Origin of the sequence: Burkholderia stabilis (assembly GCF_001742165.1) — a bacterium.
GTDB classification, from domain to species: Bacteria; Pseudomonadota; Gammaproteobacteria; order Burkholderiales; family Burkholderiaceae; genus Burkholderia; species Burkholderia stabilis.
Map to the genome: position 1 here is coordinate 1 of NZ_CP016444.1, position 228,242 is coordinate 228,242.

At 65.1% G+C, this 228,242-nt stretch carries 206 protein-coding genes and 1 pseudogene (1 of these 207 running past the window's edge); 88 read left to right on the plus strand and 119 right to left on the minus strand.

The window, feature by feature from the left end; genetic code table 11:
- Positions 1–593: 593 nt before the first annotated feature.
- The 4 genes from BBJ41_RS32685 to BBJ41_RS32695 form a co-directional block, all read right to left on the minus strand.
- Positions 594–4,379: a hypothetical protein gene (locus BBJ41_RS32685; protein WP_156814943.1), complete on the minus strand. Its 3,786-nt coding sequence runs from the start codon at positions 4,377–4,379 to the stop codon at positions 594–596.
- Between the two features lie 406 nt (positions 4,380–4,785).
- Positions 4,786–5,916, minus strand: coding sequence for a hypothetical protein (locus tag BBJ41_RS32690; RefSeq protein WP_156814944.1), 1,131 nt, complete (start codon positions 5,914–5,916; stop codon positions 4,786–4,788).
- A 206-nt stretch (positions 5,917–6,122) separates the two neighbouring features.
- On the minus strand, positions 6,123–6,365 hold the full coding sequence (locus BBJ41_RS40820) for a hypothetical protein (protein ID WP_156814945.1): 243 nt from the start codon (positions 6,363–6,365) through the stop codon (positions 6,123–6,125).
- Positions 6,366–6,367: 2 nt separating this feature from the next.
- The gene (locus BBJ41_RS32695; RefSeq protein ID WP_069750492.1) at positions 6,368–7,819 is read right to left on the minus strand and encodes an amidase; all 1,452 of its coding nucleotides are present in this window, start codon (positions 7,817–7,819) and stop codon (positions 6,368–6,370) included.
- Positions 7,820–7,973: 154 nt separating this feature from the next.
- Between BBJ41_RS32695 and BBJ41_RS32700 the strand changes: the two genes are divergently transcribed.
- A complete protein-coding gene (locus tag BBJ41_RS32700) occupies positions 7,974–8,885 on the plus strand; it encodes a LysR family transcriptional regulator (protein WP_069750493.1) in 912 nt (303 codons plus the stop codon).
- Here the strand turns inward: BBJ41_RS32700 and BBJ41_RS32705 are convergent.
- From BBJ41_RS32705 to BBJ41_RS32715, 3 genes are all read right to left on the minus strand, one after another.
- Positions 8,866–9,996, minus strand: a complete 1,131-nt coding sequence (locus tag BBJ41_RS32705) for a phosphatase domain-containing protein (RefSeq protein ID WP_083282077.1) — start codon at positions 9,994–9,996, stop codon at positions 8,866–8,868. The two genes, BBJ41_RS32700 and BBJ41_RS32705, sit on opposite strands and share 20 nt — an antisense overlap.
- Before the next feature lie 63 nt (positions 9,997–10,059).
- The gene (locus tag BBJ41_RS32710; RefSeq protein WP_156814946.1) at positions 10,060–11,112 is read right to left on the minus strand and encodes a coiled-coil domain-containing protein; all 1,053 of its coding nucleotides are present in this window, start codon (positions 11,110–11,112) and stop codon (positions 10,060–10,062) included.
- A gap of 149 nt (positions 11,113–11,261) precedes the next feature.
- Positions 11,262–13,091: a DUF1565 domain-containing protein gene (locus tag BBJ41_RS32715; RefSeq protein WP_167362239.1), complete on the minus strand. Its 1,830-nt coding sequence runs from the start codon at positions 13,089–13,091 to the stop codon at positions 11,262–11,264.
- Between the two features lie 603 nt (positions 13,092–13,694).
- Here BBJ41_RS32715 and BBJ41_RS32720 point away from each other — a divergent pair.
- The 3 genes from BBJ41_RS32720 to BBJ41_RS32730 all read left to right on the plus strand — a co-directional run bounded on the left by BBJ41_RS32720 (position 13,695) and on the right by BBJ41_RS32730 (position 16,476).
- Positions 13,695–14,771 carry a fatty acid desaturase family protein gene (locus BBJ41_RS32720; RefSeq protein WP_069750496.1) on the plus strand — a complete coding sequence of 359 codons (1,077 nt, stop codon included), beginning with the start codon at positions 13,695–13,697 and terminating at the stop codon, positions 14,769–14,771.
- Between the two features lie 12 nt (positions 14,772–14,783).
- The gene (locus BBJ41_RS32725; RefSeq protein WP_069750497.1) at positions 14,784–15,176 is read left to right on the plus strand and encodes a cupin domain-containing protein; all 393 of its coding nucleotides are present in this window, start codon (positions 14,784–14,786) and stop codon (positions 15,174–15,176) included.
- A gap of 553 nt (positions 15,177–15,729) precedes the next feature.
- Positions 15,730–16,476: a hypothetical protein gene (locus tag BBJ41_RS32730; protein ID WP_069750498.1), complete on the plus strand. Its 747-nt coding sequence runs from the start codon at positions 15,730–15,732 to the stop codon at positions 16,474–16,476.
- Positions 16,477–16,863: 387 nt separating this feature from the next.
- Here the strand turns inward: BBJ41_RS32730 and BBJ41_RS32735 are convergent, their stop codons facing one another.
- Positions 16,864–20,313 (minus strand): hypothetical protein, encoded by a 3,450-nt coding sequence (locus BBJ41_RS32735; RefSeq protein WP_167362240.1) that lies wholly within the window; start codon positions 20,311–20,313, stop codon positions 16,864–16,866.
- 1,105 nt (positions 20,314–21,418) lie between these two features.
- On the opposite strand from BBJ41_RS32735, the gene BBJ41_RS32740 reads away from it, so the two are divergent.
- Positions 21,419–22,219: a response regulator transcription factor gene (locus BBJ41_RS32740; RefSeq protein ID WP_236872188.1), complete on the plus strand. Its 801-nt coding sequence runs from the start codon at positions 21,419–21,421 to the stop codon at positions 22,217–22,219.
- A 236-nt stretch (positions 22,220–22,455) separates the two neighbouring features.
- Here the strand turns inward: BBJ41_RS32740 and BBJ41_RS32745 are convergent, their stop codons facing one another.
- The 3 genes from BBJ41_RS32745 to BBJ41_RS32755 form a co-directional block, all read right to left on the minus strand.
- Positions 22,456–23,631, minus strand: coding sequence for a leucine-rich repeat domain-containing protein (locus tag BBJ41_RS32745; RefSeq protein WP_069750501.1), 1,176 nt, complete (start codon positions 23,629–23,631; stop codon positions 22,456–22,458).
- An 82-nt stretch (positions 23,632–23,713) separates the two neighbouring features.
- On the minus strand, positions 23,714–25,501 hold the full coding sequence (gene sctC, locus BBJ41_RS32750; protein WP_069750502.1) for a type III secretion system outer membrane ring subunit SctC: 1,788 nt from the start codon (positions 25,499–25,501) through the stop codon (positions 23,714–23,716).
- A 39-nt stretch (positions 25,502–25,540) separates the two neighbouring features.
- Positions 25,541–26,815 (minus strand): helix-turn-helix transcriptional regulator, encoded by a 1,275-nt coding sequence (locus BBJ41_RS32755; RefSeq protein WP_236872189.1) that lies wholly within the window; start codon positions 26,813–26,815, stop codon positions 25,541–25,543.
- Between the two features lie 6 nt (positions 26,816–26,821).
- Between BBJ41_RS32755 and BBJ41_RS41735 the strand changes: the two genes are divergently transcribed.
- A complete protein-coding gene (locus tag BBJ41_RS41735; RefSeq protein ID WP_232036334.1) occupies positions 26,822–27,010 on the plus strand; it encodes a hypothetical protein in 189 nt (62 codons plus the stop codon).
- Between the two features lie 141 nt (positions 27,011–27,151).
- Here the strand turns inward: BBJ41_RS41735 and sctT are convergent, their stop codons facing one another.
- The 8 genes from sctT to BBJ41_RS32795 form a co-directional block, all read right to left on the minus strand.
- Positions 27,152–27,967, minus strand: a complete 816-nt coding sequence (gene sctT / locus BBJ41_RS32760; protein WP_069750504.1) for a type III secretion system export apparatus subunit SctT — start codon at positions 27,965–27,967, stop codon at positions 27,152–27,154.
- A gap of 6 nt (positions 27,968–27,973) precedes the next feature.
- Positions 27,974–28,489, minus strand: coding sequence for a hypothetical protein (locus BBJ41_RS42150; RefSeq protein ID WP_069750505.1), 516 nt, complete (start codon positions 28,487–28,489; stop codon positions 27,974–27,976).
- On the minus strand, positions 28,489–29,835 hold the full coding sequence (gene sctN / locus BBJ41_RS32770; protein WP_069750506.1) for a type III secretion system ATPase SctN: 1,347 nt from the start codon (positions 29,833–29,835) through the stop codon (positions 28,489–28,491). The genes BBJ41_RS42150 and sctN overlap by 1 nt, the downstream gene beginning before the upstream one ends.
- Positions 29,832–30,635, minus strand: coding sequence for a type III secretion system stator protein SctL (gene sctL, locus BBJ41_RS32775; protein ID WP_069750507.1), 804 nt, complete (start codon positions 30,633–30,635; stop codon positions 29,832–29,834). The genes sctN and sctL overlap by 4 nt, the downstream gene beginning before the upstream one ends.
- A complete protein-coding gene (locus BBJ41_RS32780) occupies positions 30,620–31,390 on the minus strand; it encodes a type III secretion protein HrpB4 (RefSeq protein ID WP_069750508.1) in 771 nt (256 codons plus the stop codon). The genes sctL and BBJ41_RS32780 overlap by 16 nt, the downstream gene beginning before the upstream one ends.
- 3 nt (positions 31,391–31,393) lie before the next feature.
- Positions 31,394–32,146: a type III secretion system inner membrane ring lipoprotein SctJ gene (sctJ, locus tag BBJ41_RS32785; RefSeq protein WP_083282080.1), complete on the minus strand. Its 753-nt coding sequence runs from the start codon at positions 32,144–32,146 to the stop codon at positions 31,394–31,396.
- Positions 32,147–32,235: 89 nt separating this feature from the next.
- Positions 32,236–32,628 carry a type III secretion protein HrpB2 gene (locus tag BBJ41_RS32790; protein WP_069750509.1) on the minus strand — a complete coding sequence of 131 codons (393 nt, stop codon included), beginning with the start codon at positions 32,626–32,628 and terminating at the stop codon, positions 32,236–32,238.
- 17 nt (positions 32,629–32,645) lie between these two features.
- A complete protein-coding gene (locus BBJ41_RS32795; RefSeq protein WP_236872191.1) occupies positions 32,646–33,434 on the minus strand; it encodes an HrpB1 family type III secretion system apparatus protein in 789 nt (262 codons plus the stop codon).
- 79 nt (positions 33,435–33,513) lie between these two features.
- Between BBJ41_RS32795 and sctU the strand changes: the two genes are divergently transcribed.
- From sctU to BBJ41_RS32845, 11 genes are all read left to right on the plus strand, one after another.
- Positions 33,514–34,581, plus strand: coding sequence for a type III secretion system export apparatus subunit SctU (gene sctU / locus BBJ41_RS32800; protein WP_069750511.1), 1,068 nt, complete (start codon positions 33,514–33,516; stop codon positions 34,579–34,581).
- A 20-nt stretch (positions 34,582–34,601) separates the two neighbouring features.
- Positions 34,602–36,695, plus strand: a complete 2,094-nt coding sequence (sctV, locus tag BBJ41_RS32805; protein WP_069750512.1) for a type III secretion system export apparatus subunit SctV — start codon at positions 34,602–34,604, stop codon at positions 36,693–36,695.
- Positions 36,696–36,707: 12 nt separating this feature from the next.
- Positions 36,708–37,358 (plus strand): type III secretion system protein SctP, encoded by a 651-nt coding sequence (sctP, locus tag BBJ41_RS32810; protein WP_069750513.1) that lies wholly within the window; start codon positions 36,708–36,710, stop codon positions 37,356–37,358.
- A gap of 78 nt (positions 37,359–37,436) precedes the next feature.
- Positions 37,437–38,591: a type III secretion system cytoplasmic ring protein SctQ gene (sctQ, locus tag BBJ41_RS32815; RefSeq protein ID WP_069750514.1), complete on the plus strand. Its 1,155-nt coding sequence runs from the start codon at positions 37,437–37,439 to the stop codon at positions 38,589–38,591.
- Positions 38,575–39,225 carry a type III secretion system export apparatus subunit SctR gene (gene sctR, locus BBJ41_RS32820; protein WP_069750515.1) on the plus strand — a complete coding sequence of 217 codons (651 nt, stop codon included), beginning with the start codon at positions 38,575–38,577 and terminating at the stop codon, positions 39,223–39,225. Before sctQ ends, sctR begins: the two co-directional genes overlap by 17 nt.
- 11 nt (positions 39,226–39,236) lie before the next feature.
- Complete coding sequence (gene sctS / locus BBJ41_RS32825) at positions 39,237–39,500, plus strand: type III secretion system export apparatus subunit SctS (protein ID WP_069750516.1); 264 nt, start codon at positions 39,237–39,239, stop codon at positions 39,498–39,500.
- 110 nt (positions 39,501–39,610) lie between these two features.
- Entirely contained in the window at positions 39,611–40,330 is a 720-nt protein-coding gene (locus BBJ41_RS32830) for a hypothetical protein (RefSeq protein ID WP_156814948.1), read from the plus strand.
- A gap of 215 nt (positions 40,331–40,545) precedes the next feature.
- Positions 40,546–41,682: a hypothetical protein gene (locus BBJ41_RS32835; protein ID WP_069750518.1), complete on the plus strand. Its 1,137-nt coding sequence runs from the start codon at positions 40,546–40,548 to the stop codon at positions 41,680–41,682.
- A gap of 31 nt (positions 41,683–41,713) precedes the next feature.
- Positions 41,714–41,944, plus strand: a complete 231-nt coding sequence (locus BBJ41_RS32840) for a hypothetical protein (RefSeq protein ID WP_069750519.1) — start codon at positions 41,714–41,716, stop codon at positions 41,942–41,944.
- A gap of 88 nt (positions 41,945–42,032) precedes the next feature.
- Positions 42,033–42,233: a hypothetical protein gene (locus BBJ41_RS40825; protein WP_156814949.1), complete on the plus strand. Its 201-nt coding sequence runs from the start codon at positions 42,033–42,035 to the stop codon at positions 42,231–42,233.
- A 70-nt stretch (positions 42,234–42,303) separates the two neighbouring features.
- A complete protein-coding gene (locus tag BBJ41_RS32845; RefSeq protein WP_069750520.1) occupies positions 42,304–42,759 on the plus strand; it encodes a CesT family type III secretion system chaperone in 456 nt (151 codons plus the stop codon).
- Positions 42,760–42,822: 63 nt separating this feature from the next.
- On the opposite strand, the gene BBJ41_RS32850 is transcribed toward BBJ41_RS32845, so the two are convergent.
- The 5 genes from BBJ41_RS32850 to BBJ41_RS32870 all read right to left on the minus strand — a co-directional run bounded on the left by BBJ41_RS32850 (position 42,823) and on the right by BBJ41_RS32870 (position 46,915).
- Positions 42,823–43,677, minus strand: coding sequence for a methionyl-tRNA formyltransferase (locus tag BBJ41_RS32850; RefSeq protein ID WP_069750521.1), 855 nt, complete (start codon positions 43,675–43,677; stop codon positions 42,823–42,825).
- Positions 43,678–43,759: 82 nt separating this feature from the next.
- On the minus strand, positions 43,760–44,212 hold the full coding sequence (locus BBJ41_RS32855; RefSeq protein ID WP_167362241.1) for an outer membrane protein assembly factor BamE: 453 nt from the start codon (positions 44,210–44,212) through the stop codon (positions 43,760–43,762).
- The gene (locus tag BBJ41_RS32860) at positions 44,209–45,297 is read right to left on the minus strand and encodes a hypothetical protein (protein ID WP_069750523.1); all 1,089 of its coding nucleotides are present in this window, start codon (positions 45,295–45,297) and stop codon (positions 44,209–44,211) included. The genes BBJ41_RS32855 and BBJ41_RS32860 overlap by 4 nt, the downstream gene beginning before the upstream one ends.
- A 292-nt stretch (positions 45,298–45,589) precedes the next feature.
- A complete protein-coding gene (locus tag BBJ41_RS32865; RefSeq protein ID WP_069750524.1) occupies positions 45,590–46,042 on the minus strand; it encodes a GNAT family N-acetyltransferase in 453 nt (150 codons plus the stop codon).
- 102 nt (positions 46,043–46,144) lie between these two features.
- Complete coding sequence (locus BBJ41_RS32870; protein ID WP_069750525.1) at positions 46,145–46,915, minus strand: hypothetical protein; 771 nt, start codon at positions 46,913–46,915, stop codon at positions 46,145–46,147.
- Between the two features lie 424 nt (positions 46,916–47,339).
- On the opposite strand from BBJ41_RS32870, the gene BBJ41_RS39915 reads away from it, so the two are divergent.
- The 4 genes from BBJ41_RS39915 (at position 47,340) to BBJ41_RS32890 (ending at position 50,034) form a co-directional block, all read left to right on the plus strand.
- Positions 47,340–48,266 (plus strand): metal-dependent hydrolase, encoded by a 927-nt coding sequence (locus BBJ41_RS39915; RefSeq protein ID WP_167362242.1) that lies wholly within the window; start codon positions 47,340–47,342, stop codon positions 48,264–48,266.
- Positions 48,256–48,735, plus strand: a complete 480-nt coding sequence (locus BBJ41_RS32880; RefSeq protein WP_069750527.1) for an acyl-CoA thioesterase — start codon at positions 48,256–48,258, stop codon at positions 48,733–48,735. The genes BBJ41_RS39915 and BBJ41_RS32880 overlap by 11 nt, the downstream gene beginning before the upstream one ends.
- 405 nt (positions 48,736–49,140) lie before the next feature.
- Positions 49,141–49,404: a tlde1 domain-containing protein gene (locus tag BBJ41_RS32885; protein WP_236872220.1), complete on the plus strand. Its 264-nt coding sequence runs from the start codon at positions 49,141–49,143 to the stop codon at positions 49,402–49,404.
- Positions 49,405–49,596: 192 nt separating this feature from the next.
- Entirely contained in the window at positions 49,597–50,034 is a 438-nt protein-coding gene (locus tag BBJ41_RS32890; RefSeq protein ID WP_069750529.1) for a lytic transglycosylase domain-containing protein, read from the plus strand.
- Between the two features lie 300 nt (positions 50,035–50,334).
- Here BBJ41_RS32890 and BBJ41_RS32895 read toward each other — a convergent pair whose 3' ends face one another.
- Positions 50,335–50,991: a helix-turn-helix domain-containing protein gene (locus BBJ41_RS32895; protein WP_069750530.1), complete on the minus strand. Its 657-nt coding sequence runs from the start codon at positions 50,989–50,991 to the stop codon at positions 50,335–50,337.
- A 329-nt stretch (positions 50,992–51,320) separates the two neighbouring features.
- Here BBJ41_RS32895 and BBJ41_RS32900 point away from each other — a divergent pair, with 329 nt between their 5' ends.
- The gene (locus BBJ41_RS32900; protein WP_069750531.1) at positions 51,321–54,245 is read left to right on the plus strand and encodes an ATP-binding protein; all 2,925 of its coding nucleotides are present in this window, start codon (positions 51,321–51,323) and stop codon (positions 54,243–54,245) included.
- A gap of 102 nt (positions 54,246–54,347) precedes the next feature.
- On the opposite strand, the gene BBJ41_RS32905 is transcribed toward BBJ41_RS32900, so the two are convergent.
- From BBJ41_RS32905 to BBJ41_RS32935, 7 genes are all read right to left on the minus strand, one after another.
- Positions 54,348–55,619, minus strand: a complete 1,272-nt coding sequence (locus tag BBJ41_RS32905; RefSeq protein ID WP_069750532.1) for an MFS transporter — start codon at positions 55,617–55,619, stop codon at positions 54,348–54,350.
- Positions 55,620–55,965: 346 nt separating this feature from the next.
- Positions 55,966–56,748: an SDR family NAD(P)-dependent oxidoreductase gene (locus BBJ41_RS32910; protein ID WP_069750533.1), complete on the minus strand. Its 783-nt coding sequence runs from the start codon at positions 56,746–56,748 to the stop codon at positions 55,966–55,968.
- Positions 56,749–56,814: 66 nt separating this feature from the next.
- Positions 56,815–58,026 (minus strand): alpha/beta hydrolase family protein, encoded by a 1,212-nt coding sequence (locus BBJ41_RS32915; protein ID WP_083282084.1) that lies wholly within the window; start codon positions 58,024–58,026, stop codon positions 56,815–56,817.
- A gap of 455 nt (positions 58,027–58,481) precedes the next feature.
- Positions 58,482–59,768 (minus strand): aspartate aminotransferase family protein, encoded by a 1,287-nt coding sequence (locus BBJ41_RS32920; RefSeq protein WP_069750535.1) that lies wholly within the window; start codon positions 59,766–59,768, stop codon positions 58,482–58,484.
- A gap of 25 nt (positions 59,769–59,793) precedes the next feature.
- Positions 59,794–60,861: a phosphotransferase gene (locus tag BBJ41_RS32925; protein ID WP_069750536.1), complete on the minus strand. Its 1,068-nt coding sequence runs from the start codon at positions 60,859–60,861 to the stop codon at positions 59,794–59,796.
- Complete coding sequence (locus BBJ41_RS32930) at positions 60,858–62,618, minus strand: hydantoinase B/oxoprolinase family protein (RefSeq protein ID WP_069750537.1); 1,761 nt, start codon at positions 62,616–62,618, stop codon at positions 60,858–60,860. Before BBJ41_RS32930 ends, BBJ41_RS32925 begins: the two co-directional genes overlap by 4 nt.
- Before the next feature lie 13 nt (positions 62,619–62,631).
- Positions 62,632–64,698 (minus strand): hydantoinase/oxoprolinase family protein, encoded by a 2,067-nt coding sequence (locus tag BBJ41_RS32935; RefSeq protein WP_069750538.1) that lies wholly within the window; start codon positions 64,696–64,698, stop codon positions 62,632–62,634.
- A gap of 255 nt (positions 64,699–64,953) precedes the next feature.
- Here BBJ41_RS32935 and BBJ41_RS32940 point away from each other — a divergent pair, with 255 nt between their 5' ends.
- Positions 64,954–65,712, plus strand: coding sequence for a GntR family transcriptional regulator (locus BBJ41_RS32940; protein ID WP_083282085.1), 759 nt, complete (start codon positions 64,954–64,956; stop codon positions 65,710–65,712).
- A 407-nt stretch (positions 65,713–66,119) separates the two neighbouring features.
- Here BBJ41_RS32940 and BBJ41_RS32945 read toward each other — a convergent pair whose 3' ends face one another.
- Positions 66,120–66,917 (minus strand): hypothetical protein, encoded by a 798-nt coding sequence (locus BBJ41_RS32945; protein ID WP_156814952.1) that lies wholly within the window; start codon positions 66,915–66,917, stop codon positions 66,120–66,122.
- Between the two features lie 951 nt (positions 66,918–67,868).
- Between BBJ41_RS32945 and BBJ41_RS42155 the strand changes: the two genes are divergently transcribed.
- The gene (locus BBJ41_RS42155) at positions 67,869–68,669 is read left to right on the plus strand and encodes an AP2 domain-containing protein (protein ID WP_167362243.1); all 801 of its coding nucleotides are present in this window, start codon (positions 67,869–67,871) and stop codon (positions 68,667–68,669) included.
- A gap of 226 nt (positions 68,670–68,895) precedes the next feature.
- Here the strand turns inward: BBJ41_RS42155 and BBJ41_RS40830 are convergent.
- A pseudogene (locus tag BBJ41_RS40830) lies at positions 68,896–69,207 on the minus strand (IS3-like element ISBcen23 family transposase); the annotation flags it as partial.
- Between the two features lie 317 nt (positions 69,208–69,524).
- Between BBJ41_RS40830 and BBJ41_RS32955 the strand changes: the two are divergent.
- From BBJ41_RS32955 to BBJ41_RS32970, 4 genes are read left to right on the plus strand one after another with little or no spacing between them, the layout of a single operon-like run.
- Positions 69,525–70,847, plus strand: coding sequence for an aminotransferase class I/II-fold pyridoxal phosphate-dependent enzyme (locus tag BBJ41_RS32955; protein WP_083282087.1), 1,323 nt, complete (start codon positions 69,525–69,527; stop codon positions 70,845–70,847).
- Between the two features lie 52 nt (positions 70,848–70,899).
- The gene (locus BBJ41_RS32960; RefSeq protein WP_069750541.1) at positions 70,900–71,274 is read left to right on the plus strand and encodes a ThiF family adenylyltransferase; all 375 of its coding nucleotides are present in this window, start codon (positions 70,900–70,902) and stop codon (positions 71,272–71,274) included.
- Positions 71,271–72,155, plus strand: a complete 885-nt coding sequence (locus BBJ41_RS32965; RefSeq protein WP_069750542.1) for a tryptophan 2,3-dioxygenase — start codon at positions 71,271–71,273, stop codon at positions 72,153–72,155. Before BBJ41_RS32960 ends, BBJ41_RS32965 begins: the two co-directional genes overlap by 4 nt.
- A gap of 26 nt (positions 72,156–72,181) precedes the next feature.
- Positions 72,182–73,576, plus strand: a complete 1,395-nt coding sequence (locus BBJ41_RS32970; protein WP_069750543.1) for an FAD-dependent oxidoreductase — start codon at positions 72,182–72,184, stop codon at positions 73,574–73,576.
- Positions 73,577–73,838: 262 nt separating this feature from the next.
- Here BBJ41_RS32970 and BBJ41_RS32975 read toward each other — a convergent pair whose 3' ends face one another.
- Positions 73,839–77,456 (minus strand): YadA-like family protein, encoded by a 3,618-nt coding sequence (locus BBJ41_RS32975; protein WP_069750544.1) that lies wholly within the window; start codon positions 77,454–77,456, stop codon positions 73,839–73,841.
- 1,146 nt (positions 77,457–78,602) lie between these two features.
- Here BBJ41_RS32975 and BBJ41_RS32980 point away from each other — a divergent pair.
- A complete protein-coding gene (locus BBJ41_RS32980; protein ID WP_069750545.1) occupies positions 78,603–79,418 on the plus strand; it encodes a response regulator transcription factor in 816 nt (271 codons plus the stop codon).
- Between the two features lie 22 nt (positions 79,419–79,440).
- Here the strand turns inward: BBJ41_RS32980 and BBJ41_RS32985 are convergent, their stop codons facing one another.
- The 17 genes from BBJ41_RS32985 to BBJ41_RS40835 all read right to left on the minus strand — a co-directional run bounded on the left by BBJ41_RS32985 (position 79,441) and on the right by BBJ41_RS40835 (position 96,167).
- Positions 79,441–81,630 carry a TonB-dependent siderophore receptor gene (locus BBJ41_RS32985; protein WP_069750546.1) on the minus strand — a complete coding sequence of 730 codons (2,190 nt, stop codon included), beginning with the start codon at positions 81,628–81,630 and terminating at the stop codon, positions 79,441–79,443.
- A 694-nt stretch (positions 81,631–82,324) separates the two neighbouring features.
- A complete protein-coding gene (locus BBJ41_RS32995; protein WP_069750548.1) occupies positions 82,325–83,305 on the minus strand; it encodes a type II secretion system F family protein in 981 nt (326 codons plus the stop codon).
- Positions 83,306–83,341: 36 nt separating this feature from the next.
- A complete protein-coding gene (locus tag BBJ41_RS33000) occupies positions 83,342–84,319 on the minus strand; it encodes a type II secretion system F family protein (protein WP_069750549.1) in 978 nt (325 codons plus the stop codon).
- Between the two features lie 33 nt (positions 84,320–84,352).
- On the minus strand, positions 84,353–85,720 hold the full coding sequence (locus BBJ41_RS33005) for a CpaF family protein (RefSeq protein ID WP_069750550.1): 1,368 nt from the start codon (positions 85,718–85,720) through the stop codon (positions 84,353–84,355).
- Positions 85,721–85,739: 19 nt separating this feature from the next.
- On the minus strand, positions 85,740–86,948 hold the full coding sequence (locus BBJ41_RS33010; protein ID WP_069750551.1) for a CpaE/TadZ family protein: 1,209 nt from the start codon (positions 86,946–86,948) through the stop codon (positions 85,740–85,742).
- A 22-nt stretch (positions 86,949–86,970) separates the two neighbouring features.
- Positions 86,971–87,414 (minus strand): TadE/TadG family type IV pilus assembly protein, encoded by a 444-nt coding sequence (locus BBJ41_RS33015; protein WP_069750552.1) that lies wholly within the window; start codon positions 87,412–87,414, stop codon positions 86,971–86,973.
- Positions 87,411–87,944: a TadE/TadG family type IV pilus assembly protein gene (locus BBJ41_RS33020; protein ID WP_069750553.1), complete on the minus strand. Its 534-nt coding sequence runs from the start codon at positions 87,942–87,944 to the stop codon at positions 87,411–87,413. Before BBJ41_RS33020 ends, BBJ41_RS33015 begins: the two co-directional genes overlap by 4 nt.
- A gap of 12 nt (positions 87,945–87,956) precedes the next feature.
- Positions 87,957–89,222 (minus strand): pilus assembly protein TadG-related protein, encoded by a 1,266-nt coding sequence (locus tag BBJ41_RS33025; RefSeq protein ID WP_069750554.1) that lies wholly within the window; start codon positions 89,220–89,222, stop codon positions 87,957–87,959.
- A 25-nt stretch (positions 89,223–89,247) separates the two neighbouring features.
- On the minus strand, positions 89,248–89,556 hold the full coding sequence (locus BBJ41_RS33030; protein ID WP_069750555.1) for a hypothetical protein: 309 nt from the start codon (positions 89,554–89,556) through the stop codon (positions 89,248–89,250).
- A gap of 20 nt (positions 89,557–89,576) precedes the next feature.
- Positions 89,577–91,499, minus strand: a complete 1,923-nt coding sequence (locus BBJ41_RS33035; protein WP_069750556.1) for a type II and III secretion system protein family protein — start codon at positions 91,497–91,499, stop codon at positions 89,577–89,579.
- A 104-nt stretch (positions 91,500–91,603) separates the two neighbouring features.
- Positions 91,604–92,443, minus strand: coding sequence for a Flp pilus assembly protein CpaB (gene cpaB / locus BBJ41_RS33040; protein WP_069750557.1), 840 nt, complete (start codon positions 92,441–92,443; stop codon positions 91,604–91,606).
- 35 nt (positions 92,444–92,478) lie between these two features.
- On the minus strand, positions 92,479–93,879 hold the full coding sequence (locus BBJ41_RS33045) for a P-loop NTPase family protein (protein WP_069750558.1): 1,401 nt from the start codon (positions 93,877–93,879) through the stop codon (positions 92,479–92,481).
- A gap of 32 nt (positions 93,880–93,911) precedes the next feature.
- On the minus strand, positions 93,912–94,451 hold the full coding sequence (locus tag BBJ41_RS33050; RefSeq protein WP_069750559.1) for an A24 family peptidase: 540 nt from the start codon (positions 94,449–94,451) through the stop codon (positions 93,912–93,914).
- A 28-nt stretch (positions 94,452–94,479) separates the two neighbouring features.
- Positions 94,480–94,686, minus strand: a complete 207-nt coding sequence (locus BBJ41_RS33055; RefSeq protein WP_069750560.1) for a Flp family type IVb pilin — start codon at positions 94,684–94,686, stop codon at positions 94,480–94,482.
- 81 nt (positions 94,687–94,767) lie between these two features.
- Positions 94,768–94,959: a Flp family type IVb pilin gene (locus tag BBJ41_RS33060; protein ID WP_011349893.1), complete on the minus strand. Its 192-nt coding sequence runs from the start codon at positions 94,957–94,959 to the stop codon at positions 94,768–94,770.
- A 141-nt stretch (positions 94,960–95,100) separates the two neighbouring features.
- The gene (locus tag BBJ41_RS33065) at positions 95,101–95,292 is read right to left on the minus strand and encodes a Flp family type IVb pilin (protein WP_069750561.1); all 192 of its coding nucleotides are present in this window, start codon (positions 95,290–95,292) and stop codon (positions 95,101–95,103) included.
- 389 nt (positions 95,293–95,681) lie between these two features.
- On the minus strand, positions 95,682–96,167 hold the full coding sequence (locus BBJ41_RS40835) for a hypothetical protein (protein ID WP_156814955.1): 486 nt from the start codon (positions 96,165–96,167) through the stop codon (positions 95,682–95,684).
- Between the two features lie 173 nt (positions 96,168–96,340).
- Here BBJ41_RS40835 and BBJ41_RS33070 point away from each other — a divergent pair, with 173 nt between their 5' ends.
- The 6 genes from BBJ41_RS33070 to BBJ41_RS41745 all read left to right on the plus strand — a co-directional run bounded on the left by BBJ41_RS33070 (position 96,341) and on the right by BBJ41_RS41745 (position 102,184).
- Positions 96,341–97,579 (plus strand): glycosyltransferase family 87 protein, encoded by a 1,239-nt coding sequence (locus BBJ41_RS33070; RefSeq protein ID WP_069750562.1) that lies wholly within the window; start codon positions 96,341–96,343, stop codon positions 97,577–97,579.
- Positions 97,576–98,955, plus strand: coding sequence for a glycosyltransferase family 87 protein (locus BBJ41_RS33075; protein ID WP_069750563.1), 1,380 nt, complete (start codon positions 97,576–97,578; stop codon positions 98,953–98,955). The genes BBJ41_RS33070 and BBJ41_RS33075 overlap by 4 nt, the downstream gene beginning before the upstream one ends.
- A gap of 24 nt (positions 98,956–98,979) precedes the next feature.
- The gene (locus BBJ41_RS33080) at positions 98,980–100,023 is read left to right on the plus strand and encodes a glycosyltransferase family 2 protein (protein WP_069750564.1); all 1,044 of its coding nucleotides are present in this window, start codon (positions 98,980–98,982) and stop codon (positions 100,021–100,023) included.
- 13 nt (positions 100,024–100,036) lie between these two features.
- Positions 100,037–100,420 carry a GtrA family protein gene (locus BBJ41_RS33085; RefSeq protein WP_069750565.1) on the plus strand — a complete coding sequence of 128 codons (384 nt, stop codon included), beginning with the start codon at positions 100,037–100,039 and terminating at the stop codon, positions 100,418–100,420.
- Positions 100,421–100,724: 304 nt separating this feature from the next.
- Positions 100,725–101,228, plus strand: coding sequence for an inclusion body family protein (locus BBJ41_RS33090; RefSeq protein WP_006483191.1), 504 nt, complete (start codon positions 100,725–100,727; stop codon positions 101,226–101,228).
- A 65-nt stretch (positions 101,229–101,293) separates the two neighbouring features.
- The gene (locus BBJ41_RS41745) at positions 101,294–102,184 is read left to right on the plus strand and encodes an AidA/PixA family protein (protein ID WP_083282088.1); all 891 of its coding nucleotides are present in this window, start codon (positions 101,294–101,296) and stop codon (positions 102,182–102,184) included.
- Positions 102,185–102,196: 12 nt separating this feature from the next.
- On the opposite strand, the gene BBJ41_RS33105 is transcribed toward BBJ41_RS41745, so the two are convergent.
- Positions 102,197–103,135, minus strand: coding sequence for an ABC transporter substrate-binding protein (locus BBJ41_RS33105; protein WP_069750566.1), 939 nt, complete (start codon positions 103,133–103,135; stop codon positions 102,197–102,199).
- Between the two features lie 101 nt (positions 103,136–103,236).
- Positions 103,237–104,355 (minus strand): TauD/TfdA family dioxygenase, encoded by a 1,119-nt coding sequence (locus tag BBJ41_RS33110; protein ID WP_069750567.1) that lies wholly within the window; start codon positions 104,353–104,355, stop codon positions 103,237–103,239.
- 179 nt (positions 104,356–104,534) lie between these two features.
- On the opposite strand from BBJ41_RS33110, the gene BBJ41_RS33115 reads away from it, so the two are divergent.
- The 3 genes from BBJ41_RS33115 (at position 104,535) to BBJ41_RS33125 (ending at position 108,759) form a co-directional block, all read left to right on the plus strand.
- On the plus strand, positions 104,535–105,527 hold the full coding sequence (locus BBJ41_RS33115; RefSeq protein ID WP_007182917.1) for an IS5-like element ISBmu23 family transposase: 993 nt from the start codon (positions 104,535–104,537) through the stop codon (positions 105,525–105,527).
- A gap of 478 nt (positions 105,528–106,005) precedes the next feature.
- The gene (locus BBJ41_RS33120; RefSeq protein ID WP_069750568.1) at positions 106,006–107,439 is read left to right on the plus strand and encodes an MFS transporter; all 1,434 of its coding nucleotides are present in this window, start codon (positions 106,006–106,008) and stop codon (positions 107,437–107,439) included.
- 51 nt (positions 107,440–107,490) lie between these two features.
- Positions 107,491–108,759: an ATP-grasp domain-containing protein gene (locus BBJ41_RS33125; protein WP_069750569.1), complete on the plus strand. Its 1,269-nt coding sequence runs from the start codon at positions 107,491–107,493 to the stop codon at positions 108,757–108,759.
- Positions 108,760–108,791: 32 nt separating this feature from the next.
- On the opposite strand, the gene BBJ41_RS33130 is transcribed toward BBJ41_RS33125, so the two are convergent.
- A complete protein-coding gene (locus BBJ41_RS33130) occupies positions 108,792–109,667 on the minus strand; it encodes a LysR family transcriptional regulator (protein ID WP_069750570.1) in 876 nt (291 codons plus the stop codon).
- A 122-nt stretch (positions 109,668–109,789) separates the two neighbouring features.
- Here BBJ41_RS33130 and BBJ41_RS33135 point away from each other — a divergent pair, with 122 nt between their 5' ends.
- The 6 genes from BBJ41_RS33135 (at position 109,790) to BBJ41_RS33160 (ending at position 117,418) form a co-directional block, all read left to right on the plus strand.
- On the plus strand, positions 109,790–110,779 hold the full coding sequence (locus BBJ41_RS33135; RefSeq protein WP_236872192.1) for a hypothetical protein: 990 nt from the start codon (positions 109,790–109,792) through the stop codon (positions 110,777–110,779).
- A gap of 47 nt (positions 110,780–110,826) precedes the next feature.
- Entirely contained in the window at positions 110,827–112,044 is a 1,218-nt protein-coding gene (locus BBJ41_RS33140) for an ATP-grasp domain-containing protein (RefSeq protein WP_069750571.1), read from the plus strand.
- A 97-nt stretch (positions 112,045–112,141) separates the two neighbouring features.
- Positions 112,142–113,845 carry a M14 family metallopeptidase gene (locus tag BBJ41_RS33145; RefSeq protein WP_069750572.1) on the plus strand — a complete coding sequence of 568 codons (1,704 nt, stop codon included), beginning with the start codon at positions 112,142–112,144 and terminating at the stop codon, positions 113,843–113,845.
- Positions 113,781–114,323, plus strand: a complete 543-nt coding sequence (locus tag BBJ41_RS33150; RefSeq protein ID WP_069750573.1) for an LLM class oxidoreductase — start codon at positions 113,781–113,783, stop codon at positions 114,321–114,323. The genes BBJ41_RS33145 and BBJ41_RS33150 overlap by 65 nt, the downstream gene beginning before the upstream one ends.
- 163 nt (positions 114,324–114,486) lie before the next feature.
- Entirely contained in the window at positions 114,487–115,689 is a 1,203-nt protein-coding gene (locus tag BBJ41_RS33155; RefSeq protein ID WP_069750574.1) for an AAA family ATPase, read from the plus strand.
- A 4-nt stretch (positions 115,690–115,693) separates the two neighbouring features.
- A complete protein-coding gene (locus tag BBJ41_RS33160; protein ID WP_069750575.1) occupies positions 115,694–117,418 on the plus strand; it encodes a cobaltochelatase CobT-related protein in 1,725 nt (574 codons plus the stop codon).
- A gap of 138 nt (positions 117,419–117,556) precedes the next feature.
- Here BBJ41_RS33160 and BBJ41_RS33165 read toward each other — a convergent pair whose 3' ends face one another.
- The 3 genes from BBJ41_RS33165 to BBJ41_RS33175 are packed head-to-tail and all read right to left on the minus strand — an operon-like array spanning position 117,557 to position 120,188.
- On the minus strand, positions 117,557–118,018 hold the full coding sequence (locus BBJ41_RS33165) for a chromate resistance protein ChrB domain-containing protein (protein WP_069751424.1): 462 nt from the start codon (positions 118,016–118,018) through the stop codon (positions 117,557–117,559).
- Between the two features lie 14 nt (positions 118,019–118,032).
- Positions 118,033–119,205: a chromate transporter gene (locus BBJ41_RS33170; protein WP_069750576.1), complete on the minus strand. Its 1,173-nt coding sequence runs from the start codon at positions 119,203–119,205 to the stop codon at positions 118,033–118,035.
- 20 nt (positions 119,206–119,225) lie between these two features.
- Positions 119,226–120,188 carry a chromate resistance protein ChrB domain-containing protein gene (locus tag BBJ41_RS33175; RefSeq protein WP_069750577.1) on the minus strand — a complete coding sequence of 321 codons (963 nt, stop codon included), beginning with the start codon at positions 120,186–120,188 and terminating at the stop codon, positions 119,226–119,228.
- A gap of 24 nt (positions 120,189–120,212) precedes the next feature.
- On the opposite strand from BBJ41_RS33175, the gene BBJ41_RS41945 reads away from it, so the two are divergent.
- The gene (locus BBJ41_RS41945; protein WP_083282089.1) at positions 120,213–120,767 is read left to right on the plus strand and encodes a cobaltochelatase CobT-related protein; all 555 of its coding nucleotides are present in this window, start codon (positions 120,213–120,215) and stop codon (positions 120,765–120,767) included.
- A gap of 22 nt (positions 120,768–120,789) precedes the next feature.
- Here BBJ41_RS41945 and BBJ41_RS33185 read toward each other — a convergent pair whose 3' ends face one another.
- From BBJ41_RS33185 to BBJ41_RS33200, 4 genes are all read right to left on the minus strand, one after another.
- Positions 120,790–121,239 (minus strand): GNAT family N-acetyltransferase, encoded by a 450-nt coding sequence (locus BBJ41_RS33185; RefSeq protein ID WP_069751425.1) that lies wholly within the window; start codon positions 121,237–121,239, stop codon positions 120,790–120,792.
- 69 nt (positions 121,240–121,308) lie between these two features.
- Positions 121,309–123,078, minus strand: a complete 1,770-nt coding sequence (locus BBJ41_RS33190; RefSeq protein ID WP_069750579.1) for a histidine kinase — start codon at positions 123,076–123,078, stop codon at positions 121,309–121,311.
- Positions 123,079–123,162: 84 nt separating this feature from the next.
- On the minus strand, positions 123,163–124,584 hold the full coding sequence (nosR, locus tag BBJ41_RS33195; protein ID WP_069750580.1) for a response regulator c-di-GMP phosphodiesterase, NosR family: 1,422 nt from the start codon (positions 124,582–124,584) through the stop codon (positions 123,163–123,165).
- 196 nt (positions 124,585–124,780) lie between these two features.
- Positions 124,781–125,707 (minus strand): alpha/beta fold hydrolase, encoded by a 927-nt coding sequence (locus BBJ41_RS33200; protein WP_069750581.1) that lies wholly within the window; start codon positions 125,705–125,707, stop codon positions 124,781–124,783.
- 86 nt (positions 125,708–125,793) lie between these two features.
- On the opposite strand from BBJ41_RS33200, the gene BBJ41_RS33205 reads away from it, so the two are divergent.
- On the plus strand, positions 125,794–126,180 hold the full coding sequence (locus tag BBJ41_RS33205) for a MerR family transcriptional regulator (RefSeq protein ID WP_069750582.1): 387 nt from the start codon (positions 125,794–125,796) through the stop codon (positions 126,178–126,180).
- 209 nt (positions 126,181–126,389) lie between these two features.
- Here the strand turns inward: BBJ41_RS33205 and BBJ41_RS33210 are convergent, their stop codons facing one another.
- The gene (locus tag BBJ41_RS33210) at positions 126,390–126,704 is read right to left on the minus strand and encodes a hypothetical protein (protein WP_069750583.1); all 315 of its coding nucleotides are present in this window, start codon (positions 126,702–126,704) and stop codon (positions 126,390–126,392) included.
- Between BBJ41_RS33210 and BBJ41_RS41750 the strand changes: the two genes are divergently transcribed.
- Together BBJ41_RS41750 and pstS are read left to right on the plus strand one after the other, a co-directional pair.
- Positions 126,703–127,122, plus strand: a complete 420-nt coding sequence (locus BBJ41_RS41750; RefSeq protein WP_236872194.1) for a hypothetical protein — start codon at positions 126,703–126,705, stop codon at positions 127,120–127,122. The genes BBJ41_RS33210 and BBJ41_RS41750 overlap by 2 nt on opposite strands.
- A gap of 369 nt (positions 127,123–127,491) precedes the next feature.
- Positions 127,492–128,517 (plus strand): phosphate ABC transporter substrate-binding protein PstS, encoded by a 1,026-nt coding sequence (gene pstS, locus BBJ41_RS33220; protein ID WP_069750584.1) that lies wholly within the window; start codon positions 127,492–127,494, stop codon positions 128,515–128,517.
- 258 nt (positions 128,518–128,775) lie between these two features.
- On the opposite strand, the gene BBJ41_RS33225 is transcribed toward pstS, so the two are convergent.
- Both BBJ41_RS33225 and BBJ41_RS39945 read right to left on the minus strand, forming a co-directional pair.
- Positions 128,776–129,060: a hypothetical protein gene (locus tag BBJ41_RS33225; protein ID WP_069750585.1), complete on the minus strand. Its 285-nt coding sequence runs from the start codon at positions 129,058–129,060 to the stop codon at positions 128,776–128,778.
- Between the two features lie 243 nt (positions 129,061–129,303).
- On the minus strand, positions 129,304–129,516 hold the full coding sequence (locus BBJ41_RS39945; RefSeq protein ID WP_048247441.1) for a DUF1059 domain-containing protein: 213 nt from the start codon (positions 129,514–129,516) through the stop codon (positions 129,304–129,306).
- A gap of 566 nt (positions 129,517–130,082) precedes the next feature.
- Between BBJ41_RS39945 and BBJ41_RS33230 the strand changes: the two genes are divergently transcribed.
- From BBJ41_RS33230 to BBJ41_RS33240, 3 genes are all read left to right on the plus strand, one after another.
- Positions 130,083–130,682, plus strand: coding sequence for a sigma-70 family RNA polymerase sigma factor (locus BBJ41_RS33230; protein WP_083282090.1), 600 nt, complete (start codon positions 130,083–130,085; stop codon positions 130,680–130,682).
- A gap of 47 nt (positions 130,683–130,729) precedes the next feature.
- Positions 130,730–131,401 carry an anti-sigma factor gene (locus tag BBJ41_RS33235; RefSeq protein WP_335651086.1) on the plus strand — a complete coding sequence of 224 codons (672 nt, stop codon included), beginning with the start codon at positions 130,730–130,732 and terminating at the stop codon, positions 131,399–131,401.
- A gap of 152 nt (positions 131,402–131,553) precedes the next feature.
- Positions 131,554–132,114 carry a fasciclin domain-containing protein gene (locus BBJ41_RS33240; protein ID WP_167362255.1) on the plus strand — a complete coding sequence of 187 codons (561 nt, stop codon included), beginning with the start codon at positions 131,554–131,556 and terminating at the stop codon, positions 132,112–132,114.
- 137 nt (positions 132,115–132,251) lie between these two features.
- On the opposite strand, the gene BBJ41_RS33245 is transcribed toward BBJ41_RS33240, so the two are convergent.
- On the minus strand, positions 132,252–133,193 hold the full coding sequence (locus tag BBJ41_RS33245; RefSeq protein WP_069750588.1) for an alpha/beta hydrolase family protein: 942 nt from the start codon (positions 133,191–133,193) through the stop codon (positions 132,252–132,254).
- Between the two features lie 568 nt (positions 133,194–133,761).
- Between BBJ41_RS33245 and BBJ41_RS33250 the strand changes: the two genes are divergently transcribed.
- On the plus strand, positions 133,762–134,442 hold the full coding sequence (locus BBJ41_RS33250) for an SMI1/KNR4 family protein (RefSeq protein ID WP_069750589.1): 681 nt from the start codon (positions 133,762–133,764) through the stop codon (positions 134,440–134,442).
- 169 nt (positions 134,443–134,611) lie between these two features.
- On the opposite strand, the gene BBJ41_RS33255 is transcribed toward BBJ41_RS33250, so the two are convergent.
- The 3 genes from BBJ41_RS33255 to BBJ41_RS33265 form a co-directional block, all read right to left on the minus strand.
- A complete protein-coding gene (locus tag BBJ41_RS33255; protein ID WP_197680917.1) occupies positions 134,612–135,355 on the minus strand; it encodes a P-loop nucleotide/nucleoside kinase family protein in 744 nt (247 codons plus the stop codon).
- A 135-nt stretch (positions 135,356–135,490) separates the two neighbouring features.
- Positions 135,491–136,318, minus strand: coding sequence for a DUF7822 domain-containing protein (locus BBJ41_RS33260; RefSeq protein ID WP_069750590.1), 828 nt, complete (start codon positions 136,316–136,318; stop codon positions 135,491–135,493).
- A gap of 125 nt (positions 136,319–136,443) precedes the next feature.
- Positions 136,444–137,103 (minus strand): hypothetical protein, encoded by a 660-nt coding sequence (locus tag BBJ41_RS33265; RefSeq protein WP_069750591.1) that lies wholly within the window; start codon positions 137,101–137,103, stop codon positions 136,444–136,446.
- 412 nt (positions 137,104–137,515) lie between these two features.
- Between BBJ41_RS33265 and BBJ41_RS33270 the strand changes: the two genes are divergently transcribed.
- Positions 137,516–138,250 (plus strand): ABC transporter substrate-binding protein, encoded by a 735-nt coding sequence (locus BBJ41_RS33270; RefSeq protein ID WP_069750592.1) that lies wholly within the window; start codon positions 137,516–137,518, stop codon positions 138,248–138,250.
- 76 nt (positions 138,251–138,326) lie between these two features.
- Here BBJ41_RS33270 and uvrA read toward each other — a convergent pair whose 3' ends face one another.
- Together uvrA and BBJ41_RS33280 are read right to left on the minus strand one after the other, a co-directional pair.
- On the minus strand, positions 138,327–144,230 hold the full coding sequence (gene uvrA, locus BBJ41_RS33275) for an excinuclease ABC subunit UvrA (RefSeq protein WP_069750593.1): 5,904 nt from the start codon (positions 144,228–144,230) through the stop codon (positions 138,327–138,329).
- A 209-nt stretch (positions 144,231–144,439) separates the two neighbouring features.
- The gene (locus tag BBJ41_RS33280; RefSeq protein ID WP_069750594.1) at positions 144,440–144,655 is read right to left on the minus strand and encodes a DUF3820 family protein; all 216 of its coding nucleotides are present in this window, start codon (positions 144,653–144,655) and stop codon (positions 144,440–144,442) included.
- Positions 144,656–144,953: 298 nt separating this feature from the next.
- Here BBJ41_RS33280 and BBJ41_RS33285 point away from each other — a divergent pair, with 298 nt between their 5' ends.
- Positions 144,954–145,142: a hypothetical protein gene (locus tag BBJ41_RS33285; protein ID WP_069750595.1), complete on the plus strand. Its 189-nt coding sequence runs from the start codon at positions 144,954–144,956 to the stop codon at positions 145,140–145,142.
- 226 nt (positions 145,143–145,368) lie between these two features.
- Here BBJ41_RS33285 and BBJ41_RS33290 read toward each other — a convergent pair whose 3' ends face one another.
- The 3 genes from BBJ41_RS33290 to BBJ41_RS41765 form a co-directional block, all read right to left on the minus strand.
- Positions 145,369–145,764, minus strand: coding sequence for an outer membrane protein assembly factor BamE (locus tag BBJ41_RS33290; protein ID WP_069750596.1), 396 nt, complete (start codon positions 145,762–145,764; stop codon positions 145,369–145,371).
- Positions 145,765–145,808: 44 nt separating this feature from the next.
- Positions 145,809–150,272 carry a beta strand repeat-containing protein gene (locus tag BBJ41_RS33295; RefSeq protein ID WP_472294194.1) on the minus strand — a complete coding sequence of 1,488 codons (4,464 nt, stop codon included), beginning with the start codon at positions 150,270–150,272 and terminating at the stop codon, positions 145,809–145,811.
- Positions 150,273–150,352: 80 nt separating this feature from the next.
- Positions 150,353–150,505, minus strand: coding sequence for an ESPR-type extended signal peptide-containing protein (locus BBJ41_RS41765; RefSeq protein WP_236872221.1), 153 nt, complete (start codon positions 150,503–150,505; stop codon positions 150,353–150,355).
- On the opposite strand from BBJ41_RS41765, the gene BBJ41_RS41425 reads away from it, so the two are divergent.
- Complete coding sequence (locus tag BBJ41_RS41425; protein WP_197680928.1) at positions 150,435–150,659, plus strand: hypothetical protein; 225 nt, start codon at positions 150,435–150,437, stop codon at positions 150,657–150,659. The two genes, BBJ41_RS41765 and BBJ41_RS41425, sit on opposite strands and share 71 nt — an antisense overlap.
- 1,100 nt (positions 150,660–151,759) lie before the next feature.
- Here BBJ41_RS41425 and BBJ41_RS41470 read toward each other — a convergent pair.
- Positions 151,760–151,951: a hypothetical protein gene (locus BBJ41_RS41470; RefSeq protein WP_156814956.1), complete on the minus strand. Its 192-nt coding sequence runs from the start codon at positions 151,949–151,951 to the stop codon at positions 151,760–151,762.
- Positions 151,952–151,996: 45 nt separating this feature from the next.
- Here BBJ41_RS41470 and BBJ41_RS33300 point away from each other — a divergent pair, with 45 nt between their 5' ends.
- Together BBJ41_RS33300 and BBJ41_RS33305 are read left to right on the plus strand one after the other, a co-directional pair.
- Positions 151,997–152,830, plus strand: a complete 834-nt coding sequence (locus tag BBJ41_RS33300; RefSeq protein WP_069750597.1) for a response regulator transcription factor — start codon at positions 151,997–151,999, stop codon at positions 152,828–152,830.
- Positions 152,823–155,171 (plus strand): sensor histidine kinase, encoded by a 2,349-nt coding sequence (locus tag BBJ41_RS33305; RefSeq protein ID WP_069751429.1) that lies wholly within the window; start codon positions 152,823–152,825, stop codon positions 155,169–155,171. Before BBJ41_RS33300 ends, BBJ41_RS33305 begins: the two co-directional genes overlap by 8 nt.
- A gap of 166 nt (positions 155,172–155,337) precedes the next feature.
- Here BBJ41_RS33305 and BBJ41_RS33310 read toward each other — a convergent pair whose 3' ends face one another.
- The 3 genes from BBJ41_RS33310 to BBJ41_RS33320 all read right to left on the minus strand — a co-directional run bounded on the left by BBJ41_RS33310 (position 155,338) and on the right by BBJ41_RS33320 (position 157,491).
- Positions 155,338–156,186 (minus strand): pirin family protein, encoded by an 849-nt coding sequence (locus tag BBJ41_RS33310; RefSeq protein ID WP_069750598.1) that lies wholly within the window; start codon positions 156,184–156,186, stop codon positions 155,338–155,340.
- Between the two features lie 99 nt (positions 156,187–156,285).
- Positions 156,286–156,891, minus strand: coding sequence for an FMN-dependent NADH-azoreductase (locus BBJ41_RS33315; protein ID WP_069750599.1), 606 nt, complete (start codon positions 156,889–156,891; stop codon positions 156,286–156,288).
- A 21-nt stretch (positions 156,892–156,912) separates the two neighbouring features.
- Positions 156,913–157,491, minus strand: coding sequence for a YceI family protein (locus BBJ41_RS33320; protein ID WP_069750600.1), 579 nt, complete (start codon positions 157,489–157,491; stop codon positions 156,913–156,915).
- Positions 157,492–157,607: 116 nt separating this feature from the next.
- Between BBJ41_RS33320 and BBJ41_RS33325 the strand changes: the two genes are divergently transcribed.
- Entirely contained in the window at positions 157,608–158,531 is a 924-nt protein-coding gene (locus BBJ41_RS33325) for a LysR family transcriptional regulator (RefSeq protein WP_069750601.1), read from the plus strand.
- A gap of 130 nt (positions 158,532–158,661) precedes the next feature.
- Positions 158,662–160,050: an MFS transporter gene (locus BBJ41_RS33330; protein ID WP_069750602.1), complete on the plus strand. Its 1,389-nt coding sequence runs from the start codon at positions 158,662–158,664 to the stop codon at positions 160,048–160,050.
- A gap of 188 nt (positions 160,051–160,238) precedes the next feature.
- On the opposite strand, the gene BBJ41_RS33335 is transcribed toward BBJ41_RS33330, so the two are convergent.
- Positions 160,239–160,466, minus strand: coding sequence for a hypothetical protein (locus BBJ41_RS33335; protein WP_069750603.1), 228 nt, complete (start codon positions 160,464–160,466; stop codon positions 160,239–160,241).
- A gap of 15 nt (positions 160,467–160,481) precedes the next feature.
- Positions 160,482–160,760, minus strand: a complete 279-nt coding sequence (locus BBJ41_RS33340) for a DUF4148 domain-containing protein (protein ID WP_069750604.1) — start codon at positions 160,758–160,760, stop codon at positions 160,482–160,484.
- A 270-nt stretch (positions 160,761–161,030) separates the two neighbouring features.
- Between BBJ41_RS33340 and BBJ41_RS33345 the strand changes: the two genes are divergently transcribed.
- The 3 genes from BBJ41_RS33345 to BBJ41_RS33355 are packed head-to-tail and all read left to right on the plus strand — an operon-like array spanning position 161,031 to position 167,207.
- Positions 161,031–164,261, plus strand: a complete 3,231-nt coding sequence (locus tag BBJ41_RS33345; RefSeq protein ID WP_069750605.1) for an efflux RND transporter permease subunit — start codon at positions 161,031–161,033, stop codon at positions 164,259–164,261.
- A gap of 50 nt (positions 164,262–164,311) precedes the next feature.
- Positions 164,312–165,658 (plus strand): efflux RND transporter periplasmic adaptor subunit, encoded by a 1,347-nt coding sequence (locus BBJ41_RS33350; RefSeq protein WP_069751431.1) that lies wholly within the window; start codon positions 164,312–164,314, stop codon positions 165,656–165,658.
- A 31-nt stretch (positions 165,659–165,689) separates the two neighbouring features.
- Positions 165,690–167,207 (plus strand): efflux transporter outer membrane subunit, encoded by a 1,518-nt coding sequence (locus tag BBJ41_RS33355; protein WP_069750606.1) that lies wholly within the window; start codon positions 165,690–165,692, stop codon positions 167,205–167,207.
- On the opposite strand, the gene BBJ41_RS33360 is transcribed toward BBJ41_RS33355, so the two are convergent.
- Positions 167,188–168,657, minus strand: coding sequence for a heavy metal sensor histidine kinase (locus tag BBJ41_RS33360; protein WP_069750607.1), 1,470 nt, complete (start codon positions 168,655–168,657; stop codon positions 167,188–167,190). The two genes, BBJ41_RS33355 and BBJ41_RS33360, sit on opposite strands and share 20 nt — an antisense overlap.
- Positions 168,654–169,331, minus strand: a complete 678-nt coding sequence (locus BBJ41_RS33365; protein WP_069751430.1) for a heavy metal response regulator transcription factor — start codon at positions 169,329–169,331, stop codon at positions 168,654–168,656. Before BBJ41_RS33365 ends, BBJ41_RS33360 begins: the two co-directional genes overlap by 4 nt.
- A gap of 199 nt (positions 169,332–169,530) precedes the next feature.
- On the opposite strand from BBJ41_RS33365, the gene BBJ41_RS33370 reads away from it, so the two are divergent.
- The 6 genes from BBJ41_RS33370 (at position 169,531) to BBJ41_RS33395 (ending at position 173,424) form a co-directional block, all read left to right on the plus strand.
- The gene (locus BBJ41_RS33370) at positions 169,531–169,788 is read left to right on the plus strand and encodes a DUF4148 domain-containing protein (RefSeq protein WP_069750608.1); all 258 of its coding nucleotides are present in this window, start codon (positions 169,531–169,533) and stop codon (positions 169,786–169,788) included.
- 299 nt (positions 169,789–170,087) lie between these two features.
- A complete protein-coding gene (locus BBJ41_RS33375) occupies positions 170,088–170,405 on the plus strand; it encodes a hypothetical protein (RefSeq protein WP_236872195.1) in 318 nt (105 codons plus the stop codon).
- 49 nt (positions 170,406–170,454) lie between these two features.
- A complete protein-coding gene (locus BBJ41_RS33380) occupies positions 170,455–170,634 on the plus strand; it encodes a hypothetical protein (protein WP_069750609.1) in 180 nt (59 codons plus the stop codon).
- Between the two features lie 445 nt (positions 170,635–171,079).
- On the plus strand, positions 171,080–171,826 hold the full coding sequence (locus BBJ41_RS33385) for an SDR family oxidoreductase (protein ID WP_069750610.1): 747 nt from the start codon (positions 171,080–171,082) through the stop codon (positions 171,824–171,826).
- A 150-nt stretch (positions 171,827–171,976) separates the two neighbouring features.
- Positions 171,977–172,831 (plus strand): DJ-1/PfpI family protein, encoded by an 855-nt coding sequence (locus BBJ41_RS33390; RefSeq protein ID WP_069750611.1) that lies wholly within the window; start codon positions 171,977–171,979, stop codon positions 172,829–172,831.
- Between the two features lie 128 nt (positions 172,832–172,959).
- Positions 172,960–173,424, plus strand: coding sequence for a YybH family protein (locus BBJ41_RS33395; RefSeq protein ID WP_069750612.1), 465 nt, complete (start codon positions 172,960–172,962; stop codon positions 173,422–173,424).
- Positions 173,425–173,656: 232 nt separating this feature from the next.
- Here BBJ41_RS33395 and BBJ41_RS33400 read toward each other — a convergent pair whose 3' ends face one another.
- The 4 genes from BBJ41_RS33400 to BBJ41_RS33415 all read right to left on the minus strand — a co-directional run bounded on the left by BBJ41_RS33400 (position 173,657) and on the right by BBJ41_RS33415 (position 177,380).
- Positions 173,657–174,604 carry a GlxA family transcriptional regulator gene (locus tag BBJ41_RS33400; protein WP_069750613.1) on the minus strand — a complete coding sequence of 316 codons (948 nt, stop codon included), beginning with the start codon at positions 174,602–174,604 and terminating at the stop codon, positions 173,657–173,659.
- A 157-nt stretch (positions 174,605–174,761) separates the two neighbouring features.
- Positions 174,762–176,030 (minus strand): hypothetical protein, encoded by a 1,269-nt coding sequence (locus BBJ41_RS33405; protein WP_156814957.1) that lies wholly within the window; start codon positions 176,028–176,030, stop codon positions 174,762–174,764.
- A gap of 233 nt (positions 176,031–176,263) precedes the next feature.
- Entirely contained in the window at positions 176,264–176,629 is a 366-nt protein-coding gene (locus BBJ41_RS33410) for a nuclear transport factor 2 family protein (protein ID WP_069751433.1), read from the minus strand.
- 49 nt (positions 176,630–176,678) lie between these two features.
- Positions 176,679–177,380: a glutathione S-transferase family protein gene (locus BBJ41_RS33415; RefSeq protein WP_083282093.1), complete on the minus strand. Its 702-nt coding sequence runs from the start codon at positions 177,378–177,380 to the stop codon at positions 176,679–176,681.
- Positions 177,381–177,470: 90 nt separating this feature from the next.
- Here BBJ41_RS33415 and BBJ41_RS33420 point away from each other — a divergent pair, with 90 nt between their 5' ends.
- Both BBJ41_RS33420 and proP read left to right on the plus strand, forming a co-directional pair.
- A complete protein-coding gene (locus BBJ41_RS33420; RefSeq protein ID WP_069751435.1) occupies positions 177,471–178,400 on the plus strand; it encodes a LysR family transcriptional regulator in 930 nt (309 codons plus the stop codon).
- A 256-nt stretch (positions 178,401–178,656) separates the two neighbouring features.
- Positions 178,657–180,126 (plus strand): glycine betaine/L-proline transporter ProP, encoded by a 1,470-nt coding sequence (proP, locus tag BBJ41_RS33425; RefSeq protein WP_069750615.1) that lies wholly within the window; start codon positions 178,657–178,659, stop codon positions 180,124–180,126.
- Between the two features lie 119 nt (positions 180,127–180,245).
- Here the strand turns inward: proP and BBJ41_RS33430 are convergent, their stop codons facing one another.
- From BBJ41_RS33430 to BBJ41_RS33445, 4 genes are all read right to left on the minus strand, one after another.
- The gene (locus tag BBJ41_RS33430) at positions 180,246–181,598 is read right to left on the minus strand and encodes a TRAP transporter large permease (RefSeq protein WP_069750616.1); all 1,353 of its coding nucleotides are present in this window, start codon (positions 181,596–181,598) and stop codon (positions 180,246–180,248) included.
- Between the two features lie 4 nt (positions 181,599–181,602).
- On the minus strand, positions 181,603–182,175 hold the full coding sequence (locus BBJ41_RS33435; RefSeq protein WP_069750617.1) for a TRAP transporter small permease: 573 nt from the start codon (positions 182,173–182,175) through the stop codon (positions 181,603–181,605).
- Positions 182,172–183,158, minus strand: coding sequence for a TRAP transporter substrate-binding protein (locus BBJ41_RS33440; RefSeq protein WP_069750618.1), 987 nt, complete (start codon positions 183,156–183,158; stop codon positions 182,172–182,174). The genes BBJ41_RS33435 and BBJ41_RS33440 overlap by 4 nt, the downstream gene beginning before the upstream one ends.
- 411 nt (positions 183,159–183,569) lie before the next feature.
- On the minus strand, positions 183,570–184,661 hold the full coding sequence (locus BBJ41_RS33445) for a helix-turn-helix transcriptional regulator (protein ID WP_069750619.1): 1,092 nt from the start codon (positions 184,659–184,661) through the stop codon (positions 183,570–183,572).
- A gap of 351 nt (positions 184,662–185,012) precedes the next feature.
- Here BBJ41_RS33445 and BBJ41_RS33450 point away from each other — a divergent pair, with 351 nt between their 5' ends.
- A complete protein-coding gene (locus tag BBJ41_RS33450) occupies positions 185,013–186,188 on the plus strand; it encodes a histidinol-phosphate transaminase (RefSeq protein ID WP_236872196.1) in 1,176 nt (391 codons plus the stop codon).
- Between the two features lie 65 nt (positions 186,189–186,253).
- Here BBJ41_RS33450 and BBJ41_RS33455 read toward each other — a convergent pair whose 3' ends face one another.
- Positions 186,254–186,505 carry a hypothetical protein gene (locus BBJ41_RS33455; RefSeq protein ID WP_069750621.1) on the minus strand — a complete coding sequence of 84 codons (252 nt, stop codon included), beginning with the start codon at positions 186,503–186,505 and terminating at the stop codon, positions 186,254–186,256.
- Between the two features lie 646 nt (positions 186,506–187,151).
- Between BBJ41_RS33455 and BBJ41_RS33460 the strand changes: the two genes are divergently transcribed.
- Positions 187,152–188,210, plus strand: a complete 1,059-nt coding sequence (locus tag BBJ41_RS33460; protein WP_069750622.1) for an NAD-dependent epimerase/dehydratase family protein — start codon at positions 187,152–187,154, stop codon at positions 188,208–188,210.
- On the plus strand, positions 188,207–189,196 hold the full coding sequence (locus BBJ41_RS33465; protein ID WP_069750623.1) for an AraC family transcriptional regulator: 990 nt from the start codon (positions 188,207–188,209) through the stop codon (positions 189,194–189,196). Before BBJ41_RS33460 ends, BBJ41_RS33465 begins: the two co-directional genes overlap by 4 nt.
- 54 nt (positions 189,197–189,250) lie before the next feature.
- Here BBJ41_RS33465 and BBJ41_RS33470 read toward each other — a convergent pair whose 3' ends face one another.
- Positions 189,251–189,739: a RidA family protein gene (locus BBJ41_RS33470; RefSeq protein ID WP_069750624.1), complete on the minus strand. Its 489-nt coding sequence runs from the start codon at positions 189,737–189,739 to the stop codon at positions 189,251–189,253.
- Positions 189,740–190,020: 281 nt separating this feature from the next.
- Here BBJ41_RS33470 and BBJ41_RS33475 point away from each other — a divergent pair, with 281 nt between their 5' ends.
- Positions 190,021–190,320, plus strand: coding sequence for an H-NS histone family protein (locus BBJ41_RS33475; RefSeq protein ID WP_069750625.1), 300 nt, complete (start codon positions 190,021–190,023; stop codon positions 190,318–190,320).
- Here BBJ41_RS33475 and BBJ41_RS40845 read toward each other — a convergent pair.
- The 5 genes from BBJ41_RS40845 to BBJ41_RS33495 all read right to left on the minus strand — a co-directional run bounded on the left by BBJ41_RS40845 (position 190,311) and on the right by BBJ41_RS33495 (position 193,572).
- Positions 190,311–190,478: a hypothetical protein gene (locus BBJ41_RS40845; RefSeq protein WP_156814958.1), complete on the minus strand. Its 168-nt coding sequence runs from the start codon at positions 190,476–190,478 to the stop codon at positions 190,311–190,313. The two genes, BBJ41_RS33475 and BBJ41_RS40845, sit on opposite strands and share 10 nt — an antisense overlap.
- Complete coding sequence (locus BBJ41_RS33480; protein WP_069750626.1) at positions 190,479–190,811, minus strand: cupin domain-containing protein; 333 nt, start codon at positions 190,809–190,811, stop codon at positions 190,479–190,481. It abuts the gene before it with no gap.
- Between the two features lie 182 nt (positions 190,812–190,993).
- Entirely contained in the window at positions 190,994–191,590 is a 597-nt protein-coding gene (locus BBJ41_RS33485) for a nucleotidyltransferase domain-containing protein (protein ID WP_069750627.1), read from the minus strand.
- Positions 191,591–191,642: 52 nt separating this feature from the next.
- The gene (locus BBJ41_RS33490) at positions 191,643–192,359 is read right to left on the minus strand and encodes a pentapeptide repeat-containing protein (protein ID WP_083282094.1); all 717 of its coding nucleotides are present in this window, start codon (positions 192,357–192,359) and stop codon (positions 191,643–191,645) included.
- Between the two features lie 289 nt (positions 192,360–192,648).
- Positions 192,649–193,572: a LysR family transcriptional regulator gene (locus BBJ41_RS33495; RefSeq protein WP_069750628.1), complete on the minus strand. Its 924-nt coding sequence runs from the start codon at positions 193,570–193,572 to the stop codon at positions 192,649–192,651.
- 67 nt (positions 193,573–193,639) lie between these two features.
- Here BBJ41_RS33495 and BBJ41_RS33500 point away from each other — a divergent pair, with 67 nt between their 5' ends.
- A complete protein-coding gene (locus tag BBJ41_RS33500) occupies positions 193,640–194,257 on the plus strand; it encodes a LysE family translocator (protein WP_069751437.1) in 618 nt (205 codons plus the stop codon).
- 75 nt (positions 194,258–194,332) lie between these two features.
- Here BBJ41_RS33500 and BBJ41_RS33505 read toward each other — a convergent pair whose 3' ends face one another.
- Positions 194,333–194,965, minus strand: coding sequence for an FMN-dependent NADH-azoreductase (locus BBJ41_RS33505; protein WP_069750629.1), 633 nt, complete (start codon positions 194,963–194,965; stop codon positions 194,333–194,335).
- Between the two features lie 132 nt (positions 194,966–195,097).
- Between BBJ41_RS33505 and BBJ41_RS33510 the strand changes: the two genes are divergently transcribed.
- Positions 195,098–195,976 (plus strand): LysR substrate-binding domain-containing protein, encoded by an 879-nt coding sequence (locus BBJ41_RS33510; RefSeq protein ID WP_069750630.1) that lies wholly within the window; start codon positions 195,098–195,100, stop codon positions 195,974–195,976.
- A gap of 143 nt (positions 195,977–196,119) precedes the next feature.
- On the plus strand, positions 196,120–196,833 hold the full coding sequence (locus BBJ41_RS33515) for a hypothetical protein (protein ID WP_069750631.1): 714 nt from the start codon (positions 196,120–196,122) through the stop codon (positions 196,831–196,833).
- Positions 196,834–197,191: 358 nt separating this feature from the next.
- On the opposite strand, the gene BBJ41_RS33520 is transcribed toward BBJ41_RS33515, so the two are convergent.
- A complete protein-coding gene (locus BBJ41_RS33520; RefSeq protein WP_069750632.1) occupies positions 197,192–198,667 on the minus strand; it encodes a coniferyl aldehyde dehydrogenase in 1,476 nt (491 codons plus the stop codon).
- Between the two features lie 99 nt (positions 198,668–198,766).
- Between BBJ41_RS33520 and BBJ41_RS33525 the strand changes: the two genes are divergently transcribed.
- Together BBJ41_RS33525 and BBJ41_RS33530 are read left to right on the plus strand one after the other, a co-directional pair.
- Complete coding sequence (locus BBJ41_RS33525; RefSeq protein WP_069750633.1) at positions 198,767–199,420, plus strand: TetR/AcrR family transcriptional regulator; 654 nt, start codon at positions 198,767–198,769, stop codon at positions 199,418–199,420.
- 132 nt (positions 199,421–199,552) lie between these two features.
- Positions 199,553–200,236 carry a type 1 glutamine amidotransferase domain-containing protein gene (locus tag BBJ41_RS33530; protein WP_069750634.1) on the plus strand — a complete coding sequence of 228 codons (684 nt, stop codon included), beginning with the start codon at positions 199,553–199,555 and terminating at the stop codon, positions 200,234–200,236.
- Between the two features lie 51 nt (positions 200,237–200,287).
- On the opposite strand, the gene BBJ41_RS33535 is transcribed toward BBJ41_RS33530, so the two are convergent.
- The 4 genes from BBJ41_RS33535 to BBJ41_RS33550 all read right to left on the minus strand — a co-directional run bounded on the left by BBJ41_RS33535 (position 200,288) and on the right by BBJ41_RS33550 (position 203,714).
- Positions 200,288–200,764, minus strand: a complete 477-nt coding sequence (locus tag BBJ41_RS33535; RefSeq protein ID WP_069750635.1) for a MerR family transcriptional regulator — start codon at positions 200,762–200,764, stop codon at positions 200,288–200,290.
- A gap of 121 nt (positions 200,765–200,885) precedes the next feature.
- Complete coding sequence (locus BBJ41_RS33540) at positions 200,886–202,130, minus strand: saccharopine dehydrogenase family protein (RefSeq protein WP_069750636.1); 1,245 nt, start codon at positions 202,128–202,130, stop codon at positions 200,886–200,888.
- A gap of 43 nt (positions 202,131–202,173) precedes the next feature.
- Positions 202,174–203,091 (minus strand): acetoacetate decarboxylase family protein, encoded by a 918-nt coding sequence (locus BBJ41_RS33545; protein WP_069750637.1) that lies wholly within the window; start codon positions 203,089–203,091, stop codon positions 202,174–202,176.
- Between the two features lie 173 nt (positions 203,092–203,264).
- The gene (locus BBJ41_RS33550; protein ID WP_069750638.1) at positions 203,265–203,714 is read right to left on the minus strand and encodes a MerR family transcriptional regulator; all 450 of its coding nucleotides are present in this window, start codon (positions 203,712–203,714) and stop codon (positions 203,265–203,267) included.
- Positions 203,715–203,868: 154 nt separating this feature from the next.
- Between BBJ41_RS33550 and BBJ41_RS33555 the strand changes: the two genes are divergently transcribed.
- Complete coding sequence (locus BBJ41_RS33555) at positions 203,869–204,699, plus strand: alpha/beta fold hydrolase (protein ID WP_069750639.1); 831 nt, start codon at positions 203,869–203,871, stop codon at positions 204,697–204,699.
- Positions 204,700–204,785: 86 nt separating this feature from the next.
- On the opposite strand, the gene BBJ41_RS33560 is transcribed toward BBJ41_RS33555, so the two are convergent.
- Both BBJ41_RS33560 and BBJ41_RS33565 read right to left on the minus strand, forming a co-directional pair.
- Positions 204,786–205,448: a glutathione S-transferase family protein gene (locus tag BBJ41_RS33560; RefSeq protein WP_069750640.1), complete on the minus strand. Its 663-nt coding sequence runs from the start codon at positions 205,446–205,448 to the stop codon at positions 204,786–204,788.
- Between the two features lie 50 nt (positions 205,449–205,498).
- Positions 205,499–206,236: an NIPSNAP family protein gene (locus tag BBJ41_RS33565; protein ID WP_069750641.1), complete on the minus strand. Its 738-nt coding sequence runs from the start codon at positions 206,234–206,236 to the stop codon at positions 205,499–205,501.
- A gap of 59 nt (positions 206,237–206,295) precedes the next feature.
- Here BBJ41_RS33565 and BBJ41_RS33570 point away from each other — a divergent pair, with 59 nt between their 5' ends.
- Positions 206,296–207,315, plus strand: coding sequence for a helix-turn-helix transcriptional regulator (locus tag BBJ41_RS33570; protein WP_236872197.1), 1,020 nt, complete (start codon positions 206,296–206,298; stop codon positions 207,313–207,315).
- Between the two features lie 84 nt (positions 207,316–207,399).
- Here the strand turns inward: BBJ41_RS33570 and BBJ41_RS40850 are convergent, their stop codons facing one another.
- Positions 207,400–207,669, minus strand: coding sequence for a hypothetical protein (locus tag BBJ41_RS40850; RefSeq protein ID WP_156814959.1), 270 nt, complete (start codon positions 207,667–207,669; stop codon positions 207,400–207,402).
- Here BBJ41_RS40850 and BBJ41_RS33575 point away from each other — a divergent pair.
- Positions 207,668–208,885 carry a hypothetical protein gene (locus tag BBJ41_RS33575; protein WP_069750643.1) on the plus strand — a complete coding sequence of 406 codons (1,218 nt, stop codon included), beginning with the start codon at positions 207,668–207,670 and terminating at the stop codon, positions 208,883–208,885. The two genes, BBJ41_RS40850 and BBJ41_RS33575, sit on opposite strands and share 2 nt — an antisense overlap.
- A gap of 125 nt (positions 208,886–209,010) precedes the next feature.
- Here BBJ41_RS33575 and BBJ41_RS33580 read toward each other — a convergent pair whose 3' ends face one another.
- Positions 209,011–209,655 (minus strand): HD domain-containing protein, encoded by a 645-nt coding sequence (locus BBJ41_RS33580; RefSeq protein ID WP_069750644.1) that lies wholly within the window; start codon positions 209,653–209,655, stop codon positions 209,011–209,013.
- Between the two features lie 152 nt (positions 209,656–209,807).
- On the opposite strand from BBJ41_RS33580, the gene BBJ41_RS33585 reads away from it, so the two are divergent.
- Positions 209,808–210,215, plus strand: coding sequence for a DUF3224 domain-containing protein (locus BBJ41_RS33585; protein ID WP_069750645.1), 408 nt, complete (start codon positions 209,808–209,810; stop codon positions 210,213–210,215).
- A gap of 165 nt (positions 210,216–210,380) precedes the next feature.
- On the opposite strand, the gene BBJ41_RS33590 is transcribed toward BBJ41_RS33585, so the two are convergent.
- The 7 genes from BBJ41_RS33590 to BBJ41_RS33620 all read right to left on the minus strand — a co-directional run bounded on the left by BBJ41_RS33590 (position 210,381) and on the right by BBJ41_RS33620 (position 218,642).
- On the minus strand, positions 210,381–211,946 hold the full coding sequence (locus BBJ41_RS33590; RefSeq protein WP_069750646.1) for a methyl-accepting chemotaxis protein: 1,566 nt from the start codon (positions 211,944–211,946) through the stop codon (positions 210,381–210,383).
- Between the two features lie 303 nt (positions 211,947–212,249).
- Entirely contained in the window at positions 212,250–212,660 is a 411-nt protein-coding gene (locus BBJ41_RS33595; protein ID WP_069750647.1) for a VOC family protein, read from the minus strand.
- A 198-nt stretch (positions 212,661–212,858) separates the two neighbouring features.
- Positions 212,859–213,926 carry a hypothetical protein gene (locus BBJ41_RS33600; RefSeq protein WP_156814960.1) on the minus strand — a complete coding sequence of 356 codons (1,068 nt, stop codon included), beginning with the start codon at positions 213,924–213,926 and terminating at the stop codon, positions 212,859–212,861.
- 861 nt (positions 213,927–214,787) lie between these two features.
- Positions 214,788–215,915: an aminotransferase class V-fold PLP-dependent enzyme gene (locus tag BBJ41_RS33605; RefSeq protein ID WP_069750649.1), complete on the minus strand. Its 1,128-nt coding sequence runs from the start codon at positions 215,913–215,915 to the stop codon at positions 214,788–214,790.
- 170 nt (positions 215,916–216,085) lie between these two features.
- Positions 216,086–216,616, minus strand: a complete 531-nt coding sequence (locus BBJ41_RS33610; protein ID WP_069750650.1) for a P-loop nucleotide/nucleoside kinase family protein — start codon at positions 216,614–216,616, stop codon at positions 216,086–216,088.
- A 192-nt stretch (positions 216,617–216,808) separates the two neighbouring features.
- Positions 216,809–217,837, minus strand: coding sequence for a hypothetical protein (locus BBJ41_RS33615; protein WP_156814961.1), 1,029 nt, complete (start codon positions 217,835–217,837; stop codon positions 216,809–216,811).
- Between the two features lie 121 nt (positions 217,838–217,958).
- Positions 217,959–218,642, minus strand: coding sequence for a TetR/AcrR family transcriptional regulator (locus BBJ41_RS33620; RefSeq protein ID WP_069750652.1), 684 nt, complete (start codon positions 218,640–218,642; stop codon positions 217,959–217,961).
- 133 nt (positions 218,643–218,775) lie between these two features.
- Between BBJ41_RS33620 and shc the strand changes: the two genes are divergently transcribed.
- Both shc and BBJ41_RS33630 read left to right on the plus strand, forming a co-directional pair.
- Positions 218,776–220,758: a squalene--hopene cyclase gene (shc, locus tag BBJ41_RS33625; RefSeq protein WP_069750653.1), complete on the plus strand. Its 1,983-nt coding sequence runs from the start codon at positions 218,776–218,778 to the stop codon at positions 220,756–220,758.
- A 269-nt stretch (positions 220,759–221,027) separates the two neighbouring features.
- Positions 221,028–221,939, plus strand: a complete 912-nt coding sequence (locus BBJ41_RS33630) for a LysR family transcriptional regulator (protein ID WP_069750654.1) — start codon at positions 221,028–221,030, stop codon at positions 221,937–221,939.
- A 77-nt stretch (positions 221,940–222,016) separates the two neighbouring features.
- On the opposite strand, the gene BBJ41_RS33635 is transcribed toward BBJ41_RS33630, so the two are convergent.
- The 4 genes from BBJ41_RS33635 to BBJ41_RS33650 form a co-directional block, all read right to left on the minus strand.
- Positions 222,017–222,433, minus strand: a complete 417-nt coding sequence (locus BBJ41_RS33635; RefSeq protein WP_069750655.1) for an SRPBCC family protein — start codon at positions 222,431–222,433, stop codon at positions 222,017–222,019.
- Between the two features lie 14 nt (positions 222,434–222,447).
- The gene (locus tag BBJ41_RS33640) at positions 222,448–223,467 is read right to left on the minus strand and encodes an aldo/keto reductase (RefSeq protein ID WP_069750656.1); all 1,020 of its coding nucleotides are present in this window, start codon (positions 223,465–223,467) and stop codon (positions 222,448–222,450) included.
- Between the two features lie 302 nt (positions 223,468–223,769).
- Positions 223,770–224,432 carry an ankyrin repeat domain-containing protein gene (locus tag BBJ41_RS33645; RefSeq protein ID WP_069750657.1) on the minus strand — a complete coding sequence of 221 codons (663 nt, stop codon included), beginning with the start codon at positions 224,430–224,432 and terminating at the stop codon, positions 223,770–223,772.
- Positions 224,433–224,509: 77 nt separating this feature from the next.
- Complete coding sequence (locus tag BBJ41_RS33650) at positions 224,510–225,361, minus strand: helix-turn-helix transcriptional regulator (RefSeq protein ID WP_069750658.1); 852 nt, start codon at positions 225,359–225,361, stop codon at positions 224,510–224,512.
- 270 nt (positions 225,362–225,631) lie between these two features.
- On the opposite strand from BBJ41_RS33650, the gene BBJ41_RS33655 reads away from it, so the two are divergent.
- The 3 genes from BBJ41_RS33655 (at position 225,632) to BBJ41_RS33665 (ending at position 228,212) form a co-directional block, all read left to right on the plus strand.
- Entirely contained in the window at positions 225,632–226,750 is a 1,119-nt protein-coding gene (locus tag BBJ41_RS33655) for a polyamine ABC transporter substrate-binding protein (RefSeq protein WP_069750659.1), read from the plus strand.
- Between the two features lie 77 nt (positions 226,751–226,827).
- Positions 226,828–227,199, plus strand: a complete 372-nt coding sequence (locus BBJ41_RS33660) for a cupin domain-containing protein (RefSeq protein ID WP_069750660.1) — start codon at positions 226,828–226,830, stop codon at positions 227,197–227,199.
- Positions 227,200–227,330: 131 nt separating this feature from the next.
- Positions 227,331–228,212 (plus strand): LysR substrate-binding domain-containing protein, encoded by an 882-nt coding sequence (locus BBJ41_RS33665; RefSeq protein WP_069750661.1) that lies wholly within the window; start codon positions 227,331–227,333, stop codon positions 228,210–228,212.
- Between the two features lie 18 nt (positions 228,213–228,230).
- Here BBJ41_RS33665 and BBJ41_RS33670 read toward each other — a convergent pair whose 3' ends face one another.
- A protein-coding gene (locus BBJ41_RS33670) for a histidinol-phosphatase (RefSeq protein WP_069750662.1) crosses the window boundary here: on the minus strand, positions 228,231–228,242 show its 3' end. Its footprint extends 675 nt past the window's final position; 12 of the gene's 687 nt are visible here — the last part of the coding sequence; the start codon falls outside the window, past its right edge — the gene reads right to left on this strand; its stop codon occupies positions 228,231–228,233.

The following is a 228,242-nucleotide window of genomic DNA, read 5'->3' on the forward strand; positions in this document are numbered from 1 at the left end:
TCAAAATACCGTTTCCCGCTGAGTCTGCGCACGGTCGAGGCGTTGCTTGCTGCGCGGCATTGACCTGACGTACGAGGCGGTGCGACGCGGGTCGGTGACGTTCAGCCCGGGCATTGCCCGACGCAGCCGTACTCGTCAACGACAAACTCGAAAGCTACATTGCGGCAAACCGGGATCCAGGACTGAGCGTCGGGCACCAACAGCACGACGGATTGAGCAACCGTGCGGAGAACTCGCATCTGCCAATGCGCGGAGGTGAGAAGGTGAAGCGTCGTTTCAAATCAGCGCGTTACCTTCGGCGAATTTGCGCCGGCCCGCAATCAGGTGGCAAACATGTTTATGCACTGCCGCTGCAACGTGAACGCGCATGAGAAGCGACAGGCACGCTAGCCAGCCATTGAGGTACGGGAAGCCTTGACAGGAAATCCACTACCGGGTCTTCCTTCTACATACCCCAGGATTCCTTATGTTTCGCGATTTCAACGCACGACCATCAACACCGTGACAGCGCCCGCGCCCCGAAGCTTCGTCACGCTCGCCCCGACAGTGCGTGCGAAGCACGAGCGCGAACCGCCATTGCGCACGCTCGTCCCTCAGGCCCGAATCATCCCTCCCAAATAGCCGAATTCGTGGATGAACTGCGCCGGCTCGTCACGGACGGTTGCCGTTGTGGTCGTCTGCGGTGCCGATGACGTATCCGCCACGGCCGGCGTCTCAGCCCTGTCGACCTGCGGCACGAAAGCCGCATCGTCGACGGGTTGCAATGGGGGACTCGGTGGGTCGCTCACATCGGTCTGCGTGCCGTCACGATGCGCTGGCTGAATCGCGGTGTTCTCGCCGCGCAGCCTGGCCGGATCGCGCAACACGGTCCGGAATCCGTGGCGGCGCGGCTCGGCATGAAACACTGTGCCTGCGTTGATCTCACACATGTTGCCGACGATCTTCGCGTACGCATCGAGGAGCAGCCGCCCTTCTCCGCAAAAATAGCTCGTGCGCTCATCGATCGAACCCGCGGCGGTGAGGCGCGCCCTTGCTGCCGTCAGGTCGATGCCGGTCAGATCCACATCATCCGCCCACGATTCGTCCGCATCCGGAGGCGGCCACACACCGTTCGCCGCCGAGCCCGGCGCGTTCAGCTGCGCGCGCCGTGCGTGGCCCGCCACTCGACTGAACGGCTCCGACGCGAGCATACGGAAGAATTCGTTGACCTTCGGCGCATCCTCGATGCGGGTGCCCTGACGCGTGGCCTGCGCCTTCGCATCGAGGAACACCGCGTAACGTTCGACCGTATCGACGATGGTCGACGACGTGGCAAAGTAGCCGTTTCGTACAAGAGGATTCGCATCGAAGCGCGCCTTCAGGCCTTCGGGCGTCGCTTCGTCCGAATGGTCGAGCAAGGCGGCAAGCCTCGGATGCTGCAGGATCTGATAGCTCAGATCCGAGCCCATGATCTCGCCCGCGAACCCCTGTGATGCGTCGGTATGCGAAATACCCGGCGTGAACACGCCGACGGGGGTCGGTATGGTCACCGACTCATTCAATCCTGCGTTCTGGTTGTTGAACACGCGCACGTACTGCAGATGCGTCGCCTTCGCACTCAGCTCCGGCGGCTGCCGGAACTTCATCACGATCGTGCAGCCTTCCGACGCGTCGAAAACGAGGCCCTGCATCTGGCGCGCGATCTCGGCGCTGTCGATTTTCGGCTCGTCCGCGGCGAGCGCTTCGTTGAGTTTGTTGAGCGTCTTTCGCACCGCCATCCCGAGCGCCGCGCCGGCCAGCGGCTTGCCGCCGTTCGCCGTGAGCGTGATCTGCCAGAACTTGCCGGCCCGGATCGGATTGATCTGATGGTCCGCGTAGAGGAATTTCGCTTCCGCGCTCAGCGTCATGCTGCCCGCTTCGTTCGTGACGCTGACCGGGCCGAGCGACTTGTTCCAGTGACCGAGCAGCGCACCCATGACGTTGACGGTCGCTCCACCCGACGCGGTACCGCGCAACACCGCATGCCACCGCTGCCACTTCCCGCGCTCCTCGAGCGGGCCGTTCTTCTGCACGTCGTAGTTCTTCATCGGCAGATAGACTTTGTCCAGCAGTTCGCGCGCCTGCGCATAGCTGCGGTCCGCCTGGATCACTGCGCCCCGGCTGTTCTCGTCGGCGTTGCGCGACAGACGTTCCTTGGCGATGCCGATATGCGTTCCCACCGCGCCGAGCGCGAGGCTGATGCTCGCATAGCTCGCGGACACGAATTTGTCCGGATGGGCAAGCGCGTCCGCCTCGGGATAGCGGCCGTGCCAGACCGTCTCGTTGATCCATGCAAAGGCTTCGCCGCGCAGCGCTTCGAGTTGCTCGCTCGCGGCGCGCGGCATGAAGCGGTCGCTGCGCGCGAGCACCGTCGCGGCGTACGCGATAAAGCTCAGATAATGCTGCTTCAACGCATCCGCCGCCTCACCGGCGCGCTCGAGGTGCTCGACGGTCGGACGCCGGATCACATCGTGGAATTGCGACGGAATCGATGCTTCATCGCCGTAGATGGCCTCGTCGCGCGCCGACAGGGCCGGCAGCGGTTCTGCACCGCGCTCGCGTTGCAGGCGTTCGCGCGTCATCCCGTAGAGCCCGAGTGCGGCCGGCGGTACGCCGTTGCACAGCGCGTCGAGTTGCCGGTGCACGGCAAGCGTCGCCTTCAGGTCCTTGTGGTGCGACAGGTCGAGAATCTGATGCGGCGCGTTGGCCGTTTCAACGAAGAACTGCATCAGTTCGCCGCGCGCGAGCAAATCCAGCGCGACCTTTGCACCGATATTCTGACTGCCGTCCGTCGACCGGCCCAGGCGCGCGTCGACGCCGAGCGTCGCGTCGCGAAATGCCACCGGGCGATTCGCGTACCCGACGGAATCCGGCACATCCTTGCGCGTTGCCGGCGGTAGCGGCTGGCGATCGGCAAGGCGCTGCCGCACGACGTCGCCAACAGCCGGATACGCGGCCTCGATGATCTCGCCGAATCGCGGCGTGCCGCCACGGCTGCGCAGCGTCTCGTCGAGCGCCATCGCGAGAAGCGCCGACTTCACGCCATTGAAACCCTTCTCGAGTTTTTTATCGGCCAGGAAATAAGGCCGCCCGGGTTCGCGCACGTAATTGCGGCCGAGAAGTTGCGACACCGCCGCCGCGATGCGCTGCCGGCCGTGCACGAGCTTGCGCGTATTCGGGCCGGCCGACGTGACGATCGAACGGTTCGCGTCCCGGTTCGCCACCAGCGTCAGCAAATCCTTCAGGTTGGCGTGTTCGAAGTAGGTATCGCCGCCCGAGTATGACGCCTGGCCGTTGACGCGCGCGGCCCAGCCCGATATCTCGGTGCCGACACCGCCCTGAACGGTCGCGCCGGCCGACGGAAAGAACAGGACATCGAAATCGTCATCGGAAAGCACGGTACTGCCGCCCGACGCGTTGCCGCTGACGTTGCCGATACCCGTTGAATAACCCAGGCTCGCGCCCGAACTCGTCACCACGTTCGGGCCCGACACACCCTCGCTGATGCCGTGCGCCACACGTTCGAGCCGCTCGGCTTCGCGATCGGTGTAATCCGCCATCAGATCCGGCGCCGCCGCGCTGATGTGAGCGCGCTTCAATTCCGTCATCAGGGCGGAAAAGAGGTCATGCTCGCGTGCCGATGCCGCACCCGCGCCGCCGGCGTTGCGCTTCACGTAGTTGCGGTCGAGGTAACGCGTCAGCGCTCTCGACGTGCGCGCCGCCCGGGCAAAACCATCGCGAACGGCAAGATGCCGCTGGTCCGGCGGCACATTCGTGGCGTCGGCGGCATCGCCGATTTCCGTGAGTTCCGTGGCAAGACGGGCTCGCAGTGCCGTGACGCGCGGATGCCTGTTCGCGACGTCGGCCGGGATGTCGGGCAGCGCCGCCAGCAACGCACTCACGGTCTGCCGCAGGTGGGCTGCATCGAGCGCACCGGAATCGGGATGAATGACCGCGCCGGCAGGGAGTGCGACGGCCGGCGGCGGCGTTTCCGTCGTCAGCACATCGAGTTCGATGGCTTGACGGGCTTCGTGCTCCACCATTTCACCTGCAGGCGGCTGCGCGGTTTCCCGTATTCTCGCGGCTCTATCGCGTGAAACTGCCTCGCGATAGATCGCGCGTGCGCCCCGTCCTCTCACACCCGGATTCCTGAGCGCCAGGTCCAGCCCCTCGTCGCTCAGACCGCTTGCGGCGGCAGTCTGCCTGGTTGCCGTGACCTTGTCGACGAGATCGCGCAGCTTGCCCGGCATCGACGTGCTCGCTTTCGCGCGTTGCCCGGCTTCCCGCAATCGCGGCGACGTTTCACGCGATTCCTCGGTCTCGACGCGATTGAACCGCATCATCATGCTTGTTAACTTCATTTGGGGGACTCCAGCGACGACGCGATGAGCCGGCTCGACACATCGCCGACCGGTGTCATTCATGACCTCTTCATGACCGCTGTACGACTGCTGCATGACGATCGTAGATTCGCACTGGCGCGCCAGAGTCAGGGGAAGCGAAGCAATGGCCAACATTGCGAAGCGGGCTCCGGTCGGCCGGGCACGCAGGGGAACCAATCGCTTGTCATGGCGGGGCTGACGTACCGCGTGAGAGCGCGTGTTGCATGAAGCTGCGTGCAACGCTGGCGCATCAGTCGACGGGGCAAGGCGCGATGCATTCGTCGGGTGCGCCGTCTTCTTGCGCCGTCTTCTTGCGCCGTCTTCTTGCGCCGTCTTCTTGCGTCGTCTCTTTCGTCGCGGCACAACCTTCGTTACGCTCGAGGCGCTACTTTTTCACCAGGCTTTTCACATATTCAGTCGTCACGACCTCCGATTCTCCGGAGCTGGCATCGTAGGTCATGAAAGGGAGCTCGACGCCGTTGTTGGCTGCCGCGTATTGTCTTTTCAATTCGAGTGCGGCTTCGGGTGCATGCGGGCTGACGAATATTGCCTGAACATCCTGTGGGCGAGGCGCGAGCAGATTTTCGTTGTGCGGAAGAACCGTCCTGACGGAGTATTTCGGCTTTCCAGTGCCGCTGCGGCCGGACTCTATATAGGCCATCTGCCGCTCCGGGGGCATCGCACCCAGCTTCGGCAATGAATGGTCGATTGACGCGTGTTGTTCCGGGGTCAGCTTGCCGTTCAACTGATCCCGATATTCGGAGAATGGCCGGGCAGGAGCGCCTGCGGCAAACGCCGGCACATGCTGTTTCAACGCATCCGCCAGCACGTATTTCGAGCTCTTGTCTGGGGCCGTGCCATTCTGGCGCCGGGCCATCTCCTGGTATTTCGCCTTCAGCGAGGCCGTGCTCTCGAAAATATGGGGGCGCCTGATATCGGTGTCGGCCTCTTCCTGTGCATAGTATCTTTCCAGCGTCGCGCGCACCGCATGCGAATGTTCGTCAGGTGACGAAGCGGGCGCCTGACGCAAAACATTTTGATAATGCGGATCCGTCATCAGGACGTTGGTGCCCATGTCCTTTTTGGCACCGACGATCATTGGCGTGTCCTGGCTGAACATCAGGCCGGTGCGTGTGTTCTGCTGATACGCTTTGAAAGGCCCCGTGCCGATCGCGGTGGCAGTGAGCCCTCCCATGCGATTTTTCTTGCGGGTATCCTCGGCAAGACTGTCAGGGCCAACGACCTGCAACGTGTGGATATAGCCAGGACGCAGCGCGGCTTTCGCCTCGGATTCGTGGAGATCCGGTCTTCCATGAGGGGCACCTTCCCTGCCCGTGGCATGGGTGCCGTCGGCCTTCGGAGGCCGGCTTTTCAGGCCACCCAGTATGGAACCACCCTCCGGCCGAAGCCCGGGCGCCAAAGTGCCCTTGCCGTCTGCATGCGTTCGCGCACCTGTTGCCACATCGCGGCAACCTGTATCTACGGCATCTACGTTCTCGGTGCAGACTTTCGGCATCGCTGACCTCTCAGACGAACCTTCCTGAAGACGAGCGCCCTCATGGGTGGAAATCGCTCGCCAGCGGCTAGCCCGATCTCGAGTCCGGCCGCACTTTCTCCCAAGTCAAACGTCAGTTGGCGCGGCATTCCCGATGTTCGCCGACCGAAGGCGACTCTTTCAGGTACCACCAACTTGAACAATGCCGAAGAATAATTCACTACACGCTACGTCCCCCGTGCAACAAGGGGCACGCCCGACACGAAGCGACGTTGATAAAACCGTAATCGACATGGTTCTTGCCTGTGATCGCCCTCCTTCACGAAGATAACCGTCGCCTTTCGAAAGATCTCGATGCCGGGCTTCACGCTGGCCGGTTCCTGGCGCAGCCTGCCGACCCCGGCGTTCCGATCGTCGACCGGACGACGGCTCAACACCGGCACGCCCGGAGCCGGTACTGCCGTCGTCACCTCTAACTCCCGACCCACACCGTCGGCCGCCGTCCGCGCCACGGCCGCGATTGCTCCAGTTGCCCGGCAAGCCGCAGCAACCTGTCTTCACGCGCGAAACCCGCCGCGAACTGCACCCCGATCGGCAACCCCGTCGTCGGGTCGCTCTCCAGCGGCACCGACATCGCCGGCCCGCCTGCGACATTGAACGGCGGCGTGAATGGTGAATGCCGGAACACCCGATCCGTCCACTCGAGTCCGTTCATCGATTCCGAACCCTGCGCATAGGTGCCGATGGCCGGCGCATGATGCGGCAACGTCGGCGTCAACAGCACGTCGAACCGTTCGAACCACGCGCCGACCGCGCGCGTGACGGTGTTCCGCACCTCCAGCGCGGCTGCGTAATCCGTCGCCCGCGCGTGCCGGCCGTACCGGACGCAGGCCAGCGTCGCAGGTTCAAGCGTCGTTGCGTCGATCGGCCGCCCGGTCGCCGCGGCGATGCCGTCGATCCAGCCGACCATCGTTGCCGTCCAGATCGTCGCGTTCGCCTGCACGAGCGCCTCCCACGACACCCCGAGGCCTGGTGCCTCGAGACTCACGTGATGACCCAGCCCTTCGAGGTGGCGCGCGGTGTCGTTGACGGCCGCCGCGATCGCCGGGTCGGTACGGTCGCCGTTCCACGGGTCGATCATCACGCCGATCCTCAGCCGCCCGGGATCGCGGCCAACCTCGGAAAGGAAGCTGTTCGCCGGCGCGGACGTGACATACGGTTCGCCCGCCGCGTCGCGGTTTTGCACGGCATCCAGCAACGCGGCGCTGTCCCGCACGCTGCGGCTGACGCCCAGCTGGACGCCGAATCCGGAGAACACCTCGTCCAGCGCCGGCCCGTTCGAACTGCGCCCGCGCGTCGGCTTGAGTCCGAACAGCCCGTTGTACGCGGCAGGCACCCGGATCGACCCCGCCGCATCGGTCGCATGCGCGACCGGGACGACGCCTGCCGCGACGGCCGCCGCCGCGCCGCCACTCGAGCCGCCCGCGCTCACCCCGGGCTGCCATGGGTTGCGCGTCGCGCCCTGCAGCGTCGATTCGGTGGTCGTGCTGAACGCCATCTCCGGCGTCGTGGTCCGGCCGATCGTGACCAGGCCGGCGTCGCGAAAGCGCGTCATCAGCGCGGAATCGCCGGCCGCCACGCATCCTTGCGCAAGGCGGCTGCCCAGCTCGGCGCGCTTGCCTGCCATCGAGATGGCGATGTCCTTGATCAGGAATGGCACGCCGGCCAACGGCCCGCCGCAGTCGAGCGACACGCGTCCGCTTGCGTCGAGCGGCCAATGCTCGACGATCGCGTTGAGATCCGGATTGACGGCGTCGGCCGCCGCGCGGGCCAGCTCCGCCAGTTCCGCGGGGGTCACTTCCCGGGCGGCGACGAGCCTGGCCAGACCGACGCCGTCGAGGTTGGCGTATTCGCCGAGATTCATGGGGTTCTCCGGTTGGTTCGATACCGGTGAAGATAGGGGATCGGCGCGCCGCCGATTAGCCCGTCGGCGTGGCAAGCATTGCCCCATCGATGGAACAATGGACGTGTTAGCCTTTTGCTCCCTCATCACGACCGTTCCGGACAAGAATGCATCCATGGCAAGGGATCTGAACGACACGCTCATCTTCGTCCGCGTCGTCCAGGCGGGCAGCTTCACCGGCGCGGCCGCTGCACTGCAGATTCCGAAGACGACCGTCAGCCGGCGCGTCCAGGAACTGGAAGCCCATCTCGGCGCGCAGCTGCTGCACCGGACCACGCGCAAGCTGCGGCTGACCGAGGCGGGTACGGCCTACTTCGAGCAATGCCGCGCGATTGCCGACCAGCTCGATGCGGCAGAAAGCGCGGTGCACCAGTTGCGCGACGGCCCGCGCGGCTGGCTGCGCGTGACCGTGCCGTATTCGTTCGGCGTCACCTGGATCGCCCCGCTGATCGCGGGCTTCTGTTCGCGCTACCCCGATGTCCGGCTCGAAATCGTCGCGACGCATGTGTCGCTCGACCTGTTCGCCGAAGACGTGGATATCGCGCTGCGCTTCGGCCTCCTCCCGGATTCGAGCCTGATCGCGCGGCGCCTCGGCAGCTTCGCGACGTCGATCTATGCCAGCCCTGCGTATCTGGACGCGCACGGCGCGCCAGCCGGGCCGGACGATCTGCGACGTCATCCGGCCCTGGCGCTGCATCAGGCCAAGGGCACCGGTTGCTACATCTGGACGCTGCGCAAACCGGGCCGCAAGCCGGAGCACTACCCGCTCGACCCGGTGATCGTCGCGAGCGATCCCGCGTTGATCCTCGATGCGGCGCGCGCGGGGCAAGGCCTGATGCTGGCGATGGACATGAGCATGGCGCCGGACGTCGAGGCGGGCCGGCTGCGCCGCGTATTGCCGGACTGGATGGGGCCGCCGCAGGATCTGAATGCGCTGTTCCCGAAAGAACGCGCGCCGTCGCCCAAGGTGCAGGCGTTCGTCCGTTATCTCCAGGAACAGCTGAGCTTCACCGACCGTCGTCCGTGAGATCCGCTCGGGACGCGCGCCATGCGCTCCAGGTTTGCGGCTGCCCGCCCGGGTTTTGTTCCGCGTATTGATGGAACAAATAAAGGAACGACAATCGGTCTTGTCGAAAGACGGCGTTCTGTCCACCGATCTTTTTCAATTCATAGCGCCCCAGCCCGCCTTGCCGGTCGATGATGCCGTCGGCCGATACACGTCGAGCGTTGCGCAACATGTCATAGACCGCCATGAACGTGGTCGTGCGCCCTCTGCCACCCTTGCAATGCACGTGCATTGCCGCGTCCGGCGGCATCTGGCGGACGATATCGACGAACCGGTCGACGGCTTCGTTGTCCGGCCGCAGGTGGTCGGTGACCGTCAGGCGGGCATATTTTGCCCCGGTGCTTTCGACGAGTTCCCGCTCGCTGACGATCTCCGGACGATTCAGCGTGACCGACCTCATGGGCCGGGTGCCCGTCTTGAAATCTTCCGCGCTATCGATCTTCAGATGCTCGCTTCCACGAAGACCGTCGATCCAGGCGGCTTCGCGCTGCAACGCTTCGTCGTGTGAAAGGCCCACGTTGGCCCAATCTTTCGGGCCGCGTAGCGTCAGTGTGTAACGGTCGGCCACCGCGTGCGGCTCCTGACGGAGATCGACGATATACAGGTGCTCCGGATGCTGAACGTTCGCAGCGCTTGCGATACGTTTGATTTGCTCGGTCGTCGCGATCGTATCGCTCCCCGACAACCGCAATTCGCCGAGCCCTTCCCGGTTCAGGTCCGCCGGAAGGGCACTCAGGTCATTGGTCGTCCGGAAGTATCTGAAATATTCCGCGCTGCCGTCCTGGTCTGCCGGCTGTGGCATGTAGTCGAAGGTCAGGATCGGATTCAGCTCTCGTGGAGGCTGTGCGAAGCTCGGCTTCCTCGGCGGGGATGTGACGTGCGGTAGCCTGGCGGGATTTTCGTCATTGGGCGAGTTCCGTCGCGCCTGAAAAAATGGCGATAGACCAGCATGCGGGCCTGAATTCTCGACGAACGACGGCCTTCGTTTTGCCTCGTGAATATCGATACCCTCGGATTTCAATTCGCCATCAACCGAGGTTCCGGAGCCGTGCAAATTACCGATTTTAGTCATGATGTTCCACGAATTGATGGTCGATTGATCTCAAATAACAGATTCGCATCACTCCACATGAAATCAAGAATCCAAATTGATGCCCAGTTTCCCGACGAGCAATGAAATCTTCCCTTTCAGGATAGCTATCTGCTCCTTGTTTTCTGAATTTTCTTTAATCAATCTTGAATTCAATGTTCTCAATACGTCACTTTCATTCTGGATTAGCTTTCCGCTATCGATCAATGTTTTTGTCTTGCCCTTCGTCAATCCGGATGCCGTTTTATCGACCGCATCGAATTTCAATTGCAGCGTTTCATTCTTTGCATTGAGACGATCTATTTCCGACCTTGCCTCGCCAAGCTTTTCATGAAGCCCTGAAATTTCCATATCTTTCATTTTTATCAAATCTTCATTTTCTCGCCTCAAAACCGCCTTGCTATCTCGATCACTTCTTATTGACTCGTTGCGCTTCTCGAGCGCCTCTGATTTTTGCTTGATTTCCGAAAGCAACGATTCTGAATGATTTTTCAAGTGTGAAATCTGCCCACTCAGATCATCCACGATTTTGTTATAACCCACCAGTTCGGACTCGAAATCCTCGTTTTCAGTCTTGAGCACATCAATTTCCAACTTCAAATCCTTATTCTCGTCACTCAATGACTTTATTTTTTGCTTCGTGTCCTTCCCGCGCGCCCGCGATGCCGCCTTCTGAGCCTTTGTCCGTTCGTCACGCAATTTCATTGCACTTTGCAACTTGACCAATGTTTCGCCGAGATTTTCATTCAACTTCACAAGATCACGAGCTATTTTTACTTGGTGGCCGCCCAAAGTATCGACCGTGCTGCGGTACTTCTCTTCCAGCATCGCTTCGACTTCCTTCGACGTATAGGTTCTGGTTTCCGTCGAATCATGAGCTTCGGCTAACGCAACCGGGCTGGAACGAAATGTCGGTCGATCCGATCCCTTGTTCAGTTCCTCATCCGAACGATGTTTCCTCAGCGGGATCGCCGAAAGCGCACCAGTGGGCGTATTTTCATGGAACGGGTTATGGGTAGCTTTCTTGAGCGGCGCATTCTCCGACGAACTGATTTCTGACGGCGTCGGGGACTGAGTTGTCCGCGGGATATTGACCATGGGTTCCTCGCACAAATAATGTGGAATCTCCCAATATGACGCATTGCTGAAACGCCGTGACGCCAGAGGCGAACCGGGCAGGCATTTTGCGAACGATCGACTGTCGGAGCGTGTGGCGCTGAAATAGCGACTCGTGCCGACCTGACAGGTCATTCCTGGTAAGCACCCCGATCAACCCGTCCGCTGACTACGCGAGGCGATCCGGCATGGTCGTATATGCCTTCGAGCAATGCGCCGAGATCGATGCCGGTGCCGATTGCCGGAGACCCCGGCGCCACGTGCAGATCCGGCGTCGTGACGTCGACGAAACGCGGATCCGCCAGAACGCCGGCCGCCTCGCTTCCGCTTGCCTGCTGAAACGCCGAAAGCGTCGTCAAAGTCGCATCGTTCCAGATCCAGCGCGCCGCCGGCGCACCACCTTTCGTGAAGTACAGATTGTTCTGGAACGCCGCGGGCCCGCTGTCGCCCGACACCGGGCTGTTCACCAGCACGCCCTGGTCATTGGCGTACAGCAGGTTGTTGGCGAACAGGTTGTTGCGCGCGTTGTACTGAATCTGGAATTCCCCCGTACCCGATCGCATCGTGTCGTTCTCGAACAAGGTGTTGTTCACGATCGTGCAATGCTCGGTACCGCCGACGGTCGATGCATAACCGCCAATCGAAATGCCCGTCACGTTGCTGTTCCACACGAGATTGTTGCGCGCCGTGACGTAGCTTGTGACGCGGCCATCGTGTTCGCTCGCGAGCTCAATGCCCAGATCCGCGCCGTGCACCGTGTTCCGCTCGATCGTGATCCGCGTTCCGCCATCGACATAAATGCCGCCGGCGCCGGGCTTGCCGTCGTAGGCAGGATTGGTCACTGAACTGACGTTGTCGATGACATTGCCGGCGATCCAGCCGTTGCGCGCCTGATTCACCCCCTTCGCCGATGCCGTGTCCTCGAAGCCGATCGCATCGATGCCGATATTGTTGTTGTCGTGGACGCGGTTGTTGGTCACTTGCCAGTTCGCGACATTGCCGTTGACCGTCAGGGACTCGCTGTACCCGGTCGTCAGGTGATCGATCTCGTTGCCGTCGATGATCAGGTCGCTGATCGGCTCGACGCCTCTCCCGTACACCGCGAGCCCGAATGCGCTGCCGGCGGGCGATTCGACCGTCGTCGAAATGTGGTGGATATGGTTGTCGCGGATCTCGATGTGATGCCCCGAGCCGTTGACATAGATGCCGAGCGGCACCGAATCCTCCGAGTTCGACGTGAAATTCGTCAACTGCAACCCGATCACGCGCACATAACTCGCATTGCTGATCGTGACGAGCCCCTGCTGGTCTTGCGCCTCCAGCCCAGTGCCGTCGATGGTCGCGGTCGCGCCCGGTGCGGCCGTCAACGTGATGAATCCGGCTGTGGCCGAGCCCGATCGGGCGATCGTGACCAGTTCGTTATAGGTACCGCCTTCGACTTGCACGGTGCCGCCAACTGGAACGACCGAGACTGCGTGCTGGATGGTGCGCCAGGGTGTGGCAGGGCTGCCGTCGGCGGAATCGTTGCCGGTGGTTGAAACGACGTAGACCGGGCTGTCGTAATTGGCTGCCGCGACACTGACCGACGCAGCGCCCGACGAAAGCGGCATGACCTGCGACACGGCAGTCACTGTCGCGCTCAGCGTTTTGGTCGCACCGGCCGGCGCGGTGTAGACGCCGTCGTCCGAGATCGTGCCGAGACCTGGCGCGCCGCCCGGTACGCCATCGACCATCCACACCACCGATTGATCGCCGCTCCCTGAAACGGTTGCCGAGAACTGCTGCGTGCCGTTCGCAGCCAGCGACACTTGCGCCGGCGACACGACGACTTGTGAGACAGTGCCCGATTTGATAGACGTGGCCGCGAATGACGGATCGGAATCGCCGGAACCACACCCCTGAAGCATCAACGCACATTGCAGCGCTATCGCCAGTTCAAAAAGTATCTTCGAATTTTTCATATGCGTTCCGGTTTCCGACGCATGGCGTGGATACGAGCGCCTCGTCGGTTTCATCGTGTAGCGGGATCAAAGCGGCGTCTGTGTCCGTCACTCGACGGTCCAGGTCCGGGGTTCGGCCGCGCGATCCGTTTGCAATGACCGGCCAATGGGCCGGTACGTCGACGCCGGTACGGGCTTTCAAGAAACCAGACCGTGTGACGGGACCGAGTCAGGCCATCGTTCCAAGAGGCAGGAAGATTCGAGCCCGTCTACGACGAATTCGACAACGGCACGCGGCGCAGAGGTCGACATGGTCGCGGTTCATCGGCAACGGCGCTGCCGCAAACGCGAAAATGCCGTCGAGGGTGCGAAGCACGCGAACTCACGCAGCGCCGAACGCAGCGCAACCCCATCTCACGCGATATCGCATGCCGCGCTTCACGCGCGAAACGATCGAGTGCACGTCCTTCGATCATGTCAAATTTTTTACGCTTCGCATGCGTATCCGCGCGTTCGTCATCCGCGAATGATCGTCCGGACAACTTGATACCGTTGCTTCGTCGATGCCCGTCACCTCGCATCGCATTCTGCTGGCCAACCTCGGACAACGTCATTGAGGACGACATGATCAGAAGCAACCCGGGCGTTTCTGCATCTTCGCAAACCACTCATGCCATCGCGCGATGGGACGCTGATTCACGCTATCGACATCAATCCAGACTCCTGCGACATCTGGTCGATCTGGTCACCTGGCTTTACACGTTCGGCGGCTATCTGCTGTCGCTGTATCTGGTCACGCGGCCGGGCTGGATGCTGCCGCTTGCGGGCGTACCGTTGATGGCCCATACGATGATCCTGAGTGCGCTGCTCACGCACGAATGCATGCATGGAACGATGAGCAAGCGTCCCGCGCTCAACGCGCATCTCGGACGCGCATCGACGCTGATCAGCGGGGCCTGCTATGTGCCTTATGCGCTGCTGCGGCGGCAGCATCTCGATCATCATCGCAATCGCGTCGGCTACGACGGTTTTTCGATTACCCGCTGGGTGGCGTCGCTACCGCCCGCGCTGCGCCGCGTCGTCATGGCGCTCGAGTGGTGCTACGTTCCGGTTCTAAGTTACGTCGCGCGGTTTCGCTCGCTGGCCATGCCGTTCTTGCAGGCGCAGCATCGCCCGCTGAGAACCCGGATCGCGATCGTCCTTTTGCTGCGCGGCGCGTGCTACCTGGCGCTGCTTTCGATCTCACCGTGGAGCTGGCTCTGGATCTTCTGCGCGCACGGGGCGATGCTGACGATCCTGCGCATCTACGATTGCTTTCACCACACCTTCGAAGTCATCGCGCTCGGCACGCCGATGCCCCGGCTCGAACGCGACTACGAGCAACGCAATACCTACTCGTCGCTGATCAGTCGCGAGCATATGTGGCTAAACCGCATCTTTCTCAACTACGGATTTCACAACGCCCATCACGCGTTCCCGCACGCGCACTGGACGGATCTGGCGCGTATCGACGCAGCACTTTATCCGGCATCACGCGCCCACTGCATTCATCGGCGCGAGCTGCTGCGCGGATACCATCGTCATCGAGTCGCTCGCATTCTCGAAGGGCTGGGCAGGCCGGAGGTGATCGACGGGAAGCTGGTGATGGATCGCTACTACGGGATCGTCATGAATATCTCGTTCATTGTTTACGACGTTTGAAAGGAGAACGGTATGGACGATATCGTGCAGTTGTCCGGCAACGGAAATGCGGCCGAGTCGGGGCGCGCTTTCTCGTATGAAATGGCTGTCAGCCACCTGACCACCCCGAAGGCGATGTTCATGTGTCTCGCGACCATCGAACCCGGTGAGACCATTCCACCTCACATGCACCCCGAAGGAACGGAGACGATCCTTCATATCCTGAGCGGTCGTGTCGAGCACCGATACGGGAAAAATCTCGAAAAAACGATGCTCAATCAGCCGGGGGACTTCATTTTCATTCCGGGAAACGTTCCGCATCAGCCAGTCAACCTGAGTTCGACCGAGCCCGTGACGGCCATCGTCGCCTGCAATTTCGACATCAGCATCGACGGGAATTCGATCCCGTATGCGGGCTCGTCGTGACGCCGAAATCCTGATTCACGGTTCGACCGACCGGTTACTTGAGCATCCTTGGAGACTGAATCGGGTCGGCTTCCATCGTCGGCGCGCCCGCAGCAGCTCAGGCAGCGATGTGGCGGATTTTTGCGCATCCCGGCCCCCCGACGAGAATGTCGCAGCGGCGGAAGGTCATGCCGCCACTGCGTCGCTCAGGTAGACATCGTTTCGCGCCCGGAAGGACAACACGGCAAACGGAGCGGATCATGACGTCGCATCCGGGAGACACGCCCCCAAAGCGTCGATATGTCGGCACGCAGGCTCCCATCACGCAACGGACGACTCCATGCCGCGCATCCCGCCCTCTCCTTCACCCGGTACATCGGACTTCTCCAGCCGTTCTACGTCACCGGATCCGAGCAATGCGAGCACGGACGGACGACCCGCAACGCCAACGGCGGAACCGCCGCCGCTGCCCGAGAAGCCGCAGTTCCTCAAGGACCTTCAGTCGAGGCTGGCCGCGTCATCCAGGCCCGATTCGAGGCCGCACGCACGAAAGATTGCGGAAACGAACGTGCGGATGGCCGAGGCCAATCTCGTGACAACGCAACATGCATTCGAACTGGCACGGCACTTCGGTGGCGTGACGTCACGTCACGCTGACTCGCTCGCGTCGGCGCAGAGCAGGCAAGAAAATGCGCAAGCTGCCCTCGGCACACTCATCCAGCAGGAAGCGGACGGGCTAACGCCGGCGTCACCGACAAGCGTGCGGCACGAAAACACGCTGCGCTTTGCAGACGAACAACTGGACGTGCTTGCTGCACAACACCGGCCCGGTGAACTGGCAGATCGTATGCACGCGCCGGACCACGATCGCCCGGCCGGTTCCGCCCCTCGCACAACGATCGGCAGCCCCGGACCTGATGAATCCGGACAAGGCTCGCGCAGACCTGCCCGCCCCTTGCATGTGCAGGATGTCGTCCTGGACTACATCGGGGAATTCATGCCTGCGGGGTCAGCGCGAAACAAGGGTTCTTTGGAGATATCGGAGGATCTGGTGGAGATCGGTGGCCGCCTCGGGATCGAGCAAAGCGCGCTGGACAGGTTTCGGCAAGATTATTTCTGGTCCAATCCGCCCAACCAGCAAAAAGCGGCCCTTGACGATATGGAAGCTCAACTGGACGCCGCCGCAAAACGAAAGCTCGATTCGCGGCATTACGGTACGGTGCGCACGGCAATCGACGAGCTCATCAAGCAGGTACGCCATACCGCGCATCGCACGGAAAACCCGGAAAGTGCGGTGCCGACGAAAAGGACGCGTCTCTGAGTACTCCCCGGGGTTTGCGCACAACCACTGCTTCACGTGAGGGCGCCGATACACGCGCCGGCGCTCACCTCGCGTGGCATCAGCGCAACCTGGGCGTCGCGCTGCTCACCCCGCCGGTCCATGCTCCGATCGAGCGTCTGCATCGCTCGTTTCCCGATGCCGGACTCTCGAGCCCGCAGGTATCGGCCATATCCACCCCACCGAAATAGTTGCGTCAGCGATAGCACACCTGTTCCAGCGTGCGTGGCGCTCATATGGATTCCGCGCCGGGTTCTTCCGCCTTGCGACGTCCCGCAAGACTGGGCGGTGCGGAATCCAGCGCTGTTTCGCCCATGTTCCAGTCAAACTAACGGATACCCCTTCCCGCAACCAGAAAGATGTCGCCCCTCACCCCCGCGGCGCGTCGCGCCGCGGCCAGTTCAGATCGAGCCGATCCGCCTCGCGCGGCGTCAGCTTCAGTGCCGCGACCTCACGCTCGCCGCGCGCGCCTTTCTGTGCCGCGATCTGAATGCCGAACCGCAGCCCGGCGGTGACTTGCCGGTCACACGCCTGTATCGTCAGAAGTTCCGTCGGCATCCACGAATCGACGCGCTTGAGCAGCGCATCACGCCGATCACGCAGCCTGTCGATTTCGTGTGCGCGCGCTTCGCTGCGACGACTTGCGCTCAATGACGCGATCCTGTCATCGAGCAGGTCGGCTTCGCTGGCCGCGTGTTCACGAAGGCGTCGCCTCAGGACGAAGCGCAAGTTCGGCACGCGGTTCTCCGCGATATGGGACAGGTACTTTTCTATTTTTTCACTCCCCGCTGCGAGCACCCGTTCGTAGTGCTCCGTCGCCGTGGGCATCGGCTCCCCGGGCGTCGCCCCGAAGGCCAGCATCCACGCGGGATCGCCGCGCAATGCCCGCTTGTATTGATCGAAGTTCGCGAATTCGATGTCGGCATTGGACGAACGAACCTGCAGTTTGCCGCGTTCGCGCACGAGCGTCGCTTTTGCCTGGTGGAACGAGTCGTGCACCGGTAACTGCAGCCCGATGATATTGGGGGTGAGCATCGACACGGTCGCCACGTCGGTCGGATCGGACGCGCCCTCCTGCAGGCTCTGCAGTTGATCGCCGACGCTGCTGCTCACGCCCACGTGAACGCCGATCCGATAACCGCTGCCGACCCGATGCCCTTCGATTCTGGTCTGGCCGCTTTCATCGACCGAATCCAGCTCCGCGCGGCGCACCCATCGATAGGTGCCCCCCACCACGCCGTTCGCCCGCGCCGAATACTGGCCGGCGCCGATCTTGACGCCGGCCCGAAGATCGACGTTGGCATCGACCTGCCGCAACGTACTGTGCTGGTCATTCCACGAAACCGTGAATGCGTCGTTGTCGAAAAAACGACTGCCGAGCTCGTTCCACAGCGTCCGCTCGCTTTTACCGCGACCGGCGTTGTCGAACAGATAGCGGTTGACCGCCTTGAGTTGCGTCCTGCCGGCACGGTCGTCGTACGCGTCGCCGTCGGCATTCAGGCGGCGGGCAATGCTCAGATCGACCGTGCGCTGGCGCGCATCGTCCCATTCGTGCCCGATGTCGACGTTGGCCGCCACGCGCGCGATCTCGACGTTGTGTCCCACCTGAAGGCCGCCGCCTGCCTCGTAATGGTTTCGGCGCTGCGTACCGAAGCTGATCTTGTACGCGGCCGTACTCCGGCTGATCTCGAGTACCGACTGACGACCGCGCGACGCCTTCAGGTTGAGCCGTGGCACCAGCCACGGGAACGACGCGGCGACCGCGCTGATGCCGCGCGTACTCGCACCCACTACGCCGCCGTCGGTGATGACCGCCTTGCCGCTGCCTTCGAGCGCGTCGATCATCCGGTCGCCCGCATCGCGAAAATCATCGGTCCTCGTGCCGCGCGGCGTGATCGCCTTCCCCAGCGCAATGCGGTCGATCGCGTCTACCTGGCGGCTCACGTCGGCGGGCACGTCATCGCCGATGCGCGTGCGCCAAAGCGCGATCTTTTCCGCGTCCAGCACGTCCGATTCGCCGATCAGGTATTTGCGCACGCGTTTGAGCATGCGGGCGCGGGCGCGTTGACTGCTGTCGGCCATCGCGATCTGATCGCGCAACGCAGTGAGCAGCCGGCGCACGCGCGCTTCACGAAGCGTTGGGCGGCCATCGTTCGACGCGTCGCGGTTACCGGCATTCCGCCCGCCAAGCCGGGCGAGACGATCGATCGTCGCATCGTCGAGTGTGTGCATGACACGCTCGGCGATGAGGCCGATCGTGTCGTCGTTGAACTTCATCCCGTACTCGACGGACTGGCGACCCTCTCCGGACGCGGCATCCCGGGGGCGAGAGAGTTCCGCAAGAACCGCGCGTTCAGCCGCGCCGACGATCAGGTGAATCGCGTGGCTGTCCTTCATCAGCTTTCTGCTACCCGATGCGCGGTCGTCGCGGGCCACGACGCGCTCGTTCATTGCAACGAAGACGTCGCGCAGCGCGTCGTTGAGCACCTTCTTGTCCTTTTCCCAGGTGCCGAGGCTTGCGCCCTGCACGCCGTCGCGCATCGCGGCGACAGCGCTTTTCCGATACCCGAACGGCCGGATCGCGGCGGCCAGCTTCGAGCGCCTCGACGCAACGGGTATCGCATCGCCGTGTTCATCGGGAACCGGATCGACGTGATCCGAGGTGGCGTACGGAATCGTATGATTCAGGAAACGTGCCATCCGGCTCTTCATCGCGGCGAAGGGCGTCCCGGGTCCATCCGTGAAGTAACCCTGGCGCCCGGCGAGCAATGCGCCTTTGTCCGCCGCACTCAGTCCGTCGGCGCTCCCGGTCCGCCACAGCTGCGACGCCGCGCGCACGATCCCTGCGGCATGAGCCTGGGGCGTAGCCGACGCATCGTCTGCCAATGACTGCGCCATGCGGTCGATCGCGGCCGGATCTGCCTCGCACCGCGTCGAGTCGACCAGATGACCGGCGGCTTGCAGCCACACCTGCGGCGCGTACCGCGCCGCGCTGTCCCCGGCCGGCCAGGTCCGGCCGGCCAATGCCCGCACGCACTCGTAACCATGCGTCGTCGAGGCGAGCTTCTGGGCCGTTCTCCATGCAAGCGCCGTGAGCCGATTGTCGATGAACCCCGACGCCCGCATCTGGTGCGGCTGAATCGACAAGCCCTGCCGCATGCGAAGCAACACACGCCTCGCCAGCCCCGGATGTGCGGACGTCGCCTCGGCAAGCGCAACGATCAGCAATTCGCTTTGCTGTGCCGATACGCCCGGTGCAGCGGCTTGCCTGACATCGGCGACAAGACGGTCGATTCCCGCGGCGTCGTTGCCCGCGAAGCATCGGTGCGCCGTCCCGGCAACTGTATCGAAATCGTCGGTACGGACCTCGGCTGGCGCCGCAGCGGCAGCGTTTGCCCGAAAACCGCCGAGCGCTTTCTGCATCGACCGCGCCGGTTTGCGCATTGCGCGCTCCGGAGATACATCGGCAAGCGACGCAGCATTCGTCGCCTCGGATAACGCCGGCGGCGGGACAGCGACCTTCCTGGACGGTGCTTTCGTATCGTGCGGGAGGACCGGCGGGCCTTTCGTGCCGACGGTGACCATCGACAGCGCGATAAGGTCCATCGGAAGGTTCACTCGCTTCGGACGAGCAAAAGCATCGGCGACCGATCGTGCGCGCGACGTCATGCCGGATCTCAGCGCGGCGAGAACACCGGTGTCCCGACCCGCGTCGGCGTTCTCTGCTGTCGACGGTGCAATGGCTGGCGTATCGGCCGTCTCTGCCGCCGAATACATTGGCGGCGGGGCGGATAATGCGTCGGGGGCACGAGTCGACATCGCTCTGGATCGATCAGATAGTGGAGTCCAGCCACTATCGCGGCTGGACATGAAACTTCCATGACCTTCACGATGACCGTTGGATAAATTGAAATGATACGGATTCCTGTTTTACTTTCGTGTCGGTTCGATATTGCAACGGCACGGCCATGTACGATCGCGAACGGCTACCTGGCGAACAACGATTCAAATGCCTCGCTGTGGTGACGACGCAAGCGGATAGAACCCGATCGGGTCGATCGCATGTGGTCCGATTCACCTGCGGGCACTGGATCGATGCGATCGATCATTCGGCTGATGCGAAGCCGTGTCCTGCAATCCGAACTCGCCAATATCCGCACCGCTGATTGTCGATGTGCGCATGCCATTCGTTCTTCTTCATCCGATGACAACGAGGGCATTCGCCCGAGTCATCCCTCGATCCGTTGCTTGCCGCACTTGATTCGCCGACGCAACCAGTTCTTCGCCTGTATCGGCCTTTGTCATCATCGCGGAGCAGAAAATCCTGACGAAATCTTGTCCGCTCCAACGGATCGACTCGGGCTGACGAACGCGAAGAGCGCGGTCCGATCGCCGGGGCTTCGTCCAACCGGATCCTGATACGCGCCACGAGATCGCTCGGCGGCATCGCATTGGCGCGTTGCATCCGGCAGCACCCGCGACGCTCGGCGCGATCGCGCAAGCATGTCGCTCACGTCGGCCCCTCCGGCGAGCTGTGGAAATTTCGGGACAGACGCCCGGGCAATACTCAATAAAATTCAGTCGTTCATTACATTCAGTAATGTTCAGGCGAAACCCTTGCGCCCCAAGGCCGGGACGGGTGTGAAGTCGATTTTTTGTGCTCAAATCGATCAAATGCCCAAATTTTGAGAAGCGACAGACCAAAGTAATTTTTCATAATTTCACTCAAATATCCCGAATTTTCCCGATCTCCGCAGTCAGAAATCCGTCCCGCCCAAACCTCGAAGAGACGCCCCGCCGCTTTTTAACAAATTGTTACGGACCTAGCGGACGCCTCCCCCTACCTTTCGTTGGCCGGGACTCGCGCCATCGCGACCTCCCGAGCGTCTCGGTTGAAGATAGCGCTGCCTTTGCGAGGTGCCCCTTGAAGCTGGCAATATTTACCCATGACTCAGCGTTGTTTCACATGATCCAAAGCTGTCTGGCGGACGATGGCGTCACCTGCGCGCGCTATAGCAAAGACGTCGATCTGGCGCGTGCGCTGCATCGCGAAGAGTTCAGCGCGATCGTGTTCGACGCGACGGCGGGAATGGATGCGTCCCATCCGGTCCTGGCCCGGCGTGCGTGTTTCGGAGACCGGCGCGCGCCGTTGATCGCAATCGGTGAATTCCTGGCGCAGGACCGGGCGATTGCAGCCCTGAGCGCAGGCGCCGACGACATCGTGCTGAAGCCGGTCGAGCCGCGTGAGTTACGCCTTCGGCTCCTGCTCGCGGTGCATCGCTTTGCGGGCCAGCCGTCGGTGAGCGACGCTTCGCAGCCGGCAGCCGACGAAATCGGAATGGGCATTTACCGTCTAAGCCGCCGGAATGGCTGCGTGGAAATAAACGGCAAGGTGATCCGGCTGACCACGCGCGAATTTGCGATCGCCTGGGTGCTGTTCTCGCAACAGGGGAACTATGTGACGCGACGCGCGATTGCCGCGACGGTCTGGGGCAGTTCCGAAGAGATTGTCGGGCGCACGCTCGAGCAGCACATCTACAAACTGCGTAAAAAGCTGCTGCTCGACGGCGCGTTCGGCATCGTATTGCGAACGATGTATGCGCACGGCTACCGGATCGAGCGGGCCGTCGAACGTGTGATGGAGCAGATCGTCGAGCCGGTCGAATCGCGCCTGCTTCGGACGAAGCGCCATACGAGCGACAACGGGGCGACCTGTACGAGCTAGCGCCGGCGGTGATTCGAGAATGAGATTGCGGCCGAGGCATTGCGATCGGGCGCCACGGTGGCCCGCTGCCAGAGGTGCCCGAGAAGCGGCGCCCACGGCACGTTGCACCGGCCGATTGCGCTTGCCGCCTCAGGCAGGTGGCGTGGAGTCACGACCCGCGCCACCTGCGACGCCGCTTCCGCCCGCACGCCCGGCATGACGAAACCCGGGGCACCGCTGCCGAAGCACTCAAGACGCTAGCTGACGTTCGTCAGGATCGTTTTACCCGTTTCCTCCGCCAGTTTGCTCAACACCTCCAGCTCCTCTGCACTGAATCCGTTGTCACGCAAGTCGATCGACTTCAGGTTCGTGTTCTCACGCAAGGCCGCAGCGAGCGGTTCGACGAGGTTTCGGTCGCGAGCCATCCCCAGACCGTTCCCTTTCAAGTCCACCGATTCCAGTGTCCGGTTGGTACGCAACATGTCGAATGTCGCGTTTGCAGTCAGCTCGCTCCTCCCCAGCTGGTTCTTCGCCAGTCCGGCCGATTCGAGGGTGGTGTTATCGCGGAGCGCATGCAATAGCGTCACCGCGTTCTGCGCGCGGCTAGAGCTGAAATTGTCACCGAGATCGATCGACTTCAATTTCAAGGAACCGTCTTTCCCCAACATCTTCGCCAACGCATCCGCCCCATCGGGATGCCACCCCAGCCAATTGCCTCTCAATTCCAGTGACGTGATATTTTTGTTTTCACGCAATGCATCCATCATCTTTGTGGAATTTTCGTGGTCGGGCTCCCCGAAATTATCATTGATGTTCATTGATTCGAGATTCTTTGCCTTCTTCACGAAATCAATCGCTGCAGCCGTCACGCGCGCATCCGATCCCAGGTTGTTTTCGGCCAGATTCGTCATTTTGAGCGCATCGACCGACGCGAGCGCATTCAATATCGGTATGGCTCTTTCAGGATTCTTGCCAAGAAAATTCTGATGGAGCTGCACCGATCTGAGGTCGCGCCTCTCGTGCAGCATAGCCACCAGATCCGCGGTCTCGGTCGGTGTCATTCTCGACGAATCTCGCACTTTGACGACGGCATCCCCATTTTTCATTCCCGGGTATGCACTGACGTCAAGGTCCCTCAAGGCCGGATAAATCTGCCCCAAATCCCGCAACCTACCTCGATCATGGACCCGGACAGCGGTCGTAAAACCAATCGTCCGCGTGCGAATCGTCTTGGAGACCTCCCGCAACGCTCGACGGTCCTTCAGCGGAGTCAGCCCGGCCACCAGGCCGAACAACTCGGGCGGCAACGATTCCAGCCTGCTCCGCGATGCCTCAGGCGGGCCCGAAGTCGGGCTCGTTGCCTCGATCTCTTCATGCCGGACGTGCTCGACGCTCCCGGCAGACGGCTCCTCTCTGGACGGCTTCAGCCCCATGACGACTCCCGTGTAAAAAAATATTCGTGCTCGAAGCCGAGCCGGTCGCGCCTCGCGCGCGCTCGAAGCGCACTCGCCTGAGTCAGAAATGCAGGATTCTCGGCGTCAGCAGAAACACGCGTTCCATGTGCTTGTGCGACCGGTTGGTATCGCGGAACAATGCGCCGACCAGCGGAATCTTCGACAGCCACGGTACGCGCGCGACGCCGTTCGAATCGTTGTCGGTGCTGTAGCCGGCGATCAGCAGGCTTTCCCCGTCACCGACGAACGCCTGCGTATTGATCTCGCTGCTCGTGATCACCGGCAGCGTATCGACCTTGTCGCCCGTGATCTGGCCATCCTCGATGTGCACGTCGAGCTTGATTCGCGTCACGCCGTCATCCTGAACGACCATCGGCAACACCCGTAACGACACGCCGGTCGACACCGCGTACAGGTCACCCGCCGTATAACCCTGGACACGCACGAAGAAGCGGGTCTTGTTGTCCATCACCGCCTCGACGTTGTCGAGCGTGGCGACCTTCGGGCTCGCGTCGATGCGCGCTTCCGACGTCGATTCCAGCGCGGTGATCCGCGCGAGCAGATAACGTCCCGCATTGCCGAGCACCGCCGTGATCGCGCCGCCTACCGGTGTGGTGGCAACGGCAGTGGTGCCGTCAGACAGCGTCGTGACGCCGAAATTCGGGTTGATGTTGCCGTTGTAGCCGTTCTGCTGCAGCGTCCCGCTACCCGTCTGAATGTCGACATGACTGTTGTGCGCCCGCCAGTCGACGCCGATCTGTCTCAACAGGTCATCGTTGATTTCGATGATGTGCGCTTCGATTTCGATCAGGTTCGGCCGTGCATCGAGTTTCTCGATCAGCGGCGCATACAGCCCGATCCGCTGCGGCGTGTCACGGATCAGCACCGAGTTGGTCGTCGGATCGGCTTCCACTACCGGCAAGCTCTCGTCGCCCCGCCCGGTATCCATCGTTGTACTGCCTGAACGACCGGATTGAGCATCGATTAACGCGCCGTTTTTCCCGCTGCTGGGCGCAGGCCCGCTGCCGAGTAACCCGCCCACCAGGCTGCGTGAAGCATCGCTGCGTTCCATGCCCGGCGGCAGCGGCGGTCGCAGCGGCGATCCGCCATCGGTGTCGCCGTTCACATCGGACACCCCCGACAATCGTTGCACACCGCCGATCGCTGCTTTCGAACCGGTGCCAGCCGTACCGGATTGCTTCGGATGATAAAGATTCGACACGACCGTCGCCACGCCAGGCACGACGATGGGTTTGCCGTCGATCTGAACCTTGTGGTCCGCGGCCCACGCGCTGCGCAGCTTGAATGCGCGCACGACCGTTCCGTTCGCACGCTGCAGGGTCTCGTCGAGATGCTTCGCCACGGCGCTCACCATCTGCACATACTGCGGCGGCCCGCTGACGATCAACGTGCGCGCCCCGTTGTCGTAGGTGATTGGAAATCGCTTGTCGTCGAGACCCATGCTTCGCAAGGTCGAGTTGAGATCGCCGATCGACGCGTTGTCGAGGCGGACGATCTGCCGCGTCACGTCGTTCGCGTTGCTGATCGACATCACGCTGCCGTCGTAGAACCACACGAATCCAAACGTCGCGGCGAGCGCGTCCAGGATGCGTTGCGGCGGCATGTCGAAGCGCCCGGTGACCGTTCCCTGCACGTTGTCGGCAATCGACGCCGTCACGCCCTGGCTGGCAAGCAGGTCGCGCAGCACGTCCTTCAGGTCCTTGCCTTCCGCCGTCACGTGCGCGACGCCGTTGCGCCAGCGCACCGCATCCGCATGCGCGACGCCCGAGGCCGTCAGCCCGATCACCCCCGCGGCCCATGCCGCGCAAAACATCATCGTTGGTCTCATCGCAATCACACACTCGTCACGAAAGTAAGAATCGGTTTGTTATCGCCCGAGCGTGTGAGACGGTGCTTCGTCAAACTGCTTTCGATAACCGTTAATCAGCGTCGAACGGCTCTGCACACCCCAGCGCGTCGCCGTGGCGAGCACCCCGCCGTCGGATGCCACGCCGTCCACGAGTTCGGAACGGATGCGCTCCATGCGCTGGCGGCGGATCAGCTCGCTCGGCGACATGTTCAGGAACTTCCTGAACGCGCTCTGCAACGCGCGCTCCGTCACGCCAACCGCCACCGCAATGTCACGCACGGATAGATCGGCATGTTCGAGATTGTCGAGCAGGAAGCTGTATGCGCGACGGTACCGCGCAGGCAGCCGCGCGCCGATGTCGTCGAGCTGCGACGTTTCGCGGATCTTGCGTTCGAGGAACGGAACCCGCACCGACAACGCTTCGCGCAAGCACTCCATCGATGTCAAGGCATAACGGCTGTAGAGTTGCTGCGCGTCCTGCATGCGGCCTTGCGCCTGGCGGGTCTTCGCTGCGCAATACAGGTACTCGATCTGCCGATGCCCGGCGAGGCCCGCCTGGCCGGTGCCGTACAGTGGCTCGAGGATCAGGTCTGCCGCTTGCGTCGCATTGCACGCGAGCATCGCGAGCGCGATCTCGAGCCGCAGCGTCCTCTGGTAGTCGTGGAGGTTCTGATCACGCGCCCAGTTCACGTGTTTCAGCAACTGCTCGCCCGCATTGCGTTCCGATCCGGTCGCTTCGCGAAGTTGACCGAGATAGTCGATACGGGCTCGCAACACGGGCATCTGCACACACGCAATATCCGCCGCGCTCTCTTCGGATTGAAGATAATCGTGCAGCGACATGCGCGCCAGGCGGCCATGTTTCGAGCCGGACTGCCAGTAGACGTGATCCTGCAACGCGGCGGACGAGCGCAGCGCACACTGCATCGCGATATCGAGCTTCAGCGCCACGATGAGCTCCCGCCAGTACGGCATGGTCGGCTCCTGCGTGTGTTCGACGAGCGCGCGCAATTCGTCCAGCTCGGTCAGCGCCTCGGTTACGCGGCCCAGTTCGTAGAGCACGCAGACGATGCCGACGCGAACTTCGACGAGGCGGTTCGTCGTGATGCTGTCCTCGTCCGCGGCACGGCCAAAGCATGCGAGCGCAGTACTGAACCGATAATGGATGAACGCCTGCCATGCGGTGTTGCGGCACGATTCCGCCCGCATCGCCTGACGCGGCGCGCTGCTCATGCGCTGGGCCGTTCGATAGACCTCCTCGGCCTCCACGTCGCCGCCGGTCAGCAATTGCATGTCGGCATGCAGTTGAAGGCCGCTGGATCCGGCAGCCGGCGCGTCGACGTCATCCGCCCATCGACTCGCGAGTTGCCGCGCAACGCCGATATCGCCGGTGAAAATCAGGGTTCCGAAGCGCTCGCGATCCGAACTGAAACCGGGTGTTCCAAGATACGCGGCAAGCGGAAAATAAAGTGTCGAGAACATGTCTGATCCCCAGTGCACGCAGGCCTTTCAGCGCTGCAATGGAGATCAGCGTAACTCAATGAAATATTAAGAAACTCAACTAATCTTATTTCCCAATATTTATTGAGAAATGTTGAGCGTGCCATTCCCGTCGAACGAACGACGCGATCATTTCGCGTGATTCTGGAAGACATGACGCCACTGCGCTTCGAGCGAACGCAGCGCCAGTTGGCCCTGCACCTGATCGACGAACAGCCCGATGAACATCGCGAGCATGGCAATCGCAACGGCGGCCTTCACCGGCTGGCTCAACGTCGAGATATCGAGCTTCGACGCGGATTTCGATATGAAGCCGAACGCGATGTCGATCAGCACGAGGATGAACAACAACGGCGCGGCGAGCTTGGCGATCGACTGCATCAACGTATCGGTCTGCCGGAGGACGAACGACTCCACGACGTCGCCGAAGATCGGCATACTCTCCGATACCGGCCACCAGTTGTACGATTCGTAGAGCGTCCCGAGCAGGAACGTCATCCCGCCGAGCGCCCAGAAAGCCATGATCGCAACCTGTTGCAACAGCGTGCCGACCGGCGTGCTTTGCACCTGGCTCACCGGATTGGTGATCTGGATGTTGTTGTGTCCGGTCAGATCGTCGATATACACACCGACGCTTTCGGCCACCCAGAACACCGTCGACGCCGCGTAACCCAGCACGAGGCCGATCGCAGCCTCGCGCAACATCACTTCGATCAGGAACACGCCATGCAATGATTCGCTGAACGCGATCGGCTGGCCCACCGCGACATAGGCGCTGAACACGATCGCCAGCGCATTGCGCACCAGCCCCTGGATCACGCCGTCGGCGGTTGGCGGGAACACGAACATCAACACGTACAGCCTGAGCGCGCAGACCCCCGTGACGGTCAGATAGCCGATGAAGAGGCTATGCAGGGCAACCAGCGGTTCGAGCGTCTGGATCATCGGGGGTCATCCTTGCAACGCGCGACGCCGGATGAACCGGGCGGTCGCCATTTCTTCGTTCTCTTCGTCCTGCGCATCCTCGCGCGCAAGATCCAGCGCCCGGCGGATCGCCGCGATCCGCTCATCGCATTGCTCGATCTTCTGCGTGGCGGTCGCGATCTGCCGCTGCAGCGTCGAGATCGCACTTTCAGCACGTTCGAGTTCGCCGTCGAGTTTTTCCAGTTCCGCCACCATCCCGCGTTTGCGGTCGCTCACCACGCCGATATATCGCACGCACTGCGTGAACGACTCGATCGAGAACCCGTCACCGTCGCTCGTCATGCGATCGATACGCGCTTGCTGGCCGGCGATGGTCCGCTCTTCGCCCTCGATCTGTTCGCGCTTCATCGCACGGCGCTCCAGCAGCGTGCTTCTTTCGCCGAACCGCGTGGCGAGCTCGCCGCGCCATCCGTCGATCTCACGGGTACGACGGGCATTCGCATGCGTGAGCGCGGCGATCCGGCGTTGGCTGACCGCCGTCATCAGGTGCCGATCAACGCATAAAGCTGCGCTTCCGTATCGGACGGCTCGACGATTTCGTCGGTATGCTGCGACAGGAATGCCTTGATCGCGTCGTGCCGCTCGATCGCCTCGTCAGCCAGTTGGTTCGCACCCGGTTTGTATTCGCCCATCTGCACCAGCATTTCGATTTCACGGTACTTCGCCATCAGGGTGCGCACCCGCGCGGCTGCATCGACATACGATGCGGGCATCACCTGCGACATCACGCGCGACAGGCTGCCGAGCACGTCGACGGCCGGATACTGGTTGCGGGCCGCGATCTCGCGCGAAAGGATCATGTGCCCGTCGAGAATCCCGCGCACTTCTTCCGCGATCGGATCGTTGCCGCTCTCGTCCTCGGCGAGTACCGTGTAGAGCGCCGTGATCGAACCGGTCGCCCCCATGCCGGCGCGCTCCAGCAGGCGCGGCAGCTCGGCGAAGATCGAGGGCGGGAAGCCGCGCCGCGCAGGCGGTTCGCCCGCGGCCAGGCCGATCTCGCGCCCGGCCCGCGCGAAACGCGTCAGCGAATCCATCATCAGCAGCACGCGCAGGCCGCGGTCGCGAAAATACTCGGCGATCGCGGTTGCCACGTAGGCGGCCTTCGCGCGTTCCATCGACGAGCGATCGGATGTCGCGCACACGACCACCGAGCGCGCCATGCCGGCGGGCCCGAGTATCAGTTCGACGAACTCCCGCACTTCCCGGCCACGCTCGCCGATCAGCGCGATCACGTTGACATCGCAATCGGCGCCCCGCGCGAACATGCCGAGCAGCGTGCTTTTACCGACGCCCGCCGGCGCGAAGATACCCATCCGCTGCCCTTCCGCGAGCGTCATCATCGCGTCCACCACACGCACCCCGGTGGCGACGGGCGTATCGATCAGCCGCCGGCTCATCGGCTCCGGCGGGGAGGCGAACACCGGCTGCCACTCGTCGGATTCGATCGGCGGGCCGCCATCGACGGGATCGCCGAGGCTGTCGATGACGCGGCCGAGCAGCATGTCGCCGACCTTGACCGAGAGCGAGCGCCCGAGCCCGATCACCTGGGTCGAGCGCGAAATGTCCGTCAATCTCGAGAATGGCGACACCAGCGCGAAATCGCGCGTGAACCCGATCACCTCCGCCTGCTGCAGCAGGACGCCGCCCGGCGTGCGCAGCTCGCACAGCTCGCCGAGCGATACGTCGAGGCCGCCGACCTTGACGAGCGTGCCGATCACTTCGATCACCTTGCCGGTGCGCGACACGCCCGGCTGCAACAGGATTTCGCGCTCGATCTCGTCCGTCAGCCGCTCGAACCTCAGCGTCTGGTCAAACCATTCTCTCTTCATCGTGATACCTCGGCGGGCTGCACGCCATCGGGCTCGACGTCATCCGCGCCCGTCCACGCGCGTGCGTCGCCTGCATCGATTTGATCCTGATAGATCGAACGCTTCAACGCGCGGGAAACCGCCCGGCGCATCGCCTGCAATTGCGTTTTCAGGCTCGCGTCGACCGAACCGAAATCGGTTTCGCAAATGCACGCGCCCGGCGCAAGCTGCTTGTCGGCGACGATCGACACGGGAATCGGCCGGCCGAGATCGCGCCATTTCGCCGCCAGCTGATCGAATGCGGCACGCGCCGATTCGTAATCCTGCGGATTGACCGACACGCGAAGATACGTGGAGTTCTCGATGATCCGGTCGACGGTCGACAACGCGCGCGAGAACAGCGCCTCGCGATCCACGCTCTGGACGATGCTTTCGACCGCCGACGCGATGATGTCCGCCAGTCGCTCGCGCATGCGAACCTGCAGGCGATTCTGCGCATCGGTTGCATCGGCGAGACGCTCCACCCACTCCGCCAGCGCGCGGTTCGAGCCTTCGCGATAACCGCGCTTCGTGGCCGTCTCGTAGGTGTCGTGGGCCGTTTCCAGCAACGCCCCGGCCTGTGCCTCGGCCGCCGCGACGATCTCCGCGGCCTCGGCCCGCGCCTGCGCGAGCACGCGTGCCCGATCGTCGTCGAGTTGCCCGTAGGCCTCGGCGATCGACAAAAGATGCCCGAACGTCTCGCGCCGGACCACGTCCCCGTGCAAGCCCAGCTGCACGTCCTCGCCAGCTGCGAGCCGGCTGTTGTTCAGCCAAATAACCATGCCCACTCCTGGAGCAAATCCGGCAGGCGGCGAAACATGCCGGCCGTGCCCGCCTCATCGTGTTGCGTCGGCAATGCAGTGAGCCACGCCGGAAGCGCCAGATGCCGGGGCAGCGCCAGTCGGGCCAATGGAAACGGCGACGCGCCCGTCACTTTCAGGTCGCGAAGTATCAGCGACATGCCCTCGACCGCCAGCTTGTCCGCGTCGACAGCGGCCAGCGGCGGCATCGACGCCGCCGCGAGCCGCGCGATATCGTTCGCGCTGTCCGGATTCGCGCCGCTCATCAGCCTGTCCAGATCGAGTCCGGTCCACTCGGCGAGCCGCCGCTGCGCGCGCCGGTCGATCAACCGCCTGACCTCGCCGCGGCGCAGCAGCAACGCGCGCATTCGGCAGATCTGCATCGCCAGCCGCGCCGGCACGACGTCCAGCAGCGACGCATTCGGTTGCGCCGCGGAGACCGGCCCGGCACGCATGAATCCCCCTTGCGACAACGCGGCGATCGCGGGCGGCGTCACGCCCAGCGCGCGGATCAGTGCCCGGGAACAGCGGACGGCAATGTCCGGCGACGCGCATGCCAGCCTGTCGCGCCAGTTCGGCAACGATTGCTCCGGCACGTCGAGCGACGCCGCCACCCACGACGGGTGCGCCCAGTCCGCTGCCTGATCCACGTTGCGCCGATAATGATCGAGCGCAGCCGCGACGCGCACGGCCGGCGCGCCCGAGTCGAACGTCGCCGGGGTCGCGAGTCCGGCCACCGCCTACGATTCCTTGCGGGCCGGCCGCAGGCGTGCGGCGAACGTATCGAGCCAGCCCGGCAGCGGCGGCACGCGGCGTTTCAGGCCAAACCGATAAACCGCGAATCCGGCGCCCGCGAGCAGCGCGACCAGACCGCCGAAGAGCATCACCATCGACCACGGGCTCGACGCGGGTGCGGGGAGCCTCGACAGCTCGAGCGGGTCGGCCGCGACGGTCGTGACGCTCACATGGTCGTAGGTCAGCCCTTCGACGCTATGCATGACGAGCGTCTTGATCTGCGGGATCAACGTGTTGATGTCCGTGTCCGGACGATACTTGATGAACACGGCGGCCGACGACGGCTTGATGTCCTGCGCGAGCGGATCGTTGTTCGGCAGCACGATCTGGACGCGCGCGACCATCACGCCGTCGATCTTCGACAAGGTCGAGGACAACTCCTGCGATACGCCATAAACGAATCTGACCCGCTCTTCCGTCGGTGTCGATACGAGACCGTCCTTCTTGAACAGATTCCCCAGATCGTCGAACTTGCTGCGCGGCAATCCATGCGCACGCAGCACCTGCATCGCGCGCACCAGCTGGCGGTCCTCGACGTCGAGCGTCCAGCTCTTGCCGCCATCCGAACTGTCCTTGCTCGCGTCGACACCCTGCTCGAGCAGCGCAACCAGCATTTCGTTGGCGTCCGGCTCGGTGAGATTGCCGTAGACCTCTTTCTTGCATCCGGCAAGGATGACTGCGCAAAGCATCACGATCATCAAACGTGAAACCGGCCGGCCCGGCCTCGCGGTACGGTGCGCCGATCCGCATGCGCAGCCGGTCGCGATGTTTCGCTTCGCTGGGAATGTCATTGGTTCTTCATCAGGGTCTCGACCGACGATTTCGACGATTCCACCAGGCTCATCTTGACCTGCATGTTCATCTGCGTGCTCGTCAGTTCGAACATCATCTGCACCGAACGATCCGTCATCTCCGTGAGCGACATCCCCGGCATTTCCGCCGGCAACCGCTGTACATCATCAATGACCTTCATGAACTGCGCATCCTCCGCCGCGAGGGCCTTCGCTACCGGTGAGGAGGCTCCGGTATGGTCATGCTCGGGCGGCGCCATCGAGGCTCGCTCCATCAACATCCGGAATTTGTCACCCAGCTCGGACGTTCCGGCGGCCGGGGTCGACGCAGGCGCCATCGTCTCGGTGGCGGCACTCAGCACCGCTTCGGGCACGGTCTGGACGGACATGTCGGATCCTCCTGGATTCAGGCGCGCAGAAAGGTACTGCCGCCCTGAAACACTTCGGCTGCGCTCGCGTGATCGCGCCGCGCGTCGCTTTCCGGCTCGCCGGCATCGGCTGCCGCGCCGGATTCCTGCAGCGATGCGGGAACGACGAACGGCTGGCCCGGACGATGGTCGCGCACCGCGCGATTCACCTCGTCCTTCACTTCCAGCGCCCGCACCAGCGCACGCGTTTCCTTGTTGTCGGGATCATCCGCGAGCGCTTCGCTGGCAACCTGCCGCCACGCCGGATCGTCCATGGACGACAGCGTGAACGCAAGCAACGCCTTGGCATAGCCGAATTTCGGCCGCAACTCGATCACGCGCAGCAGAATCTGGCTCGCCTCGTGCCACTGCCCTTTCACCATGCGCAGAATGCCGTCGAGCGTATCGATCTCGACCACCCGCGGGCGCAGGACCCGCAACGCATCGATCACCTGCTCGATGTCGAACAGGTCGACGTGCGTGTTCGGGAAGTTGTCCAGCAGCGCAACGGAAGCCGTCTCGATCAACCCGCCGATGATGTCCGGGCTGCAGTTCAGATACTCGGGCGTGTCTGCGGTCATGGCTTGTGCTCCTGCGATGGAATTGAGACCGACGCGGCAGCGTCGTCGGGCCGATATCGGCAGCTCCGACCATAACAATTCCCTCTCGCCGGCCCGATATGAGCGCGAAGCAAGTACGCGCGATGCGAAGCGAGCCGCTGTTGCGGCAGTCTTGCCCGCCGAGCTTCGGCTCACGCCCCGCCGCTTCGCATCACGCGGCCGTGTCATCCCGGGCAAACGTTAGTGTCGGGCCGGAAGCATCACGGCGCGCGTCCCGTTTCGCCGGAACCCGTAACCGCAGGCCGCCATGAGCGACGAAAAGACCGAGCAACCCACCGACAAGAAACTCGAGGATGCGCGCGACGACGGCGAGGTATCGCGCAGCACCGATTTCTCCGGTGCGCTGTCGATGGCGGGCGCGCTCGTCGCGCTGATCGCGTCGGTGCCGCTCATGCGTGACGGGCTGCACGAGATCGTGACGATCCCGCTGTCGTTCGTCGCGCAGGAACATACGCTGCAGACCGTCGACGACAACCTGCTCCGGATCGGCGCCGCGGCCCTGAAGATGATCCTGCCGTGCGTGCTCGCCGCCGCGCTCGCGTCGATAGCGGGCAGCATCGCGCAGGTCGGCTTTCGCATCGCCACCAAGCCGGTCACGCCGAACATGGAGTCCGTCAGCCCGGCAAGCGGCCTGAAACGGATCTTCTCGGCGAAAAGCCTGATCGATTGCGTGAAGATGATCGTCAACGCGATCCTCATCGGCTGGGTGATGTGGCAATCGATCAAGTGGCTGTTCCCGCTCGTCGTGGGGTCCATCTACCAGCCGCTCGCCGGCCTGTCGCTGATGTTCTGGGACATGCTCGCGAAGCTCGCCGCGATCTCGATCGGCATCTTCCTGCTGGTCGGCGCGATCGACGTCAAGCTGCAGCGCTTCCTGTTCATCAAGAAAATGAAGATGAGCAAGGACGAGGTCAAGCGCGAACACAAGGAGCAGGACGGCAGCCCGGAAATCAAGCGGGAACGCCGCCGCATCGCGCGCGAGCAGGCCACGGCGCCCCCGCAGCCGAGGATCGGCCTGGCGAACGTACTCGTGGTCAATCCCACCCACTTCGCGGTTGCGGTGCGTTATGCGCCCGACGAGCATCCGCTGCCTTTGGTGATCGCGAAGGGCATGGACGAGAATGCCGCGGCGTTGCGGCGCGCCGCCCGCGACGCCGGCGTGCCGATCATCGGCAACCCGCCCGTCGCGCGGGCGCTCTACAAGGTCACGCTGAACCATCCGGTGCCGGAAGAGCTGTTCGAGGCGGTCGCCGCGATCCTGCGCTGGGTCGACGCGATCGGCGCGAGCCGCGAGCCCGATTCGTACGCCCCCTGACTTCTTCGCCGAGCACTCCGATGACCAAGTTCCTCAAGATTCCGGCAGGCGGCGAAATCGGCATCGCGATGCTGGTGATCGCAATCATCTCGCTGATGATCCTGCCGCTGCCGCCCGAGCTGATCGATATCCTGCTCGCGATCAACATCGCCATCAGCGTCACGCTGCTGATGGTGACGATGTACGTGCCGGACATCGTGTCGTTGTCCGCGTTCCCGTCGCTGCTGCTGTTCACCACGCTCTACCGGTTGTCGCTGAACATCGCGTCCACCAAGTCGATCCTGCTGCACGCGGACGCCGGCCACATCATCGACAGCTTCGGCAAGCTCGTGGTGGGCGGCAATCTCGTGGTCGGGCTGGTCGTGTTCATCATCATCACGACCGTGCAGTTCATCGTGATCGCGAAAGGCTCGGAACGGGTCGCCGAAGTCGGCGCCCGTTTCACGCTCGACGCGATGCCCGGCAAGCAGATGAGCATCGATGCGGATCTGCGTGCGAACCTGCTCACGCCGGAGGAAGCCAAACACCGGCGCGCGACGCTCGCGATCGAAAGCAAGCTGCACGGCGGGATGGACGGCGCGATGAAGTTCGTGAAAGGCGACGCGATCGCCGGCCTCCTGATCACGACGATCAACATCGTCGCCGGGATCGCGGTCGGCGTCGCCTATCACGGGATGACCGCGGCCGAAGCGGCCAACCGCTTCTCGGTCCTGTCGGTCGGCGACGCGATGGTTTCGCAGATTCCGTCGCTGCTGCTGTCGGTGGCGGCCGGCGTGATGATCACGCGCGTCGCCGACGAACGTCATCAGAAACCGCGCTCGCTGGGCGAGGAGATCGGGCGCCAGCTCGGGTCGAGTTCGCGCGCGCTGTATTTCGCGGCGCTGCTGCTGGTCGGCTTCGCGCTGGTGCCGGGCTTTCCGGTCCTGCTGTTCCTGCTGCTTTCGGCGACGCTCGCCTTCGCCGCGCACCGGCTCGACCGGCGGCAACCGCAACAAGGCCCGGCGGCCGACGGGCTGCAGGCCATGCAGCGCTCGGGCGCGAAAGCCGACGCGCCGTCGATCATGTCGCGCGCACCGCAGTTCGCGTGCCCGATCGGCGTGCGTGTCGCGCCCGACCTGATGCCGCGTCTGTCGTTGCCCACGCTCGACAGGTCATTCGGCGAAGAGCGGGCGCGCCTGGAGGAGGAGCTGGGGTTGCCGTTCCCGGGCATCACGATGTGGACGCACGCGGCGCTGCCTGCCATGCACGCGGAAATCCTGATTCACGACGTGCCGCACCTGCTGATCGAACTGCCGCCGGGCAGGGTCATGCTGCCGGAACCGGCGTGCGTCATGTCCGGTGTCGCGCTGTCGCCCGACGAGATCCGCCAGCGCGACGCACTCGTCCTGGCATGCGAGCCGCGCGATCCGATCACCCCTGACGGAGAAGCCACCCATTGGGTCGAAGCGCGCGACGTGCCCGCCCGAATCCCGGCATGGGGTGCCGAGCAGGTGCTCGCCCACGCGTCGATCGCGCTGATGCGCCGGCACGCAACGCAGTTTCTCGGCATTCAGGAAGTCCAGTGGATTCTCGATCAGCTCGGCAAGGACCATGCGGGGCTCGTCACCGAGGTTCAGAAGGTCCTGCCGCCGCCGCGGATCGCCGACGTGCTGCGGCGGCTGCTGGAAGAACAGATTTCCATCCGCAACGTGCGAGCGATCATGGAAAGCCTCATCGCCTGGGGGCCGAAGGAGAAGGACATGCTGATGCTGACCGAGTATGTCCGGGGCGACCTGTCGCGCTTCCTCGCGCATCGGGCGACACGCGGCGCGCGCACGCTTCCCGCGGTGCTGCTCGACCTGCCCGTCGAGCAGCACATCCGGCAGTCGATCAAGCAGACGCCGACGGGCAATTTCCTCGCCCTCGCGCCCGACGAGATCAGCCTGTTGATCGACAAGATCCAGTCCGTCGTCGGCCAGCGGCCGACCGACGGCGTCGTACTCGTCACGTCGATGGACATTCGCCGCTACGTGCGAAGAATGATCGAAAGCAAGCTCGGCTGGCTGGCCGTGTACTCATACCAGGAACTGGGTGAGCACGTGGATCTGCGCCCGATCGGCAGAATCTCGGTCTGACGCCGCGTTGCCGTGAGCCGCATCGATTCCGCCGACCTCCGCGCGCCGTCGAACCAGGACGACCCGCCGCCGCTGCCCGGCCGCGGCGGCCGCGGGTTCGACTATGCGGCGCTGCTGGGCAGGCGCCGCACGGTCGTGAGGCCCGTGTCCGACGCGCCGCCGGCAGCACGCGCGCAAGACGATCGAGACGCCGCACCCGAAACGGCCGTACCGCATCCCGGCACCTTTTCGTCCGTGCCGACCGGGTACGAGACAGCCGATTCCGAATCGCATCTGACGCCCACGGAGCTGCTCGAATGCCGGGCGGTCGGCACCCGCATCGCGAGTGCCGCGGCCCCGATTGCGTCGGTCGCGCTGCAGGCGCAGCGCGATCACCTCCGATTGCTCGATGCGCTGTCGCGCGAGATCGCGGCGTTCTGCGCCGATGGCGCCGTCGCGACCGGCGGGCAATGGGAAGCCCACATCGTGCTGAGCAACCGGATTCTCCCCGCCACCGAGCTGCATTTGTCCCTTTCGCATTTCGACCTGCAGCTTCGGTTCGATGCCAAGGATCTCGAGGCCCGGCAGCTACTCTTGGCCCACAGTACGGCGCTCGAGCAAGCACTCGATACCATGCTGCGCGCATGGGGACAACCGAAGCGCGTCCGCATCACGGTGTGGTAGCCGGGCTCGAACCGGTCCTTCGAGCGCGGCCTTCATCGGCGCGCCGCTCGAAGGCAACACGACATTGCCCGACACGGGATGAAATTGATTCGGCATTCGATTACTGAGGGCCGCGGTACGCCGCTTGCGGTCACCCGGCTCGACCCCGCGTGTGCGCACGCATCGCGCCGGTTGTTCGACACGCGCCTGCCGGCATTTCTGCAGGACACGCTCGACATCGGCGATTTCCGCTGCGAATTCGCGACCGGCGCGCCGGATCATGCCGACCCGGCGGTCGTGGAATTGCGGCTCGACACGCCCGCCGGTCCGGCAAGCGCACACCTGCTGATCGATCTCGGGCACTACCCGGCGCTGTCGATCTGCGCGTGGTCGGTGGAACAGGCCGCCGACGGGCGCACCGGCGCGGACCTGACGCTGCGCAACGCGGTTGCGAACGTACTGTGCGGTCCCCTGCTGGATTGTCTTGCCACGCTCGGCCTGAAACGCGTGCAGGTCGTGGCGGTACGGCGTGGCGTGTTGCCGGGTGCGCGCCCGCAAGACGTGACCGTCGCGCTGTCGCTCGCGCTGCAAGGCCGGCGGCACGACGTCGTCGCCCGGTTGCCGGGCCGCTGCGTCGAATGGCTGGACGCCTGCCTGTCCCGCACCGCACGCCCCGTGCGTTTCGGTGCGGTACTGCGCCTGCCCGGCAGTCTCGTGCTCGGCGCCAAGCGGCTGTCCGTCGACGCGCTGCGGAGCCTGCGAAGCGGCGACATCCTGCTGCGCGCACTCGATGCATCGCTCGATGCAGCGTGGCTGCACGCGATGCACGACGCACCGGACGGTGCGCAACATCACGTCGCACTTGCGTCGTGGGGCAACGCCGGACTCGTGCACTGCCGCGTTGCCGTGGCGCTGCACGCTCGAACGATCACCCTACTGAAGGAACCCGTGATGACCGAAAGTACCGAGCCGGACATGCCGGAGCCCGGGCACGACACCGACGAACATGCCGTTGAAGTCGGCGAACTCGAGCTGCCGGTGCAGTTCGTCGCCGATACCGTCGCCCTGACGATCGACGAGCTGTCGTCCCTGGCGCCCGGCTATGTCATCGAACTACCCACCGCGATCACCGAGCTGACCCTCAAGCTGATCGCCCACGGCCAGGTGATCGGCCACGGCGAACTGGTCGGCATCGGCGAGCACGTCGGCATCCGCATCCTCCGCATGGCGCACGAGCATGGTTCAGTACAGTGATCTTTCCGGCTTGATGCTGATCATCGTCGCGATCGGCCTCGTGCCGTTCGTCGCGATGGTGGTGACCTCGTATGCGAAAGTGGTCGTCGTGCTCGGGCTGCTGCGCAACGCGCTGGGTGTGCAGCAGGTGCCGCCCAACATGGTGCTGAACGGCATTGCGATCCTCGTGTCGGTCTACGTGATGGCGCCCATCGGCATGACGGCGGCCAAGACGCTGAGCAGCCAGCCGATCGCGGCGCAATCGTCCCAGGCCGTGTTGCAGGCCGTCGAAGCGGCGCGCGAGCCTTTTCGCCAGTTCCTGATCAAGCATACGCAGGAGCGCGAGAAACGCTTCTTCCTGCGCTCCGCGTCGATCGTGTGGCCGAAGGAGGCAGCGCAAGCGCTGCGCGAGACCGACCTGATCGTGCTCGCGCCCGCGTTCACGCTGACCGAGCTGACCGACGCGTTCAAGATCGGCTTCCTGCTGTACGTGACGTTCATCGTGATCGACCTGATCATCGCCAACGTGCTGCTATCGATGGGGCTCAACCAGGTGTCGCCCACGAACGTCGCGATCCCGTTCAAGCTGCTGCTGTTCGTCGTGATGGACGGATGGTCGACGCTGATTCACGGGCTCGTGCTGACCTACAAGTAACCGGAGACACCATGGACGTCGATTCGCTCGTCCGTGCCGCCACCCAGGGCATGGTGCTGTGCCTCACCGTCTCGTTGCCGTTCGTGATCGCGGCCGCCGTGGTCGGGCTTGCCGTGTCGTTCGTCCAGGCGGTCACGTCGCTGCAGGACCAGACGCTGCCATTCGCGATCAAACTGATCGCCGTCACGATCGTGCTGGTGATCGCTGCACCGCTGTCCTGCGCGGCGGTCCTGCATTTCGCGAACGAAATGATGCGGATCGCGTTTCCGCTCTGATCCGGGAGGCCCGCATGACACGCATCTCGCACCGCTTCACGCCGATTGCCCAGGCGGCGACACGCAAACGGCCTGCCGGCGCGCAGCGCACGACTGCCGCAAAATTCGCGGTGCTCTATCGCGGCACGCGTTTCGCACCGGGCGGCGCACCGTCTCAAGCGAGCGCCGCGCAGACGCAGCGCACGAAAAGCATGGTGGCGCGACTCGCGCGTCGGCGCCGCTTCGCGCGCGGCAGGCGCGCCGCGATGGCAGCAGGCGATGCGGAGGGCGCGGACGCCGCGGATGGCCTGCAGGAATCCGATGTCGCCAATGAAGAACGCGAACCCCATTACGGCGGGGGTCGCGGCCGACAAGATTCGCATGACGGACAGAACGACCCATCCGACGCGGCACCCGCCATCACGTTCAAGGCCGGGCAACGCCGGCCCGCCATCGCCCCGGCTGCGCATCGCCTGGAGCATGAGCTGCCGCCGGTCGACCCGGCTGCCGATCCACCGATGCTGCGCGACCAGTGCACGCGCGAGCTGCTCGATTTGCTGACCGATTCGAATACGCAACCCGACGCCCGGCGCGCCGCGCGCATCCATGCGTGGTCGGCGCGCTGGCTGGGCCTGCAGCAAGCCGGCGTGGCACTGCCCGAATCCAGTCTCGAGATGTTGCGCGCGCACACCGTGGCGCGACCGAACGAGACGAACGACACGCCGAGGCTGCCGGACCCGGCACGCCACTTCAATCTGCTGGCCGGTTTGCTGCTGCGTCAGTTCGACCGTCCGCGAACGCCGCGCCAGTGCGCATGCGCACTGGATACGCTAAGCGTGCTCCAGCGATAGTCATGGCGGCCGGCATGAACGTCCGCAAGGCAAGTACCGGTCACGCACCTCGCGGCACGTGCCCGCACCGACGCTTCGCTCAAAGCGCGAAGTGTTCGGGTTCCGCGTCGACGCCACCCGTTCGCCATCTATATTGACTCGGTAATCGGCCATGCGTGAGCGGCAGAAACGACGACACGGATTCCACATGCAACCCTGAGATCGCCAGCCTCGTGATGAAACAGCTACGAATACTGACGGGATTCCACGCCGGCGCGACGCTGCAGCTTGCGCCGGGGCGGCATGCGGTCCACGGCGGGGCCGATGCCGACATTCGCCTGATGGACTGGAAGTCCGCCGACGTGATGCTTGACGTCGATACGTCGGGAGTCGTGCGCGCGACCACGTATGCGGACGTCCCGGCCGGTTCCCCGGCGGCTGAAGCAGGCAGCAACGCAATCGCAGCACCCGCGGGCGAAACGGTGATCCTGGTGGATTTCGCCCCGATGCAGTTCGGCGACACGATCCTGTGCATCGGGCCGGACGACGTGACGTGGCCGTCGGATCTCGACCTGTTGTCGACGCTGCTGATCCGGCCCGTCGACGTCGAACGCAACAAGCGCCGGCGCTACTATGGCGCGCTCGGCACCTGCGTCGTGCTCGGGATCGTTGCGGGCGCAGCCGTCCTGCTCACCACCGCGCCCGCCAGCGAAGCCGCGTTGCGCCACGGCCCCGCCTACCGGACGACCCGTATCCAGGAAGCGCTCGCGGCAGCACACATGACCGAGCTTCAGGTGCGCACGGTCGGCAATTCGAGCGTCGTGACGGGCATGGTCCCCAACCTGTCCGACGATCAGCTCGTGAAATCGACGCTCGCGAAAATCGCGCCGACGGACATCGTGCGCAGCTACGACGTCGCGCAGAATGCCGTGCACAGCATCGAGGATTCGCTCGGCATCGCGGGCGTGCACGTGAAGTATCTCGGCAACGGCGACTTCGCGATCACCGGCGCCGTCGACAGCAAGGACGCGGTCGACAAGGCCGTCACGCGCGTGCGTGCCGACCTCGATTCGAACATCCGCCGGCTCGTCGTCCAGGTCACGGAGAATCCGGGCCACGCCGCGCCGGTGACCGGCCAGTTCTCGGAGATCGTATCGTCCGACTCCGTGCAGTACACGCAGACGCCGGACGGCGTCAAACACATCTACGCCGTGGAGGTTCCCGCCGATGCCGCGCCGGCATCCGGCGCGACAGGCGAGGCGGCGGCGTCCGTCGACGGCGACACTGTCGCACGCAGCGCCTCGTCGCCGACCAGAATGCCGGCGTCTCCGTCCACATCGGCCGGATCCACGCCGCCGTTACCGACTTCGTGATTTTCCATGGACTCGCAACAGGACCAGTGACATGTACGATCCGATCGCACCCTACGCCAAGCAGTTCGACAATCTGTCATCGCTCATCAAGGATCCCGATGCGGTGACGACGATCGAGAAGATCCAGCACGCGCTCTTCGACGTTGCCGAGAACGTGAACAGAGCAGCGCCGGGCTCCGAAACCGACAATCGTAATCGTGCGACGCTCTACCGTGGCTTGCTCGCCGCGTCGCGCGTGATCCAGCAGATCCGGCGCATGTAATCGTTTCATTTCTGCCCGACGGCGGCGATCGTCCGCGTGAAGGCAGGTCATCCGTAGCACCCTTCGTTATTCATCAAGGAGAAACATCATGGCAGGAGCAGTTGGTCCGGCAGCGGCAACGTCAGCGCTTGAGGGCGCGGCAGCTCAAAGTACGGCCTTGACGCTGGAAGGTGTCAAGTTGCAAGGCGTGTTTCAGGCGAACCAGGCCATCTCGAGTGCGGCGACACAGGTCACCAACTCGGTAAAAACCGCATGTGAAGGTGCAGAAAAGGCCTCGCAAAAGGGCTGATGTTTCGTATGCCGACGCGATCCGATTCATCGAACATCGCCGCGTCGGCTTTTTCCTGATCCTTGTACTCGTGAGCGATCCGCGCTACCTCGATCTCGTCGCCCAGTTCTGCGAAGTCGTCGGCCTTCACGACGTCGAGCACATCCAGGAAACGGGACTGGTCGAAGTCGAGGGTTTCGAGGTGCGCTTCATGCACGTCGAGCGTGACCAGAATGCGATCTACGCGAACTTCCACTTCGGTGCCGTCACGGCAGGCCGTACGCTGGTCGTTTTCCGGCTGATGCTGGAAGCGAACCTGCTGATCTATGCGCAGGATCAGGCACAACTCGGCGTCGACGCCGACACCGGCTCGATCATCCTGATCATCCGGCTGCCCTTCGATCCGAACTTCGGCGGAGCAGATCTCGCGGACCTGATGCGTCACTATGCCGAGCACGGCCGCTACTGGCGGCAAAACATCATCGAATCGAGCGATGAAATGTTCGAGGGCATCGCATCGGGTGAATTTCTGTGGCTGCGGGTGTGATCCGTCGGCCGCCCGGTTCGTCACGCTCCCCAACACAGGAAACAAGCAGTCGGCCGCCCCCGGTTACGGCCCGATACTCGCTCGCTGTGACAGGCTGACCGCACTCCATTCGATCAACGCGACAAAACCATCCGGCACCGCAACGACATACCAGCGCCGACAGACGTGCACGATCGTGCCCGGCTCGCTGGCATGCTGCTCGTGCCAGCCGATAGCACGCCGCACATAGAGCACGCTGCCAACCAGATGCGCGATGCACTCGTGCAATCCGTTGGCCCTGACCTTCGCCAGGACCTCGTTCAGCGGCCGCGTGAAATCGAGCGTGCGGTCGGCCTCGGTCGGTTTCGGCCAGTAGCTGCCGTCCGCCTGCGGCGTGCGCGCGGCCCACAATGCATCGAAGCGATACGCGATCTGCCGCGCCAGCCGGCGCCCGGCCATCTGCACCTTGAGCTGCAGGCTCTCGTGACACTCGTCGGCCGCGAGCGCAAAACGCTCCTGTGCGACGATGTCGCCGGAATCGAACCCGCTCGAGATGCAATGGCATGTCACGGCCCATTCGCGGTGACCGTCCAGGATGGCGCGCATCAACGGATAAGGACCGCGCGCGTCCGGCAGCGGCGCCGGATGAAAATTGATGGCGTGCCGTACATAGGATGTCCAGTCGGGGATCTTCCAGCCGTATCCGGCGACGACCAGCACGTCGCAGTCGAGATCGCGCAACGCGCGCAGCGCCGCCTCGTCGATCCGCGACATCTGCAGCGGCAGGCGATGCGCCGCCGCATACGAAACGATCTCGGTGTTCGAGTTGACCTGATCGTCGGTGACGAAGCTGAACAGGGACACGGGCGTCCATCCCGCGCTCACGAGCGTGTCGAGCACGCCATGAAACATGTCGAAGCCGGCAAGGGCGAAGCGCATGGGTTATCTCTCTCCATCGATCTGCGGCATCGTGACGATCAGGCGCATGCACCGCCCACGCGACCCGCGTCGCGAATACGCGTTACATCACATATCGCGCGCATGCCGGATCGCGCCAGTAGGTCGCCTGGACGATCCGCTGCTTGTCGAACCGCACCTGGTACTGGCACGTCATGTACGCGGCATTTCCACCCCCGGTCCGGATTTTGAAAACGTAGTTCCACGCTCGCACGCCGTACGACCCCTCGCTGAAGTGCGGCTCACGAATCAGCAGATACACCTGATTTTCAGTAAGCCCCGGTACGATCTGCCTGATGTTTCTTACGTCGCCATAGACGCCGCCGATGACCCAGGCCGTGCCCGGATCGGGAAATTCGGGCGCCTCGTTCGCCGACGGCTGCGATGCGGTGTTGCAGCCCGCGAGCAGCATGGCACCCAGCAGCGCGATCGGCAGGCTACGCATTCCATTGATTTTCATGTCGGATAAGCAAGCTGAAAGATTCGGTTGAATAACCACGAAGGCAGTCGCGATCACGTACCGCGCCGCATGCATCCCGCGCGGCAGTACAGGCGGCAACGCAAGCTACGGTGGCGCCCGCAAGCATTCGCCGGTGCGCGTGTCCGTTGCTCGCCCAGCCATTCGCGCGCCTGCGCGACGAACCGGACCACGCTCACGACGCCCGCGGCTTCGTTGCCCGATGCCGCAGCCGACGCGTCCGCTTCGCTGCTGCCTGCAAGGGCGGTTTCGGAGGACGAACGGCCCGGTGTCGATATCCCGCTGCGTTGGGCCGTGCTCGCGCCGGTGGCGCGCAGGCCGGAAAACGCGGCGACGTGCTTCGACAACACACGCCCCGCTGTCGACGTGAAAGCTTCGACGCGCCGGGCCGACGCACCGGCAAAACGGGCCACCGTCCGCTTCGCTTCGGCAAGCGTGGTTTCCGCTGGACGGACGCGCAGCGGAATATCCCGGTTTGAATCGACAGGTATGCGTGCGCCGGGAGGCGCAGGCGGCGACAAGGTCCGCGCCTGCATCGGTTGCTGAACGGCATTCGCCGTGAACACCGGCAGGTCAGCCGGCGAGCGTTTCAGCGCCGGCATCGGCTCGTCTGCCATCGCTTCGGGAGCAGGCACGACGCTCGGCCGGCTCTCGTCTCCGACGGCAACCCGTCCCTCCGCCACCACATTCGGGGTTGCAGAGCCGGGAAACGAAAACGGAAACGGAATCGGAATCGAAGCAAACGATGACGCTTGCCCCGGTTCCATCAGGCCCGGCTGCGTCGCGCATGAAGTCGCGGCCTGCTGCGGTGTCGTGGGCGCGAAGCCTTCTCCCGCGTTTTCCGCCGTGTTGTCCGGCGTCGTATCGCCACCGACGAACGGGACAACGCCAGCCTCAGGCAGCATGCTCGCCATCCCCGCAAGCGCGCCGGGCATGACCCGCGTCGGCCATTGCGGGCCGCCACCGCGCACACCTGCCGTACCGGGCAGGGTCCGGCGCGGCAAGCCTTGCCCCGGCAGGTATGCATCCGTAACCCTGGCCGCCTCTCCCTGCCCGGGCCGGCCACCCGCGGCATCCTTCAGTTCCGCGCCGCGCCCGTCGATCAGGGTACGCAGAATCGACATGGCGTCGTCGACACTTCGCCCTGCATCGGCCCGCGCGATGTCGTTTTCGTCATCGCGATCGGTATGTCGGGTGACGGTGTCCGATCGGGAAAGGGGATATGGCTGAGGCATCGCAAGGTACCTGACTATGGCAAGCGCGCGTGGTGTCCTGCAAGCCCGCGATCCCGGATGCGCGGATCGCGCATCGACTCGCCGGCACATGACGAACGATCGCGCATTTCGCTTAACCCGCTGCCGGCGGAACGCATCGAATCGACCAACCGTCGCCGCTCGCGGATGAGACGGCATCCGGCTAGGCCAGCTCGCGGTTCATCGCCTCGAGGTAACGTCCGTCGAGGAAGCGGCACTCATGCTTGAGCATCCCGTAGAGAATGAAATCGGTTCGGTCGGATGCGCCTTCACGGATCACGCCTTCGCGCCTGAAACCCAGATGTTCGTCCAGTCTCTGCGCGGCGAGGTTGTCGGCGCGAACGTAGCCGCTGATCCGGTTGCAGCGCAGAAGAATGAACGGAAAGCGGAACGCCGCGCAAATGAATCCAGGTGTAATGACATGCGGGGACCCCGACATGGCCACGTGCATCACGATGCTGGGCCCGTTGTAGGCCTGATACAGCACACCGGCGACCAGTTTCCCGTCCCGCTCCAGACCGATCGCGTCGTCATAGTTAGGATAGCTTTCCTCTCCGGTCAGTGATGCGACGAACCGCATCACGTCGTCAGTTCGATCCAGAACGAGTTGTTTCATGCCTGTCGTGAATTTTTTGCAGCCGGGTGTGCCGCGCCTGCCGCGATGCAGGGGAACACCCGGCCCCGGCCTCCGTCGCCAGTCCGAACGTCCGTGCGCGTATCAGACGACGACCGTCTGGCCGTTCGTGTTGACGGAGCCGTATTGCGAGATCTGTTCGATTTCGCCGGTAGCCTGGAGGTCGTCCTTCTCCCCCTTGCTGCCGCGCAAATCGCCAGCCGACGCGGTCAGTTCGCCCGGGCCGAACGTCTGGCGCCCCGACGTCTGGTTTTTGCCGTTCGTCCCGCCTGTCGAGAGAACGGTGGCCGCCTCGCTCTTGCCGCTGTCGAATGTGTACTTGGGCTCGCCATTCACCATTTCTTTCTTGCCGATGCTCTTGCCGCTCTTGTCGTACAGGTTGCCCTTGCTGTCCTCCAGAACCTGGACTGTGCCTTTATCCGAGCTCAGCTTGACCGGATGGAGCCCCTGGCCATCGGCGCCTCCATTGTTCTGACCGTTCACCGCAACGTTGGGCGAGCGGTCGGACTTCGCGGCGGACGTGTTATTGCCATTACCCTGCGTCGCATCGTCGCCGTCGATATTGATCGTGATGGTTTTCGCAGACTGGCTTTTGTTCCCGTAAACATCGGGGTTGTACGCGGAATTGGACGTCTGATCTTTCGGCACCGAGATCGTGATGGTCTGATTATCCCCTTGCGAGTCGTCGCCGTTGGCCGAACGTTTGACGATCGCCGCAAACTGGCCGGGTTCGGTCGTGAACCCGTTGGTGGCACTGTCTGGCGCGTCGCTCGCAGCGGAGCGGTTGGCGTTCGTCGGCGAGAAGTTCGTCGAATCCGGCTGGTTGCTCGTGATGATGTTGATCGTCGTGGACATTTCGGGCACTCCCGTCGTTGAATGGCGTACAGGGTCTACTTGCATCCTGTCCGGCAATATAGGAGAGCGCCGCCGCCACGCTGGCGCCAATGCGCATCAACGTGCACAAATACGAAGCAGGCCTCTCACCCGGCGACAGGCGGCCGACTGCACACGCGGCGTCGGGCACGCCACAAACGCGGGACGTACCGCGGCTTCGCGTTCGACGACAACACTTCAGATAGCGTGCGCGGATTGCCACGTCCGTCCGATACAAAGTCGGTCAACGTATCGGAAACCGGATGCAAATGCCGTCGAGGCCCTCTGCATCGGAACATCCAACCAGGCAGTTGCAATCAGCCGCGAAAGCGCGAAGCCGATCGCAGCCGGATCGTGCGGCGCCGGTCGCGGCCAGTCCGTCAAGCGAGTCGATACTGGAGATCCCATGCGGGCCCCTCATGCAACGCGCCACGGTGTGTGCGATCACGGCGCCATCAACGAACCTCCCCGCAACGAGGCGCACACCGGAACAGCGCCATCGCACCGCCGTGCCACGGCACGCGTCCCGCAGCACGACTCGCGGCCCGGGTTCGACTATTCCCGATCGAACTTCTCGGACTGGAATCGGGGTGACCCGGTCGCCTCGCATTTCTTCAATGCGCTTTCGTTGTTCTTTCCCGCCGGCGAGAAGTTCTTCATTCACTCGGTCAAGTGCTTTTCCGCGAGGGTGACCGATCCCGTCACCGCGGCAGCGGTCAGGACCTTCGTTTCGCAGGAGGCGAGCCATTCGAACGAACACCGCCGCTATCTCGAGGCGATGGTGCGACAGGGGTACAAGATCGACGCACTCGATATCCGGATGTTCGCCCGCCCGCTGGCCTCGGTCAGCCCTGCGTGGCGCCTCGCCATGACCGTCGCGATGGAACATTTCACGGCATCCCTGTCGAGGTCGTTGCTCGAAGCCGGGTGCGTCGACGGCGACACCAGTCTGACCAGGCTCTGGCACTGGCATGCTTGCGAGGAACTGGAGCACCAGTCCGTGGCACTGGACGTCTATCGGCAAACCGTCGGTACCGGCGCGCGCGCCTACTGGCTGCGCGTTGCCGCGGCCGTGCGTGTTTCGTGGAATTTTCTGCCTCGATTGACGGCCAATTTTGCCGCGCTGCTGGCACATGACTTGAGGCTGCCGCGCGTCGTGTGTTACCTCAAGGCCCTGTCTTACCTGTGGGGTCGTCCTGGCGTGTTCAGCGTACTTGCGCCTGATTTCATCGCGTATTTCAGGCCATCGTTTCATCCGGGCACGCGATGGGGAAGCGATCAGGCGCTCATCGCGGCCGTTCGTTCCGAGCTGGAGATCGCCCATGCCGCATGACGCCCTCGACGGTTCGCCTGCCCGGATTCCCGTGTACCGGCGGCGCATCTATCACGCAGACACCGACGCCGCCGGCATCGTCCACCATTCCCGCTACCTCGCCATTCTCGAGGAAGCGAGAACCGAATGGATCGCGGGAATCGACGATGACGAGTTCTCCGCCTTCCGGCGCGGCGAAAAGGCGATGGCCGTGATCTCCACCCGGCAACGCTTCCTGCAGCCGATCCGGTTGAGTCAGATTGCCGAAGTGTCCTGCCGCATCATCGACGTGGGAAAGGTGAGGCTGACTTTCGCATACGCGATTGCCGTCGATGGCGCGTGCTGCCACGAGGCCGAAATCTGCGTGGCGTGTGTGAACGCGCGCGTCGAGCGCCTCTGCCCCGTTCCGCAGCTCCTCCGGAAATTCGACGCTCGGGAAGACGCGCGGTCGTCCTGCCCGCAGCCTGCCCTCAACCACTCCGGGATATGATCCCGGCGCGCCGCGGGTTGCCTTGATCGATCGCGCGAAATCGTGTTCCGGCGAATTCACGCGAGGACCGGCCTTTCACGCGCCTCGGATCAACACCGGGGCATGCGTGGGTGTTCGCTTTTCACGCACGCCGTTCGCAATCGCCACGACGCGAATCGCCGCGGCCGGGATACTCATGGCGCACCGCGCGCACGACTCGACAAGGCCGCGCTCGTTCACGTGTTCGGCACAGGCGGCACCACCGCTCGAGTACCGGACCGGCAAAGCGATCCGATCAATCCATCGCACAGGAGACAACAGATGCCCTGGCAATACAGTCAAAAAACCGGACGGTTGACGCACGACGCCGATCCCGTCGTCGAGCACGGTTACTCCGGCCGAGCCGCCGGAAAAAACAATCCGGACATGCAAGACCAGCTCGGCCTGGGCCCCATCCCGACGGGCTCCTACACGATCAGCGCGCCTTTCGAGCATAGTCACGCAGGCGCTTGTACGATGCGCCTGACGCCGGATGCAGACACGGACACGCATCGTCGCACCGGCTTCCTGATTCACGCCGACGACCCGGCTCATCCCGGGCCGATATCGGATGGTTGCATCGTCGTGGATCGCCGCGTATGCAAGCGGATCTGGCGCAGTCTCGACCAGCAGCTCAACGTCGTAGCGTAAAGCGCCGATTCGTCGCGCCGACTCCGGCATTGCCGCGGATATGCGTGACACGATCGCCTGCATACGCGTACCTGTCGATCAACACGACATCGAACGCGGCACGATCGGATGGCGGGGCCGAGGGACGACGCCCCGCTCCCGTCTCTGTCCCGATCGCACGATCGTCGCTCCGTACCTCAACCGATCGAAAGCATGGTCATTCGAGCAATCGCACTTCTGGCGCTTCTGGCGCTGTTGCCATTCCTGACGCCCTCCGCTCGCGCCGAATGCTTCTCCGAAGCGGCCGCGTACCAGCACGTCAACGAAACGATCCTGCGTGCGCTTGCCTGGCAGGAATCGCACAACAACGTCAATGCAAGACGGATAAACACCAACGGATCGATCGACTATGGCCTGATGCAAATCAATTCGATCCACCTGCCCACGCTCTCGACCTACGGCATCACGTCGCGCACGTTGATGGACCCGTGCGCCAGCATCTACATCGCCGCATGGCACCTGCACCGGATGATGCTCAAGTATGGCAATACGTGGAAAGCGGTCGGTGCGTACCATTCGCAAACACCCGCTGAACGCGACCGCTATGCGGCACAGGTCCGGTCGATCGTGCAGCGGATGCAACCGGACTGACGCAAGCGTCGGGTACCGCCCGATCGAGCGAACACGATCGGTTCGCAAAATGAACCTGTTCTTCGCACGAGAGCGGCGTGATGATTTTCATTCCGGTTTAATGTCGAAAATCACGACCGCAAGCCATGAATTTCATCAAGATCAGGGTCGCTACTGCCGGGGCGCGCGCCGGTACGACTCACGGGGACACGGAACGACGACACATACCGTTCGAGCGCACGTTGCCTTCTCGATGCATCGTGCCGTTATCGAGCGCCGGGCGCGGGATGCCACCCGGCGTTGCGGATATGCCGGGACGCGTTACGGTAAAGCAGGTTTCTGTTGCGCGTATCCGGCAGGGGTCAGCACGACCAGCAGTGTGGCACCGCCCGGCGCCACGTATGCATGCGGCCGAAGCGACGAAAACAGCGCACTTTCGCCCACCCGCAACAGCGTCGGCTCACCCTGTTCGAAATGCAGTTCCAGTTCGCCTGACAGCACATAGCAAAATTCTTCGTTGTCGTGCGTGGCGAGCCCCCCTGCCTCGTCGAGCGTACGTGCGTCGACCTGGATGCGCAGCGTGATCATCCCGGCCGAGCTGTCGCGGTGCAGCATCGCGTATTCATAGGGAATGTTCGCGATTCGCGTCGTGACGATGTCTTCTGCGTGACATACGCTCAGTGCGGTGCCCTTGCGCGGCTGGCTGGTCAGCACGTCGCGCCACTCGAACCCCATCCCTTCGATGATCCGGTGCAGCATGCCGAAGGTCGGCGACATCTTGTTCGTCTCGATGCGCGAAAACGTCGCGGCGGGAACACCGGTCAGCTGGCTTGCCTCGTTCAGCGTGAGATCCCGCGACTGGCGCAGTGCGCGCAACCGCTGGCCGATTTTGTCAGCAGGTATATGCAGCCGGGTGCGGCGCGGCGGCTTGATCGACAGTGCCGAAATGACGGAGGCGACGCGGGTCTTCTTGTTCATTGCCGTTCATCGAAGTTGAACATTTTTACGGATGGGTAAGCCGAATATACAGCATCTGCACCCGTGGACGACGAAGCGCGCGAAGCTTGTCGTCGCCTGTCAAAGGACGTACACTAAAATTCACATTTGCACGACGAAACTGGGGTATCTTCACGACCACGGTTTTTTTTAACGCCTCGATTTGCATATATGTAAATTCCGAGGCGGATTGTTGCCTGTCCAGCCCAGATGGTCTGGGGCTCATTATCCAGTAGTGAAAGGTTGAAGAAGCTCGGCGTCGTGATTCGACAACCGGCAATTTACTTATCCGTAAATATCGAGAGCAAGCCATGCCCCTGCATGATGTCCGAACGCAGCGTCCTTCCGATGAGCATTTCACGCTGTTCGGCCGTTTTGCCATCGGGCGCACGTCCCGCTGCCTGTGGGCGGAGGGGAAAGCGCTCGCGCTCAATGAACGGGCCACCGACTTGCTGATCACCTTGGTCGACGCGGGCGGCAGGATCGTCTCGATCGAACAACTGCAGCAGCATGTCTGGCCCGGCTCGTCCGTTTCGGCCACCAGCGTTCAGGCGTTGGTATCGCAATTGCGCACTGTGCTGGGCGACGATCGGGACGTGATCGAGACCGTGCCGCGCCGCGGTTATCGCTTCGCCGCCGAGTGGTGCGACATTCGCGACGAGTGGGTCGGCCCCGACGGCAGGAGCGATGCAGTCGATCCGGCGAAATGCGCATTGCGCGACATGCTGCAGGCAGGCAGGCGCGACGAACGCGCCGCGGGTTCGCTCGATGACGATGTCGAGCACCCGCCGTTGATCGGGCGGGATGCGGAGCTCTCCGAGTTGTTGATGCTTGCGCCGAAACATCGGCTGATTACGTTGACCAGCCCGGCCGGCAATGGAAAAACGCGGCTCGCGCACGAGGCAGCGCTGCGCACCGCACCATTGTTCCGCGATGGCGTTGCCTACGTCGATCTAGTCGACCTGACACTGCCCGAACTCATCGCGGACGTCATTGCGGCAAAAATCCGGCCCTTTTCACCGCATGCGTCATCGGGGTCGGCTGGACTCGTCGAGCAATTGACGGATCGACGAATGCTGCTGGTCATCGATCATTGCGATCACCTCGCGCAAGAGGTCGCCGCACTCGTCGAGACAGTGCTGAATGCGACCGAGGTGTGCCTGATCGTGTGCGCCGAAGCACCGTTGTTTATTGCCGAAGAATGTGTGCTGCCATTGGCGCCGTTGCGCTTCGGTGGGCGATCGTCATTCGATGCGGCGCCCGACGTGCCGGACACGCCCGCGTCGGATGCCTGCCGGCTGCTTGTCGCGCAGCTCGAAGCAAGCGGGGTATGGCCGTCCGCCGAACGCATCGGAACAACGTCGGAGCGCACGTGCACCGTTCCATTCGACGCGATTCTCGAACCGATCTCCCGGGCGTTGAGCGGCAATCCGCTCGCACTCGAGCTGGCTGCACGTCAGATCGCGCGCGCCGTGCGTGGCCGAACGACGATCGCCAGCGCGCTCGAGGACTGGTACGCGCGGTGGCGTCGGCTCACGCTGCATCGAACCGGAAGTCACGAGGTTGCAACAGGGCCGGCTGCGCTGGTGTCGTCCGTGGTCGCCATGGCCTATGCCACCCTCGATACCGCTGCGCAGCACGTATTGTGTTGCGTCAGCCTGATCGGCGGACCGTTCGACCTTGCTGACGCATGTGCCGTCTCCATTCGACCGGAAGAAACGGGCACCCGGGATGCGGAAGACAGGCTGCAGACGATCATGTCGAGCCTGATCGACGCCGGCCTGGTCGATGCAGGTCCATCGGCCGATCCTGGCGGCCCTCTTGAAGTCCCTCGGCCCGTGCGACGATTCGCATTGGAGATCCTGACGCATCGTTCCGACTACGCAGACCTGTCGGTGCGTCATGCCAAATGGGTCGTCCAGAAAATCAGCCCCCCGCCGGGTCGGGATGGCGCGCCTGCCGACCCACGCCGCGACCACGCCCCGACGCTTGCGGACCTGCGACGCGCACTCGGCTTTTCGAGCAGCGCAGGTTATCCGCGGATCGTCGTGGAACTGCTGCGACATTCGGGGCCGGTCTGGATCGGCGCACGTCTCGCCAGCGAATGGCTCGCATGGATTCGCCGCGTGCTGGAACACGATCCGTCGCGCCCGGCCCTCAAGGTCCGCGATCACATGCTTTTATATTTGTCCGTGGCGCAGTCCGTGCAGCACGTCGCGTCGACAGCGGATGTCATTGCGTCATGGTGGCGCGTCTATGAGCTCGCCACTGCCTGCGCCGACGACGGCAACCGCGTGCTCGCGCTATCGCTGTTGTTGATGCGTTCGCTCGAAGCCGGTTTCAATGACGATTCGCCCGAACTTCTGATGCAGGTGCGGGCGCGGATCCTGCACGAATGCGCCACTTCGTCGTCACATCGCGGCTTCGCGCTATTGCACGGCGCGCTGCTGACCTTCGATGGCCGGCACGATGAGGCGATCAGCCTGTTTTCTCCGCCGGACGAAAATGCGTGGCCGGTTGGCGAACGGCAGGAAACGAACACGCCCGACTACGTCGCGGTGGTGTCGGACAACGCGCTGGCCATGTCGCTGTGGCTTACCGGCGCGCACACGATCTCGCATCCGCTGTTGTTGCGCGCGTTGCAGGATGCACGACAATCGACCGATCCGATCGCACGTTGCGCCACCGCGATGTTGGCGTGCGTCCTGTGCCTGCTGGAAGGAAACACGCAACGTGTCGCACAACAGGCCCGGTTGCTGCTGGAGATCGCGCAACGCAACGGGTTGCAAGGCTGGACGAGTGTCGGACGCAGTTTCCTGCAGTGGACGCGTGCAATCGACGAGACGCACGACGAAGCGTGCGCGCTGACGCGACTGGCGCTGGGCAATCTTGCCCGCGGGCACACGACCATCGTCGATCTGGTCGTGCTGGAACGGTTTTGCGGGCTCGTATTGAGCAAGGTGGATGTTTCGATACTGATTCCGCAGCTGGAGCAGATGATCGCCAATCTGCCGGGCGGTGGACGCAGGTGGTTGATGCCGGAGGCATGGCGCGTGTATGCGGTCATCCAGCACCGCGCGGGGCTGCCTGCCGAGAAGGTGCACGCGGCGCTCGAGCAAGCGGCGCACGAAGCCCGGCAACAACGTGCGTCGCTACTTTGGCGCCGGATCTCGGCCACCCGGGAGCACATCGTGTCGTCGCACAAGGCCGAGGAAGGCCACGACACCACCACCTGATCCGGGCTGCGTGTGTCGCGGGCTGGCCGGACGCCGGCCCGGGCCGACGATCCGTCGGCCATCGATACGCTTCCGGGTACCGGCGTCTCGCCTGCCCGCCAATCAACGATCGGCTTGCGGATACGTCACGGGCATACCCTGCGGGGGGAATGCGTCCACGGGCATGTCGTGCCGAGTGGGGCGATACTTCGGAAGCCTGACGAGCACGAGGGCGGAAACGAGCAGCAGGATCGCATCGACCCAAAGCGGCACGTTGTACGATCCCGATCGGGCATGAAGGAAAGCCATGACCATCGGGCTGAGACCAAGGCATGCGATGAATGCGCCGAAGATCCACCCGAACACCCTGCCGTACGACTGCTTTCCAAAGTAACGGGATATCAGGTACCCCAGCAGGTCGCCTTCGGTGCCGAGCGCGAAGCCTACCGCGATCGCGGAAAAAGGCGCTGCCGCGATTCCGAACGTCGCGAGCGCGGCGTATCCGGTCGCCGCGATTACCGCGATGGTTCCCAGGATATACGGGCCAAAGATGCGGTCGGCGCTCCAGCCTCCCAGCAGCCGGCCCGCGATGCCGGAAATCCCGACGAGCCCGGCGATTTTGGCGGCATTCACGGCAGTCATCCCGCCATCGACCAGCATCGGCGTCAAATGCACGAGCATGCCGCCCACTGCGAGCGAATAACATCCGAGCCCGAGCATCAACTTCGAGAAGATCGCACGTCGCTCCTTCGCACTGAACAGGTTGTCGTCCGATGCAACGACGGTCGATTTCGACGCGCGGACTGCCGCCGGTTGCACGAGCGACAGCACAGCGAGTAACGGAAGCATGGCGGCTGTCAGCGCAGCCAGCGTCAGATACCCCGCCTGCCATCCATGCGCGGCAATGACGGTTGCGACGAGAAGCGGGGCAAAGGTTGCAACCAGGCTCGGCCCCAGAAGGGTGATCCCGAGGGCGAGCCCTTTCGTCGCTTCGAACTGATGGACCACCAGCCGCGTATACGCAACCGGGGCGGCTCCTGCGCCCAAAGCGGCAATCGCGAGCTGGATCGCGTAAAACTGCATCAGGGAAAAGCGATGCAGTCCAAGCGCCGAAAACAAAGCGGCAGCCATCACGAGCGAGCATGCCGTGACCCTGGCCACGCCGAATCTGTCCATCAGCAGCCCGGCGATGGGTGACACGACTGCCAGCATCAGCGTGGAAAGCAATACCGCGAAGGACAGTTCGCTACGGGTCCATCCGAGATCATGCGTCATGTACGGGAAAAAAACGCCCGATGTATAGAGGGGCAGGGAAGAAATCCCCAGCCCGCATCCGAACATGGCGACCATGATCAGTAACCAGTTCCGCTTGAATTCATCGAAGGTCGAGTTCATCGATTCACTTCCTAAATGGTGCGACGGTTCCCCTTTGCGAAGTACGACGCGCTTCCATGGAATCCGCAAAACGGAACGGCCTGTCTACACGAGTGCACGGCAGGCCGGGCAGACGCACTGCCGGGCAGCCACGAAAATGCTGGCGCGACCGGCTGAAGCCGGGCGCCATTTCAGCTCGCGATATTCCCGGCTTGTCGACACCGGCGTCGGCAAGCCGAAAAATGAATGATCAACGGACTCCGACGCGTATCTCGCCGATTGCTCGTCACATGATCGTCACCGGATTCCTGTTCGAAATCCCGTCGGCGATGATGCCATTTGCGCGGACGTCCGTCGATTCGCCCGGTCAGTCCGAGGAGAAATCCGCCCCGGCCGAATACCCTTCGTCCGCAAGAACGAAGCTGCCGTGCATCGCGCGCGCGGCGTCGGAAACGAGGAACAGCGCGATTTGCGCGATGTCCTCCGGTGACGAGTAGGCATTCCCGCTGGGCGTCTGATCCACGATCTCCTTGAGGACCGATGCGTATTCCGGGTCCTTGCGAATATATTCGTTGATGGGCGTTGCGGTGTTTCCCGGCCCGATCGCATTGATGTTGATGCCGTGTGGCGCCAGCTCGAACACCAGCGTCTTGGTCAGCATGATGACGGCCGCTTTTGTCGCACAGTAGGCGGCAAAGGAGCCGAATCCCATGATCCCGCACACGGAGGCAATGTTTACGATCTTGCCGTAGCCGTTTCGCTTCATCTCCGGCACGACGGCGCTGATCGCGTTCCACGTACCCTTGACGTTGATGTCGACGGTCTTGTTCATGTTGCTCTTGTCGTCGGAATCGATCGGCGTCGGCACGAACACACCCGCGCAGTTCACGAGAATATCGATCCTGCCGAAATCGGCGACGATCTCCTTTGCCAGTTGCGTCATCGCATCCGCATCACGGACATCTGCCGCATATCCTTTTGCCCTGCCCTCCGCGGCGCCCAGCGTCCTTGCGACGGCCACCGCTTTCTCGACGCTGCTCGATGCCACGACGGCGACGATCGCCCCCTCTTGCGACAAGGCTCGGGAGACCGCTTCGCCAATGCCTTGAGACCCGCCCGTCACGAGCGCTACCTTCCCCTTCAGCTTCATGAACCTGCTCCTGTTCAGGATAACAAACTGTCGATCAGTCGATCGATCTGCATTGCGGTGCCGGACTCAGGCCAGCGCCGGAAATCGGGCCCGCGCGCTCGCCTGGTCGACGCCGAGTTTTTCGGCCAACCAGTCGCAGACGAATTCCTGACCGAGCGTCGGATTGTCGATCTGGCAATGCGCGGCACCGGTTTCTTCCGGATAGAAGAGCTTGAGTTCGGCGTTCACGCCGTTCTTTTTCGCATAGTCGTAGGTGTCGGTTGCCGTTTCGAGGCCGAGCCAATCCTCGGTTCCCTGGAGGACGAGATACGGCACGCTGATGCGGTCGATGACGCCGTTCAACGAGAACACCTTGGCCCGCTGAACCACCGCTTCAGGTGTCGAGCATCCGAAGACCCATTTCAGGTGGCCCCAGATCAGCTTGTCGGGAAAATCCAGCCACTCGGCGAACAGCGACGACATGTCGAACATCACCGAATCGGAGACAACGGCAGCGACCCGCTTTTCCTCCGCCGCGGCCAGCGCAGCGTAGACACCCCCTACGCTGGCACCGTACAGGCCGATTCGGGTCGAATCGACGTCCGGGCGCGTCAGCAGATAGTCGACACATGCGCCCACCGGCACATGCGTGTCCGGACGGTTGACGATTTTTTGCCTGCGCAGCGTGCCGCCTTGTCCGGGCAGATCGACCAGCAACAGCGACATGCCTCGGGGAAGCGCGTGCTTGGGCATCTCGTGAAGGAGCTCGTCCTTGTACTCGTCGAGTCCGCCGAAAGCGATCACGACCGGCGATCGAACGTCGCTGCCTGCGCAGGGGATGAAATAGGCATCCAGGTGCGCCCCGTTCTCGTAGGGGACCCTGACGACTTCGCCGGCTGGCGTGAGACCCGCCAGATAACGCTTCGAGCAGCGCTCCACGCTTTCGAAGGTATCGGTGCGTCGCGGGTCGTCGTGCCCGAGATAGAACTCCGACGAGCGATAGTAGTTGGCCGCACGCAGCCAGTTGCTGCTCGCCGTACGAAAGCGCTTCAATTCGAAGGCTTCGTTGGCACGCGCCTCGCTCGTCCGCGCGAGAGCTTGCCACTCGCGATACCAGCTCTCGGTATCTCCCGGCGTCATCCGTGATGCGGCGAGAAAGCACTCGCTGATCAGACTGGCCCCTTCCTGCGCGGCACCCAGCGTGCGCGCGAACTGAAAACTCAACTCGGGTTGCCCCGGCCATTGAACCCAGCCGTTCTTCTCGTAACGACCGGGTACTACCACGCTCTTCGTATCCATCTTCTGTCTCTCTCCATGTTTGCTTTGACAAACCAAAACACGACCAACCTTCTTCTTTCATTCCGTTTGCTGCGGGTCTCATGCCGACGGGTTCGACACATACCGTCGGTGCCTCGCAAGCCGCGCGCCCCGAGCCTTTCGGGCATCCGAACAGGCCGGACGCTCACGCGCTCATCACGTCCGGCATGTTCGCGACACAACCTCCCTCCATCGCCCTTTCACCCCTCAGGTATTCCTCTGAGCTTTGCGTGAACCCCAGCCATATCAAATCAGCCTGAATTTACGGATACGTAAATTTCGATTCATGATAGCGGGTCTGTTATCACATATCAAGATGATGTTCCGTTGACGCCCCGGAAGCGTCGGCGCCCCGGTCGTGTCGGCTCCGAAGGACGGTTACCGTACCTGTTGACCGGGATGCCGCCGTCCGGATGCCGAACGTGGAATCCGTGACGTCAAGCGAGCGAGCGCATCACGTCTGACAGAACCGCTTCGAGGCTGGTCATGAACAGATCGACGTGGTCCGGTTGAAAAATGAGTTGCGGTCTCAACTTGAGGACGTTGCCGTGCGGCCCGGTGGCACTGATCAGAATGCCTTTCCTGCGCATGCCGTTCACCACCTCTGGCGTATCGTCGCTCAACGGCGCTCTGGTTTGCCGGTCCTTCACCAGATCGACCCCGATGAAGAAACCTGCACCGCGAATGTCCCCGATCAGCGGGCACCTGTCCTGAAGATCGTGAAGTCTCGACCGGAAATAGTGTCCCGTGCTTTGCACGTTGAGCATCAACCCTTCGTCCCGGATCGCATTCAGAACCGCAAGGCCCGCGGCGCAGGCCACCGGATTGCCGCCAAACGTGTTGAAGTATCTCGTCCGACCGGCGAACGCGTCGATCAGCGGCGTCCGTGCGACGATGCCGGCAACCGGATACCCGTTTCCCATTGGCTTCCCGAGCGTGACGATGTCCGGAACGACGCCGTGGCGCTCGAAACCCCACATGGCGGATCCGGTGCGGCCAAAGCCGGCCTGGACCTCGTCCGCGATGAAGAGTCCGCCCTCGCGACGGATCAGATCGACCGCCGGGCCCAGGAAACCGGCAGGATCACCGAAAATGCCGTCGCTGCTGAAGATCGTGTCGACGATCAGCGCAGCAGGCTGAATGCCGTGCCGCTTCATGTCGGCGACTGCCGCGGCAACGCTCTCGGCAAACCCGGAAGCGACCTGTTCCGCCGTGTATGTCCGATAGGTGTCGGGGGCCGGGACGGTGCGCACATGATGGCCAAGCGGCACCCCGGCTCCGAACGAAGGCGAGATCTCGGCGATCGAACTGGTGACGCCGTGGTACGCCAGCCGGGTCACGATGATGCCTGTTCCGTTCGTTGCCGCTCGTGCGACGCGCAACGCAAGATCGTTCGCTTCGCTGCCCGTGCAAGTGAACATCACCTTGTCGAGCTCCGCCGGAAAAAGCGCGAGCAGGCGATCCGAATACTCGAGAATCCGCTCTTCGACATAGCGGGTATGCGTCGCCAGCACGGCCATCTGGCCGGAGATCGCCGCCATGACGCCGGGATGGGCGTGCCCTATCGACGGCACGTTGTTGTACACGTCCAGGTAGCGCCTTCCGTCCACATCGTGAAGCCATACACCCTCGGCGCTTCTGGCATGGACGGGTTCATCGTAGAACAGACGGTAAGCCGGGCCGAGATTGTTCTGGCGACGCAAAATCGAATCGGTTGTATCCATTGAACTTCTCACGATAGGGTTGAGACTATCCGCGAGGATCGCGAATGGCCTGAAAGCGGGCACTGGCCTGCGCGTCGGAGATTTGCGCCAGGCGCCTCAAACCGATCCATGCATTTGCATTGTTTCGCAGAATGTAGGCGCTGTTCGACGGATGCAGCGATGCACGCCATTCCGTGATGGCGACGGTCATGACCAATCGCGCGATGATCAACGGAAAGAGTGCCTGAAGCTCCATGGTGTCCAGCGGCATCTCGCCATGGTACGCAGCAACCAGTTCCACGACGGGCGCCAGCGGATCACCGGAGTCCGAAATGAAATAAGAGGCTGCCGTCGCGAGGTCGTTGATCAACGGCGCCTTGACGATATCCCCAAAATCGATGACGCCGGACACGCCGTTGGTCGCAGGATCGACCAGGACGTTGTACGGATTCATGTCATTGTGGATGAACTGTTCCCGCAGCGATCCCGACAGCGGTTCGATGCATGCTTGAAAGCGCTCGAATGACTCGACGGCCAATCGTTGGCGATCCGAACCTTCGATGAATTCCAGTAAACCCTTGACCCGGTCCATACGCTTCAGATCCCACAGAAGGTCGCGATCGGGAGCCGGGTACGCGAAATCCGCGAGGGCGCGCCCGATCCGGGCGTGTGTCTGCCCGATCGAGCGCCGGCAGAATCGGTCGACCTCGACCTGATGCAATGGCGTTCCCTGAAGAAAGCTGAACAATCGCACGGTCGCCATCCGGCCGTCAGGGAGGCAAAACCAACCGGCGTCGGCTCCAGCGTTCGTCGACAGCACGATGGGAACCGGAATGGACGAATCGGTCGCCTCGATGTGACGCAGCGCCTTCGTGACGAGTTCCGTCACCTGCGCAGGCTCGGACGGGTGCGTGATCTTGAGCACGTACCGGCGTGCCTCGCCGTCCTCCACCAGGTAATTGAGATCGCGCTCGCCGGTGAGTCTCTTGAGGGAACGCGGCTCGAACGAATAAACGGCTCGCACGATGTCGCAAGCCACCTCGTCATGCACCGCCGGCATGGCTTCGGTGAGCGTCTTGTCGAAGACGTAGTCGGTGTCGGTCCGCCCGCTCATTTCCGGGCCTCGACAGCCATACCGCCACTGGCGTCCGCATCGACGTCGACGCCGTAGATCGACAACGCGCGCTCGCGCGAAATCCAGCGCTCGCGTACGTCGTCGATCACGGCTGCGACGGCGCGTGCTTTCGGTACCCCGTATCCGCCGCCGCCCGCGCAGACCGAGCGGATCGTCTCGCCCGGAAGCAAATCGACGTTCCCCGCCACGGGAATGTCACGGCACGCTCCATCCTTGTCGAGCAGAACCTGCGACGTCGCGCCGCCCGCACTGCCGCCGCGGGCGCCCTGTGCCGGATTGACGGAACCGTCGGCGACATACGCGACCGTCATCTTGCCGGACAGCGGCCCGAATTCGGTCACCAGGCTCGACGCGCCGCGATACTGCCCCGCGCCCTCGCTGTCGATCAGGAATTGCCGTCGGGTCACGATCACCGGCATGCGCAGTTCGTCCAGCTCCACGCTGTCCAGCAGGCATTGGCCGCCGTTGCCGGCATGCAGCATCAGTTGCCACGCATCGGCGCGCGGCCCGGCGCCTCCGCCGGTGAAACCCAGAAACACCTGGTTGACGTACGCATCCCCGGTGTCGCCGCGCACGCCGGAGAGCACGCCGACCGAAGGCGGCTGGAACGGACCGCATTCCGCGGCGCCGATACTCGCGGAAATGTCCGCCATCGCGACCTGGACCGGGCCGGTGACCCGGTCCGCAAGGTTCGTCGTCGCGACCGAACACGAAGTCGGATGACGCGGCACACCGACGACGCATCCTTCACGCAACTGGACATCGATGCGGCGGAACGCGCCGGCGTTCTTGGGAATCGTCGCGTCGATACTGTTGAAAATGCCGATCATGGCGGCGGTCCGGGCGCAGGATTCCGACAGATTCAGCCCGCACGGGTAGCAATCGTCGTTGTCGGTCAAATCGATGTGTACACGGGCTTCGTCCGGATCGATCCTGACGGTCACCTTGACGGTGATTCCGTCGGGCGGCGTGCCCGGAATCGGATCGTGCGTCGACGAGCGCTCCGCACTGGCGCGCGGCAGCTGGCGCAGCGCGGCGATCATGCGCTCTTCGCTGTAGTCGAGGTAGTCCTTCGTCAGCGCCTCGAGTTCGTCCCAGCCCAGGTCCGCGCCCAACGCAAGCAGCTCCTGCTCGCCGATGCGGACGGACCCGAGCATCGCAAGAAAATCCCCCCGCCATTGCTCCGGCACGCGAATGCGCAGTTCGCACATGCGGATCACGTCGGATACCAGTTCATACTGCCGTTGCACCTGGACGCACGGGAAAATCAGCGCGCCTTCTTCATACACGTCGCGCGCAGTCCCCATGTAGGTCGTCGGCTGGGAATTGCCGCAATCCGCCTGGTGCGCCTTGACGAGGATCGTGAATCGGTGCTTGCCTTCGGCGTCGAACACCGGCGCGAGCAGCGTATGGTCCGCGGGGTGCGAGCAACCGTGGTACGGCGAGTTGTGGAGGAAAACATCCCCCGGCAGGAAACCGGGGTGCAGTTCCTTCATCGACTTCGACATCAGGTCCGGCCCGGACAGCACGTGAATGGGCAGGCTCTCGGCCGCCGCGACGAGTTCGTCGTCGGCAGACACGATGCAGCACGAAAAATCTCTCGCGATATTGAGCACGCCGGAGCGGCCGGTTCGGGCCAGCGTGTTCGACATCTTTCTTGCAATGCCCTGGAGCCGGTTGTTGACGAGAGCAAGTTTGACGCCGTCGCGGCGGCTTTGGGTCGTCTTTTCAGTCATGTTCGTTGTCCTCTCATTCGACGTCGGTCATCACCAGGCTTCCGGACGGCGTCCGGCGTGCCTCGGCGCCAGGCGGCACCACGATGGTCGTAAAGGGTGATTCGACGATTGCCGGTCCGCTGATGCGGTGCTGCACGCCGATGTCCCCGAGCCGGTGCACGGCCGTATCGACGTAGCCGGTGTCCGGGAAATACGCGCGGCGGACCCGCTCCTGCGGCGGCTGCGTGATGTCGCCGGCATGGCCGACGCAGGGCTCGGATGCGCCCCGCACACGCACGGAGACCGTCGCACACCAGCCGACGATCTCGACCGGCGATGTGTCGTCCTGAATACCGAAGAGCTCCTCGTGGGCACGGTGGAAAGCGGCTTCGAACACCTTGACGCCATCCGCATGCGTGAAGACGTCCGGGGCAACCGGCACTTCGATTTCCCAGACCTGATCCGGGTAACGCGCCTCGACCAGGAACTCGGTCGCGCCGTCGGTCCCGGCTTGCTCGAGGAACCGCCGGCAGTCGCCGTTCAGATCGTCGAGGACGTGGCCCACGCCGGAAAAATCGAAGCGATCGGTCCGCGTGAAAAACGTGCGGCGATACTGCGCCGTGAGGTCGGACATCAATGCGCCGCACGCCGATAGCGCTGCGCCCAACTGCGGAATGAGCAGGCTTTTGGCGCCGAGGCGTCGGGCGATCCACGCAGAGTTGAGGCCCGCCGCGCCGCCCCCGCCGATCAGGACCGCATCCTTCGGATCGACGCCTTGATTGACGGTGATCGTCTCGATCGCCTGGACCATGTTTTCCGTTGCGATCTGGATGATCGCGCTGGCCGCTTCTTCGACGGTTCTCCCGAGCGGCTCCGCGACATGCGTCCGGATCGCCTTCACCGATGCGTCGACATTCAGCTTGCGCCGTCCGCCGAGGAAGAAGTCGGGGTCGAGATAGCCCAAGGCCACGCAAGCGTCGGTGACGGTCGGCAGATCGCCGCCGTTGTCGTAGGCGGCCGGGCCGGGTTCGGCCCCCGCACTTTGCGGACCGACGTGCAGCATCCCGCCGTCGTCCACCCACGCGATCGACCCTCCGCCCGCGCCGACACTCTTGATGTCGACCGACGGAAACCCCGTAATGTGCGATCCGCTCGGCGACTCGATGTGCGTCTCGCGTGTGACCGGAATTCTTCCCCGTCTCACCAGACTCACGTCGTACGTGGTGCCGCCCGTATCCGCGACGATTGCGAACTCGCTGGGCTCGTCGACCGATGCGAAATAGCGGCCGGAAATGGGCGCCATCGCAGGCCCCGAGTTGAGCATCTGGATCGGCATTCCCGCGGCGTCCGCCATGTCCAGGATGCCGCCCCGGGAAGTCAGCACGAGCAACCGGCCCTTGAGCCCCGCCTCGCGCAGGAAATTGCGCAAGCCTTCCAGGTGCTTGATCATCGAAGGCTTCAGGGACGCGTCGATCGCCGTCGCCGACGCGCGTCGATACTCGCGAATCGTCGGCGACACACGGTGGGAGAGCGACACGGGCACCGACGGCAGATGGGCCGCGAGCAGTTCGCCGACACGCGCCTCGTGGCTGTTGTTTACATTCGACCACAGCAAACACACGGCGACGGCTTCGATCCTGGCCGCCTTCATCTCCTCGATCGAGGCCAGCAACTTCGCCTCGTCCAGCGGCGTGCTGACCGAGCCGTTCGCGAGAATGCGCTCGGATACCTGCCAGGTGAGCGACCGTGGAATATAGGGTGCCGGCGTCGACAGCGAATAATCGAATACGTCGGGCCGCCCGCCCTCCCTGAGCACCAGGATGTCCGGGTGGCCTTGCGTCGTGAGAAATGCCGTTCGGGCCGTCCGCCCGGTCACGACTGCGTTCAACGCGTGAGTCGTGCCATAAATGAACATGCTGGTTCGCGCCAGCAACTCCTCCACCGTGAAACCGCCATCCTGCGCGGCCACTCGCAGCGCGGCATGCACGCCTTCCAGCGGTTTGCCAGGCGTCGTGGGCGCCTTGGCCATTCTCAGATGACCGTCGTCGTATTCGACGATCAGGTCCGTGAAAGTACCTCCAGTGTCGACAGCGATTCTCATGGCTCCATCCACTTAAATGAGCAGGCTCTATCCCAATCCCGCGCTATGCAGCGCATCCCTTTTTGTTATCTGTGATAACAGATAACAAATCATAGGCTCACGTTTCCGAAAGCGCAAGCCGAACCTGCCGCCGGACCGGAGCCGGCCACGGTTCGTCCGTGCGCCACCGCGGCGGGCAACGGTCGCGCGGCGCCGTCAGCGCCAGGCCCGCGTGATAAAATATTTACCATCACGCATCACGAACGAGGATCTCGTATGAACGACAAGAAGGTGGCGGAAATCCGCGATGTGCCTGCATCCGAGCGCGGCATCACAAAGGCGGATCGTCCCGGCCTTCTTGAACCTGTCGAGCGCGAAACCCTGTATGACAAGGTCTATCGGCAGTTGAGCCAGGCGCTGCGACAAGGTCAGTTCGAGATGGGCCAGTCGCTGACCCTGCGGTTCCTCGCCGGAACGCTCGGCGTGAGCATGATGCCGGTGCGCGATGCCGTCTCCAGACTGGTCAGCGAAGGCGCGCTCGAGACCTTGCCGAACCGGCAGGTCAGGGTTCCGCTGCTCACGCTCGGTCAGTATCAGGCGTTGATCGAGGCTCGCGTCGCTGCGGAAGGGCATGCCGCCTATCTCTCCGCCAAGCGGATCGGCGGCGACGCGCTGCGGGATGTCAAGGCTGCCAACACAAGGCTCAAGACGGCAGCGAAAAAGCGCGATCATGCGACCGTCATGGAGGCCAACCAGGCCTTCCACTTCGGTATCTATCGCGGCGCGGAATCTCCGGCGTTGCTGCAGATCATCGAAAATCTTTGGCAGCAGAGCGGCCCCTACCTGTCGAGCATCGAACGCGCGATGACCGCGAGTCCCGCCAAACGAGGGCACGATTTCGGTGCGGCGCAACATGATCGAATCATCGCGGCGCTGGAGAGTGGCGATGGCGATACGGCACGGGCGACCCTCGTTGAAGACATCGAAACCTTTGGTGCGATTTACCTGGACATCTTGCGGCACGGTCACGAATAAGCATTCGGGCCAGAAAATCCGTTCCTCGTCCTGCTTCAGGCGGTGCGCGGCCCGGTGCAGCGGATCGATCGGTCAACTTGTCGAACGGGTTGCCAGGCCGATCGCCGGCCATGGTTCCTTGTTGCTTTCCTCGCGGTACTTTGCGTCAAGCCCGCTAGCTTGACGGCACCTTCCGTTTTGCGGACGGTGCGTGAACCAGCGTGTCCCGTGCACTCGCTGCGTTTTTCCCTGCGCTGCTTGGCGGGCCCACCGCTGCACGAAAGTCCCGGACATGAACACCGTCGCGCGCCAGCCGCCCCGACCGAAACAACGCCACACGCAGTTCGGACAGCATTTGTCGCGGCGCCCGCTGGCCTTGGGAGTGCCCCATAACCAGTCGGCCAGTGACGCAGCTGGCTTGCATGACTTCAGGCCGCCTTCGGAGCCGTAACCGGTGCCAGTCGACGCGCTTTGACCGATGCTTCGTCGTCGCCCCGGACCCGTCTCGACTTTCGCGTCGTATTACCGTGAACCAACGCATTCAGTGCGCTGGCAACGTTCTGGCCGGCACTGCTTTGTGGCCCCACCGCATCGCGAAAAGCCTGGACATGACGATTCTCGCGTGCCGCTTGCCCTGAACGGAGCAGTACGGTGCGTAGCTCGGCGAGCGTCTGTCGCGGCTGCCCGCTCTCCTCCGGATTCGCGCGTAGCCAGCTCGCCAACTGGCGCAGCAGGCTCGCATGAGTCAACGCAGTCCTGCGAAGCGTCGCCGAGGTCTGCTGATAGTGGCGGATCAATGCGTCGTCGTCGCTCTGAACCGGCTGCCGTTTCCGTGTGGTATCGCCACGAACCAGCGCATCCAGCGCACTGGGCGTATTTTTACCCGCACTGCTGCGCATACCCACCGCGTCGCGGAACGCCTGTACATGAAAGTTTTTGCGTGCCGGCCGGTCCGACTCGAACAGTTCGGTGCACAACTCGGACAGCGTTGGCCGCGACTGTCCGTTGGCCTCGGGGTTAGCGCGCAGCCAATTGCCCAGCTGGCGAAGCAGACTCGCGTGACTCTCGGCAGTTTTCGGTGCGGTAGTCGACGCGTATCGGTATGCACGGATCAGCGCTTCGTCGTCCACATGCCAGTATCGGCCTGCACCGCGCCCTCGCGTTACCAGCTGATACCGTTCCTTGGTCAGCAACGGGATACGGACCTCCTGCATGAAAATTGACAAGTCGATTCCATGTCCGGGATGAATTTTTCAGGCTGCGTTTCCGGGTGCCGCCCGACGTGCTTGCGTGCCGAGACGATCGCTCCACGCGTCGATTCACGGCATCGCCCGACGTAGCGTCATTGCTCTCCGGCAGACCGCCCGGTCATGCCGGAACATGGATGCCAGAAAGCTGCCGGAACATGATCCGCCAGCGCCGCGTCAAGGAACAGGCTGGACACGAAGGCGTGTTCCGAAATGCGAGCGGCCGCCGTGCCGTTGCCGCATGACGGGTCGTCGCGACACGAAAAGGCAGGGGCGAAATTGCAACGGGTGCGATGTGAAGGAGTGAAATCCGCCGATCACGTAGATCCAAGCAACGTGGTCACCGAGCGGTCGTCGTGAAGACCGCTGCCACTCCCCCGCAGCGCCGGCAGTCGCAGCATTCCGACACGCCGTCGATCGTCCGCACTCGCCCGCTCGCCGAACAACCTGACAGTGCCGCCATGCCTTCGTTTCGTTCGTTTGCTTTTCGTCTTGCCTCAGCGCGATCCGATCTTGCGCTCTAGCATGCTGGGGTCTCTGCCTATCTCGGACACTACATCCATGCCGAATGACCGCGTTCGCCGTCCCGATACCAGCCTCGAGTGGCACGGTCCGCAGGAGTCCTCTCGCCGCCCGGCGCCGAACCGCCCCGTCGTGGCGCAGCAGGCGGGGCCGTTGCGTTACCTCCAGCAATCCTACGCAACACCGGGGAGTATCCGGCGACCGGCCACCGTTGCGCCAATCTCGCAGCAGCCAATCAGAACGGCTCAATGGCAGGACCCGTTCCCGTCTGCAGGGGACGCGCCCCAACCGTCCTGCGCCTCGGTTCCTGGCCAGACGCTCTCGTCCGATTCCACTGCGCGAGATCCATCCGGCGCCGGCGCACCGCTGTATGACCCGGGACAGAGTGCTCCCGGACAGAGGGGACGAATGGCTACATCCGAGCGAGATCCCGTGCGCGCTTCGGCCTTCTCGCCGAAGCCCCCGCGCGCATCGATCCTCGCAGAACACGCAGAATACATCGATCAGAGTAGCGCCAGAGCATCGCAGACCGAGCACAATCCCTCTCAACCCTCGGCAGCAAGGCCGGGCTCCAGTGTGTCAGCGCCCCCCCGCCGCGCCATACATCAGAGCAGCGTCACCGGCGTCCGTTGGCAAGAGGCCAATCAAAGATGGTTGGTGGGTTACAAAGGCTCGAACGACAAGAGGACGAGCACCACATTTTCGGTTTCACAATACGGCAGTGTCGAGGCAGCCCGGCGGGCCGCGGAAGAGGCTGCTCCGGGGCTCCGCGCGAGGACAGTTATGGCGGCGCCGCGCCTCCGCGCCGCGCGTCAGAGCAGCGTCATCGGCGTCCATTGGCAAGAGGACAATCAAAGATGGCTGGTGGATTACACAGACTCGAACGACAAGAAGACGACCCACACATTTTCGGTTTCACGATATGGCAGTGTCGAGGCAGCCCAGCAGGCCGCGGAAGAGGCTGCTCCGAGGCTCCGTGCGGGGACCGTTGTGCCGGCGCCGCGCCCCCGCGCCGCACGTCAGAGCAGCGTCACTGGCGTCCATTGGCAAGAGGACAATCAAAGATGGCTGGTGGGTTACACAGACTCGAACGACAAGAAGACGACCCACACATTTTCGGTTTCACAATACGGCAGTGTCGAGGCAGCCCAGCAGGCCGCGGAAGAGGCTGCTCCGGGGCTCCGCGCGGGGACCAACCGTCCAGAATAGGTGGAAACGGCACGGTCGACTTGGTGTAGTCCGCTCATGAAAAAACATGAGGGGCGATGGCTGCGCAAGTGGCCGACGGATTTTGGGTCCCGCCAGTGATTTCGCGCCAGGCAACGAAGCGCGCGGCGCGTTGCTTGCGATAGCGTACGAAAATAGCGCGGTGAACCGTATCGCTTGTGGCGAGCGGTTAACGAGCCCGGCACCGAACGCGACATCCTGGTGCAGAAGCACGGCATCGTCAACGCCCGGCCATTCACCAGTCGGTCGTCCACGAAGCCGCAGCGCCAGACCGAATCGGGCCGAGTGATGCGTGGCAGTCGTATGTCGTTGAATCAACGACGTCGGCGAGGACGTCGCCGCGCAATTCGGCGCTCCACATGCGTCGCGCGCGCGATTCGCTCAACGCCAGCCAGGCCGACATCCGGCAATAGCCGAAGCGCGGCACTTCTTGCTCGGCCACGATCAACCTCTCGCCCGGGCTCCGGTTCTTCTCCGATTGCCTGAGCGTACAAGTCGCCACTCGGCGGCTCAGTCGCAACGCATCTTCGCGTTGAGCTCAGCCTTTTCGCGCTGAACTCGAATTCGCAGCATAAAGATTGGCATCGTCCTTTTTATCTTGTCGATCCACAACGGACATGACGTCGCCAACTGTGTCACGAGCTGCCAGCCCATCCGGGCATCGGGCGCTTTCAAATCACGAGGACGCGTCGAAGCGGCCGCCGGCACCCACCCGGCCACGCATCGGCAAGGGCAGCCAATCGGGATCATTCGCGAGTCCGGCACGGAAAAAACAATCGGCGTCCAGCCCCCCTCCCGAGGGGGAAAGCGCTACAGCATCCGGAACCCGGCCAGGGGATGGCGGCCGCGCTCGGCATCAGCGAATACGAGCAGAAGGACTACTTCCGGCACGCGTACGGCACGAGCCCCGCGCAGCACTTGCTTGCACTGCGAATGCCTCCCGCACAGGAACTGCTCGAGGCCGGCAACCAGGTTGCCGAAACCACCAACCGCGTCAGCTACCCGCACCCCATCAACCTGAGCGCCGCGGTCACACGCTGCTTCGGGCGCACGCTGAAATCCATCCTCGGCGACCGTTCCTGCCGAGCCCTCCCCGTTCCGCCGAACGTACCAGCCATGACTGAACCGCATACCGCTCCCGCCTCCGCCGCCGACCGGCGCGAGATCTTCCTGAACCTCAACGAATCTCCGTTCGGCCTGTTCGACGAGGCCGAAGCCGCCGCCGCACACGCGCTCGCCGATGCGGGACGCTACCAGTTCCCGCTCGTCGAGCGGCTGCGCGACGCGATCGCCGCCATGCACGGCGTGCCGGCCGACTGGGTCTCCCTGTATCCGGGCTCGAACCGCGCGCTACATTACGCGACGCTCGCGTTCACCGCGCCCGACGCACCGCTCGTGCTCGCGAGCCCGGGCTACCCCGTCTGCGAACAGGCCGCCCGGCTCGCGAGCCGGCCGGTGCGCCATGTGCCGCTTCGCGCGGACGGCGCGCACGACGTCGCCGCGATGTGCGAAGCCGCGCCGCGCGGGCTGATCTATGTCGCGAACCCGAACAATCCGACCGGCACCGTGACGCCTCGCGACGCGCTGCGGCGCTTGCTGAGTGACCGCAGGCCCGGCGCGACCGTGCTCGTCGACGAAGCGTATATCGAGTACAGCGACGAACCGTCGATGCTCGACGCAGTGCCCACGCATCCAGGGCTGATCGTCGCGCGCACGTTCTCGAAGATCTACGGGATGGCCGGCCTGCGGCTCGGCTATGCGGTCGCGCAACCCGACACCATCGCACGCATCCACAGCATGCCGCCGCACGACGTCCCCGCGCCAGCCGCTGCCGCCGCGCTCGCGAGTCTCGCGCTGCGCGACCGGCTCGGTGAGCGCAAGGCATACACGGCGGCCGGCCGCGACGACCTGATCCGCTGGCTCTCCATGCGTGGCTTCGCGTGTATGCCGTCGCACGCGAACTGCGTGATGGTCGACCTCGGTCGCGCGGGGCTGCCCGTGATCGCCGCGCTGGCCGCGCGGGGCGTGTACGTGGGCCGGAGCTGGCCCGACATGCCGAACTGGATGCGCATCACGATCGGCGCGCGCGACGAAATGACCGCACTGAAAGAAGCGCTCGCGCACGTGCTCGCCGAATCGCCCGCTCGCGACGCCGCCTGAGCGTGCCGCCGCACCCACGCAGTTCCATGCAACCGACTCTCGCCGAGCCACCATGAAACGGCCGCCTCTCGTCACCGAGCTTGCCCCGCTGTCCGCCGATGAGCCGACCTGCTACCGCCGGCACATCCTGCTGCCGGAAATCGGCCTCGTCGGCCAGCAGCGCCCGAAATCCACCCGCGCGCCGGCGGTCGGCGCCGGCGGTCTCGGCTCGCCCGCGCTGCGCTATCGCGCCGCCGCGGGCATCGGCTCGTTCGGGTCGACGTATCCGGGCCTGCTGCAACGGTTCGTCGAGCATGGCCGGCTGCACCGCTTCGTCAACGTCTACGTGAACGACGACGACGTCCGCTTCAAGGGCGGCCCGTCGGCCGCCGGCGCGGACGGCCACACCATCACGATCCTTCCGGCCGCCGCCGGGAGCCACCAATGAACGCGACCGCCACGACGTCCCGCCTGCCCGAGGAGCCGATCATGCAGCAATGTCCTTTCATGAACCCGCCTGGCGCGGCCGCCGAGAAACCGCGGCCGGGGTTGCGCTACAGCGGCTATCTGCAGCTCGAGAGCCTGCTCGACAGCCAGTCGCCGTTGTCCGGCACGCACGACGAGATGCTGTTCATCATCCAGCACCAGACATCGGAACTGTGGATGAAGCTGCTGCTGCACGAGCTGACGCGCGCGTGCGCGCAACTACGCGCATCGCAGCTGCCGCAGGCGTCGAAGACGATCGCCCGCGCGCAGCGGACGATGGAGCATCTCGTGCATGGCTGGAACGTGCTCGCGACGCTCACGCCGGTCGAATTTCTCGCGATGCGCCCGGCGCTCGGCTCGGCGTCCGGCCAGCAGTCGTTCCAGTTCCGCGAGATCGAGTTCCTGCTCGGCAACAAGAACCCGGCGGTGATCGGCGATCACGATGCGCACCCGGCCGCACGCGAAGCGCTGCTCACGCGGCTGCATGAGCCGTCGCTGTACGACGAGGCGATCGGCGCGCTGGCGCGTGCGGGTTTTGCGATCTGCCGCACACGGCTCGACGCCGATCAGGCCAGACCGAGCCGCTACGACGCGTCCGTCGAAGCCGCCTGGTGCGCGGTGTACCGCGATACGGACACGCACTGGGCACTGTACGACCTCGGCGAACGCCTGATCGATCTCGAGGAAGGCGTGCGCCAGTGGCGCTTCCGCCATATCGGCACCGTCGAGCGCACGATCGGCCTGCGTCGCGGCACGGCTGGCAGCGACGGTGCGAGCTACCTGCGCCGGACGCTCGACATCGTGCTGTTCCCCGAGCTGTGGCAGATGCGCTCGACGCTCTGATTCCCGCCCCTGCCCGAGCCATCGACATGCACGATACGATCACTTCCTCTCCCGGCCGGCCCGCGTCGCGCGGGCGTCTCGCGATCGCCGGCGCGGGCCTCGCAGGCTCGCTCGCCGCGTGCCTGCTCGCGGCGGGCGGCTGGCGCGTCGACGTCTTCGAGCGACGCGCCGACCCGCGACGCCACGGCGATGCGGGCGGTCGCTCGATCAATCTCGCGCTCGCGGAGCGCGGCATCCACGCGCTGCGCGCCGCACAGCTCGACGTCGAGACGATGCGCCACACCGTCGCGATGCGCGGCCGCATGGTGCACATGCCCGGCGACTTTCCGCACTTGCAGCCGTACGGGCGCGAGCCGGCCGACGTGATCCGCTCGATCCATCGCGGCCGCCTGAACCGGCTCCTGCTCGACGCGGCCGAGCGCGCCGGCGCACGCGTGCATCACGGCTCGGCCGTCGAACACGTCGATTGCGACACTCGCGAGCTGATCCTCACGAACGGGCACCGCGCGGCCTTCGACCTGCTGATCGGCGCGGACGGCGCGGATTCGCGCGTCCGCGCCGCGATGTCACGCACCGTCGATCTCGGCATCGATTGCGAACGGCAACCGCACGGCTACAAGGAGCTGGAAATTCCCGCAGCGCCCGGCGGCGGCTTTCGCATCGAGCCCCATGCGCTTCACCTGTGGCCACGCGGCGGCTACATGTGCATCGCGTTGCCGAATGTCGAAGGCAGCTTCACCACGACGCTGTTCCTGCCGGTCGAGGCAGATGGCGACGCCGGCACGCCGGCCTTCGCGCAACTGCCCGATGGCCGCGCCGCGCGACGGTTGTTCGAGCGGGTGTTCCCCGACCTGTCCGCGCACGTGCCGGCGCTCGAAGCCGATTTCGACGCGCATCCGGTCGGCTCGCTCGCCACGCTGCGGCTGCGACGCTGGCACGCGCACGGGCACACGGTGCTGCTCGGCGACGCGGCGCACGCGATGGTGCCGTTCCACGGCCAGGGAATGAACTGCGCACTGGAGGACGCCGTGGCACTGGTGCGCCAGCTCGACGCGCATCCCGATGACAGGCAGGCCGCGCTCGACGCGTTCGAGGCCGAGCGCCGTCCGAATGCGCTGGCGATCCAGGCGATGGCGCTCGAGAACTACGTCGAGATGCGCGCGCGGGTCGCGACACCCGGATATGCGCTCGAACGCGAACTGTCCGCATGGCTTGCCGAGCATCACCCTGCGCGCTTCGTGCCGCGCTACAGCATGGTGACGTTCCTGCGCGTGCCCTATGCGCTCGCGTACGAACGCGGCAAGATCCAGGCCGACATCCTGCGGGCCGGCACCGCCGGCTGCAACGCGTTCCGGCAGATCGACTTGCACGCGGTCGAGCGCGACCTGTTCGAACGCCTGCCCGAGCTGTCCGCCGCATGAGCGCCGACGCGATCTTGCCCGGCACGGCACGGCTCGCATGGGCAGCGCACTGTCGCCCATTGCCGGCCGGCCGCATGTGCGCCCGGTCCTGACGACCTGGGCGTCGGTCTGTCTGCCGCCTGACCGCCGGCCGCCGGGGCATAGCATTGAACGCGAATGGCCCGGGGCCTGAAAACGGACCCCGGGCCACCAATCGACTACAGGGCCGGGCGCTGCATGCATCACCCGGCACCCCGCATCGCTCAACGCTGCGCGCCCCGCATCAGAACTGATACCCCGCGCCCACGACCGCGCCGAAGTCCGACCGCGTGTTGCCCGTCACCGATGCCTTGACGACCCAGCGGTTGCTCTCCGTCACGTACGAGTAGCCGGCGGCAAAGCCCTGCTGGCCGTGATAGTTCGACGTAGCCGCCGACACCATCGAGCGCCCCGCGCCGGTCGGCTGCGGCAAGCCGGCCACCGCCATCGCCGAGGCCACACCGCCGTACATGTCCTTCTTCAGGTCGTTGAACGAGTTGTACACCTGCCCGATGCGCTGGTCGGTGTAGCCCTTCGCCTGCGTCGAAGCAGCCGAGAGGTTGTCGTTCAACTGCTGCACGTTCACCGCGTCGGTCGGCGCCGTCCCGGCCGCGACGTTCGTGATCTGGCGCTCGCTGCCCTTCGCGCCGACCGAGAACGAATTGTCGCGATCGGCGACGGAGCCCTGGCCGACCGCCACCGCGTTCTTGCCGGTTGCGGTCGCCGTCGACCCGATCGAACCCGCATCGGCCCGCGCGATCCACGTCGTGTTCGCATCGGTCGCCGCCGCACGGACCTTGTCGTTGGCCGCGGCGTTCTGCAGCGCGGTGTTGAATTGGCCCATGTTGACCGCGTCGTTGGCGTTCACGCCCGCCGCGACGCCGGTCAGCACGCGGTCGCCGGCCGTGCCGGAGAAATTCACGCTGGTGCCGCCGGAGTCCTTCCCGACCGTGATCGCGCCGTTCGGGTCCTGCTGCTGCACGAGGCCGGCCTTGCCGTTCGCGATGTTGGTGACGCTCCCCTGCAGGTTCGTGATGTCGGTCGTGTTCTTCGCGACCTGCTGGTTGGTCGCGTAGAGCTGCGAGCCGTTCACCGCATCCGTGCTGGTTGCGCTGAGCGTACCGGCCTGCACGTTGGTGATGCGCGTGCCGCCGGCGCCGCCGAGCGTGATCGAGCTCTTCGAGCTGTCGTCGTACTGCACCGCGAGCGCGCCGAGCTGGTTGAGATTCGACTGCACGGCCTTCAACTGCTTCACGTTCACCGCGTCCGTATCGTCGGTGCCCGCCGCGACGTTCTTGAGCACGACGGCCGCGTTCGTGTCGCCACCGATGAGCGACACCGAGTTCAACCGGTTGCCGCTCGCGTCGACGTCGTACTTGACGACGTTCTTCACGGCCTCGCCGGCCTGGTTCGACACCTGCGAGATCTGCTGCTCGAGCGTGGATTTCACGCCCGACAGCTGCCCGCCGTTCACCGCGTCCGTGCTACCCGCGGCGACGTTGCCGTCGGCCACGTTCGTCAGCTTCGTCGCCGCGCCGCCCCACGCCGCACTGTATGCGCCGAGCTTCGGATCGAACTGCAGCGCGTCCTGTTGCAGCCCGGCGATCGCCGCCGTATTGCCGGCGATGTTCGTCTCGGCGTTGCCGATGCGCGTTTCGTGATTCTCGAGCGTCGTCGTATTGCTGCCGACGCGGCCGTCGAGGTTCGTGAGCGCGTCGCCGACATTGTTGAACGAGCCGCCGCCCACCTTGTAGGCCGGCGCGGTGATCGAGCCGTCCGGATTGGCCGTCGCACCGCCGCCGAGCGCGGCCACGGTGCCGTCGGTCGCGCGGCGCAATTGCGCGCCGTTCACCGCGTCCGTGCTGCCGGCCGCCACGTTGCCTTCCGCGACGTTGGTCAGCCGCACCGGGCTCCCGCCGTTGCCCGCACCGAGCGAAACCTGGCGCTTGCTCGCATCGTCGTACTTCACGGCCAGCGCATCGAGCTGGCTCGTGCCGTCATGAATCGCCGCGGTCAGCTGATCGACGTTGACCGCGTCCGTCCCGCTCTTGCCGGCCGCGACGTTGCTGATGCGTTGCGGGCCGTTGCCGCCGTGGCTCGCATCGTAGGCGCCGAGGCCCGGGTTCCACTGGAGCGCGTCCTGCTGCAGCGCCGCGATGTTGCCCGTGTTCGTCGTCACCTGGTTGCCGAGCGTCGTCACGTTGTTGCTCACGTTCGTGATCGACTGATTGAGCGTGTCGGTCGCCTTGCCGAGCTGCCCCACGTTCACCGCATCGTTCGTTGCGGTGCCGTCCGCGACGTTGTGCAGGCCGACCGGCGCCGGCGCGCCCTTGCCGCCGAGCGTGACGCCGCCGTGCGCGTCGTCGTCGTACTGCACGGCGTTCTTCGTCGCGTTGCCGATCTGGCTGGTGATCGACGTGCTCAGGTTGCCGAGCGTCGTGCTGATGTTGTTCGTCACGCTCGTGCTGAGCGATGCAAGGCCGCCGCTCAGTTGCCCGAGGTTGACGGCGTCGTGCGCGCTCTGGCCGTCGGCGACATTGTGCAATGTCGTGCCGTTCGGGCCGGCGAACGTCACCGAGTCGAACCCGCTCTGGCCGTCGTACTTCACGTTGCGCGTATCGGCCGCCTGCAGGTTGCCGATGTTCGACGACGCCGTGCTCAGCGACGTGTTGATGCCGGACACGCTGTTCTGCAGGTTCGTGATGTTCGACGCCGCCGTCGAGATCGACGTCTGCAGCGGTGCGACGCTGCCCTTCAACTGGCCGACGTTCACCGCGTCGGTATCGGCCACGCCGGCCGCGACGCCGCCGATCGTGGTGCCGCCGGCACCGTCGAGCGCGATCGCCGCATGCGAATCGTCGGTGTATTTCACGACGTTCTTCGTCGCCGAAACGATGCTCGTGCTAAGGCTGTTGCCGACGGTGGTCACGCGCTGGTCGACGTTCGTGATCGACGTCGACAGCGAATTGCCGACCGACGTCACGCGCGCGTCGACGTTGCCGATGCTCGTGCTGAGCGTACCGTTCACGTTCTTCAGCTGCTGCACGTTGACGGCGTCCGTATCGGCCGCGCCAGCCGCGACGTTCTTGAGCTGGCGCTCTTTGCCGACAGCCCCGAACGACACCGCGCCGCCGACCGGCGCGGCCGTGCCGCCGAACACGGGCGTGCCGCCATTGTTCGCGCCGACGCTGCCCGACCCGATCGCGATCTGGTTGTTGTCGTTCGTCTGCGCGCCCGCGCCGATCGCCACCGACTGCGTGCCGCCGGCGCGCGTCTGCGTGGCCGCGTCGTACGCGGCGCCGTTCGATACGCCGTCGCTGGACGTCGGGTTCGCGCCGCCGATCGCCACCGAGCGATCGCCGCTCGCCAGCGCCGAGTGGCCGAGTGCGATCGAACTCGTGCCGTGCGCATCCGCGACGTTGCCGAGCGCCATCGAGAAATCGCCGACCGCCGCCGACTGGCGGCCGATCGCGAGCGCCGTATTGCCCTGCGCGAGCGCCACCGTGCCGATCGCCGTCGCCGAGTTCGCCAGTGCCTGCGAGCCGACCCCGATCGCAATCGAACCGCCGGTGCTGGCGCCGCCGCCATTGCTGCTCGCATTCGATTGATCGCCGATCGCGATGCCGCTGGTGCCGGCCTTCGCGTTCGTGCCCATCGTGACGTTCGCGTTGCTCACCGCGACGTAACTCCCGCTCTTCGTTGCCACGCAAAGCGGGTTCGTCCCGTCGATGCACTGCCCGTTCAGCGCGTTGTCCGGGTTGCCGCGATCGACGAAATTGTCCGCGTGTGCGGCTCCCGCGATCAGGACACCCGCGCCCGTGAACATGGCGGCGACGAGCGCCGAAATCTGATTCCTCTTCATGGTCTTCTGCTCCGTTGTGTAGCGTCTGGTTTGAATACGGACTGCTTACTTTTATTGACAGCTTCGACTTCGATTGCGACTCCGGCTCGGAACGGTTTTCGACGCCGTGCCTGGCCATGTCGAACGCGACATGCAACGGCCGCGCGTTTCGACAGGCGTTCAAAGGCCACGGGCATGCCGTTCTTTTGACGACCCGTTCCGTTAATTCGACTGATACGACTTGACCATTAGGGATGCATATTTTTGTTTATGGACGAGTTCCTCCCCGACTGAATCCGGAGATTCAACCCGCCGTTATAAACATCCCGAATTTGATGTCGCGCTGCCCGCGACCCATCCTGCTTCTTTTATTTCATCTCCCGTGACCGGATTTTCGTTTCCGGGCGGCAGACGTTCGATGGACATCCATCAATTGATGAATCAGGCATCGACCCACGCAACGCCCGTTACATCCCGCTGCGCCGGCCGCGGGCTTGACACACCCGCATCCAAAGTTCGGACGAATTATGAGACACGATCTCCGATAATTGAAGGCAGCATTGTTTATAGATTGTAAAATTCAATGAATTCAAATGGTTATGTGAAAATTTACTCATTCGCAAACGATTCCACGCTCACGCCAATAATGAAAATGTTTTTTGCGACGGATAAAGGCTTTGCTGGAGCGGATTTAAATCAAATCAGGGTAAACACGACCCTGTCAAAATCAGACAGATTTCGCAAGCACATGCCGGGCACAAATGAATCCGCCACGCATTGACAGAAATCAATTCGGCGCCGCAGCGGTCGTGCGCTGCATCTCATGACAAAAATGCGGAAAACGAAATGAGATGAATAGACGCCCATCATCTGGCGAGAATCAAAATATGCTTCTACAATTCCGCTCGCGGCGATACCGGCAGTCGAGACCATTTCCGGCGCAGCAGCGGAAACGCTTCACGGCTTTACCGGCCAGGTGATCAAAACAACGAACGCCGGGTATTACACCGACCTGTTGCCCGCCACGCGATCCGGCGAAATTCGAATGTCGATGCGAGCGCACGATGCATTCGTGCGTCGTCATGGCGCGGCTTCCGGCGATTATCCCGAACCGTGTCCGGCCGCCCGCCAGAACGCAGCCAGCAGCCTTTCCCGAACAGGTGCACGATGCCTCCACCAATCTCAGCATTGAGCGATGCCCATATCCTGATCGTCGACGATCAGCCCGACCAGTTGCGCCTGCTGATCGACATCCTGCGCAGCACGGGGTGCCGGATCAGCATCGCGTTCGACGGGATGCAAGCGTGTCAGCGCGCACAGGCGCTTTCGCCGGACCTGATCCTGATGGATGTCCGCATGCCGCGCATGGACGGTTTCACCGCCTGCCGGCTGCTTGCCGCCGATCCGCTCACCTGCGCGATTCCGGTCATCTTCCTGACCGTCGCCGGCGCCTTGCACGAACGCCTCGAGGGGCTCGAAATCGGCGGCGTCGATTACGTGGTGAAACCGTTCGAACCGGAGGAAGTGCTCGCGCGGATTCGCATCCAGCTCGCGCGAACGAAGCGCGAACAACCCGTCGATACGAAAAATACGGAAAACCCGTTCGCGGCCGGCAAGGACGACGACATCATCGTTCGCGCGGCCATCCGTCACCTGTCGCGGACGCTGAGCAATCCGCCGACGATGGAGCAATTGGCGCGCGCGGTCGGTACGCACGAAAAGCGGCTGTCGCGCGCGTTTCGCGACAATCTCGGGCAGACGGTGTTCGAGTATCTGCGGCACGAACGGCTGCGGATCGCGCAGGATCTGCTGGATTCGACGTCGCTCAGCATCGCCAGCATCGCGAAAGAGATCGGTTTTTCCACGCCGGCGAATTTCGCGACCGCATTCCGCGAACGTTTCGGCATCACGCCGACCGAGTGGCGGCGCCAGCGCCACGCGCGCGGTCGCGCCCCTGCCCGGGAACCGCAATGCGACGCGTAGACCGCCCCCGGCATGACCGTGATTACCAGTTGTATTTCGCGCTGGCCAGCACGGTCCGCTCGTTGCCGAACACGCAGACGGCATACGACTGGCAGCCGCTGACGTAACGCCGGTCGAACAGGTTCGCGACGTTCAACGCAAAGCGCCAGTGCCGCATCTCGTAGTGCATCGCCAGGTCGACCAGCGTCACGCTCGGCACCGTCAGCGAATTGTCGGGCGCGCCGGCCGACGCGCTCTGGTAGCGCACGCCGCCGCCGATCCCGAGGCCCGACAGCACGCCCGCGTGCCAGGTCCAGTCGGCCCACATCGACGCCATCTGCCGCGGCAGCGGCACGGCGACCGGCCAGTGGTTCAGCGACGCGTCGTTCGCCTTCACGTTCCTGACGTCCTGATAGACATACGACGCGACGATCGACAGCTCGCGGGTCAGCTTGCCGAGCGCGCTCAGCTCGATGCCGCGCGAGCGTACCTCGCCGGTCTGCACGGACGTCGTGCCGGTCGGGTCGAGATTGACCGGCGTCGGCGTCACGACGTTGGTCTGGTTGATCTGGTACACGGCCGCGTTGAGCATCAGGTTTCGCCCGGGCGGCTGCCAGCGCAGTCCGGCCTCCGTCTGCGTGCCGCGCGTCGGCTTCGGCAGGCCGCCGCCGAACATCCGCACGCCGATGACCGGATCGAACGACGTCGAATAACTCACGTACGGCGACAACCCGGCGTCGCCCTGATAGGTGAGCCCGACGCGCCCGGAGAACGCACTGACGTCCTGCTGCGCCTGCGTGCCGGCCGTGCGATCGTCGAATCGCGCATTGACCCGATCCTCACGGCCGCCGAGCGTCAGCGTCCAGCGCCGCCACCGGATCTGGTCCTGCGCGTACGCGCCGAACGCATTCATCGCCGTGTATTGATCGACGTGGCCGAGCGACGTCGGGCCGGAGAAAATCGCGGCCGTGACGGGCCGGTAGACCGGGTTGTACAGGTTCAGCGACGGCGCCAGTGCGAGCCACACGCTGTTGGTGGTCGTCTGGCGGTCGAATTGCAGGCCGAACAGCAGCGTATGTTCGAGCGGCCCCGTACCGAAGCGCGCCTGCGCGTGGTTGTCGATAGCGAGGCGGCTGTAGTTGAGCTGGAACAGCCCCGCGAAACGCATCATGTTCGTCGTGCTGCGGGGTGCAAGGCCGTTACCGAACACCGTCGCGTCGTCGAGCGACAGGCGCGACCAGCGCACGTCCTGATGCAGCGTCCAGATCGCATTCACGCGATGCTCCAGCGTGTAGCCGAGCGACCATTGCTTCTTCCGGTAGTCGTTGAACGACGGGTCGCCCATGTAGATGTCCTGCGACAGGCGGCCGTTCGGGTTCGGCAACACCGTGCCCTGCGCGGGCAGGAAGTTCGACGAGATATCGCCGCTGTCCTGCAGGAACGACGCGGAGAGCGTCAGCGACGTGTCGGCGTTCGGCCGCCAGCGAAACGACGGCGCGAGCGCGACGCGCCGGTCGCCGTTCGGGCCGGTCACCGCATTGCCGTCGCGCGCCACGCCGACGAAGCGGTACGCATACCGGCCGTCCGGGTCGAGCCGGTCGCCGACGTCGAGCATGAACTGCTTGCGCGCGTCGTTGCCGATCTCCACGCCGGCTTCGCGCACGCGCTCGCCGTCGGCGAGCTTCGTGTGCGCATCGACGATCGCACCGGGTTCGCCCGCGCCGTACAGCACCGACGTCGGCCCGCGCAGCACCGCGATCGAGTCGATCGTGTACGGGTCCACCCGCCAGTTCGCGATGACGGCCGTATTCGGCGCGGGCACGCCGTCGACGTACAGGGTCGGCGTGAAGCCGCGCAGCGCCGCATACCAGTCGGTCCGGCTGTCGGCGCCGAACGTCGCGAAACCGGGCACGTAGCGCAGCGCCTGGTTCAGGTCGGCCGCACCGGTCATCTCGATCTGCTGCGCGGTCACGATATTGATCGTCTGCGGGATCTCGGCCACCGGCGTGTCGGTCTTCGTACCGGCCGCGGTGCGCAACCCGACCAGCCCGGCGGACGATCCGTCGGCCCGCCCTTTCACACCGATCGCCGGCAGCACGGCCACCGCCGTGTCTGCCTGCGGCATCGCCGCGTTCGATGCCTGCGCGTGCGCGCCGCCCGCTGCGGCCGCGCACAGCGCGCCCCCGGCAGCGATCGCCCTTGCGCGTCGCGCCGCACCTGTCCCCGTTGCCATCGTTCCATGCTCCGTCGTGCTGTCGGCCGCCCGGCCCGATCGAGGCGCGGTGCGTCGCGGGCGTTCGTCCCGCGCTGTCGTAACTGACTTGTTTGCGATATGGATTGCGCGCGAGTCGGTCCGTACCGGCCAGTTGCATCGTTCGCGAGCGCAGCGATGATACCGGTCGAACGTGGCGCGGTCTTTAAAAAAGTGACCGGCACGCGCCGGCGAGAGATTCCCCGGGCATGGGCGGCCGGGACGCGTCGGATACGGAGGGTGTTCGGTGCATGGCGTCGAACCCGTGCCACTCGTCATCGACGGCCGGAGCCGGTCGTCGCGACAGCCGGTCAGGCCGGCAAGCGCGATATCGATCCCCGCATCGAACCTGCCCGGGCTCGCGTCGTGGCATGGCGCGCAGTACGTCGGCGAGGTCGCGGCGGGCTCGCGCCGAAACGACGCCGCCGCCGGATGGCCCGGCGGCGGTGTCTCGCATGGTTAGCAGTAGGGGGCAACCGATCAGGCGGTGGACTACGGCTTTTTCCATGACCGACCATGGGTCCAGGTTGCCTTGACGCCGCTATGGTCGATCTGTCTCGCGGCGCCGCCTGGGGAGGGAGCCTCCATGAAGCCTGTTGCCGTGCCGGCCGGCGGATGTTGCGGGCCGGCACGCGATACCGTTATCGCCGTTCGCGGCGCGACGCTTGCGTGCCGCTCACTGCGAGATGCCGACGAACGTCGGGAGCAGCACGCGATAGACGTGAATCATCGCCGGCCCGAGCAGCACGAGCATCAGCGCGGGAAAGATGCAGAAGATCAGCGGGAACAGCAGTTTCAACGCGATCTTCGCCGCGCGTTCCTCGGCGCGCATGCGCCGCCGCGTGCGCAGCATGTCCGACAGCACGCGCAGCGATTCGCTGATGCTCGTGCCGAACCGGTCGGCCTGGATCAGCATCGCGCAGAACGACTCGATATCCTCGACGCCGGTGCGCAGCGCGAGATTGCGCAGCGCCGTCTCCTTCGTGAAGCCGGAGCGCATCTCGAGCAGCAGCAGGTCGAGCTCGCTCGCGACCACCTCGCTGCGAAACCGCAGTTCCTCGCTCACCTTCATCAGCGCCGCGTCGAGCCCGAGCCCCGCTTCGACGCACACCGTCAACAGGTCGAGCGCGTCGGGGAAATCCTCGAAGATCTTCAACTGCCGCACCTTGACCCGCTGCGACAGCACGATGTTCGGGATGTAGTAGCCGATGCCGGCGAGCATGACGAGGATGGCCGACAGCAGCACCCGCTCGTCCCCGAGCTCGGTCGGGATCAACGCCAGCAGCGCCACGCACGGCAACCCGAGCGCGAGCACCGTCTTCGCGGTGAAATACAGCGCCGCCGCGCTCTGCTCGCGCCATCCGGCATTCATGAGCCGGATGCGCAGCGGGGAATTCTCCCAGCCGTCCTTCGGCACCGACAGCTTCGAGATCGGGCTGGACAGTTCCACCAGCTTCGCGACCCACTGCGACGCCAGGCCGTCGCCGTCGCCCGTGCCCGCGACGGCGCCCGTGCCCGCACCGGCGCCGCCGGCCTGCTGGAGCCGGCGCTGGATGCTGCGCGGCGCGAACAACAGCATCGCGACGAGCACCCCGCCGGCCACGAAGATGAACAAGCCGCCCAGTATCACGGCCTGGACTACGCTCAGGTTTTGCATGACAACCTCGCAACGGTTCGTGATTCGATTTGCGCGTCAGACGCGGATCCGGACGATACGGCGGATCCAGAACAGGCCGAAAGCCATCGACACCAGCATCGAGCCGACCATCCTGATCCCGGCCGGATCCTCCCAGAGCACGGACAGGAACTCGCGGTTCAGCAGCGCCATCACCGCCGCGGTGCCGAACGGCAGCAGCCCGAGAATCCACGCGGACAGCCGCCCTTCCGCCGACAGCACGCGCACCTTGTCGAACAGCTTGAAGCGTTCGCGGATCAGCCCGGCGATGCTGTCGAGCAGCTCGGCCAGGTTGCCGCCCGTCTCGCGCTGGATCAGCACCGCGATCACGAAGTAGCGCAGGTCCTGCACCGGCACGCGCGTCGCGAGGTTCATCAGCGCATCGTGCAGCGACACGCCGTAGTTGACCTCGTCGAACGTGATCCGGAACTCGCCGCCCATCGGGTCGGGAAACTCGTCGCCGACCATCCCGAGCGTGCTCGTGAACGAGTGCCCGGAGCGCAGCGCGCGCGCGATCATGTCGCAGATGTCCGGCAACTGCCGCTCGAGCTTGCGCATCCGGCGCGCCCGGCAGCGCATCACGTACATCATCGGCAGGCACCCGGTGAACAGCGCGACCGGCAACACGGCGAGCTGCGGCAGCGTGACGACGCTGAGCGCGAGCCACGTGAGCACCGGCAGCGCCGTGCTGAACACGATCAGCTTCGGCAGCGTCCAGTCGAGGCCGGACTGCTGGATCATGAGATCGAGCGTGTGCACGCGCGGCACGCGCAGCAGCATGCGGTCGAACGGCTTCGAGTCGTCGAGCATCCGCTTCTTGAGGATCGACAGCCGCTCCTGCTGCACGTTGCCGCCGGCCGACATCGCGCGAATGCGCGATTCGATCCGGCGCGCGGCGGAGCCGTGCCGCGCGTTCCACCATTGATAGGCGCCTTCGATCGTCAGCACCACCGCGACGAAGGTGAGAATCACAAAGGCATAAAAGATCGTGTTCATGAAGCCTCCCCGAAGGCAAGCGGCGACAGGCCGTCAGTTCGTCTCGTAACGCTGGGACGGGTCGTAGAGCGAATCCGGCAGGTTGATGCCGAACGCCTGCAGCCGCTCGACGAACTTCGGCCGCACGCCGGTCGCGCAGAAGTAGCCGCGCACCGTGCCGTCGCGGTCCACACCCGTGCGCTTGAACGTGAAGATCTCCTGCATGTTGATGATGTCGCCTTCCATCCCGGTCAGCTCCTGGATGCTGACGATCTTGCGCTTGCCGTCGGTGAGCCGCGCCGCCTGCACGACCACCGAGATCGCCGACGCGATCTGCTGGCGCATCGTCTTCGGCGGCAGCGACAGGCCGGAGACGCTGATCATGTTCTCGAGCCGCGTCAGCGCGTCGCGCGGCGTGTTCGCATGGATCGTCGCGAGCGAGCCTTCGTGGCCGGTGTTCATCGCGTTGAGCATGTCGAGCGCTTCGGCGCCGCGCACTTCGCCGAGGATGATCCGGTCCGGCCGCATCCGCAGCGCGTTGCGCACCAACGTGCGCTGCGTGATCTCGCCCTTGCCCTCAATGTTCGGCGGGCGCGTCTCGAGCCGCAGCACGTGCGGCTGCTGGAGCTGCAGCTCGGCGGCGTCCTCGATCGTCACGATCCGCTCGTTGCGCGGAATGTAGCCGGACAGGATGTTGAGCAGCGTCGTCTTGCCGCTGCCGGTGCCGCCCGACACCAGCACGTTCACCTTGGCGCGCGACAGCGCGTCGAGCAGTTCCGCCATCGGCGGCGTCAGGCTGTGGAAGCGCGTCAGGTCGTCCATCTTCAGCGGATTGACCGCGAAGCGCCGGATCGACATCAGCGGCCCGTCGATCGCCGACGGCGGGATGATCGCGTTCACGCGCGAGCCGTCCGGCAGCCGCGCATCGACCATCGGGCTCGACTCGTCGATGCGGCGCCCGACGCGCGACACGATCTTCTCGATCACCTTCATCAGGTGCGCGTCGTCGTAGAACGTCACGTCGGTCAGTTCGAGCTGGCCGCAGCGCTCGACGTAGACCTGCCGGTACGTGTTCACGAGGATGTCGGAGATGCCGGGGTCGCGCAGCAGCGCTTCGAGCGGGCCGAAACCGAACATCTCGTCGTACACGTCGATCGCGAGCTGGCGCCGCTCGATGTCGTTCGCGGGCATCCGCTCATCGTCGAGGATGCGCGAGATCAGCGCGGCGATCTCCTGCCGGACCTGATCCTGCGGCAACCGCGACAGCCGCTCCAGCTCGACGCGATCGAGCACGGCCAGGTGAATTTCGCGGCGCAGCTTCTGGTACGCGTCGCGTACCGACGAATGCGCCGGGCCGGCCGGTTCGTTGCCCGCCGTCAGCGGCTGCGTCCGGTGCAAGGACATCTGTTCGCGCAGTGACATGATGGATTCCCCGAAAGACTTACATGGACTTGAGCTTCGGCGTGACCTTGCGGCCGAAGAGCCTGGAGATCAACGGTTCGCCGCGCGCCGCGCCATGCCCGGCCCGCACTTCCCCGTCGACGAGCTGTTTCGCGCAGCCCTGCAGCGCGCGCGCGACCGCCGTGCTGCGTGCGAGCCGCGACACCGGGTGCCCCTGGTTGATCGCCTCGAGCACGGTTTCGGCATCGTCGGGAATCGTGCAGGCGGCCTGCAGGCCGAGCACTTCCTCGAGCGCGGTGCGGGTCCGGTCGCTCGCGCGCGTCGCGCGGTTCACGACGAGGCGCATCTGGTCGGTCGAGTACCCGAGCGATACGAGAATCTCCAGCAGCCGGCGGCCGGCGCGCACGTGCGGCATCGCGGGCTGCAGCACGATCTGGATCTGGTCGCTGCGATCGAGCGCGACCATCGACAGCGGATTGATGCCGACGCCGACGTCGAAGATCACGAAGTCGTAGCGCGGCGCGGCAACGCCGAGAATCCACTCGAGCGCGTCCTCGCGCATCTCGGCCGCCTTGACCGGGTCGCCCGCGCCCGCGAGCACGTGGAAGTTCTCGGTCACGTGCGCGACGCTCGCGTCGAGAAACGCGCTGTCGAGCCGCTCGATCTGCGCGCACAGTTGCGGCAGCGTCGACGGCGGGGTTTCGTCGCTGACGAGGAACGCCGCGTCGGCGAACTGCTGGTTCAGGTCGATCAGCAGCACGCGGCGCTTGAAACCCTCGGCGATCTCAAACGCGACGTTGCTGGCGACGACGCTCGTGCCGGCCCCGCCCTTGCACGACATGAACGACACGATCCGCGTGTCGTCGGTGTCGCAGCGCGTGCTTTGCGCGGCGGCGCGCTCGAGCGCGCTGCCGAGCGCCTTCGGATCGATCGGCCATTGCAGCACGTCGCGCGCACCCGCGCGCATCGCCTCCAGCAACACGTGCGGCGACGCGTCCGCCGTCACGAGGATGCAGGTCAGGCCCGCGTGCGCGCGGCAGATCCGCTCGATCGCCGACAGCTCGGACGGGTCGAGCGACGTGCCGTCGACCAGCAGGATGTCGAACGCGTCGAGCCCGTCGGTGCGATGCTCGATCTGCGACGGGCGGCCGGTCGCGCGCGTCGCGCGATAGTGTCCGCAGTCGGCCACGAGGCGCGCGATCTGCGTCAGCCGCGCGGTATCGTCGGAAGCTACGAGGATGTTGATCATGTCGTGTGCCTCGTCTGTTCGATTAATTGCAGGCGGAGCCGCCGGTCGCGGAAGTCAGGCTTTCGCGCGGCAGCGTCGTCGTGAACGGCGGCATCTTGAGCGTGACGTTCACGAACGGGATCATCGTCTTGACCGTGACGTTCGTGACGCTCACGGTCACGAACGCGCACGAGGTCACGTCGCAGCTCGCCGGCGAGTAGCTCACCGCCACGTTCGCGCTCGACAGCAGCGGCATCAGCGCCGTCACGCGCTTCGCGACGCCGGCGGCGTTCACGTCGCAGACCACCGCCGTGCGCGCGCCGAGGCGCACGGCCTCGCTCGCGGTGTTCCAGTAGAACAGCACGCGGCCGAACTCGAAGATGCCGATCAGCAGCATGACCAGCACCGACGCGATGAGCCCGAACTCGACGATCGCCGAGCCGCGCTGGGCGCGCCGGCGTGACAGGGGGAAATGGCGCGCGCTCATGACACTTGCCTCATCACGGTGATGATGTTGCCGAAGGTGATCGACGGCAGCCCCGGGTACGCGGGGATCGGCTGGTACTTGTAGCCCTTGATCTTCACTTCGACGACGTTGATGGCGCCCGTCGCCGTGCCGCTCGCCGCGTTGTTGTTCGCGTCGTAGGTCGGCAAGTTCGAGAACTGCGCCGGGTCCGATGCGTCGCTGCAACCGGTCGTGTGCGACGCGTCGCAGATGGTCACCATCGACGTCGTGAGCCCGGGCACCAGCTCGGTGCCGGCCGAGCCGCAGGTCGTGCTGCCGTAGACGACGAGACACTGCGCCGCCGTCACCGGATACGCGCTGTCGGTCGGCAGCCAGATCGACAGGTAGCGCGCCGCGTCGCGGGTCGCCTTGGTCAGCGTCTCGTACTGGTAGATCGCGCGGCCGAACTCGGCGACGCCGGTCGCCAGCAGGATCATCGGCATCAGCACGAGCGCGAACTCGACGGCGACGACGCCACGGGTGCGCGAACGGCGAAACGGAAGCCTTTTCATGGTCGCCTCTCCCTATTGAACGAGCATCGGCACCTGGACCCCGGACGCGCTGCCGTCGCCGGGCAAGCCGTGCGTCGCGCACGGGTTGTTGCCGGAGACGGACGACCCGAGGTATTCGAGGTGGGCTATCACGTTGCCGCTGCCGGGGCTGAACGGCAACGGATCGAGCATCAGTACGCAATCCCATTGCGTGACGTGCAGCTTGTGGCTGCTTCCCTGCAGCGTCGAGCAGTCGCCTTCCGGCGCGAGCGCGACACGGCGGTCGCCGCCATAGGTCTGGTAGTTGCTCGCCGTCGCGGTGCCGTTGGTGGCGATCCCGCTGCCCGACGGCGGCGTGCCGTCGCCCTGGTACGACTTGAAGGTGGTGCGGTCGGTCACGAACTGCGTGTACGCGTCGCCCTTGATGCCCGCCGTTCCGGGCGGCCCGTAGTTCGGGCCGACGTACGCGTAGCCGGTGAAGTCGGGCTGGCCGCTGGACCCGTTCGAGCCGTTCGTATAGATGCCGAAGCGCGTGTTCCAGGCGCGCAGCGACGCCGATTTCAGGCCGGTGCTGCCGAGATCGGGCGGGCTCGTGATGTTGCAGGTGTTGCCCGACAGCTCGCTCGCGATGGTCGGCTCGTTCGTCGAGCCGTCGAGCGCCGCCCAGCCGAAGTTGCCGGGCCCGTAGGACGAACCCGACGGCGACGTGATCCAGTCGCCGACCTTGTAGGGCGACGCGCCCGACGCACGGCACACGAACACCGGAATCGCGCAGGCCGTCTGCCCGCCGCCGACCGTCGCGATCGCGCTGGCCGACACTTCGGCCGCGCTCGCGAGCTTCGTGCCCGGCAGCACGTTCAGCACTTCGATGAACCAGTGCGCGATGTTGCTCAGCGTCGCCGTGCACTGCACGTACTTCATGTTCGCCGGCGTCGTGACCGAGTTCTTCGCCAGGAACGGGTTGGTCAGCGAATCGCTGAACGTGACGTTCGCATTCGTCAGCATCTGCACCGACTTGTTCTGGAAGAACACGAAGTTGAGGTGGCCGGCGGCGATGCCGTCCGCCTCGGCGACGGACAGGCTGATCGCCGACGTCAGGTCGCGCGCGGCCGACAGCGCGCAGGCATCGGCGCTGTTCTGCAGTTCGCTGCGCGTGACGTACAGCTTGCCGAGGTCCAGCGCGAGACCGACGAACCCGATCATCACCGCCAGTGCGAGACCGACGATGATCGCGACGGCGCCGCGCTGGCGATGCATGCCGCGACGCGTGACTTTCGGATAGCGAGCTGCGCTGGACATGGCGTTCTCCCTGGGCGTGCGGTCGTTACTGGGTGGCCTTGCCGATGCCGATCACGAACGCATTGGCGGGCGGCTGGATCTGCTTGAACGACTTGTCGTAGTTGTCGAGCGCGGCGGCGGCGGCCGCGCCGTCGACACCCGACGACGAGCCCGAAGCCGAAGCCGCGTGTTCGGCCGCATGCGGGTCGATGATCTGGGCCTGCATCACGGTGCGGACCGAGTCGCCGAAGCGGCTGTCCCACACCGGGGTCGACGACATACAGCCGGCAAGCGCGAACGCGAGCGGTGCGGCGAGCGCCGCACGGCGCACGAATACGAAGTAGGCGGATTTCATGAGCGTCCCCTTGGATGACTTCAACGATCGGTGGATGCGGGTTCCGCGCTCGCGCGCGCTATTTGCGCGTGGGCGGCGGCCGGCGGCCGGTGCCCGGGCCGCGCCGCCGGCCGGGCCGGCGTGTCGGGGCCGGCCGCCGCGAGGCGCGCGGCGGCGGCTTCGATGTGCGCGATGCGGGCGGCGTTCGCCGCGTCGGGTTGCGGCACGGTTGCCGCCACCGGCGCGGGGGTCTTCTGCGGCTCGGCGGGCACCGGCGGCTGTGCGTCCGTGCCTTGCGGTGCACGCGGCGCAGGCAGCGCGGCGTCCTGACCGGCGGGCGCGTCCGATTGCGGCGCCGGCGACGGCGCCTGGGCCGGTGCCTGCGGTGCGCTCGCCGGGCCGTTCATCGGTTGCGCACCCGCCTTGCGGACGCCGCCGCGACCTTCCATGTTGCCCGTCGCATACACGTCGGCTTCGTTCGGCTTCGAGAAGCTGTCGGTCGGCAACGCCACGTCCGCGGTCTGCAGCGGTTTCACGAGATGCGGCGTAATCAGGAAGATCAGCTCGGTGCGGTCCTGCTGGAACGACGTGCTGCGGAACAGCGCGCCGAGCACCGGCACTTCACCCACGCCAGGGATCGCCTTCAGTGCGCCGCTCGCGTTGTCCTTGATCAGCCCGCCGATCGCGAACGATTCGCCGTCGCTCATCTGCACCGTAGTCGACGCGCGCCGCGTCGTGATCAGCGGCAGGATCGACGTGCCGCCGATGTTGGACGCGCTCAGCGTGACGCCCGTCTGCGACAGCTCCGACACTTCCGGTGCGACCTTCAGGCTGATCCGGCCGTTCGCCAGCACGGTCGGCGTGAACTTCAGCGCGACGCCGAACTCCTCTTCCTGCAGCGTGATCGACGAGATGCCGTTGCCGCTGCTCTGCGGGATCGGGATGAAGATCTTGCCGCCGGCGAGGAACGTCGCTTCCTGGCCGCTGATCGTCACGAGATTCGGCTCCGCGAGGATCTTCACGAGGTTGTCGGTGTTCTGCGCGTCGGCCGCGATGCTGAACGGCTTGTTGTTCGCCTTGCTGAAGGCGACCGCGCTCGAGACGCCCGCGAGCAGGCTGCTGACCAGCGCACCGCTCCACGAACCGAACCCGCCCTGGATGTTGAGTGCGCTGCCCATCTGGTTGATCAGCGTCTTCGACACCTCGGCCACCTTCACCTCGAGCATCACCTGCTGCGGCGACGTCACGCTCAGCATGTTCAGCACGCCGCCGCCCGGCTTGCCGCCCCCTGCCGGGTCGCCCGCACTGTCGCCGTACGCGTGTGCGATCTGCACGGCCTGCTGCGCGGCCTGCGAGCTCGACACCGAGCCGGCCAGCACGATCGTGCCGGCGGCGGTCGAGACGTGAATGTCGCGCTCGCCGGGCATCAGCTGCTGCAGCGATGCCTGCAGGCCGCCGGCATCCGCGCCGACCGCCACGTCGATCACGCGGCATGCGCCGCTCCGGCCCTGCACGATCATGTTCGTCGTGCCGACCGACAGCCCGAGGATGTACAGCGTCTGCGGCGACACCATCGTCGCCTGCGCGACGGCCGGATTGCCGATCGTCCGGTTGCGCACCGGCTCCGGCATCGGCACCAGCAGCGACTTGCCGAGCGGCACGCTGACGCTGGTCGACTCGCGCACCGCGCCGATGCAGTTCGGCCCGCGCAGCGGCCCCGCCGACGCGGCAGGCGCGGCGGCCGGCACCGGCGCCATGCTGATCGTCATCTGCATCGGCCCCTTGCCGACCGCGGCCGGCGCGCTGGCGCCGCCTTTCGTCAGCACGCCGGCCTCGATGCCTTCCTGGGCCAGTGCGCCATAAACGGTCAGCCATCCTGAGCAGAGGATCGCGGCCATCATCGTGCCCCGTGCGACGCGTGTCCGCAGTGGGCCGGTACCTGTATGTTGCGGTTTGATCTTCATTTCGTCTGATCCCCCGAGAGACCGGCGCCGTGCCGGTTGTCGACTTGCGAGGCCGCCGTGCTGTGCTGACGGCCGATCTGTTTATCCGTGCATGTCCCGCTGTTTCAGAAACATTCGACGCTGCCCTTCACGCCCGTCAGCACGCCGACACAGTCGTGCCGTGCCTGCGACGCGACGTGCATGCGCACCGGGCGCACGCGGGCGGGCGCCGGGCCCGGCAGCGGCGGCAGGTCGGGCAACGGGCCCTTGCCGAGCAGCGTCAGCTTGGTCGCGCCGTCGGTGGTCAGCGTCTTCTGGTCGACCTGGTTGCGCAGCACGAGCGACAGCGTGCCGACGCTGCGCGCGAGGTCGAGGCGTTCGGCCTGGTCGGGCGTGACTTCCAGCGTGACCGCGTTGACGACCTTCGGTGCGGTGTCGTCGCGGCTGACCTGCTGCGCGACGGCCAGCACGAGGATGTGATCGAGCACGATCTTGGAGATGCTCTGCCCGTCGGTCTTGCCCTGCTGTTCCTGCGTATTGACGATCACGTCGACGTAGTTGCCCGGCAGCGCGAAGCCCGCGACGCCGACCACGTCGTTCACGCGCACCGTGATCGCGCGGCTGCCGTCGGCGATCACCGCGGACAGCCCGCCCTTCGTGCCGACCGGCGCGAGCTTCGACTCGATCACCGGCTCGCCGCGCGACAGGCTGGTGCGCACGACGCGCCCTTCGAGCGCCTTCGTATCGGTGAACGCGCCGGTCGGCACGCTGCCCGCCGGCCAGCTGACCATGTGGATCTGGTTCGGCCCGAGCGGCTCGCCCAGGTTCAGATCGGTGGTGGCCACCGCGACCGGCGTGACCGAGCTCGTGGATGTCTGCACCAGCCAGTGGGACGCGAACACGACCGCGGCAAGACCCGCGACCATCGCGACGACCAGCATCATGAGCGCTCGACTGTTTTTCATGGCAATGCTCCTCGACGATTCGTGAAAGAAACGGCTCAACCGGTGATGAACGTGCGGCCACCGCGCTCGACGGGCGGCGGATGGCCGCCGTCCCGTTCAGGCGCCGCGCCGAAATAACTCGCCCACGCGTCGTACAGCGCGTCGTGCGTCACCTCGGGCGGATCGCCCCGATACCGCGCGCCGGCGGCGACGAGACGCAGCAGGTCCGCCGGAAAGCACGCGAGAAACGCCTTGCCGGTCGGCAGGTGCAGCCGATGCAGCAGGTAGTCGAATGCATCGCTCGCCGCGACGAGGCCGAGCGATGCGCAGGCCGCGTCGAATACCGTGCGGTATTCGTCGATCGACAGCGGACCGACGTGAAGCTTCGAGCCGAGGCGGCGCAGGAATGCGTCGTCGCAGAACTGCTCGGGCGACAGGTTGCTCGAGAACACCGGCCACACGTCGAACGGCAGCACGAAGCGGTTGCCCGACTCGAGCGTCATGAAATCGACGCCGCGATCGAGCGGGCGCAGCCAGCGATTGAGCAGGTCGCGCGGCTCGACGCGCTGGCGGCCGAGATCGTCGACGACGTACATGCCCATGTTCGCCTTCATGTGCGGCGGCGCCTGGTAGAAGCCGGCCGCCTCGTCGCGGCGAAGATCGAGCTCGGCGAGCGTCAGTTCGCCGCCGGACATCACGACCGGCCGCCGGCACAGGCGCCAGCGGCGATCGACCGACTGGCCGCCGGACGGCGACGGCGCATCGACGTGCACGAGCGGGTCGTAGATCTGGATCACTTCACCGGCCGCGCAGATCGCGTGCGGCACCGGCACGCGGCCGTGCATCAGCGTGCCGAGCCGCTCGGCAAGGAACGTCTTGCCGCTGCCGGCCGGGCCGTAGATCAGCAGCGGGCGGCCGGCGTTCAGCGCCGCGGCCGCCGCATCGAGCACCGACGTGTCGATCACGATGCCGTCGAATGCCGTCCACACGTCTTCCTGCGCGATGTGCAGCTTGCGCACCGAATGCGCGTTCACGCAGGCGAGGTACGCGTCGAGCGTCACCGGCGCGGGCCCGCTGTAGCTGCTGCGCGCACGTTCCTCGAGCGCGAGCACGCGGCCCGCGTCGGTCAGGCGGAACGTCACGTCGAGATCGGTCGAGCCGCGATGGGTGAGCTCGACGAGACGCTCGCGCACCAGGAATGCGAAGACGTCGTCGAGCACCGCGAGCGGCAGGCAGTGCCGCTCGATCAGGTCGCCGTACGACGGGCGGCCGAGCATCAGCGTCGACTTCAGCACGAGGCCGGCGACGAACGTCTGGGTGAGCCCGGTTTCCTCGAGCGAGCGCGGCGCCGGCGGCAACGGCGTGGTCGTCTTCGTATGCGCTTCGCGCGACGGTAACGGATCGGGCAGGTGCGTCACCTGCGCATCGCGTCGCGGTTCGGTGTGATTCGTGTTCATGATCGCTCCGTCTTCGTTGCAGGTTCGGCGTGCTAGGCGCACGACGCGAACAGCATCCCCAGCGTGCCCGCTGCAATCGCCACCCCGTACGGCAGCGTGCCGACCGACACGACTTCCGCGGGGCGGTCGGCATCCCCGGCGTGCGCCCCTTGCGAGCGCCGCGCGATCAGCACGCGGACGTTCGTCCACATCTGGCGCATGCGCCCGCGCAGCAGCGCGAACGCGATGGCGCCGATCCCGCCGGCCACGAAGGTCGCCAGCACGATGTAAAACGTCATTTCCGCGCCGACCCATGCGCCGATCGCGAGCATCAGCTTCACGTCGCCGGCCGCCATGCCGCGCAGCAGGTAGAACGGCAGCAGCAGGGCGAAGCCGGTTGCCGCGCCGGCGAGCCAGCCGACGATGCCGGCCTGGACGCCGTGCAGCAGGCACTGCGCGATCAATGCGCCGACGAGTCCTGCCGCGACGAGGCGGTTCGGGATGCGTCGGGTCGCGATGTCCGTGCTGGCCGCGGCGACCGCGAGCAGCGTCACGCACAACGGAACCGGGTAAGGCGGCGCAACGGGTAACATGGCGAACCTCGCTGAGCGAATCGGTGGATCAGGAAACCATGGCCAGCGCGGTGGTCACGGCAGCCGTCACGGCCGTTGCGATCACCTCGTACGTATCCGCCAGCGAGCCTTTCAGCGTGACGACGCTGCCCAGCACCGCGACGGCGAACATCGCCCCGAGCAACGCGTATTCGATCGACGTCACGCCCTGCTCGTCGCCGATCCAGCGACATACGACACGCATCCTGGCTTGCATGATGGTCTCCTTCCCCGGGTTGTTCGGATGACCTGGGACGGCTCGAGCACTGCACCGGCCGAGCCGTCCGCGCACGGTCAGTCAAATGCCTGCCACCGCCGAATCCAGGTCGGCCGCGATCGTGCTGAACACGGTCTTGAGGTCCTTCCCGATGGTCGACAGCGCGAGGATGATGCCTACCGCGATCAGTGCGGCGATCAGGCCGTATTCGATGGCGGTCACGCCGTCTTCATCGCGGACGAAACGGCTGGCTTGTTGAATGAACTTGGACATGACGATCTCCTTTTGTGGTGACTTGCTGAGCCCTCGCGTGCCGGCTGGATCGATTGATCCGGCTTCGATACGCCGAGGCATTTCGTTAATGCCGTATGGTGGCGACGAACGATTCGAAAGAGCCGTTCCCCGTGCCGCCCATCAGATGCCTGCTACTACGGAATCCAGATCGGCCGCGACCGTGCTGAACACGGTCTTGAGATCCGTGCCGATCGTGGTCAACGCGACGACGATTCCGATCGCGATCAGCGCGGCGATCAGGCCATATTCGATGGCCGTTACGCCTTGCTGGTCCTCGATGAACCACGCGATCTTTTCGATGATTCTTGACATGAGCACACTCCTTTCGGACTGCTATTAAATTCCCTTCGTCGAACAGGACGTCGGGGACGGGCACCACCGGCACTACAGGAAAATCGGAACGCGACGCTCAGCGACGGCGACAGGGATGCACACACCTGTCCGTGCGAACGACTATCAATGAGGGCGAATGCGAGAGAGGCGCGTACGGTTCGATCAGCCTGGCAAACCAGGCAAAGCGGTCTGCCGGAACGGCGTGACTGCCGTGCGACGCATGGAATCCAATTGAACGGGAGACGAGCTCCCCGAGATGCTGCCAACCGACTTTGATGCGGCTCGCCGGCCGCAGTGTGCTCTGGTCTTTCATTTTTATTCCCCGTTTGCTGCCATGCCGATTCTTATTGCCCTGACGATGCCGGGTCTCATTGGCTGGCCGACGAAGGTTTTCGCGGTTCATCGACCTGGAGCTGCGTGTTCCCCGATGCGCTCCGGTCATTTTTTCCGCGGGTGACTCCGAGGCCGGTTTCCGTTGTCTGCTCCTGGAACCGCCCGGTCGTCACGTCGTCGACTGCCGTGCCAACGCTTACGCAAAGAGCAGGCCACCTCGAGACGAATCCAGGCGTATCAAGGGTTTCAGCGCGTCCCGCCCAGCTCGGCCGATGACGCGATGCGGAAAATGTTGCAAATCTGATATACATTTGCCGGCGAGCATCGGGCGGCCGGATGCCGGTCACCGCGCTGCGCAAAGGGCTCAAAAAATTTTCTCGGGACTTTCCCGAACGCGGGCAGCCGGTCTGGTTTTGCAGGATCGCCGGGGTGACGAACCGGTAAAAATCTCCGAATGTTTCAAGCCGGAAACACAAATTCCGCCCGTGTCTTTTTCTCAGACCTGAAAACGCGGTTTTCACGCGTATCGCCGGTCAATCGACCTTCCGGCTTTCAGTGGGCGGTTTGCATCACGCGATTTTTTCTTCAACAATGCATTCACCGGGCAACGCCATTCAGAGCGATTCGATCCGGTGGCACGACAACATGAAATGGCCGCGACAGACCAAGCGGCCTCCACCACATACGGGGCATCATGTACACAGCCAATCGTGGAACGCGCGACCGCGCAAGACGCCGGGCTCAATGGCTGACAGCAGACCGGATCATTCCGTACAGCTGCATCATGCTGATGCTCTTCTCGTTGTTGCTGATCGTCTGGGGCTTCGTGACGGACGGCTTCGCCTCGAATGCCACCGCGCGCCCCGGCGTCGACTTCTCGGTTTTCTGGACCGCATCGCACCTCGTATTGCAAGGCCATGCCGCATCGGCCTACGACCCGTCATCTTTCCTGCAGGCCGAGTTCGCGCACTTCGATGCGTATCTGCAGCACCGGCCGCTTCCCTGGCTCTATCCGCCGACGATGTTGCTGTTCATCGCGCCGGTTGCCCTCGTGCCTTTCCTGCCCGCTTATTTCCTCTTTTTCGCGGGCAGTCTTTTATGCTACGCGTTCGCTGTCTCGCGGTTGTCGGGATTGCGCGCGCATCTTCCCGTCCCGCGCGCCGCGGCGCTCGTCGTGGTCGCGTATTCGGCGGTGTGCCTGTCCGCGCTGTTCGGACAAAACAGCATCCTGACCGCCGGCATCGCGGCGCTCGCGCTGCATCTGCTCGGCAAGCGCCCGATCGCCGCCGGCATATTGATCGGACTGCTGGCGATCAAGCCGCAACTGGCCGTGGTGTTCCCGTTCGTCCTGATCGCGGTGCGCGCATGGCGCGCATTCGCGGCGGCGGCGATCAGCGCGACGCTGTTCGCGGCGGCCGGGATCGCGCTGGCCGGCCCCGGCGCGCTGCACGGGTTGACCCTGGCACTGTCGACGGTACGCGACCAGCATTTCATGCTCCCGTCGTACTGGCTCGCGTCGCCGACGCCGTTCGCCGCATTGCGGCTCGCGGGCGTGCCGGTCACGGCCGCGCTGGTCGCGCAAGCGGCGGTCGCGCTGCTCGCGATCGCCGCGGCCGTCGACGTGTGGCGCCGTACCGGCGACATGCGCCTGCGCGGTGCCGCGCTGGCGGTCGCCACGTTGCTGACCACGCCCTATCTGTGGAACTACGAACTGACGTGGCTCGGCATCGCGATCTTCTGCCTGCTCGCGTACGGCCTGGACGAAGGCTGGCTGCCCGGCGACCAGGGCATCCTGCTGCTCGCGTGGCTGCTGCCGATCTTCGAGATGCTGAACCGGCTGCTGAAGCTGCCGCAGATCGGGCCCGTCGTGCTGCTCGCCGTGCTGTTCGTCGTCGTGCGCCGCACGGTGCGCGCCTCCCGGAGCGCACCATGAAAGCGCCCCTGTCCGCGCGCCACGCGCCGCCGGCCGTCGACATGCACCCCGAACTCCCGATCGCGGGCCCGCGCCGCTATCCGCACTGGCTCAACCGCGATCGCGTGCGGCTCTATGCGGCGGCCGCGCTGCTGGCCGAGCTGCTGTTCATCGGCATCTACGTGACCCGCGTGTTCCTGTCGCACAACGGTGCGCTGGAACCGCTGTCGCAGGATTTCTCGCCGATCTGGAGCGCCGCGTGGCTCGCCGCGCACGGGCGCGCCGCCGATGCGTGGCATTTCCCCGCGCTGTTCGCGATCCAGAAGCTCGCGATCCCGACGATGACGCTTGCGGGCGGCACGCTGCCGTGGCTCTACCCGCCCACGATGCTCCTGCTCGTGCTGCCGCTCGGCTGGCTGCCGTACACGCTTGCGCTCGTGCTGTGGCTCGGCGTGACGTATGCGCTGTTCGCCGCGACGATCCGCGCGACCGTCCAGCGCGATGCCGCATGGCTGTGCGCACTCGCGTTTCCCGGCGCATTCCTCACCGTGATCGTCGGGCAGACCAGCCTCTTTACCGCGACACTCGCGGGCCTCGGCCTGCTCTTGCTGAACCGCCGCCCCGCGTGCGCCGGCGTCTGCTTCGCGTTGTTGACGATGAAGCCGCAGCTCGCGGTGCTGTTCCCGCTCGCGCTGCTGTGCGCGGGCCAATGGCGCGCGCTGGCCGCGTGGGCCGTGACGATCGCCGGCAGCGCCGCGCTCGCGACGCTCGCGTTCGGCGTCGGCCCGTGGGTCACGTTCGCGCACGTGATCGGCAACGTCTACGCGGTCGTCGGCAGCGGCCAGGCCAAGCTCGCGCGCATGCCGACCGTGTTCGCGCTCGCGACGATGGCCGGCTGGCCCGTGATCGTCGCGCGCGGCCTTCAACTGCTGTCGGCTGCAGCCGGCGCCATCGCCGTCGTCTACGCATGGCGCGGCACGTGTTCCTACGCGCTGCGCGCCGCGACGCTCGCCTGCGCCTGCCTGCTCGTCAGCCCTTACCTGTACGACTACGACCTGACGTGGTACGGCATCGTGATCGCCTGGTACGCACGCTATGCATGGACGCACGGCTGGCGGCGCTTCGATCGCGAGTGGCTGATGCTGCTGTGGCCGATGCCGCTCGCGGGCCTCGCGGTCGTGCCGCACCTGTCGTTCCAGTTCATGCCGCTCGTCACGCTCGCGTCGCTCGCGCTGCTCGTCAGCCGGATCGCGCGGGAAAGGCACGACGTGCCGTCGTTGCCGGACGCGCGCGATCATTCGACCGAGACCGGCTTCACACATCCGGTCCGGCCGCATCACCGCTCGGCGTACGGATTGCGCCGCACCGGCCACCCGACGCTCGGTATCGGCCGGTGAAGCGACATTACAAGGGGAGTCATCATGCGGGAACCACACTACACACCGCTCGTCTCGCTGGTCGTACCGTTCTATAACGAAGGCGAGGCCGTCGAGCGCTTCTTCGACGTCGTGATTCCGTTGCTGACGGCCATCGACGCGATCCGCTTCGAGATCGTCTGCGTCAACGACGGCAGCCGCGACGACACGCTCGAACGCCTGATCCGGATCGGTACGGCCGAGCGGCGCGTACGCGTGATCGATCTCACCCGCAACTTCGGCAAGGAGGCCGCGCTGACGGCCGGCCTCGACGAAGCGCTCGGCGATGCGGTGATCCCGCTCGACGCCGACCTGCAAGACCCGCCGAGCCTGATCCCGGTGATGATCGAGCACTGGCGCGACGGTGCGGAAGTCGTCGCGGCGAAGCGCAGCAGCCGCGCGTGCGATTCGTTCGCGAAGCGCACCGCGGCCGCGATCTACTATCGCGTGCACAACCTGCTGTCGGACGTGAAGCTGCCGGAGAACGTCGGCGATTTCAGGCTGATGGACCGCAAGGTCGTGAACGCGCTGCGCAGCCTGCCCGAGCGGCACCGCTTCATGAAAGGGCTGTTCGCGTGGGTCGGCTACCGGACCGTGATCGTCGAATACCAGCGCGACCCGCGCAGCGCCGGACACTCGAAGTTCTCCGGATGGAAGCTGTGGAATTTCGCGCTGGAAGGGATCACCAGCTTCAGCACCGTGCCGCTGCGCAGCTGGACCTACATCGGCGTCGGCATCGCCGCGCTCGCGTTCGTGTACGGCGCGTTCATCGTCCTGCGCACGCTGCTGTTCGGCAACCCGGTGTTCGGCTATGCGTCGCTGATTTCGGTCACGCTGTTCATCGGCGGCATCGAGCTTGTCGGGATCGGTGTCGTCGGCGAATACATCGGGCGGATCTACGACGAATCGAAGCAGCGCCCCGTGTACCTGATCCGCCGCCGCTACCAGGCGCACGGCAAGGTAATCGAGCTCCCGGTCGCGCGCGACGCGCGCCGCCAGCTCGCGCGCCGGCGCGCGCAGCCGGCCCGTGTGCGGATCGGCACGCGCTGAGGCGCGCGCAGCCATGATCGACCTGCTCTGTACGGAGCGCACGAGGCTCGTGCGCTTCGGTTTGTCCGGGCTTTGCTCGACCGCGATCCACACGCTGGTCGCAGCGGCGATGTTCGCGCTGTTCGACGCGACGCCCGTGACGGCAAATGCCGTCGCATTCATCTGCGCCACGGTGTTCTCGTATCTCGCGAATACGCTGTGGAGCTTTTCGTCGACGGTACGGGCACGCAACCTGTTGCGCTTTCTCGCAGTCACGCTGGCCGGCTTCATCGAGACGCTGTTGCTCGCGCGTGCCGCCGAGCTGCTCGAGGTTTCGCGCGGGATGAGCGTCGTCGCGATCGCGCTGCTCATCCCGCCGACCACCTTCGTGCTGCACCGGCTCTGGACGTACCGGTAAGCGACCGCCTGCCCTCGCTCCGCGCCCGGAGATAATCGGTCAATCAATTAACAGATTCAATGTCGTTATATTTAAGTAACGCATCGAATCGATTGATTCCGATTTTAAAAATAATCAAGAAATATCATTTTTCATACCCTGTTTACCTTTACAGCTTCCATAACCAACCGAACGGGATAACCTGCATTCGCCGTCGCACCCGCATCCGGGTCATTCGTCGAAAATCCTTGCGGGACAAGGCGATGGTGGCCGCACGAAGAAATTCGCGCAACAATAAGTCCCATTACTTTAAACGGGAGTTTCCATGTCACGCGTTACCGATGTGCTCGTCTCTTTCGACACCGAAACCATCCTCAAAAAATATCCGAATCCCAGCAAAAATCCCGCCGCGCCGACGTTGATCGACTGGCGTTATGTCTATATGGTGACCAACCAGGACAACGTGATCTCCGGGCAGGCGGGCGGCGAGCTCGACCTGAAAGCGCAGGTCGGCGACCTGATCCGCTGGCGTGAAACGAGCCTGTCGCTGGGTTTCGAGAACCAGGTGGTGTTCTACAAGTTCATCGGCAACGTCGGCAACGACCTGATCTCGACGCCGACGCCGCGCGTCGCCGAAGCGTCGATTCCGGTGCCGAACACCAGCAAGCCCGAGGTGCCGACGTGCCAGAAAGTCGCGAACTACTACTGGTCGTCGGAATGCCTGAAAGTCGGCCGCGTGACTTACCACTTCCAGTTCCAGATCATCGACCGCAACTGCCAGAGCCAGGGTTGCTTCTCGTGGGATCCGTTCATCTCGATCCATAACTGATCGCGGCAGGCGGGCGGCCGCGAGGCGGTCGCCCGTGCCGCTCCCTTGTTGCGGAGGACGTGCTCATGTCTGGTCTTCGTTGCGATGTGCTCGCGATCGTCGACGCTGTCACGCTGCTGTCGGCCTACCCCGATGCGAGCCGGGACGCCGATGCGCCGACCATGATCGACGGCCGGCACATCTACGTGCTGAGCCCCGGCGACACCGGCCAGCTCGGCCCCGGCGACAACCGGCTCTTTGCCGGCCTGTCGCCGGGCGACACGCTGCATTTGCGCGAAACCGCGCTGGCGCTGCGCGCCGAGGTCAGCGTGCTGTTCATCCGGTTCGCCCTGAAGGATGCCGGCATCGTCGCGCCGATCGAGGCGGAAGTGCGCGACGCCACGGCGCCGGTGCCCGATGGGGACGACCTGCTTCACCCGTCGTGCCGGCCGATGAAGGACCACTTCTGGCGCAGCGAGGTGCTGGCCGCGGGCGCCACCACGTGCACGGCCGATTTCGCCGTGCTCGACCGCGACGGGGCCGTGTCCGGCTATTTCCGCTGGGAGGCGTCGATCGAGATCGCCGGCGGCCGACCGGACGCGAAACAACCCGATTTCAAGCCGTCGTCCGACCGGAACGGCAACTTCCACTTGCCGCCGAATACCGGCTTCAAGGCGATCTTCTACGCGAACGCCGCCGACACGCAAAATCTGAAACTGTTCATCGACGATGCGCCGGAGCCGGCCGCCTCGTTCACCGGCAACGGCAACGACGGTGTGCGGATGTTCACGCTGAATTCGCGGGGCGGCAAGATCCGGATCGACGCATCGGCCAACGGCAGGCAATCCGCGACCGATGCGCGCCTCGCGCCGCTGTCCGCGGGCGACACGGTGTGGCTCGGCTGGCTCGGCGCCGAGGACGGCGCCGATCGCGACTACAACGACGGGATCGTCATCCTCCAGTGGCCGATTACCTGAACGCCGCCGCGCTCAGGTGCGCGGCAACCCCGGCGGGTTGGTCTGCGACCGGTCGATCGCTTCGGCGTCGAGGCTCCAGCGGCCGAGCACCTTCCGGTAGCTGCCGTTCGCGATCAGCGCATTGATCGCGACCGTCAGCGGATCGGCGAGGCCGCTGCCCTTACGCGTCGTGATCGCGATGTCGGCGGTGCGCGGCCAGCCGCCGCTCACGGTGCCGATGAGCTTCGCGTCGCCGCGCAGCGACGCCTGGTAAGCGAGCATCGAGTTCACGCTGAAGATCGTGTCGACGCGGCCCGACTGCAGCGCGACCCAGCGCTCCGCCGCGTCGGCGTAATACTGGATCTCGACCGGCGCGAGGCCGCGCGCGACGTTCTGCCGGTTCCATTCGAGCAGGATCTTTTCCTGGTTCGTGCCCGAGTCGGTCACGACGCGCAGCCCGGCGACGTCCTTCGGCTCGCGGATCGCGGTGATCCGGCTGCCGTTCTTCACGTAGAAGCCGAGCTGATCCCTCCGGTAGGTCGAGAAGTCGAACTTCTCCTTGCGCTGTTCCGTGACCGTCACGTTCGAGATCACCGCGTCGACCTTGCCGGATTGCAGCGCGAGCGGCCAGTCGGCCCACGAGAGCGGCACGATCTTCAGCTTGCGCCCGATGCTGTCCGCGATGAGCTGCGCGAGATCGGGATCGAAGCCGACCACCGTGCGCGCATCGGTGGCATACGTGCTGAGCGGCGGCAGGTTCGGCGCGATACCGATCGTCAGCGTGTTCGCTTCGGCAAACCTGAAGCTGCCCGGCAACGTCTGCTCGACCGCCGGGTTCACGGCGCCGCGCTGCCGGCCCGGCTGCTCGGGGCTCAGGTCGAACGTCGCGGCCTGCGCGACGACGCTGCCGCCGATCAGCGCGGCAGCCAGCACGCGGACGACGCGCGCAACGGGAAATACTGTTCTTCTCATGTGTTCCGGATTCCTTGCGGTTCGATGATGCGAGAGGTGAACGCGAGCGGGGCTGACGTCTTGATCGCATGTCGCCGCGCCGCCGCGCGTTCCCGGCCGTCTCACGCGGGCGTCGCCTCGAGTTCGGCTGCCGCCGCGCGTTGCGGCGCCGGCTGCGCGACGGGCGATGGACGCTTCGCGTGCGACTCGCCCGCATACAGCGCCTTCGGATCGAATACGCGCGCCTGCAGCGGCGTGAACGCGCGGAAGTTCCACAGGCTGCGCGCGACGAACACGCGCTGCACCCAACGGAACGCGCGGTCGTTCTCGTCGTATTGCGGATCGAAGCGGTCGCGCGAATGCAGCGTGAAATGGTTGTTGATCAGCACCAGCTTGCCCGGCGACACCTGCACGCCGAACGACACCTCGCGCACCGCGCGATACAGGTTGGCCAGCGCTTCCTGCGCGCGTGTGTTGACCGCCAGCACCATGTCCGGATAGAACGCGACCGTCACGCGCGGCGCGTCGAGCGGCCCCGACAGCACGGCGCTCAGGTCGGTGTTGTCGCGCGGCGTCGGCGCCGCGCCGCGCCACCGGTACGGCACGCGGATGATGTAGTGCTCGCCGTAGAGTTGCGCGATGTCGTCCGGCGACAGCAGCTGCAGCGCGCGTCGCGCATCGGCGAGCCGCGTGTACGGGCCGCCGCCGGCTTCGCTGCGCACGCCGAGCAACAGCAGCGCGAACGGCGACGTGTCGCCTTCGGGCATGTGCGCCTGCGCGGCATTCTCGATATGGAAGTCGAGCTCGACCTCTGAGCCTAGGCCCGTGTATTCGCGCGCGGTCGTCTTGTGCGGCGTCAGGTTGTTCACGAGTTCGCGGCCTTCGTGCGCGATCGAGTAAGGCTCGCCGGCCAGCGTGCTCAGGGCGACCAGCACGTTCTCGCTCAGCACGCCGGCCTTGAACGAGCGGCCGGTTTCCTCGAATCTCGGGCTGCCCTTCACGTCGTCATCGATCGGCAGGTTGTCGATCTCGATCGAACCGTGCGCGTCCGCGGTCGGCGACTTCGCGCGATCGAACGCGTCGACGACCCGGTCGGGAAACGCGTTGTAGGCCAGCTTGCGGACTGCGCTGATGTAGCCGGCGCCGCCGGCCGGGTCGTAGGCCAGCGCGCCGAGCGTTTTCCGGATGTGACCGGACTCCACTGCCGTCAACACGATACGTTCATCTGCGAGATAGGTCATAGGTCTCTCGTAAAAATATCCTGGATCGAAGAACGGTGTGGCAACACCGCCGCGCTTTGCCGTCCTCGGTGCGAAGCGCTCGACAAGACTAGGGAAACACTGATCAATTCGGCTTGGCGGTCATCGCTGACGAGGCCAAGGGCGTTGTAGAAAGAAGCTCACGGAACGGACCCACGACGATGCAGCGGCAGATCGGTTTTGCGGAAGCGGAAAGTGCGGGCAAGAAGCGGGTGACCAAGCGTCAACGCTTTCTGGCCGAGATGGAGAAGGTCGTCCCTTGGTCGCGGCTGCTGTCGGTGATCGGGCCGTATTACCCGAAGGGCGAGCGTGGCCGGCCGCCGATTGGCCTGGAACGGATGCTGCGGATCTACTTGCTGCAGCAGTGGTACGGGTTGTCGGACGAAGGGCTTGAAGATGCGCTCTACGACAGCATCGCGATGCGCGCCTTCGCGGGCATCGACCTGGCGCGCGAGAACGTGCCGGACGCCACCACGCTGTTGAAATTCCGGCGCCTGCTGGTCGAGCACGCACTGACGCGAAAGCTGTTCGACGAGATCGGCATCGAGTTGTGCGAGCGCGGGCTGATGATGAAGGAAGGCACGCTGGTGGATGCGACGATCTTCGAGGCTGCGCCGTCCACGAAGAACGCCGGGAAGAGCCGTGACCCGGAGATGCATCAGACGAAGAAGGGCAACGACTGGTATTTCGGCATGAAGGCCCATGTCGGCGTCGACGCCGACTCGGGTCTGGTGCATAGCGTGGTCACCACGGCGGCCAACGAGCCGGACGTATCGCAGGCCCACGCCCTGCTGCACGGTCATGAGCAGGAAGCGTTTGGCGATGCGGGCTACACCGGCGTGGACAAGCGCGAGGAGATGAAGGGCAAGACGGTGAAGTGGCACGTGGCGCTCAAGCGCGGAAAGATCAGGGCGATGCAGGAAGGTCCGCTGAAGGACCTCGTGATCGCGGTCGAGCGAACCAAGGCGCAGATCCGCGCCCGGGTCGAGCATCCGTTTCATGTCGTGAAGAACCTGTTTCGTCATCGCAAGGTGCGCTACAAGGGTCTAGCCAGGAACACGGCACAGCTGTTCAGTCTGTTCGCGCTGGCGAACCTGGTGATCGCGAAAAATCAGCTGTTGTCGACTCATGGGAGCAATCCGTCATGTGTGTGAAAAACGCGGGAAGTGAGGCCCGAATACGAGCGAAACTCACCTCGCATGTCGTCAAATTCCTACGTCAATCTGAAAATTGCAACCTGCCTCGTCCGTTATGCGGACGACAGGCTCATTGATCAGCGTTTCCCTAGGAGACCGTCACCGCATTTCGAAATGATATTAATTCGATTGCAAACAAAAATAATCGATATAAGTTCAGCAACGCGGCAGGCGTCGCGCGCATCGATCATGCCGGCCCTTTAACACAAATTCTTGTTAAAAAATCGCTGGTTATTATTTGTATTCGCTAGCGGGTCGATGCTAGTTTTCTGTCGGATTCGACGACGCGGCTGGCCCTCGACCGGCAGCCCGCCCCTTTCCTCCGCGATACGGAAACCCGCCAGATGAAACGATGCCGTCCGCCGCGCCGCTCCTTCCACTCCGATGCATCGTTGCCGGTGCGCCCGCTCTCGCGCCCCACACGCCGGGGGCAGCGATGAGCGAACGCGCTCCGGCGCTCGATCACGCACTGGCCGCCGACACGGCGCCACGCGGCACGTCGCTGCGCGCGATCTTCCCGACCATCGCGGCCGCGAGCTTAGGCTTCGCGATCGTCCAGCTCGACGTGACCGTCGTCAACGTCGCGATTCCGAGCCTCGGCCATTCATTCGGGTCGAGCGTCCACGGACTGCAGTGGATCGTCGATGCGTACACGCTGTCGTTCGCCGCGCTGCTGCTGACGTCCGGCACGCTGGCCGATCGCTTCGGCAGCCGCCGGCTGTTCGCCCACGGCCTCGCGCTGTTCCTGCTGGCGTCGCTCGGCTGCGCGCTCGCACCGTCGCTGGCGGCGCTGATCGCCGCGCGTGTCGCGCAGGGCGTCGGCGCCGCGATGATCCTGCCGACGTCGCTCGCGCTCATCACGCACGCTTGCGCGAACAACACGGCCGCACGCGTGAAGGCCGTCGCGTGGTGGAGCGCGACGGGCGGCGCGATCAGCGCGGCCGGGCCGACGCTCGGCGGGCTGCTGATCGATACGCTCGGCTGGCGCGCGATCTTCTTCATCAACCTGCCGATCTGCGTGATCGGGCTGTGGCTCACGCTGCGCCACGTGCGGGATTCGGTCGCCGCGCGCACGCGGCTGTTCGATCCGGCCGGCCAGATCGTCGCTGTGCTCGTGCTCGGACTGCTGACGGGCGGGATCATCCGTGCCGGCGCGCACGGGCCGGGCGACCCGTATGCAGCGGGCGCGCTGGCCGCGTCGGTCGTGCTCGGCGTGCTGTTCGTCGCGATCGAACGGCGCGTCGCCGCGCCAATGCTGCAGCTCGCGTTCTTCCGGATCGCGCGGGTGCCGGGCACGCTCGCGATCGGCGCGATCACGAATGCCGCGTTCTACGGGCTGCTCTTCTCGCTCAGCCTCTATTTCCAGAGCGGGCGCGGTTTCACGGCGACCGAATCGGGGCTCGCGCTCGCGCCGCTCACGATCATCATGTTCGCCAACATCGCCAGTGCGCGCCTCGCCGTGCGGTACGGGTTCCGCGCGACCGTCATCGTCGGCCTCGCCGTATCGCTCGCCGGGTACGTGTGGCTGTGGCAGACGCTCGGCACGCACACGCCGTATGCGCTGCTCGCGCCGGGGCTCGCCGCGATGGCGATCGGCGGCGGCATCGCGATTCCCGCGCTGACGTCGACGATGCTGGCCAGCGTCGAGGCCGGCCGCTCGGCCACGGCTTCCGCGATCCTGAACACCGCGCGCCAGGTGGGCGCCGCCGTCGGCGTCGCGGCACTCGGCGCGCTGGTCGCGGGCCAGGGCCCGGCGATCGTGGCCGGCGCGGCGCGCGCGTTCGCCATCGCGGCGACGCTCGTCGCCGTCTGCATCGTGCTGGCCGCACGCTGGCCCGGCGACGCACCCGGCGCCGGCACGCGGGCCTGACCGGCGCCGTCGTCAATCCTTCAACCGATCCCACAGCCGAGCGAGGAATCCATGCAGCATCGCTTCATCGATACCGTCCTGATCGTCGACGGCGCGTCGACGGCCGCCTATCTGGCGCCCGCGTTTCGCGCGTACGGCATTCGTTGCGCGCACGTGATCAGCGACCCCGACCTGCCGGAAATCTACTGGAACCAGTTCGTCCCGTCCGACTACATTCGCCAGGTCCAGCATCGCGGCGATATCGACGCGACGCTCGCGCAGCTCGCCGACCTTCGGATCGGCGCGGTGCTGCACGGCCTCGACGCGGCGCTCGAACTGGCCGATACGCTGGCCGAGCGGCTCGACGTGCCGTATCGCAACCCGCTCGCGACGTCGGCCGCGCGGCGCGACAAGTTCGTGATGAACGAGCGCATCCGCCAGGCGGGCCTGCGCGCACCGGCGCATTTCCACAGCACGTCGGTCGACGAAGCGCTCGAATGGGCGCGTGCGCACGGCACGCTGCCGCTCGTGGTGAAGCCGGCGCGCAGCGCGGGCGTGGCCGGCGTGAAGATCTGCCGGACGCTCGCGCAGGTGGAGGCCGCCGCGCGCGACGTGCTCGCCACCCGTTCGCTGTACAACCAGCCGAACGACGACATCGTGATCCAGAGCTATTCCGAGGGGCAGGAATACATCGTCGATTCGGTGTCGTTCGAGGGCCGCCATCGCGTGGTCAGCCTGTGGGAAGTGCACCGCGACCGCACGCACGCGCCGCGGCTCGACAAGATGCTGGTGCTGAACCACGCCGACCCGCGCTACGCGCCGCTGCTCGAATACGCGGCCAACGTGCTCGACGCACTCGACGTGCGGTACGGGCCGACCCATCTCGAACTGTTCGATACGGCCGACGGCCCGACGATCGTCGAGCTGAACGCGCGGCTGCACGGCAGCCTCGACCCGCGGCTGACGAGCGCGGTCAGCGGCGAGAATCACGTGTCGGCCGCCGTCGAGGCCGTGCTTCATCCTGAGCGGCTGTTCGGCGAAGTCGCCGCGCCGACGGATTTTCGCGGCTACTGCGGGCATGTGCTGCTGCTGTCGTCGCGCAACGGCGTGCTCCGGCAGGACTTCACGTGGCAGGCGATCCAGGCGCTGCCGTCGTTCGTCGGCCTCAAGCAATGGATCAAGGTGGGCGACACGCTGCGCGTGACCACGGATCTCCAGACGGCGCTCGGCACGGTCGGCCTCTACAGCCCGACGTTCGAGCGGTTGCTAGAAGATTGCCGGCGCATCCGGGAAATCGAGGCCGATTTCTTCGCCGACGAACGCGCCGTCGCGCCGGCCTAGCGCGGCGGGCGTTGCCCGCGCGCGTGCTGACGCTAGCGCGCGAGCAGCGCGCCTGCCTGCCGGCCCAGCACCGCGCGCAATGCGTCGAGTTCGGGCAGCGCGAGCGCGTCCTCGGGCGTGACGAGATAGGTCGTCACGCTGTCGAGATCGTCGAACGCGTGCGTGCGCAGTTCCTTGCGCGCCACGTGCTCGGTCGTGATCCGCTTCGGCAGGATCGCGACGCCCATGCCGGCCGCCACGCAGCCGAGAATCGCGCCGAACGTGCCGAACGACGACACCGATTCGATCGCGAAACCGCGCGCCTTCAGCCAGTGCTCGGCGACCGCGCGATACGGGCAGCCGTCGTGAAACGCGAGCAGCCGCACCGAATTGTCGGCCAGCAACTGCCGGCGCGTGACCGTGACCGCGCTCACGAGCACCATCTCCTCGGCGAACGCGGGCGCGTAGCGCAACCCGGGCCGGACGACCGCGCGCGCGGTGAGCGCAGCGTCGATCCGGCCGCGCAGCAACGCGTCGGCCAGGTCGGGCTCGCTGCCGATCTGCACCGCCAGGCCGAGCGCCGGATCGCGTTCCTTCAATGCGGCGGCGAGCGCCGGCAGTCGGGTGGCCGCCGTACTTTCCATCGAGCCGAGCCGGAAGCTGCGCGCGACCGGCGTCTCGCGCACCACCTGCGTCGCTTCGTCGACGAGGCGCAGGATACGGTCGCAATACGGGATCAGCCGGCGCCCGGCTTCGTTCAGCACCAGCCGCTTGCCGTGCCGGTCGAACAGCGGCGCGTCGAGCGATTCCTCGAGCTGGCGCAGCCGCGCGGTTACGTTCGACTGCGTACAGCCCAGCCGTTCGGCCGCGCGCAACGCGCTGCCTTCCTGAACGACGGCCCGGAAGGTTTCGAGCAGAGGTATGTTCATATCACTTTCTCTTGTTACTGATTCAGTTTATATCATTTTACTTCGCCATTCATCCGGATTAGCCTAGCGGATATCCCGTACCGGACGGCCCTTTTCCGAGGAATCCGCATGCGCTCCGCTGTTTGCCCCGGCTTCACTTCCGTTCGTCGCCGCCGCGCGGCTTGCCCGTGCGCGCGCTGATCGCCGCAACGGTGCGGCGCGGCCCGACCGTGCTCGCCTGCGGCGTCGGCCTCGGGCTGCTGGTGCCGCCACTCGCGGATATCGCCCGGCCGCTGATGCCCGTCACCGTGTTCCTGTTCGTGCTCGGCACGCTGCTGCGCGTCGAGCCGAGCGCCGTGCGCGCGGTGGCGCGGCGGCCCGCCGTGTCGCTGCTGCTGCCTGCCGCGACGATGATCGTGTGCCCGGTCGCGCTCGGCATCGCGGCGCGGCTCGCGGGCATGCCGTACGACTGGGTCGTCGCGCTGGTGATCGCCTACTGCGCGCCGCCGTCGAGCGGCACGTCGACGATCGCGCGCATGCTGTCGCTCGACGCAAGCGTCGCGCTCGTCGCGACCCTCGCGTCGATGGTGTTCGTTCCGGTCACCGCGCCGCTACTGACCGCGTGGTTCAGCCACGACGCGGCCGTGTCGATTTCGCCGTTGAATCTCGCGTTGCGGCTCGCGCTGCTGATCGGCAGCGCCGAGGGCATCGCGCTGCTCGTGCGCCGGTTCGCCGGCTCGCGGCTCGACCGCTACGCGACGCCCATCGACGCGATCGTCGTCGTCGCGCTGCTGGTGTTCGCGCTCGGTACGATGGCCGGCATGCAGCAGTCGATCATCGACGCGCCGCATCGCGCGCTGACGGCGATCGCACTCGCATTCGCCGTCAACGCGGGTTTCCAGATCATCGCGTACGGGCTCACGCCCGGCGACGTCCGCACGCGGCTCAATGTCGCGCTGATCGTCGCCAATCGCAACGTCGGCCTGATGTGGGCCGCGCTCGGGCTTGCCGCGACACCGACGATGGCGCTCGTGTTCACGTGCGCGCAGTTGCCGATCTACACGCTGCCGCGCGTCGTCCAGCACCTGCTGCCGCGCCTCGAAGCGCAGCGCCTGCGCCGGCGCGCGCGATAGCCGGCGCGCGGCGCGCTCCCTCTTTCGCCCTCGATCAAGGACTCTCCATGAAGCGACTCATCGTGATAGGCGCCCGCGCCACCGGCAGCAGCATTGCGCTCGTGCGCGCCGCGCTCGCACGGCAATTTGCCGTGACCGTCATCACCGCGCCCGGCCATCACCTCGACGGCGCGTTTCCCGACGGCGTCGAGACGGTCAACCTCGCGCCCGATGCCGGCCAGCTCGCCGGCTGGCTGCGCACGCGCTTTGCGGACGAGATCGGCACGTTGCGCGTGACGACCGCGCACGACACCTATGCGCGCACCGCCGCGTGGGTCGCCGACGCGCTCGGCCTGCCCGGCCCTGATGCGCGGCACGTCGCGCACGCGGTATCGAAGTCGAACCAGAAGGCGTTGCTCGCCGAGCACGGCATTCCGGCCGCGCAATTCGTCGCGGGCACGCTGGCCGCGCCGGCGGCGCTCGCGGCGGCGGCCGATCCGTTGCGCTTTCCGGTCGTCGTGAAGCCGTCGGAAGGCTCGGCGAGCGACGGCGTCAGGCGCTGCGAGGACATCGCCGAAGTGCGCGCGCAGCTCGATGCGCTGGCCGCCGCCCACGGCGATGCGCAGTCGCTCGCGACCGAACGCGTCGTCGTCGAGGAATTCCTGAGCGGCAGCGAGTACTGCGTCGAGTATTTCGACGGTCGATACGTCGGCGCGCTGCGCAAGCTGAAGCGGCATGGCGCCGGCTTTCTCGAACGCGGCTATACGTCCGAACTCGACCTCGATGCCGACACGCTGCGCGCGCTGATCGACGTCGGTACGCGCGCGACCGCCGCGGCCGGGCTCACGTGGGGGCCCGTGCATCTCGACTGCATCGTGCACGGCGGCGTGCCGCACGTGATCGAACTGAACCCGCGCATCGCGGGCAGCTTCATCTGCGACATCGTGCGCGACGGGTACGGCTTCAACGTCGTCGAAGCATTGCTCGACAAGCTCGACGGGCGTGACGTGGCGATCCCCGATCTGTTCGAGCCGCACGCGTATGCGCGCGCCGAATTCCTGCTCGACAGCGACCCTCGCGCGTGGCGTTTCGCACAGGCCGGCGAAATCGACGACGGCGCGGTCACGATCAGCTACGGGCCGCAAGTGCTGCCCGACCGCGAACGGCGCGCGTTTCTTTACGTGCGTGTCGCGCTGCCGGCCGCGCACGATGCACACGGGGCGCCCGGGTCTCCCGGCGCAGCCGCCCGTAGCGACAACGCCGCCCGGCCGACCGTTTCCGGCTGACTCACGGCTCACGCACGGCTGACTCACCGCCGGCACGCGATACGACCGGCGCCGGCCCGTGCCGATCGTTTTCCCGATCCATCCCGATTCCTTCACCATGACGACGCTTCTTTCCGCCGTGTATCCGCGCACGCTGCGCACGTTGACCGACCGCTTCACGGCCGGCACCGCGACCCGCATCGAAGCCTGGCTTTTCGAAGACGAAGCGGCGCGCCGCGACGCCCAACGCACGCTGGCCGCACGCGGCATCGACGCGGTATTGCGCAGCGCCTACAAGCCGCTGGTGCATTTCTTCATCGAGGAATTCACGCCGCCGCGCACCGGCCGGATCGTGATCCGCACGCCCGCCGGCGCGCACCCGCGGTTCCGGCTCGAAGCGTATCCGCTCGCGGGCTGGCTCGCGCCGCTCGAATTCGCGTTCGAGCCCGGCGACGCTCCCGCCCACTATGTCGTCGAAACCGGCGGCGCGACGCATCGCGTCTTCGCGCCGAACGACGCGACCGCGTCGCCGTGCGGCTGGCTGCGCGCATGGAACGGCGACGCGCTGATCGAGGATGCGCCGCTCGTCACCGAATTCGAAGCCGCCTCGGCCGCGACGCTGGACGCACTGCGCGCCCATCCGTGGCCGGACCATGCGCCGTTCTTCGACATCCTGCGGATCACGATCGCCACCTCGGGCATCGAACGGACGCTGCCGTATGGCGAGGAACTCGTCAGCACACTCGAAGCGTGGACCGAGGATGCGTATTACGGCGCGGCCGAATTCTTCCATGCGCTCGCAGGCCGCGACGCAGCCGATCGCACGCTGCAATCCGGCCAGATCGTGCCCGAGATCGTTCGCACGGAAGGCGATACGACGGTTCGCGTCGTGCTCGATACGCATACTCGCGCGGATACGGCCGGAGCTGCGGCGGTTCCAGCAGAAACGCTCGCGTCGCCAGCTGCACTCGCGGCAATCGACCAGCCGCTGTCGCCGCCCGAGGTCGCCCGTGCGCTCGACGCGTTGCCGGGCGAGCGGTTCGGCGTCACGTCGCATCAGGGGCGCGGCGTGAACGGCATATACGTGCATGGCGCGTTGCCGGGGCTCGTCATCACCGCCGGCCAGCATGCCAACGAGACGTCAGGCGTGGTCGGCGCGCTGCGTGCGGCCCATGCGCTGAATGCGCGCCCGGACGCGCATTACGCGCTCGTGCCGCTCGAGAATCCGGACGGCGCGGCGCTACATCACCAGTTGCGCGCCACGCATCCGGCGCATCTGTCTCACGCCGCACGCTTCACCGCGCTCGGCGACGATCTCGAAGCCCGCACGCAAGCGCCGTTCGGCGAAAAAGCCGCGCGGCTCGACGCGATCGCACGCACCGGCGCGCGGCTGCACCTGAGCCTGCACGGCTACCCCGCGCACGAATGGACGCGGCCGCGCAGCGGCTACGTCCCGCGCGGCAGCGAACTGTGGTCGATTCCGAAGGGTTTTTTCCTGATCCTGCGCCACCATGCGGGCCACGACGGGCGACCGTTCCTCGACGCGCTGACCCACGCGCTGTCGCAATCGGACGCGCTCGTCGCGTTCAACGAACGGCAGCTCCATGCATGGCACGCGCACGCGGGCGACCTGCCGTTCCCGCGCATCAACGGCATTCCGTGTCACGTGATCGAGGATCACCGCTCGAGCGTGCCGTTCACGCTCGTCACCGAATTTCCCGACGAAACCATCGAGGGCGACGCGTTCCGGCTGGCCCATGCAACGCAAACGCGCGCGGTGGAGCTGGCCGCCGGGCTGTACTGGTCCGGCCTGCTCGGCTGACGCGCCACGCGTACCCTTCATCGCACCCGAGACCCGGCATGGAACAGCGGAATCGGCACACCAACCTGCAGAAGGTCGTCGCGCACTCGACGGCGCGGCGCCGCTGACGACGTTCGACCACCGCGCGATCCAGTCGCTCGCGACCCAGTTCGCGCAGGCCGACGGGTCCGGCTGGAGCGTCGAGCGCATCGTCGACTGGTCCGGCCTCGGCGGTCTCGGCCCCGTGCTGTCCGGCAGTCCGCGTACGGTCGCCGATGCGCTCGAGCACTGGTTCGACGCCACCGGCATCGATGGGCTCGACGTCCCGTATCTGACGCTGCCGGATTCCTACCGGCAGATCGCCAGCCTGCTCGTTCCCGAACTGACGCGCCGCCGGCGCTACCCGGGCGCCTACGCGCCGGGTTCGTTCCGGGAAAAGCTGTTCGGTGCCGCAGCGCGGGTGCCGGACCACCATATTGCAGCGCAGTACCGGTGGTGACCGCCTGAACCGGCGGGCGGGCGCGGTGGCATTGCCGTGCCGTGCCGTGCCGTGCCGGGGCCGGCCGGTGCCGGTGCGAATGTCGGCCTTCGCGGCAAAAATATACAATCGACGCAATGCCTCGCAGGCATGCAGCGCCGGCCGCCCACTCTCGCTCGCCACCATGAACGCACCCGCCGACACCCCACCTTCCGCCCCGCCGGTACTCGGCGTCTATCGGCAACTGGCGGACCCGTCCGCCGGACAATGGATCGTCAGCCGCTCCGAACGCGCGCACATGTACCGCATCCAGCATCACCGGCCCGACGGCAGCACGTCGGTCGACACGGTCGTCGATGCGGACAACCTCGACGCGAAGCTGCACAAGTGGATCCAGGAAGGCTTCGTCCGGCGCGACGACGGCGAGCGAGCGCCGCCCGCCCATCGCGGCGGATTCATGCGCGACTTGCGCCGCGCGCACGCATTGCGACCGGCCGCGGCCGGCGACGCGGCGAACACCGCGCGCGTGGGCGGCGTGCCGATGCCGCGCGGCCCGGGCGGCCCGCTCGTGCCGCCGCAGAACCCGGCCTACCTGTTCACCGCGCGCGCGACGAACGTGCTGGAAGACATCGTCGAGAATCGCCGCATCCTGCTGATCGGCCACACCGGAACCGGCAAGACGAGCCTCATCGAGCAAGCCGCCGCACACACTGGCCACGGCGTGCTGCGCTCGAACATGAACGGGCAGACGACGGTCGGCGACTTCGTCGGCTTCTGGACCGTGAAGGGCGGCGAAACGATCTGGGTCGACGGCGTGCTGCCGGCCGCGATGCGCGAAGGCTTGTGGCTCATCGTCGACGAGATCGATTTCGCGGAGCCCGCGATCCTCGCCGTGCTGACCGCCGTGCTCGAACCGGGCGGGTGCCTGCTGCTGAAGGAGAAAGGCAACGAAATCGTCGTGCCGCATCCGTCGTTCCGGCTGTTCGCGACCGCCAACGCGGCGGGCGCGATGGGGCAGTTCCGGCATCTGTACCAGGGCGCCAACGTGATGAACGAGGCGTTCCTCGACCGCTGGCGCGTGTACCACATCGACTATCTGCCGCCGCCCGACGAGGCGCGCGTGCTGCAGCGGACCTTCGGCGCGGCCATGTCGGCGGCGATGGCCGGCACGCTCGCGGCGATCGCGGCCGACTGCCGCGCCGCGTTCGTCCGCGAGGATCTGGCCAGCGCGTTCTCGACGCGACGCCTGCTCGACTGGGCCGAGCTGATGCTGCGCACCGGCGACCCCGAATCGGCCGCCGGGCCGACCCTCTATGCGAAAGTCGGCGCGGAAGACGCCGACCTGATCCGCAGCATCATCCGCCACTACATCGACGTCGAGGCGTAACGAGATGGACCGGGACGACGATGCGTGCTCGCTTCACCTGACACGGCTGGCCCGCACGCTCACGCAACGACACGGAATCGAAGTGCGTTTCGCGCGCCACGGGCCGCTCGCGCAGCGCAACGTGCTGGTGCTGCCCGACACGCTGCTCGACGGCACCGTCGACCACGACGCGATCACCGGTTTCGTCGACCTCCACGCGGCACGCGTCCGTTTCGGCGACATCGATGCCATTGCCGCACTGACGTCGCCCGTTGTGCGGGCCATTGCGCAGGCGATCGACGACCGGCGCGCGGCCGGCCGCCTGGTCGCGCTGTATCCCGGCGCGACGGTGTTCCTGCACCGGATGCGCGCGCGATCGGCCGCCGACGCGCTCCGCACATGGCCACGGATGGCGTGGCGCGACCGGCTTCTTTCGCGCATCGAGCGTGCGTTGTGGGACGAACCACCGTCCACTCTCGAACGGGCGCCGTCGCTCGACGCGGCGATGACCGCAGCCGACGATCTCGTCGGCGAGGCACACGCCGCGACCTCGACGGCCGACAGCATCCGCACCGCGCAACGGATCGTCGCGCGCGTGCGCGCGCTCGCGTCGGCCGGCGCGAACAACATGATGTTCACGGCCGACCCGGGCAACACGATCGACAGCGAAGCCATCGCCGCCGAATTCGAATCCGGCGAAACGGGCGCACCGGACGACGCGCGCGCACCCGTTTCCGGCGAATCCGGCGCCAGCATGGTCGCCGACACGGAATCGTCGCACGACGCCCCCACGCCGGGCGATGCTGCGCCCGGCACGATCCGCCTGTCCGCGGACAACCGGCCGATCTTGTCCATCCCGCTGACCACCGCGTTCGACACGGTGACGGACTTCACGGGCAAGGGCGAACCGGCGCGCTGGCATCGCCTGCGCAGCGCGGCCCGCGCGCAGACGGAGCCGCTGAAGATGCGGCTCGAACGCGCGTTGAAAGTGGACGAGCAGACACGCTGGAAGCGCGAACAGGAGCGCGGCGCGCTCGACCGCGCATCGCTCGTGCGGCTCGTGACGTCTCCCGGCTATCGCACGCCGTTTCGCGTCACGCGCGCGGCGCCCGGGCGCGACGCGGCGGTCAGCCTGCTGATCGACTGCAGTGGCTCGATGGCCGGCAAGAAGATCGAACTCGCCCGGCTCTGCGCGGCCGCGCTGTGCGATGCGCTGATGCAGCTCGGTTTCGCGTGCGAAGTCCTCGGCTACAGCTCCGTCGAGGATGCCGCGATGCGCGCGCATTACCAGCGCTGGATCGACGGCGGCCACGCGACGTTCGGCTACAACCGGTTCGTCGAACGGCTCGACCTGCGCGTCTACAAGCGCTTCGATTCGGATAATCCCGGCGGCCTGGCGTGCATCGAATGCGGCCACGAGAATCCGGACGGCGAGGCCTTGAGCTGGGCCGCCGAACGGCTGTTGGCCAGACGTGCGCGCCGAAGAATCCTGATGGTGCTGTCGGACGGTTATCCGGCCACCGGCGACGGCAATCCGGCGATCCTGCGCACCGACCTGCGTGCGCGCGTCGATGCGCTGCGCGCGCAACATGTCGAACTGATCGGCGTCGGGATTCTCGACGATTCGGTGGAGTCGTTCTATCCGGTCAGCAGCGTGGTCGAACATCTGCAGGCGCTGCCGGGCGCGGCGTTCAGCGTGTTGAGCGATACGCTGCTGGATCGACGGTCGTGGCGGAAGTACGGCCCCTGACGACAGGGCCGAATTCACGTCTCGTGTGACAAGGGCGCAATGGGAGCGCGACGTTCGAGCCTGCGCCGGGATCCACGCGCTCGCGCCCACGATTCACTGTCGTCCTCCGCCATCCCCGGCGAAAAACCGAACGGCCCGTCAACCCGACATCTTTGGCGGCCACGTGTGGCTTTCCGCCTGACAATGCCTGCACCAGGCGTAGAGCGCGTCGTACATCACCAGGCCGTATTCCAGCATGTCGTGATCGTCGGCAAACACCTTCGACAAACCCAGTGAAATCGCGTAAAGCCCGCTCGACTGCGGCGTCAGGTCGAGCCGCGACGTATCCGCACCCCGAACGATGCGCGCCATCTGCTGCAAGGCCAGATCGTCGCCCAGGCCATATTTGTCGAGAAACGCATCGAAGCTGCATTGCTCCCCGACATGGGTCAACTCCACACCCGGAATATCGTACGGAATCGCACCGGTCTCGCCGGCGATCCGCAGGACATCCCCCGGTGGTACGTAGAGGAAGTCGGGGGTCTCGTCGATAAAACGAGCAATGAGCCAGGGACAGGCCACCCTGTCGATCTTGGGACGTTCGCGCGTAATCCATTGCATGACAGCCTCCACGGTCAGTGATGCAGCAGCGGATACACCACCAGGCCAATCACGGCGGCTCCGGCCACGATCGCCGGCTCCGACAGCTTCCTGAACCTGACCAGCAGCACGATGGTCGCGAGCGCGATCAATGCTGTCGGCACATCGACGATCGAACGCCGGGCCAGCACGATCACCGAGCCCGTAATCGCGCCCACGGCTGCCGCCGTTACGCCGTCGACAAACGCCAGAATCGCCGGCAATTTGCCGTACTTCTTGAAATACGGCGCCGGCAACACCGTGAACAGATAGCACGGCAGGAACGTGCCGGCCGCCGCCACGCACGCACCGGGCAGGCCCGCGACCAGATAGCCGATGAAACCCACCGTGATGACGACCGGCCCCGGTGTGATCATCGCGACTGCCACGGCATCGACGAACTGCTTCTCGCTGAGCCATTGATGCTCCGTCACCACGCCGCCATAGAGGAACGGCACGATGGCGAGCCCGGAGCCGAACACGAAGGCCCCTGCCTTGGCAAAGAAGGCGGCAAGTTGCGCCAGCTGCGGCCAATCGACGACGCCCAGCAACGCGCTGGTGGCAGAGACGGGCACGGCGACGACCGCATCGACGCGCCGCTGGCGTATCCACTTCGACGGCGAGCGCCGGAACCAGACGAGCAGGCCCGCCGCGAGGAACAGCCACGCCACTTCCGATTCGGTCACGACCGTCACGACGACCAGCCCCAGATAGATCGCCCAAAGCAGCTTGTCCTTGCCGATGCTCTTTGCAGTCAGCTTGCGCGCGCTGATCGCGATGATTCCGATCACCGCCGCGCCGACACCGTAGAACACCGACTGCATCCAGGTCAGCCCGCCGAATCGGGTATAGGCATAACCGAGCAGCACGACCATCAGAAACGACGGGAGCACGAAAGCGATCCCGACCAGCGTGGCGCCGACGATACGGTAATGCACGTAGCCGAGATAAATCGCCAATTGTGCCGCCAGCGGCCCGGGCGCGAGCTGCGCGAGCGCGAGACCTTCCTTGTAGTCCGCATCGGCGATCCATTTGCGGGTGTCCACGAGGTCTCGATGCATATAGCCGGCAAGCGCAACCGGCCCGCCGAAGCCCGTGGTGCCGAGCCGCGCGAAGTATCCGATCAGTTGCCACAGCGTATAGGCCGGGCCGTCGCGACGTGTATTCATGATGCGCACGAGTAGCAGGGTTACGGCTTTCGATTGCCGCGAAAATGGGCGTACAACGAATCGAGTACGGTGCCGATCTCCGTCAGCAACGCGTCGTCGCCGGCCACGCGTTTTCGTGCACCCGCCAGAATGGCCTCGAATCCGACGGCTTCCGGCACGATCGCACCGCCTACGTCCAGCGCATGCACCATTGTGCCCAGCCGCACGAGCCCTTCATCGTCATCCAGCCCGAAGCTCGCGATCAGTACCTCGAATGAAACGCGATCGCCCACATGCGTGAACGTGGCGCCATCGAAATCGAAGCCAAGGGCGTCGACCGGACATTCCGCGAGGTTTTCCAGCCACACGAAGCGCGCATGCGGATCGATGAAGCGTTGAATCAGCCACGCGCTGGCGACCCTATCCACCCAAAGGTGACGGCGCGTCGCCCACAGCCTCCCTTGATACCCGGCACGGTCGCGACGTGGAATGCCGCCTCCGGCCGCATGCGGCTCGCCGGGTGATCGCAACGCTTCGAGGGCCGTGGTGAAATCCCGCCATTGCGCATGCGCGCGCAGCGAGGCCTCGCCGGGAAAGAAATCGATGCGCCGAATGGCCTCATACGTGCGAGCGTGGCGGCGTTGCAGGCGATTGAGATCGGCCGCCGCGAGATCGGGCAGTGTCTTGCGGTCTTCCGAAAGCTCGGCGAGCCAGTCGGCGTAGTCGCCGCTGCGATCGAACAGCGCCCGGTAAGCATCCTCGTCCGCCGAATCTTCCGCGCGAACCTGCAGCAACCAGGCTTGCCCTGCTCCGTTACGCGCCTCGTCCGCCAGATCCCGCAACTGCGCGGCCTGCTCGGCATGTGCCGGCAACAGGTAGGCGCCGTCCCGCAGTGCGCCGCACCCCAGCGCCTTGACGGCACGCCATATGCGCATGCGCAAGGTCGCGCCGGCCGTCGGCAGGCTGACGATCAACAGGAGCCACGAGCGAGGGATCGTATTCATGACGGCAGCATAGGCTCCCGTCATATGTGCTGCAAGCTTGTAGAGATTGCTACACGACACTGCACCTACCGTCTGCCGCAACCGTTGCCCGGGCCTACTCCGCGCCGCGGCCAGCCGGCAGTCAGGCGGCCGGCGCGCTTCCCGGGATGTGCGCAACATGCCTCACCGAAGCGGTTTTTTCGGGAGGTACGAACCGGAATCGCCCGTGCCGACAAGCGCTGCGACTCGGATAACCCCGGCGGCCTGGCGTGCATCGAATGCGGCCACGAGAATCCGGACGGCGAGGCCTTGAGCTGGGCCGCCGAACGACTGCTGGCCACGCGTGAGCGCCGAAGGATCCTGATGGTGCTGTCGGACGGTTATCCGGCCACCGGCGACGGCAATCCGGCGATCCTGCGCACCGACCTGCGTGCGCGCGTCGATGCGCTGCGCGCGCAGCGCGTCGAACTGATCGGCGTCGGGATTCTCGACGATTCGGTGGAATCGTTCTATCCGGTCAGCAGCGTGGTCGATCATCTGCAGGCGCTGCCGGGCGCAGCGTTCAGCGTGTTGAGCGATACGCTGCTGGATCGGCGTTGATGGCTGAACGCCTGCGCAGCGCTTACGTTTTTTCCGGGCGCGGTTCGCGCACGTAATAGATGTCCCATTCCGCTTCGTCGGTCCGCACGAAGCCGTGCCGTTCGTAGAAGCGGTTCGATTCACTGCCGCGCAACGCACCGACGCGCACGCGCATGTGCTGCGCATCGGCCTGCGCGAAAATCCCGCGCAGCACGGCCGCGCCAATGCCCTTTCCCTGCTGCGCGGGCACGATGTACAGGTGATCGAGCAGCCAGTGATCCGCGTTCGGCCGGACCACGTAAAAGCCTGCGCGCACGCCGTCGGCCTCGATGAAACGGCATAGCGCCGGGTCGAACGCCGCGAGGAAGCGCTCGCGTGCGCGCTGCGGATCGAAACGCCCGATGCGCTCGAGGCTGTCGCGCATCGCGGCGATGCGGATGGCCACCAGTGCTTCGGCATCGGATTGCGTGGTGGGGACGAAGGTCAGGTTCATTGCCAAGCCGGCTGTGACGCGCCCGAGGAAGGCATCGAGCATAGCAGCTCGGCGAACAGCGGCCGGTGGTCATGCCCGTTGCGCCAGCGCCTCGGCATTCGCGCGTTCGCCTGGCTGCCGGATCGGCAGCCGAACGCAGAACGTCGTGCCGCGCCCGGGCGCGCTCGTCACGTCGATTGCGCCGCGATGACGTTCGACGATGCCGTGCGAAACCGACAGGCCGAGCCCGGTTCCCTGCCCGACCGGCTTCGTCGTGAAGAACGGATCGAAGATGCGCCGGACGATCTCGGGCGTCATCCCCGCGCCGGTGTCGCTGATTGCGATCGACACCTGTTCGCCATCGCTCGACGTGCGGATCGTGATGACGCCGCGCTCGGGAATCGCCTGCGCCGCGTTGACCAGCAGGTTCATGAACACCTGGTTCAACTGCGACGGCAGGCATTCGACGTGCGGCAGGTCGCCGTAGTCGCGCACGATGTCGGCCTTGTACTTGAGCTCGTTGTGCACGACGTTGAGCGTGCTTTCGAGGCCTTCATGGAGATCCACGACGTTCCATTCGTCGCTGCCCGGGCGCGAGAAATCGCGCAGGTCCTGCACGATGCGCCGCACCCGCACCGCGCCGTCGATCGATTCGTCGATCAGCGTCGCGATCTCGCCGCGCACGTAGTCCAGATCCGCGGCGCGGCTCATCGCCGTCAACGCGTCGCGGGCGGCGGGGTCGAGCCGCGGCAGCGCCGCCTCATGCGCCGCGACCACGTCGAGCAGCGTCCGCACCCAGGCCTTCAGGGTATTGAGGTTCGCGCTGACGAAGCCGATCGGATTGTTGATCTCGTGCGCGACGCCCGCCGCGAGCTGGCCGATCGACGCGAGCTTTTCCGACTGAAGCAGCTGCACATGGGTTTCCTCGAGCGCATGCAGCAGGCGCCGCTGCTCTTCCTTCTCCTGTTCGAGCCGCGCCTGCGCGGCCTTGCGCTCGTCGATCTCGGTCGCCATGTTCTCGCGCGTGCGCTGCAGCATCGCCGTCGTCTGCTCGTAGCGGCGCAACGCGCGTTCGAGTTCCTCGGTCCGCAATCGCACGAGGCGCTCCAGCGTGTCGGTCATTCCGCGCAGAAAGGTTGTGCGCGCATCGAAACGGCACAGCAGCAGCGTGACGATCAGGGTCGCCATCGTAAACAACGCGACGGTTGTCGCGAGCCACGGCGCGTCGATGCCGTTCGCGGCGCCGCATCGTGCGTCCGGCGCGAAATGGGCGGCCGCCATCCCGGTGTAGTGCATGCCGGTAATCGCGATGCCCATGATGACGGCCGCGCCGACCCGCTGCACGGTCGCATGACGCGCCTGCTGCGCGCGCAGCGCCTGCGCAATCCACAGTGCGGCGGTCGAGGCGATCACGGCGATGCCGATCGATGCCGAGAACAGCGCGGGATCGTAGCGAATGCCGGGCTGCATGTGCATCGCGGCCATCCCCGTGTAGTGCATGCCGGCAATCCCGCCGCCCATCAGCGCGCCGCCGGCGAACAGCCGCCGCCAGCCCAGCCGTGCGCGCGTCACGACGTTCAGCGCGAAATACGACACGAGCACGGCGATCGCGAGCGATGCGCCGGTGTCCGGCAACGCATAGCCGTGCGGGATCGGCAGTGAAAACGCGAGCATGCCGACGAAATGCATCGACCAGATCCCGGTTCCCATCGCCGCCGCGCCGCCGGCCAGCCACGCACGCTTCAGTTTCGGCTTGTCGAGCAGCGAAATGAATGCAGCCAGGTCGAGCGTCGTATACGAAGCCAGCGTCGCGATGACGAGCGACAGCAGGACGAGCAGGAGGTTGTAGGTGCCGTGCATGATCGAGCGCCCGAATCGATGTGAAGGCGTTGCCGCGGCGCGCGGCCGATCGCGCGCCGCGGCCGTCAGGCCGCGCGTCCTGCGTCAGCCGGGCGGCGCACCCGCGTTGCGCGCCTGCGCCGATGCGGCCGGGCCGGCCAGCACGAGGATATCGAACGGCGCTCCTTCGCGCGTCTCGAAACGGCGAACGAGCTCGATCTGGTGCGCCGACATCACGCTGCCCTTCGTCATCAGCAGCACGCCGCGACGCGTGCGCAGATCGTCGGCGAGCTGCATGCCCTCGCGCAGTTGCGCGGACTTGATCTCCGCGACGGACGCCGCGATGCCGAGACTCGCCGGGTCCCGCATCAGCTCGATGAAGCGGTCGACGAGTTGCGGGTCGTAGCGCACGCCGGCCTGCGAGCGCAACGCATCGAGCGCCTGTTCGACCGAATGCGGCGCGCCGATTTCGCCGTTGCGCAGCCCTTCGAAATCGCGCACGATCGCCACGATCCGCGAGCCGAGCGGGATCGTGTCGCCGGCCAGCCCGTCGGGCGTGCCGCGTCCGTTGAAGCGCTCGTACTGGTGAAGCACCATCGACGCGACCTTGTGCAATTGCGCGACGGGCGTCAGCACCATCTGCGCGCGCAGCGGATGCTCCTGGAACAGGCGGTGCTCGTCGGTCGTCATCCGCGTGAGCGGCTTGTGCAGCAATTCGTCCGGCAGCGACAGCTTGCCGATGCCGTGCAGCAGCCCCGCGAAATAGACATCCTGCGCGTGCAGTTCGCTCATCTCCGATGCCAGCGCGAGCCGGCGCGCAATCTCGCCGACGCGCATCGCGTGCCCGCTCGCGGTGCCGCACCGCAGCTCGATCATGCTCGCGCAGACCTGGACCATCGCGGTGAAGCTGCTTTTGAGGTCGCGTTGCGCCGCTTCGAGGAACATCACGGTCTGGCCGAGTTCCTCGGTGCGCGCGCGCACCTGCGTTTCGAGTTCGGTGTTGAAACGGCGCAGCGCATCGTTCTGCGCCTCCGTCAGCGCGGCCAGCCGGGCCGCTTCGCGGCGCAGGCGCCGCTGCTCCAGCGCCTGCTCGATGGTCAGCAGCAGGTCGTGATCGTCCCACGGCTTGTTCAGGTAGCGATACACGCCGCCTTCGTTGACGGCCTGCACGATCGACGCGATCTCCGCATAACCGGTCAGCAGAATGCGCATCGTGTCCGGATACAGCGCCCGTGCGCGGGCCAGGAATTCCGCGCCGCTCATGTGCGGCATCCGCATGTCGGACACGATCAGTTCGACTTCGGTCGACGCCAGTATCGCGAGCGCGGCCTCGCCGCTGTCGGCCGTCAGGATGTCGTAGCGCGCGGGCCGGAATACGCGCTTGAGCGCCGACAACACGCCCGGCTCGTCGTCGACCAGCAGGATCGACAGGGCACGACACGCGTCGTCGGATGCCGCTGCCGCCTCGGGTGTCTCGGGTATTTCAGGCGATGCCGCGTCCAGTCCGTTTGTTGCAGATGTCGTCATAATCGGCCTCGGATCAATGATTCACACCCTTTCTCTCTGCAACATCGGCGTGCGCGGCAGTTTCCATATTGGGGGAAACGCTAATGCGTTCGTGTTTATCGCAGCCTGGATTCATCGCCGGCCGTTCGAGAATCGATCTCCTCCCGGCCAGCGCCGGGAAGAACGCAATCGTTCATTCTCCGAAGCAATGACGACCTCACTGAGCCAAGCCGCGTCGTTTCCCGGACGCCAGCCTGACGAACCCGGCCAGATCGCGGTTGAAACGATCGGACTCCTCCATGAACGGCGCATGACCTGCGTCGCCGTAGACCTTGCTCACGATGCCCGGATTCAACGCGGTCGCGCGGGCGAGCGTCGCGGGCGTGTCGACCAGCGCATCGCGGCCGCCGTAGATGAACAGCAGCGGCACATGCGCGTTGCCGAGCCCCTCGGCCGCGGACACGCTCATCGTCGGAATCGCCTTCTGCATGTCCCACGATGCCATCGCGGCGTTGGCGAGCAGCCGGCTGACGATGTCGGCATCCGGACGACGGTTGAAACACAGCCCGACGAACGTACGCTCGCCGTCGAGATGCGTCTTCAGGTCCGGTGAATTCATGTCCCGATAGACGTCCGGATGGTCGACGATCTGACCGGGCGCCAGTTCGACCACGCCGTCGACGTACACGGCGCCGGCGAGACGGCGATCGCCGTACGTCGCGAGGTAGTTCGATATCACCGCCCCGCCGAGCGACCAGCCGACCACGACCGGGCGTGTCGCATGCGAGCCGTCGATGACTGCTTCGAGATCGTCGGCCCAACGGCGCCCGTCTTGATACGGCCCGGCGCCGGACGGTTTATCCGACAGGCCGTGTCCGCGCAGATCGTACGTAATGATCCGGTACCGGCGCAGTTCGGGGCTTTGCACCTGCGCGTCCCAGTTGAGGCGGCTGCCGAGCAGGCCGTGGATGAAAATGATCGGCGGGCCGTCGGGGTTGCCGCTTTCCTGCACCGCAAGCCTGACGCCATCTCTCGACGTCACCGTATAGTTTGCGGAGGCGGCCATCGCATCGGGGGGCGACACCCAGAGCGTCGCGAACAGGACCAGGGCAGGCAGCAGACGACCAAGCTTTCGGGTTTGCATCGGGAACTCCTCGAAGTGAACAGTCCCGATAGCGTCAACCCTGACACTGATGTCAGGGTCAAGCGGTTTGTGCTAGCCTGCATTTCATGAACAAGACGCCTTCCCAGGAACTGCTGACGATCGGCGAAGTTTCGCGGCGCACCGGCGCAAGCGTGCGGTCGATCCGGCACTACGACGAACATGGATTGCTCGCCTCGGTGCGTGCATGCAATGGCTACCGGATGTTCCCCGACAAGGCGGTGACGCAGGTCGGGCAGATCCAGCGCATGATCGCGACCGGTTTCACCATTGAAGACATCCGGCGCTTCCCGGACTGCATGCTGCTCATCGAAGGCGCCCGTTCGTGCGACCAGATCAGCGATGTCCAGCGGCAGCGCCTCGAAGCCATCGATCGCCAGATCGCGGATCTCGAACGGCGCCGCAAGCGGCTCGTGAAGACCTTGTCGGAAGGCGCGATTCCACCGGTCGAATAAGCGCGGCGGCCCTCGGGTGGCCGAAACAGCCCGCACGTATCGATTCCCGGGGCCGGCGCATTCAGCGCCGGATCCATTTGCTACCGTCTACCCGCAACGCGTCGTGTCACGGCTGGCCGGGCGCACCGGCCGGAAGCCGATGCGTGTCACGAACGGCCATATCGCGCCCGGCCCTCAGGCCTCGAGGCGCGTCGACCTCCCTGCGGCCCTCATCGTATCGCCGCCCAGGAACCTTGCCCGGCTCGCGTCGCGCCCGTCCGGGCGAAATCGGAAGTTTTCAGCGGAACCGTATCCGCCTTGGCGCTCGAGCGCGTTTTCCGCGCGGCGCCCAGGATCGGAGCGAGGTGTTCATAAAAGCACTCGAGCTGTCGCGCATCGGACGCCAATCGCTCGAGATCGAGCGCCTTCTCGAGCACCGTCCGCGCAATATGAAAACGCTGAAGCCCACGCCCCACGCGAACCTGAAAGACCACGCCATCACTGTTATGCGGCACTCCTGCCCACACAAGCGAACCGCTTCCCATGACGCCTCCGAAGAATCACAATCGTCACATCAATATGCCAGCAAGCGCTCGCGGCGCATATTGCTATTTCAAAATTGTGACGTTCGGGGATTCGGTATTTTTACCGCCACCGAAATATTGCGGCGCAACAAAACTGTCCGTAGACTGGGTTCGCGGCTTCGATGCAGTCGCTCGCAGTCGCCCCATGACGGGAGAGCACGCAATGACGACTTCTTCATCCCTACTGAGCCAGGCACCGCCTGCCCTCCATGTATTCGAGCAGGACGGTGGCTGGCATTGGGGCATCACGATTCCTCGCGCCATCGGTTCCGGCTTCAAACTGATCGCATACAGCGAGCACATCTTTTCCGCTGAAGACACGGCCCAACGCGACGGCGACCGGGCGTTGGCTTCCATCGTCGCCAGTGACGGGCACTGAACCCGGCGTATCGGGCAATGGCGCGCTCCTTGAGTTTTCGCGCCCGGATGCAATACTCGTATCACCCTTCGACGCGAAAGCGCCTGAAGATCACCGTCGCGATAACCGCCATACGTTGCGGGACGACGGCCGGCACGTCGAGTTCGACAAACCGGACCTCCGGCTCGAGGCCGGCGTGTGCGCGTCTCGTTGATGCTTGCTTGTTGCCTATTGCCTGAACCGACGATCGTGGCTGCCCGTTCCGGGCTGTCCGCCGGGTGTCGCCGTGCGGGCAGCGGCAGGCGACACAACGCGCCGCAAGTCGCGAAACAGTCACAAGCCGGCATTAGCGTGTAGACCAGCATGCCGACAGAAGACAGGAGGTGTTGCATGAACGTCCGGATCCTGGTTCCCTGCGCGCTGGCCCTTGTTGCCGTCGCCGCTCGAGCTGCCGACATCACTGGCGCAGGCAGCACGTTTGCCGCGCCGATTTACACAAAATGGGCAGATACGTACAAGAAGGCGGGCGGCGGCAGGGTCAACTATCAAGGCATCGGTTCATCGGGCGGCCTGAAGCAGATCGTCGCGAACACGATCGATTTTGCCGGTTCGGACGCGCCGCTGAAGGATGACGAGCTCACGAAGCAAGGCCTGTTCCAGTTCCCGACGGTGGTCGGCGGCGTGGTGCCGGTCGTCAACGTGCCGGGCGTGAAGGCCGGTGAACTGACGCTGTCGGGCCCGGTGCTCGGCGACCTCTACCTCGGCAAGATCAAGAAGTGGAACGACCCGGCGATCGCCGCGCTGAACCCGAAGGTCAAGCTGCCGGATACGGACGTCGCCGTGGTGCGCCGCGCGGACGGTTCGGGCACGAGCTTCATCTGGACGAACTACCTGTCGAAGGTCAACGGCGAGTGGAAATCGAAGATCGGCGAAGGCACGACGGTCAACTGGCCGACAGGCACGGGCGGCAAGGGCAACGACGGCGTCGCGGCGTTCGTGCAGCGTCTGCCGGGCGCGATCGGCTACGTCGAGTGGGCGTACGCGAAGAAGAACAACATGGTCTACACCGCGCTGAAGAATTCGACGGGCACGGTGGTCGAGCCGAAAACGGAAACGTTCAAGGCCGCTGCTGCAGGCGCGAACTGGTCGAAGTCGTTCTACCAGATCCTGACGAACCAGCCGGGCAAGGAAGCATGGCCGGTCGTCGGCGCGACGTTCGTGCTGCTGCACGCGAAGCAGGAGAAACCGGAACAGGGCAAGGAAACGCTGAAGTTCTTCGACTGGGCATTCCGCAACGGCAATCAGGCTGCGACGGATCTCGATTACATCTCTCTGCCGGATCCGGTCGTGGCCGAGATCCGCAAGCAATGGAAGGCGAAAATCAAGGATGTTTCGGGTAAGGCGCTGGTGGATTGAATGCGCCGAGGGGACGCGATATCGGACGCATATGTCGCTTGGCGAAGCGGACGCGCCCCTTCAAAAATTCTTCTCCGATGTTCGTTATTGGTCACGCCAATGATGCGACAGTACCTGCGTCTTGGCTGACAAAGCTTGGCGCGCAAGCCTACGCCAAGACCTACGCTCACGCATTCCGGATCGGTCGTTGTCGACGGCTTGCATCCGCAACCATTCGGAGACACTCGCCCAATCCCAAGGGGTGCGCTCATGAATTCGCTAGTAAGCGGCGCCACGCAGCTGCTGGAACAGGAAACCAAAAATAATGACGCTACAGAACGCCAGCCCCACCACTCCTTGGAATCTGAATCGCCGAACCATCTTGGCGGACACGATGTCTTCTGCAGACATGTTGAGCATGAATTTGTACCACCATCGCCAGGCTCTTGATCTGCAATAGAAGGCCAATAATCGCTCTGGACGGAATGCCATGATTGCGGACATCACGACGCAGTAGGCGATCACACCAACGCCGAAAATGATGCGGTAGATCGATTCGTTCACGTAGCAGTCTCAGATCGACACATCGAGGAAATGGACAGAACGTCCGAAATTGGCCGAACGCGGAAGTACGAGTTCGGCCGGGCAGCGAGGTATTCGCCCGATAACCGAACTTCCATAGCTGCCCCACCGGACCACACGCAGAAGAAGATTTCGACAAGGTGAGCAGCGACGGTCAACGCAAATTCGTTGTTGGCAGATGGCCGTCGTGAGGTGGTCGCTGCTCCTCGATCCGTCACGCCAGTGTTACGCGTGGCGCGGTGCTTCAACGGGTGGCGTACCGTCATGAAATAGCGTTTTCAGCTGCGAACGCAACTCCGGTGAATCGGCATGCTTGTGGACCGTGACCGCATGCTGGACGGCCGCCTCAAGCAACTCGTTTTCGGAATCCGCGGATAGCGCAACGGAACAATTCATTTCGCTCGGGAATTCCCGGCAATCGATGTATTTGCGCGTCATGATGTCCTCTTCATACGACAGCAGTCATGGGTCTTGCGTGAATGATCGCGCGGGACGCCGCGCGAAGCACATAGGGCACGATTGCGCCTCCTTATCGCGAGCGAAATGATTTTGAAAGTATAGGCGGCGTGCAATGAATTCGCGGTCACGCATCGAAATTTGCGGCGTGCCGCGTGCGCCGCCCGCACGACGTGCCGCAGGTGCCGCCTGCGGTCATGAATGAAACAGGAATGTAATTAACGACCGACTACACGGCTGAAGCAATCCACACACGAAAGGCCCTTGTCCGGGCGGAAGCGACGCCTGGATGGCAAGTCGAAAGCCGCCGGTTAATCACCCCGCCCTGCCGTTGCATCGCCCCCGTCTCCTCGCCACTTGAGCGCCCGCACTCGAAAAAATTTTCAACGCAAGTGCATCCGGATACGCACCCGGAACGTACCTGCATTGGCAGACTCCGCGCGCACAGGATCGGGATACGATGCAGCTATCCACCCTTGCTCTCGCACCGGTTTCGCAATGCATCACCGGCCACCCCGGACTCTTCAGACCACACGACGGAGAATGCAGTGCAAAAGAGAAGCAACCTCGCGTCCGATAGTGATCGGCCGATCGGCGAATCCGACAACCGCCGGCGTGAAGAGCTCAACCAGCTGCTTCTCGGCGCGGGCGCCGGCGATCAAAGCGCATTCAGCACCCTTTACCGGCGCACCTCCGCGAAACTGTTCGGGGTGTGCCTGACGATGCTGCGCGATCGCGGTGAAGCCGAGGAAGTCTTGCAGGAAGTCTATGTGACGGTATGGCATCGGGCCGCAACGTTCGATCCGTCATTGGCCAGCGCGATCACCTGGCTCGGCGCCATCGCGCGCAATCGGGCGATCGACCGCCTTCGGCGTCACCGCGAGGTACAGGCCGACGAGTCGACACTGGAAGAAGCGGTCGACGAACGGCCATCGCCCGCCACCGCGGCCGAGGCCAGCGAGGAAAGGCGGCGGCTGGAGCACTGTCTGGAAATATTGCCGGCGACGCAGGGTAGCGTCGTACGGGAGGCATTCTTTGCAGGCGCAACGTATGCGGAACTGGCGGAGCGCCTTCGCGTTCCGCTCGGAACGTTGAAGAGCTGGATTCGGCGAAGCTTGCTTCAACTCAAGGCTTGTCTCGAACGATGAACACTCCCCTCTCCAGCCCCGACGATATCCGTTGCGCCGAATACGTATTGGGCGTACTCGACGCGGCCGAGCGCAGACGGATCGAGCAAGCGCTGCAACGCGATCCCCAACTGTCCGCGAGCGTTTTACGCTGGCAAAAATACTTGATGCCGCTGAACGACGACATCGCCTCGGTCGAGCCTCCACCGCACGTGTGGACACGCATCCAGGCCGACCTCGGATTCGCGCCCGCCAGCCGGCCGCGGCCGCGCACCGGTTTCTGGAACAACCTGAGCGGCTGGCGCTGGATCGGCATCGGGTCGAGCATCGCAGCCGTCGCGCTCGCCGTCCTGTCCGTGCTGCCGATCCGCGCGCCCACCATCGCCGAGCCCGGTCACGATGGCTACAAGGTGGCGAGCCTCGTGCGCGATGGCGGCGCCGCCGGCTGGACCGTGATCGTCGATGTCGAGCGCGCGCGCATGGTCATCGTGCCGGCAGCCGATACGCCCGTCGCGGCCAATCGTTCCACCGAGCTGTGGCTGATCGCGCCGGGCGCACGCCCCGCCTCTCTCGGCCTGATCGCCGCGGATCGGCCGACCGTCGTGCCGATCCCGCGAACGACGCTCGTCTCGCTTGACGCCCGCGCGGTACTGGCGGTGTCGCTCGAACCGCGCGGCGGATCGCCGACCGGGCAGCCGACCGGGCCGGTGCTGGCGAAAGGCGCCGTCGGCGGCGCATGAGCCGGCCCCGCGGGGCGTCCGTCCATCACGGCGGGGTGTGCGGCAGTCACACATGCATCCGCCGCCCGGTTCATCTCGTATCTTCGGTTGCTTCCAGCCGGAAGCATCGATCTTTCGGGAGAACCCAGATGGAATCCTGCAGCAAACTGAAAATGGCCGGCACGATCCTCACCCTCGCGATCGCGCTGGGCGCCACCACGCAGGCCGTAACGGCGGGTTCGATGTCCATGGACAAAACCGTCGAGGTCGGCGGCGCCGCGATGTATCCGTCGAAGAACATCATCGAGAACGCGGTGAATTCGAACGATCACACGACGCTGGTCGCGGCCGTGAAGGCCGGGGGGCTCGTCGACACCTTGTCGGGCAAGGGGCCGTTCACGGTCTTCGCACCGACCAACGAGGCATTTGCCGCGTTGCCGGCCGGCACGGTGCAGACCTTGCTGAAGCCGGAAAACAAGGCGACGCTGGTCAAGGTGCTCACGTATCACGTCGTCGCCGGACGGCTCACCGCGCACGATCTGGCCAAGGCGGTCGACCAGGGCGGCGGCAAGGCGACGCTCAAAACCGTCGAAGGCGATCCGCTGATCGTCAGCCGCGATACAAAGGGGTGGGCCATCACCGACGACAAGGGCGACGTCGCACACGTGACGATCGGCGACGTGATGCAATCCAATGGCGTGATTCACGTCGTCGACACCGTGCTGTTGCCCTGACACTCGAGCACGGCTCGGGAGCGGGACGCCATTCGGACGAAGCCGGCCCGTTCTTCCGCATGGCGCACCGTTCCCGATACAAGCCGTCGCAACACGCTATCCGGCGATCAAGCCGCGACGGCGCCCCTGTTCCTGCATCACATCGGGCGTTGAATCGAATCTGTCTGCTTCATCGATACGAGCGGACCCAGGAATTGCTCGAAGTGCGGCAACCAGATGGGTATGGCTTCCTTGACGGCGAACATGCCGTGACCGTTCTTGCCGAAGGGCGGCTCGACGATCATTTGCCCCTTGCCGCCTGCGGCCTGAAACGCGGCAAACCAGGTCGCCACGACTTCCGGCGCAAAGTATTGGTCGTTTTGAACGTAATGCCAGAGCACCGGAACATGCGTCGTCGCCGCGAATCGCGCAATCGTGTCGGCCATCTGCTGCGGATCGCACGGCATGCCCGGATGCGTCGCCGGATTCCCGCCCCGCCCGCCGGAAAAGTTGACGACCGCGACCAGCCCATCCGGCGCATAGCTCGCGGCAGCCAGGGACGCGAATCCCCCCGCGGATTGCCCGACCAGAACGACGTGGTCCCGGTCCACCTGCGGCAATGTCCGCGCATATCTGACGGCCGCGAGCACATCCCGCGCCGCCTGCCGGCCCGCATTCGGGTAATCGGGATGCCGGCAGGAACCCGCGTCCTCCTCGTCGGTACCGCCGGTCGCTCCGTAGCCACGCCGGATCGGCACGATGACGGCAAACCCCAGCTGGACGAACGTCCGGATCTGCGCAAGATGCCGATAGCGTCCCACCTTCGGACGGTCACGAGGATCAGGCGGACTGCCGTGACTCAGGACGATCAACGGAAAGGGCCCGGGACCGTCCGGCATATAGGTGGTCGCCACGATGTCGCGCCCGTACTGCCCGGCGTCGACCGGGATCTTGACGACGGTTTCGTGGAGGTCGGCGGCAAGCGGCTCATCCTGGCTCGCGGTCATCGCGCATCCGCTCAACGATGCGATCACCGCGCCGATCGTCAGCAACCGGCGCAGGTGGACGACCCTCTGTTTTCGACGAACGGTGGTGCCCATGGGGGATCTCCGAAGTCATGCTCGCGAGGACTGTCGCCTCGTCGACGTGCGTGCGCCATCGCCATGAAGGCGTCGGGTCCGCTGCTTTATACGGTCGGCTGACAGCGTGAAGTCGTCATCGTCTTGCCCGGGGATGCCGACTTCGGCACAAATTGTCGGCGATCCGGGCGACCGTGTCGAACGTCTCGAACCGGTCGCGTACCGTCGTGCGCTGCGTTGCGTCCATTTGAACGCGGCTTCCGCAGGCGCTTGCGCCTGTGCCTCCGGGTTGCCCGCGGCGTGACGCCCGTGGTCAGGCAACGCTTCGACTCGGCCGGGGCGGCGGCGGCACCGGAAAGCGTCTGGCCATCTCGAACCATCATGAACATCCAGCCGCACTTGTGACGGGTCGCGGGCAAAATGCCGACGGGATACGGTACATTGCTTCGAGACCGCACATCTGGCTGATCCGGGCGAAGCACCCATCACCACGTCGTGCGCTTTCCTGTCGCAGCGCCAGCCTGGCGCTGCTGAAATTTGAAGATGAACCGATTTCCGGCCCGTCCGGTTTCATTTCCTGCGACAAGAGATGACGACGTATTCAGAATTGGCGCTAATCAGCGACATCGCCTTGCCTCCCCTGTTGAAGCAACTGATTGACGCAGGTCTGGCCGACTACGGACCCGACGTCAAAGCATGGGCCGCCGATTGGAAGTCCCATACCCTGGCGGCACGACCGGTGCTTTCATGCGTGTACGACTTTGAGTGGATCGACGCGGCCGACGCGCAAGAAAACATCGACGAGTGGCTCAATCCGGGCTTTCAGCACGGTCGCCGTTTTCTGCCGTTCGCACAGACCGGGGCTGGCGATCTTTATTGCCTGACGCCTCTGGCCAGCGGAGAAACGGGCGTGGCGCTGGTCTGGCATGACCGCGACGCCAGCAGGATCGACGCCGCGTCGTTCGATGCCTTTGTTTTCAGCGCGTTGATCGATAGCGCGTCCGATGTCTCGCATCTGACCGACGACGGCTTGAGTATGGCCGAGGCGGTGCAATGTGTGGATGCGAACATCCGGGCACTCGCCCCGATGCTGCCGCAGCCGATGCAGGCCCAGCTGGAACACATCCGGCAGTGGGTGCTGTCCGGGGCGGACGCGGAGGGTGACGGGAGGGTTCCGGACGCAGTCGCCCAGACCGCGCTGGGCGTGCTTCCAGTACCGCAGGACCCGCCGTTCGAGATCGTGCCGCGCTGGGAGTGCGGTCAGGACTGAATGCCTTCGTCAAACGCGCGTGTGGTCACGCGTAAATGACTCGGCACGTGTCGTTTGCGTTTGCGGCCGAATCCGGACATTCAGGCATGCTGCGACGGTTTCAACTCGGGCGGCCCTGCCTGCCGCTCGAGGGCAGCAGGCAGGACGACGAACCGCTCGTCGAGGCCGGTCACCGCGACGATGCGACCGGGACATCCGAGTTGAACACGGTGGCCGATGCAAGTTCGAGACTCGTGGCGCCTTCGAATTCCGCTTCCATGAAATCAAACATGGCAGGCGTAACTTCGAATGAAAACGTTTCGCCTTTTTCGGCATTTCTTTCCATGACACGACTCCGGCGTATGTCGCGCGGCGCAGTGACATAGTGAAGACGGCTCGGCAAGCCTGCGCTTCTGGCTTGCTCAGCAAACGCCGAACGATTTCTCTCCTTCATGAAACCGAGATCGAGCACGACACTTCCACCGTTCTTCGCGATCTGTTCGGCGGTATGCCAGATTTGCCGCTCGCAGCGCTGCACCCGTTCCACGATCCAGGTCAAATTGATCGGATTCGGAAAGTCCGGGCCGTACAGCTGCGCCATCCATTCGTCGATCGAGAAACGCGTGCCGCCGATTTCTGTCGCGAGTGTACGTGCGTAAGAAGATTTACCCGCACCTTGCGGACCAAAAACAATATGTATTGCTGCCGTCAACTTGATTTCCCCCAATGTTGTTGTTGATTTATTTGGCGTAAGGATCTTACGCGATGAAATACGCCGTCGGGGAAATCCAATCGCCGGTTGACCCGCTTCTGTCCGATTACAACAGCAGGACTGCGCGGCTATCCGTAAAAGCGCCGTTCTTGTATCAAAACGGCTCAGTTCCCCGTCCCGGCACACGTCGTCGACTACGCGCCAAAACACCTCCAGCGGCACGCAGTTCCGCCAGGATTTTTTCAGCGCCTCGCTTCATCAGATACTTTTCCGCCAAACAACGTGGTGCGCGAGTCAAAGCATCGAAGCCATGCCTTGGTCAGTCACAACCAACCGACTCGCTCTTTACCGTCGGCATCAATCCGGCTCTTTCCGGCGAGCCTCGAATTGATCGCGATTGAACAGCGTGAAGTACAACGTCTCGCTCCATTCTAGGCCCAGCGGATATTCGGTCGCACGCGTACGCGTGCTGTCGCAGTGGTCGTCGAAACGCAGGCCGAAAAACGCGTCGAGCGGCGCGCCACCCCGTTCGGCCGCCGCGCGTTGCAGGACGCGCGCCGCCTCCGTAGGGTCGTTCGGCAACGCGTCGACGGCAGCGCCCACGCGACGGCAGCGGTCGATCTCGGCTTCGACGAGCACACGCAGCGCGTCTGCGTCGCTCTCGGACATGACATCGAGCTCGATGGTTTCGAGCAGCAGGTACGGGTCGCGATGCTGTTCGAGAAATGCGAGGGTCTCGTCCAGCCAGCCCGGCAAATGGTCGACGGCGGCAGGTGCCGCCGCCGGCGTCAGCTCAGGTGCGGGTTTGGGCGCCGGCGAAGCGGACGCCAGCCCTGCCCAACGCCGCATCCGGTCGATCAGTGTCGGTTCGGGGGCTTCGGCTGCCGTCGCGGCAGGTTTTTGCGCGGCGTGCCCCGAGATCAGCACCCTGACGATCGCCACGAAACGCCTGACACGCGCGAATCCGGGATCGAACGGGCTGCTGACGGCATACAGCGGCATCTTCGAGTCGTCCAGGCCATCCGAGACGAGCGACGCGCACAGCTGCGGGTCGCCCGACATGAGCAACCGGTACATGAAGGGCACGTCATAGGCCCATTCGGACAGGCCGGAGATGGTCTGCGGACGATCTTCGTACGACGTCGGCCGGTTGCTCAGGCTGTAGAGATAAGACCGGTTGGCCATGCAGGCTCCCAAGTTGACGAGAAGGTTTCCTGGCGCGGTGATGCACCCACTGCGGCGAACGACTCGATGCTGTATCCCGATGGCCGCCTCACGCGAAATCCGGCGGACTCCAGCGGCCAGAGGCGCTAGCGGCCATCCTCGCCCGATTTCGGATAGCCAATCTCTGCGAGATCATCCGCGAGGGACTCGAAATCGAGTTCGGGATTGAGTCGCCGGACGAGCGCCGCGGTAAGCGGTTCGTGACGATATACCGCCGCGACGTCACCCGGATCGAGCTCACGCTCGTAATAATCGGCGGCGAATTCGACGTACTGCTCGGGTCGTGCGGACAGAATGCCGAGCAATCGGGCAGAGCCATCCGGGTCTCCCGCATCGGGAAATTCAATCGGCCCGCACGACCAGCGTGCTTCATGGGCAAGACGCCAGATACAGAATGTACTGTCGTGCGTGGTAAACGCCGGTTCATGCAACAGGCTCGCGTGAAACACCTCGGGCAGACCGCTGAAGATGGCGGGCCAGGGCTTCCCCGGCCGGAACATCGGCGCCTCACGCAGGACGCCATGGAGTGCCGCGCCCGCCGCAGAAAATATCGCGAACCATTGATCGCCCGCGCCATTGCGCATCGACGCCATCATTTCCCCGTCCGCCCATGCCTGGTTGAACGAGTAGTACCGGTATTCCCATTCCGGCGACAAAACGGCATCGAGGATTGCCAGCGATTGCGTCAGGCGCATCAGTCCGGCAACGTCGGGAAGCGCATTCAGGTTTCTGGTCGAGACGTTCATGTCATTTGCCCCGGCGGCGCGCGCGTCCGTCCACGGTAACGTAAGCCCGCGCGCGTCATTGTCAATGACGGTCAGGTCATGGACGACGTACTGTCGTGAGGAGGTTTTCCGGACGGATTGTCGGCGATTCAGGCTCCGATGTCGAACGACTGTCCGTGGCCTGAGGTCGCCGGTCCGTCCTGCGTTTCCCCGGTCAGCGCAGATCGGCCATGCCGGCGTTGGCAAATGACAGATCCAGCCGACGGAATGGCGGAAACACTCCGGGAGGGGAACCCGTCCCGACTATCCGTCCCGCGCGCAGCGCGGCATGACAAGCATGCGCGCCGCCGGATCTTCAGCGAGTGATAAGCTCGAAACCGCTGCACACTCGCGCACCCACCCCGACCGCCCATACGACCGAACGAGCCCCGTCATGTCCCTTACCGCCTCCGTCCTCCCGGCCTTCACCCCGACCGGCAAGCTGCGCGCATCGATCAATCTCGGCAACCCGATCCTCGCGAACCGCGATCCGGCGACCGGCGAACCGTTCGGCGTGTCGATCGACCTAGCGCGCGCGTTCGCGGAACGCCTGTCGGCGGAGCTGGAACTCGTCGTGTTCGACGCCGCCGGAAAATCGGTGCAGGCGCTGACCGAAGAGCGCGCCGATTTCGGCTTCTTCGCGGTCGATCCGCTGCGTGGCGAAACGGTCGCGTTCACGGCGCCGTACGTGCTGATCGAGGGCTTCTATCTCGTGCGCGACGATTCGCCGATCCGCACGAACGCGGATGTCGACCAGCCGCACAACCGCGTGACCGTCGGCAAGGGCAGCGCGTACGACCTGTTCCTCACGCGCGAACTGAAGGCCGCGCAGATCGTGCGTGCGCCGACGTCGCAGGCCGTCGTGCAGACGTTCGTCGAACAGCAGCTGGAAGTGGCGGCCGGCGTGAAGCAGCAACTCGAAACCGATGCGGCAAAAACGGCAGGCCTGCGCTTGCTCGACGAGCGGTTCATGGTGATCCGGCAGGCGATGGGCGTGCCGAAGAGCCGCGGCGAAGCGGCCGCGGCGGCATTGAACGCATTCGTCGAGGAAATGAAGGCATCCGGCTTCGTCGCGGATTCGCTGCGCCGGCATGGCATCACCGGTGCGTCCGTCGCGCCCCCGGCCTGATTGGAAACCGCATGACGATGTAAAACAGCCCCGGCATCTCGAGCAACGCCGGGGCCGTTCCTTCGAAGCATCGCCGTCAACCGACGCGCGCTTCTCCCTCACGCTCGGATTCACCCTCATCCGAAACCGTACGCGCGAGCACCGGCCTGAGCGCCTGCCCGGTGTGGCTCGCGCTCACCTGCACGAGCGCTTCCGGCGGCGCCGCCGCGACGATCGTGCCGCCGCCCACACCGCCTTCCGGCCCGAGATCGATGATCCAGTCGGCTTCCGCGATCACGTCGAGGTCATGCTCGATCACGACGACGCTGTGCCCCGCGTCGACGAGCCGGTGCAGCACGCGGATCAGCTTCGCAACGTCCGCCATGTGCAGGCCGACCGTCGGTTCGTCGAGCACGTACAGCGTGTGCGGCGCCTTCTGGCCGCGCCGCGTGATGTCGTCGCGCACCTTCGTCAGCTCGGTGACGAGCTTGATGCGCTGCGCCTCGCCGCCGGACAGCGTCGGCGACGGCTGACCGAGCGTCAGATAGCCGAGGCCGACATCCTTCATCAGTTGAAGCGGATGCGCGATGTTCGAGATCGGCGCAAAAAACTCCACCGCCTCGTCGATCTCCATCGTCAGCACGTCGCCGATGTTCCGGCCGCGCCACGTGACCGCGAGTGTCTCCGGGTTGAAGCGCTGCCCGTGGCACACGTCGCACGGCACCTTCACGTCGGGCAGGAAGCTCATGCCGATCGTGCGCACGCCTTGCCCTTCGCAAGCCGGGCATCGCCCGTCGCCGGTATTGAACGAGAAACGCGACGCCGTGTAGCCGCGCGCGCGCGCTTCCAGCGTATCCGCGAACAGCTTGCGGATCGTGTCCCACACGCCGATGTAGGTGGCCGGGCACGAGCGCGGCGTCTTGCCGATTGGCGTCTGATCGACTTCGAGCACACGATCGATCTGCTCCCAGCCGCTCAACGACTCGCAGCCCTGCCACGCATGCGTGACGCTCAGCGCCGGGCGCGGCGCACTGCGCGCGAGCACGCTCGAGCGGCGGTTGGCCGCCGGCGCATCCTGCTGCGCGGCCTTGCGCGCACGCCGCGTGGCCGGCGACGACAGCACCGAGCGGCCGACCGCATCGAGCAGGTTCGTCATCAGCACGTCACGCGCGAGCGTCGACTTGCCCGACCCGCTCACGCCCGTCACCGCGACGAGCCGCGCGAGCGGAATGCCGACCGTGACGTCGCGCAGGTTGTGCAGTCTTGCGCCATGCACGGTCAGCCACGCCTCCGGCACCGCAGGTCCGCCCTTCTTGCTCGGCAGGCTCACGGTGCGGCGCGGCTGCAGCGGGTGCGTCATCGGCTGCGCGAGCAGCCGCCCCGTCACCGAACCGGCCTGCGCGGACAAATCGGCGACCGCGCCCTGCGCAACCAGGGTGCCGCCGCGTTTGCCGGCACCCGGGCCGATGTCGATGATGTGATCGGCGCGGCGGATCGTGTCCTCGTCATGCTCGACGACGACGAGCGTATTGCCCTTGTCGCCGAGCTTGCGCAGCGCGTCCAGCAGGATCTGGTTGTCGCGCGGATGCAGGCCGATCGTCGGTTCGTCGAGCACGTAGCAGACGCCCTGCAGGTTGCTGCCGAGCTGCGCGGCGAGCCGGATGCGCTGCGCTTCGCCGCCCGACAGGCTCGGCGCCGCGCGATCGAGGCTCAGGTAACCGAGCCCCACTTCCTCGAGAAACGCGAGGCGGCTGCCGATCTCGCTGACGATGTCGCGCGCGATCTGCGCATCGCGCCCGGTGAGCTGCAGCCCGTCGATCCAGCGGCGCGTGTCCGACACCGTCCACTGCGCGACCTCGACAATCGGATGCGCGTCGAACGTGACCGCGCGCGCGGACGGGTTCAGCCGCGTGCCGTTGCAATCCGGGCACGGCTCGTTGCCGACGCCTTCCGGTTCCTGCTCGTCCGACGGCAGCGTCTGCTCGCGGCCGCGATCGTCCCCGGCGAGCACCGTGTCGTCGTAGGCCGCGCGCTGCTCACGCGTGAGCGTGACGCCGGTGCCGACGCAGGTCGTGCACCAGCCGTGCTTGCTGTTGTACGAGAACATCCGCGGGTCCAGCTCCGGGTAGCTCGTGCCGCACACCGGGCACGCGCGCTTGACCGACAGCACCTTGACCGTGCCGACGCGCGCGGTCGAATGATCGTTGCGCATCGCATCGTGCAGCCCGTCGAGCGGCGCGAGCAGATGCATCACACCCTTGCCGACTTCGAGCGTCTCGTCGAGGCGGCGCCGCAACTCGGCCTCGTTGTCCGGCGACACGACGATATCGGCGACCGGCAGCTCGATCGTGTGCTCGCGGAACCGGTCGAGCTTCGGCCACGGATCGACCGGCACGAATTCGCCGTCGACGCGCAGATGCGTGCTGCCGCGCGCCTTCGCCCACTTCGCGAGATCCGTATACACGCCCTTGCGGTTGACGACGAGCGGCGCGAGCAGCCCGACGTGCTCGCCGCGATGATCGCGCAGCAACTGCGCGGCGATCGATTCGACGGATTGCGACGTGACCGGCGTGCCGTCGTGGATGCAGTGCTGCAGGCCGAGCTTCACGTACAGCAGCCGCAGGAAGTGCCACACTTCCGATGTGGTCGCGACCGTACTCTTGCGGCCGCCCCGCGACAGCCGCTGCTCGATCGCGACAGTCGGCGGAATGCCGTACACCGCGTCGACTTCCGGGCGCCCGGCCGGCTGCACGATCGAGCGCGCATACGCATTCAGCGATTCGAGGTAACGACGCTGGCCTTCGTGGAACAGGATGTCGAACGCGAGCGTCGACTTGCCGGATCCCGACACGCCGGTAATCACGTTGAACTTGCCGTGCGGGATGTCGACGTCGAGCGCCTTCAGGTTGTGTTCGCGCGCGTTGACGATCCGCACGACGTCCTCGCCTTCGATCGCGCGCCGTTCGCGCGCCGCGTTCAGCACGGACTGGAGCGGCACGCCTTCGTCGGCGAGCGCCGCTTCGCCATCCATCGCGCGGTCGTACTGCAGCAGCGCCACGCCCGTATGCGATTCGGCGCACGCCTTCACGTCGTCGGGCGTACCCGCGCACAGCACGAGGCCGCCGCCATCGCCGCCTTCCGGGCCGAGATCGATCAGCCAGTCGGCCGCGCGGATCACGTCGAGGTTGTGTTCGATCACGATCAGCGAATGGCCGGCCGCGAGCAGCTTGCCGAACGCCTGCATCAGCTTCGCGATGTCGTCGAAGTGCAGCCCGGTGGTCGGCTCGTCGAACATGAACAACTTCGCGCGCGCGACGCGCGCCTCTTCCGTGACGACCCGCCGCCCGTTGACGGCCGCCGCCGATTCGGCGAGGAAGCCGGCCAGCTTCAGGCGCTGCGCTTCACCGCCCGACAGCGTCGGCACCGGCTGGCCGAGCTTCACGTATTCGAGCCCGACGTCGACGATCGGCTGCAGCACGCGCAGCACCTCGGCGTCGGTCGCGAAAAACGCGGCCGCTTCGCTGACGGTCAGATCGAGCACGTCGGCGATGTTCAGCGCGCGGCCGTCGCGCTCGATGCGCACTTCGAGAATTTCGGCGCGGTAACGGCTGCCGTCGCAATCCGGGCAGCGCAGGTAGACGTCGCTCAGGAACTGCATCTCGATGTGCTCGAAGCCCGAGCCGCCGCAGGTCGGGCAACGGCCATCGCCCGAGTTGAAGCTGAACGTGCCGGCGCCATAGCCGCGCTGCAGCGCGAGCGGCGCCTTCGCGAACAGCTTGCGGATTTCGTCGAACGCGCCGACGTAGCTCGCCGGGTTCGAGCGCGTGGTCTTGCCGATCGGCGACTGGTCGACAAACACGACGTCGCCCACCTGGTCGGCGCCCGCGAGATTGCGGAATGCGCCCGGCGATTCCGTCGCCTTGCCGTGATGCCGCGCCATCGCCGGATAGAGCACGTCCTGCAGCAGCGTGGATTTGCCGGAACCCGACACGCCCGTCACGCACACGAGCCGCTGCAGCGGAATGTCGACCGTCACGTCGCGCAGGTTGTGTTCGCTCGCGCCTTCGAGCACGATGCGCGGCGTGTGCGCGTCGACCGGCCGGCGCGCCCAGTTCGACGCGTGCGCGACATGCTTGCGGCCGCCGAGATACTCGCCCGTCAGCGTGTGCGCGGAACGGATGTCGCCCGGCGTGCCGTCATAGACGATCGTGCCGCCGCGCTCGCCGGGGCCGGGCCCCATGTCGATCAGCCGGTCGGCCGCGAGCATCACCGACGGATCGTGCTCGACGACCACCAGCGTATTGCCCGCGTCGCGCAGCCGCTGCATCGCCTCGACGATCCGCGTGAGATCGCGCGGATGCAGCCCGATGCTCGGCTCGTCGAGCACGAACAGCGTTTTCGTGAGCGACGTGCCGAGCGCCGTCGTCAGGTTGATCCGCTGCACCTCGCCGCCCGACAGCGTGCGGCTCTGCCGGTCGAGCGTCAGGTAGCCGAGCCCCACGTCGCACAGGTATTTCAGGCGCGTGCGCACCTCGGCGAGCAGCAGCTTCAGCGCATCGTCGAGCAGCGCGCTCGGCAGGCTGACGCCGTCGAAGAAGCGGCGGATGCGCTCGATCGGCAACAGCATCAGGTCGTGCACGGTCAGGCCCGGCAGCGCTTCGAGCTGCGCGCGGGTCCAGTCGACGCCGCGCGGCAGGAAACGACCGGCCGGCGCGAGCACCGCGTCGGCGTTCTCCTTCGAGCCGAGCCGCCATTGCAGCGATTCCGTCTTCAGGCGCGCGCCGCCGCACACGTCGCACGGCGTGTAGCTGCGGTATTTCGACAGCAGCACGCGGATATGCATCTTGTACGCTTTCGATTCGAGGTAGCCGAAGAAGCGCTTCACGCCGTACCACTGGCTCTGCCACTTGCCGTCCCAGTCCGGCGAGCCGTTGACGACCCAGTCGCGCTCGGTATCCGACAGATCGGCCCACGGCACGTCGCGGCGGATACCCGCCTTCGCCGCGTAGCGCATCAGATCGTCCTGGCACTCCTTCCACGCGGGCGTCTGCATCGGCTTGATCGCGCCGCCGCGCAGCGTCTTGCGCGCATCGGGGATCACGAGGCCGAGATCGACGCCGATCACGCGGCCGAAGCCGCGGCAGGTTTCGCACGCGCCGTAGGCCGAGTTGAACGAGAACAGCGCCGCCTGCGGCTCCGCGTAACGCAGGTCGCTGTCGGGATCATGAAGCCCGGTGGAAAAGCGCCACACCTGCGGCTCGGCGGCCGCGCCGCCCGCCGCTTCCGGCTCCGGCGCCAGCACGTACACGTTCACACGCCCGCCGCCGCGCTTCAGCGACGCCTCGATCGCCTCGACGACGCGCACCTTGTCGGCCTGCTGCACGCGGAAGCGATCGGCCACCACGTCGAGCACCTTGCGCGGCCCGGTGGGCGACGCGACTTCGCGCTGCGCCTGCACGCGCGTGTAGCCGCTCGCCGACAGCCACTGCGCGACTTCGTCGTCGGACGCGGTTTCCGGCAGCTCGACCGGGAAGGTGACGACCACGCGCGGATCGTCCGCCTGCGTGCGCGCGACGAGATCCGCGTAGATCGTCTCCGGCGTGTCGTGCCGCACCCGCCGCGCGGTCTTGCGGTCGAACAGCTCGGCCGCGCGCGCGTACAGCAGCTTCAGGTGGTCGTTCAGCTCGGTCATCGTGCCGACGGTCGAGCGCGAACTGCGTACCGGGTTGGTCTGGTCGATCGCGATCGCGGGCGGCACGCCGTCGACGCGCTCGACCTGCGGGCGGTCCATCCGGTCGAGGAACTGCCGCGCGTATGCGCTGAAGGTTTCGACATAACGCCGCTGGCCTTCCGCGTACAGCGTGTCGAACACGAGGCTCGACTTGCCGGAGCCCGACGGGCCGGTCACGACCGTCATTTCGCCGGTGCGCAGGTCGAGATCGAGGTTCTTGAGGTTGTGCTGACGTGCTCCGCGAATGCGGATCAGATTGCTGGATGACAATTTGCCTGCCCGTCTGAATGAGTTAGCCGGAATTCACGGTGCCGGAACGCTGCGGCGGATGCCCGCAGGCGCGGCGCACGGGCCGCAAGGGGTGCACCTGTGCGGCTCGATTTCGACGGCTACTATACTGTATATTCATACAGTTTTCCATGACGACCCTGCGGGCTTCATGGGCAGGCGACCGGGGACAGGCCGGGGACGGATCGGCGTTATCCGCGTTGGCGGAGCGGCTCCAGCAAGCCTCTCAGGCCGTTGTGATCGATTTCGTGCATCAGTGCGAGCTGCCGGCCGAGTTCGCCGCGCGGGAACCCTTCGCGGGCCAGCCAGTTGAGGTAGTTCCCGGGCAGGTCGGCAATGAGTCGGCCCTTGTATTTTCCGAAGGGCATCGTGACGGTGACGAGGTATTCGAGGTCTGGGGATTGCATGCGGGTATTGTGCACGGCTTTCTCCCCGCCACCGATCCGTGTCGGCTGATGATCGCGAAATCGGCCCGACGCGCGATGCGGAATCCAGAAAGCACGCCGGGTTGACGGCCGGCGGGCCGCCAGCCGGCTACCCGTCGAATCGGGCCCTGGCGAATACCCTGCGAGCCAGCCCGAACGACGCGCGGACAAGCGACGCGGACCTGCCTCCGGCAGGTCTCTCACGGAACGGACAAAGCGGATTGCGCCCCTTTCCCGCCTGCTAGACTGAAATTTCCCCCTGCACACCCTGGAGGGAATCATGATGTCCATCTACGTCGTGAAGACCGGCGAGCAGTTCCTCTGCACCGCCGAGGATGGCGATATCGGCATGGCACCGGCGGTTGAAGATGCCACGTCGTTTCGTTCGTATGAGGAAGCGGAAAAGGCCGCGCACGTGCATGCCGACCCCGGATACGAAATCGTGGCCGTTTGCGTGCTCAGACACTGACACGGCGCGCGCTGCCGGGCGCCTTGCTTGTCCGCACGCATTTCAGTCGGCCCTTCCCGGCCATTGCTGTCTTGCACACCCGGTCGCGACCTCACGCATTCCGTCTCCGTTGAACGGCTGCGTGCGGCCGCGGTGACACCCGCCCGGTAACGCAATGCAGTGGCGGGCGCCGATGGCCCCGCGACATCGGCGCCCGCAAGCCGGCCCGAAGGCCGGCCAGGCAGCGTCAGCCCTCCTTGCCCGCCGCCGCGTTCCCGCCGAAGGCCTCACATTCCGGCTTGTCCCACCGCGTCTTCACGACGCGGTTATCCGAATCGAACCGAACCTGGTACTGGCAGGTCGCGACCTTTCCGGCATCGCGGAACTGGAACAGGTAGTCCCACGTCCGCACGTGGAAGATCCACTCGTGGAAATGCGGCGGGCCGAGCAGCTCGTACAGCTGGTTCTTCGTCACACCCGGCCGGACCTGCGCCAGGTTCGCGAGATTCGGATACGTGCCTTCGCGCAGCGTGGCCGTATCGGGCGACGGGAACGGCGGATCGCCCTGCTGCGTGGCGCATCCGGTCAGGCCGGCGGCGGCGAGCAGTGCCGCGGCCGCGAACTTTGCAAGATTGGCGTTCATGTTTGGCATCGTTTGATTGAAAGGGAAACGGCGCGGGCCGCGGCTCACCACTGATACCCGGCGCCGACCACCGCGCCATACGTGCCGCGCGTATTGGTCGAGACGGCCGCCTTGTAGATCCAGTGGTTGTTCTCCGAGATCGTCGAAATGCCCAGCGCCTGCCCCGACTGGCCGCGATACACGCTGCCGGCCAGCGCAACCATGCTCTTGCCGGGGCCGGACGGTTGCGGCAGGCCGGCCACGGCCATCGCCGTCGCCGTGCCGCCGTCCGCATCGCGGCGGTAGCTGTCGAGGCTGTTGCGCAGGCTGGCCACCTGGCCGTCCGTGTAGCTGTTCGCCTGCGACAGCGTATTGCCCACGCTCGCGTTCAGCTGGTTCACGTTGACCGCATCGGTGCCCTGCGTGCCGGCCGCGACGTTGACCACCTGGCGCGCCGAATCCGCCGAGCCGACCGCGACGACGTTCGACCGCCCGCCGTCGTTGCTGCCCGTGCCGATCGCGGCCGAATTGCTGCCCGACGCGGTCGACCCGACGCCGATCGCGGTCGATCCGTTGCCGGACGCGAGCGAACCGTTGCCGACCGCCGTGCTGTTCGAACCCGATGCGACCGCGCCCGAGCCGCCCGCCGACGAGTTCGTCCCCGTCGGCCCCGGCGGCACATTCGAGCCGGCCGGATTCGACGTGTACGAGCCGCCCAGGTTGGACGTGCGCTGGTTGATCAGCGTCGTCAACTGGTTGGCGACCGAATCGAGCTGCGACACGTTCACCGCGTCGGTGCCGCTCTTGCCGGCCGCGAGGCCGGTGATCTGCCGGTTGCCGACGTTCACTTCACCCGCCGACGACTGCGGGCTGCTCAGGCCGTACGCGATGTAGTTCGTCTGCGCGCCGACGGTGGTGAGCGAACCCGCGCCGAGCGCGACGCTGTTCGCGTAGGTCGCCGATGCGCCGGCGCCGAGCGCGAGCGCGTCGGTCGCGTTGCTGCGCGCACCCGAGCCGATCGCGACGCTGCCCACGCTCGCCGCGACCGCGTGGGCGCCTTGCGCGACCGACTGCGCGCCGGTTGCCGTCGCGCCGCTGCCGAGCGCGAGCGCATCGGCCTGCGCGGCGCTCGCCGCCTGCCCGATCGCCACGCCGCCGGGCGCGGTGGCGTCGACGATCGCGCCGTTGCCGATGCCCACGCCGTTATCGCCGTTGACGACCGTGGTCGGGCCGACCGCGACGGAATCCGCGCCGACCGCGAGCGAGTCCACCGCCGTCGAGTTCGCGTGGAAGTACTTCGTGCTCGTCACCGCGAACGACTGCAGTGCGCCCGCCAGCTGCCGCACCGTCACCGCGTCCTGCTGGCCGGTGCCGTCCGCGACGTTGGTGATCTGGCGATACGTCTTGCTGGTCGCGTCGCCGACCGATACCGCGCCCAGCAACGTCTGGTCGGTCGTGTTGAACGGAATCGACGCGCTGCCGTTGCGGATCGTGCCGGAAGCCGGCACCGTCGCGCGGTCGGACACCGAACCCGAGCCGAGCGCGATGCTGCCGTCCACCTTCGCGATCGCGTTCGGGCCGATCGCGACGCTGTCGACGCCGAGCGCCTGGCTGTCCGGCGCGGTCGAGTTCGCGTGGAAATACTTGGTGCCGTGCGCGTTGATGTTGTCGATCGCCGATCCGACGTTGTTGTTGACCGTCGTCGAGCCGTTGCTGTTGTACGTCACGTAGGACGGCGCCGAGATCGTCCCGGTCGTCGGGTTGTAGGTCGCGCCGCCGCCCAGTGCGCCGGCCGTGCTGTTGCCGAGATTGGTGTTGTTCGACGCGATCGAGCTGAGGCCGGTCGACAGCGAACCGATGCCCGTCGACGTCGCGGTCGACAGCGAGGTCAGGTTGCTGTTCGTGCTCGACAGTCCGGTGGACAGCGAGCCGATGGTCGTCGACGTGGACGTCGACAGCGACGTGATCGAGCTCGTCGTCGAACTCAGGCCGGTCGACAGGGAACCGATGCTCGTCGACGTCGCGGTCGACAGCGAGGTCACGTTGCTGTTGGTCGTGCTCAGGCCGGTGGACAACGAGCCAATACTGGTCGACGTGGACGTGGACAGCGACGTCACGGAACTGTTGGTCGAACTCAAGCCGGTGGACAGCGAGCCGACGATCGTCGACGTCGATGTCGACAGCGACGTCAGGTTGCTGTTGGTCGAGCTCAGGCCGGTGGACAGCGAGCCGACGATCGTCGACGTCGACGTGGACAGCGAAGTCAGGTTGCTGTTCGTCGAGCTCAGGCCGGTCGACAACGAGCCGACGACCGTCGAGGTCGACGTGGACAGGGAAGTCAGGTTGCTGTTCGTCGAACTCAGGCCCGTCGACAGCGAGCTGATGCCGGTCGATGTCGACGTGGACAACGACGTGACCGAGCTATTCGTCGACGACAGACCCGTCGACGTGGAGGTCGACAATGAGGTTACCGAACTGTGCGTCGAACTCAGGCCCGTCGACAACGAACTGATGCCGGTCGACGTCGACGTGGACAACGACGTGACCGCGCTATTCGTCGACGACAGACCCGTCGACGTGGAAGTCGACAATGAGGTCACCGAACTGTTCGTCGAACTCAGGCCCGTCGACAACGAGCTGATGCCGGTCGATGTCGACGTGGACAACGACGTGACCGAACTATTTGTCGACGACAGACCCGTCGACGTGGAGGTCGACAACGACGTCACCGAACTGTTCGTCGAACTCAGGCCCGTCGACAACGAGCTGATGCCGGTCGACGCCGACGTGGACAACGACGTGACCGAGCTATTCGCCGACGACAACCCCGTCGACGTGGAGGTCGACAACGACGTCACCGAACTGTTCGTCGAACTCAGGCCCGTCGACAACGAGCTGATGCCGGTCGACGCCGACGTGGACAACGACGTGATCGCGCTATTCGCCGACGACAACCCCGTCGACGTGGAAGTCGACAACGACGTCACCGAACTGTTCGTCGAACTCAAACCGGTCGACAACGACGACACGCCCGTCGACAGCGAACTGACGCTCGATGCCGTCGACGTCGACAACGAATTGACCGCCAGGTTTGTCGCATTGAGCTGCGACCCGTTGATTGCATCCGTGCTCGCCGAACTGATGCGCCCGGCCGCGACGTTGGTGATCTGGCGCTCGCTGCCCGGCGCGCCGACGCTGACGACGCTGGTCGGGTTCGTGCCCTGGAAGTTGTACGTGACGCCGCCGATGACCGCGCTTGCCGTCGGATTCGGCGCGGCCGTCGTCGAACCCGAGCCGAGCGCAACGTCGTTCGCATTGTTCGCCACGGCCGACGCGCCGAACGCCACCGCGCCCGCCGCCGCGGCCGTCGACGTGTTGCCGAGTGCGATCGAGCCGGTGCCCTGTGCGTTGTTCGAATTGCCGATCGCCACCGCGCCATTGCCGTTGGCGGTGTTGTTCGAACCGGCCGTGACCGCGCCGGTGCCGATCGCGGTGCTCGGGTCGCCGATCGCCACCGCGCCGTTGCCGCTGACCGTCTGGCCTTCGCCGAGCGCGACCGCGCCGACCCCCGACAGCACCTTCGAATTGTTGCCGCCGGCAATCGACCCCGCACCCGCGGCGGCCGCGACCAAATTGGTGTCGCCGATGGCGACGGTGGACCCCGCCGCCGCGACGCTGTTGATGCCGACCGCGGTCGAATTGTTGGCCGACGCCGTCGCACCGGACCCCAATGCGCTCGCCGATATACCGCTCGCGCGCGAGAGATTGCCCAGCGCGACCGCGAACTGCTGCGTCGCGATCGACTGCACGCCCATCGCGATCGAACTGACGCCCGACGTACTGGCGTTCAGGCCGAACGCCATCGACTGGTCGGCGCCGGCCGTCGTGCTCGAGCCCAGCGCGATCGAGCTGATACCGAGCGACTGCGTGCCCGATCCCGGCACGCCGGCCGTGCCGCCCCAGCCGATCGCGATCGACGTACCGCCTTTCGCACCGCTGTTGACGCCCATCGCGACGCCGGAATTGCCGGTCACCAGCGCGCCGCTGCCCACGGCGACACCGGCTGCACCCGAACTGGTCGACTGGTTGCCGATCGCGACCGTGCCCGTATCGGTGGCATGCGACGCATAGCCGAGCGCGATGCTCTGAACCCCGACCGCGCTCGCCCCGAGGCCGAGCGCAGCCGCATACTGGCCGGACGCCAGCGCATTGTTGCCGAGCCCGACCGCCGAAATGCCGGTCGCGGCCGCGCCGCTGCCCATCGCCACCGCGCCGCTCTGGGTTGCGCTCGACAGATTGCCGACGGCAACCGAGTAATCGCCGCTGCCGATCGCCTGCACGCCGAGCGCCGAGCTGTTGACGCCGGTTGCCTGCGAGTTGATGCCGACGGACGTCGAAGCGTCGCCCATCGCCCGCGCGCCGGGGCCCAGCGCGGTGGCCGAAACGCCCTGCGCCGTCGCCAGGTTGCCCAGTGCGGTGGAGTTCTGCTGCGCGGCGCTCGAACCGACGCCGATCGAAATCGAAGTCACGCCGCCGTTCGCGGCGCCGCCATCCGCCGCGTACTGCGCATGCGCGGCGGCATGGAACAAGCCGAGATACGCCGACGCCATCAGCACGGCCAGCCGCCGTAGCGACGGTGGCGAAGGCATCCCCCGGGTGCCGCCGCACACCCGTGTGCGGCCCGCTCCGGCGTGCTGCTCGACGACGCGACACGCTTTCCGCGCGCGCGATCGAGTTCCGAAGCCGCAACCCAGGCTCCCAATGCTTCGTTCCAGATCGACTTGAACGACTTGTTCATCTTGTCTTCCCTCGGTTCTCATGTGCCGGACGACGCAACGGCGAACGCAGCGGCAAGCGAAGACGCCCCCTTCGCCCGCGTCGCGACGCCCGGCTATTCACTTTGGATGGCTAACTAAACGATCGAACAACGCTGCACGACACTCGCGATCGCCATCGCGATCACGCGACCGCACGCCGCATGCGTCTTTCGACGCGATGCGCGGCGACGATCGCCGGTTATCGAATCAGGGAGCCGACATCGCCGTCCCGGCGGCGGCACGATGCGCAACGCACTGCCAATCCGCGCGCGTGCGCCGTCGCGCCGAACCGGCGGCGACCTCGAATTTCATCGGAAAGCGTCGTTCAGACGCTGGGTGGACGGACGCCGGCCCGCAACCCGGGCGGCCCGTCCTGTTTCATTCAGGGGGAGGATGACGTCGTGCGATTCCCGGGGCTGAAGCGTGCGCCGCCGGATCGCTGACGCTGACAGCCGACACCGGTTCGCTCGAACCGGTGCGTTGACCTGCCATGCCTGTTGTACTCATGTTTTTCGTGCCCGCCTGATTCGATAGCGCACCACACGCGACCGCCCCGGATGGATCGAACCGCCAGGCTGCCAACGCGACGCCACTCGCCCTTTCCGTTCGGCCGTCAAACGCGCTTTCCGGATTTCCGGAAAAGCCCGTGACTCGCCGAACGACCCCTGCACCGAATTAATCGATCGAATTTCCTTGACGATTTTTTTGCGCGGCGCATCACACCCGAACAGACCTCACAATTCACCGGCTTCTCTTATATACCAACGTATTCGGAAAATTATGAAATTTGCATTACCTCGTGCCAATCATTAACCTGCTACCGTACGCCCGGATTTTGAGAATGCCATCATTCAATGTGACATTGAATCGCATGTTTCCGGATACGACAGCGGCAGCCATTCTTCTGCGGCCGGCTCACTTCGAAAGAACCGATTCCAACCGCGCCGGGGCTAGTGTGGGGGCATTCGTCCAAACAAACCTTTTCCCGGGCGGACAAACCCTTTTCCGGAGCGGACGCCATTTACATTCATACATCCGGGCCCAAAAAGCCGATTCAGGCGTGAAAGAATTTTTTACCGGACATCCATAAAATCTTAATCAGGTGGATTTCGAATCGGCATGCTCGACCTGGATCGGACACCACCATCTTCCCGATACCGGACTCGTTAATTCATTGTTCGGGCCAATTCCCACCTATATCAATTGAGCCGGAAATAAAGACCGATATTAAAATCCAATTCGGCATGTTTTTCCACCTTCTTTCCGTCCGGCCGCGCGCCGCTGCCGAAGACGCGCACACCCCGACGAAGATGCCCACACCGTCCGCACGGAATCCTCACAGCCGCCGCTGTTGTCGACATATAATTTTTCGCAACAATCGTGCCCGACACGATGCTTTCAATCCGACAGCCCATCCTTCCAGCGCGTTTTCAACCATGTCATCCCGCTTGTCCAGTGCGGCGCCGCCTCGCACCACGCCGGATCTCGTCGACGCACATATTCTCGTCGTCGACGATCGCCCGAACGACCTGCGGCTCCTGACCGAAATCCTGCGTGCGGCGCGATGCAGGATCAGCATCGCGTTCGACGGGCTGCAGGCGTATCACCGCGCGCAGGCGATCTCTCCCGACCTGATCCTGATGGACGTGCGCATGCCGCGCATGGACGGTTTCGCCGCGTGCCGGCTGCTGGCGTCGACGCCTTCGACCCAGTCGATCCCGGTCATCATCCTGACGGCGGCGGGCGATCTCGAGGATCGCATCGCCGGGCTCGAGACCGGTGCGATCGACTACATCGTCAAGCCGTTCGAACCGGCGGAAGTGCTGGCCCGGATCCGCAATCACCTGAAACGGGCGCGGCGCAACCAGCCGTTCGCGCACCTGCCCGAACTGCCCGACAACCCGGACGCCGCCCTCGTGCGCGCGGCCAGCGAGGTGTTGCTGCGCAACCTGCGCCACCCGCCGGCGCTCGAGGATCTCGCCAAGCAAGTCGGCACGCACGAAAAGCGCCTGTCCCGCGTGTTCCGCGATCATCTCGGCCAGACCGTGTTCGAGTACCTGCGCGACACGCGCCTGCGCGCCGCGATGCACTTTCTCGCCCAGACGTCGATGGGGATCGGCGACGTCGCCGAGGAAATCGGCTTCTCCACGCCCGGCAATTTCGCGACGGCGTTCCGCGAACGCTTCGGCATCACGCCGTCCGACTGGCGGCGGCAGCGCCATGCGGCTCACGCGCCGCCCGCGCCCGGGGAGCACCATCACGATGCGTAGGCGATACGCGGCCTGGGCAGCCGGATGTCGCGCGTTGCTGCTGCTCGTGATCGCGATGGCCGTCACCTGCGCGACGGCCCGGGCCGCGTCGACGCCCGCCCCCGCGCAACTCGACGCGGTATCCCTTCTCGAAGACGCGAGCACGGCGATGACCGTCGATCAGGTCGCCGCCCGGCTTGCCGCCCCGTCTCACCGCACATCCGCCGCAACGCCGCCCTCGTTCAACATCGCGTTTTCCCGTTCGGCGTGGTGGGTCGGCGCGACGCTGACCAATCGCGACAGCACGACTCGCCCGCTGGTGCTGCTGCTTCGCGATGCCCGCGTCGATCACGCCGACTTCTATCTCGACCGCGACGGCAAATGGATGGCGGCCAGCCGCTTCCCCGCCGCCGACGCGGACGGCGAGGCGGACCGGCAACGATCCCGCTACCCGGTACTCGACGTGTCGTTGCGCGCCGGCGAACAGGTGACGGTCCTGATCCGTGTCACGTCTCGCAAGGAAATGCGGCTCGCACCGGCGGCCTACACCCGTGCGGCATGGGCGGCGCAGGAATCGCACGCCGCGATGTGGGACTTCGGGTTCTTCGGCGGGCTGCTCGCACTCGTGTGGTGCGCGCTTCTGATCGGGTTCTTTTCGCGCGACGGCGTGTTTTACGTGCTGGCCGCGCTGGCGCTGAACACCACGCTCTTCGAAGCGGCGTACCGCGGTTATGTGGCGCTGGTTCTGTCGCCCGCCGCACGCGAGTGGTCGTCACGCGGCGAGATCGTCTTCGTCTATCTGGCGGTGGCGTGCTTCATCGTCTTCATTCTGATGGTCGCCCGGCGCGAGCAGGCCAGGATACCGATGCGTGCCGTCTACATGGTGTTCCTCGCGCTCGAATGCGTCGGCATGGCCGGCGCCGCCTTCGGCGACTTGCTGACCTTCACGTGGTTCTGCCTGCGGCTGAATACCGTGCTGGGGATCGTGAACATCGGCGTCGCGCTGACGCTTGCCATCCGCCGCACGCCGACCGGCCGCGTGATGCTGATCGCGATCGGGTTCGCCACCTTCAACATGCTGATCCGGATACTCGACGGCATGGACGCATTGCCGCCGTTCCTGTCCTGGCTCAAATCCGATATCTTTCCGAACCCGGTCATCGCGATCATCGGGCTCGCCACGCACCTGCTGGTGCTGGCTGCGTGGATCCACCACGTGGGCCGTCAACGCACCGAGGCGAGGAAGCGGCTCGAACACTGGCAGCTCACCGAGCAGGACCGCCTGCGCGACGAAGTCGCGCGACGCACGGTCGCGCTCAACGACGCGCTGCAGCAGGTCAGGACGCACATGCAGCAGAAGATCGAGACGCTCGGCTACGTCAGCCACGACCTGCGCGCGCCGCTGTCGACGATCAACGGTTACGCGAAGCTGCTGCTGCAAAGCGCGACGCGCGGCCAGGCGCGGCTGATCCGGTCGATCGACCGGAGCATCCGCTACCAGCTCGCGCTGATCGACGAATTGCTCGCGTACACGAAAGCCGAACTGCAACCGCTCGGCGTTGCGCCGGATACGACCGACCTGCCCGCGCTGCTCGACGACATCGGCCACTATGCGCTCGCGCTGTGCGCGCAGCAGGACAACCGGTTCGTCTACCGGCCGGCCACGCTGCTGCCGCGCACGGTGTCGATCGACGGCATGCGGCTGCAGCAGGTGCTGCTCAACCTGCTGTCCAATGCTTCGAAATTCACGCGCGACGGCACGGTCACGCTGTTGGTGCATGCCGCGCGCGAAGGCGATGCGTGGCGCCTGCTGTTCGAGGTCGCCGATACGGGCATCGGGATCGACATCGCCGGGACCGGCGACATCTTCCGCGCCTACCAGCAAGTGCAGGCCGTGAACGGCGGAACCGGGCTCGGCCTGTTCATCGCGCAGCGCATCGTCAGCGCGATGGGCGGCGAGCTGGCCGTTTCCAGCCGGCCGGGCGCCGGTACGTCGTTCTCGTTCCCGGTCGTCGCACCGGCCATCGGGCACGCGCTCGTGCCCGTATCGGAGCTCGTCCGGCGGTTTCAGCCGGCGGACGATGCCGAACCGGAGATCGCCGCACCGTCGCTGCACGGCCCGTCCGACGATGCACTCGACGAACTGATCGTGCTGGCCGGAGATGGCAGGCTCACCGATATCGAGGAATGGCTCGGCCAGTTTGCGAACGAGCCGGATCATTCGTCGTTCGTGCAAGACGTGCGGGATCGGCTCGATACGCTGGACCTGCATGCGATCGAGAAACTGGCCGAGTCGCTGAAACGCGCGCGCGCCGCGGATGCGTCATTCGACGCCGATACGAACATGGTCGGGCCCGCGTAATGGCGGACGGCGGCTGCGGAAGCGCGCGGCTGCGAGACGTACCGGCATCCACGACGAGCGCGAGCCGGCGCTTGCGTTCGTCGATGCCGCACATCATGCAAAGACGCCGACCGATTGGCGTACGGCAGGGCTCCGCGCGGCAGATATCGGCTTGCGCGCCGACGAATCAGCGCATCGTTCCCTTGGTGTGCAGTTCGCAGCCGATGCGCATGATTTCACGCTCGCCCTCGATCAGCGCGGCAGCGCTCGTGTGTACCGAATAGCGGCCCAGATGCAGATCGTGCGGATGCGGGATGGCCGTGCCGACCACGAAACGCGCATCGGTCACCGCTTCGAATTCGATCGCTGCGTCGGACGCGTCGAAGACCACCAGTTCGCCTTGACCGACCGGGTCGGGCGTACGCAGGCTGCCGTCCATCACGGCCGTCCAGCCGACCCGCTCGCCCGGCTGCGGCCGGCAGGTCCAGCGCTCGCCGGCCTTGAGATTCACCACGACGTAGTTGACGCCCAGCGGCGCATCGATCGGGCTGACCGCCTCACCGCTGCGGCCGAGCAGCACGCGCGCCGGACCGTCCGTCGGGATGTCGTCGATCGACAGGTGACGGCTGAATGCCGGCGCCAGCTCGCGCCCCGGCGGCAACGCGACCCACAACTGGAACGCCTTGACCGGCGGCACGACCGTGCCCGTGTGCCAGACCCCGCGCCCCGCGCTCATCCACTCGATGTCGCCAGCCGTGACCGTGCCCTTGTGGCCGGTCGATTCGGCATAAGTGCCTTGTCCGTCGATCATCAGCGTCAGCGTCGCAATGCCCGAGTGCGGATGCCAGCCGAAGCTCGACTGCGCGATCGGCGCTCGCGTATCAACCAGATCGAGAAAGACGAACGGCTTGATCATTTCACCGACGTCGGACGGGCTGACCATGCGCACGACCGGCCCATGTGTATGGCCGCGCGTGCGGAAAACGACGTGACGGCCAGCGACAGCGGTCGGCGAGACAGGATTCGTGGCATGCATCGGAAATACTCCAGCGTATCGACGGGCGACAGGCGGCAGCGCCCGGCCGGGCGTCCGCCACGGTTTGTGCGAAATCAGGAAAGCAGCCGGCCGAACACGTCAGGCCACGAGCGCAGCAGCGGCCTGCTTCGCCGATGCGAGTGCGCCGTTGCGCAGGTCATCCCCCATCGCCACGCCTTCGGCGCGAATGAAGGTGATTTCCTTGATGCCCAGTAGTCCGAATGCTGCCTTCAGATAGGTTTCCTGATGGTCTACGGCAGCCATCGGCGAGCCTTCGCTGTACACGCCGCCGCGCGACGACACGACGACCAGCTTCTTGCCGCCGCACAGTCCGACCGGCCCGTTCTCGCCATAGCCGAACGTCTTGCCGACGACGGAGACGCGGTCGATCCACGCCTTCAGTTGCGACGGGATACTGAAGTTGTACATCGGCGCACCGATGACCACGATGTCGGCCGCGATAAATTCGTCGAGCGCGCGCTGACCGATCTCGACGTCCGCCTTCAGCGCGTCGTCGACCGGCGCGCCTTGCGCGGCGGCAAGATGTTCCGCCGTCAGATGGCCGATCGGCGTCGCGGCGAGGTCGAGACGTGTCACGGTGAGGCCCGGATCGCGGGCGCGGAAGGTTGCAACGGCCTGGGCCGACAGCTCGCGGCTGACGGAGGCTTGCCCGAGGATGCTGGAATCGATGTGCAGCAGTTTCATGATGTTGTTCCCGGAATGGATTTATTGCTTGAGCGCTTCGGCCGTAATGAGCAGGCGCGTCTTCATGCTGAAGCCGTACGCTTTGCCGAGATCGACGCCGAAATCGCTGCGGTCGAACTCGCCCGCTGCATCGACGCCGCACACTTCGCGCTTGAACATCGGATGCGGCATGCACTTGAACGAATCGATCTTCAGCGTCAGCGGCCGCGTCACGCCATGCATCGTGAGATTGCCGACGACCGTCGCCGGCCTGTCGCCGTCGAACGTAATCGTGCCCTTGTAGATCGCCTGCGGGAATTTCGCCGCGTCGAAGAAATCGGCCTTCTGCAGATGCTCGTCGAGCTTCGCGCTGCCGGTGTGGATCGACGTAATGTCGGTCGTCACGTCGACCGTACCCGTCTTCGCCGCGCGGTCCAGCGTCACGGTGCCGCCCGACTTGTCGAACTTGCCGCGCCAGACCGACAGCCCGGCGAGGTGGTCGGCCTCGAAGCTCGGGTACGTATGGTCCGGATCGAGCTGGTACGTCGACGCGGCCGCGAATGCGGAAAACGACAGCGACGCGACGAGTGCGCCCGCCGCGATCGTCAGATACTTGTTCAATTCAATCTCCTCGAGACATCAGGTGCGTTTGTGACGTGACGCCAGTATGGAGACCGGGGCTGCTTTACACTAGACGGATAAATAGGATTTGATTCGTCCATTTTTGGAGTAATCCGATGCTCGATCTGAATGATCTCGCGCTGTTCGTCCAGGTCGTGCGCGCCGGCAGCTTCTCGGAGGCCGCGCGGCGCCTGCGCATGCCGGCCAATACGCTGAGCCGCCGCATCGACCAGCTCGAAGGGCAACTCGGCACGCGGCTGCTGCACCGCTCGACCCGCAAGCTCGCGCCGAGCACCGAAGGCCAGGCGCTGTTCGAGCGTTATGCGCCGGCGCTCGACCGGATCTTCGAGATCGAGCGCCAGCATGCGGACGGGCAGGCGCCGTCCGGCACGGTGCGCGTGACGGCGATGGCCGGCCTGTTCGAGGTTTTCCGGCTGGAATGGCTGGCCGAGTTCTATGCGCGCTATCCGCAGATCAGCATCGACTTCCTGCTCGACGACACGCCGTCCGACCTGATCGGCGAGCGCATCGACCTGGCGTTGCGAATGGGGATCGAGACCGGCGGCAGTTTCCGCGTGCGCAGGATCGCAGCGGGCACGACGATCCTCGCGGCCAGCCCGGCTTATCTGGAACGACGCGGCGCGCCGCGCACGCCGCGCGAACTCGCCGGGCACGATTGCCTGACGGTGTCCAGCCGCCAGGGGCGCAGCATGTGGCGGCTGCAAGGGCCGCGCGGCAGCCAGGAAATCTCGATCGACAGCCGCTTCTCGGTCAACGACATGCGCGTGGTGGCGCAAGCCTGCATCGCGGGGCTCGGGATCGCGCTGCTGCCGCAGTTGCTCGCCGAACCGGCGATCGAGCAGGGAAAACTGGTGCGCGTGCTGCCTGCTTATCGACGTTCGGGCACCGGCCTCGGGCTGCAGCTCGTCTATACGAGCCGCCCGCCGCTGCCGCCGGCCGTCACGGTCTTTGCCGAGTTTCTTCTGGAGAAACTCGGCGAAGCGGTGTGCGGGCAACCGAACGGCGAAGCCGACCGATAACGTTTCCTTGTCGCGGTAAACGGAATTTCTTGTTGGACGCGGAATTTCGGCGATCCAACACTGCGGTGCGTCGCGTCGGGGGTCGACCGACGCCATACGAGGGCCTGGTGCCCCATCGCAGGAGACAGCCATGCCGGCAGCAGGAAAGTCCATCAATGTCCGCGAATTCATCGACGAGCGCGCGGTCAGCCCGTTCCAGTGGCTGGTCGGGTTTCTGACGTTCGTCGTCATCTCGCTGGACGGCTGGGATACCGTCATCATCGGCTTCGTCGTGCCCGAGCTCATCAAGGAATGGGGCGTCACCAAGAGCGCGCTGGCGCCGGTGCTCAGCGCCGCGCTGTTCGGCCTCGCGGCCGGTGCGCTGCTCGGCGGGCCGATCGCCGACCGGTTCGGACGCAAGCGCGTGCTGGTCGCCAGCGTGGCGATCATCGGCCTCGGGACGCTGGCCACCGCACAGGCGAATTCCCTCGGGACGATGCTGCCCATCCGCTTCGTCACCGGGCTCGGCCTCGGTGCGGTGATGCCGAACGTCGTGACGCTGTGGTCCGAGTACGTGCCGGAACGCCGGCGCTCGTTCCTCGTGACCGTCGTGTACAGCGGATTCACGGTCGGCGCCGCGCTGTGCGGCTTCATCGCGGCGTGGATCATTCCGGGCTACGGATGGCGCACGATGCTGATGGTCGGCGGCACGCTGGCCGTTGTCTGCGTGCCGCTTCTCATGCTGTGGCTGCCCGAATCGGTCGCATTCCTGACCGTTCAGAACAAGCGTCCCGACCTGATCGTGAAGATTCTTTCCGCGATCGGCCGCACGCGTGTCGCCGCCGATACGCACTTCTTCCTGCCGGCCCAGCCGAAGGTGAAAGGTGGCGCGATCGGCACGATCCTGTCGAAGCGCTACGTGGCCGGCACGGTCCTCATCTGGCTGTGCTATTTCGTCGGGCTGTTCGTCCTGTACCTGCTGTACAACTGGCTGCCGACGATGGCGAAAGACGCCGGCTATACGAGCGCCCAGGGCGCGATCATGGTCGGCTTCCTGAACTGGGGCGGCACGCTGGGTTCGGTCGCGATCGGCTGGCTGATGGATCGCTTCGACCGCTACCGGGTGATCGCCGTGAGCTTTTGCCTGGCCGCCCTCTCGCTGTGGGCCGTGCACGGGGTGCAATCGACGTTCGCGGCGTTGCAGGTGCTCGCATTCGCGTGGGGCTGGTTCGTTCCCGGCACGAACACGGGGATGAATGCGCTGACCGCACGCTTTTACCCGACCGTTGCGCGCTCAACCGGTTTGAGCTGGATGCACGCGTTCGGGCGGCTTGGCGCGATCGGCAGCGCGTTTGCGGGCGCGGCGCTCCTGAGCGCGGGATTGGGGCTCGGCCAGATTCTCCCGATCATGGCCGTTGCGCCGCTGACCGGCGCGGTGGCCGTGCTCGTGATCGCCGGGCTGGTGAAGCGCTGGGCGCTTGCCGACGAATCGGCGGCTTCGGTCGTGCCGGCGGCGACCGAGGTTTCGCCGAATACCTGACGAGGTATTGAAGCCGGCGCGCCGGTGGACCAGGCACGCCCGGAGCGACAGCGCGTTCGGCACATCGCCCGATGCTTCCCGGCCTGATTGCGATCTCGTCATGTTCGACGATCGGGATTTTTACCGGCTGCCGGCAACGCATTGTGCTGCCGAGCGACAACGCGACGCAATGACGTCCCCGACGATGCTCAGGACCGGCATGCCGTCGCTTTCCTGCCGGTCACGCCTTCGTGATGGGTTACGACGCCGGCCGGATGCGGCCGCGCGTCGTCGGTCACCCGCGTCGGGTTCAGCTCGCGCAGCACGCTCGCGCGCCCGCCGTCGTCGTCGGGCAGTTGCGGCATTCCGCGCGCAAAGGCTGGCGCGACCGCCGCCGCGAGCAGCGCGGCGATCGCCAGTCGGGAAAGGACTTTCATCGTCCGGCTCCCGCCTTACTGCGTGCTGACGGACGGCACGGACGCCGACGCGGTCGCCGTGCCCGGCTCGCCGTGCGCGATCGCATACAGCTCGGCATTGCGCGCGATCGTCTGCTTGCTCGGCGGATAGTCCCAGTTCGACGTGGGCACGGTGCCGTCGCGCTGCGCCTGGACCAGCTCGGCGATCACGTCGGCGCGCGTCAGGCCCTGCGACGCGGTTTGCGCGAAAGCGGCGACCGGCGTGCCGATTGCGAGTGCGAGCAGCGCGGCGGCTGCGATCAGTTTGCGATTCATGATGAAACTCCCCAGAACGGTTCGATGTGGACGCATCGTCGATGCGCCGCCGGCGGAACCGCGAATGCGATGGCCCGCCTGACACATTCATTCTGGTGACCGTAGCAGGCGCGACGCTGACTGCCGGATGACAATTCCGAAATCTGCGGCGCGGCACGCAGATAACAGTTTCGTAATCTTCGAGTCAGGACCGGGTCAACGCGGCGACGGCAGACTGCACGCTCGTCGCATCGAATGCGGCGCCCTTGCCCTGCTTCGAGGAACAACATCATGTGGATCGTCAGGCTGGCGTTGCGCCGGCCCTATACGTTCGTCGTGCTCGCGCTGCTGATCTTCATCGCGGGACCGCTCGCGCTCCTGCGCACGCCGACCGACATCTTCCCGAACATCGACATTCCGGTCGTCAGCATCGTCTGGTCGTACAACGGCTTCTCCGCCGAGGACATGGCCAAGCGGATCACGTCGAACTACGAGCGCGCGCTCACGTCCGACGTCGACGACATCGAGCACATCGAATCGCAGTCGCTGAACGGCGTGTCGGTCGTGAAGATCTTCTTCCACCCCGGCGCGGACATCAATCGCGCGATCGCGGAAGCCGCGAGCAATTCCGCGTCGATCCTGCGAATCCTGCCGCCCGGCACGCTGCCGCCGAACATCATCACGTACAACGCGTCGACGGTGCCGATCCTGCAGCTCGGGCTGTCGAGCGACACGCTCGCCGAGCAGCAGCTCTACGACCTCGGCAACAGCTTCATCCGCACGCAGCTCGCGACCGTGCAGGGCGCGGCCGTGCCGCTGCCGTTCGGCGGCAAGATCCGCCAGATCGTCGTCGATCTCGACACGCGCGCGCTGCAGGCGAAGGGGCTCGCGCCGATCGACGTCGTGAACGCGATCAACGCGCAGAATCTGATCCTGCCCGGCGGCACCGCGAAAATCGGCACGCGCGAATACAACGTGCAGATGAACGGCAGCACACAAACGGTCGCCGCGCTGAACAACCTGCCGGTGAAAACGATCGGTGGCAACGTGGTGTACGTTCGCGACGTCGCGCACGTCCGCGACGGCTACGCGCCGCAGACCAACATCGTGCGTGCGGACGGCAAGCGCGCAGCGCTGCTGACCGTCGAGAAGACCGGCAGCGCGTCGACGCTGACGATCATCGACCAGGTCAAGGCGATGCTGCCGAAGATCGCGGCCGGCCTGCCGAAGGCGCTGCACATCTCGGCGCTCGGCGATCAATCGGTATTCGTGAAGGCGGCGATCCAGGGCGTCGTGCGCGAGGCGCTGATCGCCGCGTGCCTCACCGCGCTGATGATCCTGCTGTTCCTCGGCAGCTGGCGCGCGACGCTGATCATCGCGGTGTCGATCCCGCTCGCGGTGCTGACGTCGCTGCTCGCGCTCGCCGCGCTCGGCCAGACGATCAACATCATGACGCTCGGCGGGCTCGCGCTCGCATTCGGGATTCTCGTCGACGACGCGACCGTCGCGATCGAGAACATCACGCACCACCTCGAACGCGGCGCGCCGCTCGAAGACGCGATCCTGACCGGCGCGGGCGAGATCGCGGTGCCGACCTTCGTATCGACGCTGTCGATCTGCATCGTGTTCGTGCCGATGTTCCTGCTGCAGGGCGTCGCGCGCTACCTGTTCGTGCCGATGGCCGAAGCGGTGATCTTCGCGATGGTCGCGTCGTATTTCTTCTCGCGCACGCTGGTGCCGACGCTCGCGATGGCGCTGATGCGCGCGAAGGGGCACGGCCGGCCGCCGCGCGGCATATTCGCGCGGATCGCGCGTTTCCAGGCGGCGTTCGAACATCGCTTCGAAGCGGTACGGCTGCGCTATCGCGCGCTGCTGTCCGCGGCGATCGCGCGCCGCCGCCGTTTCACGGCAGTCTTCCTGCTCGCATGCGCCGCATCGACCGGACTGTTCGCGTTCGCCGGCCAGGACTTCTTCCCGTCGGTCGACACCGGCGAAATCCGCCTGCACCTGCGCGCGCCGACCGGCACGCGGATCGAGGAAACCGCGCGCCTGACCGACGAAGTCGAAGCGCGCATCCACGACGTGATTCCCGCGAGCGACATCGCGAGCGTGCTCGACAACATCGGCGTGCCCGTGAGCGGGATCAACCTCACGTACGACTCGTCGGACCCGATCGGCACCGAGGATGCCGACGTGATGATCACGCTGAAGCCGAACCACGCGCCGACCGCCGCCTATGTCGCGAAGCTGCGCAACCTGCTCGCGCAGTCGTTCCCCGGCGTGACGTTCGCGTTCCTGCCGGCCGACATCGTCAGCCAGATCCTCAACTTCGGGTTGCCCGCGCCGATCGACATCCAGATCGTCGGCAACAAGCTCGCCCAGAACCGCGTCGTCGCGAACGCGTTGCTCGCGAAGCTGCGCGGCGTGCGCGGCCTTGTCGGCGCGCGCATCCAGCAGCCCGGCGACGAACCGGCGATCAACGTGAACGTGGATCGCACGAAGGCGATCCAGGCCGGCCTCGAACAGCGCGACGTCGCGCAGAACCTGCTGATCGCGCTGTCCGGCAGCTCGCAGACGACGCCGAATTTCTGGCTCGACCCGCGCAACGGCGTCAGCTATCCGCTGATGGTGCAGACGCCGCAGTATTCGGTCGATTCGCTGCAGGCGCTCGCGAACGTGCCGCTGCCGGCGGGCACCGCGCGTTCGCCGCAGACGCCGGCCGGCGGCCCGGCGGCCGGCGCGCCCGCGCAGAACCTGCTCGGCGCGCTCGGCAGCTTCTCGCGCGCGACGCAGCAGGCGGTCGTGTCGCACTACAACGTGCAGCCGGTGCTCGACATCTTCGCGTCGGTGCAGGGGCGCGATCTCGGCGGCGTGACGGCCGACGTGACGAAGCTCGTCGACGATGCGCGCGCGCAGTTGCCGCCCGGCTCGTCGATCGTGCTGCGCGGCCAGGTGCAGGCGATGCACGAGTCGTTCGCCGGGCTGCTCGGCGGCCTCGCGCTCGCGATCGCGCTCGTCTACCTGCTGATGGTCGTCAACTTCCAGTCGTGGCTCGACCCGCTCGTGATCGTCGGCGGCCTGCCCGCGTCGCTCGCCGGCATCGCGTGGATGCTGTTCGTCACGCGCACGACGCTGTCGGTTCCCGCGCTGACCGGCACGATCCTGTGCATCGGCATCGCGACCGCGAACAGCATCCTGGTCGTCAACGCGGCGCGCGAGCTGATCGCCAGCGGCACGCCGCCGTGGCAGGCCGCGCTCGATGCGGGCTTCAGCCGCTTCCGCCCGGTCGTGATGACCGCGCTCGCGATGCTGATCGGCATGCTGCCGATGGCGCTGGGCCTCGGCGACGGCGGCGAACAGAACGCGCCGCTCGGCCGCGCGGTGATCGGCGGGCTGGCGTTCGGCACGCTGTCGACGCTGCTGTTCGTGCCCGTCCTGTTCGGCTTCGTCCATGCGTGGCTCGGCCGGCGCCGCGACGCGGCCGCCGCGCGCCGCGCGCAAGACACGCCGGCGTTGTCCTGATCGCGGATGTACGCCTGCTCCCCTTCGACTCGCCCGACTTCGAACCCATCATGAACGACTCGACCGAACCTCTCGCCCCGCCGCCGGCCGCCGAAGCGGATACGGCGCCACCCGTTGCAAGCTGTACGACGCCCGAAGCCGCGCCGCCGCGCCGCCGCCGCAAGCTGACCGTCCCGCTCGCCGCGATCGCGGCGGCCGCCGCGCTGCTGGCGATCGCCATCGTGCCGCGTCTCGACGCGCGCGCCGCGCAGCGCGTGCAGGTGGCCGCGCAGCAGGCGCTGCCGGTCTCGGTGATCCTGCCGGGCACCGCGCCCGCCGACCAGACGCTGACGCTGCCCGGCTCGGTGATGCCCTACGCCGAGGCATCGATCTATGCGCGCACGAGCGGCTATATCGCGCACTGGAATGCCGATATCGGCGCGCGCGTGAAGGCCGGCGCGACGCTCGCACAGATCACCGCGCCCGATCTCGACGCGCAGTTGCGGCAGGCGCGCGCCGACACGGCGACCGCGCAGGCGAACTACGACTACGCGAAATCGACCGCGCAGCGCTGGCAGGACATGCTGAAAACGCAATCGGTATCGCAGCAGGACACCGACACCAAGGTCGCGGACATGAACGCGAAGCGCGCGATGCTGGCCTCGGCGCAGGCGAACGTCGCGCACCTGACCGAGCTGGTGTCGTACGAATCGGTCGCCGCGCCGTTCGACGGCGTGATCACCGCGCGCAACGTCGACGTCGGCACGCTCGTCACCGCGGGCGGCACGCCGGGCAGCCCCGGGCTGTCGGGCGAACTGTTCCATCTCGAACAGACGGGCACGTTGCGCGTGTTCGTCGACGTGCCGCAAGACAGCGCGGCCGGCGTGACAACCGGGACGTCCGTGTACCTGACCACGCAGCAGTATCCGGGGCGGCGCTTCGCCGCGCGCGTCGCGCGCAGCGCGGGCGCGATCGATCCGGTCACGCGCACGCTGCGGGTCGAGATCGACGTCGACAATCGCGATGGCGCGCTGATGCCCGGCGCGTATGCGCAGGCGCACCTGCTCGTGCCGAGCGCGGCCCCGGCGTTCGAGCTGCCGGTCAGCGCGCTGCTGTTCCGGCCGAACGGTGTGACGGTCGCGACCGTCGGCGCGAACGGCGCCACCGCGCTGAAAACCGTGCAGATCGGGCGCGATTTCGGCACGCGCGTCGAGATCGTGTCGGGGCTCGCCGCCAGCGATCGCGTGATCGACAACCCGGGCGATTCGATCGCCGCGGGCGAAGCCGTGAAGATCGTGTCGGTCGCGCATGGCGCGACGCCAACCGCGCCAACAGGCTCGGCGGCCGGGGCCACGGCCGCGTCGGCGACCGCCGCCGTCGCAACGCCGGCCGCAGCTTCCACGCCGGCCCGCGGCTGATCCGCCGATGACAACTCGCGAGATATCCGCCATGTGCTTCTTTCGTCCGCTTCCGTTCGCCCGCCGTGTCGTCGTGCTCGGCGTGGCCGCCGCTTTGACCGCGTTGTCTGCGTGCTCGACGCTGCCCGCTTATTCACCGCCTGCCGTCGCCGTCCCCGCGCACTATGCGGGCGCACCCACCGCGCAGCCCGGCTGGAACGTCGCGGCGCCGGCCGACGCCGCGTCGCGCGGCGCATGGTGGACCGTCTTCGGCGACACCGACCTGAACGCGCTCGAAGCGCGCGTCGACGTGTCGAACCAGACCGTGAAGAAGGCCGTCGCCGATCTCCAGCAGGCGCGCGCGATGGTCGACTACCAGCATGCGGGGTTCCTGCCGACCGTGACGGCCGGCGTCGCGCAGAGTCGGGCGCGCGTATCGCAGAACAAGCTCGGCTCGTCGCTGGCCGGCAAAACGACGCCCGACTACCAGGCCGGCGTCGCCGCGAGCTGGGAGCCCGACGTCTTCGGCCGCGTGCGCGATGCGGTAACGGGCGCGCAGGCGAACGCCGACGCAAGCGCGGCCGACCTGCAGGCCGTGAAGCTGTCGGTCACGGCCGAGCTCGCGACCGACTATTTCGCGCTGCGCTCGCTCGATACGCAGAAGCAGCTGCTCGACGACACGGTGCGCGCATATGCGGATGCGCTGAAGCTGCTGAAGCAGCAGCTCGCGGCCGGCGCGATCGACGCGTCGGCCGTCGCGCAAGCCGCGACGCAACTGGAATCGACGCGCACGCAGGACACCGACATCGACGCGTCGCGCGCGCAGCTCCAGCATGCGATCGCGACGCTCGTCGGCGAAAGCGCATCGACGTTCGCGCTGCCGCCTCGCGTGCAGGCGTTCGACGTGCCGGCGATCCCGGCCGGCGTGCCGTCGCAACTGCTCGAACGACGGCCCGACATCGCGGCGGCCGAGCGCCGCGTCGCGGCCGCGAATGCGCAGATCGGCGAAGCGCACGCCGCGTTCTTTCCCGATCTCGTGCTGTCGGCGAGCGCGGGGCTCGAAAGCGGCTTCTTCGCGCCGTGGCTCACCGCGCCGAGCCTGTTCTGGTCGCTCGGCTCGCAGCTCGCCGGCACGCTGTTCGACGGTGGGCGCCGCAGCGCGTCGCTGCGTAGCGCGCATGCGCAATACGACGGCGTAGTCGCCGACTATCGGCAGACCGTGCTCGTCGCGTTCCAGCAGGTCGAGGATCGGCTGTCCACGCTCGATGCGCTCGCGTCGGAAGCCGGCAGCCAGCAGCGCGCGACCGATGCGGCCGACCTGTCGCTGCGGCTGACGACGAACCGCTTCAACGCGGGCGCGGTCAGCTACCTGGATGTCGTGACCGCGCAGACGATCGCACTGACGAACCGGCGTCTGGCCGACCAGATCGCCGCCCGCCGGATGGAGGCCGCGGTCGGGTTGCTGACCGCGCTGGGCGGTGGCTGGCATACGGGTGCAGATGCGGGTGCAAATACGGGTGCGGACGCAACCGCAGCCGGGCTCCCGGCAGCTACGCCGTCGGCGTCTTGACGAACGTGAGGATGAAGCGCGTTCCGGCCGCATCGCTTTCGACGCGTGCGGTGCCGCCATGCAGCTCCATCACCGAACGCACGATCGCGAGGCCGAGTCCGGCCGTGCCGCCGGGCACGCCGCCGCTGCGCGCGGGGTCGCCGCGCACGAAGCGATCGAAGATGCGCGGCAGCAGTGCGGGATCGATCGGCTCGCCCGGGTTCGACACGACGACGCACACCGCGTCCGCCGTTTCGTCGACGCGCAGCGCGATCACACCGCCCGCCGGCGTGTAGCGCAGCGCGTTCGCGAGCAGGTTGCTGACCGCGCGGCGAAACAGCTCGAGATCGGCGGTCAGCCGGCCGCGCCCGTCGACGCGCAGCGTCGAGCCGGCCTCGTCGGCGAGCCCTTCGAAATAACCGGCGATGCGCTCCAGCTCGTCGTGCACGTCGAATGCGCGTTGCCGCGTGACGAAGCCAGGATGCTCGGCACGCGCGAGAAACAGCACGTTCTCGATCATCCGCGCGAGACGGTCGTATTCCTCGAGATTCGATTCGAGCAGCGCCTGGTACTCGTCGGGCGAGCGCGGCCGTGCCAGCGCCACTTCGGTTGCGCCGCGCATGTTGTTCAGCGGCGTGCGCAGATCGTGCGCGAGATCCGCGCTGAATTGCGACAGATGCCCGAACGCCTGCTGCAGGCGGCCGAGCATCGCGTTCTGCGCGTCGACGAGCGCCGTCAGTTCGCGCGGTGCGCGCGACGCGTCGAGCCGCGTATCGAGCTTGTCGACGGTGATCCGGCCCGTGTTCGCGACGATCTCGCGCAGCGGCGCGAGCGACGTGCGGATCAGCCAGTAGCTGAGCAGCATCGCGAGCAGCGCGCCGAGGCCGCCGGCGATCTTCAGCTTGTCGCGGTAGCCGTCGAGCAGTTCGGCGCGATCGCTCATGTTGCGCGCGACCGCGATCCGGATCTTCGCGTGGTCGCGCAACTCGGCTTCGGCCACGACGCCGCGCACGGACGTGCCGCCGTCAGCGGCCCACGTGACGATCCGCTCGGCGGTAATCCGTTCGTTCGCGGGCACCGGCGTTGCGTGCGGCGGCAACAGGTCGGCATCGGGCAACGCCGGCCGCGCGGGCGACGATGCGTCCGGCAGGTCTTCCAGCTCGGTGCGCTCGACGTTGTGGCGCGCGAGCACGTTGCCCTGCCCGTCGACGACCGCCAGCGACAGCGCCGCGTTGCCGAGTACCTGGCTCGTCAGCCGGTCCGCATGCGCGCGCACGGCGTCGAGCGAATCGAGCTCACCCGCGAGCCGGCGCGTGTGCCGCGCGGCGAGCACGATGTCGAGGTCGTCCTGCGCGCTCACCTGCCGTTCGAGGCCGGTGTACACATACGCGCCGACGAGCGCGAAGACGGCGAGCGTGGTCGCGCCGAACGCGAGCGCGAGCGTCGCGCCGAGCGAGCGGCCGAGCGTCACGCGCCGTCCTTCGGTTCGAGCACGTAGCCGACGCCGCGCACCGTATGGATCAGCTTGACCGCGAAAGCGTCGTCGATCTTCGCGCGCAGCCGCCGGATCGCAACTTCGACGACGTTGGTGTCGCTGTCGAAATTCATGTCCCACACGTACGACGCGATCTGCGTGCGGCTCAGCACTTCACCCTGCCGGCGCGCGAGCAACTGCAGCAGCGAGAATTCGCGCGGCGTCAGGTCGATCCGCACCGTGCCGCGCTTCACGCGGCGGCGCACGACGTCGATCTCCAGATCGCCCACGGCAATGCGCTCCGTCTCGCGCGGCGGCCCGCGGCGCGCCAGCGTGCGAATGCGCGCGAGCAGTTCGACGAACGCGAACGGCTTCACGAGGTAATCGTCGGCGCCGAGTTCGAGGCCATGCACGCGGTCCTGTACGTCGTCGCGCGCGGTCAGGAACAACACGGGCGTCGCGTGCGTGTCGCGCAGCCGTTTGAGCACGCTCCAGCCGTCGAGCACGGGCAGCATCACGTCGAGCACGATCACGTCGTAGCTTTCTTCCTGCGCGAGCGTCAGCCCTTCGCCGCCGTCCTTCGCGAGATCGACGCTGAAGCCGGACTCCTCGAGCCCTTTCTTCAGGTACGCGCCGGTCTTCGGCTCGTCTTCGACTATCAGGATGCGCATGCTCGGCTCCATCGCATTCGGTGGTGACATGCGCCGATGTTACCGGGAAACCGGGCGGGCGAACCGCCTCGCGCCCGCGCGACACGGCCTGATTACGAAACTGTAATCAACGGGTCAGTGTGGTGACTGGCGGCAAAACCAGAATGGGACGTGTGGGCCCACCCCACTCGCCCGTTCACTCATCCGCCCAGGAGCCATCATGAAACTCGTCGCCGCTTTCGTCCTTGCCGCGCTGAGCCTGCCGTTCGGTACGCAGGCGTTCGCCCAGTCCACACAGGCGCCGATCACGCGCACCGAAATCCGCCAGCAACTGATCCATGCCGAAGCCGACGGCCTGCTGCCGTCGAACCGGAACGACTATCCGCCGTCGGCCTCGGAGATCGCTCGCAATCGCCAGCTCTACGCGATCCAGCATCACGACGCGATGCCGACCACGACGGCGTCGACCGAAAATTGATCTCGGCATATTACCGACAGCCGGCTGACAGTCCGGTGTCGCGCCTGTCCCGCATGTTTCGGCATATTCCGCGGCACGCCCAAACGCGTCCGCGGAATCCTTTTCAATCAAGCGGTTGTGCGCACCGTCCCGGCGGCAGTAATACCGTTTAACGATCGACCGGCATGCGTGACGACCGCTCTTGATCGTCACGTGCACGATGTCGCTATTTTTCGAAATCGGACGTTACTCCCGTGTAATGCTCATTCATCGCACCTTCCATTAGATTGAAGGCGTTCCCAGCACAACGAGGTGACAGGATGAATGCGAAACAATGGGCCGTCCTCGGCTCGGGCGTGCTGATTGCATGCCTTTCCGTGCAACCGGCGATGGCCGGCATTTCGATCGGTCTCGGCATCGCGGCGCCCGCGCCCGTTTATGTCGCACCGGCACCCGTGTATGTCGCGCCGCCGCCGCCCGTCGCCTACGCACCGCCCGTGGTGTACGCGCAGCCCGTCGTCGCCGCGCCCGTGATGGTGCCCACGGTCGGCATCGCGATCGGCTGGCACAGCGGCCGGTACTGGGACGGCCGCCGCTGGTGGGGCCGGCAGGACTGGGCCGCGCATCACCGCTGGTAAGCGCGTTGCCGCGCGGCGGCATCGGTACCGCCGGTGGATCGCCGCCGGCGTGCTCGCCGCGCCGATCGTCGCTCACCTGCCGCGGCGGTCGAAGCCGGCGCACACGGTTCCCGCGCAGGTCGCAAGCGTCGCGACGACGACGCAGTTCGGCGATCTGGGCGGCGGGTGGTCCAATACACAACTCGATGCGCAACAACCAGAACAGCAGCCCGAACGCACGCCGGACTGATCACGACTTCGCGACCAATGCGATCGCTGCCCCGAAACCCACCGCGATCACGAGACGTCGGTTCACGCGCCACGGCTCCTGATCGAACGATCACCACCTGAGCCGCCACTTCGCGTGCAGATCCCGCCTTATGCGCGATGACGACCGTCGTCATGCGCTCTCGCGCACCGGCGTTTTCATCACCCGCCCACATCTCGCCAACCGCTTCCGGATCAAGCGCGGAAGCAGATCCGCCCGGCAGTGACGCAGACTCTCACTGCCGGGCGGAAATTTGCACCGGCGCGCCTTTCTCACGATGACGTTTTTTGAGGGTTATACGACCTTTGAGCCTTCAGCGTCGCATTTCATAATTTGCGTGGCAGACGAAGCCGAAGCAAACGCCCCAGCGTGATTGCGCGTTGAACCTTCGGCCCGATCAATCGTGAAGCAGAGAAAGGAACACAAGATGAGACTCAAGAACAAGTCGGCTTTGATCACCGGTGGTACGAGTGGCATCGGTCTTGCAACCGCCAAACTCTTCATTGCCGAGGGCGCCCGCGTAGCGGTGACGGGTCGCAACGATGCCGTGTTCGAACGCGTGCAAGCCGAGCTTGGCGAGCATGCGCTCGTCCTCAAGGGCGACGTCCGTTCGATCGAGGACATGCGGGCGATCGCCGCCGAAGTGAAAGAAAAGTTCGGCGGGCTGGATGTCGTGTTCGCCAACGCCGGCCGCGCTTTCCCGTCGGCGGTCAACGACATCGACGAGCCACTCTATGACGAGATCATGGACATCAACGTCAAAGGCGTGGTGTTCACGCTTCAGGCGGTGCTCCCGTACTTGCGCGATTCCTCCTCAGTCATCCTCAATACATCGTTCGTCGCGCAGACCGGTGCACATGGCATCTCGTTGACTGCTGCGGCGAAGGCCGCCGTGCGATCACTGGCTCGCAGCTGGTCCTATGAATTTCTCGACCGAAAAATCCGCTTCAACGCGATCGCACCCGGCGCAATCGACACGCCGCTGATCAGCAAGTGGGGGATGTCCGACGAGTGGGTTCGCGACCGCAAGGCCGAGTTCGCCAAGGCTATCCCGGTGGGCCACATGGGCCAGGCCGAGGACATTGCCTACGCGGCGCTCTATCTCGCCAGCGACGAATCCGCCTACGTCGTCGGCACCGAACTGGTCGTCGATGGCGGCGCCTCGCAGCTTTGAGGCTTCGGTTTCCGATTTCCGGACCCTGCACGACATCCCGCTCCCCCCACGTGAATCACGCGCCCGCCGCGCATTTCGTCGCGGCGGTTCGGCAATCCGGCCCGACCTGGCTGCGCCCGCAGAGAGAGCCGACATACAAGGAGAAATATCTTGACCGACAGTAGCGAAAACACCTCGTCCGGCCAGCGACCGATCGGCGCCGACCATTCCCGCCGCCATGCCCTCAAGCTCGGAGGCATCGCCACGCTCGGCGCCATCTTCGGAGGCGGCGCCCTGCTCGGCGGCTCCGCTTCCGCGTTTGCACAGGCCGGCGGCAACGGAATGCTCTCCCCGGACGAGCCGCTCGACATCGTCATCTCGGTTTATCCCGGCGGAACGCTGCTCGACTTTGCCGGCCCCAGCGAGATTTTTCACCGGCTGCCGAATACGAACGTTCGCTATGCGAGCCTCGATGGGGGTGACGTGACGCTCGAATTTGGCGTCGTGTATGGCAAGACCGAACGACTGGCCGATATCAGGAATGCCGGCCTGCTTCTGGTTCCCGGCGGCTCCAATCTGACGGCGCCGATGCAGCCGGCGTATCAAGCGCAGGTCCGGCGTCTGGCCGCGAGCGCCAAACACGTCACGTCAGTGTGCAACGGATCGCTCGTGCTCGCCGCGGCGGGCGTGCTCAAGGGTAAGCGCAGCGCCTGCCATTGGGCCTTCATCAACAAGCTGGCCGAATACGGCGCCATCCCCGTTCCGGATCGCTTCGTGGAAGACGACAACGGCCGGTTCATGAGCGGCGGCGGCGTGACGGCCGGCATCGACTTCGCACTGCGCGTTGCCGCAAAGCTGCGCGGTCAACAGGCTGCTGAATTCACGCAACTCGCGATCGAATACGATCCCGCCCCGCCGTTCCATTCCGGCCATCCCAGAGACGCGCGGCCGGAAGTCGTTGCGATGGTCGACAAGGATCTGCCGGGCGCGTCCAAAGGGCTCGCGCGAATTCCAGGCGTTCGCTGAAACGCATCCCCGCGTCGCACTCTAGGCCACATCGCCCGCCTCGATGCAGGCCGCACCGACATCGTTTGCGCCATTTGCACACTTCGGCACGGCCTCCTCCCACTAAAACCAGGATCGGAAATCATTCAATGCGACAGACACATCGCTATGTTGCGGCGCTTGCCGCCTGCTTCTCTCTTCTCGCTTATACGGCGCCTGCGAATGCAGGTGACTCACAGCGTCCGCCCGAAGCCGCAATCAAGGCCGAAAACGCACGATGGGCAACAGCCTTCGGGCGCGGCGACTATGAGGCGATCGGCCATCTCTATACGGAAAACGGTGCACTTTTACCGCCCGGCGGCGACCGAATCACCGGCCCCAAAGCGATCGTCGAATACTTCACCAAGGGATATGCGGGATCCACGCCTCACACCGTATCCTTCAGCAACTATGAGTTTTACGGAAATGACCGGATGGTGACTGAAGTTTCTGATGCCGAGATCCACGATCAGAGCGGAAAGCTCACCTATCGCGGCAAACAGATCCTGATCTTCGTGAAGCAGGGCGACACCTGGAAGCTGCATCGCGACATGTGGAACAGTTACGCCCCCTGATACCTGACGCTCATCAACGCCTGTGAACGTCTCCCGGGCGGCGGGTCCGACGGCGGCCGTCTGATCCTGTCGGAACAGGACTCGCCGAGTTTCGGCCCGCCGACGAACGAAACCGGCTGGCGCAACGATTACCGATCGGCTGGAAGATGAATCCGGTTCACGATGGCCCCCTGCAAACGCCAATGGACCATCGAACGAATACCGATCATGTGACGCGCTGATTGCGAGGCAATCAGCGCTCGCTGTTCAATCTGCTTTCGCGCCGGATCGATTGCGGCGGATGTCCATGCAATTTGACGAAGGCCCTTCGCATCCGCTCCGGATCGGCGAATCCCACCGCCAGCGCAATCTGTTCGATGGGTTCGCTACCGCCCTGCAGACGCAGACGCGCGGCTTCGACGCGCAAGCGCTCGACCGCCCTTGCAGGCGTTTCACCCGTTTCCCGACGAAATGCGCGTCCGAATTGCCGCAGGCTCAATCTCGCGGCATCGGCGAGTCGCTCGACTGGCAACGCTTCGGCCAGATGTTCTCTGGCGAAATTCAGCGCGATGCGGATGCGATCCGACTCCGGCTCCATCTGCGACATCTCGGAGAATTGGGATTGACCGCCAGGCCGGCGATATGGAACGACCAAATACCGGGCGACAGTACGCGCGATTTCAGCGCCCATATCCCGTTCAATCATCGCGAGCGCCAGGTCGATTCCGGCGGCGATGCCGGCCGACGTCCAGATGCGGCCATCTGCGATGTAAATGCTGTCGCACTCGACCCGGATGCGAGGGAAGCGCGACTGCAATTGCGCTGCGTACAGCCAGTGCGTCGTTGCTCTCAGGCCGTCCAGCAAGCCGGTTTCCGCAAGCAAGAACGCGCCCGTACACACGCTTGCCACGCGTGCAGCTCGCGAGCCCAATTTCCTGGCGGCGGCGATGTTCTCCGGTGTCTGCATCGGATCGATGTCACCGCCCACGAATATGACGGTGTCGACCGTGCGCCTCCCGATCGGTTTCGTCTCGATCGGAAGGCCCGCATTGCCTAGAATGGGGCCGCCCGACTGCGAGACGACATGAAGATCATATGGAGTATGGCCGGCGGCTTTGATCACCTGATTGAAAGCCGACAAGGGGCCGGCCAGATCGAGCGCATCGTGGCCGTGGCAAACGAAGAATCCAATTCGATGCATGACGAAGTCGTTATCGAAGCAATCGATTGGCGTATTTTATAGATAACCCTCGATTAACGCCATTCGAATGTCCGAACAACTTGCCGGATGACGGCCCGCCTATGCCCGATGGCATCACGCTCCGCGACGCGCCTTTTTCGTTCCGCACAGCCGGCGTTTACCGCCGCGTCGCCAGGAAGTTGCGCGCGGTGCGCGTCAACCGCGACCACGGCCCCGGCCGCCTATCCATCGCCTGCTCGGCCAACCCGCCCAGCGCCGCCTTCATCATCGCGAGTTCGCTCGCGAGCACGGCGTCGCAGCCGAAACTGCCGGCCGCGGCGAGATCCACGATCCGCATCGCCTGATCGACGCACATGTGCGCATAGGCGGCGGTAGCATCCGCATCGGCGCGCGCGCCCAGCGTCGCCTCGGCCAGCTTGCTCGCCCACAGCGCGAGCGCCTCGACCGGCGCGCTGCCGTCGCGCACGAGCAACTTGCCGACTTCCATCGCGGCGAGATGCGCATCCTCGTCATCGGAGAACGACAGCGTCCGGCTGCGCACCGCGTGGTTCCGGTGCGCGGCCCGCATCGACGGCGTCAATCCGGTCAGGTTCGCGAGCCACGCCTCTGCGGCGCCGAGGTACGCGTGCGACCGGATGGCCAGATCACAATCGAAGATCGCATCCGCGTGGGTCGTTGCATAGCGCATCGCGAGCAGCCAGCAGCCGAGGAAGGCGCGATAGGTCGCGGCCGGCCCGACATAGGCCGCATGCGCCTTGAAGAATTCGACGCAATGATCGGCCGGCCGCTCGACGACGCACGGAAAATCGTCCAGCAGATCGATACGCAGCCCGACGACGACGCGCTCGACCGCCGGCACGCTGCGACCGCACGCGAGCGCGAGGAACGGCAACGCGATGCAGTGCGCATCGCGATGCGCGACGAGCCGGTCGCAACACGACTGCCACTGCGCGAGCGGATTGCGCGCGACGACGATATGCACGACATCCGGAAACGCGCGGCGCATCCATGCGAGCCGGCCGAGCGATTCGCCGAAACGGAATACCGGGATGCGCCCGCGATCGAACGCCTGATCCATCAGCGTGCGCAGAAAGAATTCGATGTCGCCTGCGTATTCGGGCGTCGCTTCCTCGAACTGATTGGCGGAAAACGCCATTTCGACGCGCGACATGCCGAGCGTGTCCTGCCTCAGCGAATCGGCAATGTTCGTATAAGGCTGCCGGCCGGTTGCTGGCATCGCGGCGAGCGCGCCGTCCGAGCCGGTGCCGGCGTACTGCGCATAATCGACCGATTCGACCATCGCACGCAGCGGCTCGTCGTATGCCGTCACGCCGTCAAGATCTCGGAGGCAGGCCCACAGCCAGCCGTCGGTCGCACCATAGCCTGAATGAAGAAACACAGCTTGCGTCGCGTTCATGGAAGTCATCGGATCGTTGCGTTGAAGTTCGTCCAGCACGTCGATCCAGTGTAGGTTCCGGTGCGGTTACCCGGATTACAGCCTTCGTTACCGTGACTTACCGGTCGCATGCGATCGTCGGGCAAGCGAATGTCGTACCGGCGTGAGCGTCGTTCCTTGTCCCGACGCGATTTCCATTACGGCATTTGACGAGCGAATGCGTGATCGCGACGCATCGATCAGCAGCTCATCGAACGCAACGACTACGACGGCTCCGAATCGAGGAACACGTAAAGCGCGGCAATCTTCCCGTCGCGCACGATGATCACGTCCACGCCCGTATATTCGGGCGCTTCGCCGCGCGGGCCGGAACCCCACGTAACGCGGCCGGCATTGTGAAGCGCCTGCGGCTTGCCGTGCGCGATATAGGCGAAATGAGGATGCGTCGCGCGCAGATCTCCGGCGAACGTGTCGAGCGCGTCGTGCCCGACGAACGTGCCGGGCGGCACGTAGAGCACACAGTCCTCGGTATAAAGCGCCTCGATCGCGGCGCGGCGGCGTGCCGCGTCGCCTTCGCCGAAGACTTCCTGCAGATTGCGTTCGAGCAGTTCATGGATACGGTCGTTCATCATCGTTCTCCTGATCAAATAAGGTGAATGGTCAAAATACGCAGTTGCATCAGCGTGCGAGCGCCAGTATTTTCTCGACGGCGGTGACCACCGCCGGGCGCGCGGAAATTTCGTCATACCAGCGCGCGACGGACGGAAAGCGGTCGAGCGTCGCGCCGATCGCCTGATGGCGCCACAACCAGCCGAAGTGCGCGATGTCCGCGATGCTGTACGTATCGCCGGCCACGTATCGGCTGCGGTCGAGCACGCGATCGAGCACGCGATCGAGCACGCCGAGCGTCCGATCGACTTCCGCCAGCGCGCGCGCTTTCGCATCCGGTTCCGGCGACGCGTGGATCGTCACCCGGAAAGCCTGCAGGAATGCCGGGCTCAACTCTGACGCATGAAAGAACAGTTGCTCGAACACCTTGCCGCGCTGCGGGCCGCTCGCGGGCAGCAGTTGCCCGGTTTTCTCCGCGAGGTAGACCAGGATCGCGGCCGACTCGCTCACCACGATATCGCCCTCCCCAGCTGCCGAGCGATCGACGAGCACCGGCACCTTCGCGTCGGGGTTCATCGCCCTGAACGCGTCGGTCTTCTGTTCGCCGCGGCGCAGGTCGACCGGAACGAGCCGGTATTCGACGCCCATCTCTTCCAGCGCGATGGGCACCTTGACGCTGTTCGGCGTCGCGAATGCGAACACGTCGAGCGTGCTCGTGCCGGGGTCGCTGCCTGCGTCGACGGCAATCTTTCCTGCGGGTTTGCGTTCCATGATTCATCTCCGTTTCGGTGAGACAAATTTATGGCGTCGTGCTATTTTTCGAAACAGAAATGATTGCAAACCATCATTGCAAAAATGTCGATGTCGAGATTGCCGGATTTTGAAGGATTCGCGATGTTCGCGAAGGTTGCGGAAGAAGGCTCGTTCGCCGGCGCGGCGACGGCGATGGGCGTGTCGGTCGCGACGGTTTCGCGTGCGGTGACGCGCCTCGAGGAACGGCTCGGCGGGCGTCTGTTCAACCGCACCTCGCGACGGCTCGCGCTCACCGATTACGGCCACACGCTCATCGAGCGCGCGGCGAAGCTCTATGCCGATGCGGAAGACACCGAGGATTTCGCGCGCGAGACGTCGAGCCTGCCACGCGGCCTCGTCAAGCTGGCCGCACCGCTGTCGTTCGGCACGCGCTGGGTGGCGCCGCTGCTGCCCGAGTTCTTCGGGCTCTATCCGGACATCGCGGTCGACCTGCACCTGACCGATGCGCAATCCGACCTGATCGGCGACGGCTTCGACGCCGCGCTGCGCATCGCGATCCTGGAAGACTCGTCGCTCGTCGCGCGGCTCATCGCGCCGGTGCGCCGGTTCGTCGTCGCGTCGCCGGCCTATCTGGCGCGTCATGGCCGCCCTCGGCATCCGCAGGAACTCGGCGCCCATGCGTGCCTCACGTACACGAACAGAAGCCAGCGCGATGTCTGGCGCTTCACCCGCAAAAACGGTGAAACGTGCGCGGTCACGCCCGGCGGGATGTTGCGCGGCACCAGCGTGGAAGCGTTGCTGCCGACGGTGCTCGCGGGACTCGCGATCACCGAGCTTCCCGAGTTCGTCGCGACGCAGTATTTCGCGGACCGGCAACTCGAACCGGTTCTGACCGACTGGCGCCTGCCCGAAGGCGGGCTGTACTTCGTCACGCCGTCCGCGCGTGCACGACCGGCCAAGGTCGGCGCGCTGGCCGACTTCTTCATCGCCCGGCTGGCCACGGCCGAATGGCGCGCGCCGGCGAAACGAGCGCGCTAGGCGCACGTTCCGCGCAACACGCACGGCACAAACGCGTGTCGTTTACAACCGAATTACGGGCGCATGACCGATAGTCGGTTGCGCCCGTTTCTCTACACTGGGTGACACAACAAACCTGCCCGGTGTCGCCTGCTGCGCGCATCACTTCCCCGACATCGAGGCGCCCCCGAGACATCCGCCTTCGCTGTCCATCGGCCCGTACTACTCCGCTGCAACGCCATCCGGCCGGCCGCCAAGGCAATTCCAGGAGAGTTCATTGAGCCCGTCGCAAGCGCACCCCGCGAAAGCCCGGTCTTCGCGCAAGTCCGTCAAGCTGGATGACATCACGATCGTCGATCACGCGGTACTCAAGCGTGCGGTCGGCGCGATGGCGTTCGGCAACGCGATGGAATGGTTCGATTTCGGCGTGTACAGCTACATCGCCGTCACGCTCGGCAAGGTGTTCTTCCCGTCCAGCAGCCCCTCCGCGCAGCTGCTCGCCACCTTCGGCACGTTCGCGGCCGCGTTCGTCGTGCGCCCGCTCGGCGGCATGGTGTTCGGCCCGCTCGGCGACCGCATCGGCCGCCAGCGCGTGCTCGCCGCCACGATGATCATGATGGCCGTCGGCACCTTCGCGATCGGCCTGATCCCGAGCTACGCGTCGATCGGCATCATGGCGCCCATGCTGCTGCTCGTCGCCCGCCTCGTACAGGGCTTCTCGACCGGCGGCGAATACGGCGGCGCGGCCACCTTCATCGCCGAATTCTCGACCGACAAGCGCCGCGGCTTCATGGGCAGCTTCCTCGAGTTCGGCACGCTGATCGGCTACACGCTCGGCGCGGCGACGGTGGCGCTGCTCACCGCGACGCTGTCGCAAGAAGCGCTGTTGTCGTGGGGCTGGCGCGTGCCGTTCTTCATCGCCGGCCCGCTCGGCCTCGTGGGCCTTTACGTGCGACTGAAGCTCGAGGAAACGCCCGCGTTCAAGAAAGAAGCCGAAGCGCGCGAAGCGGAAGAACGCACGCGGCCGAAGCAAAGCTTCGCGCGGCTGCTCGTCGAACAGTGGAAGCCGCTGCTGCAGTGCGTCGGCCTCGTGCTGATCTTCAACGTGACCGACTACATGGCGCTGTCGTACCTGCCGAGCTATCTGTCGGCCACGCTGCACTTCCGCGAATCGCACGGCCTGTTCCTGGTGCTGCTCGTGATGGTGCTGATGATGCCGATGACGCTCTACGCCGGGCACCTGTCGGACAAGGTCGGCCGCAAGCCGGTGATGATGTTCGGCTGTGTCGGTCTGCTCGTGCTGTCGGTGCCGGCGCTGATGCTGATCCGCACCGGCGGCATGCTGCCCGTGTTCGGCGGGATGCTGATCTACGGCGTATTGCTGTCGACGTTCACGGGCGTGATGCCGTCGGCGCTGCCGGCGCTCTTTCCGACGCGGATCCGCTACGGCGCGCTCGCGATCGGCTTCAACGTGTCGGTGTCGCTGTTCGGCGGCACGACGCCGCTCGTCACCGCGTGGCTCGTCGATCGCACCGGCGACCTGATGATGCCCGCGTACTACCTGATGGGCGCGTCGTTCATCGGCATCGTGTCGGTGCTCGCGTTGCGCGAGACGGCGCGCCAGCCGCTGCCGGGCTCCGGGCCGTGCGTGTCGAGCCGCGCGGAAGCGCTGAGCCTCGTTCGCGGCGAATCCGTCGTCGCACGCAATCGCGACCGGAAGCTCGCGCCGCTCGGCGAACGCGCGTAACGCGCCGCCGCCGTGCGCGCTCGTTCATGCGCGTTCAAACCGGATGAACGAAACCCCACATGCGAAAACGGCGCCGGACGACCTGAATCGTCCGGCGCCGCAACGGGTGAAGCATTCGATCAGAACACCGCGTGCCCGCTGATGACGCTCGGCAGCCACGTCGAGAAGAACGGCAGGTAGGTGACGATGTTGATCGCGCTGAAGATCGCGAGGTAATACGGCCACGCCATCTTCGTCGTCTCGCCGATCGACACGTTGCCGATCGCGCATCCGACGAACTGCACCGAGCCGATCGGCGGGTGCACGAGGCCGAGCGAGCAGTTCAGCAGCAGCATGATCCCGAACTGGACCGGCCCGACGCCGCACGCCATCGCGATCGGCAGGAACAGCGGCGTCGTGATCAGGATGTGCGCGGCCATGTCGACGAACGTGCCGAGGAACACCTGGATGATGTTGATGTACAGCAGCATCAGCCACGGCGCGGCGGTCGACTGCTTCAGCAGCCCTTCGATCGCATCCGGAATCTCCAGGTACGACATCTGGAAGCGCAGCATGTTCGACACCGCGATCAGCAGCAGCACGACACCCGTCGTGCGGGCCGCATGCGACAGCGCGCGGCGCAGCTTTTCGACGGTCAGCGTCCGGTAGACGATCGCGGTCAGCACGAGCGAGTAGACGACGGCGATCGCGGCGGCTTCCGTCGCGGTCGCAATCCCCTTCGCGACGCACACGAGGATGATCGCGATCACCATCAGCCCGGGCACCGCGCCGACGAAGCTGCGCAGCACCGCGTACCAGCCGGGAAACGACGGCAGCGCCGACGAACCGTCCGCACGGCGCGGATAACCGTGACGCACGGCCTGCCAGTAAGCGGCCGCGAGCACGAAGCCCATCACCCACAACACGGGCAGCAGGCCCGAGAACAGCAGGTCGCCGATCGACACGCCGCTCACCGGCTGGCCGTGCAGCATCCCCGTGATCCCTTGCGCGGCGAACGCGTAGATGATCATGTTGGTCGACGTCGGCATCAGCGCGCCGGCGAGCGACGCGTGCGTCGTCACGTTCACCGCATACGCGGCGCTGTAGCCTTCGCGCTTCATCAGCGGAATCACCGCGCCGCCCATCGCCGACGTATCGGCGGTCGGCGAACCCGACACGCCGCCGAACAGCGTACAAGCGACGACGTTCGCCATCCCGAGGCCGCCGCGGAAATGGCCGACGCTCGCCTGCGCGAAGCGCAGGATCCGGTCCGCGATGCCGCCGTGCAGCATCAGCTCGCCGGAGAAAATGAAGAACGGCACCGCGAGGAACGAGAACGCATTCATCCCCGAGATCATCGCCTGCATCGCGGTCGCGATCGGCAGGCCTTCGACCATATAGGTCAGCACGCAGGCTATCCCGAGCGCGAACGACACGGGCACGCCGAGCACGAGGAAAATCAGAAAACTGACGGACAGGATCGCGAGTTCCATGGCGTTATTGTCCCGACGAAGAACGACGAAGCGCGAGCAGGTGCTCGAGCGAGAAGAGGATGATGGCGATCGCCGCGGGCATCGCGATCAGGTAGCGCACGCCTTCGGGCAATCCGATGATCGGAATGCGGTCACCCATCGTCTCGGCGGCCATGCTGCCGCAGCCGACCATGATCATGATCGCGAACGCGATCAGGCTCAGATGCTGGATCGCAATCACGACGGTGCGCGCGTTCGGCGACAGCCGGCGCACGAGCGAATCGAGGCCGATATGGCCGCCGTCGCGCACCTTCATCGCCGCACCGAACATCGCGATCACGATCACCAGCAGCAGTGCGATCGGCTCGACGAAATCCGGCGCATTCTCGAACACGTAGCGCATCACGACCGCGTAGAACACCAGCACCGTGAGCACCGCGAGACACGCCGACGCGATCACGGCCAGCGCGCGGAACAGCACGTCGTTCACGCAGCGCAGAAACGGCGCGGCGTGCGGCCGCGGCGGCGCCGCGCCGTCCGGGGCGGCGGCCGACGCACCCGCGGCCGCCGCGCTGTTCAGTGAGGTGCGACGCGTCACTTGGTCGCCTCGATCTCGTCGACGATCTGCTTCATCTGCGGCGTCTTCTCGTACTTCGTCCACAGCGGCTGCATCGCCTTCACGAACGCCGCGCGATCGATCTGCGCAGCCGGCAGGATCTTCGCGCCGCCCTTGGTCACCGCCTGCTGCGCGGACGCCTCGCGCGCGGTCCACAGCTTCTGGTAGTACGGCACCGAATCGGCCGCCGCCTTCCGGATCGCCGCCTGCTCCTGCGGCGACAGCGTGTCCCAGATCTTCTTCGAGAACACCAGCACTTCCGGCGTCATCGCGTGCTGCGTCTCCGAATAATCGGGTGCTACTTCGTAATGCTTGGTTTCTTCGTACGACGGCATGTTGTTTTCCGCCGCGTCGACGAGGCCCGTCTTCAGGCCCGTGTACACCTCGGCGAACGGCATCGGCGTCGGCGTGCCGCCCATCGCCTTGATCTCGTCGACCATCAGGTCGGACGGTTGCACGCGCACCTTCAGCCCTTTCATGTCGGCCGGCGAGCGCACCGGACGCTTCGCGTAGATCGAACGCGCGCCGCTCTCGTAGAACGTCAGCGCGATCATCCCCTTAGCGGTGAACGCATCGAGGATCTTCTGGCCGGCCGGGCCGTACATCGCCTTGCGGAAATGATCGACGTCGCGGAACAGGAACGGGAACGACGGGATCAGCGACTCCGGCACGATCTCGTTGAACGACGCGCCGTTCACGCGCGCCATGTCGATCGCGCCGATCCGGACCTGGTCGACCGTGTCCTTCTCGGAGCCGAGCGCGCTGTTGCCGAACACCTTGATCGAATCCTTGCCGCCCGTCTGCTTCGACAGCTCGTCACCCATGAACTTCACGGCCATGTTGGTCGGGAAGTTGTCGCCGTGCACGTCCGCCGAGCGGAACACGCGCGCCTGCGCGGACATCGTGAAGCCGGCCATCAGCGCGACGGCCAGTGCGATACGGGAGCGGGTGAATCGGTGCTTCATCGTCAGTCTCCTTGATGGTTGTGCTCGTTATTGCGCGGCGATCTGCCGGCATGCGCATGCGTCGGCGCCGTGCGCGTTGACCGCAGAGTCATACGTCGTATGACGTGTTGACGCGAATGTACGTCGGTTAACCGTTTAACTCACTTGGTGCATACCCCTATGAGCATTGCCATCAGGGGTTTTCGGCATGATTCAGGGAATCGTTTTCTCTGTTCCGGTGATTTTTAACACGCCGTTTTCCGAAAACCGACCCGCATTTCGAATCGAACGCCGACGCCGCGGCTTTCCGAGGCCCGAAAGCAGGCTTTCGCCTCGCTTGACACGGTCATAGGATGACTGACTACGATGCGAGCGCGCCGGCCGCGCCTCGCACGGGAAGCCCGTTGCGGATTTCCGGCCCGTCCCGGGCCGTCACGCCTGCATGACCAGCGCCGTCAGTTGCGCCGCGCGCGCCACTTCCGTCTTCGCGTAGATCGCCTTGATCTGCGTGCGGACCGTGCCGATCGACACGCCGCGCAGCTCGGCGCACGCCTGCGGCGACAGCCCGTCGCAACACAGCAGCACCGCGAGATCGGCCTCGGCCAGCGACAGCCCGTAGAACACGCGCAACCGCTGCGCGCGGGCCGACGGCGAACGCAGGTCGGCGGCCGTCATCAGCGCCGCGACGCCGGGCCGCTCGCGCATCAGGCGCGACCGTTCGGGGACTGGCATCAACGCAAGCGGCAGCGATTCGCCCGTCGCGCGCCGCAGCAGCAGCCCGCCGCGAGCGAATGCGTGCCGCCATTGCGCATCGTCGACGCAGCCTTCCGGCGCGAAACGCCCGTTCACGATCCGTACCGCGGGTTCCGCCGCGATCAGTTGGTCGGCCGCGCGGTTCGTGTAGCGCAGTTCGCGCCGCTCGCCGAGCAGGAAAACCGGCACCGGGATCGCATCGAGCGCCGATTCGGCGGCGGCCACGCGCGCTTCGAGCAGCCCGATGCGCGCGTGAATCCGCAGCGCCCGGCTGATGTGCGCGCCCATGATTTCGATTGTGTGACGCTGATCGTCGGACAGCCCCTGCGATTCGGAGCTGCCCTGGACGCTGAGGAAGGCGCCGCTGCCCTCGCCGCGATGAATGTACAGGCCGGAAATGCTGCCGAGCCCGTAGGGGCGCATGAACTCCTGATAGAACAGGCCGTGCGTGCGCTGTTCCGGAGACAGGTGCTTGACGTCCTCGAACCAGCGGCCCGCCGGCCAGTTGCCGGCAACCGGCACGACCGGGTCGTACAGATAGAACTCGGTGTTGTATGCACGCTGGCACGCGGCGACCCATGATGGGTCGTCGCCCGCCGCCTGCTCGATCGCCGGCAGCTGCGCCGCCTCGTCGAACGACAGCAGCGTGGCCATGCGCACGCCCACCGACGATCGCAGCCCGTCCAGCACCGCTTCCCATCGTTGATCGCCCAGTGCTGCCGCGTAGATGTCATCGATCCATGCCGATGGAATCAAATCGTTCCGTTGCATCTGGCCACCCCGCGTCGTGCGTTTTTTTCGAACGCCTTTCGCGCATCTTACTCACTCGGTGCCCGCGTTCAAATTGTCAACGCGCGTTTGATCCGAAATACCACGCTTCCCGCCGTTTCTCGTCAGACGTAATGGCGATGCGTCACACGGCGGTGCATGCGGCGTGGCCGGCTTTGCATCCCGACCGCGCTATGTCATGATGCAACGCATGACGATCCGACCCACCACCAACGCACTGCATCATCATCACGGCCGCCCTCCGTTGCGCCGTGGTTCGTTTCGCATCTAGCCATTGAATCGGGATCGACTCTCCCGATCAAGACAACGACCAAGGCGCCTCCGGCGCCTTTTTTGTTTTTTGCCGCCGTAAAAACCTGCTGCACGGATCAATCGATAACGTACGGAGTGTTTTCAATGCAACAACCCTGGAAAGAAGTGTCCTTGCCGGATTTGCCGCTCAGGGAGGATCTGCGGTTGCAGCACGCGTACGGCGCGCCGCAACTCGATGTGCCGGTCTGCCTGAACGTCAACGAGAATCCCTATCCGCCGTCGCCGGCACTTGTCGAGCGCATCGCGGCGGCGGTGGCCGACGCGGCGCGAGCGGCGAACCGCTATCCCGACCGCGACTTTGCCGAACTGCGCACGCATCTGGCGGCCTATCTGACGCACGATACCGGCGTGACGGTCGACGCATCGCGTGTCTGGGCCGGCAACGGCTCGAATGAAGTGATTCAGCAGGTTCTGCAGGCATTCGGCGGCCCGGGGCGATCGGCGCTGGCCTTTACGCCCGCGTATCCGATGTATGACGAATACTGCCGCACGACCTTCACGCGCCTGCATACGTTGCCGCGCACCGAGGATTTCGCGCTCGATCTGAATCAGGCGATCGACAGCATCCGCGCGCATCGGCCGAGCGTGATCCTGCTGACGTCGCCGAACAACCCGACCGGGACCGCGCTTCCTGTAGACGATATCCGTGCCATCCTCGACATCGCGCCGGGCGTCGTCGTCGTGGACGAAGCCTATGCGGAGTTTCGGCGCAAAGGGGTCCGCAGCGCGGTAACGCTGCTGCCCGACCATCCTCGGCTGATCGTCTCGCGCACGTTGAGCAAGGCGTTCAAATTTGCCGGAGGGCGCGTCGGATATTGCGCGTGCGCGCCGGCAATCGTGGACGCGCTGAAGCTGGTCCGCCTGCCTTATCACCTGTCGGCTTTTACCCAGGCCGCGGCCTGCGCGGCGCTGGTCGCGCGTGACGAAATGCTGTCGCAGGTCGAAGCGATCAAGACCGAGCGCGATGCCACCGTCGACTGGCTGCGCAGCCTGGGGCTCGCGGTGGCCGATTCCGACGCCAACTTCGTGATGTTCGGCAAGTTTGCGGATCGCCACCGGATATGGAGCGGACTCCTGCGCCACGGGGTCCTGATTCGCGAGTCGGGGCCGCCGGAATACCTGCGCGTGTCGATCGGTACTGCAGCGGAGATGGCCGCGTTTCGTGCGGCATTGCTGGCCGTGATGGCGTCGGCGTGAGAAGCCGGCAAGCGGGGGGTGTTGACGCGATGGAACGCGTTTCAGCGCGATATCCGACGATGCACTTACTTCATCGCCGCGAACCGCGATTCCATCCCGTCGATCTTCGCGAGAACCGCTTCGCAGAGCTTCCTGACGTGGCGCGGCATATCGGGTGTCGACAGCAACTCCTCGATGCGCCCTCGCCAGTAACTCGGATGCCTCACGCGCCCCGCGCCCGACATCGACACGTCGTCGGCGAGCGTTTCGCTCTCCAGGAGAGCCACCATTCTCTGTATGTGAGAGAGCTCTCGTTCCACATAGTCTCGTGCCAGCATTTTGATTGATGTTCCCCGAAATACGACATCAGGCCTTCCGTCATCAACGCGCCATCGTGTCGCGATGCAAACGACTCACCGCGCACGTTGCCCGTCAGCGTACGCACAGGCTGTGTCAGTCAACTGCATGGGCACGCCAAGCGCTCGATACGGAACGGCCCGCTTGTCCGTTCGCCCGGATCACGTCTTTCCCCGATGCCCTGTTGCTAATCGTAGGCGCACCGGCCCGCGATAGCATCCCCAAAAGTGGGGATACCGGCGCGCCGCGTTTACTGGAAATGACGGGAAATCGCGATGCTGTAGCGCTCGGATCAACTCGGCGCGGGCTGCCGACGCCGGGACGCCCGCACGCCGTACCGGACCTCGCCCCACGCATCGGGACGGACGTCAACTTCGTTCCTGCCGGGAAGCGCCGATTGCATGTAGCCAGCGACGTGTCTGACGAATTCGTTCACACGTTCCGTCGCGTCGTCGTTCATCGATCCGTCTCGATACGAGATACGCGGAGCGTCATCGGGCACCGGGCGAAGCGTCGATCACGGCAGCACCTGTCGCGCTTTGCCGGTCGATTGGCGTGCTTTGCGAGTCATTGCCCCGCGAAAAGTCGGCATCATGTTGGACATCATCCGCAACGGAAGCCAAGAAGATGCATACCGATACCGATCTACCGGTCATGGTGACCGGCGCCACCGGCTATGTCGCAGGCCAGCTCGTGCAACGGCTGCTCGAAGCCGGCCTGACGGTCCATGCGGCCGTCCGCGACCCCGACAACCCGGACAAGCTGACGCATCTCCAGCGCATCGCCTCCGGCACGCCCGGCACGATCCGTTATTTTCGCGCCGACCTGCTCGACCCCGGATCGTACGCGGACGCGATGGCCGGTTGCGGGATCGTGTTCCATACCGCGTCGCCGTTCAACGTCCACGTCCGCGATCCGCAAAAGGAATTGGTCGATCCCGCGCTGCTCGGCACGCGCAACGTGCTCGAAACGGCAAACCGTACGCCGTCGGTCCGGCGTGTGGTGCTGACCAGCAGTTGCGCCGCGATCTACGGCGACAACGCCGATCTCGTCGCGACACCGGGCGGCGTGTTCACCGAGGCCATCTGGAACACCAGCTCGTCGCTGGCCCATCAGCCCTATTCGTATTCGAAGACCGTCGCCGAGCGCGAAGCATGGAAAATCGCCGGCGGGCAAGACCGCTGGGATCTCGTGACCGTCAATCCGTCGCTCGTCATCGGGCCGGGGATCAATCCATACGCCACGTCCGAAAGCTTCGAGATCGTGCGGCAGATGGGCAACGGTACGATGAAAGCGGGTGTACCGGATATCGGCATCGGCGCGGTCGACGTGCGCGATGTGGCGGATGCCCATCTCCGGGCCGCGTTCCTGCCGGGCGCACACGGCCGCTATATCGTCTCGGGCCATGACACGAGCCTGCTGGCGATGGCGGCAACGCTGCTCGACCGGTATGGCGCCGACTATCCGATCCCGCGGCGCATGCTGCCCAAATGGCTCGTATGGCTGATCGGCCCGCTGGCGAACAAGGACCTGACGCGTCGCGTGATTGCACGCAACGTCGGCTTTCCCTGGCGCGCCGACAACAGCCGCAGCCGCAACGAACTCGGCATTCGCTACCGCCCGCTCGCCGAATCGATGACCGCGCTCTTTCAGCAGTTGGTCGAGACCGGGCAATTGCGGAAATGAACCGCTTCGCGATTTCGCCGGGCTGGCAGATCGTGATCGTCGATCTCGGCCTGTGTGTCGACGAGGTGCTGCGGCGCGCGCAATTACCCGTCGATCTGTTCACACGGCCACGGAGCGGGCTGACGACCCGCGAGTATTTCCGCATGTGGCTCACGCTGGAGGAGATGGTCGGCAAGCCCGCCATCGCGCTGCACGTACTCGATCTCGTCGCGGCCGAAGCGTTCAATCCGTCGATCTTCGCAGCGCTTTGCAGTCCGAACCTCGAGGTCGCCATGCGGCGCATCAGCCAGTTCAAGCCGCTGATCGGCCCGCTCTGCCTGCACGTCGCGCGCGACGCCGACATGCTCACGCTCACCGTCGAATTCCTCGAGCGGGACGTGCCGCCGCCCGGGTCACTGCTCGCGATCGAACTCGGCTTCTTCGTGAAGGTGGCGCGCCTTGCCACCCGCACCCGCGTGTCTGCCCGGGCCGTCACGCTGCCGCGCGAGCTCAGGCCCGATCCTGGCTACGCGCGTTTTTTCGGCGTGCCCCCTCGATACGGCGACGCACCCGCCGTGAGCCTCTCGCTGCAGGACGCACGACGTCCGTTCGTCACGGCCAACGACGCGATGTGGCAGATCTTCGAACCCGACCTGCGCCGCCGCCTCGATCTGCTGTCGGCCGAAGCGGGCATCGTCGAGCGCGTGCGGGCTGCACTGCTCGAGCTGATTCCCGGTGGCGTCGCCACGGTGGACGATGTCGCTCGCAAGCTTGCGATCAGCAAGCGCACGCTACAGCGGCGGCTCGGCGACGAAGGCGCGAGCTTCAAGGCCATCCTCGCGGAGGTGCGCGAAAAACTCGCCTGGCACTACCTCGATCGCTCGGACCTGCCCTGCAGCCAGATCGCTTTCCTGCTCGGCTACCAGGATCCGAACTCGTTCTTCCGCGCATTCAATGAATGGACCGGCATGACGCCGGAGGCCGCACGCTCGCGGACGACACGCTGACGTCCGACGCGACGCGGCCCGACTGCCCGGTTCCTGAATGCGTCTGCAGACGCCTCATTTGCCGGCATCGCCGCGGTTCAACCCGAAAATGAAATCCGCTTCCACCGACGCGCCCTTCGGCAATTGCAGCACGCCGACGGACGAACGCGTATGAACGCCCGTATCGCCGAGTACCGAATACAACACGTCGGATGCGCCATCGGCCACTTCGCTTTGCATCGAGAAGTCGGGCGTACTCCGCACATAAACGGTCATGCGGGGAACCGACGCGATCGCATCGAGCGTGCCGCAATGTTTTCGAACCAGCGACAGCGCGCGCAGCGCCGAGATGCCGGCTGCACGGCGAGCGTCGTCCAGCGAAACGGATTCGCCCACGATGCCGACGAACCGCACGACATCCCCCACCCGCGGAATCTGACCGGCGATATACGCAGTGCTTCCGTCCACCAGAACGGGCGTGTACTTTCCGCCGATCCTGATTTCCTCGTCCGGATCGAATCCGAATTCGGCCGCGACCTGCTTCAGCTTATCGTCTCTGTTCATCAGTGAATTCCCCGATACTTCTGAAAAAAGATCAAGAATAATTGAGTCTCCTGCGCTTGTCCCGAAAGAGACAATCCGCCGCGAGCAGCCAAAGCGTCACGTCCCGATCGTTTCGCGATTCCAGGCAATCATGTGCGTATTCGCCAAAGCGTCACACTTTTCAGGTGTTCGAAGCAGTCTGGTGCGCCATATCGATGTCGAAACACGTAGTCGGAGAGAATTTCCTCATCATTTCTGCTTTAAACCGCTATCATGTGTGTACACAACCCCACGAGCGATATATGGCGACTTACAAGGAACTGAAAGCCCAAATGGAAGCTTTGGCCGAGAAAGCCGAAGCAGCGCGCGCCGCGGAATTCCAGACGATCGTCGACGACATCCGCGCCAAGGTCGCGGAATTCGGCATTACCGAGAAAGACATTTTCGGTGTACGCCGAGGTCGTTCGGCCAAGCAAGCGGCCGCACCCGTGCAGGCGAAGTATCGTGACCCGAAGACCGGCGCAACCTGGTCCGGCCGCGGTCGCGCGCCCGCATGGATCAAGGATGCGAAGAACCGTAATCGATTCCTGATTCAGGAATAAGCGTCCCGACGCGAACCGGCGCGCGTTTCGACGCGTTGTCCGGCCATATTGGCATCGATACCGGCGGTATCAAGAGACCGCTCCGGGTTGTTGACATGTGTCACATCCGGCGCGTGACGAACTGTTACACGCCGGATCGCCTTGCGGCCAATATTCATTCAGCGTTCGTAATAGATGGCAAGCCAGACGGTTTGCTCTTCTTCATGCGTCCACGCAACGCGATGGCGGCAATGCGGCTCGATCAATACGTAGTCGCCGGCGCGCATGTCGTGTCGCGTCGAACCCTCCTCGAATTCGAGCACGGCCGCCCCCGACAGCAGCACGACCCATTCGGCGCGCGAGTCGTCATACCAGAACCCGTCGGGGCTCGCGTGCCCCATCGATACGATCCGCTCGACGTTCAGACGCTGCCCCGTGACGAGAAGGTCGATCCGCTCGTCACCGCCGCGCTGCCCTTCGACACTGAACAGATTACCGGTTTGAAGCTGCATGGTTCGGCCTCGTCGTTGACCTTCGCGTGAAGGAGGCGGTTAAAAGGCGCCGGAGAAACATTCACTGTAGTCCAAAGGCCGCCATTGAAGCGGAATCGTTCAGGCCATGCGAAAGGAAAAGCCCATGCAGGCACTTCCGCAAACGGGTCGATGAATCCACGCGAAAAGCGGATGAATGGCCATTACAGCGCGCGCGCCCATTCATTGCCGGGGTGGAGCGCATCGAGGCAGCCTTTCAACCATGCGCGCTCGCTAACCGGCAGCTTCGGCAACGCCCTGTCGAAATCCTGTTGATCTTTAAAGCGCCGATCCCTGGCCTTGAACAACAGCACCGCGGACGGATTCAGATACGGGATGCCGTCGGCGGTTCTCATCACCATTTCGGCACGTGGCCGCTTGAACGACGGATCCCTTTTATAGGCCCACCATTCAGGCGTGCCCGGCTCGATCATCATGTCGACCCGCCAACTTTCGGCGGTGCGGTCGAATCCCCAGAATTGCATGACATCCGGCGGTGCGTCCTGGTTTTCCGGCAGCTTTTCGACAACGCCGGCGTGGGCCGTGTAGAACTCGAGATCGCTGAACGCCCGACGGAACCGGCTGAAATCCTGTCGCAAAATCGTGAACTCCAGATCGTCATGCTCACGCGTCTGGGCACCATGCCAAAGGTCGAGCGCCCATCCGCCGACGACACACCAAGGCAAATGAATATCGCGCAACCGTCGTGCAAGCGCTTCCGGTTCCCACGCATCCCACGCTTCCTGATCGGGAATCGTCATTTAAATACTCATCTCATTGGAATGATTTGCGTTGAATGGCGCGCGCCGACGTTCACATCACGCGCACGCCGCAATCGCCAATCAGCATGACGGCCTGATCGACGGAAAGTATCGCGCCTTTCAGATGGAGCATGGCATCGGACAGCCTCAAACCGCTCAGGTCTGCCAAGCGCAGGTCAGCGCCGTCGAACCGCGTGTTGAGCAAGCGCGCGTTGCCGAGGCTGCCGCCCTCGAAAACGGCATCGCGAAAATCGCAATCGGCAAGATCCGCCTCGGAGAAATTCAATGCTTCGAGCGTCTGCTTCCGGAACGACAGCCCTCTCAAACTGGCGCCGACGAGCAGGGAATCGTGAAAGCTGAGCCCCAGCGCCCGGATGTCCGCGAAGCGGGCGCCCGTCAGCCGAACCTCCGTAAAGACGGTCGATGCCAGCTTGGCGCCGGTCCAGTCGGTATTGTTCAAATCGCTCCGGCAGAATCGGGCGTCAGTCGCATTGGAATACCGGAAATTTGCCGTGGCGCCCTTGCAGCCCAGCCAGCGGCTCCGCGAAAGATCGCTGTGCTCGAAGCGGGTCTGCTCGAAATTGCACTGCGCGAATCGCGCCGCGCGGAAGTCGAGGCTGGAAAGGTCTTCGCCGTCGAAATTGCAACGCTCGAAGGTCGGCCCGTCACCGGATTGCCGGAGGACACGCTCCAGTTCATCCCGGCTGAATGTCGTCTCGCTGAACATGGCGCCGTTGCCGGTCGACGGATCTTTGACGTGTGTGCGCATCGGTACAAATCCCCCTGGGTGGGGGGCGCGCAGTGTCATGTCCACGGTGCGCCCCCTTGATTCGTGAAAACAAGGTTGACGCCGCGGCATACATAGAACCCTGGATCGGGCGCAGGAGATACCAACCTGCCACTCTATTTTCGGCAACGCGGATTCTACCGCCGCCGCACCCGGCTTCGCAATGTCGACACCTGCTGCCATCCGGGCCGATGCCCATGATTCCACCGGGACAACCGGCCGGCGCCTGGGCACTCACGCCACCGTTTGCCGAACATCAAGCGCCAACCGCTCAAACCGCCGCCTTCAACCACGCAAGCAAATCCGCCTGCGCGCTTCCGTCCGTCACGGGCGCCGGCGTCAGCAGGCAATAGTGCGAGCCGTCTTCGACGAAGCCCATCGGCGCAACGAGCACGCCGTTTTCGATGTCGTCGCGCACGAGATGCCACGGGCCGATGGCGACGCCGAGCCCTGCGACCGCGGCCTGCAGACTGAAATAGAAATGATCGAACGTCTGCCCCCGCCCGCTCCCCGCCGGCTGATTCGCAGCAGCCGCCCATTCCTGCCAGGCGTCCGGCCTCGTCCGCGTATGCAATAGCGGCGCGTCGCGTTTCAACGTGCGGCCACCACGGCGAGCAGAGAACCACGTGTCCACCTTGTCTGGCCGGCAAACCGGCCCGACCTTTTCCATAAACAGGCGCTCGGCGTGATAGCCGTCGGGCCACGCAAAGTCGTTGCGGCGGATGGCCATGTCGATGCCGCTGTCGAACGAGAACGGCCCGCCCGCGGCAGCCAGATGAATGTCGACACCTGCATGTCGGGCCTGGAAGTCCGGCCAGCGCGGAATCAGCCAACGCATCAGGAGCGTCGGCTCGCACGACAGGACCCAACGCCGCGCGTGGGCAGCCTCGGTGCGCAATGCGTGCGCGGCATCACGCATCAGGCCCAGGCCATCATGGACGGCCCGGGCCAGCTTGCGGCCCGCATCGGTCAGGAAGACCCGACGACTGCGCCGCTCGAACAGCGCCACGCCCAGGTCATCCTCGAGCAGGCGCACCGCACGACTGACCGCACCGTGGGTCACGCACAGTTCGTCGGCAGCACGGCTGAAATTCTCGTGGCGCGCCGCCGCTTCGAAACAGCGCAATGCCATCAGCGACGGCAGGTTCGTGCGAATTTTCTGTGAGTCAAACTCACCATTTCGGTCAGAAATCATCGCTTTTCCCGATGCAATATGCTTCTTAATATTGTGCCACGACGATATCGATCGAAAGGACGACGCGATGACCGAACTGATAGTTGTAGTCACCATTACATTGCTGGCCGTCATCAGCCCGGGCCCCGACTTCGCGATGGTCACGCGCAACAGCCTGATGCTGTCGCGCCGGGCAGGCTTGCTCACCGCGCTGGGGATCGGGCTGGGCGTGACGGTCCATGTGAGCTACACGCTGCTGGGCGTGGGCCTGCTGATCCGCCAGTCACTGTGGCTCTTCAATGCCGTCAAGCTGGTCGGCGCGATCTACCTGATCTACCTGGGCGTGAAGATGCTCATGACGAAATCCGGCGACGCGCGGCCCGACGCGCATGTGGCGCCGCTATCCGATCTGGCGGCGCTGCGCACCGGCTTCCTGACCAATGTGCTGAATCCCAAAACCACCGTGTTCATCGTCAGCCTGTTCATGCAGGCAGTGCGCCCCGACACGCCATTGATCGTGCAGATCGGCTACGGCGCCTTCATCGCGCTCGCGCACGCCGGCTGGTTCAGCCTGGTGGCCGTCTGCTTCTCCGCCGCGGCCGTCCGCGATCGCCTGCTGTCGCTGCGCCACTGGATCGACCGCACCTTCGGCGGCTTGCTCGTGGGCTTCGGCGTCGCGCTTGCCATCGCGCGCGGCGGGCGCTGACCCGCATCCGCCGGCCGCGTCGCAGCCGGCGCCGGGCACGATTCGCTCGCGCGCCGGTTGCGCAGCGCGGCGGCTTCAGAACGTGCGTGCGATCGTGCGCGCTTCGTCGATCGCGCGACTGCGATCGACCTTTCCGTCGGGGCCGAACAACGTGCGCTCGACGACGATGCCGGCCACATCCTGCACGCCCACGAACTTGAGCCAGGTTTCCATGTACGGGCGCTGAAGGTCGAACTCGCCGGCCGGCGTAAACGAGCCCGGCGACTGATAGCCGAGCCCGCGCGCATAGACGACCGCCGCCTTTTTCCCGTCCAGCTTGCCGCTGAAACCCGAATCGTCGAACGTGAACAGCACGTCCTTCTGCGAGATCGCATCGATCAGGTGCTTGAGCTTGTACGGAATGCTGAAATTCCACAGCGGCACGCCGAACAGGAACTTGTCCGCCTCGTGGAACGGCGCCGCGAGCCGTTCGATCCATTGCCACGCGGCAGCCTGCTCCGGCGTCAACGCCGCGCCGTTCAGTCCGGCATATTTCGCGGCCAGCGCGGCCTCGTCGAATTCAGGCATCGCCAGATCCCAGATGTCGAGCTTCTGGATCACGTGATCGGGATGCTCCTGCCGGTACGCATCGAGAAATGCACTGCACACTTCGATCGACGCCGAATATGCCTTGTTGGGTGAGCCTTCGATATAGAGCACGCGTGTCATGGAGCCGGTCCTTGCGAAGAGTGACGACGACGCGCGGAAGGTGCGGCCGCCCACTGCGCTTCGCAGCTTATCCAGCCGGCTTATAATTTTGAAACGATATTAATTGATTGAATTAACCCGGATTGGTGATGAATGGGCAACCCACTCGACACGGCGCTACTTCATACGTTTGTTGCGGTCGCCGACATACGGAGCTTTACCGGCGCCGGTCACAGGCTGAATCTCAGCCAGTCCGCGGTCAGCGCGCAGGTCGTTCGTCTTGAGGAACAGGTCGGCCAGCCGCTGCTCGTGCGCAATACGCGCAGCGTCACGCTCACCGAGCAGGGCCGGACGCTGCTCGGATACGCGCGCGCGATGCTCAATCTGAGCGAGGAAGCGCGGGCCAGGCTCGGGACCGGCGACGCCATCGACGCCAGGCTGCGCATCGGCGCGTCGGAAGACTTCGCGGGAGGCTGGCTTCCGGACGTGATGCGCCGCCATGGTGCCGCGCGGCGCGGCTTGCGGCTGGAATTGACGGTCGACATCGGCGACAGCCTGTTTCGGCGGCATGCCGACGGCGAATTCGATCTCGTGATCGGCAGCCGGTGCACGCACGCGGGCCAGGGCGCGACGTTGTGGCACGAGCCGCTCGTCTGGGCATTCGCGCGCCACGAGCCGCTTCCCGAAGGCGATGTCCCGCTGGCGTGCTTTCCCGATCCGTGTCCGTACCGAGGAGCGGCCATCAAGGCGCTCGCGCTGGCCGGCCTGCGCTACCGGATCGCATGCGAAAGCCCGAGCGTCACCGGCATCCGGACGTTCGCGCGCGCCGGCATCGCGATCGCGCCGGTGCCGCGCAGCGCGATCGACGACACGCTCCGCGAATTGGGTGCGCCGGAAGGCTTGCCGCCATTGCCGGAAACGGAATTCGTGATGATGCATGACACCGGTATGCCGGCTGCCGTTGAATTCGCCGCGACGATTTTCGACGAAACTGCCGTTCGCACAGGGCATGGAAAACGCAGCAAGCCGTAGCGGGAAATATTCCGCCCGTTTAAACTGACAAGATCCGTTTTCGGCATTTCCGCAAGACCACTGCAACATCAACTCAAAATAGTATTCCGCACGAGACCTTCTGCAAGCCACGGCTTGCAAAAACCATACGGGGATGAAAAATCATGAGCAATATTGATGTTCTTGAATCTCAGCTGTTCGGCCTGTGTCACAAAGCGCTCTCGTCGCTGAATTTCATGAACGTAAAACAGAAACCGGGCACGTTGGAATTCGAGGCCGACGATCTCGTCGACAAGCTGATCGGAATCCTGAATCTCCATCAAACGCCACCGCCCGCGACCACCGCCACTGCTGCTGCCGCCGCCAAACCGCCAGACAACAGCATGATCGGCTTCTCGCTTTTCACGGCGTGGTTCATCATGAAAGTCAGCACGCAATTGGGATCCGGATTCGAACTGCGGGCCGAGCTACATAAAGAAAGCAATCTCAAGGAGAGCTACAAGGAAAATATAAAATCCTATGCAAGCCATGCGAAGATTGACATTATTCCGTCCGAGCTTCTTGTCGACTTCTTCGTTAGCCCGAAAGGGAAAAAGCACTGCCCCGTCCTTACCGCCGAGAGCGAAAGCAAGGAAGATCTGGAGTTCCACGATCTGAGCAAACTCCTTTTAACGACTTCCCCTCGAAGAATTTATCTCGCCAACATCGGATCGTCCAAAATCGACGCGGCGACGACTGCAATACGGGACATTCTTGACGAGGCCAGTGCCGCCGGCATCCTGAACCTGAGCGATCAGATTTGTTTCGTCCTGTACGAAAAGAATGGCAAGAATTTCGTCATTCACCTGTTCGACTACGATCAGTACAGGCATTTGTGAGCCCGGCACGGCCTCGTTCGGGCAGCAGCCTGACGACGCCGGAATGCGTCGATGCCGAACACACGGCGATGCTCCATGAGCCATGCAAGGGGAAGGCATCGATTACCTGCCTTCCTCGATCTGCGCCATGGGCCCAACCCCGGATCGAGCGACGAAATGGTGTCGGTGGTGTCGGCAACAGGTGATCGCGGGCATCGACAAACGCGCATCAGGCGCCGCACGAATCAGCCCCCCCTCGATTGGCCGCCCCACCAAACGCTCACGCCCGCACCTACCCGACACCGCGATCGTCTTCTGCGGCAACCGCACGCAGCGAGCAGCAAGCACGGCCGCGCCCGACTGCGCCCCCCCATCACACTCAACGCTCCGCACTCAACCCCACACGCCCGTCAACCCGATCCCGGGCCCGCCCAAGCAGCGCCGCCAGCGCGAAATCCGCGAGCTTGCCGAACGGCGCACGCAGCAGGTTCGGCAAACTCAAGCGCCCCTGCACGAACACGCCCTTGGCATGGCTCATCGCGCGGAATCCCTCGATGCCGTGATACGCGCCCATCCCGCTCGGACCGACGCCGCCGAACGGCAAGTCTTCCTGCGCGACATGCAGCAGCGTGTTGTTGATGCCGACATTGCCCGACGTCGTTCGCTTCAGCAACGTCTCGCAATCGCCGTCCCGTTCGCCGAAGTAATAGAGCGCAAGCGGCCGCGGGCGCGCGTTCACGTAGTCGATGACCTCGTCGATCGTGCGATACGTGCGTACCGGCAGGATCGGCCCGAAGATCTCCTCCTGCATCACGGCCGTGTCGTCGCGCGCCCCGACGATCAGCGTGGGCGCCAGCGTGCGCTTGCGGGTAGCCGCGTGCTGCGGGTTCACGCCCGCCTCGATCACGCGCGCGCCCTTGCTGCGCGCGTCGTCGACGAGGCCCCTCAGGCGATCGTAATGCCGGTCGCTGACGATCGACGTGTAGTCCTGACTGGTCGGCCCGTCCGGATAGAAACGCGCGACCGCCGCGTGGTATTGCCCGACGAACGCCTCGAGATCGTCTTCGTGCACCAGCGCATAGTCGGGTGCAACGCAGGTCTGCCCGCCGTTCGACAGCTTGCCGAACACGATGCCGGACATCGTCCGGTCGTTGACGTGCCCTCTCCCGACGATCACCGGGCTCTTGCCGCCCAGTTCGAGCGTCACCGGCACGAGATTGTCGCTTGCGGCCTTCATGACCTTGCGGCCCACCTGCGTGCTGCCGGTAAACAGCAAATGATCGAACGGCAAACCGCTGAACGCGGCGCCGACTTCCGGGCCGCCGAGCACGACCGCGACTTCCTCGCTCGGGAAGGTGTCCGCGAGCATCCGGCGGATCAGCTCGCTGGTGCGCGGCGTCAGCTCCGAAGGCTTGAGCATCGCCCGGTTGCCGGCGGCCAGCGCGGTTGCCAGCGGGATGAACGTGAGCGAGAACGGGTAATTCCACGGCGCCATCACGCCAACGACGCCCACCGGCTGGTACTCCACGCGCGCGTGCCCGGCGCGATAGAAGATGCCGACATGCCGGCGCTGCGGCTTCATGAAGCGGCGCAGGTTGCGCGTCAGGTAGTCGATCGCCTGGACCACGCCCATCAACTCCATGATCGCGGTCTCGTGACGCGAGCGATGTCCGAAATCGGCGCTGATCGCCTCTTCCACGTCGCGGCGATGGGCGAGCACCACAGCGCGCAGCCGGGCGAGCCGCGCCTTGCGCTGCTGCACGCTCGGCGGCCCCTCGGTGACGAATGCGCCGCGCTGGCGGGCCAGCAATGCCGCCGGGTCGATGCTCGAGCTGGATGCTGCGGAAACGGCCATGGTGCACCTCACGAGATTGCGTCGATGTAGACACTGTCAACTTGCGTACCACGGATCATAGGACCACAATGTTTTCGATGTCAACATAGGAACAACACGATGCCGTCAGACACGGATGCGGACGCCGGGCAAAAGGCTTATCACCACGGGGATCTGCGTCGCGCGATCATCGACACGGCGCTCGACACGCTGCAGGAGCAACAGGGCTGGCAGTTCACGCTGCGTGAAATCGCGCGGCGGGCGAACGTCAGCCACTCCGCGCCGTACCGGCACTTTCCGGACAAGGCCGCGCTGCTTCACGAACTGGCGCTGATCGGCTTCGATCGTCTGCGCGACGAACTCGCGGCATCCATCGATCCCGACGCGGGCGCGCCGGATGTGCTGCTTGCGCTGGCCTACGCCCATCTCGCGTTCGGGCAGCGCCACCCCGATCTCTATCGACTGATGTTTGCCGCGGATGCCGGCGAGCCTTCCGATATCCATCTCGACCCACGCGTGCAGGCGCCCTTCCTGCTGGTCGTCGACATCCTGGAGCAAGGCCAGCAAGCCGGCACAATCCGGCCGCGTTCGGCGCTCGGGCAGGCGACCGCCTGCTGGGCGCATCTCCATGGCCTGACGATGCTCGCGATCGACGGGCGGCTGGTGCGCGAGAAAGTCGGCGATCATGCGATCGAAGACGCGTTGACGACCTTGCTGGACGGACTCGTGCTGCCCGAAAAGGACGCGCTGGCGGCCAGGGCAAAAACGTCTTGACCTTTAACTTCACTTAAAGGTTATGGTTTGCCTCGGCAGCGTATCGAGGCCACGGGTATGTGTTCTGCCATCCGACAATCCGGCGGTGCGTCGAAGACGTCCGCCCGTGGCCGATCAAAAGGAAATCGCATCATGACCAGGCGCATCCTTCACGTCGTCAGCAACGTCGCGCATTACGCCGATCCGTCGCAACCGACCGGTCTGTGGTTGTCCGAACTGACCCACGCCCATCACATCTTCGCGGCGAAAGGCTATGAGCAGCAGCTCGTGAGCCCGAAGGGCGGCGTGTCGCCGCTGGAGCCGCGCTCGCTGAAATGGCCGCACGCCGACGCTGCCGCGAAAGCGTGGCGCGCCGACAAGGCCAACGAGGCGCTGCTCGCGAACACCGCGCGCCCGGACGAAATCGATCCGGCCGATTTCGATGCGATCTACTTCACCGGCGGCCATGCCGTGATGTGGGACTACCCGGACGATGCAGGGCTGCAGCGGCTCACGCGCGAGATCTACGAGCGCGGCGGCGTCGTATCGTCGGTCTGCCACGGCTACTGCGGGCTGCTGAACACGCGGCTGTCGGACGGTTCGCTGCTGGTCGCCGGACGCCGGATCACCGGTTACTCGTGGGTGGAAGAAATCCTGGCCGGCGTCGCGAAGAAGGTGCCCTACAACGTCGAACAGCAAATGGAGCAGCGTGGCGCGCGCTATGAGAAGGCGTTGCTGCCGTTCACGTCGAACGTCGTCGTCGACGGCCGCCTGGTCACAGGCCAGAATCCGCAATCGGCGAAGGCGACGGCCGAACAGGTCGTCGCGCTGCTGTAACGCGACGCACGGGCTCGCGCCCCGCATGAAGCGCGATGCGCGGGCGCCAGCCTACGATCGAGGCGTCCCGCGCAGAAGCGACTCGTCATGCGAATCGGCAGCGGGATCTTCGGCGCTCTTCGCACTCCCGGGTTCGATCTGCGAGAGCAGCCGTTTCGCATTGGTTGCGCAGTCAACCGTGTCCGGCTTCGCGCCGATCCCGGCGATCAACGACACGACGTGCGCCTTGCTGCGCGCAAGCCGCGCCTCCAGCGCCTCGATGTCCCGCAGCTTGCGGCACAGCGCGTCAAGCAACGAACCGCATTGCCATTGCGCGAAATCGGACGGAATCAGCATGCGAATCTCGTCGAGACTGAAATCCGCCTTCTGCGCAGCCGTGATCAGATCGAGCACCGTCACCGCTTCCGGCGGATAAGTGCGATAGCCGTTCGCTTCGCGTTCGACGACCGTCAACAGACCGATGCGTTCATAGAAGCGGATGCGCGAAGGGGTAAGGCCGGTGCGTTCCGCCAGTTCCCCGATCTTCATGTTCCCGATACTCCCCGGCCGGACAGGGTCCGGCCACTTGACCTGCCGTGACGGTAAGTTGTCTCCTCACATTGATTCGTAATCCGATCGTTGTCTGCTTCCTTCCGGATGACACCCGCACTCAAACGCGCTCGAAACGCAACCCCGCATGCCGAACGAGGCGCTCGATAAAGCGCTCGTCGAACATCGTCGCAGGCGTCCAGAAGCCGCCGCCGCGCCCGGTTTTCTCGCCGTTTGCACCGCAGTCCAGCGCGAGACTGATCGCGGCCTGGCCCAGCATCTTGCCGGTGGAGCCGTAGCCCGGATCGCGGTCGCCGGTCACTTTCACGCGCAACGTTCGCCCGTCGCCGGCGCGGCCGAAGAACCGCAGATCGTAGCGGCCGGCCAGTTGCGCCTCGGCGCTCGGCCCCTCGCCGGGCTTCGGCAGCAGGAAGCGCTCCATCAGGCTGCGCACCGGCTTGATGAGGACACCCACCATGAACGCGCCCAGGCCGGCCACCATCGTCACCGCGGTCAGGCGGCCCTTGAGGCCGGTGCCCGTCATCACGGCTTCGTCATACGTAAAACGGCTGCCGTATGCGTTGCCGGCGAGTGCATTGGAGCGGTGCACGACGCGCTCGTTGATCGCCGCCATCACGAACGGGGCGATCCACGCGTCGCAATCGCGATCGAATTCGGCCGACCGGACCGCGTGCTGCCGCGCCGTGAAGCCATGCCCCTTCGGGCACAGCGAATACGGATCGAGCAATTCCCTGCGCAACGCGGGATCGGCCGCGGCTTCGCGGACGACGTTGATCACGCTCGCCACCGTCCCGCCCGACGCGCCGCCCTTCAGCGTCCTGACGCGCATCTTCACGTGCTCGGCCGGCGCGCCCCACTGTTGTCGCGCCTGCTGCTGCAGGAAGAAAACGCCCATGTCCGACGGAACCGAATCGAAGCCGCAGCAATGAACGATGCGCGCGCCCGATTGCCGGGCCGCCGGCTCGTATTTTTCGATCATCCGCTTGATCCACTGCGTCTCGCCGGTGAGATCGCAGTAATCCGTGCCGGTTTGCGCGCAGACTTTGACCAGCGGCTCACCGTAAAGCGCGTAGGGTCCGACGGTGGAGACGACCACTCGCGTTTGCGCGCAAAGCGCTCGAAGCTGCGCTTCGTCGGCCGCGTCGGCAACGATGATCGGCAGCGACTGCCCCGCCGCGCCCAGCGACGCCCTGACCTGCCTGAGCTTCGCTTCGGATCGGCCCGCGATGGCCCAGCGCAGGGTTTCGCCGGCGTCCGACAGGTAGTCGGACAGGTAGCGGGTCAGGATCTGCCCGACAAAACTGGTGGCGCCAAATACGACGAGATCATGGGTCGGCTCGGTCATGGGCGATTCCTCTCAGGCAGGTATGGCGCGGGTATGCGTACCGTCAGCGTTGCTTTCCGGGTTCATCGAAGGCTTTCAAAGGCGTCGGCATGTTCAGGACCAGCTGCGCGTCCTTCACCACGTCGAGACGCATGATGGTGGATGCACCGAGCCCGTCGAGCAACTGGCTCAGCGGGCCGCCGTGCCGCACCAGTTCGACGTTGCGAGGCAGCAGGCGCTGGGCGAACGACAACATGTTGGTCTGTACCGACGTCTGATGCCATTCGCCGTCGATGCGATTGATCATCGTCGACATACCCATGTGCGACTGGGACGCGACGTTGGTCAGCTCAGGCAGCGGCACGCTCAGGCTCAGATCCGGCCGGCCTCCCGGGCCGGCGATCCGGGCGCTTGCGGTGGCGCCGATGTTCACGTCGATATCGGCGAGCCACTTGGGCAACTGATAGCCGTGTACGCCGCGAACCCGCGCGATTTCCGTCGTGACCGGAAGCGCGAGCACATGCGCGAAGAAGCTCCTGCGCCGCATCGAATCGATCAGCTCGCGTGCGTGCGAGCCGCGCGCGCCGGGCTGGCGGATAACCACCGCGACGGATACTTCGTCATACGGATCGTTATCGCAAACCGAATACGAAAAGAAGGTCAGCGCGACCAGACCGCGCCCGGGCAGCGCCCGCAGCGGTTCGAGCGGCGCCGGCAGCATGGCCCGCAGGCGCTCGATCGGCGCCAGGAACAACAACTGAATACTGCTGGAGCGGTAGTAGAAGTTCGGCGTCCAGGTCGGTCCGACCCGCGTAGCAACCTGTCGCTTCGGAATCCGACGGAAAAAATCGATGTTTCCCGCTGCCGGATCGCGCGCCACCTCGTCCAGGTTCGGATTCATCCGGAACCGGTCGTAATACCCGCCTTCGGGCACGTCGACCGTATGCGGCCCGAATTCGACCTGTGTAAACCGCCTGTCCATGTTCGTCGCCTCTCGTCGATGATTGACCGTGGCAGGCAACACCTGAAGCCTGCTGACTCACTGCCGTCAGCAAGCACTCTAAGCTTTAAGTCAACTTTAAGGTCAAGGGTGCGAATAGAGGGGACCGTCGAGCCAGGATTGCGCGATCGGCCGGCCGTCGCCGCGCTGCCGAATCACTTGGCGGTCGAGCGGCGGCCCTTGCCCCGGATCGCCACCACACCCTGATCGCGCAGCCGATCCATCACCCAGCGCGTGCGTTCCGAGCAATTCAAATCGGTCGGCCGGTTCCTGATGCTGTCGATCGCGACCAGCAGTTGCGCCTTGTTCTCCTTCAGACGCTGCTGCATCGCTTCGATTTCGGCGACCTTCCGCTCGAGCGCCTCCACCAGCCCGTCATGCTGCCAGTTGCCGGCCTTCACCGGCAGCAGATGGCGAATCTGCTCGAGCGAAAACCCTGCACGCTGCGCGCCGGCAATGATCTCGAGCATCCACACCGCATCGTCGGCGTAGTCGCGATAACCGTTCGTGCTCCGTTCGACGGCGGTAATCAATCCTTCCGCCTCGTAAAAGCGGATTCTCGATGCCGTCAGGCCACTGAGCTTCGCCAGCTCTCCAATTCTCATACCCGCCTCGCCAGCGTATTGACATTAAACCTAACTTTAAACCTAGAGTTTGCCCATCGCCAAGCAAGCCGGACGGCTGACCACACCGGCCTGGCGATCGCGTGAGCACGACAGCGCGTCACTGATTCAAATCGCCCACCGAACAGGAGCAGACATGGGATACGTCACAACGAAAGAAGGTGTCGACATCTTCTACAAGGACTGGGGGCCGCGCGACGCCCAGGTGATCTTTTTTCATCATGGCTGGCCGCTCAGTGCCGACGACTGGGACGCGCAGATGCTCTTCTTCCTGGCCCAGGGCTACCGCGTGATCGCGCACGACCGTCGCGGCCACGGACGCTCCAGCCAGGTCTGGGACGGCCATGACATGGACCACTACGCGGACGACGTCGCCGCGGTCGTGAATCACCTCGGCGTGCAGGGCGCCGTTCATGTCGGCCACTCCACCGGCGGCGGCGAAGTCATCCATTACGTTGCCCGTCACGGCGAGGACCGCGTCTCGAAGGCAGTGCTGATCAGCGCCGTTCCGCCGCTGATGGTCAAAACCGACAGCAACCCGGGCGGGCTGCCGAAAGCCGTGTTCGACGATCTCCAGGCGCAGCTCGCGGCGAACCGCGCGCAGTTCTACTACGACGTTCCCGCCGGCCCGTTCTACGGCTACAACCGCGACGGCGCGAAACCGTCGCAGGGCGTCATCTGGAACTGGTGGCGGCAGGGGATGATGGGCAGTGCGAAAGCGCATTACGACGGCATCGTCGCATTCTCGCAGACCGACTTCACCGAGGACCTGAAAAACACCACGATTCCCGTTCTCGTGATGCACGGCGATGACGATCAGATCGTGCCTTATGCCGATTCGGGTGTCCTGTCGGCGAAGCTGGCCCGGAACAGCACGCTGAAGATCTATCCGGGCTTCCCGCACGGCATGCCGACGTCCAACGCCGATACGATCAACGCCGATCTGCTCGCGTTCATTCGCGGCTGAAGGCCGCAGATGCGGACACGGCCTTCAGCCTGAAATCGTCTCAGGATGAAGGCCGCCTTCTATCTGCTGTTCGTTGTGCGACGCAGCTAATCAGGTTCACGAAGAAATTCGGGAACCGCTTCTCCGACCGACGCGAGATAACTGGCCATCGCGCCGGCAACCTTCCGCACGGCCGGACGTGCGGTCATTCGCGCACGCCACGCCAGCAGGTTGGGGGTATCCGTTGTCATCGGCGCGCCCTTTCGCGCGCCGAACAACTGCGCCATATAGAACGCAATGTCGGCATAGGAATACGTGCCGGCCAGGAATTCCCGATTCGCCAGCACTTGTTCCATACGCCGATAGTATTGCGAAGCTTCGGCGCGCGCCGCCTGCGCGGCCGGATCATCCGGCTTGTCCTCGAGCCCCATCAGCCGGATGACGTGCGGAAAATACACCTCGTCGCTGCAATGCTCGAGCTGACGCGCGATCGCGCGTGCTGCCGGAGATGCCGGCCATAACGCGGGATCGGGCTTCAGGTCTTCGAGATACTCGAAGATCTGCGTGGAATCGAAAATCTCCACCGGGCCATCCATCAGCACCGGCACCTGCCGCTTCGGGTTGATGCGCAACACATCCGGATGCTTCGGGTCGTAGCCGCGGCGCTGGCTGAATGGCGTCATCACCAGCTCGAAGTCGATACCCTTCTCGTGCGCCGCAATCTCGACCTTCGCACCGAACATGCTCAGCGGTCCGGAAATGATCTTCATGGTTCGTTGTTCCTTCGAGGCAAGGCAGCTAACGTCGAACTCGAACACGCTCACGCACGAACGGCCGAGCGGGCAGTCGGCACCAGCCGATGCGTGTCGGTCGCGCGGATCGGCCAGCACGTGAGTTCGGGCGCAATCTCGTGCGCCCATCGATTCGAGCGGCTGAACGCGTCGAAACGCGCGATGTCGGGAAACACGGCAACGCCCATCAGCACTTGCTCGTTCGCCCGCACCGGCAATCGACGGAAATCGTTCTCGCGCGGCTCCGTGACGTACCACCCCTGGGCTGTCGCGCCGCCGGCGTCAAGAACGCTCGACATGCGTTCGCGACAAAACGAGAGAAGCTGCGCCGGTGCGGGTTCGTTCAAATAGTAAACCGTGATATCGACGAACCCCGGCGGGATGACCACGGCGTCGCGCGCCGCCCTGCGAGTGAGGTCGACGGGCAAGTGCGCGTTGTCCCACGCCGGCCGCAGCAGCAATACGTCATCCGAGTCGATCATCGTCGCATTGGCCGCATCGGCATGGGCTTTCCATGCGGGGCCACCATAGAAATCAGTCAGCCCGCCCAGCCGGGTTTCCATGCTTTCGAAGCCGCGCAACCAGATGAACCGATCAGGACGATCGAGGTCGCGAAACTGGCCCATGACCGTCATGCCAACCGCTTCCTGCGTTTCGACCAGCTCGCGGTCGAACAGATCGATCAACACGTCGCGTTTATGCGGATGCAGCGTGTACCGGCGCAGCTCGACTACGTCGAGCGGCTTTCGTCGAATGCTTTCGTTCATGTTTGACCTTCGCGTCGATGGACAGGATCAGGCATGCGATAAAGCATAAGTCCGATAACATGACACCTCATGTCAGGTATTCCAGCGAGGTGTCGCCGATGAAAGCCAGTCGCCTGTTGTCGATCATGATGATGCTGCAGGCGCGCGGCCGGATGACCGCGCCGGCGCTGGCCGAAGCGCTGGAAGTATCCGAGCGCACGATCCTGCGCGATATCGACCAGCTCTCCACGGCGGGCGTGCCCATCTGGGGCGACCGCGGCCGTAATGGCGGGTTTCAGCTGCGTGACGGCTGGAGCACCGATCTCACCGGGCTCACCGAGCACGAAGCGCATGCGCTGATTCTGGCGGGTTTGCCCGGCCCGGCGCGAGAACTGGGTCTGGACGGCATGGCCACCTCCGCGCGGCTGAAGATGATGGCCAGCCTGCCGCCGGGCTCACGCGAGCAGGCCGATCGCGTCGCCAGCCGCCTGCATGTCGATACCGTCGACTGGTACCGGGCGCAGGAAACACCGGGGTTTCTGCGCGAAGTCGCCGATGCCGTGTGGAGTTCCCACCGGATCGACGTGAAGTATCGGAGCTGGCGCGGCTTGTCCCGCCGCGAGCTCGAACCGCTCGGCCTCGTGCTCAAGGGCGGCGCCTGGTATCTGATTGCCAGGGTGACGGGCAAGCCCGGCGCACTCACCTTCCGCGTCGCGAATATCTGCGAATTCAACGCATCGCGCCGCCGCTTCAAGCGCCCTGCGCGATTCGATCTGGCGGCGCACTGGCGTGACGCGATGAGCCGGTACGAAACTGATCTCTATCGGCTGACTGCGCACGTCGCCGTGTCGCCGCGCGGCGAAACCTGGCTGACCAACGCAAGGATCAAGACCGCACCGGTTTTACAGAACGCAGGCGGCGCCGAGGTGCCGCCGGGGTGGAAGGAGTGTTTGATGCCGATCGAATCGATCGAGCACGGCGCGCGCAAGCTGCTGGAGTACGGCGCGCACCTGAAAATCCTCGGGCCGCAGGCGCTCAAGGATCGATTCATCGACGAGTTGTCGCAGGTGAAGGCGCTCTATCCGTCGGGCGGCGTTTGACGCTGCGTCACTGGCCGCAATGCGGCCGTCGTGCCAGGTACCGTGCCAACGATTGCCGGCATCGTCGCATGACCCTGCAACGCGTCACGCCCGCTGCCGCTTCAGATGCTGCCAGATCTTCGCGAGGATACCTTGCAGCGCGTGACGATCATGCTCGTCGAGACAGTCGACATCAACGCGCACATCGCCAAAAATCCGGTTTTCGCCCGCCGCCATGGCTGGCGAAAAAGTCTCGCTCATTCGATCACGCCAGTCATCCGTACTGCGTCTTCGATGAGCGCCTACAGATGAATAGGGAGTTTCGATCTTGATCCGCCGCCCGGGCTCGCACTCGCGACTGGTTGTCGTAGCCATGCTGCTCTCGACACTCTCCGCATGCGGAAACGACCATGACCAGCACGATGTCTCGACGAAGCAAACCAACGCGCCTTTCATCGTCCCCGTCATCGTCCGCGACGAGACACGGAAACCGGACGCGGGCATCGACAACGTGATGGTCGTTTCCGCCGAATACGATCGCGACTACTGGTCGAACCGGTACACCGCAGCGAGAAATCAACTCCTGCAGAACAAAAAGCAACGGCTGCAAGGCGTCGCGTTCGTGGGGTACTTGCCTTCCGGCAACGCAATCTATTGGGGGCCATCGGAGCACGGCAACCTCGACCTGTGGCCCTCCGTTCCGGGATCGGAATCTGCATCTGCATCTGCATCTGCATCGACCTCGACCTCGACCTCGACCTCGACGACGGATCGGCTCTACATCAATTGGGTGGCGAGAGAGACGGTCGACGGGCGCACGTTCTACGACAACATGACCGCGACGCTCGGCGTGCCTGCATCGCTCAACCAGGACGCCACGTTGTTTCTCCATTTCCTTCCCGGAAACCGCGTTGCCGCCGACTGGTTCGCCGATGCGACCTGGGATACGCCGGAAACACAATGGAAATCGCTTGCACCGCGTCAGGAGATCCAGGGCCGGCTGGGGCCGCAGCGTGTTGCGATGAAACTGATCAATAGCTCTGGCCGAAGCGTGAGTCGCGCGGGGATCGAACCCGCCTCCCCGGCCGACGCAGAAGAGGATCTGTCGAATCGACTGCCGGAAACGGCAATGGTGCAACAGTGGAGCGGCGGTTTCGAGGACGTTGCCGCCGGCTCGCCCGAAGCACCGACAGAAGGAGAAAGCGCCGAATGTTCGAGGGGACATTACGGCAGCACCTGCGTATTCTTCGTCGTGCCGCCAGATGGCAACAAAGGCGCACGGCTCAAGGTGAAGTGGCTGGAACAGATTTCGGCCGACGCGGCGAACTGCGAACGCGCGGAAGTCGATGTTCCGCCGTATTCACTGAAAAGACAGGTAACAGGTACGTGGCGCACGGGTGACGAGTTGGCGAATACCGTCTGGCTTCGCCTCTTGCCGGATCACCGTGCCAGCGTCGAAGTGCGTGACGGCGCGCTTGCGTCGTCCGTCATCAACGCGAGCCCCGTCAAGGCGAGCGCCATCGCAAGAACGGTTGCCACGTGCGGCGGCAAAGGCGAGCCTTCTGTCGCGCAGTGCTGTGACGGCAAATAACGCAATGCGGTATCGCATGCTTCGCGCCATTGTCGTCCTTGATGCCACGGTCCCGCTCACTGTCCGGCCCCTGCTGTAACCGACTCGTTCGACGAAACCTGCCGCAGTGCGACGCGCCAACCGGATCAGATTTCGTCGGCGAACTCGTCGAGAAAACGGCGCAACCGATCGTGGCGGATTTTCGCGAGGCGGGCGCCGGTAGCCGTCTGAAAACCCGACGCCAGCTTCAGCAGTTTCGTGTGGAAGTGATCGATCGCGAATCGCGTGTCGTCGAGCGCACGCTCCGATGCGTGCGGATCGACCGGGTCATACAACGCGCTACCCATTCGGCCCGCGACATAAAAGCACCTTGCGACACCCAGCATGCCGATCGCGTCGAGCCGGTCGGCATCCTGCAGCGTCCTGGCTTCCAGTGTCGTCGGCGCGACGCCGGCCGAGAAACTATGCGCTTCGACCGCATGTGCGACGGCGTCGATCTTCGCGTCCGGCCAATCCAGCGACTTCAGCACGAGCCGGGCCCGTTCCGCCGACAGCCGCGATGCCTGCGCCCGAAGCGGAGAATTTTTCTCTACCGGCACGCAGTCGTGCAGCAGCGTTGCCGCAAACAGCACTTCGGCATCCCCGCCCTCCTCCGCCTGAATCGCCGCAGCGTTCTTCCACACGCGTTGCAAATGCGACGTGTCATGGGAGCCGTCGCCATTGGCGTCGCTCCAGTGAGCGAGCAAGGTCGCGGCAAGATCCTGAAAGGGGGCGAATGCAGGTGTAGTCACGGGTGCGGATGATTGAAGACCAGGTTTCAATTATCGCCCCAAGTGCGGCGCAGCACACGATTCGACGGCGTATCCGGTCACGCAAACCGCATCTTGCGGCAGAACGCCGTTGGCTTATAGTGCGGAGTGCCTGTTCAACGAGGAGATCTGCGATGAAACTGCTGGCCAGCGGTCCTTTTGAAGTGAAGCTGAATCCAGAATCCCTGAGTAGCATTGCGGAAAACAGCGGGCTTGGACGCATGTCGCTGGACAAGCACTATCACGGCGACCTGGAAGCCGCCAGCCACGGTGAAATGCTCGCGTTTCGCAGCAATGTGCAAGGCTCCGCCGGGTACGTTGCAATGGAAACCGTGCAAGGTGTGCTCGGTGGCCGCCAGGGCAGCTTCGTCCTGCAACACAGCTCCACGATGACTCGCGGTCAGCCGAAGCAGTCGATCACGGTCGTACCCGATTCCGGGACGGGCGAATTGCTGGGACTCTCGGGCTCGATGACGATCAACATCGACAACGGTCAGCATTCGTATCGCTTCGACTACGCGTTTCAGGAATCGCCGCAGTAAGTTTGCTCACGATACGATTCGGCAAATTCGTTGTATTAACAACGAATGACGAATGCGCGTTTCGACCTCTTGTGCGCGATACCGGAAGAAAACGGCGGCGTTCTTCGGCGCGACACCGCTGCGTTCTTCATCGACGATCCGGCTTTGATCGCGAATACGCGCGTATCAAGCGACGGCCTCTTCACGCAAACGGAATTGCGCCACCGCCGCACTCAGCCGTGAACCCTGTTCGTCGAGCGACAGCGCCGCGGCCGCCGCTTCCTCGACCAGCGCGGCATTGCGCTGCATCGTCTGCTCCATCTGGATGACCGCGACATTCACCTGCTCGATGCCCGACGACTGCTCGTCGAATGCCATGCTGGTTTCGCCCATGATCGCGTTGACGCGCTCGACTGCGGCCACCAGTTCGTCCATCGCCGAGCCGGCCAGCGCGACGAGGCCACTGCCGTCTTCGACGCGCCGCGCGGAATTGCCGATCAAATCCCTGATTTCCTTCGCCGCCGACGCACAGCGTTGCGCGAGCCCGCGCACCTCCGTCGCGACGACCGCGAAGCCGCGCCCCTGCTCGCCTGCACGCGCGGCTTCGACGGCCGCGTTCAACGCGAGGATGTTCGTCTGGAACGCGATGCTCTCGATCACGCCGACGATGCCGGAGATCCGCGCGGAACTGTGCGAAATCGCCGACATCGTCTCGACGACGCGCTGCATCGCCTCGCCGCCGCGCGCCGCGATACCGGCCGCACCCTCAACGTAAGTGCGCGCATCGCGCGCGTTGTCCGCATTCTGGCGCACGGCCGCCGTCAGTTGCTCGACGCTGGCCGCCGCCTGCTGCAGCGACACGGCCTGCTGCTCGGTGCGTGCGGACAGGTCGACGTTGCCGCTCGCGATCGTGCGAACGTCGCCGACGATCGTCTCGGTGCTCGTGCGCACCTGGCTCACGGTGTCGACGAGGCCGTTCTGCATCCGCTTCAGCGCGTTCAACAGATAAGCCATTTCGTTCTCGCCAGGGATGACGACCGTCCCGGTCAGGTCGCCCTTCGAGATCTTTTCGAACTGGTCGACAGCGAGATTGATCGGCTCGATGATCGCCTTCGCGAGCACGCGCTGCGCGAAGAAGCCGACGACGAGCGCCAGCACGGCGACCGCCGCCATGCCCCACACGATCCGGTGGAAATGGACGCCGGCCGCTTCGTAGCGGGCTTTTTCGCGTGCGACCTGGAACGATTCGAGCGCGTCGATCGCATCCTGGTACGCAGCGAACAGCGCGGGCGGCGCCGTGCGCTGCGTGTCGAGGAAGTTGAACGCGTCGTCGCCGTCGAGTTGCGACAGTGCCTTCAGGAACACGCGGTCGAGCAACGCCTTGCGACGATTCTGCAGCGTGTCGAACAACGCCTGCTCGTTCGCGTCGCGCGTGTGCAGGCGCGTGTACGCGTCCAGTTCGTCATTGCTCTGCTTGAGAAGCGTGTGCAGTTGCGCGACCTCCGTCTTGGCGGACTGGCCGGCGCTGATGATCTGCGCGACATCGCTCATGCGTTCGCGCAGCACGAGCATCCGCTCGGAACTGGTCTTCAGGTGCAGCAGCGACGCGGTGTCGTCGCGGTACATCGCCTCGAGCGAACCGTTGCTCATGTAGAGGCCGGCGATGCATGCGCCGACCACCAGCACGAGCAGGACGGTATAGCCGGCGATGGTCGCGATGAGTCCACCACGGATAGTGAAATGTTTTCGCATGACGTTCCCTTGCGCCGGCCGGGCGCGGCCAGCGGCGGATGTGAATTCCGGATCACGAAAGACGGGCGTCACGTCGCAACACGTGGCGCGAGGGCTGCGAACGGGTTAACGGCGGGTTGGGTGGAGAGGTTTTATCTGCACGCGACGCAAATCTTGACGATTGCGACAGAGGAGGTATGGGGAGATACGTGCAGTCGGTGCGTTCGCTGACGCTCGGAGCGGGTGGGAATCCCGTAGGCAAATGTCCGGCGGCTGCGGGTGGGAGACGAGTTCCGGGCTCGCGTGCCGCGCTGCAACCGTTGACTATCCGTCGTTCGCTAGCCTTGAACGGATCTCGTCAGCCGACAGGTCGCGCTGGTGCGTGGCAATCTGCCAAACGTTTCCCCACGGATCGCGCACCATCGCCCGCCTGTCGCCGTACGGCATGTCGGCCGGCACTTCGAGCGGGGCCGCATTCGCCGCGATTGCTCGCCGATAGACCGCATCGGCATCCGCGACGTAGACGTACAGGAACGCCTGCATCGGATCACGCAGGCCGTCTCCGCCGCTGATCATCACGACGGAGTCGCCGATCCGGATTTCGGCAGGCAGCCCCGGACGGAATTCGCCCTGTGCGTGAAATACCGTGCGGATGAATTCGATCAGGTTCTCCGGATCGCGGACGACGATTCGGGGCGTGACGGTGTGCCATCCAGCGGGCTGGAATGGGGGCATGGTGTGGTGGTTCCGGCAGGGATTCGGGGGTATTGTGCTCCGGGCTTAGGAGGTTTGGAAAGGGAAGTCAGTCCGGATTGCGTATGTCGGTAATCGGCCATGAAGAGTCGTTCGCTCGTTTCATCGTCAAAACATTCGCGAGTTGGCTCAGCTTCGAAGACAGCCACGCAGTCTGCAGCGGTAACGGTATAGCCGCGACTAGGACTGCCGTTTTTCCTCGATACGCGCCACAAACACGCGCGTAAAAAGGCGGAAGTGATTGTGGATAGTTTCGAGGCGCCGAAAGATCATGTCTTGCACAAGTTTTCTTGTCGGCCCCGCGTCGCCTACGGTGGCGGCGGTTGCGAGATCGATGATGAGAGCTATGGCTCGTGCAGCGTGAAGATCCATCTGCAGGACTTCTGCATCGGTAAGGCCAGCGGTCAGCTTGGCCCCGATCGCAATCGGCAACAACTCACCGCCGCTCGCCCACTTACTGATTCTGTTCTCATCGATCGGTAGTGGGGTGCCATCGGCGACGTACTGGGAACAGAGTTTGTAATACGATTCGACACCATGAGATTGCATGACCTTGCCAATCCAGTTACCAAAAGGATGCCTGGACGGATGGGCGAGTTGAATGATTTCCTCAATGGGCGCCTCACGCTCGATTTCCCTAACAAGAACATAAAAACCCGTAGCTACCAACAGAGCTCCAAGCAATCGCTCGATCAGGTCATACGCGGGCTTGGGAAGCCGCAGGGGTTGTTTCTTCCACCACGAGTCGCGATCATCGATGAGATTCCCGCCGCAATGCTGACAGGGAATCCCCGTCTTCACTACCGCAGCAAAAAAGAGATTCGGGATGGCCTCGGAGAGCCCGAACAGGGATAGTAAGGGTGGCAGCAAAGGGCCCTCCGCATTGCCATGTTTCATGGCACTGATAAATCTTTCATCGACTCCAAACTTATCAGCGATGCCCTTTAAGGTTGTTGGCGAAACATGATGCTTGCCCCGAACATGATTCTCAAAGTTCTTGAAGTGATCGCCGACCAGATCACGCAGTAGCGCCTGATGGGTGGGATAGTCGGTGAAGATGCGCACTAGGAACTCGCGCGACGGCACCGATGGAATACCGGGCATCAATCCTAAGGCGGTGGGAAATAGCTTGAGCGGACGGCTTATGACAAGCGGCCACAACGGTGCAAGCTTGTCGCCAAAGAAGATCTCCCCAAGCGTCAACTGACCGATACCCGACTGGTTTTCCATTTTTTGGAAGATATGCAAGGAAGGATTCTTGGATCATTCTCCTGTGCGACGTCATTGCACGCAACCACCTAAAGGAGATGTCTCATGAGCAGCGACAACCAACAAGGCGCCGGCTGGCCCAGCAAGCAAGATGGCCAAAAGTCGGGAGGCGGCCGCGACAACGCGCCGCCGCGCCGGTAAGGCACGCGCAGCCTAGGCTACGCTCGAGCCTGCCCCGCAGCGAACTGGATGCGGGGCAGGTGCGCATGTTTTTGCGCCTGACGGCGCTCAAACGCCGATTCATTTCGCACGCGAAAATGCACCGACTTCCCAGCTCACTTCGCAAGTGAAGGCACGCCTCCTACACATAGCCCGGCATCCCCCGCCCTTTTCATTTAGCTGCCTTGCATTCCGAATGCGCCCTTCATCACCGTCGAGATCGTGTCGCATGGCAGGCGGGGCGCAGGAATGCTTTCAACGCAGGTCTCGCAGGTTAACCTTGAGTCGTCCGCGCATCGTGTTCTCGATCGACACAACTTTGGTTGCCGAGCATACATGACCACGAGAGTTGGACTGTGACCGCAACCCAGTAGGAAGACGATCGTCCGAAACACTTCGGAGGCAGCCATTGGTGCCTCTCTGCACGGAAGGGCTGATGCGGGTCGATCGCAGCCCTCCTAACATCAAACATTTCCCACCAGCGCCCGAACGTTCAGGAGGCGCTGTTACCGATCTCGAACGCGCCGGTTTTCACCATTCTCTTCAGCAAAGTTGAAGTCAATCCTGCGACGTAGCGACAAAAGCCGCCGCTTGAGCATCAAGCGGCGGCCGCGAAGACTGTGAATTGCGGCACACGCCCTGTCAGCACCGATTCAGGCGCGCGATACTCCACAGAACACCCTAAACAACCCGCTCCAACGCCGCCGAGAACCTGCCAACCACCCCCTCGACATCATGCAGCTTCTCCAGCCCGAACAACCCGATCCGGAAAGTCTTGAAGTCCTCGGGCTCATCACACTGCAGCGGAACGCCAGCCGCAATCTGCAAACCGGCATCGGCAAACTTCTTCCCGGACCGGATACCGTCATCGTCCGTGTAGCTGACCACGACACCCGGTGCCTGAAACCCTTCAGCCGCCACGCTCCTGAACCCCTTGCTGGCCAGCAGCGCCCGAATGCGCTTGCCGAGTTCGAGCTGTTCCGCTTTCACCTTGTCGAAACCGTATGCGTCCGTTTCCTTGATCACATCGCGCAGCGTCGCGAGGCTGTCCGTGGGCATCGTGGCGTGATACGCGAACCCGCCGCCCTCATACGCTTCCATGATCTGCAGCCACTTGCGTAGATCGCACGCGAAGCTGGTGCTGGTCGTCGCATCGATTCGTTCGCGCGCGAGCGGGCTGAGCATGACCAGCGCGCAGCACGGCGATGCGCTCCAGCCCTTTTGCGGCGCACTGATCAGCACATCGACGCCGCTGGCCTGCATGTCGACCCAGACCGTACCGGAGGCGATGCAATCCAGCACGAACATGCCGCCGACGGCATGCACGGCGTCGGCCACCGCGCGCAAATACGCGTCGGGCAACATCATGCCGGAGGCGGTTTCGACATGCGGCGCAAAGACCAGATCCGGCTTGTGTTCCCTGATCGCGGCGACCACTTCCTCGATCGGCGCCGGCGCATAGGCGGCCTGCCGCCCCTGCTCGACCGGACGCGCCTTCAGCACCGTCGTTTCGGACGGGATGCTGCCCATGTCGAAGATCTGCGACCAGCGGAAGCTGAACCAGCCATTGCGGATGACCAGGCACTTCTTGTTCGTCGCGAACTGCCGTGCGACGGCTTCCATGCCGAACGTCCCGCTACCCGGCACGACGACGACCGATTTCGCGTTGTAGACTTTTTTCAGCGAAGCGGAAATGTCGCGCATGACGCCCTGAAAGAGCTGCGACATATGGTTGATCGATCTATCGGTGTAAACCACGGAATATTCGAGGAGCCCCTCGCGGTCAACATCGGGAAGTAAACCTGGCATGGTCGTCTCCGGTAATGGATGAACTATGAAGTCAGGGCAAGCAGTGTCTTTGACTGGGTACCGCTGCACCGATGCGAATTCGTTTTTTCTCGACGAAAGCCGATTCTAACGAACGCCGCCCGTGGCCGCGCATATTTTGTCTGCTGTCTGGCCGCCCGGCGCCTGCACGCTCACGCCCCCGCTTCGTCATAAGCAACGATGTCCAGCCCCTCCGCGGAGTCCGGCACGACGAAGTACCGCGTGATCTGCTCGAACTCGGCATCCGATGCCTGGAATGGATGCTCGCCGCGCTCGTTGCGCGCATGCAGTCGTGCCTTGCAAACCGCATCGCTTACATCAAGGTAATGAAGCCGATGACCGCAGCCGGCGGCCCGCGAAACGGCCAGCCCCCACGCGCGTGCAGCGACGGTATTGAACGGAAAATCCAGAACCACCGAAATACCAGCCTGCAGCAACGCACCGATGTGATTGGCAATCACATCCTTGAGACGCGTTGCACATCGGACATAGTCGGCGATCGACAGAATCTCGGCCGGATAGAGGCGAGCGAGCCAGTCGTCCTCGCTGATCAGGATGGTCCGCTCGGCGCTTGCGAGCGCCGCGGTCAGCGTCGATTTCCCGGATGCGATCTTGCCGCATACCATGTGGAGCAATACCGCATCATCCGATGCTATCGTGTGAAGCTGCTTCCCGGTCTGCATTCCAGGCTCTCCGTCGATGGCCCAGAAAGCAAAAACCCGCCTTCCGGGCGGGTTGTGATCGCATGCATTCAGTCGATGGCTACCCCGCCGGCACAAGTGCGGCGCGAATAATCGAAGAGGTATGCGATCGGGTCATGCGCACCAGCATAGCCAACTGCGCGATCGCGGACAAGCGGGTTCGAACAAGGCGAATCATGGCCACCGGCTCGCCTTCTCGTCCAGCCCGCGCGCAGCAAGGCTCACCTTCGCGGCGTCATTCCATTTCCTGCTGCCCGAAAACAAGCTGACGGAACGCGTTGCCGGGAACCAGTCGCGATCACGCAACGCATCCATGTCAAGCGCAACGCACGACGCGTGGAACTCTCGCAAGCGGTCCTGCCTATCCAGTCCAGGCAATCCGGCCAACGTCCGGCAATTGAACAGCCACAGCCGCTCCAGCTTCACGCCCGCCAGGTCGAGTCGCGAAAGCTGCAGCTGATCCTCGACACGCAGCGCGGAAAGCGAAGGCAGGCGCGACAGATCGCCCAACGTGGAAAGCCCGCGCACGCGCAGAATCTGCAGCATCTCGATCGTGGTGCTCGACAGGTCGTCGATGTCATCGCGACCGCCCAGGATCAACGTCATTTCCCGCAGGTCCGGGATGGCCGAGACGAAGCCAAGCGGATGCTTTTTCGCGTAGGAACCGAGCGTCAGTTTGCGCAGGCCGGGCAGGCTTGCAATCGTGTCGATGCCCTTCGAATGGTCGTGGATGAACAATTCGCTCAGCGATCCGCACCGCGCCAGCGGCGACAGATCGATATTCCGCTTCCGGTTTTCAACCAGCACAAGCCGCTCGAGTTGGCCGAGATCGATCGTGTCGAGGAAGTCGGGACGATTCAGGTTGAAAACCCCGAAGCCCAAACGCTTCAGCTTGGGCAGCAGGCCGATTGCTTCCTCGTTCGCGATCTCGGAAAGGCAATCGACGGAAAGATCGCGCACTTCAGGCAAGTCGCGCAGCGAAGCCGCATCGAACCGCGCCCCGTAGTGGCCGTAAAACCGGACCTGAAGGCGGTCCCCGGCGAGCCGGCAGGCTTCATTCAGCGATTGCAGGATCACCGGGTCGTAGGCGTCGGGCGTGCTGAACTGGACCACCAGTCGCCCGTGCTGCCCGCAAGCCTCGACGATCTCGACCGGCGAAAGCGTTGTCGGGTCGTTTATCCTGCCACTGCTCATCTGCAGCATGCGTCCCCCTGCGATTCGGTTCCGGTTTCGCCATGAGGCGGCCATGAGCGGCATCCTCGCGCGTCCCGACGTCAACGCTGAATTGCGCCGCCACAGCGTAGCGCCAACCCGGCGACACGCACTATTTCGGAAACACCCCCCTGCTCATCGCATCCAGCTGCCGAACGATCTCCCCGCGCAACTCGTCCGATATCTCGACACTGTCCAGCAATTCCGAAATCCACAGCCCGTCGGCCGCGAGCCGGCAGATCATCAGCGTCGCCGCCCGCTCCATCGGCACCGGATCGGGCCGCGTCCATTCCCGCATCGGCACCGACCAACGCGCGCGCGTCTCCTGCTCGGTAATCATCGACGCGACCAGCACGCGAAGCACGTCCGCGCTCGCGGCCGGTTGCGCCGCATCGAGCACCGCGTGCAGGTAGGCCCGCGCCGCCGCGCCGTCGCCGCCGGAATCCGCGGCGACCCGCGCGGCCATCTGCCCGGCAAACCGCTCGGTCGCCTGCCCGAACAGCGCATCCAGCAACCCCTGCTTGTTCGCAAAGTGGTATTGCAGCGCGCCTTTCGTCACGCCGGCACGCTCGGCCACCGCATCGAGCGTCAACGCGGCCACGCCTTGATGCGTCGCGATTTCCGATGCGGCCGCCAGCAATTGCGCGCGCACCTGATCCGGCGCTTTTTTGCGGCGCACGCCGGTAGTGGCGGCGGCCGGCGCCGATGATCCTTCAGGCGCCCGTGCGACGGCCGTTCCAGCCGGTTCGACAGGCGCGGAAGCGTTGCGCGGCACGGGTTCGAGGCGTTTTTTCATGGTGCGGATGGTAGCACCCGATGGTCTCGATATAAACATTCCGGCCGGATGGTATGATCCGCCGCATGAACAAAATGCCCCTTCCCCCTGGTCCGCGCTCGACACCGCCATCGCCCGTGGACGCGACGCGCTCGTGCGTCTTCAGCAGCCCGACGGCAGCTGGTGTTTCGAACTCGAATCCGACGCGACGATCACCGCGGAATACATCCTGATGATGCATTTCATGGACAAGATCGACGACGTGCGCCAGGAGAAGATGGCCCGCTACCTGCGCGCGACGCAGCGGCTCGACACGCACGGCGGATGGGCGCTGTACGTCGACGGCGATCCGGACGTGTCGTGCAGCGTGAAGGCGTATTTCGCGCTGAAGGCGGCCGGCGACAGCGAACACGCGCCGCACATGATCCGCGCGCGCGACGCGATCCTGAAGCTCGGCGGCGCGGCGCGCTCGAACGTGTTCACGCGCATCCTGCTCGCGACGTTCGGCCAGGTGCCGTGGCGCGCGGCGCCGTTCATGCCGATCGAATTCGTGCTGTTCCCGAAGTGGGTGCCGATCTCGATGTACAAGGTCGCGTACTGGGCGCGCACGACGATGGTGCCGCTGCTCGTGCTGTGCTCGCTGAAGGCAAGCGCGCGCAATCCGCGCAACGTGTCGATCCGCGAGCTGTTCGTCACGGCGCCCGAAGCGGAGCGCCGCTACTTCCCGCCTGCAAGCGGCATGCGCAAGCTGTTCCTCGCGCTCGACCGCACGGTTCGCCATATCGAGCCGCTGTTGCCGAAGGGCCTGCGGCAGCGCGCGATCCGGCATGCGGAAGCCTGGTGCGCGGAACGCATGAACGGCGAGGACGGGCTCGGCGGCATCTTCCCGCCGATCGTGTACAGCTACCAGATGATGGAAGTGCTCGGCTACCCGGACGACCATCCGCTGCGGCGCGATTGCGAAAACGCGCTCGAAAAGCTGCTGGTCACGCGGCCGGACGGCAGCATGTATTGCCAGCCGTGCCTGTCGCCGGTGTGGGACACCGCATGGAGCACGATGGCGCTCGAACAGGCGCGCGGCGTGGCGGCGCCGGAAGCCGATGAATCGGCCGGCACGCTGCGCGAACTCGACGAGCGCATCGCGCGCGCCTACGACTGGCTGGCCGTGCGCCAGGTGAACGACCTGCGCGGCGACTGGATCGAAAACGCGCCGGCCGAAACGGAGCCGGGCGGATGGGCCTTCCAGTACGCGAACCCGTACTACCCCGACATCGACGACACCGCGGTCGTCACCGCGATGCTCGACCGTCGCGGCCGCACGCATCGCAACGCGGACGGCACGCACGCGTACGCGCCGCGCGTCGCACGCGCGCTCGACTGGATGCGCGGGCTGCAATCGCGCAACGGCGGCTTCGCGGCGTTCGATGCCGATTGCGACCGCCTGTACCTGAACGCGATCCCGTTCGCCGATCACGGCGCGCTGCTCGATCCGCCGACGGAAGACGTATCGGGCCGCGTGCTGCTGTGCTTCGGCGTCACGAAGCGCGATGCCGACCGTGAATCGCTCGCGCGCTGCATCGACTACGTGAAGCGCACGCAGCAGCCCGACGGCAGCTGGTGGGGCCGCTGGGGCACGAACTACATCTACGGCACCTGGAGCGTACTGGCCGGCCTCGCACTCGCCGGCGAGGACAAGTCGCAACCGTATATCGCACGCGCGATCGACTGGCTGCGCGCGCGGCAGCATGCGGACGGCGGCTGGGGCGAAACGAACGACAGCTATATCGACCCGAAGCTGGGCGGCACGAACGGCGGCGAAAGCACGTCGAACTTCACCGCGTGGGCGCTGCTCGCGCAGATGGCGTTCGGCGACTGCGAATCCGACTCGGTGAAGCGCGGCATCGCGTATCTGCAGTCGGTGCAACAGGACGACGGATTCTGGTGGCACCGTTCGCACAATGCGCCGGGCTTTCCGCGCATTTTCTACCTGAAGTATCACGGCTACACCGCGTACTTCCCGCTGTGGGCGCTTGCGCGTTATCGGCGCCTTGCGGGCGCCGCGGCGTCGCAAAGCGCGGCCGCGCGCGGCGCGGCAACCGTGTCGGCCGTGGCAACGACCGACACGGCAGTCGCGTGAATGCCTGAATGACAACGCGCCGGGGCGCATGCAGCGCACCCGGCGCGGCGGCTATCAAATGGCCGCTCACCGCCGATTCACGCTTCCTCCTTCTCCCTTCCCCTTCTCCCGCATCCTGGCGAACGCGTCGCCACCATCAACCGTGCTGCGACAGGGACTTCGCCGGATAAAAGCAATCGGACCCGGCAAAAAAGTGACCTCCATCCGGGTTGCATGAATAAGTCCCACCGAGACATAATTCACAAAACTTGAGTCTCAAAAGGTCTTATATGCTCGACATCCGCCAACTTCAGTATTTCATCGCGGTCGCGGAAGAAGAACACGTCGGCCGCGCGGCCGAACGCCTGCATATTTCGCAATCGCCGTTGAGCCGCCAGATCGCGCAACTCGAAGAGAAGCTCGGCCTGACGCTGTTCGAGCGCAGCCAGCAGCGCATTCGCCTGACGCGTGACGGGCGCACCTTCCTGAGCGAAGCGCAGGCGTTCCTGCGCCACGCGAACCGGCTCGAAGCGCTCGCGCGCCGGCTCGGCCGCGGCGACGAAGGCGGCCTGTGCATCGGCTACCTGGAAACGGCCACGCACTCGGGCGTGCTGCCGCGCGCGCTGAAAACGCTGCGCGCCGACCGCCCGGCCGTTCACATCGCGCTGTACAACTATCAATCGGCCGCGCAACTGGAAGGCTTGCGCGAACGCAGCCTCGACATCGCGCTCGTCACCGAGCCGCCCGCGCCCGACGATCCCGAACTCGATTCGATGATGGTGCTGAACGATCCGATGCTGCTCGCGATGCCCGACGGGCACCCGCTCGCGAAAAAGAAAACGCTCGTGGCCGACGATCTCGCCGCGCAGGCGTGGATCGGCGTGACGCAGCAGGAAAGCGCACCGCGTCATGGCGCATTCGTCGCGGCCTGCGCGAAGGCCGGCTTTTCGCCGGACATGTCGGTGGAGGCGACCGAGCCGCTCGCGGCGCTCGGGCTCGTCGCCGCCGGGCTCGGCGTGACGATGATCCAGCAGAGCCTGCGGCACCAGGTGCCGGAAGGCGTCGTGCTGCGCGAGCTGCCGTGGTTCAGTTACCGCACGCCGCTGTGGGCCGCGTGGCACAAGGTCAACCTGCGGCCGCTGGTCGGCGTCTTCCGCGAAATCCTGACCGGCGGCGAGGGGGCCGCGGCGGCCGGCAAATGAACCCGTGAAGAACCCGTGAATGCGCGGGGCGCCGTTGTATCGCGACGCCCCGCTTGCCAGCCGCGCGAGCCGCGCAGTCAGGCCGCAGCGAACCGACTGGCCAGTTCCGCGAGACCGTCTTCGTAGATACCGCGGAACAGTTGCACGGTTTCGTCGTCGGTCGCGCCGTGCGGCGTGAACGTGCCCGACCACTCGACCTGCGACGCATTCGGGCCGTTCTCGCGCACGCGCAGCGTGGAGCGATAGTTCACGACCGGAAACGGCGCTTCGAGGATCGCATACGTGTAGCTGCGCGCCGCTTCGTCGAATGCGACGAGCCGTTCGACGATCGCGTCGCCGGTCGGGTTCGCGAGACGCCGCACGCGGCCGCCCGCGCTCAGTTCGCTGTCCGGAATATACGACAGCCAGTCGGGCAGCGAACCGAAGCCGCCGATCAGTTGCCAGACCGTATCGGCCGAAGCCGCGATCTCGATGTGTGCATTGGCGTGTGCCATGTCGTCACCTCGCCTCAACGATCGATCGGCAGCGGTGCGTCGGCTGCCACCAGGCCTTGCTCGCGCATCTCGCGCCAGAAGTCGGCCGGAATCGCCACGTTCAGCGCGGCCTGGTCCTCCGCGATCCGCTCGGGACGGCTGGCGCCCGGAATCACTGCGGCGGTGGCCGGATGCGCCATCGAGAACTGCAGCGCGGCGGCCTTGATCGGCACGTCGTAGCGCGCGGCGATCGCCTTGATGCGTTCGACCTTCGCGAGGATTTCCGGCGAGGCCTTCTGGTATTCGAAGTGCGTCCCGCCCGCGAGCACGCCCGAGCTGTACGGGCCGCCGACGACGATCCCGACGTTCTTCGCGGCTGCCGCCGGCATCACGCGTTGCAGCGCGCGCTCGTGATCGAGCAACGTGTAGCGGCCGGCCAGCAGCATGCCGTCCGGCTGCGGCTCGGCAAGATCGAGCACCAGCTCGATCGGCTCGACACGGTTCACGCCGAGGCCCCATGCCTTGATCACGCCTTCTTCGCGCAGCTTGCCCAGCACGCGGAACGCGCCCTTGCGCGCGACTTCGAATTGCGCGAGCCATTCGTCACCGTAGAAATCCTGTGCGATGTCGTGCACCCACACGATGTCGAGGCGATCGGTACGCAGGCGCTTCAGGCTGTCTTCGATCGAGCGCAGCGTCGCGTCGGCCGAATAATCGTTGACGAGGCGGTTCGGCCGACCGTGTTCGAACAGCCCGCCCTTTTCGCCGAGATCGCGCGCCGATACGTCCTCCACTTCGTCGAGGATCAGGCGGCCGACCTTCGTGCTGAGCACGTATTCGTCACGCGGATGATGCGCAAGCGCGTCGCCGAGCCGAATTTCGGCCAGGCCGGCGCCGTAGAACGGCGCGGAATCGAAATAGCGGATGCCGTGTTGCCACGCAGCCTCGACGGTGGCCGCGGCCTCGGCGTCGGGGATATTGCGGAACATGTTGCCGAGCGGAGCGGTACCGAAACCGAGGATCTTGTTGCCGGGCAGCGTGCCTTTGAGACTCATGATTTTCTCCAGGAATGAGGAAAGCGAGTTCAGTCTAGGGAGACGGGTTAAGTCTGTCCAAGACGGAATTCGACACACTTGAGTCCCGCGAGGTCTGATTGGCGAAAATGATGCCCGTGTCGATCATGTGCGTCGGCACGTCAGTCATCGGTAACGCCCGGGCAGCAAGGCTTCCGCCCGAATTCATGCTCGATTCGTGATTCAGGATCAAAAATCATTTGTGCCGGCAGACGCTTTTCCCTAGCGATCAAATACCCATATTGGTGGCGCACGCAACGATATCGGCGTGGTTGCGGTTCACGTCAGACGAACCCTTCTTCGACCAGCGTGCAGCCGTTCGCGGTGATCTCGTGCCGCTGGCCCGAGCCGCCGACCACGCGGCTCCAGCTGCTGGACACGAGCACGGCCGCATCGCCGTCCGTACGCAGCGCATAGCCGAATCCGCCATACATGCCCGGCACAGCAAACCACATGTGATCGGCCTGCGTGTCGAATTCGAGCAGCGGTTCGAGTTCGGGCAAGCGCAGTGCGTCGACGCGCAGGTGCGCGATGCGGCCGACGATCATGGCGTGGAAATGGCGCTGGATTTCGCGCAGTGCGCCATCGGGCACGAAGCGTTTCGGCTGCGGCGTCAGCAGATCGACCAGATGCCGATGCCCGCGCGCCACCGCAATATCGACCGCGCGCGAGCGTTGCGCATCGCGCAGCATGCGCCACGCACCGAGCCGCAGCAGTTCGGCGGCGACCTCACGCGGCGCGCCGCCGTAAGCGGCCTGATGCAGCGGCGTATAAAGCGACGTGCCGCCGGGCCTCGTCGCGTTGACGAGCGAGGAATCCTTCGCGACGAGATCCAGCATCGTCGCCCAGTTGCCGCCCTTCGCCGCGTCGGCCAATGCGTGCCGGCGTGCGACCTCCGCATCGCCGAGCACGCCGGCGCCCGTGATTCCGTCCCATGTGATGCTCAATCGGTGTTCCTCGTGTGTCGCGTTTGCGTAACGCGTCGACCGCTCGTCCTCAGCATTCGCCGACCATGACCGTACGATCACGCGTCGCTTCTGCGGACCGACGACGCGTCGAGCGCATCATGATCCAGCAGCAGGTTCAGCAACTGGCGGCGCGATTCGATGCCGAGCTTCGCGAACGCGCGGCGCGCGTACGTGTCGATCGACGACGGCCGAATGCCGAGTTCGTGCGCGATATCCTGCGTCTTCCTGCCGCGAATCAGCCGGGCACATACTTCCGACTCGCGTGACGTCAGTTTCTCGAACACGCGGGTCAGCCGTTGCGCGGCGATGCTTTCGCCGGTGCGCGCCGCGTCCGCATCGGCCGGCCGATCGCCGACGATCCGCCGATGCGCGACGGCCAGCGGCAACACGATCAGCGCGACATGCCGGACGATGCTCAGCTCCTTGAGCGTAAACGGCGGCAGCCGCCGCGCGCGGCATACCGACAGCGCATAGGTGAGCTCGTCTACGCGATACGTGACCACGCACTCGTCGTGAATATCCTCGCTGTCGTAAAACGCGCGACGAATCTCGGGGTTCAACCGCAGCGTCGACAACTGCAGCAACTGCGTATCGCGTTCGCCGCGGATACAGTCGAACGTCGTATCGATCTGCGCGAAATCGCGGTAATAGTGCGTCATCGTGCGCTCGATCTGGTCCGGGTACGTTCCGTAACTGCCGATCCAGCCGACCCGGCGATCGAGCAGCGATTCGTCCTCGTAATCCAGATGAATGGAATCGCAATCGACGATACGCGTCAGGTTCTCGAATACGACCGCGACGAAATCCGGCGATCCGATCGCACCGGCCACGGCCGACAGCGCGTCGGACATGAACACGAGTTGGCCCAGCTGGATATCGATCGTCGCGTCGGCTTCATGGTCGGTCATACGATGCACGGAAGAATGGGACGGTTACCGTTACCACGCCAAAAGTGCGTTGCCAATTCCCCGCGCGGGTTTCCGGCGCGTACCGCCGTGCGGCTGTACGGATTTCATGGACAGACAGCCGGAAAGCCGCCGCATACAGTCATTCCCGATATCCGGCGAGGCCCGCCAGTGCGTCCCCGGTTCGAAGCGAACCGTCGCGAGCCTCATCGACAGCCCCGCGGCGCGCGTGCGCAATGCAGCGCCCCGCCCTCGTTTCGAAAGGGAGTGACCATGATCGTCCGCGTTTTTCGTCTCGCCTTCCCCGTCGCCATCGCGACCGCCGCATGCTTCGCGTCGCTGTCGGCCACGCCCGCCCGCGCGTCGGACGCCGAGTTGAACGTCTACAACTGGTCCGAGTACATCGCGAAAAACACGATCCCCGACTTCCAGAAACAAACGGGCGTGCGCGTGCGCTACGACGTCTACGACAGCGACGACACGTTGCAATCGAAGCTGCTGGCCGGGAGTTCCGGGTACGACATCGTCGTGCCGACCTCGAACTACATGGCCAAGCAGATCCAGGCCGGTGTCTACCAGAAGCTCGACAAGACGAAACTGCCGAACCTGGCGAATCTCGACCCCGCGCTGATGAAGAAGATCGCCGAATCCGATCCCGGCAACCAGTACGGCGTACCGTGGGCCTACGGCACGGACGGCGTCGGCTACAACGTGCAGGCCGTCAGGAAGGCGCTCGGCGAAGGCGCGCCGCTCGACAGCTGGGCACTGGTGTTCGATCCGGCCAACGTGTCGAAGCTGAAGAGTTGCGGCGTGTCGTTCCTCGATGCGCCGGACGACGTGTTCGCCGCCGCGCTCCAGTACCTCGGGAAGGACCCGAACAGCAAGAGCCCCGCCGACTATCAGGCGGCGTTCGAGATGCTCAAGAAGGTGCGTCCGTACATCACGCAGTTCAACTCGTCGGGTTACAACAACGATCTCGCCAACAACGACGTCTGTGTCGTGCTGGGCTGGTCGGGCGACGTCAGCGTCGCGCGCCGCGAAGCGGCGGCGGCGAAACGCGGCTACGAGATTCGTTATGCGAACCCGAAGGAAGGCGGCATCCTGTGGTTCGACGTGATGACCATCCCGAAGGATGCGCCGCATCCGGAAGCGGCATTGCAGTGGATCAACTACATCGAGGACCCGAAGGTCAACGCCGACATCACCAACGAGATCTACTATCCGAGCGCGAACAAGGCGGCGCATCAGTACGTGACGCCGGCCGTCGCGCACGATCCGAACGTCTACCTGAGCGCCGACGTACTCGACAAAATGGCGCTCTCGAAGCCGCGTTCGGCGGAAATCGCGCGACTCGAGAACCGGCTGTGGCAACAACTGAAAACCGGCAACTGACCAGGCCGGCCGCAAATATGGAATCATGCGAACGCGCCGTCGGCGCGTTCACTTCAATTCGACGAACCCTACCCACCATGATCGACGTTTCATTGATTACCGACGCGCTCACCCCGAGCGGCGAGCCGACGCAGTACCGCGTGTCGCCCGAGAAGCTGATTTCAGGCGATCCGCTGCAGACGCTCACGCCCGGCTTCGCGAGCCCGTGCGGCCGTTTTTCGACCGGCATCTGGGAAAGCACGCCCGGCTGCTGGCACGTTGCCTACACCGAAGCGGAATACTGCGAGATCCTGGCAGGCACGTCGGTGATCACCGACCTGGAAGGCAACCGCAAGACCGTTCGCACCGGCCATCGTTTCGTGATTCCGCCGGGTTTCCGCGGCACCTGGGAAGTCGTCGAACCCACGCGCAAGATCTTCGTCGCGTACGACGAACAGCCGCCTCAGTAAGCCCCGCTGCTGCGTCGGCCGGCGGGTACCGCGCAACATTGCGCCCCAATTTGCCACGCCGTTCCACTGCAATGACACGGAATTGACACGCGCGACCGGTAAGTTCCGCTCGTCTCGTTCCGTGTCCCGCCATGCTTGCCCTGCTTCTCGCCGCCTTCTACGAAACCGCCCGCCAGGGCAGCGTGACCGCGGCCGCGAAGCGCCTCGACGTGAGCCAGCCGACGATCACGTCGCGCATTCAGCAGCTCGAACGCCATTACGGCGTCGAGCTGTTTCATCGCCGCGGCAACCGTCTCGATCTCAGCGACGCGGGCGCGTCGCTGATGCCGATGATCGGCCAGATGCTGCAGATGGAAAACGACATCGATTTCGCGCTGCGCAACGAGCGCGAACTGCATACCGGCAACCTGCGCGTCGGCACGACCGGCCCGTTCTACATCCTGCCCGCGATCGCCGCGTTCCGGCGCCAGTATCCGGCCGTGAAGATCAGCGTCGAGATCGGCAATTCGCAGCAGGTGCTCGATGCGCTCGTCGATTTTCGCGTCGACGTCGCTGTGTCGTCGCAGCGCGACGACGATCCGCGTTTCGTGCGGCATACGATCGCGAACGATCCGCTCGTGCTGGTCGTGCATCGTTCGCATCCGCTCGCCGCGCGCGATGCGACCACGCTCGCCGCACTGGCCGGCGAGACGCTGCTGCTGCGCGAACCGGGCTCGCGCACGCGCGCGTTGATGGAACACGTGCTGAAGCACGCGGGCCTCGGCCTGCCCGCGAACGCGATCGAGCTCGGCAGCCGCGAAGCGATTCGCGAAGCCGTGCGGCACGACATGGGCAGCACGCTGATGCCGCGCGGCGAGGTCGGCGCGCATCCGGAGTTGCGCGCGATCGCGCTCGCCGACGACATGCCGCCGATGCACGAATACCTGTACTACCTCGACGCGCGCGCCGATACGCGGCTGATCACCGCGTTCATGGCCAACGTCGAACGCCTGCACGCGCCCGAACCCGCGTAACCGGGCACGTGCCCGAACTCACACCGTCTC

What these genes read in the sequence shown, in the direction of transcription:
- BBJ41_RS32685 (WP_156814943.1), bottom strand. Translation starts at nt 4,379, where the DNA reads ATGAAGTTAACAAGCATGATGATGCGGTTCAATCGCGTCGAGACCGAG.
- BBJ41_RS32690 (WP_156814944.1), bottom strand. Translation starts at nt 5,916, where the DNA reads ATGCCGAAAGTCTGCACCGAGAACGTAGATGCCGTAGATACAGGTTGC.
- BBJ41_RS32695 (WP_069750492.1), bottom strand. Translation starts at nt 7,819, where the DNA reads ATGAATCTCGGCGAATACGCCAACCTCGACGGCGTCGGTCTGGCCAGG.
- BBJ41_RS32700 (WP_069750493.1), top strand. Translation starts at nt 7,974, where the DNA reads ATGGCAAGGGATCTGAACGACACGCTCATCTTCGTCCGCGTCGTCCAG.
- BBJ41_RS32705 (WP_083282077.1), bottom strand. Translation starts at nt 9,996, where the DNA reads ATGACTAAAATCGGTAATTTGCACGGCTCCGGAACCTCGGTTGATGGC.
- BBJ41_RS32710 (WP_156814946.1), bottom strand. Translation starts at nt 11,112, where the DNA reads ATGGTCAATATCCCGCGGACAACTCAGTCCCCGACGCCGTCAGAAATC.
- BBJ41_RS32715 (WP_167362239.1), bottom strand. Translation starts at nt 13,091, where the DNA reads ATGAAAAATTCGAAGATACTTTTTGAACTGGCGATAGCGCTGCAATGT.
- BBJ41_RS32720 (WP_069750496.1), top strand. Translation starts at nt 13,695, where the DNA reads ATGATCAGAAGCAACCCGGGCGTTTCTGCATCTTCGCAAACCACTCAT.
- BBJ41_RS32725 (WP_069750497.1), top strand. Translation starts at nt 14,784, where the DNA reads ATGGACGATATCGTGCAGTTGTCCGGCAACGGAAATGCGGCCGAGTCG.
- BBJ41_RS32730 (WP_069750498.1), top strand. Translation starts at nt 15,730, where the DNA reads ATGGCCGAGGCCAATCTCGTGACAACGCAACATGCATTCGAACTGGCA.
- BBJ41_RS32735 (WP_167362240.1), bottom strand. Translation starts at nt 20,313, where the DNA reads ATGTCGACTCGTGCCCCCGACGCATTATCCGCCCCGCCGCCAATGTAT.
- BBJ41_RS32745 (WP_069750501.1), bottom strand. Translation starts at nt 23,631, where the DNA reads ATGGGGCTGAAGCCGTCCAGAGAGGAGCCGTCTGCCGGGAGCGTCGAG.
- sctC (WP_069750502.1), bottom strand. Translation starts at nt 25,501, where the DNA reads ATGAGACCAACGATGATGTTTTGCGCGGCATGGGCCGCGGGGGTGATC.
- BBJ41_RS32755 (WP_236872189.1), bottom strand. Translation starts at nt 26,815, where the DNA reads ATGCAATTGCTGACCGGCGGCGACGTGGAGGCCGAGGAGGTCTATCGA.
- BBJ41_RS41735 (WP_232036334.1), top strand. Translation starts at nt 26,822, where the DNA reads ATGCAGTTGAAGGCCGCTGGATCCGGCAGCCGGCGCGTCGACGTCATC.
- sctT (WP_069750504.1), bottom strand. Translation starts at nt 27,967, where the DNA reads ATGATCCAGACGCTCGAACCGCTGGTTGCCCTGCATAGCCTCTTCATC.
- BBJ41_RS42150 (WP_069750505.1), bottom strand. Translation starts at nt 28,489, where the DNA reads ATGACGGCGGTCAGCCAACGCCGGATCGCCGCGCTCACGCATGCGAAT.
- sctN (WP_069750506.1), bottom strand. Translation starts at nt 29,835, where the DNA reads ATGAAGAGAGAATGGTTTGACCAGACGCTGAGGTTCGAGCGGCTGACG.
- sctL (WP_069750507.1), bottom strand. Translation starts at nt 30,635, where the DNA reads ATGGTTATTTGGCTGAACAACAGCCGGCTCGCAGCTGGCGAGGACGTG.
- sctJ (WP_083282080.1), bottom strand. Translation starts at nt 32,146, where the DNA reads ATGATCGTGATGCTTTGCGCAGTCATCCTTGCCGGATGCAAGAAAGAG.
- BBJ41_RS32790 (WP_069750509.1), bottom strand. Translation starts at nt 32,628, where the DNA reads ATGTCCGTCCAGACCGTGCCCGAAGCGGTGCTGAGTGCCGCCACCGAG.
- BBJ41_RS32795 (WP_236872191.1), bottom strand. Translation starts at nt 33,434, where the DNA reads ATGACACGGCCGCGTGATGCGAAGCGGCGGGGCGTGAGCCGAAGCTCG.
- sctU (WP_069750511.1), top strand. Translation starts at nt 33,514, where the DNA reads ATGAGCGACGAAAAGACCGAGCAACCCACCGACAAGAAACTCGAGGAT.
- sctV (WP_069750512.1), top strand. Translation starts at nt 34,602, where the DNA reads ATGACCAAGTTCCTCAAGATTCCGGCAGGCGGCGAAATCGGCATCGCG.
- sctQ (WP_069750514.1), top strand. Translation starts at nt 37,437, where the DNA reads ATGAAATTGATTCGGCATTCGATTACTGAGGGCCGCGGTACGCCGCTT.
- sctR (WP_069750515.1), top strand. Translation starts at nt 38,575, where the DNA reads ATGGTTCAGTACAGTGATCTTTCCGGCTTGATGCTGATCATCGTCGCG.
- sctS (WP_069750516.1), top strand. Translation starts at nt 39,237, where the DNA reads ATGGACGTCGATTCGCTCGTCCGTGCCGCCACCCAGGGCATGGTGCTG.
- BBJ41_RS32835 (WP_069750518.1), top strand. Translation starts at nt 40,546, where the DNA reads ATGAAACAGCTACGAATACTGACGGGATTCCACGCCGGCGCGACGCTG.
- BBJ41_RS32840 (WP_069750519.1), top strand. Translation starts at nt 41,714, where the DNA reads ATGTACGATCCGATCGCACCCTACGCCAAGCAGTTCGACAATCTGTCA.
- BBJ41_RS40825 (WP_156814949.1), top strand. Translation starts at nt 42,033, where the DNA reads ATGGCAGGAGCAGTTGGTCCGGCAGCGGCAACGTCAGCGCTTGAGGGC.
- BBJ41_RS32850 (WP_069750521.1), bottom strand. Translation starts at nt 43,677, where the DNA reads ATGCGCTTCGCCCTTGCCGGCTTCGACATGTTTCATGGCGTGCTCGAC.
- BBJ41_RS32860 (WP_069750523.1), bottom strand. Translation starts at nt 45,297, where the DNA reads ATGTCGATTCTGCGTACCCTGATCGACGGGCGCGGCGCGGAACTGAAG.
- BBJ41_RS32865 (WP_069750524.1), bottom strand. Translation starts at nt 46,042, where the DNA reads ATGAAACAACTCGTTCTGGATCGAACTGACGACGTGATGCGGTTCGTC.
- BBJ41_RS32870 (WP_069750525.1), bottom strand. Translation starts at nt 46,915, where the DNA reads ATGTCCACGACGATCAACATCATCACGAGCAACCAGCCGGATTCGACG.
- BBJ41_RS39915 (WP_167362242.1), top strand. Translation starts at nt 47,340, where the DNA reads ATGCGGGCCCCTCATGCAACGCGCCACGGTGTGTGCGATCACGGCGCC.
- BBJ41_RS32880 (WP_069750527.1), top strand. Translation starts at nt 48,256, where the DNA reads ATGCCGCATGACGCCCTCGACGGTTCGCCTGCCCGGATTCCCGTGTAC.
- BBJ41_RS32885 (WP_236872220.1), top strand. Translation starts at nt 49,141, where the DNA reads ATGCAAGACCAGCTCGGCCTGGGCCCCATCCCGACGGGCTCCTACACG.
- BBJ41_RS32890 (WP_069750529.1), top strand. Translation starts at nt 49,597, where the DNA reads ATGGTCATTCGAGCAATCGCACTTCTGGCGCTTCTGGCGCTGTTGCCA.
- BBJ41_RS32895 (WP_069750530.1), bottom strand. Translation starts at nt 50,991, where the DNA reads ATGAACAAGAAGACCCGCGTCGCCTCCGTCATTTCGGCACTGTCGATC.
- BBJ41_RS32900 (WP_069750531.1), top strand. Translation starts at nt 51,321, where the DNA reads ATGCCCCTGCATGATGTCCGAACGCAGCGTCCTTCCGATGAGCATTTC.
- BBJ41_RS32905 (WP_069750532.1), bottom strand. Translation starts at nt 55,619, where the DNA reads ATGAACTCGACCTTCGATGAATTCAAGCGGAACTGGTTACTGATCATG.
- BBJ41_RS32910 (WP_069750533.1), bottom strand. Translation starts at nt 56,748, where the DNA reads ATGAAGCTGAAGGGGAAGGTAGCGCTCGTGACGGGCGGGTCTCAAGGC.
- BBJ41_RS32915 (WP_083282084.1), bottom strand. Translation starts at nt 58,026, where the DNA reads ATGGATACGAAGAGCGTGGTAGTACCCGGTCGTTACGAGAAGAACGGC.
- BBJ41_RS32920 (WP_069750535.1), bottom strand. Translation starts at nt 59,768, where the DNA reads ATGGATACAACCGATTCGATTTTGCGTCGCCAGAACAATCTCGGCCCG.
- BBJ41_RS32925 (WP_069750536.1), bottom strand. Translation starts at nt 60,861, where the DNA reads ATGAGCGGGCGGACCGACACCGACTACGTCTTCGACAAGACGCTCACC.
- BBJ41_RS32930 (WP_069750537.1), bottom strand. Translation starts at nt 62,618, where the DNA reads ATGACTGAAAAGACGACCCAAAGCCGCCGCGACGGCGTCAAACTTGCT.
- BBJ41_RS32935 (WP_069750538.1), bottom strand. Translation starts at nt 64,698, where the DNA reads ATGAGAATCGCTGTCGACACTGGAGGTACTTTCACGGACCTGATCGTC.
- BBJ41_RS32940 (WP_083282085.1), top strand. Translation starts at nt 64,954, where the DNA reads ATGAACGACAAGAAGGTGGCGGAAATCCGCGATGTGCCTGCATCCGAG.
- BBJ41_RS42155 (WP_167362243.1), top strand. Translation starts at nt 67,869, where the DNA reads ATGGCTACATCCGAGCGAGATCCCGTGCGCGCTTCGGCCTTCTCGCCG.
- BBJ41_RS32955 (WP_083282087.1), top strand. Translation starts at nt 69,525, where the DNA reads ATGGCGGCCGCGCTCGGCATCAGCGAATACGAGCAGAAGGACTACTTC.
- BBJ41_RS32960 (WP_069750541.1), top strand. Translation starts at nt 70,900, where the DNA reads ATGAAACGGCCGCCTCTCGTCACCGAGCTTGCCCCGCTGTCCGCCGAT.
- BBJ41_RS32965 (WP_069750542.1), top strand. Translation starts at nt 71,271, where the DNA reads ATGAACGCGACCGCCACGACGTCCCGCCTGCCCGAGGAGCCGATCATG.
- BBJ41_RS32970 (WP_069750543.1), top strand. Translation starts at nt 72,182, where the DNA reads ATGCACGATACGATCACTTCCTCTCCCGGCCGGCCCGCGTCGCGCGGG.
- BBJ41_RS32975 (WP_069750544.1), bottom strand. Translation starts at nt 77,456, where the DNA reads ATGAAGAGGAATCAGATTTCGGCGCTCGTCGCCGCCATGTTCACGGGC.
- BBJ41_RS32980 (WP_069750545.1), top strand. Translation starts at nt 78,603, where the DNA reads ATGCCTCCACCAATCTCAGCATTGAGCGATGCCCATATCCTGATCGTC.
- BBJ41_RS32985 (WP_069750546.1), bottom strand. Translation starts at nt 81,630, where the DNA reads ATGGCAACGGGGACAGGTGCGGCGCGACGCGCAAGGGCGATCGCTGCC.
- BBJ41_RS32995 (WP_069750548.1), bottom strand. Translation starts at nt 83,305, where the DNA reads ATGCAAAACCTGAGCGTAGTCCAGGCCGTGATACTGGGCGGCTTGTTC.
- BBJ41_RS33000 (WP_069750549.1), bottom strand. Translation starts at nt 84,319, where the DNA reads ATGAACACGATCTTTTATGCCTTTGTGATTCTCACCTTCGTCGCGGTG.
- BBJ41_RS33005 (WP_069750550.1), bottom strand. Translation starts at nt 85,720, where the DNA reads ATGTCACTGCGCGAACAGATGTCCTTGCACCGGACGCAGCCGCTGACG.
- BBJ41_RS33010 (WP_069750551.1), bottom strand. Translation starts at nt 86,948, where the DNA reads ATGATCAACATCCTCGTAGCTTCCGACGATACCGCGCGGCTGACGCAG.
- BBJ41_RS33015 (WP_069750552.1), bottom strand. Translation starts at nt 87,414, where the DNA reads ATGAGCGCGCGCCATTTCCCCCTGTCACGCCGGCGCGCCCAGCGCGGC.
- BBJ41_RS33020 (WP_069750553.1), bottom strand. Translation starts at nt 87,944, where the DNA reads ATGAAAAGGCTTCCGTTTCGCCGTTCGCGCACCCGTGGCGTCGTCGCC.
- BBJ41_RS33025 (WP_069750554.1), bottom strand. Translation starts at nt 89,222, where the DNA reads ATGTCCAGCGCAGCTCGCTATCCGAAAGTCACGCGTCGCGGCATGCAT.
- BBJ41_RS33030 (WP_069750555.1), bottom strand. Translation starts at nt 89,556, where the DNA reads ATGAAATCCGCCTACTTCGTATTCGTGCGCCGTGCGGCGCTCGCCGCA.
- BBJ41_RS33035 (WP_069750556.1), bottom strand. Translation starts at nt 91,499, where the DNA reads ATGAAGATCAAACCGCAACATACAGGTACCGGCCCACTGCGGACACGC.
- cpaB (WP_069750557.1), bottom strand. Translation starts at nt 92,443, where the DNA reads ATGAAAAACAGTCGAGCGCTCATGATGCTGGTCGTCGCGATGGTCGCG.
- BBJ41_RS33045 (WP_069750558.1), bottom strand. Translation starts at nt 93,879, where the DNA reads ATGAACACGAATCACACCGAACCGCGACGCGATGCGCAGGTGACGCAC.
- BBJ41_RS33050 (WP_069750559.1), bottom strand. Translation starts at nt 94,451, where the DNA reads ATGTTACCCGTTGCGCCGCCTTACCCGGTTCCGTTGTGCGTGACGCTG.
- BBJ41_RS33055 (WP_069750560.1), bottom strand. Translation starts at nt 94,686, where the DNA reads ATGCAAGCCAGGATGCGTGTCGTATGTCGCTGGATCGGCGACGAGCAG.
- BBJ41_RS33060 (WP_011349893.1), bottom strand. Translation starts at nt 94,959, where the DNA reads ATGTCCAAGTTCATTCAACAAGCCAGCCGTTTCGTCCGCGATGAAGAC.
- BBJ41_RS33065 (WP_069750561.1), bottom strand. Translation starts at nt 95,292, where the DNA reads ATGTCAAGAATCATCGAAAAGATCGCGTGGTTCATCGAGGACCAGCAA.
- BBJ41_RS33070 (WP_069750562.1), top strand. Translation starts at nt 96,341, where the DNA reads ATGTACACAGCCAATCGTGGAACGCGCGACCGCGCAAGACGCCGGGCT.
- BBJ41_RS33075 (WP_069750563.1), top strand. Translation starts at nt 97,576, where the DNA reads ATGAAAGCGCCCCTGTCCGCGCGCCACGCGCCGCCGGCCGTCGACATG.
- BBJ41_RS33080 (WP_069750564.1), top strand. Translation starts at nt 98,980, where the DNA reads ATGCGGGAACCACACTACACACCGCTCGTCTCGCTGGTCGTACCGTTC.
- BBJ41_RS33085 (WP_069750565.1), top strand. Translation starts at nt 100,037, where the DNA reads ATGATCGACCTGCTCTGTACGGAGCGCACGAGGCTCGTGCGCTTCGGT.
- BBJ41_RS33090 (WP_006483191.1), top strand. Translation starts at nt 100,725, where the DNA reads ATGTCACGCGTTACCGATGTGCTCGTCTCTTTCGACACCGAAACCATC.
- BBJ41_RS41745 (WP_083282088.1), top strand. Translation starts at nt 101,294, where the DNA reads ATGTCTGGTCTTCGTTGCGATGTGCTCGCGATCGTCGACGCTGTCACG.
- BBJ41_RS33105 (WP_069750566.1), bottom strand. Translation starts at nt 103,135, where the DNA reads ATGAGAAGAACAGTATTTCCCGTTGCGCGCGTCGTCCGCGTGCTGGCT.
- BBJ41_RS33110 (WP_069750567.1), bottom strand. Translation starts at nt 104,355, where the DNA reads ATGACCTATCTCGCAGATGAACGTATCGTGTTGACGGCAGTGGAGTCC.
- BBJ41_RS33115 (WP_007182917.1), top strand. Translation starts at nt 104,535, where the DNA reads ATGCAGCGGCAGATCGGTTTTGCGGAAGCGGAAAGTGCGGGCAAGAAG.
- BBJ41_RS33120 (WP_069750568.1), top strand. Translation starts at nt 106,006, where the DNA reads ATGAGCGAACGCGCTCCGGCGCTCGATCACGCACTGGCCGCCGACACG.
- BBJ41_RS33125 (WP_069750569.1), top strand. Translation starts at nt 107,491, where the DNA reads ATGCAGCATCGCTTCATCGATACCGTCCTGATCGTCGACGGCGCGTCG.
- BBJ41_RS33130 (WP_069750570.1), bottom strand. Translation starts at nt 109,667, where the DNA reads ATGAACATACCTCTGCTCGAAACCTTCCGGGCCGTCGTTCAGGAAGGC.
- BBJ41_RS33140 (WP_069750571.1), top strand. Translation starts at nt 110,827, where the DNA reads ATGAAGCGACTCATCGTGATAGGCGCCCGCGCCACCGGCAGCAGCATT.
- BBJ41_RS33145 (WP_069750572.1), top strand. Translation starts at nt 112,142, where the DNA reads ATGACGACGCTTCTTTCCGCCGTGTATCCGCGCACGCTGCGCACGTTG.
- BBJ41_RS33150 (WP_069750573.1), top strand. Translation starts at nt 113,781, where the DNA reads ATGCAACGCAAACGCGCGCGGTGGAGCTGGCCGCCGGGCTGTACTGGT.
- BBJ41_RS33155 (WP_069750574.1), top strand. Translation starts at nt 114,487, where the DNA reads ATGAACGCACCCGCCGACACCCCACCTTCCGCCCCGCCGGTACTCGGC.
- BBJ41_RS33160 (WP_069750575.1), top strand. Translation starts at nt 115,694, where the DNA reads ATGGACCGGGACGACGATGCGTGCTCGCTTCACCTGACACGGCTGGCC.
- BBJ41_RS33165 (WP_069751424.1), bottom strand. Translation starts at nt 118,018, where the DNA reads ATGCAATGGATTACGCGCGAACGTCCCAAGATCGACAGGGTGGCCTGT.
- BBJ41_RS33170 (WP_069750576.1), bottom strand. Translation starts at nt 119,205, where the DNA reads ATGAATACACGTCGCGACGGCCCGGCCTATACGCTGTGGCAACTGATC.
- BBJ41_RS33175 (WP_069750577.1), bottom strand. Translation starts at nt 120,188, where the DNA reads ATGAATACGATCCCTCGCTCGTGGCTCCTGTTGATCGTCAGCCTGCCG.
- BBJ41_RS41945 (WP_083282089.1), top strand. Translation starts at nt 120,213, where the DNA reads ATGTGCTGCAAGCTTGTAGAGATTGCTACACGACACTGCACCTACCGT.
- BBJ41_RS33185 (WP_069751425.1), bottom strand. Translation starts at nt 121,239, where the DNA reads ATGAACCTGACCTTCGTCCCCACCACGCAATCCGATGCCGAAGCACTG.
- BBJ41_RS33190 (WP_069750579.1), bottom strand. Translation starts at nt 123,078, where the DNA reads ATGCACGGCACCTACAACCTCCTGCTCGTCCTGCTGTCGCTCGTCATC.
- nosR (WP_069750580.1), bottom strand. Translation starts at nt 124,584, where the DNA reads ATGACGACATCTGCAACAAACGGACTGGACGCGGCATCGCCTGAAATA.
- BBJ41_RS33200 (WP_069750581.1), bottom strand. Translation starts at nt 125,707, where the DNA reads ATGCAAACCCGAAAGCTTGGTCGTCTGCTGCCTGCCCTGGTCCTGTTC.
- BBJ41_RS33205 (WP_069750582.1), top strand. Translation starts at nt 125,794, where the DNA reads ATGAACAAGACGCCTTCCCAGGAACTGCTGACGATCGGCGAAGTTTCG.
- BBJ41_RS41750 (WP_236872194.1), top strand. Translation starts at nt 126,703, where the DNA reads ATGACGCCTCCGAAGAATCACAATCGTCACATCAATATGCCAGCAAGC.
- BBJ41_RS33210 (WP_069750583.1), bottom strand. Translation starts at nt 126,704, where the DNA reads ATGGGAAGCGGTTCGCTTGTGTGGGCAGGAGTGCCGCATAACAGTGAT.
- pstS (WP_069750584.1), top strand. Translation starts at nt 127,492, where the DNA reads ATGAACGTCCGGATCCTGGTTCCCTGCGCGCTGGCCCTTGTTGCCGTC.
- BBJ41_RS39945 (WP_048247441.1), bottom strand. Translation starts at nt 129,516, where the DNA reads ATGACGCGCAAATACATCGATTGCCGGGAATTCCCGAGCGAAATGAAT.
- BBJ41_RS33240 (WP_167362255.1), top strand. Translation starts at nt 131,554, where the DNA reads ATGGCCGGCACGATCCTCACCCTCGCGATCGCGCTGGGCGCCACCACG.
- BBJ41_RS33245 (WP_069750588.1), bottom strand. Translation starts at nt 133,193, where the DNA reads ATGGGCACCACCGTTCGTCGAAAACAGAGGGTCGTCCACCTGCGCCGG.
- BBJ41_RS33250 (WP_069750589.1), top strand. Translation starts at nt 133,762, where the DNA reads ATGACGACGTATTCAGAATTGGCGCTAATCAGCGACATCGCCTTGCCT.
- BBJ41_RS33260 (WP_069750590.1), bottom strand. Translation starts at nt 136,318, where the DNA reads ATGGCCAACCGGTCTTATCTCTACAGCCTGAGCAACCGGCCGACGTCG.
- BBJ41_RS33265 (WP_069750591.1), bottom strand. Translation starts at nt 137,103, where the DNA reads ATGAACGTCTCGACCAGAAACCTGAATGCGCTTCCCGACGTTGCCGGA.
- BBJ41_RS33270 (WP_069750592.1), top strand. Translation starts at nt 137,516, where the DNA reads ATGTCCCTTACCGCCTCCGTCCTCCCGGCCTTCACCCCGACCGGCAAG.
- BBJ41_RS33280 (WP_069750594.1), bottom strand. Translation starts at nt 144,655, where the DNA reads ATGCAATCCCCAGACCTCGAATACCTCGTCACCGTCACGATGCCCTTC.
- BBJ41_RS33285 (WP_069750595.1), top strand. Translation starts at nt 144,954, where the DNA reads ATGATGTCCATCTACGTCGTGAAGACCGGCGAGCAGTTCCTCTGCACC.
- BBJ41_RS33290 (WP_069750596.1), bottom strand. Translation starts at nt 145,764, where the DNA reads ATGAACGCCAATCTTGCAAAGTTCGCGGCCGCGGCACTGCTCGCCGCC.
- BBJ41_RS33300 (WP_069750597.1), top strand. Translation starts at nt 151,997, where the DNA reads ATGTCATCCCGCTTGTCCAGTGCGGCGCCGCCTCGCACCACGCCGGAT.
- BBJ41_RS33305 (WP_069751429.1), top strand. Translation starts at nt 152,823, where the DNA reads ATGCGTAGGCGATACGCGGCCTGGGCAGCCGGATGTCGCGCGTTGCTG.
- BBJ41_RS33310 (WP_069750598.1), bottom strand. Translation starts at nt 156,186, where the DNA reads ATGCATGCCACGAATCCTGTCTCGCCGACCGCTGTCGCTGGCCGTCAC.
- BBJ41_RS33315 (WP_069750599.1), bottom strand. Translation starts at nt 156,891, where the DNA reads ATGAAACTGCTGCACATCGATTCCAGCATCCTCGGGCAAGCCTCCGTC.
- BBJ41_RS33325 (WP_069750601.1), top strand. Translation starts at nt 157,608, where the DNA reads ATGCTCGATCTGAATGATCTCGCGCTGTTCGTCCAGGTCGTGCGCGCC.
- BBJ41_RS33330 (WP_069750602.1), top strand. Translation starts at nt 158,662, where the DNA reads ATGCCGGCAGCAGGAAAGTCCATCAATGTCCGCGAATTCATCGACGAG.
- BBJ41_RS33335 (WP_069750603.1), bottom strand. Translation starts at nt 160,466, where the DNA reads ATGAAAGTCCTTTCCCGACTGGCGATCGCCGCGCTGCTCGCGGCGGCG.
- BBJ41_RS33340 (WP_069750604.1), bottom strand. Translation starts at nt 160,760, where the DNA reads ATGAATCGCAAACTGATCGCAGCCGCCGCGCTGCTCGCACTCGCAATC.
- BBJ41_RS33345 (WP_069750605.1), top strand. Translation starts at nt 161,031, where the DNA reads ATGTGGATCGTCAGGCTGGCGTTGCGCCGGCCCTATACGTTCGTCGTG.
- BBJ41_RS33350 (WP_069751431.1), top strand. Translation starts at nt 164,312, where the DNA reads ATGAACGACTCGACCGAACCTCTCGCCCCGCCGCCGGCCGCCGAAGCG.
- BBJ41_RS33355 (WP_069750606.1), top strand. Translation starts at nt 165,690, where the DNA reads ATGTGCTTCTTTCGTCCGCTTCCGTTCGCCCGCCGTGTCGTCGTGCTC.
- BBJ41_RS33365 (WP_069751430.1), bottom strand. Translation starts at nt 169,331, where the DNA reads ATGCGCATCCTGATAGTCGAAGACGAGCCGAAGACCGGCGCGTACCTG.
- BBJ41_RS33370 (WP_069750608.1), top strand. Translation starts at nt 169,531, where the DNA reads ATGAAACTCGTCGCCGCTTTCGTCCTTGCCGCGCTGAGCCTGCCGTTC.
- BBJ41_RS33375 (WP_236872195.1), top strand. Translation starts at nt 170,088, where the DNA reads ATGAATGCGAAACAATGGGCCGTCCTCGGCTCGGGCGTGCTGATTGCA.
- BBJ41_RS33385 (WP_069750610.1), top strand. Translation starts at nt 171,080, where the DNA reads ATGAGACTCAAGAACAAGTCGGCTTTGATCACCGGTGGTACGAGTGGC.
- BBJ41_RS33395 (WP_069750612.1), top strand. Translation starts at nt 172,960, where the DNA reads ATGCGACAGACACATCGCTATGTTGCGGCGCTTGCCGCCTGCTTCTCT.
- BBJ41_RS33400 (WP_069750613.1), bottom strand. Translation starts at nt 174,604, where the DNA reads ATGCATCGAATTGGATTCTTCGTTTGCCACGGCCACGATGCGCTCGAT.
- BBJ41_RS33405 (WP_156814957.1), bottom strand. Translation starts at nt 176,030, where the DNA reads ATGACTTCCATGAACGCGACGCAAGCTGTGTTTCTTCATTCAGGCTAT.
- BBJ41_RS33410 (WP_069751433.1), bottom strand. Translation starts at nt 176,629, where the DNA reads ATGAACGACCGTATCCATGAACTGCTCGAACGCAATCTGCAGGAAGTC.
- BBJ41_RS33415 (WP_083282093.1), bottom strand. Translation starts at nt 177,380, where the DNA reads ATGGAACGCAAACCCGCAGGAAAGATTGCCGTCGACGCAGGCAGCGAC.
- BBJ41_RS33420 (WP_069751435.1), top strand. Translation starts at nt 177,471, where the DNA reads ATGTCGAGATTGCCGGATTTTGAAGGATTCGCGATGTTCGCGAAGGTT.
- BBJ41_RS33430 (WP_069750616.1), bottom strand. Translation starts at nt 181,598, where the DNA reads ATGGAACTCGCGATCCTGTCCGTCAGTTTTCTGATTTTCCTCGTGCTC.
- BBJ41_RS33440 (WP_069750618.1), bottom strand. Translation starts at nt 183,158, where the DNA reads ATGAAGCACCGATTCACCCGCTCCCGTATCGCACTGGCCGTCGCGCTG.
- BBJ41_RS33445 (WP_069750619.1), bottom strand. Translation starts at nt 184,661, where the DNA reads ATGCAACGGAACGATTTGATTCCATCGGCATGGATCGATGACATCTAC.
- BBJ41_RS33455 (WP_069750621.1), bottom strand. Translation starts at nt 186,505, where the DNA reads ATGCTGGCACGAGACTATGTGGAACGAGAGCTCTCTCACATACAGAGA.
- BBJ41_RS33460 (WP_069750622.1), top strand. Translation starts at nt 187,152, where the DNA reads ATGCATACCGATACCGATCTACCGGTCATGGTGACCGGCGCCACCGGC.
- BBJ41_RS33465 (WP_069750623.1), top strand. Translation starts at nt 188,207, where the DNA reads ATGAACCGCTTCGCGATTTCGCCGGGCTGGCAGATCGTGATCGTCGAT.
- BBJ41_RS33470 (WP_069750624.1), bottom strand. Translation starts at nt 189,739, where the DNA reads ATGAACAGAGACGATAAGCTGAAGCAGGTCGCGGCCGAATTCGGATTC.
- BBJ41_RS33475 (WP_069750625.1), top strand. Translation starts at nt 190,021, where the DNA reads ATGGCGACTTACAAGGAACTGAAAGCCCAAATGGAAGCTTTGGCCGAG.
- BBJ41_RS40845 (WP_156814958.1), bottom strand. Translation starts at nt 190,478, where the DNA reads ATGAATATTGGCCGCAAGGCGATCCGGCGTGTAACAGTTCGTCACGCG.
- BBJ41_RS33480 (WP_069750626.1), bottom strand. Translation starts at nt 190,811, where the DNA reads ATGCAGCTTCAAACCGGTAATCTGTTCAGTGTCGAAGGGCAGCGCGGC.
- BBJ41_RS33485 (WP_069750627.1), bottom strand. Translation starts at nt 191,590, where the DNA reads ATGACGATTCCCGATCAGGAAGCGTGGGATGCGTGGGAACCGGAAGCG.
- BBJ41_RS33490 (WP_083282094.1), bottom strand. Translation starts at nt 192,359, where the DNA reads ATGCGCACACACGTCAAAGATCCGTCGACCGGCAACGGCGCCATGTTC.
- BBJ41_RS33495 (WP_069750628.1), bottom strand. Translation starts at nt 193,572, where the DNA reads ATGATTTCTGACCGAAATGGTGAGTTTGACTCACAGAAAATTCGCACG.
- BBJ41_RS33500 (WP_069751437.1), top strand. Translation starts at nt 193,640, where the DNA reads ATGACCGAACTGATAGTTGTAGTCACCATTACATTGCTGGCCGTCATC.
- BBJ41_RS33505 (WP_069750629.1), bottom strand. Translation starts at nt 194,965, where the DNA reads ATGACACGCGTGCTCTATATCGAAGGCTCACCCAACAAGGCATATTCG.
- BBJ41_RS33510 (WP_069750630.1), top strand. Translation starts at nt 195,098, where the DNA reads ATGGGCAACCCACTCGACACGGCGCTACTTCATACGTTTGTTGCGGTC.
- BBJ41_RS33515 (WP_069750631.1), top strand. Translation starts at nt 196,120, where the DNA reads ATGAGCAATATTGATGTTCTTGAATCTCAGCTGTTCGGCCTGTGTCAC.
- BBJ41_RS33520 (WP_069750632.1), bottom strand. Translation starts at nt 198,667, where the DNA reads ATGGCCGTTTCCGCAGCATCCAGCTCGAGCATCGACCCGGCGGCATTG.
- BBJ41_RS33525 (WP_069750633.1), top strand. Translation starts at nt 198,767, where the DNA reads ATGCCGTCAGACACGGATGCGGACGCCGGGCAAAAGGCTTATCACCAC.
- BBJ41_RS33530 (WP_069750634.1), top strand. Translation starts at nt 199,553, where the DNA reads ATGACCAGGCGCATCCTTCACGTCGTCAGCAACGTCGCGCATTACGCC.
- BBJ41_RS33535 (WP_069750635.1), bottom strand. Translation starts at nt 200,764, where the DNA reads ATGAAGATCGGGGAACTGGCGGAACGCACCGGCCTTACCCCTTCGCGC.
- BBJ41_RS33540 (WP_069750636.1), bottom strand. Translation starts at nt 202,130, where the DNA reads ATGACCGAGCCGACCCATGATCTCGTCGTATTTGGCGCCACCAGTTTT.
- BBJ41_RS33545 (WP_069750637.1), bottom strand. Translation starts at nt 203,091, where the DNA reads ATGGACAGGCGGTTTACACAGGTCGAATTCGGGCCGCATACGGTCGAC.
- BBJ41_RS33550 (WP_069750638.1), bottom strand. Translation starts at nt 203,714, where the DNA reads ATGAGAATTGGAGAGCTGGCGAAGCTCAGTGGCCTGACGGCATCGAGA.
- BBJ41_RS33555 (WP_069750639.1), top strand. Translation starts at nt 203,869, where the DNA reads ATGGGATACGTCACAACGAAAGAAGGTGTCGACATCTTCTACAAGGAC.
- BBJ41_RS33560 (WP_069750640.1), bottom strand. Translation starts at nt 205,448, where the DNA reads ATGAAGATCATTTCCGGACCGCTGAGCATGTTCGGTGCGAAGGTCGAG.
- BBJ41_RS33565 (WP_069750641.1), bottom strand. Translation starts at nt 206,236, where the DNA reads ATGAACGAAAGCATTCGACGAAAGCCGCTCGACGTAGTCGAGCTGCGC.
- BBJ41_RS33570 (WP_236872197.1), top strand. Translation starts at nt 206,296, where the DNA reads ATGACACCTCATGTCAGGTATTCCAGCGAGGTGTCGCCGATGAAAGCC.
- BBJ41_RS33575 (WP_069750643.1), top strand. Translation starts at nt 207,668, where the DNA reads ATGCTGCTCTCGACACTCTCCGCATGCGGAAACGACCATGACCAGCAC.
- BBJ41_RS40850 (WP_156814959.1), bottom strand. Translation starts at nt 207,669, where the DNA reads ATGGCTACGACAACCAGTCGCGAGTGCGAGCCCGGGCGGCGGATCAAG.
- BBJ41_RS33585 (WP_069750645.1), top strand. Translation starts at nt 209,808, where the DNA reads ATGAAACTGCTGGCCAGCGGTCCTTTTGAAGTGAAGCTGAATCCAGAA.
- BBJ41_RS33590 (WP_069750646.1), bottom strand. Translation starts at nt 211,946, where the DNA reads ATGCGAAAACATTTCACTATCCGTGGTGGACTCATCGCGACCATCGCC.
- BBJ41_RS33595 (WP_069750647.1), bottom strand. Translation starts at nt 212,660, where the DNA reads ATGCCCCCATTCCAGCCCGCTGGATGGCACACCGTCACGCCCCGAATC.
- BBJ41_RS33605 (WP_069750649.1), bottom strand. Translation starts at nt 215,915, where the DNA reads ATGCCAGGTTTACTTCCCGATGTTGACCGCGAGGGGCTCCTCGAATAT.
- BBJ41_RS33610 (WP_069750650.1), bottom strand. Translation starts at nt 216,616, where the DNA reads ATGCAGACCGGGAAGCAGCTTCACACGATAGCATCGGATGATGCGGTA.
- BBJ41_RS33615 (WP_156814961.1), bottom strand. Translation starts at nt 217,837, where the DNA reads ATGCTGCAGATGAGCAGTGGCAGGATAAACGACCCGACAACGCTTTCG.
- BBJ41_RS33620 (WP_069750652.1), bottom strand. Translation starts at nt 218,642, where the DNA reads ATGAAAAAACGCCTCGAACCCGTGCCGCGCAACGCTTCCGCGCCTGTC.
- BBJ41_RS33630 (WP_069750654.1), top strand. Translation starts at nt 221,028, where the DNA reads ATGCTCGACATCCGCCAACTTCAGTATTTCATCGCGGTCGCGGAAGAA.
- BBJ41_RS33635 (WP_069750655.1), bottom strand. Translation starts at nt 222,433, where the DNA reads ATGGCACACGCCAATGCACACATCGAGATCGCGGCTTCGGCCGATACG.
- BBJ41_RS33640 (WP_069750656.1), bottom strand. Translation starts at nt 223,467, where the DNA reads ATGAGTCTCAAAGGCACGCTGCCCGGCAACAAGATCCTCGGTTTCGGT.
- BBJ41_RS33650 (WP_069750658.1), bottom strand. Translation starts at nt 225,361, where the DNA reads ATGACCGACCATGAAGCCGACGCGACGATCGATATCCAGCTGGGCCAA.
- BBJ41_RS33655 (WP_069750659.1), top strand. Translation starts at nt 225,632, where the DNA reads ATGATCGTCCGCGTTTTTCGTCTCGCCTTCCCCGTCGCCATCGCGACC.
- BBJ41_RS33660 (WP_069750660.1), top strand. Translation starts at nt 226,828, where the DNA reads ATGATCGACGTTTCATTGATTACCGACGCGCTCACCCCGAGCGGCGAG.
- BBJ41_RS33665 (WP_069750661.1), top strand. Translation starts at nt 227,331, where the DNA reads ATGCTTGCCCTGCTTCTCGCCGCCTTCTACGAAACCGCCCGCCAGGGC.